Consider the following 230,686-nt stretch of genomic DNA (forward strand, 5'->3'; position numbering starts at 1 on the left):
GCACGCTTTACAGTTCCGGTTGCCCTGAAACCAGCCACCGGCTTTTTACTCATCTGATTGGTAATGGTACCCCGGTACCAAAGCTCCAGTGTTACTGGCTTTGTAACACCGTGCATGGTCAGATCACCGGTAAGCTGGAATTTATCCTTGGCTATGATTTTCAGACCAGTACTTTTAAAAGTTAATTCAGGATTAGCCGCTGCATCAAAAAAATCAGCTGATTTCAGGTGATCATTACGCTTTTCAACGCCTGTATTAATAGATGCCGTTTTTGCTGTAAGCTCAAATTTGGCATCGCTGAAATCAGGTTTTGTCGCCGTAATGGTGGCATCAAAGTCAGTAAAAGCACCGGAAACCGTCGAGACACCCAGGTGGGTAACATCAAATTTAAGCTGCGAATGCGCTTTGTCGTTCTTCCACGTCTGTGCGTAGGTTAAAACCGAACCTGCTGACAAAAGGAATAAAAGGAATAATTTTCTCATCGGATTTAGCTTTTTTTAAAGATAAAACATCTTAATGTTAAACACCGAAATAATGAAATTTACTCCTCACCCTGCTGTTTATTCTGTTATCTTATTTTTAACATAAAAATATCCCTCAGCACAAAGCACCGTTCACAAAAAAACCTGGGCCAGTCTTGATGAAACCATTCCAGGTATGTTTTCATTATCCGGTATCCTTACAGCAGTGCCGCTCCAAAAACCCCGGCGCTGTCACCGAGTTTTGGTTTCAGGATAGGTGTGGTAACGATGCCCTTGTTGAAAATGTACTTTTTAATTTTTTCATACCCCTCGGTATACAGCAGGTCGATATTGCCCACACCTCCGCCAATCACGATCAGTCCGGGGTCCAATACGTTGATGAGCGTTGAAATCGCTTTGCCATAAAATTCGATCAACCTTTCAACAGTTGCCCGGGCAAACTCGTTTCCACCCTCCTGGTATTGCTGAAGGATAGTTTTGAGCGACTGCTTCTCCCCACTAACCTGCTCATAATATCTTTCAAGTGCAGGACCAGAGATCACCTGTTCCACACACCCCGATTTTCCGCAGTAACAAGGCTCACCATTCTCTTCAAGGATATTATGTCCCCATTCTCCGCCGATGCCATGATGTCCGCCTATGATCTTATTATGCACCACAAGACCACCGCCCACGCCGGTGCCCATGATCACGCCGAACACAACTTCCGCCTCGGGAAAATCTTTACCAGACCCCATCAGCGCCTCAGCCAATGCAAAACAGTTGGCGTCATTGGCCAGCTTGACCGGGACACCCAGTATTTTTTCAAGATCCTTTGCCAAGGGCATCCCGTTAAGGCATGTGGTGTTACAATTTTTCATAAGCTGCGACTCAGGTTCCAGCACACCCGGCGTGGCAAAGCCTACTTTTTGAGGTACCTCACCAATTTCCTCAGCCACCAGATCGACGAGTTTTTTAATCTGGGACAATATATGCTCATATCCCTTTGCCGATTCTGTTGGCAAACGTTTTCTCAAAACTACTTCCAGATTATTATCAGAATCCAGTACGGCACATTCTATCTTGGTACCGCCCAAGTCTACTCCCCAAAGTTTCATGTTAATTATGCTCAGTTGTTTTTATTCAGATATACCTGTTTTTAATAATACAGGCATCAGACCGAAATGGACAGTTAAAAATTTAAAATCAGTGTACTTTATAAAATTTAAATCCGAAAAGGAAAATGACGAAATAACAGACAATGGGTAAATAATAGGCCGTGGCAACGTCGTATTCGGCCACCGCTCCCATTGCAAACGGGAAAACCGCTCCGCCCACTACCCCCATGGAAATGAAGGAAGATGCCTGCTGTGTGTGTGCCCCGAGATTTTTAAGGCCCAGACTAAAGATAGTCGGGAACATGATGCTGAAAAAGAAATTAAGCATCAGCAAGGCAATGAATGAAGGCCAACCAAGACTCTGAGCGATAATGATGCACATCAGGACATTACAGGCTGCGAAAATAGCAAGCAAGGTATGCGGCGCAATCATGCGCATCAGGAAGGTACCCACAAACCGGCCCGCTAACATCAGCGCCATGAATATGATCATATAGTTCCCTGCCACCACATCTGTAAATCCCATTTTCTCGTGACCATAATTGATGAAGAACGCCCATGTTCCACCCTGGGCTGCCACGTTGAAAAACTGCGCAATCACCGACCATACAAAATGGCGGTGGTGTATAAGTTTCTTACCGGGTTCCATATCTATATTCACTGCATCCGGATTGGCTCCGGTCACATGCGGATCGGTCAGTGCTGGTACTTTCACAAAAGAAAAACAGAACGCGATGAGGGAAATAACACTGCCGATGGCAATATACAGCAGCTTCACAGATGTAAGATCGGTACTGCCCTGCACATTATTACGGAGCAGAAAATAAGATCCGATGGCGGGTCCCATGATCGCGCCGAGGGCATTAAACGCCTGGGCAAAGTTGATTCGCTGGTCGGACGTTTGCTGATTACCCAGCGATGCTACGAAAGGATGCGCTACCGTCTCAAGCGTGGAAAGGCCACAACCCAAAATGAACAATGCTATCCCAAAAAAACCGAAAGAGGCCGTATTTGCCGCAGGCACAAACAAAAAAGAACCCAATGCAAAAAGGGAAAGTCCCAGAAGTACTCCGTTTTTATATCCGAATCGCTTCATAAACAAACCGGCGGGAATACCCATGACAAAGTAGGCTCCGAAAATCGCGAACTGAACGAAGGCCGACTGAGTTTTGCTAAGGCTCAAGACATGCTGGAAGTGTTTGTTCAGTACATCGCCCATGGTGATTGCAATTCCCCAAAACATAAAAAGGGAAGTGACGAAGACAAGCGTCACGAGATACTTTTTTTCAGTAAAAGTTGCCGGAATTTTGGCAGCCCCCTGTTCGGGTAGATGGCTCATTGTAGGTTAATTGTAGTATTAAATATTCGGTTAGTTCTATTTTTGAAGATGTAAATTAGAGAAATTTAAAAAACCTTTCCAATCATAGTTTTCTGCTTCCCTGCCGCGTACCGCTTTTCAGCTTAGCGAAAGTTACTAAAACACCTGATAAAGAACCCGAAACAACATCCCTGAAAATTACCGTCTGGTAAAATTTACAGTCAATACCTCTTCATGGTTTTGCAGTCTGTTACAGCAAACCCGACTTTTCCAGCCATAATCTGGCCATCAGTTCGTGTCCGGCAGGCATGGGATGTATCCCATCCCAGATCCAGTATTCGGCCGGGGCACGGTTCAGCGCATCATTAAACGCAGCCTGATAAGGAATAAACACCGCCCCGAATTCTGCAGCCAGTTTCTTTACAATCTGTTGCCTCAGGCTTACCTCCGCAAAATAGGTATCCCATTTTTCCTTTACCCTGCCCACAGGGAGTATGAAGGGTTCCGCCAGCATTAATTTTAAGGCTGGAAGTGCTACCATTGTCTTCTGCAGCAAATTGCGGTAATGTTCCTCAAAAAACGCTGCATCAGCGTCAGTATTACCCTGGATCAGCCAGGCGGTGTCATTAATACCAATAAGGATACTTAGTAAATCAGGTTTCAGGTCCAGGGTATCGGTCTGCCAGCGCTCTTCCAGATGGGTGATTCGATTACCGCTGATCCCCCGGTTATAAAAATGGAATCCTTTTGAAGGATAATCATACCAAATTCTGGAAGCGGCAATAAAAGCGTAACCATGGCCCATAACATGGTTCCAGTCGTTGTTCCTGGTACGGTTTCCGTCCGTAATGGAGTCGCCTTGAAAAAGGATCGTCATGCCCCCAGGGGCGCTGTTGTTTCCCGCAAATGAAATCCCCGGAAAAGCTGCTGCAGACACGATCCCGGCACTAATGTTTTGGATAAAATTTCTTCTCAACATCGTTCTGTCTGGTGTATGGGCCTGGTGATAAAAGGCTGCGATAAATTTTCTACAACTTATTGTTTTTTTTCTTCAATTTTCTCATTTCAGGATAAATCCCTCGATTTTCCAGCCTTTCCGCGACCATTATTATACTGGCATCCTAATTGCTCTAAACAGGAAAACTTCTTATCAAACTTAAATCGTCCACACAATGGGAAATCTTCTTTATACCATAGCAGTTATTCTGGTTATTCTATGGTTGATCGGCTACTTTGGTTTTGCCAGCTTCGGATTGGGTAATATTATTCATATCCTTCTTGTTATTGCCGTCGTGGCCATTATTCTCCGTGTAATCCGGGGAGACAGAGTCGTTTAGAAATAAAAACAGGGTATTCATCAACACGATTGATTAATATGTGAGGTCTGTTCAAAGAGGATTATGGCAAAAACCATCGTCTTTCTTTGAACAGATTCTTATTATATGGACATTTCAGATTAAGACAAGCGATGTCCTTACTTCTTCAATACAAAAGATTGCTATGACGCACGAAAAAATATTTACCCGCAAAGACGGTACCCGGGTTAAGGTTTCCGTCTGGTTATACGTTCATCAGAATCAATCGAATTGGGGATATCTTATTTTTGTGCAGGAACCTTCTTCCGATCAGTGGATTGATCCCTTCAGTAACAAGGCATACCTATTGCGCGCAGCAGAATCCAAAAGATTTAACGGACATGCTACCTTCGATCATTTTGTATCTAAAAATGAAATACTGCAGGCAAAAATGGAACTGTGGAAAATGATCAAACCGGTGTGAGGTGGATCAAAGCTGGTCTTTCAGTATTGACCAAACGTTTTCCGCCACGATCTTGTGCCCGGCTACATTCGGATGAATACCGTCAGGCAGATTCAGTTTGGGTTCACCTCCAACGCCTTCGAGCAAAAAAGGGATAAGCTGAACATGATTGGTTTTGGCTATATCAGCATACAGCATCCTGAACTGAGAAGTATATTCCTGTCCCATATTGGGCGGGATCTGCATCCCGGCCAGTATCAACTTTGCGTCGGGATACTTAGCTTTGACTTTATCCAATATCGACTGGAGGTTTTTCTTTGTTTCCGATACCGGAATACCCCTGAGGCCATCATTCCCTCCCAGTTCCAGAATAAAAACATCCAGAGGCTGTTTGAGCAGCCAGTCTATCCGGCTGTTGCCGCCTGCCGTGGTCTCACCGCTTACCCCCGCATTAATAACTTTATAGGCCAGGCCGAGTGAGTCAATCCGTTTTTGAATCAGGCCTGCGAAAGCCAGGGAAGGATCATCCAGTCCATATCCGGCCGTCAGGCTGTTTCCAAAGAAAACAATGTTTTTTTTCGAGGCTGATTTAGTCTTAGCTGCTTCAAGAGAATCGCCGGAAGCCGCAGACTTGTTTTTAGAATCACTGTTACAGCCGTATATAAAAAGCGACGCCGCCAGGCAGAAAAAAAGAAAACGAGTCATAAGTGTATTTTAATATTTACCATTAATCCATTAACCGCAACAAACGTAGGTATTAGGCCATAAAAGCAGATTCAGAGCCATTCGGCATCAAGTATGTTCCATTTAACCAATATTTAGGTGGTTTTCTGAATCTTAAGAACCAAATTTACATAAAAGCAGTTGCCAAATTTAACACCACCGGATAAAACGTTAAACCAGCATATTAATGAATAGCATTCTTGACCTTAAAGAGGTTGGTAAAATATACAAAAGCGGCTCCCGTTCTTTAACGGTATTACAGGACATCAACTTTTCTGTCAACCCGGGGTCAACACTGGCCATTGTGGGGCCTTCCGGAAGTGGCAAAACAACACTCCTCGGCCTTTGTGCCGGTCTCGACCGCTCCTCTTCGGGCACGGTGGAACTTCATGGAACGAGGCTGAACGACCTGAATGAAGATCAGCTGGCATCCGCCCGGAACCAGTACATCGGCTTCATATTCCAGAATTTTCAGCTGCTTCCCACGCTGACAGCTCTTGAAAATGTGATGGTACCGCTGGAACTAAGAGGCGAAAAAAATATTAAATCCAGGGCCCTCGATTTACTGGACAAAGTGGGCCTGGCCGAACGCGGACATCATTATCCCACGCAACTTAGCGGTGGAGAGCAACAAAGGGTTTCCCTTGCCAGGGCGTTTTCCAATAATCCGGCTATACTTTTTGCCGACGAACCTACGGGAAACCTGGATGCCGAAACGAGTGAAAAAGTTGTAAAACTACTTTTTGATCTGAACAAAGAGGCTGGTACCACACTGGTATTGGTTACCCACGACCTGGAACTTGCCGCTAAAACGCAGCGGATTATCCGTATAAAAGGCGGGCGTATTGTTTCGGATCAGCATACCTGACCCGCTCCGGCTGATGAAGTCCTATTTAAGTTGAAAATCCGCTTCAGCGTTCAAGTAATTCCTGTTAGATAATGAATAAAGAAAATATCAATTTCCCGTGGCTGCTGAAAATGGCATGGCGCGACAGCCGACGTAACCGCGCACGGCTGTTCCTTTTTGTGTCTTCTATCGTACTGGGGATTGCAGCGCTGGTAGCCATTTATGCACTCGGAGATAATTTAAGGCAAAACATTGACAGCCAGGCGGCCACCCTGCTCGGTGCCGACCTGGCGCTTTCCGGAAACCGCCCGATAGAAGGAAAAGTTAAAACAATGGTCGATTCCCTGGGAACAGCCAGGTCGGAGGAAAGAAGTTTTGCATCCATGGTCTATTTCCTTAAAAGCGGCGGCAACAGACTGGCTCAGGTGAAGGCACTGCAGGGTGATTATCCCTACTATGGCACCTTTGAAACCGTTCCGCTGGAAGCGGGAATATCTTTCCGCACCAAAAAGGAAGCCCTGGTAGACCAGTCCCTGATGCTGCAGTATCAGGCAAAAGTGGGGGATTCCATTAAGATCGGTGAGGTAACTTTTGCTATAGCCGGAATTCTTGAAAAAGCCCCGGGCCAGAACGGGCTTACGAGTACTGTGGCGCCATCTGTATACATCCCGATGAAATACCTGGACGCCACCGGCCTTATGCAAAAAGGAAGCCGGGTGGCTTACCGGTACTATCTGAAATTCCCTGAGGATACCGATGTGCAAAATCTGGCTAAAAAACTGGACCCGCGCTTTGAAGCCGCCGACCTGGACTATAAAACTGTACAGACCCAGAAGGAGGATACCGGACGTTCATTCAAGGACCTAACCCGCTTTCTGTCATTGGTAGGTTTTGTGGCGCTGCTTCTGGGATGCATAGGCGTAGCCAGTGCCATACATATTTATATCAGAGAAAAACTTAATTCCATTGCCATCCTGCGTTGTCTGGGTGTGAGAGCTTCCCAGGCATTTCTGATTTATCTGATTCAGATTGTAGGCATAGGATTGTTAGGCTCGGTGCTGGGCTGCCTGCTAGGTACGGCAATTCAGCAGTTCCTGCCTATTGTCATTAAAGACTTCCTGCCTTTTGAACTGACAACGGATATCTCCTGGATTGCCATTGCCCAAGGTCTGGTGATCGGCACCCTCATATCTGTTCTATTTGCCCTTCCTCCGCTGGTATCTATCCGCAAGATATCGCCCCTGAATGTACTTCGGAATATTTTTGATCAGGTTAAATTAGACCGTGACCCGGTCATCTGGCTGGTGTACGCGCTGATTGTAGTATTCATTTTCGGATTTTCGTATCTGCAGATGAGAACCTGGCTTCAATCGTTGATTTTTACAGCAGGCATCCTGGGATCTTTCCTGCTGTTATACGGTACCGCGGTTTTGCTGATGTGGCTGGTGCGGAGATTCTTCCCTCAGTCGTGGAGTTATCTCTGGCGCCAGGGACTTGCCAATTTGTACCGGCCCAACAACCAGACGGCGATCCTCATTGTTTCCATTGGCCTGGGTACCTCGCTGATCTGCACCTTATTTTTTACGCAGACCATACTCATGACACGCGTAAATTTATCTACCAGCGGTAACCAGCCGAATATCGTACTTTTTGATATACAACCCGGCCAGAAAGAAGCGGTGCTGGACGTGGCCAAAGTCCACAAGGTTCCGGTGAACCAAAGTGTACCTATTGTTAATATGCGGCTGGATGAGGTAAATGGTAAAACCGCCGCAGATTTTCAGGGTGACACCACAGCCGAGCAATCCCGAAGGATTTTTAGCAGGGAATACCGGGTTACGTTCCGTGACTCCCTGTCTTCGTCCGAAAAAATTTCAAAAGGCAAATGGGAAGGTATCTATACCAAAGACCAGCCACTCATACCTATTTCCTTGGAGCAAGGCTTTGCGGAGCGCAGCCGGGTAAACCTTGGCGACACCATGGTATTTAATGTGCAGGGGACGCTCATGACAACCCGCGTCAGTAGTTTCAGGGAAGTAAACTGGGGAGAGGTGCAAACCAATTTTCTGGTCGTATTTCCCTCAGGCGTGCTGGAAGAAGCCCCTCAGTTTAATGTGATGCTCACGCATGTTCCATCACCCGAGGTATCCGCCCGGTTTCAGCGGGATATCGTGCGGCAGTTTCCGAATATTTCCATTATTGACCTTGCCCTGGTGCTTCGGGTACTTGACGAGCTATTTACAAAAATTGGCTTTGTGATCCGTTTCATGGCCGGTTTCAGTATCCTGACCGGAATTATCGTACTCATTGCATCGGTTCTGATCAGCAAGTATCAGCGTTTGCAGGAAAGTGTTTTGCTCAGGACCATCGGTGCCAGTAAAAAGCAGATTTTTACCATCACGGCCATGGAATACTTCTTCCTGGGTTCGCTGGCCGCTTTCACCGGAATTCTCATATCCCTGGTCGGGAGCTGGGCGCTGGCCAGGTTCAGTTTTGAGGCGGAGTTCAGGCCGGATGTATGGCCAGTTATTGCTCTTTTCCTTTTTGTTTCATTGCTGACAGTGAGCATTGGGCTTATTAACAGCCGGGGTATCCTTTCACGCCCGCCGCTGGAGGTACTACGCCAGGACGTTTAGCCAGAGCAAATTGCGGATTACATAAATGCAGCTCACATTCTGAAACCTGATCCGCAATGGCGATGAATACCTCAACCCGCCAGACCAGTACGCATATCCAATTCAGCAAAAAATAACTTCTCATTTCCATAAAATGACCGCTGAAGGCGGTCATTTTCCTTTTGATCCCCCAAACTTTCCTTCCCGACAACAAGCTTCATCATGAGTTAACATTGGAAACGTAAATTGCACCGCTAATAAAAATTCCTGTTTTGTATGATCCGAGGCTCAGGAAAGCGGCAATGTCTTTCTCTTGATTATAAATCAATACCACCCTGCTGCATTGGCCCAAATTTCCCGATTTATTTCAAACGTTTGCAGCAATTTTTCAAACGTTTGCATGAAGTGCAGACTATTTTATATTTTTTATATCAATAATACAATTTGTATTGTTGCATAACATTTCCCTGCAAACAGCGTCTAAACCCTCTTTAAAATTTTTTATTTTCTATTCTACTAAAACAAATAATCCACATTATGAGAAAAACATTGACTCTATTGGTCAGGAAAAGGGGATTTCAATGCTGTGTTTTGTCATTAGGTACAATGATGTACCTGGCAACTCCATCATTGGCAACCGCCTCTTCAGCCGACACACGTAAACACCAGCAAACCTCTCCTCAAAAAGAAATTACCTTGTCGGGAAAGGTTGTAACTTCTAATAATGAAGGATTGCCGGGAGTAACCGTCCTTGTTTCGGAATCGGATGGCGCAAATAAGCAGGGAACCACTACCAACGAAAAAGGTGAATTTTCGTTCAGCAATCTTGAAACCGGAAAAAAATATAACCTTCAGTTCAGTTATATCGGTTTTGACAAGCAGTCCCTGAACGATTTCGTTCTGACAGAAGCCAACAGCAATTCTATCAGCATTACGCTAAAGGAATCGGCATCAGACCTGAGCGAAGTAGTCGTGGTAGGTTATGGAAGTACCGTAAAAAAAGACATTACCGGTTCTGTTAAATCTCTCAAAAGCGCGGAATTCAATCAGGGGATCATCAATTCACCCGAGCAGCTTTTACAAGGAAAGGTATCCGGTGTGAACGTAACCTCGGCAACAGGCGAGCCAGGCGGCAAAACCAATATCACGGTACGTGGCCCGGGAGGGGTGCGCACAGGAAGTACGCCGTTGTTCGTGGTGGATGGTATGGCACTGGACAACAGCAGTACCGGTGGGGATACCAACCCGCTTAACTTCCTGAACCCACAGGATATCGAATCCATGGATGTTTTGAAAGATGCCTCAGCAACCGCTATTTATGGAGCGAGAGGAGCAAACGGAGTTATTTTGATCACAACCAAAAAAGGCAAATCGGGCCAGGCCAGTGTTAATTATTCCGGAAGCCTGGGTTTGTCTACCATGGCCCGCCCCTTGGATGTACTGTCCGGTCCCGATTTTATAGCCGAGGCTGGTAAGCTGGGCTCAACGGTGATCAACGGAGGTGCTAATACCGACTGGCAAAAGGAAATTTCAAGAACTGCTACCACGCACAACCACAATGTTTCCATTGGTGGAGGTACCGAAAAAATGACTTATTATGGCTCATTTGGTTTGCAAAAACAACAAGGGGTTTTGAAAGGCAGCCAGCAGGACAGATATACCGGCCGTATCAATCTGTCGCAGAAATTGCTGAACGACCGGGTTACCCTGGATATCAATCTGAACGCGACCAATACAAAAAACCAGCGTCCGGATAACCAGGGAATCATAGGTGGGGCCATCACAGCCAACCCTACCTATAAACCTTATGATGATAAAGGTGATCCGTTCCAGTACCAGGACGGAACCAACCCGCTGATCACTTTAAGACTTTACAAGGAATTACTGAGTACCAACAGAGTACTTGCAAGTATATCTCCGTCTGTAACCATCATTCCGGGTCTGGTTTATAAACTCAATTTTGGCCTCGACCATGCCACTTCTACCCAGGACAAACAAACGCTGCCCAATACCATTCCGGCTTCCATCGGACGTCTGGAAACCTATGATCTGAAAAACTCCAACCGTTTGATTGAAAACTACCTGACTTATACCTTAAATAAAAAGTCACACAGTTTTTCTGCTCTGGTAGGTCACTCCTATCAGCGGATCTTCCTTCAGGGACGGAACTTCAGTATCAACAAATTCCCGATATCAGATATTGAGCCCATCTACAACCCCGGTCTGGGACAGGACCTGACGCTCGTACTCAACAAACCCGGCGGATTTGCCACCATCAATGAGCTTCAGTCGTTTTTCTCAAGGGTGAATTACAGTTTCAAGGACAAGTATCTTGTAACAGCAACCTTGCGTGTTGACGGTTCTTCAAAATTCGGGGCCAACAATAAGTATGGTTCCTTTCCCTCTTTCTCGCTGGGATGGCGGATTTCGGAAGAGCCTTTTATGAAATCCTCTCCGTTTTCCGACCTGAAACTGCGTGCAGGCTGGGGTAAAACCGGTAACCAGGAAATTCCAAGCAAAATTACCCAGGCTCGTTTCACATCTTCAGTATCAGGGACTACCAGCTATCCGCTTAACAGTACCAATACCTACCCTGCCGGTACTACCTATACCCGGCTAGCCAACCCCAATATCCAGTGGGAAGTATCTGCGCAGACGGATCTTGGTTTAGACTTTTCATTGTTTAAAGGTGCATTGAGCGGAGAAATAGATTATTTTTCTAAAACCTCTGAAAAAATATTGCTGGAAGTTATTCCTTCCGATCCAGTACAGCCAGCCGGTACTTTTTGGACCAACGTTCCCGATATGCAGATTGTCAACAAGGGACTTGAGTTTGACCTGAATTTCAGAAAATCACTGGATAACGGCCTGCGTTATTCCATCGGTGGAAACATCACATTTATAAAAAATGATGTGAAAAATTCACCCTACTCGGTTATTCCATCCGGTGCCGCACAGGGCTCAGGCCTTACTTCGGCTACAATCAACGGATACATCAACAACCAGCCCATCGGTACTTTCTTCCTGAAAGAATTTATTGGCTTTGACGACAAGGGTATCAGCAAATTCCGCGATACGGACGGTGACGGTATCATTACCGATAAAGACAGGATTGCTGCCGGAACCGCGCTTCCTACTAGGATGTACAACTTTAACGGAAACGTAAGTTTCAAAGGATTTGACCTGACCGCGAATTTCAATGGTGTAGGAGGTAATAAAGTGTATGACAACACGGCCAACTCTAACTTCTACAAGCTGAAATTATCTAAAGGTGTGAACGTAACACCCGAGGCACTCGAAGCAGCCAGCGAGTCCATCAACAACTCTGCTCCGGTATCGACCAGGTATCTGAAAAACGGTGCTTATCTGAGATTGAACAACCTGGTGTTAGGCTACAATCTGAACACAGTTAAACTTGGTATTCACAAATGGGTGCAAACTGCACGCGTTGCGGTAACAGGCCAGAACCTGATCGTTTGGACCAAATACAACGGCTACGACCCAGAAGTAAACAATGACCGTTCCATTAACGGCATTACTTCCTACGGTATCGATTATCTCAGTTATCCAAAGGCTAAAACAGTCATTTTTAGTCTAAATCTTGGCTTCTAATAAAACACATGATGAAAAAGAAAATATCTCTCATATTCACCGCAGCTGGAATTTTATGGTTAAGCGCCTGTACCGACTTAAAGGAACAGGTACTGGACGAAACTTTAAGCACCAAGGTGTCCGACGAAGATGCCGCAAACGGACTCATCGCGCCTGTTTATGCTTTGCTGCCAAACCTATTTCAGCATACTACCTATTTTGCCCTGCAGGAAATCTCTACGGATGAGGCTATTTTGCCCTACCGAGGTGGTACAGACTGGGGTGATAACGGGATCTACCTGGCGCTTCATGCACATAACACAACCAGTACGGACCCTAACGTAAACAATACCTGGAACACCCTGGTGCAGTCCATATCAAGGTCTATCACGGCGATCACCAGCTTTAAAACCTCTACCAACCCCAATGCAAGCTTGTATCTGGCGGAAGCAAGAGGAATGCGGGCGTATTACAATATGATTGCGCTGGATATGTTCGGTATTGTATTTATTAAGGAAGATCCGGGTGCGCCCTCTACCATTGTGCGCGGAGACGAAGCTGTTAAATACATCGAAAGCGAACTGCTGGCCATTGAACCACAGGTCCAGCCCAAAGCGGTGGTAGGTCCTGGCCGGTTAAATCAGGCGGCAGTATGGGGATTGCTTTCACGTCTGTATCTGAATGCTGCCGTTTACAGGAATATTTACGGTACTCAGTTTGACTTCAAAAGTGATGACATGGACAAAGTGATCCAGTATACTGACAAGATCATTGCATCCGGACAGGCCAAACTTTCTGCTGATTACTTTGCTATTTTCGGCAACGACAATCATACCAACGAAGAATTGATTTTTGCTGTGGATCAGCGCCCTGACCTGAACGGCCACAACCGTATGGCATACTTCTCTATTTCTGGTGATCAGTTCCCTCTGGCCGCATTCCCCGCCGCAAACGGGACTGATGGCCCCGGTATTACTTCGGACTTTTACCAGAGCTGGGTACAGGCTTATGGTACCGAAGATCCAACCCGTGACCCGCGTTTCTACAAACAGAACATGTCTATTTACTCCAACAAGGCCGATACCTGCATCAATGATGCCGACTACAAAATTAACCGGGGTATTCTCCGCGGCCAGCAGTATGGTGCATTGCGGGTAAATGGAGCATTTGTAAGATGCCCGGATGGAAAACTGAAAGTTGGGAAGCTTAACTATGTAACACGAAATAAAGCCAATCTGGCAGTGGACTTTACCCAAAATATTGATTTCACCCCGGAAGGCAGCAACTATAATTCAGGGTACCGCGTTGAAAAATATGAATTCAGCCGCGTTTCAGACACTGGAAGAAACAAGGGAGAAGCGGATATCGTCATCCTTCGTTTGGCGGATATTTACATGATGCGCGCTGAAGCCAAGTTACGGAAAAGTAATGATGCAGCAGGAGCGCTGGCCGATGTGAATACTGTGAGAGCCGCACGAACTGCAACCACTCCCCCGCCCGCATTGACTTCCATGACACTGGACCTGCTTTTCCGTGAACGCGGATTTGAGTTCTACTGGGAAATGTTACGCCGTACGGATATGATCCGTTTTGGTAAATACGAAGGAAAATGGACTGAAAAAACCAACTCTGACGTTCACAAACGTATTTTCCCAATACCACAAAATGCGATCGACGGAGCGTCCAACCTTCCTGGATACCTGGTTCAGAACACTGGATACTAGTACCTGAAGGGTTAAAAATAAAAAAGGGTTTCGCAGCGTACTATGCTTGCGAAACCCTTTTTGCTGTCCGTATACATTCCTTCGTCCGGCCGTCCCAGCACTAATCGCTGGTCAGCTCCTGATTTACACTGGTATCTCGTAAAGGGATGGCGGTTGAAAAAGTATTGACGAAAGTTTTTTCCGCCCGCCTCGACTTATAGAGATACAGGATCCAGAAAGCCATAAAAATCAGTGCGCTAACGATTTCTCCCACTTGTTTGGCCACCAGAGAGATTGAGTCATAATCGTAAAAAATGGCTGCAATGGAAGTATCAGCAATTAAATAAGCCGCCTTAAAAGAATAGAACAGCGAAAAAACCAATCGGAATGAATCTCTCCTTTTTAAAAATAACAACAGTACCAATCCGGACCCGCAAAACGTAAGTGCGTTCAGAAATACCTCGGCGGACAGAAAAACATGATATAGGGTAACTCTGGTTTCCAAATCTCCCGCCAGCGCATCCCAACCGCTAACGGTGAAGTAAGGAAGCGACTCATCTCCCCACAACCAGAACAAAATCGAAATACCTTGTCCAAATAACCCTATACCCATTAAAATAAGCCATCCGCCAATAGGAATACCCCGGCCCGACTGATGAATACTGCCCGGGGAATAACGGTAAAGTTTTGTGCACAGGTAAATACCAACTACAAGGGAGGCTATAAACAAAAGTATCATCCAGGGATTATAATCACTTGTACCGGATACTTCCAGGGAATCCCACATTTCATATTCAAGATGACCAACCAGCTTCTTAATATCATTCTTAAACTGGTTGCTCTCATTCACTGGGACGTAATCCTTTAAAGTTTTATATTCATAGGATAACTCCCAGACATTTTCAGTTTCGTTCAGCTTTGATTTGAACCTGATCAGATATGACTCGCGCTTCAACTCCCACTCTTCGGGACGGATATTTCTTTGATCGGGAAGCTTTATCTGGATGCGGTAATCAAGATGGTAAGGGTAATTCAGAGAAATCGGGGTTTTTCTGACCCGGTTTGGAAGATTGATGAGCTGATCATAAAGAATTTTACCAAAAACCGAAAACCGGAGTTTTTTCGAGGTACTGTCTTTTGACCAGGCATTCTTTATTTTGTAGTGCTCTGTTACCAAAAACATATTCTCTTCCCTCAGATCTTGATACACCAGTGTATCAGCTGCTTCAAATTCACTGTTTTTATAGATCTCCCTGTAATAATTGATATACCCCTCTTCTATTTCTGAGATATTACCCTCCTGAAAATCAGCCCGTATATAATCCGCATTTGACTTAGCGTATACCGTATGAACCTTGAGAGATCCCGCGGATACCGTATCCGTAGCAGACGGGACGGTAAACACTTCGGTAACCAAAATTTTCCCGGGATTTTGAGGCGGAATATTGATGATGGACTGTTCCCCTTTTTTTAACAACAAACCTTTTTCGTAAGCCGGAAAAAAAATTGACGCGGCCTTGCCCCCCTGAAGAGAAAACGTTGCGTCAATAAAAATGTGCTTTGTTTCATTTAGTTTGACCCGCGTCACCACATGGTTGAAATCCAGCGGAGTGGGCAGGTAGTCAGCCAAGTGGGATTTTTTGTAGGTGTCCACGAGTACAGGATCTGCCTCAATAGCATTTTCCCTTAGAATGGCGCACAGCAGAAGTGTCTTATCCTTACAATCCCCATACCTTTGCTCGAAAACATTTTCGGGATGGTGAGGTTTATGCGAATTTTCTCCAGTTTCAATTCCCAGATAACGAATCTCGTCCTGTACAAAACGACTTACCTTTTCGATGAATATTTCTTTGTTTCCCTTCGCCTCTTTTTGCCATTGCAAAATTTTGTTTTTCAACGGCCCATTTATGACCGGCTGAGCATAAAATTCCAGGCCCCAGTCCACTACCTCAGCCCAGTTTTTGAACTCGGAAATCTGCACAAATGGCTCATTAACATACCAGGAGGGTGAATAATCCTCGTAAGGTATATTTTTAGCGTTTCTTACATCCCATTCGTATACGAGCTGGTTCCCGATTTGTCTGACCGACTTTTTAACAGGATTATTGAATTCTTTGAAATATAGGTTTCTGGTTTTGGACGAAAACAAAGCATAGTGTTTCTGCGGGATGTAATCATAGGCCCCAAAATAAAAGGAGTTTGAATATTTATTTCGGAAAACACTGTTCCAACCCGTTACGGTGTAAGAGAATTCGATCCGATCGCCTTTGCGGACGTCTTTCAGAATTAAAGACGCCGAATAATATCCGTTGTAAATGAATCTTTGTCTGTCAGTTTCGTAGGCAAGTACCTTAAAATCTCCCGCTTTCAACTTCGAAATTACTTTCCCATCCCGGATGATATTTACAGTATGGAAAGAAACCTGCTCGTAGGTGGGATCAAAACTTACCGCTATTTCTGATCCATTCTGGATGCCGCTCTCAGATACAATCTGCCGGATCAGGCGGTGGTAGGTCGACTTCTTATCCAGATTAACCTGCATATCATTGAAGGCGACGTAATACCCGTCTGAAAAACTCTTTTGGGACGGAATTCCACCTGATGGTTTCACTTCAATTACCCAGGAAGGTATGGGAGATATTTTTACCGAGGGTACTGAAAAGCTTTTAAGATTACAAAAAAGGCAAATCAGCAGCAAAAGCCCCCAATTTTTGATTGTGGTACGGAAAGGTTTCAATTATAAATGGAGAGTTAGGTAAATAACTCCTAAATCTAGATTAATTTACCAAAAGACACAAATGAGTGTACAATCTGGTGATGTGAAAGAAACGGTTTTGGTGGAACATTATCTCTGCGATACCTAACGATTTGTTTTAACCCTTGCCCGGAAAGTCACGGATGTTAATCAACCCAAAATTCTCTTCGCCGCTTTTGGCGTTTCACTTCCGAATATTTATGAATTCCGTTAACATAATGCTGTATATCGACCAAATTACCCTGATAATCATATTCATACAGCGCGCCTGTCCCATTAGAAAAATCACCCTTGTTCATCGGCTTCCCGTACATATTAAAGTTTTCGACCACCTGCACTAACCTGCCTCGTTCATATATCCTTTCTGTCCAAAGCTGGCTGTTCTCAAAAAACCACAGAAAAGTACCGTCAGCTTTTCCTCTTGTATAATTACATTCGATCTCAATCTGACCATTTGTATAATAGGAGGTATATTTTCCCTCTGCTTTACCACCTATTGTGGCAAACTTAGCTCTGATCTGACCCTCAGGATAAAAAAACGTCGCAGCAGTCAATTCTGTCTTACTATTTTTAACTTTTGATATTTCATACCCGTAAAAAGTATTTTTTAAATATTTCCAATATCTCCCATACAGTTTGTTATCACCCAGAAAATATTCCTCCTCCTTGATTTTTCCATTTGATAAATATTTCTTTAAAATAAGCGTATCACCGGACAAAACTTTCTCCGTTCTCTTCTGGCAGAATGCAACCAGAGAAAATGAGGTACAAAGGACCATGAGTAAGAGCCTTACGAGCATCTCAGATAACTTTTATTTAGTTCATACTTAAAACAAAAAGGGGCTCATTTCCCATCAAATCCTTAACGACGACTCCCTGATCACAAGCTCTGAAGGGAGCACAATACTTTCATGCAGAAAATCTCCTGACGCATTGACCTGATTCAGAAAAAGGCGCGAAGCTTCCATCCCTATTTTCCGCCCGGGCCTGCTGACGGTAGTCAGGGATGGAAACGTATAGGCAGAGATCGGTGAATTATCAAAACCGACCAGACCAACGTCCTGGGGTATCCGGAGGCCCTTGTCTTTTACTACGCGCATGGCGCCAATTGCAACCTGGTCGTTCACGCCAAAAATGGCATCGGGCGGTGAAGCCAGTTCCAGCAGCCGTTTGGTGGGAACAATGGCACTCTCGACCTTGAAATTGGTATTGATGATCAGCTCTTCCCGGACGGACATATCATACTTTTTCAGACAATCAATGTACCCCTTTAACCGCTGTTCCGACACGGTAAGCCCGTTGGGGCCTTTCAGGTGGGCTATATCCTTGTAACCAATACTGATCAAATGCTCCACTGCGGCAAAAGCACCATGGTAATCGTCCACAGTAGCACGGCTTGTTTCAAAATCTTCGTATTCTCGGTCAATAAAAATGAGCGGTGTTTTTCGCTGGATTACGCTTTCAAGATGTTCGTAATAGCCCGAGTCGTAGGTTTCCTGCGCCACAGACAAAAAAATACCCTCAATGCGGTTGGAGAGCAATTTGGAGAGGTACTCTTTTTCCAGCAGATAGCTTTCGTTGGTTACACAGATATTCAGCGTATAGCCCATTGGCTGCAGTATCGTGTGCAAGCCTTCCACCACGGCCGTCTCGTAGTAATTGCTGATCGTGGGCACCACCACGCCCAGGGTAGCGGTGCGCTTGTTGAGCAGGCTCAGAGATACTTCGTTCTTCTGATATCCCACCTGCCGGGCGTACTCCTGTATATTTTTACGGGTATCCTCATTGATGGCCGGATGGTCATTCAGAGCCCTGGAAACCGTAGATGGGGAACATCGGAAACGTTTTGCAATGTCTTTAATCGTAACAGGCCGGGAAGAATTCATGATATAGGATAATTACAATTTAAAACATAAATTATTGCAAACGTTTGTATTTTTTTTCAAACGTTTGCATTCAATATTAACATATTTACATTTTGTGTTTAATTTATACAACACTATCATTGCAGAAATGTAATGAATAACACAATGAGTAAACTGCTGGTTAAGCCTTTCAAAAATACCAATACCTACCATTCCCTGACAAGCGGACAAGCCGGCTGGCAATATTTAAACTTCGAGGCGAAAATACTGGATACCGGTGAACAAATCGAACTTAATACCGGAGATTACGAATATTGCATTGTTCTGCTTGGTGGAAATTTCAAAGTGGAGGCCAATGGTGAAGTATGGGAAACCAGAAATGGCAGAAAAGATGTGTTCAGCGGGATCGGCCATGCCATGTACCTTTCCAGGCATACCGCTTTTGTACTGACGGCCCAGTCGCCCCGGACCGACATCGCGATCTGTTATGTAAAAACCGATGAGGATCATCCGCCGCGCATGAAACGCCCGGAAGAAGCGGCCATTGAGTTCAGGGGCGGAGATAATGCCAACCGCCAGATCAACAGCCTGCTGGAACCAGGTTTTGACTGTCATAAAATCGTATGCGTTGAAGTATATACGCCCTCAGGCAACTGGAGTTCCTTCCCTGCTCACAAGCACGACGAACGGAAAGTAGACGAAAATGGCAATCTGCTGGAAGCCAATCTTGAGGAGATCTATTTTTACAAGATTGACAAACCGCAGGGCTATGCCATACAGCAGGTTTATACTGAGGACCGTTCGCTGGATGAAATTGTGAGGGTGCATGACAATGAAGCCGTATTGGTACCTAAGGGTTACCACCCGGTGGTTGCGGGCCACGGCTATCATGTTTACTATCTTAACTTTCTGGCAGGTAGCGACCAGTCGCTGGCCAACACCTCGGATCCGGATCATGACTGGATATATGGCTCATGGAAAGGCTCAGATCCCCGGTTGCCCCTAGTGACAGCCGAAATGAACGGATAATAGATGGTCTTTTCCGGACGGAAGTATATCGCTGAGCCGGATCGTACACAATGAAACCCTGACCAGCCGCACGGCGGCAGTAAGGCCCACTAAACGAAAATAACCCCAATGAAAAAATATGATTTACTGACACTGGGCCGCTCTTCAATTGATCTGTATTCGGCCAATGTGGGTAGCCCTTTTGTTAATATAGAGGCATTCAACGCGTTTGTAGGTGGTTGCCCTCTCAACATTGCCACGGGCAGTAAACGCCTCGGCCTCAATACGGCCTTGCTGACCGGAGTCGGAAACGATCAGGTAGGCAACTTTATCAAGCATTTTTTACAGCAGGAAGGTATTCATACCGACTGGATTCCCACCATAGAAGGTACCAGAAGTTCGGCTGTTATCCTCGGAATTGAACCTCCTGATAAATTTCCTCTTGTTTTTTATCGTGACAATTGCGCGGACATTCACCTGGACCTTGATCATGTGGCAGCCGTTCCTTTTGCCGAGTTCAAAGCGGCGGCATTTTCAGGTACTGCTTTCAGCAGGGATCCAAGCCGTACCGCCATGTTTTTTGCACTGGAACAGGCCAGGCAAAATGATGTGATCAGAATCCTGGACATAGACTTCCGGGCAGACCAGTGGTTTGACCCCCGCGCATTTGGAGTTACCATCAGAGCCGCTCTTGGCAGTTTTAATATTGTGGTAGGAACGGAAGAAGAAATCCTCGCCACCTTTCTGACAGACAAGGAGCAACTCCTGATTAAACATCAGCAGATATCCGCACCGGAAATCAGGGGAAATATTGAAAATGCAATTGAGCAGATTCTGCTTTCGGGCGTGGAAACGCTGGTGGTGAAACGAGGGAAAGACGGGGCGTCCATTTTCCAGCCGGGGAGGGAAGAAATAAAAGTACCAGGTTTTCCTGTAGAAGTATTGAACGTACTCGGTGCCGGAGATGCGTTTTGTGCCGGCTTTTCTTATGGCTTGCTGAGTGGCTGGGATCTTTACAAGAGTGTAAGAATGGGAAATGCATGCGGGGCCATTATTGTAACCAGGGAAGGCTGTGCCAACTTTATGCCTACGAATGAAGAGGTTATGCAATTTGTGCTGGATAGAGGGGGATTTTAGCGTGGGGTATTCGGTGGGCAGTATTCAGTAGGCAGTAAGTAGTGGGCAGTGGGTGATTAGTACAATTAATAATAAGGCCGGACGGTTTCCGGACATCAGTTAAATCAAACGAAATTCAATATCCATCATGGAAAAGTTAAAGAATTACATCAACGGACAGTGGATCGATAGTACCTCTGAATCAACCCTGAAAGTATTGAATCCGGCTACCCAGGAGGTACTGGCATTGGTTCCGGAAGGAAATGGAGCAGATGTTGCCTTGGCAGCCGAGGCTGCACATCAGGGATTTCAGGAATGGAGGGCTACGCCGGTTTCCAAACGCGTGCAGTACCTCTTCAAACTTAAGACCTTACTGGAAAACAACCTGGATGACATTGCGCGGACGATCGTGCTGGAATCTGGCAAAACATTTGTGGAAGCCAAAGCTGAAATGGTAAGGGCCATTGAAAACGTTGAAAACGCCTGTGGTGTACCCACCCTGATTCAGGGCGAATTCTCTGAGGATATTGCCAAAGGCATCGACGAATACATGATCCGTCAGCCGCTCGGCGTGTGTGCCTGTATTGCTCCTTTTAATTTTCCGGGGATGATCACTTTCTGGTTCCTCCCCTATGCGCTGGCCTGCGGAAACAGCTATATCATCAAGCCGTCAGAAAAAGTACCTCTCACAATGACCAAAATTGTAACCCTGATGGAGCAGCTTGACCTGCCCAAAGGTGTTTTGAATCTGGTACAGGGCGGTCGTGAGGTGGTGGACGCATTGCTTGAACATCCCGTCATTAAAGGTATCAGTTTCGTAGGCTCATCGGCCGTAGCCAAATATGTTTACTCCAAAGGGGCTGCGCATGGCAAACGCGTACAGGCCCAGGGTGGAGCTAAAAATCCGGTCATTGTATTGCCTGATGCTGACATTGACATGACCACGCAGATCGTAATTGACAGCGTTTACGGATGTGCAGGTCAACGATGCCTCGCAGCTTCCACCATTGTAACCGTCGGCGAGCACAAGGAGTTTACCGAAAGTTTGGTGGAATCAACGAAAAGCAGAAAAACAGGGTTTGGACTGGACAGTGATGTTCTGATGGGCCCCGTCATTACAGCAGAAAGTAAAAACCGGGTGAAGCACCTGATAGATAAAGGTCTTCACGAAGGAGGAAGGTTATTGGTGGACGGGCGTGACCCCAGGATTGAAGGGTATGAAAACGGTAACTTTATCCAACCTACCATTATTGAAGATATACCCTTGAATGGAGAATTGGCGGCCACGGAAATTTTCGGACCTGTTCTGAGTTTGGTGCATATCAATACCGTTGATGAAGCGATCCGTTTCATCAACGGCGGTAAATATGGAAATATGGCCTGCATTTTCACCAGCAGCGGCTTGAATGCCCGTAAGTTCCGTCACGAAGCGGAAGCGGGTAACATCGGAATCAACATCGGTGTAGCTGCCCCGGTTGCACAATTCCCGTTCTCAGGCTGGAAGGAAAGCTTCTACGGCGATCTGCACGGACAGGGTAAACATGCCGTCGAATTTTTCACCCAAACCAAGGTAGTAATAGAGCGGTGGCTCAAAGAATGGACAAGGAAGTTTTAATACCGACCGGCCAAATTCATTTGTGTGCCCCTGTCTCAGCATATCAATCCAAAACTTAACCGAAGTATGTCAAGAAAACTAAAAACCGGGGTGATAGGTCTTGGTCGTATCGGCCAGATACACCTCAGCAATCTGGTACATCACATGCCCAATGCAGAGGTGATCATTGCCTCCGATCTGTCAACGGAATCACACGCTTTTGCCCACAAGCTGGGTGTTAGTCAGGTAACCACAGACGCCTACGATGTCATTAACCATCCCGATGTAGAGGCAGTCGTAATTTGCTCCCCTACCCCTTTCCACGTACCGTACACCGTTGCTGCAGCTGAGCAGAAAAAACACGTTTTCTGTGAAAAACCACTTGATGTGACCATAGATGCCATTCAGGCAGCGGAAAAAGCGGTGAATGAGAATGGTGTAAAACTAATGCTTGGGTTTAACCGTCGGTTTGATGCTAATTTCAGCAACGTCAGGCATCTGGTGGAAGCCCACAAAATCGGTGATCCGCATATCCTGCGCATTACCAGCCGCGACCCCGCACCGCCGCCTGTGGAGTATCTGAAAGTATCCGGAGGTATCTTCCTGGATATGTCCATCCATGATTTTGATATGGCACGGTACATCGTGGGCAGTGAGGTAAAAGAGGTTTTTGTAAAAGGCGATGCCCTCATTCACCCTGAGATCAAGGCATTCGGTGATATAGATACTGCGGTGATTGTACTGACTTTCGAAAATGGTGCAATTGGCGTTATTGACAATAGCCGGAAAGCCGTATATGGTTACGATCAGCGGCTTGAAATTTTCGGATCAAAAGGTATGGCAAAAGCTGAAAACAATACCACAGATACACTCATTCATTTTGACAGCAGCGGAGGACACAGCTCATTACCCCTACATTTCTTTTTGGAACGATATGAAACGGCATACCGCGTTTGCCTTAAATCATTTATCGATTGCGTACTGAATGACACCCCTTCACCGGTGGATGCACATGATGGACTGATGGCCACTGCTATCGGTATCGCGGCCATGAAATCACTAACCGAAGGGCGTATTGTAAGAATGGACGAAGTCCTTGAACTGGCCCAGATGTCCTGAAACGATTTTAACCTGCTAATAAAAAAATAATCCTGAGTGCCCTATCTCAAACGTTTCCAGAAGGTAAGGAATTCAGGAAAAGGCAAATAAGCCAAGCAGTAAAGCTGTCTTTGGAAAAATATAAATCACGATTGACACCAGTCAATCGAACAGTAATATCTTTAACCTAAACTATCGTTCTCATTTCTTAATTAACCTCCCGATCTGCATGGCAAATACCGGTCTACAATTTTTGGACTACGTCGTATTCTTCATTTACTTAATAGGTGTCTCGGCCTACGGCTATTGGATTTACAAGAAAAAAAGCTCCGCTGAAGTAAGCTCTACGGATTACTTTCTGGCAGAAGGATCTCTTACTTTCTGGGCGATTGGTGCTTCTATCATCGCCTCCAATATCTCGGCCGAACATTTTATCGGAATGTCCGGGTCCGGATTTGCCATCGGATTGGCTATCTCATCCTATGAATGGATGGCAGCAGCTTCCCTCATTGTAGTAGCCGTTTTCATTCTGCCAGTATATCTTAAGAACAAGATATACACCATGCCACAGTTTCTGAGAGAAAGGTACAGTCCTACAGTAGCCACAATTATGGCCGTTTTTTGGCTGTTGCTGTATGTTTTCGTAAATCTTACTTCCATTCTTTACCTGGGTGCCCTGGCGCTGGAAGTAACTGCGGGCCTGGACTTTAGCTATGGGATTATCGGTTTAGGCATTTTTGCTGTGATTATTACCATTGGCGGTATGAAGGTTATCGGTTATACCGATGTGGTACAGGTGATAGTACTGGTACTCGGCGGACTGGCCACCACTTATCTGGCGCTTGACCTTGTTTCCGAGCATTTTAACAAGCCGGGTGTATTTAATGCCCTGAGTCTGCTCCGTCAACAGGCCGACAGCCATTTCCACATGATCCTGCCTAAAGACAATCCTTTTTATAAAGATCTTCCCGGCGTTTCTGTCATTATCGGGGCCATGTGGATCAATAACCTGGCGTACTTCGGTTGCAATCAGTACATCATTCAGAGAAGCTTGGGGGCAAATCTGGAAACCGCGAGGAAGGGTATTCTTTTTGCTGCTGTTTTAAAATTGCTGATTCCGATCATCGTCGTAATCCCCGGTATTGCCGCTTTCGTTTTGTATCAGAACGGAATGTTTCAGCAGGAAATGCTGGATGCAGCCGGAGCTGTAAAACCTGACCACGCTTATCCCGTTTTGTTAAACCTCCTGCCTCAGGGCTTAAAAGGGATGGCATTTGCAGCACTTACCGCCGCTATTGTGGCTTCTCTAGCTGGAAAAGCCAATAGTATTTCAACGATTTTCACCCTGGATATTTATAAGCAGTTTATCAATCCAAGTGCCAGCGAAAAACAACTGGTAAAAATCGGAAGATATACCATTTGGGTCGCCATGGCCATTGGTGTTCTCATTGCTCCTCAGCTGCGCGTGCTGGATCAGGCCTATCAGTTCATTCAGGAATACAGCAGTTTTATAACGCCCGGAGTTTTTGCCATTTTTATTTTTGGTATGTTCTGGAAACGTACCACATCGGCGGCGGCACTCACTGCCGCACTACTGACCATCCCATTGTCAACGGCAGGAAAATTCCTGGCACCCGAAATTCCTTTCCTGGATCGTATGGGTATCATCTTTCTGATGCTAAGCGCGGTAATCATTATAGTAACGCTGGCCGATTCCAGGAGTAAGAATAATCCGAAGGGTCTCGCCATCGAAGGGTCGATGTTTGCGCCGGGCAAAAGTTTTGTAGTGGCTTCTATACTCCTCTGCGGAGTTTTAGCTGCCCTGTATACCGTATTCTGGTGATCTAAGTCCTTGGAAGTTTGCAGTTAGAAGTTAACAGTAGGCAGTTAGCGGTATGCGGTGTGAAGTTGATAGTAGGCGGTTAGCCGTTGAAGAAAGCGGTTAGCTGGAAGTTAACAGTGAGCAGTAGGCTGCTAGCGGTACGAAGTTAATAGTAAACAGCTGTACAACAGTCTGTTATCCGAAAGTCAACAGTGAGCCTTATGCCGTAAGAAGTTGATAGTAAACAGTTAAACAGTATGTAGTTAGCTATTAGCTAATAGCTAAAAGCCAAACACCAGTAAAATGCTTTTAACAACAAAAGAACTCTTTCAAAAATGTTACGGTCGATACGCTATTCCGGCGGTCAACGTATTTTTTATGGAGGAAATACACGGACTTTTTGCAGCTGCGCAAAAGGCCAAAGCTCCTTTTATTGTACAAACAACACCCTTTGCCCGTGATTATGCGCATCCGGATATGCTTCTTTCCATGATTGGCGCAGCAGCCAGGATATATCCCGAAACGGTTTTTGCCATTCACATGGATCATGGTTACGAAGCCCACCTATTTGATGCCATTGAAAAAGGCGGCTATACCTCGGTTATGATAGACGCCTCTCATGACCCTTTTGACCAGAATGTTGCCAGAACCAGGGCGGTAGTGGAAAAAGCACATGCAAAAAATATCAGTGTAGAGGCTGAACTGGGCGTACTGGCAGGCGTAGAAGACGACCTGACCGTGGACGCCGCTCATTCCTTTTACACCAATCCACAGGAAGTTGAAGATTTTGTAAATGCCACTGGCTGCGACAGCCTGGCCATTGCAGTTGGGACGAGCCATGGTGCTTACAAATTTTCGGGTGGACAAGGTCTGCGGTTAAATATCCTAAAGGAAATTCAGCAGCGCCTCCCCGGATTCCCATTGGTACTGCACGGCGGTTCCAATGTAAGTTCCGAAGTGGTTCAGCGCATTAATAACGCCGGCGGAAACTTAAAGACCGACGCCAAGGGGGTGCAGGAAGACGAAATACTAAGGGCAATTCCGCTGGGGATCTGTAAAATCAATATTGCCACAGATACCCGGCTTTTGTGGACGATGGTCAACCGTGAGTTTTTCCGCGACAAGCCTGATGAGTTTGCACCCACCAGTCCCGGTAAAATTTTCATGGAAGAATACCAGCAATTTATGCTTAAAAAATTTGAGTTATTCGGATGTGTGGGAAAAGCAGAAGATTTTAAATAGAACAGCAATTGGAAGCCTGTTAAAAATACGGAAGTAAAAGGCTAACCATTGCAAAACAACCAGATACCATGGCAAAAAGATTAACCGTAGCGCAGGCTACCATAACATTTTTAAAGAATCAGTATATTGAACGCGACGGTGTTGAAACACCATATTTCGGTGGCTGCTTCGGGATATTCGGTCACGGGAATGTGGCAGGCTTGGGTCAGGCCCTGCAGGAAAACCCCGACTTCCGGTACTACCAAAGCCGGAACGAACAGTCGATGGTACATGCAGCGGTGGCCTATGCCAAAGTAAAAAACCGTCTGGGTGCGTTTGTATGCACTACCTCCATCGGGCCCGGGGCCACCAATATGATCACAGGTGCGGCACTGGCTACCATTAACCGGCTTCCCGTATTACTGCTTCCCGGTGATATTTTCGCAACCCGAGAGCCCAACCCGGTTTTGCAGCAGTTAGAAAGCGCTTCTACCCAGGATATCTCAGTGAACGACTGTTTCAAACCGGTTTCCAAATACTGGGACAGAATCAGCCGCCCCGAGCAGCTTATTTATGCTTTGCCGGAGGTTATGCGAGTACTTACTTCACAGGCAGAAATGGGAGCTGTGACGTTATCCATGCCGCAGGATATCCAAACACACGCTTATGATTTCCCGGACCAGCTTTTCGAAAAAAAGGTATGGCACGTTGCCCGCCCGAGAGCAGATTCCATGGCATTGAAAAAAGCTGCAGAGTGGATCAGATCATCAAAAAATCCTGTGATCGTGGCCGGAGGAGGAGCTATTTACAGCGATGCCTGCAAGGCCCTTCACCAGTTTGCAACTGCTACCGGGATACCCGTCGGGGAAACCTTTGCCGGAAAGGGAGCCGTCCGCTATGATCAGCCCTATAGCATTGGCGGACTGGGTGCCACCGGCACCCGTTATGCTATTGAGGTTGCCAACGAAGCAGATCTTGTGATAGGGATAGGTACCCGGTATAGTGATTTCACTACGGCATCCAAATCCATTTTCAAACATCCGGATGTCAGATTCATTAATATCAATATCAATGAATTTGATGCTTTTAAACATGCCGCGCTGCCGCTTACCGCCGATGCCAAAGTAACTCTGGAAGAATTGTCGGAGCTGCTGGGCGATTTTGAGGTAGCTACTGAGTACCGCAGCAAAATGGCCGGAATCAACAAAGCCTGGGATGACGAGGTAACGGCTATCTACGCATCCGGAAATGGAAGCGTGCCGCCCATTGACCAGGCGGTTGTTATTGGCGCTCTGAACACCTTTATGGACGATCGGGATGTGATGATCAATGCTTCAGGAAGTGCGCCCGGAGATCTGCATAAATTATGGCGTGCCACAGACCCCAAGAACTTCCACCTGGAATACGGCTTTTCGACCATGGGTTATGAAATCGCCGCCGGACTTGGGGCCAAAATGGCCGACCCATCCCGGGAAGTATATGTCATTTGTGGTGACGGTGGTTACCTGATGAACAACCACGAGATTGTTACAGCCATTCAGGAGCAAGTGAAATTCACCATCTTGCTGCTGAACAACAACGGTTATGCCAGTATAGGTGGACTATCGGAAAGCATCGGAAGTGAGCGGTTCGGTACCCGGTACCAGTACAGAGAGGAACAGTCGGGCCAGTTAAGCGGGGAATTTCTTCCGGTTGATCTTGCCAAAAACGCCGAAAGTCTGGGTGCAACGGTTATAAGGGCAACAGATAAAACTTCGCTGGACGCAGCGCTGGCCCAGGCGAAAAGTAATGACCGGACCACCGTTATCTATATTGAAACCAATCTTTACCGCACCGTAAAAGGCTATCATGCGTGGTGGGAAGTACCTGTGGCGGAAGTATCTACCTCCCCGTCGGTACAAAAAGCTTATGAAACGTACCGTGAAAACAAAAAATCGCAACGGATATTTTTATGATATCCACCGAAAGAATACGCTTTCGCAGGTTAAATCAAAGTACAATAGTAACCCTATGATCAGGAAGAGTTTCTCAAATATTCCTTTCAAAATTTAGTAAAAAATGAACTTTGAAAATATAAAACTAGGCGTTGCTCCTATCAACTGGACCAACGACGATATGCCCGAATTGGGGGGTGAAAATACATTTGAACAGTGTGTCAGTGAAATGGCGCTTGCCGGGTTTACCGGCTGCGAGGTAGGCAATAAGTTTCCACGGGATACCGGAATACTCAAAAAAGCGCTGGGTCTGCGGGGCCTGCAAATCTGCAACCAGTGGAACAGCTATGAACTGACAACCAAGTCGCTGGATGAAAACAAAAAAAACTTTATCCAATTGCTTGACTTCCTTGAAACCATGGGGGCCAAAGTAATCGGTGGAGGAGAAACCGGAAACAGCTGCCAGGGACAGATGAACGTGCCTGTTTTCGAAGGCAAGGGAATGCTCCATACCAACGAGGACTGGAAAAATTTCTCACAAGGGCTCAATGAACTGGGCAAGATCGCGCGTGATCGCGGCATGAAACTTGCCTTCCACCATCACATGGGAACTTGTGTGCAGACAATAGCCGAAACCGACCGGCTGATGAATGAAACAGATCCTGAAAATGTATATCTCAATTACGACTGTGGCCATTTCTTTTTTGCCGGTGAAGATCCGGTTGCAGCTCTGAAAAAATACATTGGCCGAACTGCACATATACACCTGAAAGATGTGAGACCGAATGTTTTACAAAGGGTTCACGACGAAAAACTCAGCTTTTTAACCGCCGTCAAACAGGGTGTTTTTACCGTACCCGGAGACTCGGAAGGCTGCATAGATTTCCCTTCATTGTTTGAAGTGATCAGATCCAGCGACTACAACGGATGGATTGTTCTGGAAGCGGAACAGGATCCTGCAAAGGCCAATCCGCTGGAATATGCGATCATCGCACGCAAATTTTTCCGAAGCCTGACAGGCATCTAAATCAGTCTGCATACCAAACCTAACGTTAAATCTTCTGAACAAAATCACTTAAAGTTTCATCCCGGATTCAGCTGATCCGGCAAACTGAGACCAAAAACTACGAATGATTGCCTTTGCAAAATGACCCGGCCAAATCGGGTCATTTTTTGTTTTATCCCAGCGCCACATTTTACAAGACCATGACGTAATGATAATTGGATCCGACATTCAAATCATCATTCACTTTAAGCCTATGTTTTATCAGTTTACCTAATTTCTTAAAACTGATTGATTATGTATTACTTTAAAAATTTCCGACTAACTATATACCTTGCTATCCTTGTATTTGTTACAGGCTGCAACCAGAATGACATAGATCCGGGCGATAAAACCGACGGCAACGCAAGTTACGAGGCGATTAACGGCTGGTTATATGACATCATGAACGACGCATATTTCTGGTATAAGGATTTACCCGCCGAAAGTAGCCTGGACGCCAAGGCCAACCCTTCAGACTACTTTGAAAAGCTTGTGTACCAACGGGCTACTGTGGACCGCTTCTCGATGGTAACCGACGATGTGGAAGCACTTCAGAATGAATTTAACGGTGTAAGCAAAATTTTCGGCATAAGTTATTCCCTTTCTTACATAGACAACGGCAATGTCAATATAGCTGCTTTTTTAAACTATGTGGTAAAAGGCAGCCCGGCGGAAGCAGCCGGCTTGAAGCGCGGGGATATTATCTTAAAGATCAATAACACCCAGCTGACCACCTCCAATTACATAACACTGCTCGGCACGACGGAAACCGCTACTTTTACACTCGGGACCGTTTCCAATAAAGTAATCACCGAAAGTAGTACCACAATTTCGGTCACAAAAGCAGAAGTAAGCGAAGACCCCGTGGCCTTTTCAACGATTATCTCCAAACCGGCCTACGGCAAAACGATCGGGTACCTGGTGTATACGCAGTTTGTGCCGGGTACTGAGGCGGACGAAAACAAATACGACAATGAGCTGCGTCAGGTATTCGCCAATTTCAAAAGTCAGGGAGTGAACGAACTGGTACTGGATCTCAGGTTCAATTCAGGCGGATATATGTCTTCCGCCGAAACCCTGGCTTCCCTGATTGGCAAAGGGGTTTCGTCTTCCAAAATTTTTTATACCGAACAATGGAACGATAAATACACTGCCTACTGGAAGCAAAATTATGGCGCTGCCGCGCTTAATTATATGTTCCTCAACGAAGCCAATAACCTGGGAGGTAGCCTGAACCGTGTTTTCGTCCTGACTTCCGGAAGTACTGCCTCCGCCAGCGAACTGGTCATCAATGGCCTGAAACCTTACATGGAGGTTATCACCGTGGGGGAAAATACGGCTGGAAAAAATCTGTTCGGCTCGCTGATCGATGATGATCAGGGCCGCTGGGACTGGGGTGTTTACCTTATGCTGGGACAAACCGCCAATGCCAACGGGGAGTCAGATTACGGTACTATTAATGGAATGACTCCAACCTATGTAACCGAAGATTCCAGCATACCTTACAAGGCCTTTGGTGACGAAAATGAAACCTTGCTGAGAAAAGCGCTGGATGTGATGGGTATACCGGCCCCGGAAGGTACGCGCCTGGCAGCTACCACAACCGTCAACCGTTTTGTAAAAAGTATTCTAAGAGATAACCTGCAAGTAAGGAGCGACTGGATGATCAAAAAGGATGCCATCAAACTACGGGAAAAGTAGGGAAATAATACTGCTTTTAACGCTGGGGCCCGGTTCACGCCGGGCTTTTTGCGTGATCAGAACATAACAGTTTTCGGTTAAATTCCGCTATATAAAATCAACTTATCAGGTTAACCCGTATCTTTAGCACCTCAAACCATTTAGTATTAGTTTTATACGTCTTTATCTGGAATTGCGGATATATCAGGATTTGCGCTGTTATGAAACCGGGAGTTTTATTATCTGTCATAATAATTTTAACGCATATTGCGGCCAGAGGGCAGACCGTAAAGCACGAGTATCGTTTTTTTGACGACTTCAAAGTAGCGGCGCCTGCCTGCTCCCAAGACCTTGTGCCAGTAATAGCAGCGGGAAACTGCCCCTTCAACGGAAGCTCTGGAAGTTTCGTTACGGATGTGCTTCCCTGCGAAAACAGCCGTACCGTTTACCACACCAATCGGCATAGCGGATTACAGTATCAGAACGCAGAAGGAGCTATTACGGAAAACTATACTATCCAGATGTATGTAAAAAGTACTGACTGGGGCGACCGGAAGTGGGCGCGTATTATTGACTTTTCAAACGGCCAGCTCGATCAGGGAATTTATTTCTCCCAAATAGCCGGATCCTCGGAACGATGCATCGATTTTTACCCGAGCGGTATTGCCGGAGATTGCCCCTATTTTAAACTGAATGAATATTACCTGCTGACTTTCACCAGAAACGGGCAGACAGGAGTAATGGACGTATATGTGGGAAATAAATTATTTGTTTCCTACAATGATTCGGGAAAAAGATATGTGGGAAAAACAGGCGTGCCTATCTTTATTTACCGTGACGACACCATCGTCTCCTGTGAATCGGGTGCGGCCAATTTTGCCTATCTCTCCTTTTCCAATACTTTCTCAACCCAGGCTGATGTTGATAAAAGTTACAGTACAGTCTGTTATTCGGTCAACATTAACCCCTCTGCAGAATTCAGTATCTCCCCCAATCCTATATGCGGCAGTGATGAGGTAACAATCAACTACACAGGCGCTTTGCCTTCGGAAACCGGATATAGTTTCAAATGGGAATTTGACGGAGCCACAATAATCAGCGGAAACGGAAAAGGGCCCTACGTAGTGAAGTGGAATTCAGGTGGCAGCAAAAGTGTAACGCTAACCGTGACTAACGATGCTTGCAACAATGACATTGTTAATACAAAAAATATCCCCGTTGCCTACGTAAAACCAGGTATAGCCATTAATGAAGAGGGATGCGGCGGGGAAGCTACCCTTACAGTGAAGGCAACTGAAGGCCAGGCACCGTTCCAGTATTCCCTGGATGGCACTAATTACCAGGCAGATAGCATTTTCCAGATAAAGTCCGGCACCTACAAAGTATTTCTGAAGGATGCAAATAACTGCCGGAACGATACCACTTTTACCGTTACTCTTAAAGATCTGGCAGCAGTACGCACATTGCCCGATACAGCCATTTGTGCCGGACAGCAGATACGTTTATCCACCACGGGAAACGCCGGTACCTACTCATGGAGCCCGGCTGCCGGACTGGATGACCCCGGTGCCCAGGAGCCTGTGGCTTCGCCCACCAGCGCCACCACCTACATTGTGACCCTTACACAGGACAACTGCTCCTACAAAGATACGGTCACCATTGATGTGTTACCTGAACTGGCGCTGAGCATCACACCTGATGCTGTGGTCCGCCCGGGTGTCCCTTATCCGATAGAGGTTTCCATACCCGGCATGGCAGGCGCTCCAGGTATTACTTACGCCTGGTCTCCACCGACTGGCCTCGATCATCCCAATATTGCAAATCCCAGAGCTACCATTGTTGCCACCCAGACCTTCATCGTCTCCGTTGGCACACCGGAAGGCTGCACAGGAATGGACAGTGTCACCCTTTCCATTCCTCCTGCAGCAACAGTATATGTACCTGATGTTTTCACACCCGACGGGGACGGAAAGAACGAAGTGCTGCTTCCTGTAACAAATGGCATTGACGCACTCCGCTATTTTAACGTTTACAATCGCTGGGGAGAAGTAATCTATCATACCAGAGAACTTACCAAAGGCTGGGATGGCCGGGTAAAAGGAGTTCTCCTGCCAGCAGGTACTTATGTTTGGAGTATAGAGGCGGTTACAACAGAAGGAGATGCGGTCCATAAAAGCGGCAGCGTTTTATTGATAAGATAATAAAACCAATGAGTATATTTCCTTCTCTTTTCAATGTTATACATCAAGAATTAATGCCCACATGAAAAACTTCCTCTTCAGAATATGTCATTTGGCTAACCTTCCTTTATTATTAATTGTTCTTCTGATTGGTTTAAATAGCTGCAAATCTGCCCTTAACAAATCCAGAACTTCAAAACAGAACCTGGCTGGGGATGACTTTCTTTATCAGTATTCCATCATAGATGCACTGATGGCCGGGGTTTTTGATGGGGACCTTACCATTGGGAAATTGAAAGAAAAAGGCGATTTTGGCATCGGTACCTTCAATAAGGTAGACGGCGAACTGATCATGCATCAGAACCGGGTATATAAAGTGAGTTACAATGGGTCGGTTCGGGAGGCATCGGACACGGATAGTACGTCGGCCGCATTTGTGAAATTCTTTCAGACAGATACCACCATTTACCTTGCAGGAAAAGGACTTACTTATGCCCAGGTTCAGGAATACCTTAGCAACAAGCTCAATCCCAACGGCATATATGCGCTGAGAATAACCGGCCTTTTCAGTACAATGACCACCAGAGCTGCCCGACCTGCCAAAGCACCCTACACTACGCTGGCAGGACACCTTAAGAACAATCAGGCTGTTTTTAATCTTCGGAACACCCGTGGGGTCTGCAACGGATTCTTACTTCCTCCCTATCTGGCAAGAACCAACGTGCCGGGTTTTCATCTTCATTATATGGACGATTCAATAAAAGAAGGTGGGCATATCTTTAACTTCACTACCGATTCTCTCAAAATCGAAATTGATATCGCAAAAGGTTTTGTGATTGAAAATAATACTAATGACGAGTTCCGGAAAGTAAACCTCGCTCCTGACCGCGGAGAAGAGCTCAAGAAAATTGAGTAATGTTTAAATTGCTCTTTTGTTTAATGGATATTTTGTTCTGGGCAGCCTAGCCTATCATGTCTCCAACTGACAGACAGGGTTTTGTTATGCGTTAACTGAAGAGAGATAAGTCCACACGATAAACAGAATCTGTAGAGGGATCCTAAACCATAAATAAGCCAGGCCATTTCCATCAAAGCTTCCGTTTTGGTAGTTTATTTGCTTCACGGAAGCGTAAATATTTGCCGGCAGCACAATAATAAGGAACAGAATTAGCAACCAGGCTACCATGACTCTGATCCCCGGAATCAAAAGTCCGATGGCAAAGGCAATCTCCATAATGCCGGTCAGATAAACCATTTCTATTTTGTATGGTACAAAGTCCGGAAGCATCATTGCCATTCCTTTTGTAAATGCAAAATGAGCAAATGCCGTAAATATTAGCATTACTGACATTGCAATTCTTCCTGAAAAGGCAAATTCAAAGTTGCCCATCATAAATTTCGTCCCTAACAACGATAAGCCAAATGCTACAATTAAAACAATGAATGGTTTCATGATCTTTTTTTTACAAAGGTCTTCCATTCCAACAGACCGGACAATGAACCCAGGTTAAGAAATTCGTTTTCGTATTCTGCTTAATGCCTGCGGCGTAACTCCGATAAAAGAAGCGATGTATTTTAAAGGTATATGCTTTATGAGGTGTGGCTGTTCCTTAAACAAGTTCTGATAGCGCTGTTCGGCAGTGTCATTCAGCAGTGAAATTTCTCTTTTGGATTTTCTAAGAAACAGTTCCTCGCTTGCGTATCGCCCGATTGTGTTTCCGTTTTCTGTTTCTCTGTAAACTTTTTGCAGATCATTGTAGGTTAATCTCCAGAGCGTTGACCTGGTCAGCGTCTCAACATTATACAATGATGGTTTCTGAGTTAAAAAGGACTCATAACCGCTCACGAAGTTATTGTCAAATGCAAAAGCAAAAGTGAGGTCATTTTCTTCCTTAGGTATGTAAAACCGGACAATACCTTCTTCAATAAATGACAGATAATTTTCAATTTGTCCGGCGGCAAGAAAAACATGGTTTTTGGGAAACTCCTGCCTGACGAGTTTAGACGAAAATTGCTCCCAATCGCTGTCAGTCATTTCAATGATTTTCTCAAAATATGCCCGGATTTTTTCCATTGTCGCTATATTTCATTTTGGTTAGGACCACCCCTACCTTCACTATTTCAGACGGATCAAATAATTCTATTAGCAGAACATGCCGCTATTCGGTTGTAGTACATATACAAAAACTACTTTATAGCTTTAAGAATCTTCACCGCAGAAGAAGGGCTTATACGGAGCATGCCAAATCACAAATTCTGTATAGTTTCGTCCAAAGAGCAAGACGCTGTTTTCCCGCCCTATCTCACAAAAAGTTTTATTCCATTGGCTGACTTGAGAACGATCAGCGGGTGCATACCGGCAACGTGCGAAGGATCGGCTTCGAAATCAAACCTTTTTACCAGTGCCGCCAGGATCAGCTGCATTTCCATCAGTGCAAATTGCTGCCCTATACATAACCTGGGCCCCGCCCCAAAGGGCAAATAATTGAACTTGGGCCTGTTTCTAACGCTATCCGGACTGAAACGATCAGGATTAAAATCTTCGGGGTTTTTCCATAGATGCGGGTTCCGGTGCAATTCAAATACTGACATAAATATAGAAGTCCCTTTGGGTATGATGTGTCCGGCTATTTCGTCGTCACCGATCGCCTCGCGGGTCATCGTCCAGGCGGGAGGAAACAGTCTCAGGCCTTCTTCCACCACCTGACGCGTGTAAGGCATTTGCATCAGATCCTCAAAGGTAGGTACCACCCGGAAGCGCTCTGCTTCCTTTCTGATCTTAGCCACAATTTCCGGCTGACTAGACATTTCGAGCAACAGCCAGCTTAACCCCGTTGCCGAAGTTTCATGCCCGGCCGCAAACATCGTGATCGCCTCATCCCGAATTTGTTCATCGGTCATTCTTTCGCCGGTTTCCTCATCCAGACTATCCAAAAGCAGCTGCAACAGGTCATTAGGTGTTTCTCCTGATTCCTTTCTCCTGTTTATAAACTCAAAAACCAGTCGGTTAAAATAGGCCAGGTCCGTATGAAACCGTCGTTGCTCCCCGTTGATGGCCATGAGTGGAATCTTGTAAGGTTTTCTTACACGGGTGATCAGGAACTTCTGCGTTCTGTTGATCTGATGATATATCTTTGCCTTGTCCTCATTTGAGATATTCCCGAACAAAGTTTTAAGGGCGATATCTGCTGTAATTGCCATCATGCTGGCATCTATATCCACCACGGAGCCACCGCGGAGCACCTCCATTTCTTCCAGGAAGGCTTCTGTTATTTGCCCCATGGTAACGAACAGTTCCTGTAACTTTTCTCTGTGAAACGCCGGTTGTACCAATCTGCGCTGGCGCAGCCAAAAATCCCCTTCGCTGGTCAACAAGCCTGTGCCCAATACCGGCTTCAGCATTTTGGCAGAATTTCCCTTTTTAAAATTCTTGTGGTTGGACACTAAAACATGTTTAAAAAAAGCGGGATCACGGCTGATAACGATATCTTTGAAGAGTTTCATCCGGAACGTATCTCCGCAGGAATCGAAACCTTTCCGGATGGCCCTGAGGGGATCTTTGACAAAAATGAAGGGTGCCTGTAAATCAAACCGGGCAATTTTGAAACGGGGAACAGCACGCATGATTATCAATGGTTGTACAAAGGCTGATGAGGCAAAAGTTTCCCTTACGTCCGAGCCCTTCAATACCAACGCATAGCCCAGGCAGGTTATGCGTTAGTATTGAAATGCTTTGAAAAAGGATACCTGCCGCTTTTGGGCCAATTATAATTTGATCAGGTTCAGAAGAGACAGCGCTCCGCCCGGAAAGGCCTGCAGTTTACCGCCTTCGTCCAGCTTGCCCAGATCAATACCCGCAAATCCGATTTTTTCAATGATCTCTGCTACCAATTTCTTAGCGGCATCGTCATTCCCCGAATAAAAAATAACGCGGTTCCCGCCCGCTTCCCGGGGTTCGCTGTTAAGCAACGGCTGCGCCAGGGTATTAAACGCCTTTACCACTGCTGCGCCGGGAAACCAGCCTGCCACTACTTCGCTCGACATTTTACCCCCCAAATCCGCCACCTTAAATCCTGGAAGAAATGCATTATTTGCATCAATCACGGTTTTACCCGCCCAGGAATCTCTTCCTGCACCGATACCCTCCAGAGCAAGCCAGGGCACACTCAGAAAAACGACATCCGCATCGGCAGCTTCTTCAATGGTAACGGCAGTAACGTTACTGCCCAGGCTTTTCACTATTTCCGCGAGGGATTCGGGCCCGCGGCTGTTACTGATGATTACTTCATAACCCGCCAGGGCAGCATGCTTGGCGAAGGCCTGTCCAATGCCTCCTGCTCCTATAATTCCAATTTTCATACCTGTTTTATATGTTTAGAAATATTAATAATCCTTTCTTTATAACCCTGCTACTGCGAGTTTCAAAAGTATACTATTTCGTATATACTTGATCATGACAGGCAATTAAATATACACAATATATGACTGAACGTATCCGAAAGCCTAATCTCCGGCCTGCTTTCAAAAGCAAAACGTAAACATCCGCATATAATCCTTGCCTGCTGTCTTAAAATATACTATTTTTTGCCCCTGAATTCCGCTCATTACCTTGCCATACCACATGGAATCCATCATTAATTAACCTAATTTATCCAGTTATGAATATCCAAGAAGTTTTTGCAAACAATGAGAAATGGATTAATGAAAAGCTTTCCGTTGCACCCAATTATTTCCAGGACCTGGCAAAGGGCCAGAGTCCTGAGATTTTGTATATCGGCTGTTCGGATAGCCGGGTGACTGCGGAAGATATCATGGGGGTGCAGCCTGGGGAAGCCTTTGTACACCGGAATATTGCCAACCTTGTCAATAGTATTGATTTAAATGTAATGTCGGTGATCAACTATGCCATCCGCCATCTGAAAGTTAATCATGTAGTGGTTTGCGGCCATTATAATTGTGGTGGAGTAAAGGCGGCCATGCAACCCACAGACATGGGGATACTGAACCCGTGGCTGCGCAACATAAGAGACGTTTACCGACTTCACAAAGACGAACTTAACGCCATAGAGGATACCGATCAGCGTTACGACCGGCTTGTTGAACTCAATGTGGAAGAGCAGTGTGTAAATCTGATCAAAACAGCAGCAGTACAGGAAGCGAATAAAACCCGGGGCCTGACAGTGCATGGCTGGGTGTTCGATATCAAAACGGGGAAGCTGATAGATCTTAAAATTGACTTCCCCCGAATTTTGGGCAATATTATGGAAATCTACAATCTGATGTAGTAACAGCATTCCGCAAACAATGTTATAAGTTTTGCATTTACCTGCAAGTTGAATATCCATTGATAACTTTATGAAAACGGCGTTTTTTAGTACCAAATCCTACGACCGCGAATATTTTGATAAAAGCCGCGAGCTGGAAGGACACGATATTACTTATTTTGAAGTACCGCTTAACGTTCATACCGCCAGGCTGGCCGAAGGTTACGACGCCGTTTGTATTTTTGTAAATGACATAGCTGATACAGAAACGATCCATAAGCTCGCATCACTCGGTGTGAAAGCCATTGCCCTGCGCTGTGCCGGTTTCAACAATGTTAATTTGAAAACAGCGTATGAAAATGGCATAAAGGTTGTCAGAGTCCCGGCCTATTCTCCTGAAGCAGTGGCCGAACATGCCGTTGCTCTTATCCTGACGCTAAACCGCAAAACACACCGCGCTTACAACCGGGTGCGGGAAGGCAACTTTTCCATTGAAAACCTGACGGGTTTTAACCTTTATAAAAAAACGATTGGCGTGGTGGGAACGGGATTAATCGGTACTGCTTTTTGCCGGATCATGCTGGGCTTCGGCTGTAAGGTTGTAGCTTTTGACATCAGACAGAATCAGGAATTAATCGAAAAGGGTGTGATTTACGAGCCACTGGAAAAGGTACTTTTTGAAAGTGATATCATCTCGCTGCACTGCCCGCTCAATCCTTCAACGGCCCACATGATCGACAAAAATGCGATCGACAAAATGAAAAACGGTGTGATGGTCATTAATACAAGCCGCGGAGGACTTGTGAATTCCATTGATACTATTGAGGGCCTGAAAAACGGAAAAATTGGGTACCTCGGTATTGATGTCTACGAGCAGGAAAGCGAGCTGTTTTTTAAAGATCTGTCGGAAATGGTAATACAGGACGATGTCATGGCACGGCTCATATCCTTTCCCAACGTACTCGTAACGGGGCATTTAGGATTTTTCACTAAAGAAGCACTGGAAGAAATCACCAGAATAACTTTACAGAACCTTTCTGACCTGGATGCTGGCCGCAGCCTGCAAAACGAAGTACCCTACACCGCCTGAATTCGCTAAAACGGAAGATCCCCTGCCGTCCGGCAAGGGATCTTCCGTCAACAACCCACTGCATAACGCTTACTGCTCCTCCTACCTGATCCAGCTAAATTCATATTTCAGATCGGGTATCTTGGTGCGCTCTGCAATACGGAGCAAACGCGCTGGTAAAGCCATCAGATAATCCCGGGCCTTTTCAGCTTTTTCATTCAGGCCTTTAACGGTTTCAATCTCCCATTCAATCAGCAGGGAGTCCAGTATTTCGATATAGTCATTGGTGGTATATACCCCCAATCGCTGAGCGGCATCCGAAAAATGGGAAAAGGTATCCCCCATCTTCACGCCGGTCTCCCTTAAGAAATGGGCAGGCATTACAATTTTTTTGCGCATCATATCCTCGAGTGCCAGAATCAGTTCCGAAGGGTCTACCGCCAGAATCCTCGTAACAAAAGCCTTGTAAGCCTTTGCATGCCGCATTTCGTCGGAAGCAATCACACCGCAAATTTTGGAAAGGTGCGGATTTCCGAATTTTTTGGCGAGCGTTGCCGTTCGGCGGTGAGACACATTGGTAGCCAATTCCTGAAAAGAGGTATAGATAAAGTTACGGTAAGGATCACGGTCGGTCCCAATATCAAAACCATCTGCAATGAGGTATTGGGTGGACACCTCCATCGCCCGCATGTTCACGCGCCCCGAGAGGTAAAGATATTTATTGAGCAGATCCCCATGACGGTTTTCTTCGGCTGTCCATGCACGTACCCAGCGCATCCAGCCATTTGGTTCTTCCACCTGGTTCACCCCGATCACATCTGCCAGCCACGATTCATACGTAGGAAGAGCTTCCTCCGTGATGGTATCCCCGATCAAAACGGCGATATAATCGTAAGGCAATTCCATGCAGCTTTCCTGCAGTAATTTCACCTCGCTGATAAAATTCTCGCTGGATGCATCCGGTAAAAAATCCGAAGGCTGCCAGTTATCTTCAATTGGTCTAAGGTACTCTGCGATCAGGCCGTCAAGGTCCTTTCCTACGTGTTGCATTACCTCAAGACGTTCGGCCGAAAGTGCGCTATCCATTATTAAATCTGTTTAAATCCAAAATACAGTGACACAAAGTACGGTAAATTAAAGTAAGTTTTGCATGACAATTCTCATTTCCCGGTCTACAATTTTTTATAAACACAACAGTTTTAAACTATTTTTGCAGAAAAAAATAGTTAATGAAAAAAATAATCGACTACCTCCTCAGTATTATTTACCTGATACATTTCGGTTTATCTCTTGTCATTTTTCATGTAATTCAGGTGATCGCCTTCAATTTGTTTGGCAAGAAGGCACATCAGACCGTTGTCCATTATCTTAATTTCAGCCTCAATTTCGGTTTGCATCTTACAGGCGCCCGTATAACATTCAGGAACCTGGGCCAATTGCCAGAAAACCGGCCCATCATTTTTATTGCCAACCACCAGAGTATGTTCGATATCTCGGGAATGACCTGGTATCTACGGAAACATTATCCGCGTTTTGTCTCAAAAATTGAACTCGCAAAGGGAATTCCCAGCATCTCTTACAATTTGCGGAACGGTGGCGCTGCCATAATAGACCGCAAAGATGGCAAAAAGGCACTGGTGGAAATTGCCAGGCTTGGCAAACTCATCCACGACGAAAAAGCTTCCGCAATTATTTTCCCTGAAGGTACGCGTACTGCCAGTGGCAAAATGAGGGATTTCCAGCCAGGCGGAGTGGCCACACTGCTCAAACGTGCCCCGGACGCGCTGGTGGTGCCCATCGCTATCAAGGGAACCGGCAAACTTAACCCCAAAGGAATGTTCCCGCTGGTATCTTTTACCCCCCTTTCCTGGACGGTTCTGTCAGGTATTGAGCCCGAAGGTAAAAAGCTGGAAGATATCCTGGCTTCGGCCCAGCAGTCCATCCAGCAGGTACTGGACAGTGAGGCCGTTTAAACAGCCAGTCAGACGTATTTTCAGCCGGGCTGAATCATGGAGACATAAAAAAATCAACAACAAACTGGTATTCAATTAGATAATAACGAATCCATTCCAACCCGGAAATTTCTTTTCTCCGTTTAACAATCGTTAACAATCCTCATTTAAACTTGGATGGGCTGGTCGTCTCTAACCGACGAACTTTAAAAATACAGCTCATGAAAAAGATACTTTTTGCCGCCGCAGTTTTGTTTTTGGGATACACCAGTGCCAACGCACAATACCATTCCGACCGCAACCGGGACAGGGATTCTTACCAACCCGATTATGACGAATACGACCGCAGCCGCGACAGAGCGCGCGATATCAATTACATGCAGCGTGAGGCCAAAGAACAAATTGCACGAGGAATGCACAGTGGAAAGCTATCGCCCCGTGAAGCCAGTGTACTGATGCGGGAATATGATAAAATAGCAGATATGGAACACCGTTTCAGCCGTCGCGGTCATTTGTCGAACAAGGAAAGACGAATCCTAACATCCGACCTTGAAAGGCTGATGGCCAAAACCTACCAGATGAGTAGCAGACGCGGGGATAACTGGGCACGCGACTACCGTCGCAGATACTAATGACAGTTGAAGGTTTAGGGTAATTTTGGAAAGCACGCTGCCGCCTGGCGGGGTGCTTTTTAAATTAAAAGTACCTTACAAGTTTGACGTGGGATTTTTCGAAACCTTCGCGCTGGTAAAAACGGTGTGCGCTTTCCCGGTAATTGCGGGAGGTCACTTCTAGCTGAATGGCGCCTTTGCTTTTGGCAAAATCAACAAGATACCCCATCAACATTTTCCCTATTGCCTTGGAGCGGAACGCCTCTTCAACATACATCTCCTGAATTTCTCCCACTAATGCAGCATGGTGCAGCAGAGCCTGGATATGGCAGCTTCCCATACCTACGGGTTGTTGCCCATATTCCGCAATGTAGTATCTGATGGCATCATTTCTGATGTTTCTGAGGAAAACAAAATCAAAATTCATGCGATCCATCACCTTGTTTTCAAGGCCGCAAATCATGGTATACAGTATATCTGCATCCTTGTCCGTGGCTGGACGGATGGATAAATCAAGCTCTCTCATTCATTTAATATTGCTGTAACTCTCCCGAATCATGGATAAAAATACCCTTTTCAGTATTTCTGGCCAAAGATAACATTGCATTGGCCACTTTAGAAGAATCTATGGCCCGGTATTTTTTCAATGCGCCCAGCATCAGAGGTTTAAAAATTTTGGAAACCACCTCCCCTATCTTTTCCCCCATACGCGTTTCGGTTCTATCTCCCAACAGCAGGGAGGGTCGAAAGATGTGAAGCGTGGAATACCCCAACACCGAAAGCTGTTTTTCCGTCTCCCCCTTCACCTTATTGTAAAAAATAGACGAATTCGGATCAGCTCCCATGGCCGTTACAATCAGAAACTTTTCAGCACCGTTTTTAAGGCCCAGCTTTGCTATTTCTACAGGATACTCCATATCCACCTTTCTGAAGGCCTCCTGTGAACCGGCCTTTTTAATGGTTGTGCCTAAGCAGCAAAAAATATCATCGGCGATGACCTTGGATGCATCCGGTTTGTCAAAATCAAAAATCACCTCCGCCAGTTTAGTATTTCTTATCTGGGTCGGCTTTCTGACAAGTACAATTACTTTGGAATAATAGGGAGAATGCAGCAGCTTGGTTAATAACTGGCCACCAATGAGCCCGGTGGCTCCCACAAGCAATGCGGTTTTTGTTTTACGATCGGTCATATGCTAGCCGGATTTCGTTTGGTATACCTTTCTTGAATAGAATGTTATTGCAAGTAACATAAAATTCATTCCTGTGCTAACATATTTATCCAAAACCGGCCGTTATTCATCACCAACCTACTCGTTGGACCAGACTACCGTTCTTTTGCCATTTTCTCCTCTTACATTTTGCTGTAATTCCATTATTTCCGCTGGTGTGTACTTGCTGATGTCCACACGCGTTCCATCACAGTGGTAAACCTGGCAGGCAATGCAGGACATGTAAATAACAGCGAAATCAAAAACCTGCTCCCCCCGCAGATTGACAAGCGTAACTTTCAGAAAGCCCTTTTCTTTCGATGCTGCCGATTGTTCAATCATATCCTTTAACCAGGGAAGATTTTGTGCAGGATCCTTTACACCACAAGCTTCAACACCAGCGCCAGGCGATTTGTCTTTACAGGATACAATCGTAAACAAGATGAGAAACAGTACAAGATTTTTCATACAACGATTATTGGGTGATCAGTAACATGACAGATACTGATTGTAAAAGGTTGTAACCTACACCTCAATTATTAGTAACAAAATGACCGTGTACTCCCCAACAGGAAACGATGACGCAGTTTTTTGTCCAGTAAGCAGGTTACAAATTAATAAAAAGAGTTCCTAACTTTATCTTCCTGGTCACCGAACCGACAGAACGGTAATATTTTATAGTTACTCCTTTAAATCTCAGCCTGATGAAACGACGAAAATTACTAAAGAGCCTTTCCGTGTTACCTCTCGCCGGTACAATTGGTACCTTGCATGCGGCTCCACCGAAAAAGCGGGACGTTATCAAGGAACTTGGCATCCGCACTTTCATCAACGCGGCCGGAACGCTTACCTATATGTCGGGATGTATCATGGATGAGGAGGTAGTTGCAACCATTGAGCATACTTCCGGCCATTTCTGTATGATTGACGAAGTACAGGATAAAGTTGGGGAGAAGATTGCACAATTGGTTCATTCAGAAGCGGCCATGGTAACCTGCGGAGCGTTTTCGGCCATGACGCTAGGCCTCGCAGGCGTTCTTACGGGTAACGATGTACGCAAAGTGGAACAACTGCCGCACCCCGCAGAAAACGGAATGAAGAGTGAGGTAATCTGTCAGAAATCTCACAACGAAAGGTATAATCACGCTTTTCTGAACACAGGCTGTCGGGTAATAGAAGTGGAGACTGTGGAAGACCTTGAAAATGCAATCAGCGAAAAAACGGCCTTGCTCCATTTTCTGAACATTACCGCGAACCAAGGAAAAATAAAACATGAGGAATGGATTGCCCTTGGCAAAAAACACAATATCCCCACCTCCATTGACATTGCTGCCGACGTACCACCGGTTTCCAATCTGTGGAAATTTAATAATATGGGTTTTGACATGGTATTCATTTCTGGCGGAAAGGCGATTCGCGGCCCGCAGAGTGCCGGGATATTGATGGGTAAAAAGAATATCATCACTGCTGCGCGCCTCAATGCCCCTCCACGCGGATTTACCGTGGCGCGCGGGCACAAGGTCAACAAGGAAGAAATTCTGGGAATGTATGTGGCGCTTGAAAAATTTGTTTCGGCCGATCACGACAAGGAATGGAAAATGTGGGAAAGGAAAATCGCCGTCATAGAAAATGCGGTTAAAAGCATTCCCGGTATCTCTACTAAAATAACCATCCCGGAGCTGGGAAATATAACGCCCACGCTCACCGTAGCGTGGGACGATAAACTGATCAGATTAACAGGCCGGCAGTTGCGCGATAAACTGCGTTTTGGAAACCCGTCCATCGAAGCGGGCTTTTCGGGTTTACCACTATACCATTATCAGGCAGGTTCTGATTCCGTTGATCCCGCCGTGGCAGAAACACTGAAAGGTGGGAACCTGATAAGGCTTACAGCATGGATGTTACAGCCAGGCGAAGAAAAAATAGTAGCAGACAGATTAAAGGAAGAACTCACAGCGGCATCCGGCAGCTGACCAGCCATATTTTTATTCCAAAGCCATCCTATCTGCTGATATCCGGCAGGCAGGATGGCTTTTTTGATGATGAATTCGTCCTAGAAAATCACTTTTAAATACCGGATGGCCTTAATACCGGTTAAATCAGTAATTAATTTGAATTCAACCTTACAGCCTTTCCCCCCATATCATGTTATGATCAGGAAATCAATCGTTTTACTATTACTCACCTGCCTTTGGGCATCTGGTTTTAGCCAGGCACAAAATCTTCCCAGACAAACAGTCACCAATTATCAATGGATAAAAGACTGGCTGTTATGCGGACCCTTTCCCCTTGAAAAAACAACAGATCCCGCTAAGCTCTGGGACCATTTTAAAGGCTACGAAACCGATTACCTGAAAAAATACGGAGGTGAAAGTAATCTCAGCGTTAAAGCAGGAAATCCTGTAGCCGTTGGCAAAAAATCAGTAAAGTGGATCGCGTACAGTACCACCGATTCCGTCGTCAATCTCCGCAGCGCCATTTCAAAAGATGCACCGGTCATGGCCTATGCCTATACAGAGGTTAATTCGGATCAGGATCAGATGTACTTCCTAGCATTTGGGAGTAACGACGGCGGAAGCGTATGGCTGAACGGTTCCAAAGTATGGGATTTCTCCTTTGAAAGAGGTTTAAAAGTTGACAGCGACTTGGTACCTGTCATACTAAAAAAAGGAACCAACAAAATCCTCTGCAAAATAGAACAGCGCGGTAACCTTTGGGAATTTTGTCTCCGGTTTTTGCCTTTTTCCAATCAGCAGCTTGCCAAAAATGATTTTTTAAAAATTGAAGCAAGGGAAAACAGCCAGGTTGAAATAACTTCCCAATACTCGGCTCAGGTTTTAAATGCACTGGCCAGCAAGGCGGATCTTACCATCTGGAATAGCCTGGGTCAAACGGTATTAAAGGAAGCACTGCCATCGGGTTACAAAGGCAAAATCAATTTAAATCCCAATCATTACCAGCTGTATAAAGCCCAGATAGACGTACAACTGAAAAATGGCGGTACCCTGCATCTTCAGCAGAAATTTTATGCCGGAAAAAGGGAAGAATATGTTCTTTTTCAAGACCGCAAAACAGCGTACCGGATTGCTCTGGATGCCAGTGCATCGGAATCTGAAAAGTGGGCCGCAGAGGAACTGCAGAAATGGCTGAAAGAAATAAGCGGCGCCGACTTCCCTATACAGAATCTGGACCAGCCTCACAATGGTCCTCAGATCGTGCTGGGATACACCCCGCTTATCAAAGAAAGATTAAATGTGGAGGCTCCGGCAAAAAGTTTTGAGGGGTATCAGTATATCAACTCAGGGAGAGATATTCTGATTTTTGGCGGCAGCCAACGCGGAACGATGTATGGCGTGCTGGCTTTCCTGGAAAATGAGCTTGGCTGCCGGTGGTATACTCCTACCGTTAACAATATTCCAAAACGTAATGAACTGCGGTTTGCACGATTCGAGCATTCGGAACAGCCGGGTGTCCGCGTCCGGAATGACTTCTACTTTGAAGCGTTTGACCCCATCTGGGCCACCAGAAACAAAATGAACGGGTCTATGTCGGCACCCAAACAGCCCGGTGGGATCGAAAGCTACTGGGCCGTACATACCTTTTATCCGCTGATGCCTCCGGAAGAATTCTTTGGAAAACACCCGGAATACTATAGCCTCATCAACGGAAAGAGAGAACACGTGCGGGCACAACTATGCCTTACCAACCCCGACGTTCTTTCCATCATTACTGAAAGGATAAAAAAACGAATGCGTGAAAGTCCGGAATACCTGATTTATGATGTATCTCAGAACGACTGGCGGAATCCCTGCGAATGTGATCATTGCCAGGAAATTGTAAAACGCGAAGGCAGTGAGTCCGGGGTCATCGTATGGTTTGTGAACCAGGTGGCAGACGCCGTGGCCAAAGAGTTCCCGGACAAGTTCATCGGTACCCTTGCATATCAATATACCCGTAAACCCCCGCTTCACATCCGTCCTAAAGATAATGTGGTGGTACGTTTCTGCAGTATAGAATGTTGTTTTTCTCACGACTTTAATTCCTGTCCGGAAAACCAGGCTTTTTTGAAAGAGCTCAATGACTGGGCTTTCCGTGCGCCGCATCTTTACATCTGGGACTATGTGGTTAATTTTGGTCACTATCTGATGCCATTTCCCAATTTTGGCGTGCTTCAGTCCAATATTAAAACCTTTCAGAAGAACAACGCCATCGGTATCATGGAGCAGGCTGCCTACCAGAGCCGTGGCGGCGAATTTGCCGAACTCAGGGCATATCTGATTGCCAAGTTACTCTGGAATCCCGACTGTAACGTTGAAAACACCATCAACGACTTCATGTATGGCTACTACGGCCGAAGCGGGAAATTTGTGCGGCAGTATTTTGACTTTCTGCATAGCCAGATCACCCCGCAAACGCACATGTACCTGAATCTGAACCCCTCCGATGAAATCTTTTCGGAACAGCTCATCAGCCAATCTTATGATATTTTTGAAGAAGCCAAAAAGGTGGCGGATAACGAGGAAATTTTAAGACGCGTTGAGATGGCCTCACTTCCGATACTCTACCTTAAATGCAGACGAATGCCCGTACTGGCGAAGTATGACGGCACTTATGCTTTGTTCTGCAAAATTACAGAAAGAGAAAACGTAACCTACTTTGCAGAGAGCGGCGGACGGGAAGCATTTCACGATCTTGTGAAAAATGCCCGATAAAACGAAAAACAGCGCCTGAGACTCTTTGAAAATCTCAGGCGCTGATTGCTATGCTTTTCGCTAGCTATACCCCGGAAATCTGAATCCCCAGCAGTTTATAGAATTCTTTCAGAATGGCAGGATGCCCGGGCCACGCAGGAGAAGTGACCAGGTTTCCGTCCACAATAGCCTGGTCGACAGGTATGTTTTTCCAGGTTCCGCCAGCCAGTTCGATATCGGGGCCAATGGCCACATAGGCCGTAAGTGTCCGCCCTCGCAATACTTTAGCAGCAGTGAGTATCTGGATACCATGGCAAATGGCGGCAACCGGCTTATTGGCTTCAAAAAAGTATTTTGTGATTTCAAGTATCCGTTTGTTCAGGCGGGTATACTCTGGTGCCCGGCCTCCGGCAATGTAAAGCCCGTCATAATCCGCAGGATCAACACCTTCAAAATCAGCAGTAATTGCAAAGCGGTGACCCGGCGTTTCTTTATAAGTCTGGTCGCCGACAAAATCGTGAACAGCCGTAGGTACCGTGTCTCCTTTTTTTCGGTCCGGGGCAAGGGTATCCACCTCAAGACCCACCGATAACATCGCCTGATAAGGTACCATGGCTTCATAATCTTCCACGTAGTCGCCCGCGAGCAACAAAATTTTCTTTGACATGATGGTTAAAGTTTATGTGAATGAAAATATTTAAGTCACTTACAATACATTGAAGGGGGCTGGTCGGGTTCCGTTCAATTGGCTCCGTTTGCAGATTTAACCCAAACTTTATATTGATCTCGTTCTAAACAAAAGCACTCTCTCCGGTGATTGCCCTGCCCACAATCAGGGAATTGATTTCCTTGGTTCCTTCATACGAATAAATTGCTTCTGCATCAGCCACAAAACGGGCGATATCATACTCCAGCAAAATTCCGTTTCCTCCAAAAAGTTCTCTCGCATGATCCACGATCGCCCGCATACGCAGGGTACAGAACACCTTGGCCAGTGAAGCGTGTTCGTCAGTAAGTATCCCGCCATCCTGCAGTTCTGAAAGGCGGTAAACCATCGTCTGCATCGCAGTGAGGTCTCCCAGCATGGTCACCAGCAAATCCTGAACCAGCTGAAAACTGGCAATTGTACGCCCAAACTGCCGCCTTTCCATGGTATACTTCAGCGCGCTTTCGTATGCTCCGCGTCCGCATCCTACTGCTTGCCAGGCAACACCTGCACGCGTCATCCGCAGGACGTTAGCGGTATCCTTAAAAGAATTGGCATTCTGAAGCCGGTCAGCCTCCGGTACAACACAGTCGGTAAGAGTAATCAATGCATTCTGGACAGTCCTCAGCGCCATTTTATCCTCCATCTTTTCTGCCTTGAACCCCGGATTTTCTTTTCTTACAATAAACCCCTTCACCTGGTTATCCTCCACATTCCGTGCCCAGATGATGGTGATATCCGAAAAAGTTGCGTTACCTATCCATTTTTTCTGCCCGTTGATCACCCACTCTTCCCCTACTTTCCGGCACGTCGTGGTGAGCCCTCCTGCCGCAGCTGATCCCACTTCGGGTTCCGTCAGCCCGAAAGCTCCGATGATATCCATCCGCTGCATCACTGGTAACCAATGTTGTTTCTGCTCTTCCGAGCCGCACAGATAGATAGAACCCATGGCCAGGCCACTGTGCACGCCAAAAAAAGTAGAGATGGACGAATCCACCCGCGCCATTTCCATGGCAATAAAACCTTCCAGCAGTGCCGACCGCCCTGCACATCCGTATCCTTTATACGTAAGTCCGCAAATATCCAGCTCCGCCATTTTAGGGATAATATGCATTGGGAACTGCGCTTTATTCCAGTAGGTATTGGCTATCGGCCTGATCTCCTTTTCCATAAAATCCCGCACCCGCATCCTGACTACCTGATCTTCATCAGTCAGCGTTTTAGCCAGTTCATAAAAATCACCATTTACCGGCGGCTTTTCCTTTTTAGGGCCAGAAGATGCCATGAGCAGTTTGAGGGTCTTGTTAAGATCATCCTCGCTCATCTTTGAAACCACGTCCATCAGCTTGCCCAGATCCACCTTCTGTGATAACTTATTGAGGGCAGCTATATCAATACTTTGTAAAAGATTTTTGATCCGTGAAAATGATTGCAGTAAACTCATAGGTGTTATTCCGTTCGTGATCCTGATAAAAGAACGAATAATACCAAATCTATTGCCTTTGGAAAGGAAGTTCGGACAAAAAGAAATTATGTAGCTCAGCAATGTCTGACCGTTTTTCTGAGACAGTATGCCGGAGTTTATCCGAATAACTGCCCCCAGCCGTCGGACAGATCATTGGATTTGTCAAATGTTTTCACCCAGTCCACAAACAACTCTCTGAATTCGTCAATAGCTTGCCTCAGAAGATCAAGATAACGCCGGTCAGAAATAGAAAACATCTCACAGGTATAGGTATGGGTAATGAGTGCCCGCGCCGACAGTTTAATCATTACGGCATTTTCCATCCGCAGGGTGTACATATTTCCACCCTCAGCACCGGCAATTTTAGCAGGAATCATAGCCGCATCAGTCAGCATCTGTTCACGCAAAAATTGCAGGTCGTGATCCTCCGGAAGGGTATCTATCAGAGAATGAACGATTCTGAATATCTCCCGCCCCTTTTGCATCACCGGAAGCTGATATATCCTTTTATGATCTTTTCTCAGGTCAGCCTCATCGTCATCGAGCCAGTCCTGATCCTCATCTTCAAAATTCATAGGTGAAATACTTATGGCGATTGAACAAATTTAAGGAAAAATTTAAAGTTAACTCAATATTACCAAATCCCGGTCCCCTGGTGATCGCCGTTGTGGAATTATGGATACAGTCCATATTTTTTCCTCCCGGGTACAACAATTGCCTGACATTCGTAAAAACGCATGTCATGAGCAAACAAAAAAACAGTGGGAATGTTGAAGGAGGAAGTCCTTCACGTGCCCCTCAAAACAGAGAGACAAAGCAGATTAACGATACTGCCAAGCCTTCCAAAACATTAAAAAAAGAAGCGATCTCCAAATCTGAAAAAGGGAATATGACCGGTAAAAAAGGTTACAACGAGACGCCCGGCACCGTTCCGGTGAAATCCGCCAAATCCAGATAGGTATCAGACCGGACATCTCTTATTGCAATCAAATAGGGCATATACCACTGATTAACAACAAACAACATACATCTGGTATCTCTCTTATGGATTGGAAATTCAGTTCCTTTCAAATCTCAGGGGAAGTGAAATGTTTAGTTATCAGGAGAGGCAAATGAGATTTTATTCCTCATCCGATGCCGCTTTCTATTATATAATGGCTACACCTGAAACTATAAAAAAGTATAGTGCTATATTATAATACACTACTAACTAAAATATAGTTATATGTGTTATCTTTGTGCCGTCATTCAGGGGAATGATGATGATCCGCAAAATAATGAACCATGAAGGCCATAGATAAAATAGTGTTCGCACCGGAGCACGCAATGGGAAGTATGATGGTGAAACAACCCTTACCATCCCGTCAAGTAGACTACCTGGATCCGTTTGTACTCCTGCATCATGGGAAAAATGAAATTCCCGAAGATTTTGAGTACAGGCACGAAGGGGTTGGTCCCCATCCACACCGCGGGTTTGCTCCGGTAACTTTTGTTTTTGAGGGAGCCGTACATCATCAGGACAGCCGTGGGAACAGTGGCACAGTTTCACGTGGCGGTGTACAGTGGATGAACGCAGGCATGGGTATCATCCACAGTGAAAGACCCGCAAAGGGTGGTTTGCAGGAAATTATCCAGATGTGGGTAAATTCTCCTGCCAAAAACAAAAAGGACCAGCCTACCTATTACCCTGTAACTGAAAATGATATGGGCAGATATGTGAGCAAGGATGGGTTGGCGGAGGTAAATGTGGTCAGCGGCGAATTGTTTGGACAAAAAGGACCGGTACCCACTTTAAGCCCGATCAATTCGGCTATGATCACAGGCAAAAAAGGTGGTAAACTGAAATTTGAAATGCAGGTCGGCCATAATGCCTTCCTGTACCTGCTTGACGGCAAGGTGAGAATTGACGATCAGGTGATTACCCGTTACAACATGATTGTCTTCTCAAGGGAGCAGATGACTGTGGAAGTCGAAATACTGGAAGATACAAAAGCCTTATTCATGAGCGGAGAGCCTATCGGGGAGCCTATCATTACGCAGGGACCTTTTGTTGTAAACAAAGAGGTGGAGATCATGGAAGCCTACCGTGACTTCAGAATGGGAAAAATGGGTGTGCTGATAGAGGAATAGTTGCCAGGGGTAAGCGTCGGGCCGGTCAGAGGCCGGACACTTACCCTTCGTCATCAGGATACCTTTTTAGGACCAATGGAATCGTATACAACTACTTTCTCCCACAAATGTGAATATTCCTTGATGAAATCGAGGTGTATCGGATGCGTCTGATAGATCTCTTCTTCAATAATATTCTTGAAAAAACAAAGCCAGGAAATCGAATAATCTTTCACAATCACCGACCGGCTCGTTGCCGCTGGCTTTCCAATATGGACGTACTGAATAGTGGGTACTTTCGCCAGTTTGTGCAAGCCTTCCATCAACGCAGCTTCGTCCTTTGCATCGTTTGGATTCTTAAGATAAAAATAAACATGGTGCACGAACAACTCCTTTGTCTTCTCGGGTTCTGCCTCCAAAGGTGATACCGAAACCAGTGTAGCAAGCCCGGCCTTTTCTAAAAATTTGCGTCTGGATGTAGGTTTCATATAAGAGAGAATTTCTACTGAGTGTATTATAAGTGTAAATATTACAATTATAATGCGAATTTCCATACTAAAATACCCAGGCAAACCATTTGAGTGAGCTCAGGACAGCATCGGATTGTTATGAACCACCTTTATTCAGCTCGCTGCCATTTCGATCAGCTTATTCACAGTATTCCAATTTCTGGTGGTGGCAATCTGCTTCAGTTTACTTTCAAAAAAATTATTGGTCAGTTTGGTCTTGCCATACCCGCCAGGACAGTACAGGTATATACATTGCTTTTGAATTACAAACGTATCGGGTAAATATTTGTCCGTCTCAATTTTTGAGATCATCTCAGCATCAGGTTCATGGGACAGAAAGGTAATATGAAGTTTGGAAAGATCGGTACGTTCATCTTCCAGAAAAGGATTGCCGTTTCTCAGATGTACCAAACTATCGGCACGCAGCACCAGAACCGGTACATCCGCCTTGAAATCTCTTGAAATCTGTTCCTGAATCCTTTGCTGAAGTGTCTCCTCTTTCTCGGCCGCTGCTTCAAAAATAACATTACCGCTCTGCACATAGGTCCTCACGTGCGCAAAACTCAGCTCTTCGAAGGCTCCGGCCAGAGCGGGCATCTTGATCATGTTTTTGCCACTTACGTTGATCCCTCTCAGCAAGGCGATGTAGGTTGTTGCTGTGTTGTTCTTCACAGGTTCGGAGCTATTATATTTTCAGGAATAGTTAAATTTTGTCCAGGTAAACTAATAAAACACCTGTCTTTTATCTTCAAATATTTAAACCTAACTACAAAAAATGATCACGAAAAGAGACCTGCTGGTTGCCTCAGTCACCATGAGCCTGACGATCACAGCAATATTAGCACATTCAAAGGTAAACGTGATGGACTCTGCAATATTTGAATGGGGTGATGCCGAAATAAAAATTACAAAAACCGGCGCTGTACGAACATTTTTCCGCTCGCAGACCACCACATTGGATGAACTGGAATGCCACGTTACCACGCTCAACCCGGGAGAAACCTCCCATCCGCCCCATAAACATCCGGAAGAAGAGGTCATTATTATCAAAGAAGGTACGGTAGAAGCCCTTGTAAACGGACAGATGAAACGTGTGGGGCCGGGTTCAGTGATATTTCAGGCCTCCAACCAGATGCATGCCATCCGGAATGCGGGTAGCACACCAACCACCTATCATGTATTCAGCTGGCATTCCCCAGGAACAAAAATCAAAAAGTAGTTAATGGAAAGGCGCCTCGGAAAAGCATAAGCCTCTAAAATATTCAAGGGCCGCAAAACAGATTCGCGGCCCTTGAATATTTCCTCTTACGGTGCTTCCTATTTTGTTTTAGCGAAATCTGCCGCCAGCGTATTCAGGGCTTCGTCCTTCAAATGTTCCGATGCCACTACCACCCTGTAACGGAAAGTGGTGGATTCCCCATTTTTCAGTTTGAAATTCAATACTTCTTTCCCACCGCTGAATGCTTTCTGCCCCAGTGGATTAACCGCAAACAAACCATATCCTCTTGAATGCCAGTAGGATGGATACCCTACATTTTTAGGGTGGTCAATAATGGCAATGCTGATATCCTCATTTTTGATCTTACCCGTCAGGTTACACCACACGGCTCTTTTGGCCCAGGTGGCCTCTCCTTCTATTCCATTGCTATTCCTGTAATTCCCTGTAATGCCTTCATTGTTCAGTTGGGGAACCTTGGTAGCAATACCGCTGGCATCTGTGAAGATTTCCGGCTTGTTGGAAGGCAGTTCCAATTCCCTGGCTACCCGAATGGCAAACATACCATCTTTAATATCCGGCATGGCCACATCGCCATTAACTGCCGTCAGTGTAGTAGAGCGGTCCACCATGCGGGTATCTCCCTTGCCACTGAAGGTATAAACCGTTGTTTCCTTGAGTGTCAGCTTACCGTCCTTATCAATCCAGTCGGCGGTAACGGTCAGTTCACCTTTATTTTTACCGCTTTTTATCGATTTAATTCCTGTGTGTACGATCGTACCATAAGCCCGCTTGGCATGATCAACCGAATTGGAGTTATTCCAGTAGTCATTACCGTTAACATCCTCATAGTTAAGCCATATCCCCACGTGATGAGGGTGGTCTACCCTTTCTCCCGGACGGGGGTTTAATGGCCACCCTCTTGTCACAACAGTACCTTTGGCGGTCATCACCGGATACAGAACTGCTTTTTTCAATACATCCTCTCCCGGATAGTAGTAGGAAGTGAACGGTTTCCCGTCAATATTGACCTCAACTTTCTTTTCTTTTTCGTTTTTGATCAAATCCACCTTCTGGGCCTGAACCAAAGTTGTCACGGCCATCAGCGAAAAAGCGGCGAGGCATCTGCCTGTATTTTTCAGATTCACTTGCTTGTTTGTTTATATTATAGACGGGAAATTGGTTTGGGTCCCGCTTAAAATTCTGTAAAATCTCCCACGGAACCCAAACTTAAAATCAGCTCAGCAGAATTTCCTTTTTCTTAGGATCCCAGCTCACGCGCTTACCAGTATGCAAAGCCTGTGTGGCCATCATGTTTGCCACGGAATGGTTAAATCCAACCCTGGCCGGAGCGTTGGTCTCCTTACGGCTGCGGATACATTCCATCCAGTTACGCATGTGCAGAGATGTCATCGGGTCGGAGCCTGTGTTGGCATCGGTTGCAATCTTGTCACCCGACTTCAGCGACATTTCCGGCAACAGGTTGGCCTTCATGCCCATTCCTTTGGCATCTTTTTCCTTCAAGCCACCTTCTGAGGTGATTTTATTGGTATCCAGGTTAATCATACCACCGTTGGAATAATAGTACTCTTTCACTCCGCCTGCTTCGTTGTTAAAACGGGAAGAGTAAATTACCTGAAAACCTTTTGTTTTATCATCAAAAGGACCATATTCAAAGGCCGCGCTGAAAGTATCCGCATTGGTACGCCCATCTTTCCATGTATACACACCGCCATTGGCAACCACATTGCGAGGTGCATCCAGTCCCGAGAACCAGTGTACGGTATCGATCTGGTGCGCCATCCACTGGCCTGGAATACCTGAGGAGTAAGGATAGAAAAGACGGAACTCAAGATAAAAGCGAGGATTCCATGCCACTTTGGGTCGGTTCATCAAAAAACGGTCCCAGTCGGTATCCTCTTTTCTGATCTGCTCCACAAGCTCCTTACGTCTCCAACGGCCTGGCTGGTTGACGTTCCAGGTCATTTCAACGGTGGTAATATCACCAAATTTACCTGATTTAATATACTCATAAGCGGCATGATAATTGGGAGCGCTGCGGCGCTGTGAACCCACCTGTACGATCTGCTTGGAACTTTCTACCGCTTTGAGAGCTGCCTTTGCATCTGCCAGAGACTCTGCAAAAGGTTTTTCAACATACACATCCCGACCTGATTTTACAGCTTCTGCACAATGTAATGCATGTTGAAAATCAGCAGTACTGATAATCACTGCATCCACATCTTTCCGTGCCAGCAATTCCTCATTGTTTCGCGCCTTTATGAATTCGCTTCCGGTCCAGCCTTTGCCTTTCATAAATTTCTCGGCTTCGTCGCGACGGCGGTTCCACAAGTCGGAAACCCCCATAAACTCAAAATTCATTTCCTTGGCATGTTCCGAAAAACTGGGAGCCAAAGAGCTGCGGAAACGATCTGAGAAACCGATGATACCTACCCGAACCCTGTCATTGGCACCTAAGATCCTGCGATAGCTGGAAGCGCTGAAAGCGTTCGAGCCAACTGCCGCTCCTGCAACGGCCAGCCCGGCACTCTTTATGAAATCTCTTCTGGTTGTCATGATTTAGAAGCTAATTGTTAAATAAATAATGTTTGTATTATTTGATTGCTAATTGGTTTTTACTTTCAGGTTGCGGTAAAATACCTGGTCTCCATGATCCTGCAAAAGCAGATTTCCCTCTTTACTCAATCCAAAGTTTTCATGTTTGGCATATTTTGATCTGGCCACCAGTGCTTTATAAATCGCTCCGCCCCGCTTGTACTCTACTACTTTCTGACTGTTTAAAAAATGCTGAACAGTACCATCCGCATGCACAACAATTCTTCCCTTGTTCCATTCTCCAATCTTATGGATCGCGTTCGAAGGTTTTTCAGCCGGAATGAGATCGTACAATGAAGCCAGCGTACGGTTTCCTACCACACCCATTTTAGCATCCGGATGTTTCTCGTCGTCCAGTATCTGATACTCCAGCCCCAGGCCTGACTTTCCCTCCGAATTAAGTCCTTCGTTTACGAAGTATTTAACGCCACTGTTTGCTCCTTCCGTCAGTTTAAAATCAAACTGAAATTCGAAAGACGGGCCATATTTTTGTTTTGAAACAATGTCATTTCCTGTCTCCGAACCGTCCGACTTGGAAACAGTTATCGTCTCGTCTTTCACAGACCATCTTTTAGGCGGAAATTCCTGGCTGTTGTATCCGCGCCAGTGGTCCGCTGATTTTCCGTCAAACAATGACACCCACCCCTCTCTTTTTTCATCTGCGTCAAGATCATTTACAAGAAAATTTTCAATGCGGATATCAGAAGGTGCACTGGGCTTTAAGTCCGTTGTTTTGATCCTCACATTCTTCCATTTTACCTGCGTCCCCTCCCTGTCTTTGTTTTTACCAATACCATGCACCTGCAGACATATAAATCCTTTAAGTGTCAAATCATCAATGATATAGGCCACAGGCACATCATTGACGAATGTACGGATGTGGCTTCCGATTGCTTCCACACGGTACTTATTCCACTGTCCCTTTTTAAAGGCTCTTCCGCCTGCCGGATTCAGATCTCCGGAGTATAACCAGCCACGGCGCGATTCATCATAGATCCCGCCTGACCACGCCCTGTCGGAGGGGTCAATTTCCATCTGATAACCATGTACCCTACCCTCTTTATATTCAGGTATGGAAAGGCTTCTGAACTGAATTCCCGAATTGAGCTTGTTGTCGACCATTACGTCGCATTCAAAAATAAAATCGCCGTAATCCTTTTCGGTTGTAAGGAAAGAATTGGGTGTGTCAGCTACGGAGGTACCTACAATGGCACCGTCCTTCACTTCATATTTTGCTTTTCCATTCAGCTGTTTCCAACCGGAAAGGTCTTTCCCGTTGAAAAGATACTGCCAGCCATCCTTTGATTTTTGTGCATAGAGGTCGGATACTAGTGTTGAGATAAAGAAGAATACCAGATAAATCAGTCGCTTATTCATTCGTTTATATTTTTTAAATCAATCGTTCAACACTATAACGATATCTATGTAGGTATACCCTTACAAAGCCGTTTGAGACTATTTTGACTACTGTAATTTAATCTCTTTCCATTGCAGAAAAATTGCCCTGCCGGGCCTGTCTTCCGTCACACAAATTAAGTACTGCCTATCCTCGTAATCCGGCTAATTTCGGTTCAAAAGATCCGCCGTTTCATTTTATACTGAATACCATAAGACAAAAAAGTCCCGTTGCCAGGACTCTTTTGTCTTATAAATTAATCTGATTAGAAATATTTTTAATACCCAGGATTCTGCGGGAATGATGCAGAGCCTCCGTCCGTACGGTCAATCTGAGTTTGAGGAATAGGACGAACCAGATGTTTTGCTGCAACATTGGGAGCCGCCTGCGGGTTGTACAACTTCACTTTTTCCACCAGATTACCCCAACGCTTAAGATCCATCCATCGTGTCTGTTCTCCGAGAAGCTCTCTTCCGCGCTCTTCCATCACCATTTCCATAGTCATATCTGCTTCTTTTATTTCCATCGCAGCTTCTTTTCCCGGCCAGGCAGCTCTGCGGCGCACGGCGTTAAGCGCAGTAGTTGCTTCAGTTTTCTTGCCCATCAGCAACTGGGCCTCCGCCAGCATCAGATAGGTCTCGGCCAGGCGGAAGCACATATAGTCACGGCTACCGGGCTCGTAGGTTTTATCCGGACGAAGCGGGTCAAGAAATTTCTTCAAAGTTGGAAAAAGAGCTTCGTTGTAGGCACTGGGAACCAAAACCTGATACGGTTTCTTGGCACGTTCTGCCATTGTCATTTCGTAACCGGGGATAAAAATGGCGGTATCGCCTGCTTTAAACGTTACCGTCGGTTTGGATTTGTCCCAGTCTCCGGTGTTATAAGTACCTGGCTTGTTGCTCAACCATGTATCCTTAAAGGTCTTTTTGTATCGGGAATCGTTCACCCTATCTTTGAAAACAGTTTCCAGACAGTAGGCAGTAGGGCGTAGCCTTTTAAAAGGACGACCGTTCAGGACGTCTCTTTCCATGCCCGCCTGCACGTCGTATTGCATTCCAAAATAAAGGTGAAGGCTGTTCCCTGACCCATTGGTGAGTGCATCCGTAGTATATTGGACCGCAAAAACCACTTCATCGTGTTTTTGATTTGCCTGATCAAAAACGCTGGCAAAGTCAGGAAGTAATTTAAAACCGTAGTTATTGATCACATTGGATGCATAGCTGGCTGCTTTGCTGTAATCATCGGCTGCTTTGTTGGCTGAGTTCCCTTTGGTGAGATACACCTTTGAAAGCAAATGCTCCGCAGCTGCTTTGGTTGCCCGTCCATAGTCGGTCGCTTTTCCTTTATTTTCCAGATCAGGAAGTGCTGCCTCCAGATCCTGAATAATGGCCTTATACATGTCCGCGTCGGTTGCCCTGGCGGTAGCCTTGGTAGGAACAAGGGTTTCGGTCAGCCTCAGATCCACACCGCCGAACTGCTGAAACAGGATAAAATAATAATGCGCCCTGAGAAATTTCATTTCGGCAACCCGCTGTTTTTTCACTGCGTCGGACACATCCGCCGCTGACGATCTCTCAATAACCGCGTTACAGGTATTGATCCCTTTGTAAAGTTCATCCCACACCTGTGCCAGATAATCAACCGTTGGCTGTAACTGCGCATCGTAGAAGTGGAAACCTTTGTACCCCCCATCGGCACCGGTGGCGTATAAGTCGGTACCGTACTCGGTCATGGTGAGCCCTTGCTGCGTACCATAGTAAATCCTGAGCGAGGAATAGGCTGCCTTCGCCGCATCTTCAAAACCTTTCGGGGTATTGATATAGTCATTGCCTATATTGGAGATCACATCCTCATCCAGCAGGTCGTTACAGGCTTGTCCGCCCAGTAGCAGTGCCAATACGCCGATGGTCTTAATTGATTTTAATATATATCTGTTAGCCATTGTCTTACGAATTAATTTTAAAAGAATTCCACCCTGTTTCCTAGAACTTAACATTTAGCCCCACTGTAATCACCCGGGTAGCAGGAGTAACATTCCCGCCAACGGATGCGCTATTGTTTCCACCTGTCGGGCTTGTGGAGGACTCTGGATCAACACCATTGTATTTTGACCGGTATTTTGACCATATCTTTGGCTGCTGAATACTTGAAAAAATCCTTAAAGATTCAAGCCCAAGGCGCTGGGTAAATTTGTTGGTAAATGTATACCCGAAATTAACATTACGGAGTTTGACAAAAGAGCCGTCATAGTAAATGATAGCGGTGTTGTTAACCGGAAATTCCTGATCCTTGTTGGGCTGCGGAAATTCGTTTGTCGGGTTATTGGGTGTCCAGTAATCTACGTACATCTGCTGGTAACGTCCTGCAAGTGCATTGTTGTTCTGGTGAAAACCACTGATGATTTTCTGCCCGATACGTGCGTAGAAAAAGAACGAAAGGTCAATCCCCTTGTAATTGAATCGGTTGGTAATACCACCACTCCAGTCGGGAATATCTGATCCCAGTTTTACGCGGTCATCCGCATTGATCTTTCCATCTCCGTTCTGATCTTTCACTTTGATCTGCCCAACTCTGCTGCCATAGGCCTTTGCCTGATCTGCTTCATTGGTCTGCCAGATACCTTCTTTCTGATAGTCGAAATACTCGGACAGCGGTGAGCCTATGAACCATTTGTTCCCAAGATCATCCTTTGCACCGTTATACAATGAAATAATCGCCTCGGTATTTTTAGTGAAAGTGAAATCTGTTGTCCATTTGAATCCACCTTTGCTGTTAACGTTAATAGTGCTGACACCAAGCTCAATACCCCTGTTCCTTGTTTCACCTACGTTCCGGGTCACTGCGTTAAATCCGATAGATCCGGGCAATTGGTCCGACAAAAGCAGATCCGTTGTGTTGGTTTGATATACTTCCAATGAGCCTTGCACCCTTCCTTTGAAAAGGCTAAAGTCCAATCCGATATTGGTTGAAGCGGATGATTCCCATTTAAGATCTGGGTTCCCGATGGTGCTGGGACGGTAACCATAAGCTGGGTTACTGTCCCACGCATAGATGGTACGGCCCAGTAATCCTTGAGTTTGATAAGGAGCTACACCCTGGTTTCCAACAACACCGTAGCTAACCCTTAATTTCAAGAGATCAAGCCAGTTAACACCCTTCAGGAAATTTTCGTTTGACATGTTCCAGCCCAAAGCGATCCCTGGAAAGTTTCCATACTTGGTGTTTTCACCGAAACGGCTTGAACCATCCCGGCGGACTGTAACCGTAAGCAGATATTTATCGTTATAATCATAATTAATACGGGCCATAAAGGAGTTTAATGTCCAGGGAATCAAAACACTCCCTACCCCCAGAACGGCGCTGGCATTGCCAACGTTATAAAATTGCTGTGTTTCGGCCGGTACCCCCTGCACGGAAATGGTATTGGCCTCAAAATTCTCCCGCTGAACCGAGTGAAGGGCCGTAATCCCCAGATTGTGACTTGTGCCAAACGTTTTGTTGTAAGTCACGATGTTTTCAAGTGTCCAGTTGAAACCGAACTGATTGAATATAGCTGCCTGAGGATCACCACCTTTACGCGCGTTGGTCTGCGAACCTATAAAACGTCCGCCTCTTTCGATGGCAAAGTCAGGTCCGAAGTTGACACGATATTTGAGGCCATCCAGAATTTTAACTTCAGTATAAAGGCTATTGAGAATTCTATACTTTTTGCGTTCATCCACCTGCGCGCCCGGTACAATTTCAAAAAGCGGATTGGTTAACAAAGCGTCATTGGTTTGGGCAAAAATTGGTTTTCCGTTGTCGTCATACGCCTTGCCCAATGGGTTCTGGTTGAGCGTAAAAGAATACGGGTTTAAGTCTGCACCGTTGCGGATGGAATACATCATGTAGGATGAAATTCCAACTTTAATTCTTTTATTGATATTATGATCAATATTGGCTCTTAATGACATCCTGGTAAAATCCAGACCCGCCGAGATTCCTTTATCTTTAAAATAGCTGCCCGAAATATAAAACTGCGTTTTTTCGTTACCCCCCTGCACCCCAAGCGAATGGTTCTGCTGAAACCCTTTTCTGAGGATCATAGACTGGTAATCGGTTGTCCGGTTGTTCTTGATCCCGTCGAGCTCCACCGCCTCAAATAGTTTTGAATCGGCAAAGGCATTACTCTGCCCGCTGGGTACCGGATTTCCGTTTTCGTCTTTATATGTGCTTCCCGTCACGATCCCACGGCGAGATTCGCGGATATATTCCGCAAACTCCGCACCGGTAAAAAGCCTGATTTTATCGAGTGCCTCCGTTACTCCCACATAGTTGTCATAACTAATGGTAGTTTTGCCCTTGGTTGATTCACCGCGTTTGGTAGTAACCAACACCACGCCATTGGCTCCTCTGGCTCCGTAAATGGCCGTTGCTGTAGCATCCTTCAGGATTTCCATGGATGCAACATCATTGGGATTTATGTCTTCAAACCCACCGGAGGTGAAATCGAACGGACGGCTGGACATCAGCTCGTTACGATCCCCGGCAAGAGGTATCCCATCTACCACATATAGCGGATTGTTACCTGCGTTGAAGGATCTGCGTCCCCTGATCAAGACTTTAGGCACCGTGCCAGGCTTACTTCCCGACTGCGCCACATCTACACCAGCTACACGCCCCTGCATGGCCTGGCCAATGTTTGTGATCGGCATTTCACTGATCTGCTTTGTTGAAACAGAAGAAATGGCTCCGGTCAACTGGCTTTTTTTCTGGCTTCCGTAACCCACCACTACAACTTCGGTCAGCGTCTTCTGATCAACGGACAAATTAATATTCACAACATTTCTGTTGCCAACCACTATTTCCTGCGTAATAAAACCTACTGCCGAGAAAACCAGCACCGATGCACCGTCGGTAATGTCTATCTTGTACCTCCCGTCCACGTCGGTATTGGTACCGGCTCTGGTACCTTTCACAATAACAGAAACGCCCGGAATAGGGCTATTGTCTTCGGAAGACAAAACCTGTCCGGTCACAACTTTTTCCACGCCCTGTGTAATTTTCCGCTCTGTTGTTTTCCTGAATTCAATGGATGCATATGCGGTGGTTTGCAAACCGAGCAAGCCGGCAAAAGTGCCTCCACATACAATCATCCATACATGGGTATAGCTTCTTTTCATTTGTAGGATTGGTTTGTTTTTAAATAGTTAAGTTGGTTATGCACTGTAATCATTCTGACTGAAAGGCCGGGTATTGCTCCGTTGAGAAATGTCCCTGTGAAGGGCCGAGCTTATGATGTCTGTCAGACACTTAATAGATGTTGTACAAAACATATAATTCTAATTTTTGTACAGATAATCCAATTTACTCCGACAGCATGAGATTAAAGATTCGGCAAGGATAATGGAAGCGAAGTTTGAATTTTATTTGTGCAATCGTTATCGGGAACGTTGCCAACATTGGGTATATCGAATAATTTTTAGGAAATTATTAATAGATAAATCAAATTGAAGTCAAAAGCAATTCAGCGTGTTTCAATCAAATTTTGTACTTATCTAATATTAATTTCTAAAAACCAACGCAAATACCTGACACAGGGAGACTAAAAATGAAAATAAGTAACTATCAGCCAACACTTTAAATCCTGGCTAAAAAAAGCAGATAAGAAAGTATCTCCCTAGCTGCTTTCAGCCCTTTTGGCTTTCTTTTAAAAATTAAAATCCCCCTTTCTCAGCTATATGTTCTATTCTCCTATGCTTGAATTTTATAGAAAAAGCGGCCTTATCAATTGGTTTATAGAAGACCCGTGTCCGACAGGCACATGCTCTTGATCATCAGCCTGAAATCTATTTTTTCCCTGGCCACTCGGCCAGCCTGGCAACAGGTTTCAGCCCTGCTTCGGTTGCGGAAAAATAGGCGTTAAAGGTTTGGGATGTACCTGCGGGAATTTCCGTTTCGAACCCGGTAAGATACGTCCCAGGATTAGGTGCATCATAATCGTGGGTAGGCTCGGTGGACCACGTTTTCAGCGTGATCTTCGCATGGGTATCAAAAATAAGATACATTTTTTTCCCGTTCTGGGTCAGTTCAATTTTTTTATCACTCACAAAGCGGACCGCTGCTGGCGTGAGCAGCGTCCATCTTAATGTAACATTTTTGTCAGGAGCCTTCACTTCATCCCTGATCACCACATACTGGCTGTTCTCGATCGTTATACCTCTTTTAGCAGAAGCCAGCTGCCCTTCATAAATCGTGGAAAGATCCGACGTCACCGTCATTTGCTTTGGACTTTCCGACCAGCTGTCTATTTTGGAATATCCTTTCACGCGTTGCAGTGCACCATCCACAGTGAGGGTATTGTGGACCAGATTATTGTACCGGAATATCTGCCAGCGCTGAGCATCCTGTCCTTTGCCGAAAACGTCCACTCCTTTGCTTTCCATTGAATTGTAGTTCTGCATACCAAAGTCCATCGCCCATCTTTCCCCAAGCGCATCCAGTACAAAAGACCCGGCATCCATATGCGCATGGTTAACGGAGGGAGACCCTGCTTTGAAACCCACAAAAATGGCATTAGGATTTGTCCAGGAGGTACGCATAAGGCCTACGGGACTATGCCCCTGCCCTACCCACACGTGGTTTTTAGGAGGCTGTATTTTCGAAAAATCTGTGTGAATTCCCCAGATGAGCACGGCAGGCAGTATCCTGTTACCAACATTGGATTTACCAGACAGCATGAATTCTTCCTGGCCATATAATAATGAAGGATCTTTGGTTCTGTCAGCAAACCAAAAGGCTGTGGGATTGAGTTCGGTTTTCAGGCCGCTGTCTCCCCAGTTATGGACCATACCCAGTGGGCCCACCATGTTTTGGACGAAGCCCGCTGTTTTGAGAAACCCTGGCATAGAGGATAACCCAAAATCCGTTCCCAGAGATTTTTCCAGGGCGCTGATGAACAAAACATTAAAACCCGTCCCATAATCCCAGTAACTATATCCCTCAGGATAAGCACCGTCCGGACGGAAAGAAGCCAGCATGGCTTTCGGTATTGTTTCAATTCCTCTTCTGATAACACTGTCCGCCAGCTGTGGTTTATCCTCTGCAATGGCCAGGGCACCAAAAGCCATTCCTGCATTGCAAACCTGATTCCAGTTATGTTCAGACCCCAGAAACCCATTGTATTTTTTATCAAAAGACGGCTCAATTCCTTTGGTAATGATCGCTTCGCGTATCTGCAATCGAGCCTGGGCCGACAAATTTGCGTAAAGCCAGTCGTACCCGATCGCCATGGCGAGGGTCATCTCCGCAACATCCAGAAAGTGAGAGGGATTCCAGTCCGAAAAAGCTGCAACGGCAAGCATTTCTTTCTCCGCCCTGTGAAGATATTTTTCCTCCCGCGTCATTCTGAAAGCATAGGACAACTGAAACACCCGGCGCAAGCATTCACGGGATTTGTCGAGCAGCCTCCTTCCTATTTTAATATGCTCCACCGGCGGCAGGCCCATCATCCTGTCACATTCGGCCAGTATTGCTTCGTGCACCGTACGCCACTCCTTCCTGGTTTTTACCTGCCGGGCTATCACCTTCTCCTCATCCCGTAACAGCAGCAGGCGCGGGTGTCCCGGAACGAGGCTGGCCAGTATATTCACCGGCAACTTGGTTTTGGCGGTATCCTGTTGCGCAAATATTTTTGGACTAAAAAATAAAGAGAGGCTCGCCAGCCAAACCATACGGAGAGAAGTACTGAATTTGAAGGTCATATCTGTGTTTCTTATCGTTACCACCACATATGTCAACCGAATAAGTCTAAGTAACTCACGGTATTGTAAAAACTACGCGCTGGTTTGTTTCTACTTGCTAATGCCGGGAGTGAAAGGCGGGAAGAAAAAAGAAATATCGGGAGAATCAGAAAGGAGCCGTCACAACGAAGACATGCTATCCGTAACCACCAGAAAGCAGGGGATCACTTTGAAATAGAATAATAAAACAGAAGTAAAATGGCCATCACTGAAATGGCCCCTATGATGACCGCACTCAGCTTGCCCTTACCCGACAGAATTCCGGATGATGTCTGCCCACGGTCACGCTCAGACATCATTTCCAGTGAACTCATGATCCTTCCCCATAGCGAGTTGACCTCGCTTCCTGAAAGTGCATCCGGTTTCCAGTCGGAAGCAATAAAAACCAATTCTTTCGCTTTGTCAACCGTCTCTTTCATTGATGGATTTTTCAAGATCCAGCCTTCCCAAAACGTCCTTATGGCCGGGTCGTCGGGAAACCGGACCCACCTGATAAACAGCTTTTCCATCGCAAGCTCCTCGGCCGAATACTCGGAATAGGGTTTCATTTAAGGCGTATTAAAAGGTTACTTCGTATCCTGACCGGCCGAAAATTCTGGCAGTTGCACCTTCCTCCTTTCCGACCGGATTTGATAAAAAAAGATAGCCATCTTCCGATTATACTCTTGCCTCTGAAAATTCGGCCAGCAAAAAAAACCGCGATACCCCCAGATGAAAATAATTGAAGAACTGGCAGCGGGCCATAGCCTGGCCAGACGTATTTTGGGTACTGTTTTTATCAATCGTAACTAAATTTTGGCCCATGCAGATACTAAAAGGATTATTTCAGGTAGGTGGTGATATTAACGGAATTACCTTTGACCAGCTCGGAGCACTTTGGAACGACGGTAATTCTTACGTGTTAAAAACAGATCAGGGGCTGATCTTGTTTGACTGCGGCTGCGGTGATACCCTGGAACAGATTTTCGACAATATGCGCTACTGGGATTTATCTCCGGACGACATAACCCATTGCATATTAACACATCCGCATTACGACCACGCCGGTGCAGGACATATCCTCTCTGCCAGAGGAGTCAAATTTATATCCATCGGTGAAACCGCTGATGCGGTATCTTCCGGGGACGACCGCTGTTGCGGATACCTTTATCACAAAATCTTTAAGCCATTCCGGGTAGACCAGTTGGTTACCGATGGCGAAACATTGCATCTGGCAGGTATTGATTTTCAGGTCATGCACCTTCCGGGTCACAGCATGGGCTGCACGGCCTACCTTTTCAACTGGGACGGAAAACGGGTGGTGGTCAGTGGGGACGTTATAGGTACCCTGCTGGTAGGTGATTTTGGCTGGGATGGTTCCATTGATTTTGACAAAAAAATATATACCCAGTCCCTGCTGAAATTTTCAAAGGTGGATACGGATATCATGTTACCCGGCCACGGACTCATTTATTTCCATAAACCCAGGTTCCGCGTAGAAGAAGCACTTAATTCGGCGCTGATGCAGTGGAGATAGCAATTCCTGCAATCCTGGCAGGGCTTATTGATTGTGAACGTATTTTATGCCTTCATAATCAATAAGCTACTGAAAATAAATCCTACACTGTTTACATGAAATTTTGCTGATGCTGTCTGAGCAAGCCTGAGAGCCTGACAGGTTGGCGCCAATCTGATTTTTATTCCTGATGAACTCCCAGGAAAAGCGGAGACAATCTTAATCCCGACACATTTTTTCACTACCTTTGCGGGAATTTTTCATGATACGAATCTGGTAACAATACCGGATTTCTGAGCTAAAATCGCAAATCTTTTTTATGACCTCGCAGCAAATACGCCAGGCATTTCTGGACTTTTTTAAAAGTAAGGAGCACCTCATCGTTCCGTCAGCACCGCTGGTAGCTAAAAACGACCCTACCCTGATGTTCAACAATTCGGGAATGGCGCAGTTTAAAGACTTTTTCCTTGGAAATGGTACCCCGCCAGCCAGACGGATTGCCGATACACAAAAATGTTTGCGCGTTTCGGGAAAGCACAACGACCTTGAAGATGTAGGCTTTGATACCTATCACCATACCATGTTTGAAATGCTGGGAAACTGGTCTTTCGGTGATTATTTCAAGAAAGAAGCCATTACATGGGCCTGGGAGCTGCTTACTGAGGTGTATAAACTTCCGAAAGATCGCCTGTACGTATCTGTTTTTGAGGGAGATTCAAAAGATAATGTGCCGTTTGACCAGGAAGCCTGGGATCTGTGGAAACCGATTGTGGGCGAAGACCGTATCATTCTCGGAAATAAAAAAGACAATTTCTGGGAAATGGGGGATACCGGCCCTTGTGGCCCGTGTTCCGAAATCCATATCGACTTGCGTCCCCAGGCAGATGTTGACCAGGTTTCGGGCAAATCGCTGGTGAACAATGATCACCCGCAGGTGGTAGAAATATGGAATCTGGTATTTATGCAGTTTGAGCGTAAGGCAGACGGCTCCCTGGTTGCCCTGCCTGCAACACACGTGGATACCGGGATGGGATTTGAAAGGCTTTGTATGGCCGTCCAGAACAAAACGTCCAACTACGATACCGACGTTTTCCAGCATACCATTGGCGTTCTGGCTAAGTTATCGGGAAAAGTGTATGGCAATGAAATTTACGCGGATATCGCCATGCGCGTGATAGCTGACCACATCCGCGCCGTTGCCTTCGCCATTACCGACGGCCAGCTGCCCTCGAATGTAAAAGCAGGATATGTGATCCGCCGCATCCTGCGCAGAGCCGTTCGCTATGGCTACTCTTACCTGGGCTTGCAGGAACCGTTTTTCCATCAACTGGTTCCGGTGCTGGCCGAGCAATTCAAGGATGTTTTCAGTGAGCTTAAAAATCAGGAAGAATTTGTTACCAAAGTGATTCTTGAGGAAGAAAAAAGCTTCCTGCGCACCCTGGAGTCCGGACTGAAACGCCTGGACAATATCACTACCTCGCTGAAGGCAAAAGGTATCAATGTCATTGAAGGAAACGAAGTATTTGAACTGAGTGATACCTTCGGTTTTCCGGTTGACCTTACCGCGCTTATTGCCCGGGAAAAAGGTCTTCAGATTGACGAGGCTGGTTTTCAGCACGCTCTGGCAGAACAGAAAAAACGCTCCCGCCAGGATGCAGCCAAGGAAGCCACGGACTGGATCGAACTGCGTGAATCTGATGGGGTGGAATTCCTCGGTTACGACTTTGAGGAAACCCACAGCCACATTGTAAAATACAGAAAAGTAAAAACCAAAGCAGGTGAAGAGTACCACATCGTGTTGGACCGTACCCCTTTTTACGCCGAAATGGGTGGCCAGGTGGGTGATACCGGAACGCTCGAACTGGCAGATGGCCGGAAAGTTACCATTGCAGATACCAAAAAGGAGAACGATCTTTTTGTCCATATCTCAAAAGACAAAAACCTGGACGGCATCCTTCAGAATTCGGGTGTGGTAAGGGCAAAGATTGATGCCGCCAGAAGACATAAGATTAAAGCGAACCACAGCGCCACGCACCTGATGCTGTCGTCAATGCGGGAAGTGCTGGGTACACACATCGGGCAAAAAGGGTCGTATCTGAACGATGAAATACTACGTTTTGACTTTTCTCATTTTGCGAAGGTAACAGATGAGGAACTTCAGAAAATCGAGGATATTGTCAATACAAAAATCCGTGAAAATATTCCCTTAAAAGTCATGACCAACGTACCCATTCAGGAAGCGATAGCAATGGGTGCAACGGCAACTTTTGGTGAAAAATATGGTGATTTCGTTAGGGTGGTAATATTTGACCCTTCGTTTTCATTTGAGCTTTGCGGCGGTACACATATCCCTTCGACAGGTGAAATAGGACTATTCAAGTTTACTTCGGAAGGTTCGGTTTCTGCTGGCGTACGGCGGGTGGAAGCGGTAACGGGAGAAAAAGCACTCGAGCTGATGCGCAGCCAGGAAGAAACATTGAATAAACTCAAAGAGCTTCTCAAAAGCCCGGCCGATCTGCTGAAAACTGTTGAGAACCTTCTGGAAGAAAAAAATACGCTTCAGAAAAAAGTGGCTTCTCTGGAAAACGAAAAGATACGAACACTGAAAACCAGCCTGCTGGAAAAGGTTAAAAAGTATCAGGCTTTTAATATGGTGATCGAAAAAGTTGAAGTTCCTGCGGCAGAATCCCTTAAACAACTGTCTTATGAACTGAAAGATCAGGTAGATAATCTGATTGCCGTATTCGGAGCCGAAGTAAATGGCAAACCGCAGTTATCGGTTTACATTGCCGAAAACCTCGTACGGGACGCCGATCTGAATGCTGGCAAGATCGTAAAAGAACTGGCCAGAGAAATCAAAGGCGGTGGCGGCGGACAGCCTTTCTTTGCAACCGCCGGCGGTTCTGATCTTAGCGGCCTTGGCGCAGCACTGGAAAAGGCGAAGGGATACTTCTGAAACATTTTTTTTTAAGTATCTCCAGAGATTACCGAAAGTCCTGGAAATTGTCGCAAGTGGCAATTTTCAGGACTTTTTTAATCTTAAATAAGTGTCTGCCGGTGTGATCAATACGTTTGGCGCAACGTACCAAACGTTACTGCTATACCCACTTGCGAAATGCCTGCAGGCTGGTATAACTTCTCAGCTCCAGTCCATCTTAAAAAAAATATGTCCTGAATTTGGATATTAATTTTTTAAATAATTTACTTTGTAACACAAAGTACTTTTAAATCACTTAAATTAATCTGCTGTTTTATGAAAGATGAAATCCTGTCAAACCTTGACAACCCCGGACAGCTTGAAAGATTGTATCGCACGGACAAACAGACTTTTAGGCGTGCATTTAAGACACTGTACCCCGAAATACAGGACAGCCCGCTTGCAGGCTTCTGGCATGCCAGGCTAAACCTCGCCCAGGAAGAGATATCCTGGGGCAGCGCCAAAGATCTTACTTATGTAATCGGAGCTTCTATACTGGTGGCCTTCATCGCAAAACTACCTGTCATGTTTGACCTGAATACTGACTTCTTTTTTAGCAGGAATATCGGCTTTATTGTCTTCCCGGTATTGTCGGCATACTTTGCCTGGAAAAACAAGCTTTCGGTAGCAACAATTGCCTTCATGGCGGTGGTAATGCTGGCGGCTCTGGTTTTCATCAACACACTCCCCGATCAAAAGGGCAGTGATACTTTAGTTTTATCCTGCATTCACCTGGTGTTGTTTCTATGGGCGATATTAGGTTTTGCATTTGTCGGTAGCAAGGGAAATAATGTCGAGAAACGGCTGGGTTATCTAAAGTATAACGGTGACCTGGTCGTGATGACTACCCTGATTCTGATCTCCGGCGGGATCATGACCGGTCTCACCATTAATCTTTTCAGCCTTATCGGTTTTCAGATAGAAAAATTTTATTTCGAATACATTGTGATCTCCGGACTCTCTGCCGCACCTATCGTAGGTACTTACCTCACCCAAACCAATCCGCAGCTGGTAGGTAAAGTTTCGCCGGTGATTGCCCGAATATTCAGCCCCCTGGTACTTGTGATGCTGGCAACCTACCTGGTGGCAATCATTTACGCCCGCAAAGACCCTTACAACGACAGGGAATTTCTATTGATTTTCAACGGTTTACTGGTCGGTGTGATGGCCATCATTTTCTTTTCCATCGCCGAAACCTCCCGAACAGCTAAAAGCAGGCTGACAACCGGCATTCTTTTTTCGTTATCCGTTCTGACGATTATAGTCAATGGTATTGCACTGTCTGCCATTTTGTTCAGGATTTCGGAATGGGGGGTTACGCCCAACAGGGCAGCAGTACTGGGAGGCAACGTATTGATCCTGATTAATCTGCTGCTCGTAACCTGGCAACTTTTCAGAGTATTGTCCAAAAAAACGAGTATCACAGAAGTTGGAAAAACCATCGCATACTACCTTCCCGTTTACATCCTCTGGAGTATTATTGTGGTGTTTCTATTTCCACTGATCTTTGGTTTTAGGTAAACCGGACAGAGCTGGCATTCCAGCGGGCAGTAACGGATGCGGGTAATAGTGAACGGGTTAAAAGTATGAACCTTTCGAAATACATGCTGCCGATCGTTAGCATGTATTTCTATCAGCTTATATTCTGAGCAGGTAACGAACTGAATATCGGCATAACATTACTGTATTAAATTTCAGTTACATTTGAAAAAACTACCATCCACCTGACCATGAAAACAGCTATCTCCCTGATACTGTTACTGCTTACAGTACCAGCATTTTGTCAAATCAACTTTGTCAGAAAATCTACATGGGAAGAGGTATCTCAGCTCGCCCAGGCAGAAAAAAAACTAATTTTCATACAACTGGACGACAGCGGTTGCAACCGTTGCATCGAAATTACCACAGAAGCCTTTACTTCTATTGATCTGAAGGAAATCTTCGGGCGGAATTTTATTTCAGTAAGGGTGAATATGGAGACCGAAGAAGGACGTAAGCTGGGAGAAAAGTTTGAGATAAAAAAGGGGCCGGTATCTCTTTTTGCCGATGCCCATGGTAACGTGTTGAACAGGTACACCGGTGCTGCCAGTGCACCCTTCATTTATACCGAACAAGCTGACATTGCATTAAAGAGAAGGACAGGGAAGCAGTTAAGTGATTATGTAAAGGAATATAAAAGTGGTGTCAGAACACCGAAATTCCTGGAAGAATATATTGTTAAGCGCAGCCAGGCGGGCTTATCTGTGACCGAACTTCTGGAGATATATACCGGCGCACTTCCACTGGACTCACTGAGTAGTTTCAGGGTGGTGAAATTTATTTATCTGCATGGCCCTTCATTGGATAGCAAAGTGTATAAAGCCATCCAGGCGGTAACTCCACAGAAGATGATCGACAGTATGTACAAAACAGCTCCCTACCAGGAAGCCGTGGCGATGAATAACGCTATCATTTCCGCCTCCATGCAAAAGGCGGTACAGAAAAAAGACCGTGAACTAGCAGGCCAGACCGGCTATTTTATCATGCGGACCTACTCGCCGGACTTTTGGCAGGGAAGGATTGCCAGCCAGCGAAATATGCTTCGGTTTCTGTACGAAATGAAGGATACCACCCAGTACATCACTGAGGCAACACAATTTCTTGATCACACACACATGCACCTGACCGCGGATTCGCTGAAACGCATGGATGCCAGGCTTATGAATCCAGCCAAAGCCCCCGCAGGCACGAAAGCAAAACATCCTGGTATGCCGATAATCCCCCAGTCTCAGTTTTTTCATATGGACCTGAATGAACATGCCTGGCATGTTTTTGAAATGTCGTCCAAAATAGATGATCTCGAAAGAGCACTGAAATGGTCCTATCAATCACAGGAATTTTTTAATACACTTTACAAAAATACCACCCATCCTATGCGGCTTGGGAACCCGGCCTACATCGATACGTATGCCCAGCTCCTGTACAAACTCGGGAGAAAGGAGGAAGCAATAGAATGGCAGACCAAGGCAGTGGAGGCTCAAAAAGTGGCGGGGGGTACCTCCCACGAGTCCTTCGAAACAACACTTGAGAAAATGAAAGACGGAACGCTGCTGAAATAACCGTTCCAAATTTTACTTCGGCAGCATACAAAAAGGGGGTGTTCCGAAACTTTCCGGAACACCCCCTTTTACCATCACTCAAACGCAGGAATCAGGCTAAATCAAACCGATCCAGGTTCATCACCTTACTCCAGGCTGCAACGAAATCGTTTACAAATTTATCCTGTGCATCCGCACTGCCATATACTTCGGCAATGGCTCTCAGCTCCGAGTTAGAACCAAATACAAGGTCCGCTCGGGTAGCGGTCCACCTGGGCTGACCGCTCTTACGGTCACTCCCCAGATAAAGTTCCCGGTCGTCACCCATTGTTTTCCAGCTGGTATTCATATCCAGCAGATTAACGAAGAAATCGTTTGTCAGCTGGCCAGGGCGGGTGGTTAAAACACCATTTTTAGAACCATCGAAATTCGTATCCAGAGCACGCATACCCCCCACCAGTACCGTCAGTTCGGGTGCAGTCAGGGTAAGCAGCTGTGCTTTGTCGATCAGCAATGCTTCGGTGGATACAGAGGAGCGCGTTTTTCGATAATTCCTGAAACCATCGGCAGCCGGTTCAAGATACCCAACTGATTCCACATCCGTCTGTTCCTGCGAGGCATCCATACGGCCCGGTGAGAAAGGAACCGTGATGCTATTGCCGGCCGCCTTTTCAACTCCTGCATTACCCGCCAGCACGATGAGATCTGCCAGTGAAACTTTTTTACCTCCTGCCTGTGTATCATTAAATTCTTTCTGGATGCTTTCCAGAATACCCAGTACTTTGCTGAGCTGAGCCGGATTGTTCACCTTCCAGTCCTTTTGCGGAGCCAGTCTGACCCGCGCACCGTTTGCTCCGCCACGTTTGTCAGATCCACGGAAGGTACTTGCTGACGCCCAGGCAGTAGCAACCAGTTCAGAGACTGTCAGTCCTGATGCCAGTATATTGGCCTTGAGAGCAGTCGCATCGGTTGCATCAATTAACGGATGATCTACTGCGGGAATAGGGTCCTGCCAGATCAATACCTCCTGGGGTACATCCGGCCCCAGGTAACGGGAGCGAGGCCCCATGTCACGGTGTGTTAATTTGAACCAGGCTCGGGCAAAAGCATCCGCGAATGCGTCAGGATTTTCCAGAAAGTTTCTTGATATTTTCTCGTACACCGGATCGAACCTCAAAGAAAGATCCGTGGTTAGCATGGTTGGCGCATGTTTTTTTGAGCTGTCGTAAGCATCAGGGATGATATCCCCGGCATTTTTGGCCACCCACTGGTGCGCACCCGCAGGACTTTTGGTCAATTCCCAGTCAAAAGCGAAAAGGTTTTCAAAGAAATTGTTACTCCATTGTGTGGGTGTTTTAGTCCAGATGACCTCCAGACCGCTCGTAATGGTATCAGCACCACTACCCGAACCGTAGCTATTGCTCCATCCAAGGCCCTGTAATTCAACATCCGCTGCTTCCGGTTCTTTTCCGACGTGGTCAGAAGGGGCAGCACCATGGGTTTTACCAAAACTATGTCCACCGGCAATTAAAGCCACCGTTTCCTCATCATTCATAGCCATACGGCCGAATGTTTCGCGAATATCCCTGGCGGCTGCAACAGGATCAGGATTACCATCAGGCCCTTCGGGATTCACATAAATAAGACCCATGTGCGCCGCTGCCAGTGGGTTTTCCAGGTTACGGTTATGGGTTTTCCCGTCTGCATCTTCATCAGATGATACCACTCCATGCCCGGCAACACCTGAAGTACCATCCGCATAACGCTGCTCATTACCAAGCCAGGTAGTTTCGGCACCCCAGTACACATCTTCTTCTGGTTCCCAGACATCAGCACGGCCACCCGCAAAACCAAATGTCTTAAAACCCATTGATTCCAGAGCAACATTGCCGGTAAGGATCATCAAATCGGCCCAGGAAAGTTTATTTCCATACTTTTGTTTAATAGGCCAGAGCAGTCTTCGCGCCTTATCCAAACTTACGTTATCGGGCCAGCTGTTCAGCGGTGCGAAACGCTGCTGCCCGGCCCCTGCGCCTCCGCGACCATCTCCCACACGGTAAGTTCCGGCACTGTGCCATGCCATACGGATAAACAAAGGGCCATAATGTCCGAAATCGGCAGGCCACCAGTCCTGAGAGTCGGTCATCAGGGCGTGAAGGTCTTGCTTAACGGCTTCCAGATCGAGGCTTTTAAAGGCTTCGGCATAGTTAAATTCTCCACCCATGGGGTCAGACAGGGCGGAATGCTGACGCAGAATACTAAGTTTTAACTGATTGGGCCACCAGTCACGGTTACGGGTGCCACCTCCTCCTACATTCTGTTTCATGGTACCATTGTGAAAAGGGCATTTACTGATGTCGCCTGATTCGTTCTCCATTTTTTATAAGTTCATGTGTTAAACAATAATTTGCACCTTGTATTTGTACAGAACGATAAAGTTAAAGTATTATAAAATATAATCACAATTGATTAATTCTATATTTCAATAACCAAAATCTATTACTCATAAACTACATTGGCCTTTTCTTATCAATACAAAAGAAAGAATCTGTTTAACCTTGAAAGATTAATTTTGAACCGGGCAACTTGTAACTTATATAAAAGAATGATTCGCACCCCCAGTGCCCTTCCCAAAACTGCTTACCGCAACTGCCGACTGCTCAATGGAAAAAACTACTCAACAATATCCTCCACTGCACTACCATCTCCCTTCGCCGGTCCATGCCAGATACCTCCACCGAAGGTTACAATAAAAACTTTTTCCGGGTCGCGCGGATCAGGGTCCACTCTTTTCCCCCATTTGAAATTATATCCTTCCATACGAGTCCAGGAATTTCCCGAATCCCCGGATCTGTAAGCAGAACCACTAAATCCGCAGGCATAAAAGGTGTTCGTACGGGCATCGTAAGTGATGTCATGTATGTGCTGATCATTTTTCAGAACGGCCTTCCAGGTTTTTCCATCATCATCGGAAACAAAAATTCCTCCGCCGGTATCTGGCGAAAATTGACCCGCTGTTTTCCGCCCCCAGGCCGAAAGGATGAGCCGTTGCTGATTTTGGAAATCTACCTCAAGACTGGTCGGACCATTGGTACCCTCCGGAAGTTTCATTTTTGTCCACGATCCGGCCCCGTCATCAGAGCGGTACAAAGCACCGTCACCAGCACCCATTCTGCCATTTTCACTTCTTCGGTTCACCACAAGAAACAGCGTATTGTCCTGCTCTCGTTTGACAAGCCGCCAGGCAAAAGGCTCTTCACCTTCGATTCCGTTATTGTGCTGTTTCCAGGTTTTGCCACCATCGGTGGATTTGTATACGCCTTTACCAAAAACGCAGGCATAGAGTGTGCGCTTTTGCGGGTCACTTGCCGGATCGATCAGGATGTGCGTTACCGCGCCCTCTCCTATATCCTTGCTGATGGGCATCCAGGTTTTACCTGTATTCTCACTCACTAAAACACCCCCTTCATACCCCTTTGTCCCGCCTTTCCGCCACATTTTCGGTCTGGGCAGATCGTGTGTCCCGCTCATGGCGGCCCATACACGTCCTTTCACTTCCGGATCAAATGCCAGCCAGTAGGTACTGTTGATCCAGGAACGTGGAACGCCGTTGTTTTGAGTAGCACTCAGCCAGCTTTCTCCGCCGTCCTTGCTTTCCATGAGGCCAATATCCGTATTGGCTATGAAAACATGATCCTTATCGAATGGATCAAAAACCACGGCATAACTTGTTGTCACCTCCAAGCCCCGCGAGGTCCAGCCACCACCTTTCTTTCTTCGGGTATATACCTGTTCCCAGGTTCTGCCTCCGTTGGATGATTTTACCGAGCGTCCGAAATCCGTAGCATAACAAAGATCCGGATTTGTAGGCGACACACCGATTGAAAATGGATTTTCTCCCCAGGTCGGTCCGAAACGCTCGTTGAGCCATTCGTTTTCAAAATTTTTGGAGACTGTATTTCTTCCTTTGGTAAGATCATCCTTCCAGACGAGTTTCCAGGTTTGGCCATAGTCTTCACTTTTAGCTACGCCAAGGGAGGTTGTGTCCTGATGTACCTTCAGATTTGCATACGAAACATACACCACTTCAGGGTGCTGCGCGCTGGTAGCAATACTTCGCCATTCAGGCATTTCTGCTCCTTTTACCGCCAATTTTATCAAACCCTGTTGCCTGTTTTCCCAGGTTTCCCCGCCATTATTTGTGTAATAAATACCTGAGTTCTCTTTGTCGGGATTGAAGTACGAAGTACCTGAAATGGCGTAGATAACAAAATTCTTGCTCTGTTTGTCAAAACCTCCCGCAAACTCAGTAAGTTTATTGACATCCGGATTTCTGTTAATTTTCCAGATTCCCTTTTCGCGTTTGGTAATCGTGTTTTTACCACAAATAAAAATGGTTCTGTCGGTCGGCGGTGAATTTGGATGAATGTAAATGTTTTTGGTTTCGCCCATTAATTCCCGCTCTTTTTTCCAACTCACCCCTCCGTCTGAAGATATGTAGAAAGACTGTTGGTCATCCACAGAGATTGCAGCATACAACTTTTTTGAGTCAGCAGGGTCCACAGCAAAAGCAAGGACTTTGTGCAAGGTACTATCCTTGGTTACTACTCTTTCACTTGCATGATCTCCCTGCGAAACAATCCCGTGGACAATGGAAGGCGACGGATAAAACAGGGACCAGGTATTGCCTCGATCGACACTTTTGTATAATGCTATGGAATTAGCATAGACTACATTGGAATCAACAGGATCAAAAACAAAGTAGCTGACCGGGCCTTTCAGGTTGAACATCCGCCAGGATTTGCCTCCGTCGTCAGTAGCAAACGAACCCGTCATATCGCAGGCAACCATAGCACGATTGGAGTTATGCGGACTCACGGCCGGGTAAAACATAGCGCCTCCCCCACCAAAACCCATATATCCCCAGGTATCATTTCTCCCGTTCGGGTTTTTGTATTTTGCACTTTCTGCAACGGGAGCCCCATGCCATACGCTTGACCCAAATGTGTTGATGTAAATCTGTTCCGGATCGTTCCGGTCCACGGTAATCCGCTGCCCCCAGTGAAAATCATAACCTTTGATTTTGTTCCAGGTTTTCCCGTAATCATCGCTCCTGTAAGCCTCACTGTTGAAGGTATTACAATAGAGCCTCCCCGGATGATAAGGGTCGGCGGTCACGTCGTAGACGTACTGTTTTTTATCAAAAATGGTTTTCCAGGTGTTACCACCATCCTCGGAAAGAAAAATCCCTCCCGGTATCTCCAGTTTTTCATTACCGCCTGTTGAACGCGCCACATCGCCGCCGACGAGATCACTCAGGTCGATATCTGCCCAACCCGCCAGGTATATGCGATCCGGGTTCGCGGGATCTGATTCGATGCCATTCGGGAAAAGCAGTCCGTCGGAAACATTGAGTTTCGTCCAGTTTTCTGCGCCGTCTGTGGATCTATAAACTGCCCCAGAATAAAACTCCCTTCCTTTTTTGCCACTTTTATGCGCCGGTGTTGCACTCACGGTCAGAAAAAGTGTGCCGTTGCCTGTACGGGTTAGCTCAAAAGCACAGGTGTTCTCGCCCATTCCCTTGTTTTTCAATTGCCAGGTTTTACCATCATCCGTTGACTTGAAAACGCCTTTGGAATAAACGCTGGCGTACAATGTGCGGTTTCCGGGCGCAGAGTCCGGGTCAAGGATGATACTGGTTACGGGAGAATCCATACCCATGCCTTCTATGCTGGGCTTCCAGGTTTTGCCGCCATCAGTAGAAACACAAACACCGCCCTTCGCCGATTTCTTCCACGAAGGGTTCCTGGTCATTTTCCCTCTGGGATAATCATGCATACCCGACCACCCCGACCACATTTTCCCTTTTACCTTTGGATCAAATTCTACCCAGTAACAGGTATTAACCCATTCAGCAGGAACACCATCCGCCGCACGTACCCAGCTTTTGCCTCCATTGAAACTGTGATGATAACCAATATCGGTATAACTAATGGCTATGTGGCTGCTATCGAAAGGATCGAAGTGAACGCCGTAACTGGTGGTAACGTCAAGTCCTCTGCTTTTATAGGACCCATCAGACTGTGGCTCACTGTAAATTTCATTCCATGATTTACCACCATCGATGGTCTTCATGGCTCTATACCAATCCGTTACGATGGCAACTTTCCCGTCCAGCGGAGATACGCCCACATCCATCAGCCTGATGTATTCACCCCCAAATGCCTTTGCCGTCCAGGCGTCTTTAAGATTCGCCGCATCCATTCCATCTTTCACACCATATTGCCCTGAACCTCCCCCGCCTTTCCATACCCAATCCCAGGTTTTGCCCGCGTTGCCCGATTTCAACGCACCATACCAGTAATTAAAACCACCATCCTTTTTCTCTTCATAACGATTGGTCACCAGATATACTTGGTGCGCATCAAATTCCGCACAGGAGATCATCGAATAACTGGGTGTTTTACCCGACAGAGCATTGGTAATCAACGCATTATCGATCCTCTTCCAGTTATTTCCTCTATCCTCCGAAATCCACACCTCGCTATATCCAAATTCCTCCCTGATCTCCTTTTTGGGGTCATGATGCAAGGCATAAAATATTTCCTTACCTCCTTTGGATTCACTTCCGGCAGTGAACGAAAAGGCGGGGCTCATCGCTTTCGGCAGACTTCTGGGCGTGATCTTGCGGGTTGCTTTATTAAAAGTATAACAAGACTCCGCTGTGAATACAATCAACTCGTTTTTCAACCCGGCGGCATTACTATACAGGTATTCTATCCGTTTCCCGATGTCTTTTTTCTCCCAGGTTTTCCCGCTGTTTACCGTATAAAACAGAAACCTGCCCATACTGAAATACAAAGTCGACGAGTGTACCGGATCCACACGGATAGCCCCTATACGTCCTTCTGTCGTTTCATATAGTGACCCTGCTTTAGTTTCTATTTGATAAGTAGCGTGATCGCCGGAATAAGTTTCTCGGACAATTTCATTTTTTAGCGGGAAAAGCTGCTCCCAGGTTTTCCCTCCGTCCCGGCTTCTGTTTAAGGTGTTAGATCCTATGTAAATCGTGTTGGAGTCTGCCGGGTCATAAGCAAAACTGCTCGATCCGTTTGGAAAGTTGATCTGCTGATATGACTTCCCACCGTTTTTGGTAAGGTAAGACCCGGTCATATCACATTTCAGCAGAAAATCCTGAGAACTGTGGTAAGAAAACGTCGGAATAAAAGTAGCACCTCCCCCACCGGGCCCGATCTTTTCCCAATCTGGCTTGGGCTTTACGCTTAAAGTGTCACTATACCCTGAGGGTCGGAACGAGACCACCCCTATGACCATGCTCAGAAAGAGTATGGTTTTAAATACCTCATTATAATACATAACTGCAATTAATTACATGACTTACTGGCCCAAAACGCTTGGTGATACAGGCAGTGAAGTGTTATTATTTCCTGCGCAAAATCCTGGATGCGTTGGCTTTATATATCTTCTTTAATACTTCATCCGGCAGTCCGAAGCCCTGCAACGGCCAATGATAACCGGTAAGATCGATCGCATAAAAATGCTCGTCCCTGGTTTCCAGTATTCTGAACGTCATCTCGTACATTTCATACGTAGCCCGCATGTCAGTTCCGTACAGCAGTTTGTCCTGGTATTTCTCAAAGAAGGTATGCATATATCTGGGAATTGGTGCCACCTCTGCATATCTGGCAGCGAAATCTGCATAAAGATTTTTGTACTTAGACAATAACCGGCCCAAAATACTGAGATCGTATTCGCAGTTGGCCAGGTGGCAGGCAATAAATGTCGTGCCCGGATTGTCCCTTACCACATTTTCAAGGGTCTGTATCAACCCGGAATGGCCCATAAACCCAGGTTTGGTTTGGTCAACTTTCCAGTCATACGCATTCATCAGCCCATCGTTGGTAGAGTCCATGGGCTCATACATCCACATCGGTTCCGCGACATGCACATTCACCGGCATTTTCAACTCACCGCATTTCTGAAACAATGGCTTCATACGCAGGTCGTCGATATGCATACCATAGGCCTGAACCGGTTCCGAGAAAAGTTCACCCAACCCTTTGTCTCCCAGCTCGCCCACTCCCCGGGCTCCCACTCTGGCACAGCGTTCAAGCTCTTTCACCGCCCGCGCGCTCCATCCCGGCTCGTTATATCCGGTATAATCAAACCCACACCACAGCTCAAACCGCTCACCATAAGGAGCATACATCTTGTATACTGAGTCAAAGGCTGCACCGGTCAGCATGGTAAGAACGATTGTCTTCTCAATACCCAGCCTGTCCATCCGGCCAACCCATTCCCTTATTTCCGCATCCGTTTTCGCCTCTGTCTGATGTGCGTGCATGTCAATTACCGGAAATCTGGCTCTGGTAATTCTGGTGACCGGTATTTTGTAAATGGACTTAGGTCTGTAGTTTTTCAGCAGCAGGGAGTCTGGCTTTTGTGCGTGCGCATAACACACCAGTATCACAGACAGGAAGGTATAACCGATAAGTTTCAACATCTTACTTAAACCGTGCAGAAGAGTTCGACATAGAAGAATAACCTTTAAAAAACCGTTTCAAATAGCAGAGGTAGGATATAAAACCAAGCGAACGGCCGCCACTAAAATTAACCGCCCGCTTGACAAATATCCCGATCTGTAAAAATCATTAGCTTATACTGCCAACTACTCTTTCAAAACCACCTGCCTCTTTTCAGTACCCAGGATTCTGCCCGATGGCTTTGGCGTCCAGCGCTGGTATCGGAAGCAGGTAGTCGTTCTCATCGTATCCCTGAGCATTGTCCGGCAAATTGACCTGCTGTAAAATCCGTTTTCTCAATACATCAAAATAGCGGTCATTCTCAAAGCAAAGCTCAAAGCTTCTTTCGTCGATTACTTTCTGATCAAACTGCGCCTTTGTCATAGTCATTGTGGCAAGTGCTTCGGTACCGGTACCGGCATTGGCACGGTTGATAATCATATTCAGCCGGTCTACCGCCAGCTGGGTAGGAGCGCCAGCGGCCATATTGGCGGCCTCGGCATAAATGAGCAGCAGGTCTGCGAAACGCAGCAGCTTCATTTCAATACCTGCGTCTCCACCTCCTACCTGCTGGTCATAAGTCAGATTTGGCATATTAAACTTACCAATATAAGGAACACCATCGGCGGACTTCGACCAATTGATCATCGGTGCTGACGGGTCATAAATATCTGAAGTGAAATCCAGCAACAGATAGTTATGTTTACGAGGTTGTTCGGGGTAGATATTGGATGCCCAATAAATTTTCACAGCTCCTCCGCTCCATCCATCCATTTCGGAAGGTGCCCAGGCATTTCCAGGCATATAGGGCGTTTGCGAGGTAGTATGAAAAGCAAACATTACCTCCAGGCTGTGGTTATTGGAAGTTTTGAAAACATCCTGAAAGCTGGGAAGCAATTTGTAGGGGCCATTTTTGATTACATCGTCGGCCATATCCCTGGCCTTTGCATAATAATCTGTCTGATTGAGTGGTGCCGTCGCACGCGTAAGGTATACCTTTGCCAGGTATCCCTTTGCCGTCCACTTATTAGGTTTGCCCTGTACTGCCGCGTCATAATCTCCAAGGTGTTCGGCTGCATAAACCAGATCCGCCTGCAATAAGTCATATACTTTTGCTACCTCAAGGCGGGACTCAGGGGTCAGAGGTGTGGATACCGGATCTGGGGTATCTTCTGTGATGTATGGAATTTTCCCATACAACCTGACGAGCGTAAAATAGTTAAAAGCTCTCAGGAAACGTCCCTGCGCAATAACATTGTCTATTGCATCCTGCGGATTACCCGCCAGGCTACCTCCTTTCACCGCTTTTAAAACGGAGTTGATATTGGCGATGGACTTATAATGCCAGTTCCAAAGGTCGTTAAAGGATGTCGCACCGAAATCCAGACTGGTACCTTCAAACTGCCCGTCGGGAAAGCTGGGTAACCCCTGGTACCCTCCCCATGTCACAAACAATGCGTTCATAGAGCCGGCATAGGCCGCTTCGCACTGCCCGACGGTGGCATAAAAATTCTGCGGCGTGGAAATTCCCTCAGGAGATTCCTCCAGGCTTTGGCAGGAGAAACCGACTATCATACAGAGCAACGCTATAAAACTTCTGCTGGAATAAATTATGTTCTTTTTCATTTTGATGTCAATTGCTAAAGTTGATCATTCCGCCGGTAACCCTATCCTCCCCTTTGTCCTGACCGGCGCTACTGATGATTTTTAAAATGTCAGATTAATCCCGAACATGAATACCTTAGAAGTGGGGTAATTACTAAGGTCAATCCCCAAACCACCAGCTCCTCCGGCATTAAAGGAGCTCACTTCCGGGTCGTAGCCGGTGTACTTTGTAATCGTGAACAGATTAATGGCCGTGACATAAGCCGCCAGCCTGCTGGCACCGATCTTACTGGCTACCGCCATCGGAACGGTATAAGAAAGCGTTACATTTTTCATGCGCAGGTAGGACCCATCCTCTATCCAGCGGCTCGAGCGCTGGTCAACTCCAATTCCTGACGTCTGATTTACACCGAGATCCATCAGATTCCTCTCTTGCGAACTTAAAAACACTGGTACACTGGTATGCTGATTATCAGGAGTCCACCTGTTTTTGAGATTGCTGCTTAAACCGTTGGACGGGTTTTCAGTTTTAATGCGTACGGCATTAAAAATATCATTACCATAACTACCCTGAATTAAAAAAGTAAGGTCAAAATCCTTATAGCTGACGGTATTGTTCCAGCCATAAATAAATTTTGGCGAAGCATTCCCGATCACCTCCAGCCCGTCACCGGCACGGGTGATCTTGCCATCGCCGTTTACATCTTTCCATTTGGCTTCTCCCGGTGCCTGCCCCATTTCTCTGGCCTGGTTCCTCTCGGCCTCGCTCCAGGTACCCAGGTTCACGTAACCGCGCATCTGGTCAACGGGCTGCCCTACCTGCAGGTATTTCAACGAAAACCCACTGCCGTAAATCTGGTACCCGCCTCCTGTATTGGTACGTATCGCCAGAGGATTGTTATCCAGTAGAGCCAAAACCTTGCTTCTGTTGAAAGAAATATTAGCTGATGTATTCCACCTCAATTTACCTCCTGAAAATGGTTTACCGCCCACGGAAATTTCGAGGCCCTTGTTCTGGATGGATCCTACATTGGAAAGAATGGTACTAAACCCGGTGTAGGCTTCCACTTGCTTATTCAGCAAAAGGTCTTTGGTCGTTTTTTTATAGATATCAACGGTGGCAGTCAGCCGTTCATTGAAGAATCCCAGATCCAACCCCAGGTTTGTCTGTTCCGTAGTTTCCCATTTGAGGTTAGGATTTGCCGCTCGGCCCAATGCGAAACCGATGTTGGGTGTATTGTTGCCGTCATAAGGATAGTTGAAACCCGAGGCAACCGTTGCCAATGTCTGGTAAGGCTGAATGGCCTGATTACCCGTTTTACCCCAGCTCGCACGCAATTTCAGATTGGAAACGGACTTTACGTTTTCCAGAAATTTTTCCTGGGAAACTCTCCATGCCGCAGCGGCAGAAGGGAAATACCCCCATTTGTTATTGGCACCAAAAACCGATGAACCATCCGCGCGGTAGCTGGCCGTGATCATGTATTTTTCGTCAAATACGTAATTCACCCGTCCCAGAAACGAATTGAGTACCTGTTTGGACTGTGAATTGTAACGTTCGTTAATCTGTGATGCACCGCCAAGGTCATTGATCCCGGTGTCATCACTGAAAAAACCCTGAGCTGATATAAAAGAGCTTTTGGACTGTATCAATTGCTGCTCCGCCACACCAGTGACGGTCAACGCATGTTTCTTATTGAAAATAGTAGAGTATGTCAGTATGTTGGAGTTCTGGAAATACTGATACTTGCTTTCGGACAGGTCGCCCAGTCCGCTTACGCCGCGTCCCGGCTGTGTTTTGGTACTGTAATAGTGTTGATCGTCATTAGAATTGATACTGGCGGCGCCGGTTACCCGGAGCGATAATCCTTTCAGCAGCTTAAAATCAAGAAAGGTACTGATCTCATTGGTAATGTTGTTCTTCTCCGCCTTTGTTTCCAGGGCCGTAGCAACCGGGTTCCAAACATCGTTGTCGGCGTATATCTTGGAGCCGTCGGGCCCGCCTTTGAGCGCCTTGGTATTATAATTCCCATTGGCATCGTATACCGGTGTAATGGGGTCAAAACGGGCCACGGTATTGATCACCTGCCCCAGAATATCTCCGAAACGCGTTCCCTCTCCCACAGGCGGAACATTTCCTTTGTCCTTGATCACGTTGAGATTAATGCCCGCATTCATCCAGCTGGTCACCTTAAAGTCAAGATTGCTCCGTAAATTATAGCGGGTGTATTTGGTATTCAGTACAATTCCCTGCTGATTCATATACCCCGCCGACACAAAATAACGCGCAGACTCATTACCACCGCTGACGGACAACTGATGATTCTGCATCTTCCCGTTGCGATATATTTCGTCCTGCCAGTCGGTTCCGCCATTTGCGTCCAGTTTAGCAATCTGTTCCGTGCTAAAAGGTATTACTGGCACTATGGGAGCACTGGGGGTTCCGTTTTGGGTGGCTGCCCAGTCGTTAGACTTCCGCGCATAGTCACCTGCGTTCATCAGATCCAGCTTATGGTTCAGCTTTTGCACCCCCATACTGAACCCATAGTTTAAAACAGCTTTACCCGACACGCCTCTTTTTGTCGTGATCAGAATTACACCATTGGCGCCGCGCGCACCATAGATAGCCGTTGCGGACGCATCCTTCAAAACTTCCAGTGATTCTATGTCGTTAGGATTAATGGTGGTGATATTAACACCCTGAATTCCATCCACCACTACCAGCGCATTGTTGCCCCCCGTAATAGAATTCCCACCTCTGACCCTGATGGTAGCATTACCTCCAGGCGCTCCGTCGGTATTCTGCACCATCACACCCGCAGCACGCCCTTGCAAAGCCTGATCCACACGCTGCGTAGGCAGCCTGGTCAGATCGGAGCCTTTCACAGAACTTACGGATCCGGTAAGGTCCGATTTCTTCTGCGTGCCGTAGCCCACCACCATTACCTCCTCCAATGCCTTGGTATCGGTGATCATGGATAGGTCTATCTTCTTTTTGTTGCCAACCAAAACCTCCTTTGACAGGTATCCAACAAATGAAAATACCAGCATATCGTGTTCCGAAGCTACCGCTATGCTATATTCACCGCCCGCGCCAGTGACCGTTCCGCGCTGCGTACCTTTCACCACTACACTTACACCGGGTAACCCCTCTCCTTTTTCGTCGGTTACGGTACCGGTAATGGTTATATCCAATGGATAGGCGGCCTCCTGGCTTTTACCCACGACATTATCGGGATCGACATTATTGGCCGGAGCATCTCCAACAGACCGGTGCAAAAGAATGGAGCCATCTACAAGCCTGAAACCAATGTTCATGGGTTTCAGGGTAGTTTCCAGGACCAATGATAATTTCTGATTATTCTGATGTACCGATAATTTTCGCTGTGCGCCAATTGCTTTGGAACTGTACACAAAATATACCCCGGTTGATTTTTCCAGGGTACTCAAAAATGTACTCACATCCGTCTGGTCCAGATGAACGGTAACGAGCCTTTCCAGGAGATTTTGGGCATGGGTGTCCCTGGCCTGTATCGTACTGACAAATAAAGCTGCCAGAAAAAATTGGTAGACGGAGTGTTTCATAACAACCCAAAGCCAGGTTTGACAATGTAGACGGTCTTTCATACTTTTGAATGTTTGTTAAGTTTTTTGTTTTGGATTTAGCAAAAGCAGCCCTTTTACACCCTGGAATGGATGTTCTGCGAGATACAGGAAGGGCGGGAAAATCGGTACCGCTGCAACGGTACCGATTTCATTTCCGGAAGTCAGAATAAAGATTAGTGCATAGGTTCAGGGGTTTTATAAATTGGGTTATTGACAGCCTTTTCCTGTAATCAGGATTTTGGTACCACGTACTTCGTAGCTCCCGTTAATCGTACCACATAGTAATTCCAGTTTGGTATATAGTGCCTGGGGGGTAAGATTTCCCGTAAATGGACAATGACTCAAAGACTCCTGTTCCAGCTCAATTTCGGTACCATAAATTACCTCAAGCTGGCGGATTACTTCTCCGATGGGCGTATCCACAAAGATGAGTGAACGGGCTACTGCATTTTCCGCAGAAGGAACCGCAAGCGGCTGCGGATCCTCCGCAATACTGGTAACAAACTGCTTATTGTCAGGAAAATAAGTGGCCTTCTGATTGGGTGTCAGAATTACACCGCTGTTGGTACTCACATTGGTAAGGTCTTTGGTGTCCTGCCTGTAAACCGTTACCTTACCGGTTTGAACAGTCACCTGAATAGGTTGCCAGGGGTCGTTCGCCCGGATCCGAAAGGTGGTGCCCAATACCTTCGTGATGATATCTCCAGAATAAACTATGAAGGGCCTGGAAACATCCCTGTGGACATTAAAGCTTGCCTCACCCAATAAGCGAACATCCCTGTTTTTGTAATTGAAAGCCTTATGCACCGCAAGCTGCGCGCGCGGGGACAATACCACCAGACTTCCGTCCGGCAACTTTACGTTCATCGGTTCTGAACTTTCGTTCCTGTAAGGCGTCCAATCGGTCTGTTCCACTTTCGTGATCAGAGAATGCTGTTCAAACCAGCCGGGCAGCAGATTCCGGTTCCAGTTTAACCCTATACCGATAACAACAGCGGCGGCCAGTCCACCGACGATCCACGAAAATTTACGCCACAACGGCCTGACCAGCGGTGCCGGATCAGTTTCCGGACTTTGCGGCTGTACCTTTCGCCATAACTTCTGTTCCATTACGAGCCACTGCTCTTCCGTCAAAGGAATTTCGACCGGCTCACCCAACAACTCATACCATTGTTCTACCAACTGGCATTCTTCAGGGGTGCACCTTTGTGTTTCATAGCGTGTCAATAATTCAACCAGGGCAGATCGGTTCATTACATTCTAAATCAGAGGTTCCACTGATATAGTATAAAAAAACCAGAAGAGCCGTAAAGGGAATTAATAAGTTATTTGAATAATTAAATCAAAATACACATTTGAAACCGATATTCTTTGAATAATCAAACTTTACAAAAGTTGGGAATAAATAAAAAAAAGCAACTGCCCAATGCCGTTACAGCACTTTGCCAGCCCCACTGAGTACTTACCCGTAGCAAACAAACGGTTTAGTGAAAAAAACTAGGAAAAAAGGACTGCACCGATGATGGAATAGGACAGATAGTCTTTCAATTGAAACCGGAGCAAACGGAGGGATTGGGTGATATGGTATTCAACCGCGCGATCCGATAGCCCCAACTGCTGTGCTATTTCAGAAGTAGATCTTTGTTCAAAACGGCTCATCTGAAATACCATCCGCGTTTTTTCAGGAAGCAGGCTGAGAGCGTTCTCCAACGCTACAGAAAGTTCCTCCAGCCCGACACCAGTATCTGCCAGCTGGTCAGCGGCTTGCTCGGAAGCCTCTCCCAGTTCTGTCTGAGCATGCACGAGTTTTGCTTTGATAAACCCTATCACACTGTACCTGAGGGCCGTTTTCAAATAGGCCTCCGGGTTTTCAATGAGTGTCTTTTGCCGGTTCTCCCACAATCTCAGGAACAGCTCCTGGACCAGTTCTTCCGCAACCGACTGGCTGTTTGTTTTCCAGAAAGCCGTAGAAAAAAGGGAGCGCCAATGGCGCTGATAGAGTGCCTCATAGGCCTTCTCATCTCCCGTGAAAAGAAGTCTTCCCAACATTTCATCCGGCAGCGTGGAATACAGTTCACCCTTCATCTGACAAGCTCCTGACGACTAAAAACCCCATTTTCTGATAAAAGATCATTTTGCCTGTACAGCTACTGAGTCTGTACCGACAATAAACCGGTGCTACCTTACAAAGCCACTTTCCGACCTCGGTAACTCCCGCTGATCATGGATCCAAGATACATAGGATTTTTTCAACAATACCCAGATCTTTTGCAAAAAAGAGTGTCCCCTCCAACTTCCTACAAAGTTGCTTTCAAAAAAGGCATTAGATACTGCTACACTGAAGAAGCATCCGTGTTGTTTCCCTGACAGCATTTCACGAATAAATCCAGCGGTACCGAAAATTTCCTTTCTTTTTGAAAAAAAGAGGAGACTCCAATCCCAAAAAAGCACCATGCAGGCACTATACTTTTTTTTGTATCAGTTTTCCTGTATTTATTCCGATCGCAAGCTGGCTACCGGATTCACCAGGGCTGCTTTAATTGCCTGATAGCTAACAGTCAGGATGGCGACGAAGAGTGCAACACCACCGGACAGTGCAAAAAACCACCAGGACAAATGAATCCGGAACGCAAAATCCTGGAGCCACAGGTTCATGGTATACCCTGCAATGGGTGAGGCAATCAACATTGCGATCAGGATCAATCTCAGGTAGTTGGTCAGCAAAAGTGTTACAACACTGGTCACGGACGCGCCCAGTACTTTACGTACTCCGATCTCCTTTGTCCGCTGGTGGGTCGTTAGTGCTGCCAGTCCGAACAGCCCCAGGCAGGCTATGAGGATAGCCAGCCCAGCAAAAACGCCGAATAACTGTCCGATCCGTTGTTCGGATTGATAGATGTTATTGAATCTGTCGTTCAGGAAGGAGTAGACAAAAGGATTACCGGTTTCGGCTTTCCATCGTTGCCCTATATTTTCCAGAAGGCTTGTCACATCATGAGTACGAATACGCAAAGCGAGCTGAGAATTGTCTCCCCCGTAAAACATAATTAACGGAGCGATACGCTGATGCATGGACTCAAAATGAAAGTCCTTAACCACGCCCACAATGGTGTAGGTGTGTCCACTTCCAGGAGTACCATTTCCAGTAGTGGAAAGCTGCTTGCCGATCGGGTCCCTGAATCCATAAGCTCTCACCGCCGCTTCGTTGATCAGAATGGCTGAGCTATCAGACGGAAATGCCTTGGAGAAGTTACGCCCCTGCGTTACGCTCATCCCCAATGTAGCGAGGTAATCTTCATCAATATAGTAACTTTTGGTTACGAAAGATTCTGTTCCCGATCTGCCCCTTACCAGTATACCATCCTGGCTCTGGTGGGATGTTCCGGCAGGCAAAAAGCCCGCTCGTGTGATGTGGGTGACAGAGGTCAGCGCGGCCAGTTCTGCTTTAAAGGAATCTAGCTTTGGCCCTAATACATGGGTATCGTGCAGGATCAGCAGTTGCTCCTTATCGAACCCAACTTTTTTATTTTGCATGAAACGCAGCTGCTGTTTCGTGACGATCGTAGCGATAATGATTCCAATCGAAACAACAAACTGTCCGGTAACCAGTGTATTACGCAACCAGCCACTCTTCAACCCTACCTGCATCCTGCCTTTCAAAACCGTAACAGGCTTAAATGCGGACAGCACAAAAGCCGGGTAACTCCCTGCCAGCAGGCCTATCATAAAGCAGGCAAGTACTGCGGCAGATAACATACGCCAATCCATTATATCATACCTCGTAAACTGTTTTCCGGCCAGGATATTGAAACCGGGTAACAGCAGCAATACAAGCGTCAGCGCCAGCAGCAATGCCAGAAATGTCAGGATAACGGATTCGGTCAGAAACTGGCTGACCAGCTGCCTCCTTATTGAACCAAGTACCTTTCGGACACCGATCTCCTTTGAACGTCCCGCCGATCCGGCGGTTGACAGATTCATGAAATTGATACAAGCCAGTAACAGGATAAGCATGGCAATTACCGAAAATATGTAAACATATTTGATATCTCCGTTGGCTTCCAGCTCATCATCCAGGTCGGAATATAAGTGAATACTCTTTACCGGCTGGAAATCAAAACCCATCCGATCGCCTCTTCTCAGAAATTCGGAAAGATCAATGCCCAGAAAGTCCTTGATTTCCGTAGCCATGTATTTGGAAAGGAAACCCTTGCTATGCTCTTCCACCTGCCTGATGGAATAACCATCCCGAAGCAGCACGTAGGTATAGGCGCCGCTTGCCAGCCATTTTAAACCCTGGTTGACCGAACTGAACGAACCAAACATATCATAATGAAAATGGGTATTGGAGGGTATATCTTCACAAACACCGGTTACACGAAAAACTCCCCGGTCGCCTATGATCAGCGTTTTTCCAACGGGGTCTGCATCTCCAAAATATTTGCGGGCCTTGGTTGCGGTGAGTACCACCGTTTTCGGTTCCGTCAGGACATTTGCGCCTGAACCACTTATCAGAGGAATTGAGAAAAACGAAAAGAAATTTGAATCAACAAAGGCTACGTTCTCTTCTCTAAATGTTTCCTGACCGCTTGTTACCAACATACCGCCATCATCCCGTAACCGGGCAACCTCCTGCACCCCTGGGTAATCCCGCAGCAAGGCGGGGCCGGCGGGTTCGCTGGCGTAAGCATAATGTATATCTTTTTCACTCAATCGAACCTTCAGGGTCATGCGGTACATCCGGTCAGCATGGGTATGATAATCGTCGTAACTTAGCTCATGCCCCACAAAGAGGATAATCAGCAGACAGGTTGCAAGCCCCACCGCCAGGCCAATTACATTAATGGCAGTAAAGGCTTTATGCCTCCACAGGTTTCGGAAAGCGATGGTCAGATAACTGGAAAGCATATCGGTAAAATGAGGTTTAGTGTAATGGTAGTCATCCTTATAAACGGGCTTGATATTTCTACGTTTTATAAAAAAGGGTGTTAAACAATGCATCACCGCCCATACGTAGTGTATCCGGGCACGTACGGGGCCAAGCTCGCCAGCACGTTTGTGAAAAGCTTCGTGCAGATCACCCTGTATATACTCGAGCCAGTGCGGTGCCACAAACCATTCCAAAAGCTTGTCAGCCCAGCGCGGTGGTTGTAAATTTTGCTGCTGTTTCATATTTACATTTATAGAAGGTTATCAGACAAACCAAGAAGCTGAAGTTTATCCTGAGGGATGGCCTGCCAAAGCCGTTCCCGCATTCGCTGGATTTCCAGCAACACCTGCCCACCTGCAGCTGTCAGGGCAAACAAACGTTTGCGCCTTCCACCCCGCTCGGCGGTTGCCCCACCTACCGAGGAGGATAAAAATCCTTTTTCTTCAAGCCTGTAAAGCGTGGTATGCACGGCGCTGACGGTAAAGCTCCGGCCGGTTTCCTTCTGAAGTTGCTCCATCACGGGTACACCGTATACGTCTCCGGTGCTGGCAGCCACCACCAGTAGTACTAATTCTTCTAACTCTCCAAGGGGCGTCTTTTTCACGAATATTTACAATTGATCTATTAGATACAATATGTTAAATCAAATCTGGTGCCAATAGTAAAGAACTACGCAGGAGCGCCGGAAAGACAGAAGTATGAGTAAATCCTGTCCGGAAACGGACGATTCATGTCCAATTACGGACAGTGAGTGAAGTTCAGAAAAATGATCAGAGAGCAAGAATGTTATTTCAAAATTTTATCATCCGTATGTACAGTGCTTTATTTCATAAATTCTATCATAAAGTGATGTTTTCATAACCCTTGCCTGTAACAAGCAGGGCTTATCCGGGTTCCTGAAACAACAGCAAGCACTACGATAGCGGAACGATCACTTCTTTTCTGACTAAAACTAACGGCGGAATTCGGACACCTGTTCAGGTCGTCAAAAATAATCACTCGAAGAAAACCCGGTAAATATTTGCGTAGCTAAATAGCTACATATATATTTGTAGCCAAATAACTACGCAATGAATTTAAGACGAGACGTATTTCAGGCCATAGCCGACCCTACCCGGAGGGCAATACTGCTGCTGCTGGCTACGCAATCCCTTACCGCCGGTGCAATTGCATCCAACTTTGACACTGCCAGGCCCACCGTTTCCAAACACCTGCAGATACTTACCGCATGTGAATTGTTAAAACAAGAGCAAAACGGCAGAGAAATTTTGTATCACCTCAATGCCGGAAAGATGAAAGAAATAGCTGATTTCATCGAACCGTTCCGCGATATGTGGGACGACCGGTTTAACAAACTGGAAGCCATCATGAAAAATTACAAATCAGAACAGTAGGATTATATGGAACGAAAAACGAAAGTCAGGGCCGAGGACAGCAAACAGGAGATCGTGATCACCAGGGAGTTTGACTTACCGCTGGAATTACTTTTTAAAGCTTACGTGGAACCAGAAATAGTTGCCCAATGGATGGGCACCAGGGTGCTGAAACTTGAAAACAGGAAACATGGCAGCTACCAGTTCGAAACGTCCGATCCACAGGGAAACGTGGTTTTCAGGGCCAATGGGGTCATTCCCGAATTTATACCCAACCAGAAAATCACAAGAACCTTCGAGATGGAAAACACGCCATTTGCCGTGCAGCTGGAATTCCTGGAATTCGAAAAGCTCACGGATCAGACGAGCCTGCTTACCATGCAGATCGTCTACAAATCGGTAGCACTCCGTGACCAGATGCTAAAATTACCCTTTGCCCAGGGCCTCAATATGGCACATAACAGATTACAGGAAACCTTGAACCCCTTAAAATAATAACCGACCATGACCAAAAGAAACAAAATCATTTACTGGATCGCAACGGTCTGGCTTGCTTTGGGAATGACCTCTACCGGAATCGTACAAGTAATGAAGATAAAGGAGGAGACAGATATGATGGCCCGCCTGGGTTATCCGCTTTATTTCCTCACCATAATCGGCGTGTGGAAACTGCTGGGGGTTGTGGCCATACTGGTTCCGAAATTCCCTCTGGTGAAAGAATGGGCATATGCCGGGTTCTTTTTTGTCATGTCGGGTGCGGTGGTCTCGCACTTAGCGGTAGGTGATGCCGCCAAAGATTTTTTCGGACCCGTATTATTAATCATCCTGACGGTAGTATCTTGGTATTTCAGACCGCATAGCAGAAAACTCATTACAGCAGATATTTAGACCAAAAGTGATATGACAGTAGAAGAAGCACTTCACCAACTGGAAGCCTTAGGCAGCGAAAAGACGCGCGAGTTTAACCAGAAACGCGGTGCTGGCCAAAATCAGTTTGGTGTTAAAATGGGAGATATCAGAGCGGTGGCAAAAAAAGCAAAAGCTGACCACGCACTGGCACTGGCATTGTGGGAAACCGAAAACGTGGAGGCACGCCTGATGGCCACGCTGATCATCGATCCAAAAAAGCTGTCGCATGAGGATATCACGCGGATGGTAAAATCAGAGAAATATACACTGGTGGCCGACTGGCTGTATTCGTATGTGATCAAAATTCACACGGATACCGAACCGCTGCGGAACGAATGGATGCAGTCAGACGATGTGATGTGTGCACGTGCCGGATGGAGCCTGACCAGCGGGTGTGTTGCCCGAAACCCGGATGTACTCGACCTGCCCGCTCTTCTTGACAGGATAACCGCTGAAATGGCCACGGCCCCTCCGGAGGTACAATGGACCATGAACTCCACCCTGGCCAACATCGGTATTCACTTCCCTGAACATCGTACAAGGGCACTGGCAATTGGAGAGCAATTGGGTATCTACCGCAATTATCCGGTATCCAAAGGTTGTACCTCCCCTTTTGCCCCCATTTGGATTAATGAAATGGTCAGACGTCAGGCATTAATAGTATGAATCCGAAGGTCAACTGGTACTTCAGCAAAGAAGAAAAATGGCAGGAAGAAATCGTACAAATGAGAAGAATTGTACTGGATTGTGGCCTGTCGGAAGAATTGAAATGGGGTTCCCCCTGTTACACATTCGGGAAAAGTAACATTGTACTGATACACGTTTTTAAGGAATACTGTGCTCTTTTGTTTTTTAAGGGAGCTCTATTAAACGACTCCGAAGGCGTACTCATCCGGCAAACGGAGAATGTACAGGCAGCGCGGCAGATCCGTTTCACCAATGTACAACAGGTAAAGGACATGGAATCCATCCTGAAAGCGTATATATCCGAAGCCGTTGAGATAGAAAAGGCTGGCTTGAAGGTGGTATTGAAAAAACCAGCTGAATTCAGTATAGCGGTAGAGTTTCAGAACAAACTAAACGAAATTCCCGGTTTAAAATCTGCTTTTGACGCCCTGACTCCGGGACGGCAGAGAGCCTATCTGCTGCATTTTTCCCAACCCAAACAGGCCGTAACCAGGGAGGCAAGAGTAGAAAAAAACATATCAAAAATCATGACCGGAAAAGGATTGACAGATCTGTAACAACGGGATAAGGAACTTCATTTGACAACAAGCTTTTGATAAACTAATATTGGCGAACATCTTTATTTAAGGACAAACTAAATGGAAAAGCAGCTATCCCCTGACCACAGTGAAGCACTTCTCACAACGTTAAAAAACCGTTTTGAGAAAAACATGAACCGCCATAAAGGAATTGACTGGAACAAGGTCCTGGCAAAACTGGAAGGTAATCCCGAAAAACTATGGTCCCTGGATGAAATGGAAGTGTCGGGCGGAGAACCGGATGTAGTGGGTTATGATCAGAAAACAAATGAGTACATTTTTTTTGACTGTTCCCCGGAAACACCCAAAGACCGCAGAAGCTTTTGTTATGACCACGAAGCACTGGAAGCAAGAAAAGCGAACAAGCCCGAAAACAGTGCAATGAATCAGGCTGCCGAGATGGGAATCGAACTCCTGACAGAAGAACAGTACCTGAAATTGCAGCAACTAGGCAATTTTGATTTAAAAACCTCAAGCTGGCTGCGAACCCCCGCTGATGTCCGTAAACTCGGCGGAGCTATCTTTGGCGACCGCCGTTTTGGCAGGGTTTTCATCTATCACAATGGTGCCGATTCTTATTACGCAGCCAGAGGCTTCCGCGGCGCGCTCAGGGTTTAGAAAACAAGTACTCCCCCGCACCGGAAACATTTACTATCAAATGCCGCAGGCCAACAACACCAAAAATGAGTATTGAATTAAGAAAGCATATCGAAAAAATAACTCCGCTTTCCGACAAAGAGTTTGACTATATCCTTTCTCATTTCACAACCAGGAAATTAAAAAAACACCAGTTTCTTGTTCAGGAAGGGAATTCGGTACCTAACGATTTTTTTGTTGTCAAAGGTTTGCTCAAAGCTTCATTTACAAATACTGAAGGCAAGGAACACATTCTCCAGTTTGCGATGGAAGACTGGTGGATATGCGACTACCAAGCCTATTTCAACCAGACCAACGCCACACTTAATGTGGACTGCCTGGAGGATGTGGAAGTACTTTCTTTGTCGCTCTCCAACCGCGAAAAAATTTGTGCAGACCTTCATAAAATCGAGCATTTTTTCAGACGAAAGTCAAACATGGGATACGTTGCACTACAGCAGCGTATCCTCTCTTTTATGAACAGCGACGCGAAAGGCCGTTACGAACAGCTGCTGAAACAATATCCCTCTTTATTTCAGAGAGTCCCCAAAACACTCATTGCCTCCTACCTGGGCGTTTCCAGAGAAACGCTCAGCCGCCTTACCACCTGATGTGACATAGGTCACAGCAAATTCGTGATATACCTCCTGTGCCAGCCTCCAAAAGACTGGCATTTTTGCATCATGAATTTTAAACGTAAGGCATGAAAAACTACACTCAAAGATCAAGAATAATGGCTTTTGCAGCTGGTATTATTCTTGCTTTCCATTATCTGGCAGCGGCACAAAACAATCCATCAATGAGTATGAAAACGAAAATTCTGTTTGTGGTAACAAGCCACGATCAAAAAGGGAATACGGGTGAACCTACCGGTTACTACCTCAGTGAAGTATCCCATCCCTGGGAAGTACTGCACAACGCTGGTTATGTCATTGATTTTGTCAGCCCCAAAGGAGGCAAAGCACCGGTTGACGGTTTCAACCTGGACGACAACGTCAACAGCAAATTCTGGAACGACAAAACCTATCGTTACAAAGTTGAACATACCTTTAAACCCTCGGAAATTAATCCTGACGACTATGCAGCGATCTTTTACGCAGGCGGGCACGGCGCAATGTGGGACCTGGCCGACAATACCGAACTCGCCAAAATCGCTCAGACCATCTATGAACAAAATGGCGTTGTCAGTGCAGTATTGGAAAATTCGGTGAAACTGACCACCCCAATTCGGTTTAAACTGACCACCTGTTCCGGGCGAAATTGACCACCCCATTTCGGATCAAACTGACCACCTGATTCCGGAGTAAACTGACCACCTGAGAGATTAGAAAATGCTGTAGAATCAACCATATTTTTGGCACGAACCAATCGTGTAAAAGGTATGGCCAATTCGACAATCAGCATGAGCAAAATAAGACAGATTTTACGGATGTACAGCCAGGGCCGCAGCAAGCTCTGGATAGCGGAACAGACAGGTGTTTCCCGCAATACCGCTAAGAAGTACATGACCACTTTTGATGCGAGCGGACTTACCTTTGAACAGATCAACAGCCTGAATGATAAAGAGCTGGATGACTTTTTCGGAACGGTTAAACAGCAGCCACCGCAAGACAGATTGTTGAATCTGCAACGTTGTTTTCCGCAAATAGACAAAGAATTAAAACGGACAGGTGTTACCCGTCATATGCTTTGGGAAGCCTATAAAAAGGAATTTCCGGAAGGATTTGCTTATACCCAGTTTTGCTTTCATCTGACCAAATGGAAGGCCCGCGTTAACCCTGTGATGCATCAGGACCATAAGGCCGGCGATAAGCTGTACATCGATTTTGCAGGTGTTAAATTAAGTATTGTAGATAAAGAGACTGGTGAATTAACTGAGGTTGAAGTGTTTGTGGCTATCCTGGGAGCGAGTCAACTCACTTACGTGGAAGCAGTCAGTAGCCAGCAAAAAGAAGATCTGATCGCAGCTTGCGAGAATGCACTTCATTATATCGGTGGTGTGCCGGCAGCAATTGTTCCGGATAACCTTAAAGCTGCTGTTATAAAAAGCAATAAATACGAACCTACGCTGAACGAGGCCTTTGCCGATTTTGCTGATCATTATGGGACTACGATATTACCTGCACGCGCTTACCGGCCAAGAGATAAGGCGTTGGTGGAAGGTGCTGTCAAAATCGTTTACAGCCGTATTTATGCGCCTTTAAGAAAGCAGGTTTACAACTCACTGACAGAGTTAAACGCAGCTATATTGATTGCTCTCGAGGCTCATAATAACCAACTGCTTCGGGGCCGTAATTACAGTCGCAGACTCCAGTTTGAAGAAATTGAGCGCAGTGCTCTGGCCCCGCTTCCGATCCTGCATTATGAGTTCAAAAAACAGCTACATGCCACTGTAATGAAGAACGGACATGTCTGCCTGAGCGTTGACAAGCACTATTATAGTGTCCCATACCGGTTTATCGGCAAGAAAGTCAAGTTGTTGTATTCCAATTCTGTGGTTGAAGCATATTATCATTACGAACGTATCGCCCTTCATAAAAGGCTTAAAAGTCCCTATAATTATTCTACCGATAAAGAACATCTGGCCAGTACACACCGCTTCGTAACAGACTGGACACCAGATCGATTCTTGGAGTGGGCTTCCTCGATCCATGAAGATGTCAGGTTGTATATTCTTAAAATCCTGGATCGCAAACAGCATCCCGAACAGGCCTACCGCTCCTGTATTGGTATCCTCTCTTTTGCGAAGAAAGCTGGTGAACAACGCCTGATCAGCGCGTGCCAAAGGGCTTTAAGCTATGGTATCTACAACTATAAAACAATCCAGACTATACTGGAAAAAAATATGGATCAATATGAAGACAGCCTGTTTGCAGACGAATTACCCATGCCCAAACACGATAATATCAGAGGCGAAGACTATTATCAATAATCCTTTAAACAATTAATAAAAATGAACACAAACACTTTGGAAAAGTTACGCAAGCTAAAATTTTACGGCATGTTCCATGCCTTTAAAAGTAGCCTGGAAAGTGGAAAGACTAATGATTACACGGCGGATGAGCTTTTAGCTCATCTAGTTGACGCTGAATGGGATGACAGAAATAACCGTCGGGTCGAACGCCAGATCTTGTACGCACGGTTCCGCTATAAGGCCATGGTCGAAAATATCCACTATCATGCTGATAGAAGTATTGACCGTAATCAGATCATGCGCCTAGCAGAATGCTCCTTTATTGGCCGAAATGAAAACCTACTGATCACAGGCAGTACCGGAATCGGTAAAAGCTATGTAGCATCTGCGATTGGTCATCAGGCATGTATACTTGGCTACCGCGTAATGTATGCCAGTACTCCCAAATTGTTTGCCAAACTCAAAATGGCCAAGGCGGATGGATCCTATATCAAAGAAATTACAAAAATAGAACGGCAACAACTTCTTATCCTGGACGACTTTGGTATCCAGCCGTTCGATGCCCAGAGCCGGGCAGCACTGATGGAAATCATAGAAGACAGGCACGGAAAAACATCCCTGATAATTACTTCTCAGTTGCCTGTTAGCAAATGGCATGAAGTAATAGGAGAAAAAACCATTGCTGATGCCATTTTAGATCGTATAGTACATGATGCACACCGGGTTGAATTAAAGGGGGAATCAATGAGAAGAAAACGAAAAACGGAGCTCGAAACCAGCTACGAATAATTATAACTTTTATTTACTAATTTTGAATCGCTTCTACTAGCATTTTCTACTACCGGCCGCCAGTTAATTAGGTGGTCAATTTGCCACGGAATCAGGTGGTCAACTTCTCCGAAATACCCACTAATATGGCTCAAGAGCCATTAATGGTGTGGTACTGATCACAACCAAGAAGGGTATTAAATCGGACAGAATCGGTATTGATTTTTCGCAAAACTTCATGGTTTATAATCCTTACAAAGGTCCCGAATTTCAAAATGAATTTGGCGGAGGCAGTGTTGGGGCATTTTTCACAGATGCACGTGATCCCAACTATCAGCCAAATCAGATGTGGACCACAAAAGTGTTCCCGGTAGATCCGATCACCAACGAACCCTACATTGATCCTGCAATTAACCGCGAAAATGAAAACTGGGGCCCACGTTTTGCCAACCAGAAAGTCCGTAACTATGATGGCACCTGGACAGAGTATAAGGCTGTCCCCAACAACTATCTGGATGCCTTCCGGAACGGTACCTTAAGTACAACGAGCTTTGCATTTTCAGGTGCCGGGGATAAAACCACCTATCGGTTTGCAGCTACCCGCGACGGACAGACTGGTATCTCTGTGGGAAACAAGATGGAGCGTAATAATTTTAATTTAAGGATTACTCATCAACTGGCCAAGTGGCTTGGTACCGACCTTACGGCCGGATATACTTCAACGAATAACACCAATCCGCAAAATCTGGCGTGGGCCCCCTACACCGATACGTTTGCGGGAGATAACTGGGGTGTTGCCTACACCTGGATGTTCCCGCGTAACTATGATACCAAATACTGGAATCAGAAATCAAAATATACCAGTCAGGTATACGGAGGGTCCCCAAGAGGAACCAATCCGCTCGAACCCAACAAAGTGATGGCACCGGAGTTTTGGTTTAACATGCACAATACCGTCGCAACCATGGAGGGCCGAAACTTCATCGGACGATTTGCCGTCAACGCCGACCTCGCCAAATGGGCTAAACTCGTTGTAGAAGGTAACATGAATAACAATTATGGCAAATACGAGAACAAGGCACTGGGTCAGTTTACAGATTTTAGCGGAGGATCTTACACGATCAACCAGTCGAAAAAGGAGAGCAGTTTTATCAAAGGCATTCTGATGTTCAATAACATTACTATAGCGAAAGACTTAGGGTTCAGTGGTTTTATAGGGGGTGAAATGTACAACACCAAGAGTTCCTTTGCACAAGGCACCACCTCAGGCGGGCTGATGGTTCCCGGTAATTATTTCATCGCCAATTCAGTAAACTCACCGATTGTAACAGGAGGTATAAATTACAATAAGAAGATCAATTCGGTTTATGCAAGTGCCGATTTTGATTATAAAAACCAACTCTACCTGGCTACAACGTGGCGTGGCGACTGGTCTTCCGCACTGACCTATAAAGACGGAACCGGAAATAATTTTTACAATTACCCTTCTGCAAGCCTTTCGTGGATTGCATCGGAAACTTTTAATCTTCCGGCCGTCATTACCTTTGCCAAGTTAAGGGCCAATGTTGCTGCACTGGGTAAAGACACCGATCCTTTTGTGATTAATCCCGGTTACAAATTTGCAGCGAAGGTAATAGGGCTGCCAGGTGAACCCACACGGGCTGAATTCAGCTCCAGTACCACATTGTCAAGCAAACTGAAACCCGAAAGGAAAATTTCCACGGAAGTAGGAATAGAAGCTCGTTTCATGAAAAACCGTATAGGTTTTGATCTGACCTTGTATCAGGACAATACCTACAATCAAATTGTAGATATCTCCACACCGATTGAAACAGGGGTTTCCGGGGTTAAGATCAATGCGGGTAATATTCAGAACAGAGGTATTGAAATTTCTCTGGACGGACGCCCGGTTCAGACCAAGAATTTCTTGTGGAATTCCCGTCTTACGTTTTCGAGAAATAAGAATTTAATTGTCTCACTGGCAGAAGGAAGAACAGACTTTTTCCTGGGCGGGGCTGCTTTTGATGCTAGTTCCTGGGCAGTTGTAGGGAAATCGTATGGGACCATCCGTTCCACCACGCAATCGCTGAAATACGTTAACGCTGAAAACAATGCTGATCCAAGAACCGGCATGACTGTACTTGCATGGCGGAATGATGCCCGCGCAGCCTTTCCTCAGCGGAGCAACAAGTATCAGGATATCGGCAACATCAATGCCAGGTTCAGAGGCGGATTCTCAAACGACATATCCTACAAGAGCTGGTCTCTGAATGTGTTGTTTGATGCCAAAATCGGAGGCGACATGGCTATGTCTTCCATCAGGTCCGGAACCCACACAGGAGTACTGCCCAATACACTTTTCGGGAGAGATGCCGAACACGGCGGAATTACCTGGACAAGCAAATATGATGGAATTACGTATGATGACGGGATGATCATTGACGGGGTATTTGCAAAAGGGCAAAAGGTAACCTTACCTGACGGAAGCAGCGCAGATGTGGGAGGGATGACTTTCAAAGAGGCCTACGCAGCCGGATTGGTTGAGCCCACCCATGCACCTCAGTTTTATTACCGTTACGCTTCTTCTTCAACCGGGGTATCGGATTTTTGGATCGTCAAAAGCAGTTGGATAGCGCTCCGGCAGGTTATGTTATCTTATAATCTTCCTAAAAGCGTCGCTGCAAAAATGAAGGTCAGCGGGATTTCGATCAGTCTCATAGGCAGGGATCTGGGATACATTTATAACTCCTTACCTTTTGATTTAAACCCTGCCTCGTTAAATTCCAATTTGACATCGGCCGTAGGGGAAGAAGGCTTTTTGCCGATGATCAGATCGTTGGGCGGGTCTTTAAAGGTTCAGTTGTAATAATCTTTTGGTTATCATAAATATTTAAATGATTTGAAATGAGAAAGAATATTTTATATATCCTAACAGCGGTATTTGCCGGCTTGTTTACAAACTCCTGCACCAAAGATTTCGAAACAGTAAATGTGAATCCGAATATTGTTTCTGACGTAGACGTGAGGCTGCTTTTTACCTCATCTCTGGTACCCATGCAAACTTCCCGCGGGGCAGAATTCTGGAACGAAGGTTTCACCCATTTTTTGTCGGCAACTCAATTGGTGACAGGACAGAGTTATGCGGTGTCAACAACTGCTGTAAATGGTCGCTACAACCTTTTTTATTCCAGTGTACTTCCTAATCTGGTGGAGATCAGAAGACTGATCTCGCTGAAAACCGACAAAGAGAAGTTCGAGCAGATTAACGCCATTACCTATATACCACAGGTAATGATGGCTTTGAAGGTCAGTGATATGAATGGCTCCATGCCCTACACCGAGGCCAACAAGGGCCGGGACGAAGGCAAGTATAATCCTAAGTATGACAGCCAGGAAGCTCTATATACAGTGTGGCTGAAGGAATTGTCGGATGCGATTGCCACGCTTGAAAAGGCCACAGCCAATCAGGTGTCGCTGGGAAATAATGACGTTTTTTTTGGAGGAGATGTTACCAGATGGATAAAACTTGCCAATTCTTTGAAACTTAGAATTGCCGCCAGATACCAGAATCAGGATGTAGCCAAGGCAACTCAGATATTCAAAGAAGTGATGGCAGACGCCGTAGGTCCTTTCAGCTCCTCGGCCGATCAATTGGTTCATTTAAATCCTGCCTATTATCCTTTCGGCGTCGATGGGTACAACATTGATATCTACAGCCGTCACTTTGCAGTCGGGACGGCCATAGCGTTTCTGAAATCCTCCGCCGATCCGCGCCTTGGGATTTATTACGATAAAAATTCTCTGACCGGCAGTTTTAAAGATACCCTTGCCAAATACAACAGGACATTGCCGTCATGGGTAAACGTTGCCGACCCTAATGTCATGTATCAGGGTGGCCCGGCAGACTTTCAGTCCAATCCGTCGGTAAGTACCTATTTCGTCAATCCGTTTAACGGAGGTGGTTCCAACAGATATCAGCTCATATCAACTGTAAACCGCAAATTCTTCGCCCCAACCGTCGACAGAGGGGCTGGTACCGTCATGGATGTATTGTTTTCTTATGCAGAAGTTTGTCTTCAGATATCAGAGTTCGTTCAGAAAGGCTATGGCACCGGGATCAATACCAAAGGAAGCGCAGCCGAGTGGTACAACAAGGGCGTCCGTGCTTCGGTAAAGACCATGAATGACATTGCGGTTGCCGCCGGTTCCACATCCTACTCAAATATCGATGCACTGATTGACATACACCTGGCCAATCCAAAGGTGAAATTCGATGGAACCAACGATCTCGAAAAAATATATATTCAGTCACTTCTGAATTTTTACAGAGAACCTAATGAGGCATTTACGCTGGCACGCCGCACAGGTTATCCAAAATTCAATTCAACTTTACTACCACGTGAGGCCGTAGCAGATATACTCCCAAGGAGATGGTGGACACTTGATCCCGGACAGGTTAATAGTGCCAACTGGAATGCGGCCATGCTGGAGCAGGGTTTCACGCCCAACGATTTCACCATAGCTAAACTCAATGCCGAGAGAATCTGGTTTGATAAAAAATCTCCTGATTACGGAAAGGGAAATTAATACAGACCAATTCCATACGCTCTAATAAGTGATTTGCCGGCGTTTCTGTAACGCTTCTATTTTCTATCAAAAAATACCATGTCAGGACGTAAACAATTCTTACAACAATTGGGCTTCATGGCCGGTGCTTTTTCCGCGAGCAGTTTGTTCGATCAACTGCATGCTGCGGAGATAGCCTCTGCCAACAGCATGGTCGGGCATCTGTCGCCCGCCCGTGTTGCTACCGATGAAGACTACTGGAGCCTGATCCGGCAGGCTTACACGGTAAGCCCTAATCTTATCAACCTGAACAACGGCGGGGTTAGTCCTGCGCCCCGCGTTGTGCAGGAAGCCGTTGAACGTTACAACAAACTAACGAATGAAGGCCCTTCCTACTTTATGTGGGAAATACTTGATCAAGGCCGGGAACCCCTCCGTGAAAAACTAGCTGAACTGGGCGGGTGCAGTAAAGAAGAGATTGTGATCAACAGAAATGCCACGGAGTCTTTGAATACCGTGATTTTAGGGCTGGACCTTAAAGCCGGAGACGAGGTGATCGGTTGCAAGCTGGATTATCCAAACCACATGAATGCTTGGAAACAACGGGCCTTACGTGACGGTATCGTGTATAAGCAGCTAAGCTTCAACTTCCCGGTCGAGGATGACGATCAGATCGTTGCTGCTTTTGAAAATGCCATTACATCAAAGACTAAAATCATTCATGTAACGCACGTGATCAATTGGGTGGGACAAATCCTGCCTGTAAGAAAGATCAGTGACATGGCACATCGCCATGGTTTGGAAGTGGTGTGTGACGGAGCACACTCATTCGCCCTGCTCGACTTCAAAATCCCGGATCTCGGTTGTGATTATTTCGCTACTTCCCTGCACAAATTTCTAAGTGCACCTATCGGAAGTGGTATGCTGTGGATCAGGCAGGATAAAATATCAAAAATCTGGCCCTTACTGGCCAATGGTGATCCCCGCGGTACAAATATTCGAAAATTTGAGACACTGGGCACACGCAGTTTCCCGATCGAGCAAGGGATTGGCGAAGCCATTAATTTCCAGATGGCTATCGGGAACAAGCGAAAAGAAGAGCGTGTCAGGTATCTTAAAAATTACTGGGCCGAGCAGGTGATCAATATTCCCAAAGTAAAAATCAGAACATCTCTGAAAGCAGCTTACTCCTGTGCAATCTGTGGAGTAAGTATCGATGGGATTAGTCCTGCAAAACTGGAAAGAGCTTTGTTCAACCAATATAAAATACATACCGTACCAATTGAATACGAGAATGTTAGCTGCGTACGTGTAACACCTCATGTCTATACCAGTTTGCAGGAGCTGGATAAGCTGGTCAGGGCGATCAGGGAGATAGCCACAGCGGGGAAGTAGTTCTTGGAAGTGAGTTTACGGTAAGCAGTATGCAGTAAGCAGTGAACAGTTCACTGCTTACTGCATACCGCCTACCGCTCACCGCCTAGCCGTGCTTTCCAGTAGGCGGCCTGGAGATAAAAAATACCATTGCTGGATACGTTCCCGATAAAACCTGGACCAGGATACGTCCCGGGCGCTGTTCATTGCAACAGCCAGCGAGTCAGCCCGTGGGTTACTTTCCAAAACAGGATTTCCAGGAGCACGTAGCGAAATATGCTGCATTCCTGACAGTAAAAATCCCAGTATAAATAAGTATTTCAAATTTCTTAACAGTTAAAAACAAGATGTTCACTCTCAAAACCCAGATCAGGTAAGTCCGGAAATATCAAGCAGATACATTTGCCGGCCTTTATCTTCATGGGTAGAATCGATGATGACCTTTGTTCCGTCAGGGCTGTAACGCGGATGAAGATCGCAGCGCCATTCACCGGCATATTCCACCGGTGACTTAAACTGTCCTAGCTCTATGCGTTTGTCAGTGGGAATGTGGTACAGATAAGGCGTCTGAAGGCGGTTTTTCCCCTGCGCGTAAGTATCATTCAGCAGCCAGTCCTGCTTGTTACCCACCGGCAGGTAGGTCTGATGCCCGTTTACCGGCATCTTTTCCTTCCCGATCCGTTCATATCCCAGCGTTTTATCCTTAATGACATAAAATCCTGATTCACCGCCGGCAGGTTTGGTAAAAGCGCAGATATGCTGCGGATCCCGCCATATAAAATGGGACGTAAAACCGGAGGGATCTACGCAATAAAGATCACTTCCGTCGGCAGAAGCCGTAAACATCCTGGTTACAAAACCACCCTTAGCCATGGTCTGCCTGTCGGTCCGGAAAGGCCTCCACCTGTGAAGAAACGTAAACCTCGAACCATCGGTATTGACCAATAAATGATTGAACCAATGAAAGTTATCCACCACCGACTCTCCATTGTGAGGAATAGCGGCAAGGTCTGCCAGCGAAAATAAAAGGGAGGTTTCTCCACTCCGAAGATCCATTTTGTACAGACCGATCTCTTTTGGCGCTTTCACTTCTTCATAAGGATCCGCTATTCCTGCATAACCATACCCGGGCCTCAGGTTTTGTATCCTTGAAAATTCTGTCCCGATCGCCCATTTCCCGTCCGGGCTCAGCGCGTAAACGGCCTTGGACAAGGTTCTGCTTTTGCCTGTTTTAATATTATAAACCCTGCTGACAAAATGATCCCCTTCCCGGTCATTCCAGATCACCTCATGTTTTGATCCGGGTATCCATTGCAGCATACACCCCTGCTGCCAGCCCCACGACCGGCTTTCACCAATGGTACGCCATTGATCATTCTTTTTCAGGTCGATCACCCCTATCTTCACGACGTCGTCACCCGTTGGTGTACGTCCTTCAAACCCGACTTCCATACCCAGTACGTAACGGCCTGTGAGATCAAACTGAAGTTTGTCGTAATAACCGAACCAATGAAAACCCTTTCCACCTGTGATTGCCCTTACCGGTACGGTAGCCTGTGCTGGCAAACCATATCTAGGGCAATCAGCTACCGGCAGTAATCCATATAAGGCAGCCAGTGAACTGGCTTCGAGAAACTTTCGTCTGTCCATCTTCATCGTCAAAACAAATGTAACACAGGTTGTATGCCCCGGTTTATTTTATAAAGCTAACACTCCAGCAGGACAATAGCCATACAAAGTTGCATTCAGCGGACTGCCATTACTTACGGACCATGCTGTTCAGATTCCAGGCATTGCTGTCAAATTTCTGAGCAGTAGGTTTGTATTCGGGATATCCACCCACTTCCTGCTCCGAATCAATGATCCTGCCTTTCAGGGTTAACATTTCCTTCACAATACGCTTGTCATGCAAATCTCTGTCCCAAGGCCTCGCACCAGCGTTTTTTTCTACATATTCCTTCAATTGGCCGGCCTTCATTAATTTCAGTCCGTTAAACCATATCGGTTTGGTTTTTACCAGTTTTGCGCTGTCACCAGTAAACATCCTTGCATCAGTACCATCCAGTTTTTTGGCGATGTTGTCTTCCATATAGGCTTCGCAGGGCCCGTTTCCCATATACAAAAGCGGCATATCGGAAGAGCTCGGCCCGTGCTGCATCATATTCCCGACAATGGATATTTTTCCGGTTTCATGCGGATACCCCTCCCATTCCTGATCCACCAATCCGTAACGAACAGCATTTTTGCCAGGGTTATGAATGTAGTTGTTGGCATACACACCCCTGGCACCACCTTTGAACAGCGCGTTCCGGTCCTGATTGCTCGCATACAGATTCCCGTATATCATGATCTCGTCGGCATTGTCGTGCACCAGCGTACCTTTGGAATGCTCTCCCTTTATATGGGTCGAATGGCTGAGGCCTTCGGCAATAATATTATTGCTCAGCGTAATCCGGTGAGAAGTACCCTTGCGCCATTCATCCGGTGTTTTTCCGTTAAACCGCGGGCCTGACGGGGAGCAGTTTTCATCCACCGCCCAGGTCATGGAACAGTGGTCGATGATCACATTGTAGGCGCTGATCGTAGCCATGCCATCGGGCTCCCATTCTCCCACTTTGTGCCGCGAAGCGCCCGTCCGTATCCGGATATGCTGTACGATCACATCATGGGTTCTGATACCGATCCCTCCGTCAATAAACGTAATACCCGGCGACGGGGCAGTTTGCCCCGCAATGGTCAGAAAGGGTTCATTAACTCTCAGCACTTTCCCTTTCAGATCAATGACCCCACCGACTTCGAAAACCACGATCCGTTTTCCGGCAGTTTTTATGGCCTCCTGGAATGATCCTGGCCCGTCGGCATTGAGATTTGTAACCCGGATAATCGCGCCGCCCCTGCCGCCGGGGGTATCCGCCGCCCAGCCGACAGCTCCAGGAAAGGCCACGCTCTGGCCGTTTGTAGCGTATGAACTCAGGCAGATCACTGCCATTAAAAGATACTGTAAAGCGCTGACCTTTATCTGAGACAGCTTTATATCATAGGAATATCTCATTTGTTTTGGATTAACAGGTTATCGGATTTTTACTGTGTTTTATCAATTCACAATTTAATCTTCTTTTTTCATAGCTAACTGCGCCGGATAATAATATCCTGAGGAGCCATCCGCCACCCCCATCCGATATTACCTGTCCTGCATGAGGCAAGTTTTACGGTCTGCCGCGGGAATATTGGTTGAATAGATCCTGAGTTCGCCGGTAAGGCTGACAATGATTTCCTCACGCCTGTCGCCTATGATGTCTGCTACCAGTAAAGTCTTACCTTCAATGTGCTGCAGGTATCTCCCTTATATTTAAATAACTTCCGATTGATATTGATTTCCTTAAGATCGTCAGCATCTCACCACAACGCACGTGGCGCCAGGTTACCTTCCATTACTTCCTTTTTATCCAAAAGCCTTTTGCCATCAGCGGAATAAAGGAAAACTCAAAACCGCCTTTGGCTTCACCTGCATAACATTCGATACCAGGATGTTCAGGATCAATATCCCCGATCATCCCCTGACCATGCACGTGAAATGTTTTCTTGTCAAACCCCCAGATGATCTTGCCTGTGGCTGCTTCTACCAGGCAGGCACCGTTTTGGGGTGCACGGGTTTCTATACCGTAGAAAATTTCCAGACCAGGCTTTACATTACGGTTAAATTTGGCCGGGTCCTGGATATATTCAAGTGAGCTGTTGGTGGTGAGCAATACGGAGGAATTGTCTGGCAGGTTAACCAGCAGCGGCTGGGCACTGGTGTTGCGTATTTCCAGGGGTAAACTCCCCTGAGTCGGCATCCTGTGTTTTGCCACAGTCTGAAACGTTCGTTTTCCAGAAAATCTACAATGGTATTAAATTCTTCTATAGAAAGTTTTTTGTTTCCACGGCTTCATGCCACGCGGATGACAAGGATTGATTCTTTCGGCTCAATCGCTTTCTATGATATTATGAATACAAAAATGAAATATACCCTTGAAACTGAAAAAAATTTAAAAAAAGCTTAAAATTTCATGCATTAGTATAAAACCAGGAGGCAACGCGATAGGAAAGCAGACAGATTGTAAGCGCAGCCTTCCATTTGGCACGGAGCTTCAGTAGCGCTTTCTGAATCCACCCGGAATTTCATTCTATACCGCAGCATTGCCTTATAATACTGTTGGGCAATAACACCGAAAGCTTCCCTGTATGACAGCCAAAGCCGCGTTTCATCCTTCTGCCTCATATTCTTAATATAGATCTGTTCTCAACAAGGCATAAAAAAACATCTCTCACCGTACCAGTGAAAATAATTATAAGTATTTCACAATTTGAAATTCCGAACGGATCAATTCAGCCAGCACGCTAAAGCAGAACAGGGCAGCCTTTCGGGCCACCCTGTTCTGCTAAAAGTCAACAAGGATTTTCAATGGTATCCCGCATTCTGCTTTAAAGATCCGTTGCTGTTGTCAATTTCCTGCTGCGGAAAAGGAAGCAACCGGTGCGTGGCCGGCACAAATGTGCGTTTTGGTTTATAGGTACCTTCGGCTGGCAGATTGTTGTATACCTCTGCGGCCAGTCCCCACCTTACCAGGTCAAAATGACGCCCGCCTCCTTCAAAGGCAAGTTCCATTTTTCGTTCATACATCAGGTCGTTAAATGTTGGAGCGTTAATAGCTGCCAGTCCGGCGCGGGAACGCACCAGGTTCAATGAAGCGGCTGCGGCTGCAACGCCAACCGTTCTTTTGTCGGGGCCGCCGCCATTGAGGTTCATCATCGCTTCTGCATGAATTAACAGAACATCCGCATAGCGTAATGCCGGAATACTCAACCCCGGTGACCAAGAGGTGTAAGCAGCGGCATAGGGCTGCATGTACTTGATACATACCACCGCCGACTGGTTGTTAGGCGCTTTGAGCAGATCTGTAGAACCGTTATAGGTGACCTTATCTACATCCCGTTTGGCTACCGTAGCGGCTTTGCGTTTATCAAGAGGCTGATAGGAATCGTAAAAGCTGTTGGTAGCACTTACCAGCCGCCAGCCCGCACCCAGTTCTTCCTCGTGGGTACCGCCCCAAACGTTATTGGGAAGGTACAAAATGCTGGTAATCGGATATTCTCCCAGCCTTGCCCCAAGTACCCACAGGTTTTCACTCTCGTTGTCGTGTTCCAGTGTGAAGAGGTCCGAATAAACAGGATACAAAACATGTTTGCCCGAATTAATCACCTGCTCGGCAGCGTTCTTACATTCTGTCCATTTTTTTTCATAGGCATATACCTTGGCCAGTAAGCCCCAGGCGGCACCAAGGCCGGGCCGCCCTTCTTCATGTTCGTAGGCAAGCTGGCTCGTAGCCTGGACAAGACTGGCTTCTATAGCTGCCCAAATCTGTTCTTCGGTGGCACGGACCAGAGACGATTCTACATTATTAGGATCATACAATGGTACTCCTCCGTAACGCACCACTTCATTAAAATAAGCGAACGCCAGCAGAAAATTGGCTTCACCCAGAATCCTTTTCTTCTGTGCCTCGTCCATACTGATTCCAGGCACATGAGCCAGTACATCATTGGCCCGTTTGATTACCTTGTAATAAGACTTGTAACTATTGAGGCTCAGGTCATTTTCGGTATTCTGTACCGCCCTGAACTCGCTCATTGCAATAAAATCCGAATAATTATCATTCATATAACCAATGTCACTGAATGCTTCCATACCACACCATTCTTCTCCGCCCAGCGCCTCTTCATCCTGCAAAGGTGTATAAACCCCGGCCAGCGCCGACTCCGCCTGAGCTGCCGTTTTCCAGAAAACCGCATCTGTGAATTCGTGCGGGTCTTTATCAAGAAAACCCTCTGAGCAAGAACCCAGCAAAGTAACTACTGAAAGGATGATTATATATTTTTTCATAGGTATGTCTGATTAAAAATTAAAGTTTAAACCTAAAATATAGGCTTTTGCCTGCGGGTAAGTTCCCCTGTCTACACCATACATATTGCTCGAATTATCCACATCAGCTCCAATTTCAGGATCGAAACCGGTATATTTTGTCAGTGTGATCAGGTTCTGGAAGGTGGTAAATACCCTGAGCTTACTGATTCCCGTTTTCTTCAGTTTGCCCCCAAAGGTATAACCCAGCGTGAGGTACTTCATCCTGAAAAAGCTGCCATCTTCTACGTAAAGTGTACTATAGGTTTTGTTGCTGTTCAGGTCCTTGATGGTGACCCGCGGTACAGAGTTACTTGGAGACTCAGGCGTCCAGCGATCCAGTATTTCCGGGCTGTTGTTGTAGGTACTTCCCTGCATAAACGTTCCGCCCAGTTTTAAACCATTGAATATTTTGTTACCCTGGCTACCAGACCAAAGCATGCTCAGGTCGAATCCTCCGTAGTTGGCCGCCACATTTAACGAATAGGTAAGCAGGGGAAAACTATTACCCGCATTGATCCGGTCCTTCGCGCTGATCACCCCATCTCCGTTTACATCCTGAAACTTCACGTCACCAGCTACGGCCAGGGGCTGAATCAGGTTTCCTTCCCCGTTTTTGTAATTATTCACTTCGCTCTGAGACTGAAAAATACCGAGGGCATTCAGGACGTAAAAATGCCCGATAGGCTCTCCTTCAGCAATCCGCCCAACCTGAGTATTTTTATAATCCGAAGTAAATATTTCCTTGGCTCCGGATACACCCAGCGTCACAAGCTTGTTTTTGACATGCGCCACATTACCGGTTATTTCGTATCCGAGCTTGCTGCCGGGTTCGCTCCGGTAGGTCAGGCTGAACTCATATCCTTTGTTGGATACCTCTCCGGCATTGCGGTAAGGCGCTTCCCCCACTCCATAAGAGGATACCAGAGGCACACGCACCAAGATGTCGGTTGTCTTTTTATCGTAATAGTCGGCTGTGAACAAAAGCCGGCTGTTCATTAATTCCAGGTCAATTCCTATGTCTGTCTGCGTGGTTTTCTCCCATTGAATGGTTGTATTTGCCATGCGGTTCTGGGCCACCGCCGTAAACGCAGAGCCGTTAAGTGTTGGTGAGCCAACGGTACTTACCGTGCTATAGAACTGATAATTAGGAATCTTGTCATTTCCCAGCTGTCCCCAGCTGGCCCTGATCTTCAGGTCGGAAACCACTTTTTTCAGAGGATCAAAAAATTTCTCACCCGAAATACGCCAGCCACCGGATACCGAGGGGAACACGCCCCAACGCTTGTCAGGAGCGAATTTGGACGAGCCGTCTCGCCGGATGTTGGCCGCCAGCAGATACTTGTCTGCAAACTCATAACTCACTCGGGCGAAATATCCCTGCAGAGAATAGTCCTCCGCCGAGCCGGTGGGATGGTTCGGGAAAGTACCCGCATTATTAAAATAGCGAAGAACCGGATCCTGGTTACTGAAGTTTTTAGCAGTTCCTGTTTCGGTTCTTTCAGTGATACCTTCTTCCGCCGACATACCGATAAGCCCGGCGATGTGATGTTCACCAATCGTTTTGTCCACGCTCAGTACGTTGTTCCATATCCAGGAGCTGTTGGTAATGTAGGTTTCCGACAAACTGTTTTCGGTAAGCCCTCTCCCGCCGCCCAAAGCAATGGCGGTAAAATTTTTGTTTTTACCAAAACCCCAGTTATAAGCCAGATCCGATTTAATGGTAAACATATTCAAAAACTTGTACTCCAGATAAGCATTACCTCCGATTGTGGTACCCTTGTTTACGTTATCGCGGCTGTTCAGCGAGGCAACGGGATTAGGAAAATCACCCGAAGGAGAACCGTAAATCTGGTTGGCTTTGTCTTCCCATACAGGCGTATTCCGCATATTGAACAAAGCCGAACTCAATACACCATTGTAAGCACCTCTCAGATCCGCCGCTTTCTGTTTAGAGATAACCATTGAAATATTTTCACCGAAAGTCAGGTTTTTGGCTATCTCGTGCTGGCTGTTGAAACGGACATTGTAACGCTGGTTGCTGGTATTCATGACAATACCATTGTTGTCCAGATAACCCAAACTGAACGAGTAGTTGGATTTGCCCGAACCTCCTCTGATGGCCAGGTCATGTGTGGAGATATAAGCCGGCCTGAATACCTCCTTAAACCAGTCGGTCCTCGTTACGGCGTTGTCAGGATTGGTATAATAATCCCATATCGTTTCTGATGTAGGAGTTCCGTCATTTCTTAAAGCTTCCGTATGGATGGTATTTCTCTCCGCAGCGGTGAGTGACTCCGGCATCTTCCAGGCTTGCTGCAAACCCTGGCTGGTATTATAACTTACCGTTGTTTTCTGATCGCGCTTACCTTTCTTGGTAGTTACGATCACCACACCATTTGCACCCCTGGATCCATAAATAGCCGCCGATGCTGCATCTTTCAGTATAGAAATACTTTCGATATCCGCTGGGTTAAGGCCTCCGATCGAGGAGATGATCCCGTCCACCACGTAAAGCGGGCTGTTATCATTGATAGAACCTGCTCCTCTGATCCTGATCTCTACCCCGGAACCCGGCTCTCCGGAATTCTGGATAACCGTTACCCCGGAGGCGCGGCCTTGCAGGGCATGAGAAACCGACTGATTGAAGCCCTGATTGACTTTTTCAGCAGAAATGGTTGAAATGGAACCTGTGACATCCACCTTTTTTTGTGTGCCAAAACCTATGACCACAATTTCCTCCAGAGACTGCTTGTTTTCCGCCATCACCACATTCAGCTCCGACCGGCTGCCTACCTCCACTTCCTGCGTTGAATAACCGATGTAAGAGAATACCAATGTGCCCGTACCACTGGGAATAGCCAACTCAAATTGCCCCTCGCTGTTGGTGGTGGTACCTCTGCTGGTACCTTTAAGTACAATACTCACTCCCGGCAGTATTTCATTCGTGGAAGTTTTCACTGTCCCTTTCACCGTAAATTCAGCCGCCGCCGGTATGAGCTGCATTTCACGCGGCGTAGTGACACTACTCGTTTCCTTTGCTTTGATCTGCGGGCTTAGCAATATCTGCCGACCGTTAATACGGTAGCCGATGTTGGTGTGTTGAAAAAGCTGCGCGAGCGCCTCGTCAATGGTCACCTTATTCAGATTAACACTTACTCGGGTTTTGGTATTCACCTGGTGGTGATCATAGAAAAAACGGTATTCCGTTTGTTTTTCGACTTCCCTGAGCGCATCCTGAAGAAAGATGCCCTCCTTGATGAGAAAAATCCGTTTGGGTTCGCTACCCGAAACGGCTCCCTGCACCAACTGGGAAACAAAGGCAAGTGAAAGGAATAAAAATGTAGCCATGATCTTGGATGAAAGCGGCGTCAGGCAAGAAAAAACCTTATTGACAGGCCACGATGAATTATTCTCGATAAGGTATCGGGTTCTTTTCATATTTTTGTTTGTTTTTAATGAAACACTTTTGAACTGTAACCTTCACTCCCGAGGGTTACAAGGCGCCGGTCGTGTGGGTAGCACGATCGGCGCTTACTATACTTTCAGAAGCCTTACATACGCCTGTCAGGTTAAAATTAGCAAATTACTTATTTACAAATGGTGCCTTCGATAAACAGCTCCCTGCCATATATGGAGTAGCTGATACCGTAACTTATTTTCAATAAATTCAATATTTCGGTCAGGCTTTCCTTTTCCAGATCAGCGGTTACGGAGCATCTCAGAAGGGAACGGTTATGTATATAAATCCTGACGCCAAACTTTTGCTCCATGTGAGCCAAAAGGTCTTCAAAAGGTTTTTCGTCAAAAACCATGGATACTCCAGGCTTGGGTATCTCTTTCTTATCTATTGCCTTTTCGGAGGACAAATTGCTTACCTTTAGCAGCCCGCTCCCTTTGGAGTAAACAGCCCTTTGGTTGGGTAACAGGGTTACAGGGCCAGTGGTGTTATCCTTTTGATCTATTCGTACGCTTCCTTTGAAAAGCGTGGTTTCCACCTCCTGATCCTGGCTATTGGAGCGAACATTAAATATGGTTCCCAGCACTTTGATATGCAGGAAACTGGTGTGTACTATAAATGGTCTTGACGGATGATGCGCAATATCAAAGAAGCCTTCACCTTCCAAAAACAGCTCCCTAGCAGGCCCTGTACGCATTTTACGGTTATAGCGGATACGGCTCCCTGCTTTCAGCCACACCACCGAGCTGTCTGGCAATACCAGCCGGGTAATTTCGTCGGCTTTTGTCGAAACGGTTATTGCTCCTGACAGGAATGGATTTTTATAAAAAGTGATACCTCCGATCAGCAAGATCACCACGCAAGCCGCCAGAAACTGCTTCCACCATTTCCTGACAGGATGAAGCGGACGAACTACCAACATTTCCCCTTCCGGGTCTGCCGATGACTGGGCCAACTGTGCATCTATCCCTGTCCTGATCGAGAACTTTATTAATTCTTCCTCAGCAAGATCATTAAAAAGCGCTTTTTCAGTTTCAGATTCCAGATGATCAAAGGATGCATACCAGTCATCAAGCTCCTGTAATTCCAAAGAACTGCAGGTCCCCTCACGTCTTTTCCTTAATAATTCGAGAATCCTTTCCGAAAGCATTTAATTCCGTTTGCTCACATGACAAACACCAGGCCCGGATGTACTATACCGTCGTGCAATTTTTTTTAAAGCTGGTAATAGGCTATCCTTTCCCTGATTCTTTTTAATGCTGTACTGATCTGATTACGAACCGTCTGATGCGATAAATTCAACATCCCCGCAATTTCCACCCCCGACAGGTTCTCATCCCGGCTCAGCATATAAATCTTACGCATCTGATCTGGCATGCCCGCTATTTCTGCCTCAATAATCACATTGAGTTCCTCTTCTTCCAGTCCCCCGCCAAAGTTAGGCTGAACGGAAGATACTTCTTTAAGATACTGAATATAATGCTTATCCCGGATCTGGCGGGCGTGGAGCTGATTGTAAACTTTATTCCTGACCGCCGTGAAAAGATAAGCCTGAATAGAAAGGGGTGTAACAATATCTCCCTTTTTAGCCCAGAGATTCACAAATACTTCCTGAACACAGTCCTGAGCTTCCTGGTCACTCTTCAGGCGGACGTAGGCAATGGCGTAGAGCTTTTTCCAGTAACGTTCAAACAATAGATCAAATGCTGCCAAACTGTCCCCGGTCCCCAGTTGCCTGAAGAGATCATGATCCGTGGATGCATTTGAAAGGGCTGTCATAGCTTAAGACTATCTCGTTCGCAATTCACAAAAATAGAATTATTTAAAAAAATTTAATAATTAAAAAATTATGAATCCACCCAATGCCAACGCATCCATCTGGACGAAACAAGGAATGATCGGTTCCAGACACGGTTCAATATTTCATCTTCCGGCTTTCACGTCAGGCAGCAGCCGTTTTAAATCAGCCATTTATGCCGACATGCCCTAACAAGATACCTGATGCCGGGTATTGCTTGCATGCTAATAAAATTTAAAAAAATGCTGAATTAAAAGTCACATCCCAGCAATTACCCGGGGATACCTCCACAGAGTACCAACTATTGTATAAATAAGTCATCATTTTACGTAGTACTTATTACAAATTTATTTTACTTTAATCCCGAATACACAGCTATTGTAAATCCAGACAGAACTCCTCTATCATTCGTTTTATGTTGAAATTCTTCTTTTATCTTTTTTTAACTGGTTTATGGATATCAACTTCTTGCAAAAACACAGGGAATGCTGGCAGAGATCATGTGGCGTGGGCGGATACGGTTGCAGAACACTCCCTGAATCTGATGAGCGGCACCGAACCTGCTTCGGCTATCCGATATCTTGATTCGTCCTATGCCACACTTTCTGATCCGGGGATCACTGATCTTTGGAAAAAATATAATTTAAAGGTAGGTTACTACACCCACTATGAACGTGACCTGCAAAAAAGAAGGATGTATGTTGACAGTATGCTGCTGGTCCTGAAAAAGGTACCTGGCCGATACGAGGAGGAATATTCACATTCTCTTTTCCTAATGGCCGGTTTGCTGCAGGAAGAGAAAAAATATAACCAGGCCTTCCAGATTTACTATCAGGGAAGAAACTTTGCAAGAGCCCACCTTGAGAATTGCAGTTTGAGTGAATTCAGTAACGCCCTGGGGATTATCCGATACAAACAGGAGCAGTACACAGCGGCCATTCCTTACCTGAGACAGGCCTTTCAGGAAATTGAATCGTGCGACAATCCGTCGTTTGAGATTAAATTTATCCATGCACAGAGCATCCTCAATACAACAGCCCTGTGTTTTCAGAAGTCCAACATGCCTGACTCTGCCGTAAAATATTACAATCGTGCGATTCATTTTATTATTTCAAATCAGAAATTATATCCGAATAAACAGAATTTCATGACCATGGCACGTGCTGTGGTGGAAGGGAATCTGGGTGGCGTGTACGCCCAGATGGGCCGGTTTGATGAAGCCGAAAAGCACTTGCTTACCAACATCAGCCTCAACGACCGCCCCGGGTTTGGAATAGAAGATGCGCAGACGGCCAAACTCAAACTCATCCGTTTGTATATAGACCACAATTTATTATCCAAAGCCAGCAACTTGCTAGACCAACTCGGAGCAGACCTGTCATCAGGAAGAGGCAAAAGCATTGCACATGCTGATATCTGGGAAAACTGGTACCATCTGAAATGGCTGTATTACGATAAAACCGGTGATATCGTAGCTGCCTATCGGTTCTCCAATAAATACCATACTTACCGCGACTCGCTTGATCACCTGCAGAAGGGAATAAAGGAGGTAGACATGGATCAGGTACTCAGGGAGCAGGATCAGAAATACAAGCTGTCGCTGCTGGAAAAAGATAGTCAATTGAAAACAACATACGTCATCGGGTTGTCTACCGTACTGGCAATGGCTTTATCACTTTCGCTGGTGATCTGGCTATACTATCATCGTTCGCGAACCAACGTCAGAAATCTTACGGCTGTCAACAACCAGATGCAGCAGGCGTTATCCGCACTGGAAAACAGCCAGCTTGAGAATTCGAAGCTCATGAAAATCGTTGCCCATGACCTCAGGAATCCTATCGGAGCCATGGCGTCGGTGGCTGACATTATGCTGCTCGACGACCATCGTTCAGACGGAGACCGGGAACTGCTGAAACTGATCAAAGATGCGGGAAACAACTCCCTTAACCTGGTTGGCAACCTGCTCCACATGAACAGTACACCTGAAACAAATTTCAATAGGGAGGATGTAAATCTTCAGGATCTGGCACAGCAATGTGCTGATATGCTGGCGATTAGGGCCTCACAGAAACAGCAGGAAATTATGCTTGACCTCAAACCGGTCATTCTCCGGATCAATTATGAGAAAATGTGGCGGGTAGTTAGCAATCTGATTTCCAACGCGCTCAAATTCAGCCCCTCCGGAAGCAAAATTTATTTATCCATCCAAACAAGCCCGCAGTACGCTACCCTCACCGTCCGGGACGAAGGAATAGGAATACCTCCGGAATCCGGAAACAAAATATTCGATGCCTTTACCCGATCTAAAAGGAATGGTACTGCCGGGGAGGAATCCTTTGGCCTGGGCTTGTCCATCACCAAACAGATCGTAGAAGCCCACGGTGGCACAATACACTATGAAAGCGACGGCCATTCAGGTACCGCTTTTATTATCCAGCTGCCTATGAATACAGCGGTTTAAGCCGGAAAAGAAGGTAAGGCATTTCCCCTGCCGGTCATGTGGCTGTTGTCATCACCCAGGTACAGGATACCCGGTATCAGTACAGGAAGATCTGTCAGAATAATAACTCTGGCCACTATCCTGCCTATTTACCAGCAGTTTATTTTCCCAGCTTTTGCTGAATCAGGCCTATGATTTCTTTACGGTTTTTGGATCTGGCGAAATCCAGCGGGGATTTTCCGTCGTTTGAAAGCAAATGTAAATCCGCGTTGGCTGCCAACAGCAATTTTACGATTTCCACGTTATCCTGCCAGATCGCATCGTGAAGGGCGGTGTAACCGTTATAGGGACCTTGTTTGTTGATGTCAATATGATATTCTATCAGGAGCCGGGCGGCTTCGGTGCGGCCTGCATAAGCAGCCGCATGGAGCGCAGTGGCTTTCATTCCCGGATCAACGGCACGGACATCCGCACCCGCTTCGAGGAGCAATTTAACGATCTGGTTGTATCCCTTGTAAGCAGCAATAACCAGCGGGGCATCGTGGTTTGAATCCAGCTCATCCACATCCGCCCCGTTCTGAATGAGCTGTTCCACGAGCGAAATATTATTTTTATTGATGGCATTCATTAAAGCTGTCATATCCGATGAGTATTTTAATAAAGTAAATCCGTTGAATGTTAAAGTTCTTTGCTATTGTCCCCTGAGGAATCAGTACCTGGCAAAAGTACTTCACAACTTCAGAATCCAACAGGTACCTTTCCATTTGTCTCATGAAATTTTATTATCCGGTTTTCCCCGACCCGAATCTAAAACTACCCGATCAGTCAACTTTTTTGTAACTGATCAAAGCAGATCCCGGCCTGGTTTTAATTTGCAACGGGATGCCTTTGCTCAGGTCTGCACCTTTAATAATCTTTTTCTCTCCGGTATCTTCATTCCACCATTCGTAGTTCGCGTCGGCCTGCAGGCCGCCAGGTTTAACAAGTATGGTCTCCTGCTGATTTCCTGAGCGCCGGAACCCTACCACGATCCCATCCTGAGAACCGGGCCGGTGCATTTGATAAGCCAGCCAGACATCGTCGCCGGTATTGTCCCCAATGCCTGTAAGCGGATAGTAGTCGCCATAATAAAATGGCCTAAGCCGTTTAAAATCCCTGACCGACCGCTGCATTTCAGGAATGGTCACCTCGCTACCGGTGATTTTCCAATTAAGAACCAGCGCACTGCTCAGGCTCGACCTGAAAGTTAACGGGTCGGTTTTGGCAAATACCCCGGTACCGTGTAACGGCAAGAAAAAATTAAGTCCATAAGAATGACTCTGATAGCCGTTCGGCTCGCCATAATGATAGTCGGTACGCCACAAGGGCGCACTTCTTGAGGTAGTTTCCAGGTCAATCCGACGGCCACCGCTGGCGCAGTTATCTATCAGCAGTTCAGGAAAACGCACCAGCAAACTGTCCCAGTAGGCATACAAACCTTCGATATGCCTAATTTCCGTCATTCCTGTCCGGTCGGGTGCATCAGCCTGTTCCCAGTAAGGCATGGGATCCATGTTAAAATCCTGCCGGTAATAATCGATACCTTCTTTTTTGATCAGATCGCTGATGTAGTCGGTCATCCAGATACGCGCCGCCGGATTACCCAGATTAAACAGCCGATCCGCTTTTTTGGGATAAGAGAGCAAAAACTCAGGATGTTCTTTCTCTATCTGCGTCCCTTTATGCACGCGCTCAGGTTCAAACCACACCATAAATTTAGCACCCACCGCATGAACCGCGTCCGAAACGGGTTTGAGACCATTCGGAAAACGCTCCTTGTCAACAGACCAGTTCCCGACATTCTGCCACCATTGTCCGTTTTCGCCCATGCCGCAGCCGGTATACCACCCGGCATCCAGCCAAAAGACCTCCGGAACAATTCCAAACTGCTTGTATCTTTTTACCAAAGAAATGGCATAATCCTCTGTAAGGCAGCTATACTCGTTGCAAGGAGGCGGATCACCCCAGTTAAAACCTCCCGAGAGGGGATATTCCGCAAACTTCCCATTGATTTTTCGGGAATGGTGCGCCAGCATGAACTGCCTGAAAAGATTGTTCCCTATCAACCTGTCGGCACCTTCCCAAAACAGCAGGCTCACGCGGGGCGTACGGATTTTTTCCTGGGGGAACAACCTCAGTTTCATCCTCTCCATTCCCGATTTCAGCAACAGTTTTTTCGAGGCGTTCAGATTGATATCCGCAAACCATTTGCCCGTCCATCCGATGGCCGCCATCATTCCCTTTTGGTCGGGAGTGCTGATATTGAAAAAAGGCATGGCGCCCCGGTCCGAAGAGCGGCCCCCTCCTGTTGTCAGGTAAATATTCCTGCCGGGATGAATCGTACTGTCAATGGCCGCAAAATCCGACTTTTTTGCATCAGAGGCTGACGCATAGTGCAAGGTAAATTTCCCGTTTTGAGCATACCCAAAAGACTGATCCAGTACGTATACCTTTTCCAGCAAAGGAGCATTGGCAGCTGCGTTATTGCTTATCTCGAGTACCCACTCTACGGCCTGAAAATCATTAAAGCCGGTAACATTGCATTTCACTACCAGGCCCTGACCGGGTTCGGTGTAAGTAAAAACATAGTCGGTTACAGGGCCGGTGGTAACGGCCTTTTCAGCTTTGAATTTCCATTTACCAATGAAAAGCCGTGAATCCCTCCCGCCGTATACGAATGAGAACGGCGGTACTTTCCCTTTGGCGAAATTAGCCAGGACCCATTGGTCCACGGTCTGCGCCCGACCGGATGAGACAGCCTCGGAAGGTCGGGCCGCAAGTGTCGCAAGTAAAAATAACAATATCCTCATATACGCCTGGGATGTTTTCATCATAATATCTGACAATCTCAAAAAAGACATCGCGTTGCTGTTTGATTTCATAAATTTTTCCTGAAAATCATTTATGTAAAAATGGGGGGAACAACCTTTGCTGCCATCCGCTGATCCCTATATCTGTTTTAGTTTCTATCAAAAATGGGTTTATCATAAAACAAGGTGCTGGTTAGTCTATGACCCACCGGTTCCCCTTTGGCCCCATCTCTGCATAAGGAATGGGTTGCAATCCTGTGGCTTTCAGATAACCGCTGTCACAAAACGTACCCAGTTCCTTCCCATCACTTTTAACAGAGGTATTATTGGATTGTATCTGAATGGCCTTATCCCTGAAAAAAACCTTTTCACAATCAACCAGCAGATTGTTGACCACGGTGTTCACATCGGCATTGTCACGGATCCCTTTCAGATCAGGATATCTCGTTTGGTACAATTCTGAGCGAATATCAACCTCCTCATATAATTTCTTCTGTATGACCGGAGAATCCAGCGTTTCCAGCCACCGCTTAGTACCCCAGGTCGAAAAACTAACGCCCGCAGGGCATTTAAAAAACAGGTTGTTTTCCACGCGGTTATCTTTGCCTCCGTGTATCTGTACAGCCCCAAAATCACGTGCACCGCATTGCTCAAAAATATTACCGTAGATGGTGAACCCGGAAATCATGTCATCCAGCCTTACCCCCGCTGCCCCATGCCGGGTTCCACCTGCAATATGAGCCCAGTGGTTATACCTCACAATGTTTCCCCGGTAACCGGGATTATAAAAGACATCCAGCCCGCCCTGGTCATCCGACTCATTGACGACGTGGCTCACCTGGTTATATTCCAGTACAATATCATTGCCTTCCAGCCGGACGGCGGACGAGGAAGAATAACGGAAACGGTTATGACTAAGCCGCATGCCACAGCCTTCTATATATACTGCGGGCTGATATGTTCGCTTGAAAAGCGAAAAATTTTCGACTACTGTATGTTCCACAAAATGACCGGCAGGGACAAGTGTCTTACGATCACCTCCTTTCACCTTCATACCTCCGCAACCCAGCGTCCTGAGCAGACAACCAGCTATACCGATACCGCTCCCTTCTTCCACATGAATACCATCCTTACCAAACCTTTCGACCCGGCAATCGGAAATAAGGCAATTGTTACTTTGCCTGATCCTTATGGCACTTCCCCTGCCTTCTTCAAAAGCCAGGCCACGCAAAGACAAGTTGGTACAATGCTGCATTTCTATCATAAAGGGGGCAGAGAAAACCGACAGACTTACCTCCGCCCTGGAAGGATTCACACCGGTGGGCGGATACCAGTACAGCAGCCCGGTAAGCCTGTCCAGGTACCATTCTCCGGGTGTATCAATTTCGCAAAAGAGGTTTAATCCAAAGTAACGGAGGCTGTCTTTATAACCATACCCGTGGTAAGGCTCACGGATGTGGATGCCTTTTTCCAGGGTATCTATATGCGAAACTTTTTGAAACTCCTCGCTCCAGTCCCAGTACCAGTAGCCTCCCAGCCGCACATCACTTTCCAGGGCCCAGCGATCCTGGCGCTGATCCAGATATTCGAAATCGCCTTCTTTTGTACCTCTTTTAGCCACATAGGTTGCTGGCAGTGCCGTCTTGCCCATTACCTTTCCTGCCTTAGTGAGCCCCGTATTGGGCCAGCGGGCAAGTGTCTGCACCTGACCACTCAGGAAAAGCTCAGGCCGGAGGCCCAGGTCGGTGGCATCTCCAAACTCCGAGATACCGGCTTCCCTAAGATCAGTCACATACACCTTGCCATTTACAGCCGGATCGAGCTTTTTTAACATTTCCTTATTTTGAAGGACCTTCCAGCTTTTCAGTTTCCTGCTCCCCGAAAAAACAGGTTGCTGGTTCTTTTCAGCCTCATAAACGACGGGGGCATTTTCGCTTCCGGAATCTTCCGCAGCAAACAATACCGGCTTTTCCAGCGCATATACTCCCCCGCCCACAAATACTTTAACCGGCCTGTCACGGTTCACTGTACGCAACTTACGCACCCGTTGCCTGGCTCCTTCCAATGTTTTTAAAGGAGACTTTTTGGTACCCTCACCGCTATCAGAACCTTTGGGGGAAACGTATAATACTATTTCTCTGTCTTCCCATTTTCCGGCTGCAATCCGGGAGTTGCCAGCAAAGGTGTCCTGACTAAGCCACAATCCAAAACATAACAATAATAGAAGCAAAGGTTTTTCTTTCATTGGATAAATCCTGATTAATTCACAAACGAGCCCGAAGGGTGGCTCTTTAAACAATTCATTACGGTAAAGAATATATATCCCTGTACACTGCATGGCAGTAAAAGCAAGTATATTTCCTGCGTTTTTAACCTATATAGTTAAAGAATTCAACGGTTTATGCAAACCTCTCGTCCGACACACTGGAAAGCGTTGAATTTCCGAGCCGTTTGATTGACAACGGAACTGACCCTGTCACCATAAAGAAAAAAGTCCGGCGGGTATAACCTTTTATATCCATTATTTTATAAAAGAGGCCACATTCCCGCTGCTGTGTATATCAAACTGCTTATAATACTGCCAATTGTCGGCTGCGGGCTTAGCAACGGGAGTTTTTTTATGACAGGAGGAAAATTACGCTCCCCTTTTCAAACTATTCACCATTTGTTACATTTCATTACAACCTATTTTATCTTCCGGGAGTCTGGGTTAAAGTAGCTAACCCAACCCTTTGTATGAAACACTTTATTATTATTGGCACTTCGCTTCTTTTATGCCTGGCAAACGCCGGATGCAGGATGGAAACCGCCGGACCCGAAATTACCGGCCCTGAGCCGCCTCCGCCAGCTGTAAAGCTGTTGTCACGCGACAGTATCACTACAGGCACCTACCGGGGCATTGCTATTAACAGCACTGACGACGCCACATTTGCCATTTTGGAAGATTACCGGCAAAAGGGAGTAGCGAGCTACCAGGGAGCAGTTCATAATTATTTTGCCGATGTTAGCGACCTCAAAGAGCGGCTTCCGTTTTTTGACTATCTGACGCTGGACGAGCAGACAGATACCGATTCCGGTGTGCAGATCAGCCTCGTAGCTGGCCGTGTAACAGAGATCGCGCTGAACAACCGCACAGCACTGAAGCAATGGCCTCAAACTTCTGATTCCACTGAGGCCATCCGGATCGGGGATGAAGGTGAAGTACTATATAACAAGCTGGTTGCGCTCAGCACGCAAAGTGCGTTTGCTCCCAAATTTCAACGCATCACACTTTTGGCGAAATATTCTTATGCAATATATGACCCTGCCAAAGCAAGTTTACCATGGAATATTACCTTCCAAGTAGAGCCCGATATCAGTGAAGCGGCTACGGTGCATTTCAAGAAAAAAAAGGTACAGTATATCATCGTAAATCGCTTTCAGAGATTGTAAGGATACCTATCCGGAAACTCCCGAAGGAACAATGGGCTTGCCCATCCTTTGAAACTAAAACAGCGTATTCGGCCCGTTTTTTCGTTCAAAACAGGTATATTACGGCAAACTTTGTTCATCATCATCAAATCCAACGACATGAGTAAGATCACTGTAAAAGACGGTACCGAGATTTATTACAAAGATTGGGGAACCGGTCAGCCCATTGTTTTTCACCACGGCTGGCCTTTGTCCGGCGATGATTGGGATACCCAAATGATGTTTTTCCTGAATCAGGGATTCAGAGTCATTGCACACGACCGGAGAGGGCACGGGAGGTCGTCACAAACGGCGGAAGGAAACGATATGGATACCTATGCTGCTGACGTGGCCGAGCTTACGCAAGCACTTGACCTTAGGGATGCAATCCATGTGGGACATTCAACGGGCGGTGGTGAAGTAATTCGCTATGTTGCGAAATACGGGCAGGGCCGCGTGGCCAAAGCGGTACTGGTCAGTGCGGTTACACCATTAATGTTAAAAACCGAGGACAATCCGGATGGGATACCCATGTCCGTATTTGATGAAATACGGGAAGGTACTGCCACAAAACGGTCGCAGTTTTTCCAGGATTTTACGATGCCTTTTTATGGGTTCAACCGTGAGGGCGCGACCATATCGCAGGGAATACGGGATAACTGGTGGCGGCAGGGAATGATGGGCGGGATAAAAGCACATTACGACTGTATCAAGGCTTTCTCCGAAACCGATTTCACCGAAGACCTCAAAAGTGTGGATGTACCGGTCCTGATCCTTCATGGCGAAGACGACCAGATCGTTCCTTTTGAACTGACGGGTGCACGGGCGGTAAAACTGGTAAAAAATGGGAAACTCATCTCCTACCCGGGTTTCCCTCACGGTATGCCGGCAACAGAGGCCGCTACCATCAATGCGGATCTGCTGGCGTTTATCAGGGAATAACAAATTATAAATCAAAACATTACAAAATAACGGATTGGTCACTCTGGCAGTAACCGATCCGTTATTTTTTACCAGGAAATTGTTTTTATATTTGGCATACTTAACCGGCAATTATTTGCCTCCTTGACCCCGACAATAATCTGCTCACCTTCGGAGAAAGCAGATAAAAATAACCACCATGCCCCGAAGACAGTACTCAAAAATGATATTGGCCACCTTCCTCTATGGAGGAATCGTATTGATGTTTCTGGCGGCAGGAATGTTCATTTATGGCGTACATATGTTTACCTACCGCGGGCAGTTCAGTACATGGGAAAAAGACATCGGTGAGTTTTCCTTTCTTTTTTGGCTTCCAACGCTTCTTTCAGGACTAATCTCAACCATGATCAGCATTTCGATCAGAAATTCCATAGGAAGAAAAGCAGGCCGGAAGCAGCCCGAAGGTACCAAAGATTTGTGAATCAAAGGATTCTTGTCAAATCCATCATTCAGGATTGGGGTCGCGCCTGACCTGCATTCACATCAGCAGACGCTCCAGAGTAACGTGTCCTAACGTATAGGTCATTCCGAAAGTCTCTTTTTGATATTTAGTATTCCTTTTTAGCGAAAAATCTACTTCAAATCGTTAATTTGCGGACTCCTCTATCGAATTGGTTTAACATTGATACAAAATAATTTCTACCGAAAGACCAAAAACGATCCAGACGGCTTACAGGATCTTTGGGAAAAGGAATTCGAAGCGAATTCCCTGCTCGGCCACAGGATATTTTGTTTTACGTCTTTTATAGTCTATCCTTTAACGGCTGTCGTTTACTACCTCAACGGAAATCCCGATTACAAGTCTATTCTGCTGACACAACTTATCAGCAGCAGCCTTGTATTGGCCGTTACTATTCTCCATTTCAAAGGAAAAATAAACGGCCAGAATGCCTCTTTTATCAGCCGGATGCTGCTTGTTGTTTTTCAGTCCATTATTCTGGCCCGTTTCGAAACCGTTTATTATTATAGCCTGAACATCAATCTTACCCTCCAGCTGATATTTTCGGTTTGGGTGCTGCGTTGGAAATGGAGTTACGCTTTAACAAGTTCCCTGACCACCATCGTATTTTTCTCGATTGCTCTTTACAGCAGCGGAGCCGATGTGCTCGTCCTGTTTTTAAAAGAGGGAGGGATGTTTTACTTCATCGGACAAAGCGTTTTTCCATTGATACTGCAGATGCGGTATACCCGGCAATACCGGGAGTTCATCTATTTCCACAGCCTGCAAAAGCAAAATAAGGAGCTCGAAAAACAAAATGAGCTGGCCCGGGAAGCTACGCAGGCAAAAACAGACTTTCTCTCCATGATGAGCCATGAGATCCGGACTCCGTTGAACGGGATTGTGGGTATTATTCACCTGATGCTCCAGGAAGACATGAAGACCGACTTCCAGAGAGAACTGGTGGGAACACTTAAATTTTCGTCGGATCACCTGATGGCGGTGGTGAACGACATCCTGGATTTTAATAAAATCAACTCCAATCACGTCAAGCTTGCCCAGGAGTCCTTTGACCTCTCCCTGCTGCTTAAAAATCTGCAGAAAACATTTATTCCCAAGGTACAGGAAAAGCACCTGGACCTGATTTTTGAAGTTGAACCGACTTTGCCTCCACAGCTGAACGGAGACCAGGTCCGCCTGAACCAGATCATTACCAACCTGATACACAATGCCGTTAAGTTTACAGAGAAAGGTTTTGTAAAGCTCACTGTTAAAGAAGAGAAAAGAGATGAAAGCCGGATAACGCTGCGCTTCGACGTCCGTGATTCGGGAATAGGTATTGCCCCGGAAGACCAGCCGACCATTTTTGAAATTTTTACCCAAAGTAATACCGAAGCCAACCGCAGCAACAGGGGGACCGGCCTTGGGCTTGCCATTACTAAAGAACTGCTGCGACTTTTTGGAAGTGATATCAAACTGGAAAGCGAACCGGGAAAAGGATCAAGTTTTTCATTTTCGATCGAATTTCCATATTCTGCCCAACCGCTGGTGAAGGAAAAGCCTGCCGGAATTAAAGTTGCTCTTCCAGAAGCCCGGATTCTGGTTGTGGATGATAATGCGATTAATTTATTGCTGGCTACGAATTTGCTCAAAAAAGTTGGACTGCAGTATGACAAAGCCGAGAACGGAGCCGAAGCCGTTGAAAAATTCAGAGAGAGAGGATACGAAATGATACTGATGGACCTTAAAATGCCTGTGATGAACGGCTTTGAGGCAACCCGGCTGATCCGTGAACAAGGCTCACTGGTACCCATCATTGCGCTAACGGCCTCCGCCTTTACCGATGAACGTGAAAAGGCGCTGTCCAATGGTTTCACGGGCTATCTGGTTAAGCCCTTTCTTCCAAAGGATTTCTACGATCTTATCTTTACTTTTCTGAATACTGAAGAGCAAAAGCACTAAATTGAAGTATTTTATCAGCCGTTTAAAAATAAAAAATCAATGAAATCTTTCGGCTTCTTCCTCTGCATGCTAGTCACCTTCAACCTGACATGGGCGCAACAGGTACACCCGGATCTTCAATATGCAAAAGCTGAGCTCATTCAGCAACGAGCCAACGGCTTCAAGGGAATCTGGTATATGAATCAGCCTTCAAACGATGAGTATGTTTACAAATACAGCGGGGGACTGGCCGTTTATCCCGCTAATCACCGCCCCTTTGCGATTTACTCCAAAGAGGCAAAAAAGACGTTTTTCTGCTTCGGAGGTACCGACGATTCCAATTCAACCTTGCTACATAATGTTTCTTACTTCGATCATCAAACTGGAAAAGTAGCAAACCCCGTCATACTTCTGGACAAGAAAACAACAGATGCCCACGACAATCCCGTTATTTCGATCGATGACAAAGGATATCTGTTTATTTTCTCCACATCACACGGAGTAGCCCGGCCCTCCTATATTCACAAAAGCAAAAAACCTTACGATATTACCTCCTGGGAAACGCTCCCTGCTACGGAACTGGTAAACGGAAAGGAGAAACCGTTTGACAACTTTTCTTATTTCCAGGTATATCCCGTGAAGGGGAAAGGGTTTATAGCGCTGTTCACAAAGTACAATCCTAAGGGGCACCGGGTCATTGGGTTCAATACCAGCAAAGATGGCCAGCACTGGAACGAATGGAAAATACTGGCGCATATAGAAGATGGCCACTACCAGATCAGTACGGAACAGAATGGGAAAGTCGGGGTGGCATTTGATTATCACCCCAAAGGAAAAGGGCTGAATTACCGTACGAACCTGCAATACCTCGAAACCCCGGATTTTGGGCAGACATGGTTGAATATTCGGGGAGAACAGGTACAGCTGCCTCTAACCGAAAGTAATAATCCCGCAGTAGTCCATGATTACGCGAGTGAAAAGCTGAATTGCTATCTGCTGGATATAACCTTCGACAAAAAAGGGAAACCGGCCATCCTGGTGATATCCAGCAAAGGATATGAAGCAGGCCCCCGTAATAACCCCAGGGCATGGACACTTTACCGATGGCGGAACAAAAACTGGGAGCACCATGTGGTTACCACATCCGACAACAACTACGACATGGGATCTATTTATGTGGAGTCGGACAAGGTACTGAAAGTAATAGGGCCCACGGTAGACGGCCCGCAGGCATATAATCCGGGTGGTGAAGTGGCCATGTGGCTCAGCAAGGATGCCGGAAAAACCTGGATCAAAGAAAAACAGATGACCCGGAACAGCAAGATGAACCACTCCTATGTCCGCAAACCGTCCCAGGCAAGTCCCGATTTTTACGGTATCTGGGCTGACGGACACGGGCGTAAACCTTCGGAATCAAATCTGTATTTTACCAATCACAAAGGTGATGTCTTTCAGTTGCCAAGGCATAGCAACGATGACATGATCACTCCACAACTGGTAAAATAAACCATACCTGAGGTGATCATAACGAAACATTTGGATACCACTGTTATTATTCCTATTTTCGGGTACGTACCCGATACTCTTCATTCCCTACTATTCCTGAAACCCTGAAAGAGCCGTTAACCAGACATCTCAATGGTCAAGTATTCCAAATTCCGGATCACATCTTTACTGTTAATCCTTGGACTGAGTGGCCAGCTTGCCGCTCAGTCTCAAATAAGCCGCCGGCAGCAGTATTTGCAGGAAAGTTTGAGAATCAACGAACCCAAAGACCATCGGCATCCCATCAGCCGCAGGGTAACGATCCAGGATAGCACCTGGCTTGATTGGCTCCACAGAACCAACGAGTTGCCTCCTGATTTTTCCCAGATGCCCTCCATCCCGTTCCTGCCCGACCCGCTTACAACACAACGGAACGGCAAATCTTACGCAATCAAAACAGTGGATGAATGGAATATCCGGCGCCAGTGGATCAAAAGGCAGTTTCAGCACTGGGTATCCGGTACTGTACCTCCCGCCCCCGACAACGTTAAAGCCCGGACCCTGTCGGAGAAAACGGAAGGAAGTACTAAAATTCAGATGATAGAACTGACTTTCGGCAAAGACGGCCAGGCTAAAATGACATTTGAACTGATGATCCCTGCCGGTACCGGCCCATTCCCTGTTTACATGACTCCCTGGACACACCGCAATTGGGCTCAGCTTGCCGTCAGACGGGGTTACATGGCTTGTGTTTATGCAGGAGCCGATTCCAGGGATGATACCCAGGCTTATCAGGCGTTGTATCCCGCCTATGATTTTACCGCGCTGATGCGGAGGGCATGGGGTGCATCCCGGGTGATTGATTACCTGGTCACGCGCCGGGATGTCAATAGCGCTCAGATCGCCATCAGCGGGCATTCCAGAAATGGCAAGCAGGCTTTGTGGGCAGGAGCATTTGACGAACGTATTGCTGCCGTTGTATCCAGCAGTTGCGGAACCGGCGGGATTACCCCCTGGCGGATGAGCGACCCCCAGCATACCAATCAGACGCTGGACGACATCACCTCCAACGCTGCACACTGGTTCCACCCAAGACTACGCTTCTTTTTTGGCAGGGAAGATAAGCTTCCCATTGATCAGAACCTGCTGATCGCCCTGATTGCGCCCCGGAACGTTCTTTTTCAGTATTCAACGGCTGAGCAGCAGCTCAATCCGTGGGCCAATGAACAATGTTATTATTCTGCACGTAAGGTTTTTGAGCTAATGGGTGTGGCTGACCGCATTGCCCTCGCACCACGCATGGGTGAACATGCGGTTGCCGCCCGGGATGTGGAACAATGTATCGACTTTCTGGATACGCGCTTTGGACGCAGAAATATTCCATGGCAGAGAAACCTTTTTTTCGATTTCCGTTACACAGAATGGGCAGCCGCGCACAAACGCGATTCGGTGGATGCTTTAAACAAAAAACCGTTACACTTACAGGTACCGGCAACGACGGCCTCTTTGAAAAAACAAAAAGATGATATTCTGGAAAACATTCAATGGCTGCTGGGTACCGAACCCTCAGGCGTGAAACCAGACCTTGTTGCAGTTACGGAACCTTCCAGGGTTGACTGGATGGACCGCATCACCGGAAGGCCCGTCGTGAAAGGTACCAAAACCGAATACATAGGCCCCTATACTGCTATTGGCGATCATATAGCCGCAACGATCTATTATCCTACAGACTCATCCGGGGCAAAGAAACTGAGGTCCAACGGAAAGATACCCGTGATCATTTATTTACATCAATACGCCTACGCGCATGGGTATGCCCATGGATACAGTACAGAGAGACAAGGCAATAGTAAATTGTTCCAGACGATGACCGACCAGGGTTTTGCTGTTATGGCACTCGATCTGTTTGGCTTCGGGACCAGAATGCAGGAGGCAACCTATTTCTACAAACGTTTTCCCGAATGGTCAAAAATGGGAAAAATTGTGAGTGATACCAGAGCATGCATAGACGCCCTTGAGACCTTTGAGGTCATAGACAAAGACCGCATATTTTTGCTGGGCAATACGCTGGGCGGACAAGCCGCCCTGCTCACGGCTGCCATGGATCAACGCGTAGCCGGAATCGCAACGGTGGCCGCCTTTTCACCCTGGCGGGCTTCCGATAGCCGTTATGAGAGTATCCGTAGCCTTTCGGATTGGCATGGACTGCTCCCCCGGCTCGGTTGGTATGCCCACCGGCCCCAGCAGGTTCCGGTTGATTATGCAGAGATCATCTCCTGCATCACTCCCCGTCCGTTGCTTGTCATCGCTCCTGAAATGGATAGATATAGCAATATCAAAGCTGTCAGAAGCGAGCTCGCTCTGGCAAAGAAAGTATATCACGAACACCAGGCAGCCGAAAATCTCAGAACCTATTTCCCGTTGGAGATCAACCGGATCACGCTGGATATGCATGCCCGCATTACTGACTTTTTTAACGAAGTATCTATCAAATGAAGATGGAAACCATCAGCTCTCTTGTACATGGTACAATAATATTACATATCTAATCCAACCCTACTGCCAATCGGTTTCCTCAAGAATAAAAATCTCGTTTACCGTCGAATCAAACACAAAAGCAAGCTTTAAAGCAAGTGTTGTGGAAGGCGTAAATTTCCCGATCTCAATCGAATTAATCGTCTGCCTTGACACACCGACCTTGGCCGCCAGCTCTGCCTGTGTAATATTTTGTTTGGCCCGCTCCACTTTGAGGTAGTTTTTCATTATTTTTTAACAACCACTAGAACGAAAGATTCAAACGCAAATAGTATATCCCATTAGCCAAAGCAAATACCATGATCAGGAAATGATTGATTTCGGTGAGCTGAAAAGAAATAACCTGGTGCACATATAAATTCGTACTGATCAGCTTGATACCATACCCCAGCATCAGGGCAATGTAGGCTGAGGATGACTTTAAAATGATAGCGCGTTCATCCTCTGTTTTCCCTTTACTCACAAACAAAATAAACAAACCTGCGAGCAATGGGATTTCCGAACCCACAGACTTATCGGTGATGATCAATATCATGCCTGTGACAACCAGCAACAGGCCCAGGTATTTAAATATTCCGTGCATACATCCTAAGTTTGATTACCCAAAAGTACAGTTTACTACCTAAAAAGACAAGAAAACTTTACTTTTATTTTCATTTACAGATATTCAGAAAAAAGTGCGCAAACCATAGTAAACGTCGCGCACCTTAAAGATTTTCTACAACTGTCAACAAAGTATATCTGGCATTAACCCACCCGTTTTCCCACATTTTCAATCCAGTTTATCACATAATCCGCTACTTCCTCCCAACCCTTCTGACCGGCTATGTAATGGCTTCTGCCTTTGAACTCTTTATAATCAACTATACTGTTTTTGTCTTTATAACGGCTGGTTATCTTTTTGGTCAGCGCAGGAGAAAATATGTTGTCTTGTTCTCCGGTGATGAACAGCAAGGGCTGATGCGGTTTACTGAAATCCACGTTAGCGAATGATTTCAATAAAGTCTCCCTTGCTATTTTTCTGCTTTCAGGGACGGCTGCTTCTTCATAAGCCACTGCCGCTTCGGCCTCACTCATATTATTAAAAAATGCTCTTTTGTACCAATTCCTGCTTCCCAAAAAAGGCGATTGTCCTTTAAAGAAATCCACAACCGGATATACAATTTTTATGGTCGAGAATGGAGCAAGTACATTTTTAGGAGGAGCGCCATCTATATTGATCCCGGCTACCGCTTTGCCCATTTCGATCAGTTTCAACACGACCAGCCCTGCCAGAGAATGACCCACCACAATTGGCTTTTCAGGTAAAGTATCAATCAGTTTAACAATATTCATTACAACATCTTCAAAACCGGTTTTGGTTAAATCGGGATGGATATTGGCTCTTAAATCCGATGGAACGCCATCATGCCCCGGATTGGCCGGTGTATGTACCGTATAGCCCTGTGCTTCGAAATAAGTTTTCCATGCTGCCCAGCTTTTATTATTTACAAACAGGCCGTGGATAAAAACGATGGTTTTTGACTGTTTCATTTTTCTTCTTGTTTAAATTGATATACAAAGGTGAATAGGTAAAGACAGATTAATTTTAACCTGGGTTAAAATCGAATGCGCTACAAAAAATTTAATAGCCGTATTGGGAAACATTCCAGAACCAGGAATCGGCGGAAGCGAATAATCGGTTGAGCGCATTTGAACCTTTATTTAGGTACAACCATCTATTACCTTCCAACCGCTTAAACGTAGACATACATCAACCAATGGCTATTTCCAATGAGTATAATGCTAAAAACTGCTGATGACTATGGACCCAGCGTATTCCGTAAATAGGTATTGGATACTTTGCATTGCCTAGCCTAATAATAGTCAATTATCCTTAGAAACCCGGTAAGTATCTATGAGAAAATTAACATAAATATCTGTTCATGAGACAAATGCAAAAAATAAGTACCTTTTTCATAAAACCGCCACTAAATTTCAGATCATTATAGCCATCAGAAAAAACAGCATAGCTGTACTGAATTTACATGACTGGACTGCAACCATCTGGAAAAACCGCATCATTGAAATGTAAAATTTCATTATGGAAAAAATACCTGACAATTTCTGGGAGGTTACTTACAGGCAAAACATTGCCATGATGGAGGGTGTCTGTTACCGGTATACGCAAAACCGGCAGACGGCCGAAGACCTCGCTCATGATGCGTTTCTGATTGCGATCCGCAAATTCAGCAGTTTTGCAAACAAAGGCCCCTTTGAGGCATGGCTGAGACGCATCACCGTTAACGTGGCTTTGCAATATCTGCGGGAGCAGAAAAAGCAGCGAAAATTTGTGGCGTCTGCCACAAATGCCACAAATTTTGATAATCTTCAACAGGAAAACTCATTGGAAACAACTCTGGCTTTTTCGGAAAACGAGCTTCTGGAGGTCATCAACTCGCTGCCCGAACATCACCGGATGGTATTTAACCTTTATGTGATCGACCATTTTACGCACGCACAGATCGCGGCTCAGTTAGGGATCAGTGAGGGAACTTCGAAATCACATCTGGCCAGGGCAAGGAAGAAGGCCAGGGAGCTACTCTTTGCGCAATTCAGAAAAACAAAAAAAGGAAAAAGAGTTATGCCATTCTGGCTGTTACACCGGAAATTATGGAATGTTGACCGTACCGTTGAGAGACTATTAAACGATCTGCCGGTTCAGCCTTTAAAAAATTTACCAACCGAATATGTAAGCCAACACCCTATACCCGTAGAAGCTCGCAGTCTTCAAGGCATCTCACACACGATTTATCTTAAGGCAGGATTCATAGCGGTAGGTACCCTTTTCTTGTTGGGAGGTGCGCCAAACTTTGACACTCGTTCCACGAACGTAAATGAAAAAACCGAAAAAGCGATGGTATCGCGTAAGGCCCCTAAGCATACCTATAATGTCACTTCAAAAAGCAAAAAAGATAACTTCAACCTATTTTCTCACTCAGCAACTGCCACCCTTACCAATCATTCCGTCATAGTGAAAAACACAAAAAAAACGGAACCGATGAAAAATTTAAAAACACTGAGTACATTGCTAATGGCAGGACTGACTTTCGATTTCTTAGCGTTACCGGCTGTCAAACCGCTACCGTTTACAACCAACCGCATCGCCGAAAGCCGAATTTCGGAACAGAAGAAAGCAGAAAACGATACATCTGGCACCAGGCGGAACGACAAGCCCCTGAAAGGGACATTTTATGCGGAAAAGATATTCTGGTCCGAAAAAAACAACGAGTTGTATTTATTGGGAAGCCATGTGAAAGTCGACCTGAATACCCAAAAATTCACAGGAAGCGGTAAGTTTTCTTTTATCAACAGGTTCAGCTATCTAGTTATTGACGGCGTACAGGTAAAACCGAATGATACGATCAAACTGACGGCTAAAAAATATAACTTCCTGGAACTGCAGGAATCAGAAGGAATCAAAAAATATGGCGACAAAGGAAAATCCGGTGTGGTGGAAATAACGCTGGCGGAATAGGACAATGTGTCTTCACCTCTGTTCCCACTTCAGCAATGACCGCTTTATTGAGCGCAAAGTTTTAGATTTTAGTATGTCTTACGGAAAGTAATATACCGAAGCAAGGCATTAGCCCCATGTATATTACTTTCCGGAATCTGAAAATAAAAGCAGAATGTGTTAGCGGGTGGTCAGATTATTTCATTTTAATCCCTGACCAGCATTTTTTTTACCGTCCCCCTTTCCGTAGTCACCGAAACCAGGTACATCCCGGACGACGTGCCCGCCATGTTTATTTCTGCTTTACCACTTTCCTTTCTGGTCACAGATAGCGCCATCTTTCTGCCGAGCATGTCATATACTGCCACCTGGCCGAGAGAAGCATCTGCTTCAACAGTCACGTACACTCCCTTTCCAACAGGATTGGGGTACACCGCGAGGTTCCATTCCGTTTCACTGCGTTTTAGCACAATCACCCGGCTTACTTCAAAAGTACCGTCTGCATCCACCGAGCGAAGACGATAGTATACCGACGGTGCCCTCACACCAGTAAGTTCATCTGCAAGAGTGTAGGTATTTAGCGCGGTACTGTTTCCGACGGCATCCACACGGCCGATTTTTTCAAAACTAAGTGCATTTTCACTTCTCTCCACTTCAAAATGGGATGCACCCACCTCGCTGGTAGTCTGCCATTTCAGTATCGCACTTTTCCCCGACTGGCGGGCATTGAAACTGACAAGCGTGACGGGCAGGATAGAACATGTAACACCACTGCTTCCACCATCCGTTATGGTCCAGCTTTTGGTGGTAGTAAGGGTATTGCGTGCGTCCGTAGCGTTTGTCCCGTACTGTACGTCCAATGCTCCTAAGGTAAGACTGGATGGAGTATTAACGTTGTCTGCCCATCCGATAAGCGTGGCAGAATACTCGGGACAGGCCATTCCGGAACTGTTAAACATGCCGGTCAGAATAACCCCTGTCTTCAAATCCCAGTCGCCCAGATCCTGGCTAAATGCATCGGCATCCCTTAACATGTCATTCATGGTGGTTACCGCAGAAACAGTCCAGCCGCCAATGTCCTGATTAAATACGGTTGCTCCTCTGAACATAAATTCCATGGAGGTAACTGCCGCCGTATTCCAAGTCCCTATATTCTGATTAAAAGCGGCCGCATCACGAAACATAGAGGCCATGTCCGTTATAGCTCCAGTATTCCATTGACCGATGTTTGATGGACCATTCAATACAGTACACCCTCTGAACATATTATTACTTTTATTCACGTTACCTAAGTTAGGAATGTCTGTTGCGGTAATGGTAAGATTGCTACAGCCATAAAAAGCAGATGACATTGTATTCCAGTTTGTTGTCCCCCATTGGCTAATATTGATCAGACGTAACCTGTCTGTCCCCTGGTCTATTTTAATTGCCCGGAAATTCTGAGGATCAATACTCAGACGTATAGTCGAATTTACGGGTAAACCTGTAATGGTTACTGTGGTGCTAAGAGCTGTAATGGTACCAGAGCCGCTGCTGCCAGCTGGAACGGTTTCCCAGGAATAACTTACGGAGCCGCCACTGCTGGCCAGCGCAACTCCAAAAGTGATTTGATCATTGGTTCCACTACCTGTTTTGGTCAAATCCCAGGTAGTAATAAACTCCGTGGTTCCCGTAGGTTTTACCAGTTTTGATTTAGCAAATACCGCGTAAAAAGAAGTGCACAGAGAGAAAAGAAAGAGGAGGTAATTTTTTTTCATAAAAATTTAATAACAAGGGAGTTTACATGAATATCAACTAATGAATTTGTTCTAAGGAGGAAAACAGTCCTTTGCTAATCAGAGAGCCGGTTATTGAAAGTACTTTTACTATGCATGCTGATCAAGACCAAAGCATTTCTACAACCATGACCTCCTCTGGCTCTGTATGTTTGCGGAAAGATAAGGGTAATTTTTTAAGCAGTCAATATCGAAAATTTTCTATTCCAATATTCTGTCATACCATAGCCTACATTCTAACTTGAGTAGTACACGCATTCTAAAAATATTGATTACATCGGCTTGTATCCAAATAAAAAGGAAGAAAAGAAGTAGATTACAACCCTCTATCCCGCAAAAATCATCTGCCGGATGGAATAGGAATAATTCGAATAAGCTTTCTAAACTCAATAAGATATGCTTGCTCGCATGAAGCCTGGTATTTTAGGTGGGTGTCGGACATTCGTTTTACTGAATAAGTGTACCGTCTTTCAGTATTTCAGGTCAGTTTACAGCTGAGCAACTGCCCATAGACACACGTCACCAGAAGGACTGCCGCAGTCTTTTGAAAAAACAGATTAGGTACTTTTATGAGGGAAGGGGCTGAGCAGGTGAATGTAGGAATGATACGCATACCTGTTGGCCATAACGGCGCCACTTCGCAGCATATTAAAACATCCGTAAGGTATAAAACACCGGGTTACCAATTATTGCTTGTAGTAGGTACCGCGTATGAATTCCCAAACCAATAGCCCAAAATAACCCCAAACGAATGTAAAGACTGACGATCAAACACTCTCCTTGAATAGATTTGTATTACAACAAATACCTTACGTATCCATTACTGAATATACCTTCTTTTGAAGACAAGCAGAGTTGTCAGAACATTGAAATACAAGGAGATTGCTTCCCCGACATTTTCGAAACAACGGAACGATCAGGAACGGCGGGAGGGTCTGTTACTGTACCAGTAATTAACCGGGTTTGCTTTAATCTCTTCCAGTTCTTTGATGATCGTAAGGTTCATTTCAGTCAGAGTCTTACTCAGATTGAACAATTCATCAATGATTTCATTGTTCTTTTCAAAGTAGAAGTTATTCGTTGCCTTCTCTTGTGAATATTCCATGTCGTTGAGCTGTTAGAAGTATAATTTAGTTTCGAAAGTAACAAATACTTTACAATAATTGTAGTATTAGTTGTATTTATTTAAAAAAAATCAACCCTGTGTGACACTTATTCTATAACTGCCACTTTAACAGACCTTTACAAAAGATAGGCTGGTATTGTTTGTACGGCAATCGGGAAAGCCGGTATGGGTAAAAAGCTATGCAGGTGCAACAATCGGATAGCGGATAGCCACATATGCCGGAGCATATTGCAACGGCTACCCCATTAAGGCCGTTTAGGCTGCCTCTCTTTCAAGAATAATTTTGCAGGGGATTGCGGAGGTAACAATAACTGTGTGTGCCAAGTGCAAAGGAATTGTAAAGAAATCTCCCGGTTTCAAATGGTTATCTCTGCCATCCAGAATGATATTACAAGTACCTTCTACCACCAGAAAACTTTCGTACAGATCCTTGTGCGTTTCGGTCGGCGTACCGTTCTTAATCCTGACAATAACCGTCGTCATCTTGGGAGTAGCCCAGATGATCTTAGCTTCTATCTCGCTCACAGGGTCCGTCAGCTGCAGTTCCGGCCTTTCAAGCCATTCACGATAATCACTTATCACAGAATGCTGATGAAGTTTGGGCGGAATAAGAGGGGTTTCCCCGCGCCTCAGCCGCTCCATATACTCAATGGTTGCTAAGAAAAAAGGTTTGATCGTCGGGTCCACTTCTCTGGCCTGACTAAGTGCATAATTTTCCAGTGAAATTTCGATGGAAGTCAGCTCCTCTTTAACCAGCGGATACTTTTTGACCATCCGTTCCACCTGCCTGGACTGCTCAGGTGTAGTATTACCCATCACATATAACTCCAAAAGCCCGGACGCCAAGAACTTATCTGCTTCATTCATGCTGATTTCTTCCACGTTAGCCCCCTAAATGATAATCCATCGCCTAAATATTGTAAAACATTACAGAGGGCAATACCAATTGCTCAAAGGTAAACAAACGGAGAGAAAATTCTTATCTGATTAATTACCAAAATAAAAAATAAACAATTTTTTAATCCGCGGAATTTGATTAAACGCAACATGAAATACAGCACAAGGAAACGATACATTTCATGTCGCCGGATATTTTACGAAAATAGTTTTCGCCAGACCGATTTTTTCTCATCCGAATAATATCCGTTTTTATTATACCCATAACCATATTCGGTTGAATTCTTATAATCCACCGCGTTAAAGATAATATTAATGGATTTGAAAAGTTTTTGGGTTTTCAGATCAGCTATGGTTTTTAAATAAATTTTTGGCGTTTTTTCATGTCTGACTATATAGAAAGCAGCATCCGCCAAGGGAGCCAGAAGTGTGGTATCCGTAACCAAAGCTAACGGAGGCGTATCCATAATAATATAATCAAAATTCTGCCTGAGAGAAGCAATGAGCTGTTCGATTTTATTATTAGAAATCAGTTCAGAAGGATTAGGCGGAACCGGGCCGCTAGGGATGATAAACAAATTTTCGACAGCAGTAGCCTTTATAATATCTTTCTCTTTTGCCTGCCCTATCAGGTAATTGGATAACCCTTCCTTGTTATCCGCATCCAGATATTGATGTATGGTCGGTTTTCTGAGGTCCAGCCCAACAATAATTACCCTTTTATCCAACAGTGCAAATGCAGCGGCCATATTCACAGTGATAAAACTTTTGCCTTCTCCCGATATGGACGAAGTGACGATCAACGTTTTGCCCGTATCTATTTCGTTATCAGCAAATACATATTGCATATTGGAACGAATCATCCTGATTTGTTCACTGATTAGACTTCTGCTTTTCAGATCAATAAACTGTCCGGGATTATTCTTGTTCTTGACGCTAATCTCTCCAAATACTTTAAAGCCCGTTTTACTTTCAATTTCTTTTTTGGACTGCACCGTATTTCTTAATGATTCCCGGAGAAAAATAAGAGCGGCCGGAATTAACAATCCTATTAAAACTGCATAGCTATATATCTGCCTTTTGTCAGGTTTTATAGCTCCTGGCAACGCAAAAGGAGGTTCTATCATGCGGCTGTCCGTCACCGTTGATGCATAGGACAAGGCGGTTTCCTCACGTTTTTGCAATAATAATAAATACAAATTTTCCTTCACACCTGCCTGTCTTTTGATCCCGACAAATTCTCTCTCTTTTTTTGGGATAGACGATATCGTTCCCTCCAGGCGGTCATTGAGTGAGAGCACACTGTTCTTTGCAATAAGAAGATTACTCCGCTGGTTTTTAAGATTTTCCTGGATCGCCTGTCTGATGTTCCGCATCTGGGTATTCAGCGTTTCCAGGTAAGGATTCCCCTCCTGAACCGTCTGTGAAAGTTTCAGGCGCTCTGCTTCCAAATTTGACAATTGATTTATATAGGAATTAAGCACACCATCGCTAACGCCGAGCGTTGCCGGAGCTATATTACCAACATCACTGCTGTTTACATAACTTTCCACACCGTCCAGCACACGTAAATTAATGTCGATTTCATTCAGTTTGCTGTCGTTTTGCTGCACTTTGCCTAAAAACAGATTTGCCTCTGCTCCCAAATCAGCGATTCCCTTCGTTCTGCGAAACTCTTCCACATTCTGCTCTACATCCCCCAGTTCCATAGATACTATTTTCAACCGCTCCTCAATAAACCTTAGCGTATTGGAAGCTTCCATATTCTTATCTGCGAGCGTGGCAAAAGTATACTCATCCAGCAGATTCATTAAAATATCCTTGCCTTTTTCCTGCAGCGAATTCTCAATTGAAATGGATACCAAAGTACTCTTCGGATTTTGCAACCCTACCTGAATGGCGCCGATAAGTTCTGCGATAACACTTTCCTTGCCCTGCATGATAACCTTCACTGGTGCGGCCCCGGCAGCAACCTCCCCCTCCCCTTGTTTGAAAACCCGAAACTTACCGTATCTGCTGTTCAATTTTTCACTGTAATAGAACACTCCCAGTTTTTTGTGTTCCTCACTCAGCAATTCAAACTGATTTCCCGGGAGCGGGCGAACGAAGAACGGGCCGCCGCTTAGGATTTCGGTCACCTCAATTTTCACAGGACTATCTTTATAAATTTCCGTATCCCTGTTTTCCCCTTCATACCAATACGTCACCGTCAGCCCCAGATTATCAACTACTTTTCCAACCAATGGCCTTGACTTCAGAATCGCCATCTCATTGTCCAGAATTTTGCTGTCGGCCAAATCCAGCTGATCCACTATGTTATTAGCATTTGAGGCCGAGCCGTCCTGCTTAATCAGAATTGTCGCACTCATGCGGTAGATAGGCGCGTAACCCCTCAGGTAAAAACGGGCTACAAACAGGCTGATACCTACGGTAAGTAAGAACCAGTACCAGTTACGCAAAAATTTGAAAAGAATTTCCAGAAAGTCAAAATCCTCCGTGCGATCTTCCTCCCATTGTGCAGTACCATTCATCATGATATATTATTTATTCAAAGTAAATAATTAAGGGTTATCTCCTGAAAATAAATCAGGATCATGACATTACCACTGACGTGTCACCAAATTGATAACTATGGCAGCAGTTCCTACGATGGTTGTAAAAATCTGCCAGTTCCTTAAACTATTGTTCTGCGGTTGCGGAATCAGTTTCTCAGGAAGGGGTTCGGCGTATATGATGTCGCCGTTTTTCATATAAAAGTAAGGAGATTTAAAAACTTCCCGGTTAGTAAGGTTGACCCTCCCAATCTCTCGCTTACCCTTTACTACTCTTATGATCGTAATACTGTCACGCTTGGCAAATACCGACAGATCACCTGCCGATGCCAGCGCATCGAGTATAGTGGTGCGGTCGTCCAATAAATTAAACGCCCCTGCCTTGTTTACCTCTCCCATCACCACATACTTATGGTTCATGAAACGGATGTTCACGGCAGGTTCCTTTATAAATTTGTTCAGTGCCAAACGAATCTTTTCCTGGGCTCCTTCCAGCGTTAAACCTTCCACATTCACTTTCCCGACGAACGCCATCACAATATTACCGGAGGAATCAACGGAATATCCTATGGGCTGCGCCCCTCCCCCACCACCGCCCGGAAGCGATGACAAAGACAGAGAATTGACATTCGAGAAATTGATGATGTCATTAGACTCCCGGTTAAGACTGCTGACGGTAATTCCCAGGAGATCTTCTTTCTGGATTCGGGAAACCTGGGGAACATACACATCGACAAAAGCCGGGTAAGCTGCGGTGTTATCGTGAAAATAAGGCTGTATGGAGTGTTTGGTACTCTTGCAGGCGATGAATCCAAAACAACAAAAACCTCCTACTATGATCAATTGAATTACCTTCTGTAGCGCTTTTAACATGTTATTTAATTTCACTATCGTTTGTTTAGGTTGAGTGTCATACTGTTTAATAACATGGTCATCAAACAGCATCAGTTGAGAATTCAATGGTGTAAGGTTTAAAATCCGATTTTTAATCTTTTGATGTCTTTAATCCGTTTTCGCAAACAGCGGCGGGCTGATCAGCACTTGCAAACCCCGGGTAAGCCGCCAGTAATGCTTGATTGCGAAATGTCCGGTACTATGCCGCAAGTTTAGAACCTATTTCATACTTCGAAATACAGCACTTTCCCAAAATTTTTACTATAAATCATTCATTTCCGGAGGCGATGCAGATGCTAATTTAAACGAACAAATCAACTTAAAAAAATATTATCTACTTTTGAGCTTGTAGTAGTAATCGTACATTTAGTATAAATTTAAATCTCACTACATCCTACTCAGCCTCACTTAGAATTCTATGAAATATATTCTACAAATAATATCTGTCTTTGTTTTCACCTCTCCCTTCAAGGGATACACGCAACAGATATCAAAAACAGTCAGGTATGAGGTTGAAGCAGGGATTCTGGCGTCGACGGCTTCTTCAAATTCGTTTTGGCAACAGGCGAATCAGTACGGAGAGGTTCCGCTGGAATCTGGAATTTTGACGCTCCGCGGGCAGGCTCACAAAGAATACGACAGCACCCGAAAATTTTCCTACGGCTATGGGATCCGCACGGTATTCAATGCAGGTGCCAAAAACCAGATGGTATTACCAGAATTATACGCTAAAGTGCGGTATAAGGCTTTCGAACTTTATGCGGGGCGCCGTCGTGAGATGGTCGGCCTGGTTGATACCACCCTTACCTCGGGTTCCTACATCTGGTCGGGTAATGCCTTACCAGTACCAAAAATACAGCTATCCATCCCAAATTATACCAATATTTTTTTTAAAAACAGGATTTTAGCAGTAAAAGGACAATTTTCTCATGGGTGGTTCGGGTCAGCCGACTCCACCAAGAACTACTTCCTCCATCAATCCAGCATTTATTTAAGGCTCGGGAAGCCAGCCTGGGCATTTAAGTTTCACGCTGGTTTCAACCACCAGGCCCAGTGGGGTGGCAAGCCAGCCGTCCCTTTTTATGATCCGGACAATAAGGTAACTGTAACGGAATTCGGACAAAGCCTTGAGGCCTACCTGAACGTAATTGCCGGGATTCCGATTCGCTACGGGAGTTATCGCTTCAGAACTGGAGGAAAAGTATATGGCGAAGGGAACCGGCTGGGAAATCATTTAGGTACCCTGGATTTATGCCTGGAATACCAGGGCGTCAAAAGCAGATGGATGCTCTATCGGCAGTCGATCTATGAGGATGGTTCGCTCTATTTCCTGAATAATGTTACAGATGGATTATCAGGTATTTCCTGGACCAATCGTGCGAAAAATACTGGCATATTAAAGATCGTCGTAGAATATCTGCATACCTCCAGCCAGGGCGGGCCACTGTCGTCAAGAGCCGTACTGCCTGAGTTGAGGGGACAGGATAATTATTTTAACAATGGTGTTTATGAAGATGGCTGGGTGTACAAACGGCAAACCATAGGTACTGCGTTCCTGATGCCGGTGCGTAACTCAAACGGACTTACGGACGATAAAGCAAAGTCGCTCAATCCGAATTACATTCTTAACAACCGGGTCAATGCAGTTATAGTTAGTGTGCAAAGCAAAATAAAACGTGTAAATCTGATTTCAAGAATTTCAACCAGCAACAATTTAGGTAATTACAGACAGGAATATCACTTGTCGGTTCAGCAGCTATCTGTTCTCCAGCAAATTTCCTTTCCCGTTAAACAATATACGATTGCGACCGGCCTTACCTATGACAACGGAGGCCTGCTGAAAAAAAACGCCGGGATTTCCTTATTGGTTAAACGCCAGTTTTAAGAATATCTCCTAAGATTGTAACCCCATCAAGAAAGTCGTATGCTCATGAAAATAGCCTTTATAGTCCTTATCCTCATCTGCCCGGTACTGGTTTTTGCCCAAAACACAGAAAAAAATAACTCCCTGGCCTATACCGACATGAAGCCAATGGACGAGGACTCATTAACCGTCAAACGGAAAATCCTGACAACGCTCATTTACCGGAAGGGCATAAAGCTGTCGCCTGAAATGATCCGAACGCTATATTCGGAAAATAAAAATGCCCGCCGAAGCTATCTCAGCGGGCAAATACTTAAGCCTTTAGGGCCATTACTGTCGGCGTCAGGTGTTGTATTGGGTTACATCGCCATCAAAGGAAAACCCGCTTCGGCCAACATCCATTACAACAACCAGGATATCACGGCTCACTATACCATCCGGAGCCGTCCCAAACTTGCGGCCGGGTTGGGTATGTTTATAGCTGGGATCGTCATGCTGGAATCCGGAAATGAACTCATCGTGCGGTCAAGCAGGCAGTATAACTCGAAAATAGGCAGTCAAAAAACGACTTCTTTTCAGCCCTCTTTTCATTTTGGCATAACCCACTCAGGAAATCTGGGCGTTTATGCCCGTTTCTGATTTTAAACCATTTTTTTGCTCAAATTCATTCAGCAGCGTCCTCAGTATTTTTTCCGCCGCATTTCCGTCACCGTAAATGTTATGAGAGACGCTATCCGGCTTTTTCTCAAAATGTGCAAATGCATTCAGTATTTTGTACCTGTCTGCATCACAGAGCATAGCGGCACCACTTTCTACAATCTCCACCCATTCGGTTTCGGCACGCAGGATAATACAAGGTTTGTTCAGAAAATAAGCCTCTTTCTGCACCCCTCCCGAATCCGTAATCACACACCGGGCTCCATTTTGTAACTGGATCATTTCCAAAAACGACACAGGAGGAACGAGCAAAAAGTCCGGATTATTCTTAATCTCCGAGAGCAAATCACCCTCCAAAAGCACATCCATTTGTTTCCTTGTACGTGGATGCAGAGGCAATACTGCCCTAACCTGGTAATCACGCACAATTTCCAGCAACGTTCCAAATATGGCGTTCAATCTGCCCGCGTCATCAGTATTGGTATTCCTGTGCAGCGTGGCCAGTACAAATGCACCGTTGTGCAGTGCCAATTTATCCAGTATTGAAGGGCTTTTTCGCGCAGCATCGCTAAAATAAAGGGTATTGTCGAACATCACATCGCCAACATGAAAGATACCGGGGTTATCCATAGAAAAAGGCGGAAGTGTACCTGTCCGAAAGCCTTCCCTTACGAGATTGTTATAACCAGTTTGGGTAGGTGGAAACAGATAAGTGGAAACATGGTCGCTGAGAATGCGGTTTATTTCCTCAGGCATTTTCTTGTTGAAAGAGCGCAACCCGGCTTCAATATGGACAATTGGAATATGAATTTTAGCCGCTGTTATGGCAGCGGCCAGTGTGGAGTTGGTATCACCATAGATGATCAGAAAATCGGGTTTTTCCTTTTCCATGATTTCTTCAAGGCCTATGATCATGTCAGCCGTTTGCCGCCCGTGTTTGCCGGAACCAACCCCCAGGTTGTAAACCGGCTGGGGTATCTGCAATTCCACAAAAAACTGATCAGACATATTGACATCGTAATGCTGTCCGGTGTGCACAATAATCTCTGTTACGCTGTCCGAAAAATTGTTCCTGATGGCCCTGCTCAAAGCAGCCGCTTTAATAATCTGAGGGCGTGCGCCAATAATGGTAAGGAGTTTTAACACTGAAAGAGATACAAAATTTTAGTCAGAACCATTTGCTAAGCTATCTTGTCAGGTAGGTTCGGGTATCCGTAAACGAGCAGTGTACCGAGCAGCACACCCAGCATATTTGCCAGTAAGTCGTTGATATTAAAAGTACGGTACGGCAGCAGCAACTGTAGATATTCACAAAAAGCTGCAAATGCAAGTCCGGCAATCCACCATAATATCAGCAATTTTTTGCGCGGATTATCCGGTTTTCCTCCATGCCAGCAAAGTAATACCCAGGGAATAAAAAGCAGGCCATGTGAGAGATAGTCAAGCCTGATATGGAGCACATAGTTAGCATTGAGTTTGCCTAACACTTGTTTTTCCCCGTTTAAGGGAAGCGTTACAAGCAGCAGAATGACAATGGTATAGATCCAGGCCAGTTTTTTAAGAACGGGTTTTGTCAGAAAAGTAAACATGGCGGAATGTGTTAGAATTACAAAAATGTGTCCTGATATTTTGAATCCGCCTTCATGATTTCCACGCTTCCCGGATACTGTTCCAAAAACCATGTCAGAAATCGGGTCACGTTTATTTTTTCACTAAGCATTTTATTCCGCCTTTCCTGAAATAGGTTTTTCAGATCGGGTTGTTTGATCAGTTCCATCAGCTGCGAAATCAGCTTCGTTTCGTTTCCGGTTTTCAAACCGAAGGTCAGTTTGTAGGTATGTTCCAGCTCCTCCAAAACCGAAATCTTGCCAGCAAAATCACTATAACGGATGGACGGAACACCTAACATGGCGGCTTCAACACTCATGCTCTGGCTGTCTGAAATCAACAAAGCCGACTGGGCCAGGACATGATGCATATCACTGGGATCAATTCTTAGCAAGTATTTTTCAAGCCGTGGGTCTGTAACAGCTTCTGTAGAAATTTTTACGCTATACCCGTTATCCTCAATACTACCGATCATTTGATTTACCAAATCGTAGGAAATTCCCTTAATCCCAAAGTCGTGATGGGCCGTCAGGCTCACCAAACGAATCAGAACGTATCGGCCGCCCAAATTATACTTCCTAGTGATTTGTTCATCAGCTGTAAATACGGAAGGATGCAGGTAAGCAAGTTTCATGTATCCCTTATAACCAACCTTTTTGGCTTCCCAGGCCCCCACATTGCAAACCTCAGGACACAAGATGACCTGTGTAAAAGGATAGGTCAGATCCGCCAGTTTTTTGATTACATTATAGTCGTCTTCAAGGATGGTGATCCGGTCCAAACCAAATAATTTCCCGACCTGGGCAATGGTCGCATCCGTTCCGATCAATACATCCGGTCTTTTTTGAAGGATGATCGGGATAATCAGACCGATTCGTTTGAAAAAACTCAGCCCGATGGAGAAAACTGAGTTACCCCTGTTTTTTGGCAAAATATTCGTATACGGAAATCCATCCTTTCGGACGAGGTCTTCCAGAACATCTTTAGTTTTGATTAAGATTGTTATCTGATGCCTTCCTGACAGCGATAATTCTTTTATTGTTTCCCGTAAGAACAGATACTGAGCAGGATGCCCAAAATAAAACAGGTACTTCACTGATCAGGTTTATATTTTTGCTTCGATCACATCAACCGCCGATACAGACATGGGTGTGTAACTGTAGAGTTTCTTTAGTATGGGGCGAAACCGTTTTACCAAACCATAAATCAAACCATAATCCGATGGGTAATCAAATGTATTTCTGGCTGGTGCTGACCAAATTGCGGTAAAGGCCTCGTCGGAAAGTGCCAGTTTCTTTTGAACATAAGCGCGGGTTAATTCCAATTCTTTGTCCGAAGCAAAGGGTTGCCTGAGCTGTGCCAAAGCCTCATCTCTTGTGATGGCCCCGCTCAATACCTGGGCTGATAAATTGATTTTCCGCTTGTCTATACCAAATTTCAGAGGAAGCCAGTATGCCATGGCAAATTTGGTGAACAGGTTTTCATGATGGTGCCCGCCGTAGTCCTTCCATTCATACTCCTCCATCATTAACCGCTTCGCTTCCTGCTTGCTATAGTCCAAATAATAAAACGGACGAACGTCTCTGATTCCCCTGACCAGGCCCGAATATATCATCTTCGGCAATGTATGCAAAGGGTAAGTTCTCAGCCTGATTCCCGACCCGAAAGTCTTATGGATAAACCGCAGCTGCCGGGCATCCGCGTATGTCCATTCCTTGGGTTGTTTTCCTTCGGAACGAAAATCGTTCCCCCTTAAAATATACCTGATCCCTTCCTGACCCGCTATTTTGTACATTGTTGCCTTTATAGCCAGGTCTGTTGGTGTATCAATCCATGGCATACCGGCTTTCATATACGCGCGCAGCAAATCCTTCATTTCCTCATACTCCACCACATAGGTTTCCAGATCGATACCGAGCCTGGATGTAACCTTATAGATGTTCTGAACAGCAATTTCACTATTGAAACCATTATCCAGATTCACCGCCAGAGGGCGCAGACCATATTGGTGTGCCAGATGCAGCAAATAGGAACTATCCACTCCTCCGCTGACGCCAATAACGCAGTCGTAACCTTTCCGGCGGCCCGCATTTTTCATATCCGACACCAGCTTCTCCCAGTCGCTGCGCCCTTTGGCTCCTCGTGGATGATCTGCCATCATTTTCTCCTGCAACCTGCAAAAGTTCGACACCCCGTTTTCATCAAAAACAATCCCGGGGATCGTTTCATCCCAGGCACCTTTTACACAAACTCTCATGATGGACTAAACAGATTTCTTAACTCTTCGTTTTTAGGGTAATTAACCAGGACTGCCTTTCTGGGACCATGGTATACAAACAATGAGCCCGCAGCCACTGCCGAAGCATGGGCCAGCTGAACGGCGGCTTTAAAATCAGCCAGTTCCCCGGCACCACCGGATGCCACAACGGGTATACTCACGGCAGCAGATATAGCCTGGATAAGTACCAAATCGTAGCCCTGCATCATACCATCGTGGTCAATCGACGTAATGATGATTTCCCCAGCGCCATTTGCTTCCATTTGCTGAGCCCATTCCACAGGGTTGAGTCCTGTGGCATAACTCCCACTTTCGGTATAAACCTGTTTTTTACCCAGCAACCTTTTTTTTATATCAATAGACACTACAATTGTGGAGCTGCCGAACTCCTCGGATGCTTCTTTGATGAACGCTGGCTTCCGAACCGCAAAGGAATTAATAATTACTTTCTCTGCACCGGCGTTGATGGTATCCTTTATCTGGCGGATGGTTTGAATACCTCCTCCCACTGCGAAAGGCATATTCGCCTCATCCCCCACCTGCCTTACAAAATCCAGATTGATACTACGTTTCTCCTTCGTAGCCAGAATATCCAGAAAAACCAGTTCATCCGCTTTCAGCTCATTAAAGATCCTGACGGCGTTGATCGGATCACCGATGTATCTGTAATTACTGAATTTTACGGATTTAACCAGCCCTTTATCTTTCAAAAGGAGAACCGGAATTACACGGGGCCTGAACATAACTTTTTGTTAAGCGAAACGGCTATCTGCCCTGATTGTAGTAACTGGCAGTACCCTACAACTATATACTTTTATAAACTCATGAAATTCGCAATTAGCTGTTCTCCCCATCCGTGGCTTTTTTCCGGATGAAACTGCACACCGTAAATATTCCCTTTTCCCATCACGGATACGAAGGGATAGTCGTAGGTGGTACTACCGAGTACGTCGGACGGATCCTTACACACAACATGGTAGGAATGAACAAAATAAAACTGAACATCCTCTGGAACATCCCTGAAAAGCGGGCCTGAGCCCCTGCCCTCAACGGTGTTCCACCCCATATGCGGCACCTTATATTTAAGCCGATCATTTACCCTGAACCTGACCACCTCGGCATCAAACCAGCCCAGGCCGGCTGCATTTCCTTCTTCGCTATGACGCGCCATGAGCTGCATCCCCAGACAGATACCCAAAACAGGCGTCTTTTCTACCAGCACTTTATGATTCAGAACATCCCAGATACCCGTTTCCCTCAGTTTCTTCACCCCTGCGGCAAAATGACCCACTCCTGGCAAAACCAGTTTACTGGCTCCGGCAATTTTTTCGATATCCGACGAAATATGCGTAGCGGGATCCAGGCGGTTGAAAACTTTTTGAACCGAGCGAAGATTTCCCATGCCATAATCGATGATGACGGTGTGATCATTTTCCACAGGCATCAGAGCTGATGATAAACATCCAGAATTCGTTTGGCAATGAGGCGGTTATCAAAGCCCAGCACATGGTCTCGTGCGGCCACAGGCTTTGCATGAAATAGTACCTGACTGATTTTCTCAGCTATATCGGCCGGTTCATACGTGGTGATATAACAGCCGGTTATTTCTCTCATGATTTCTCTCACATCCCCTACGTCCGTGGACACCACAGGGCAGTTACAGGCCAGGGCTTCTTTCACAAATTGCGGCGAGCCTTCCGAATAGGAGGTCATCAGGGCCATATCGACCGCGGTGAATAATAGCGCCACCTCCGCCCGCGAGTAATTTTTCAGTTCGAGGATTTCCAGCATGGGGTCCTTAACAAGTTCAGCCGCCTGCCTGGCCAGGGGATAATTTTTTACAGTATTGTCAAAATGAGACGAAAATAAAATATACCGCTTATGCGGGGAAAGTCCTAAAAGTTGTCGGCTCTGCTCTTTGTTCCCCGGCACAAACAGATCAAAATCTACACCGCAGGGAATGACCACGCTTTTGGATTTCCCCGTAAACAGTGCCTTTGAAACGAGGTTCTGGCTGATGTAAATCGTCCTCCGGCTCAGTATATCAACAACCAGGGATATTACCCTGAGGATAGGAAAATTAATATCCGACCCATGAAATGTGGTAACCACCGGCACTTTTCGCTGTAAATTGGCCAGCAATCCTGATAGGGTCACATGCGCGTGGATGCAGGTATAATCCTGCTCCTTAAGTTGCCTCCTGAGCTTACCCCAACAGGACAGATACCCCATGATACCCTTACCCTTTATAAAAAAATAATCTATCTGAATGCCGGGTTCCGCTTGCTTCAATGCCTCGGCTTGATCATAAATGAAAGCCTGGTGCTTCTGAAAATCAAAGTGTGGGGCGTTGCCGCTGCATACAATCAGAATGCGCATCTGTAACTTATGACCGCCCGGCTAATTTAAACCAGTTCCAACCTATGATAATCACGGAAACGAGGACCAGATAGGGAATAAAATACTTCTTATTCTTCATGTTCATCTGGGAAACCCCGAAGGACGCAAAAATCAGCAACACAGGTACCAGAGGCAAATGGAACCTTTCCGAAAGTGCGAAACCGCTGGACGCCAGCACGAAAAGATAAGAAGCAAGAACGGACAATAACAAAATATGCTCCCGCAGCTGCTTCTGCTTATAAAGTGCAAAGAGGCCGATAAAGATGAAGAAGGCATATACATTCCTCGTGAAGTAGGCCCCGGCCAGCATCATCGCATTGGGCTGATCAGCGATGTAAACAAGGGTTGGGAATGGTGCCATTAGCATAAAGGGCAGGAAGACACTTCGGGACCCGTACCGGGCCAGCTTGTTTGCTCCATCACGTGTCGCAAAATTATCCATTTGCGAAGTAAGATTCTTGTCGCTGGCATCCAGATACTCATTAATGTTATTGATCAGCGGCGTTGAAGCAATCCAAAAAGCACCAAGTAGTAACACCAGAATAATGTTTCCACGTTTATTGATCGCCGACACCCTTCTGGAGGTCAGGACCACAGCTAAACCCACGGAGCCGATCAGACAAGCGGCCAAAACAGTTCGAAAAAAGAATAACGAAGCTCCCAGCAACAGGAGTAAAATCATGTCACGAAGATTTACTTTACGGCCTCTGATCAGTTTATCCGCCAGATAAACAAATGAAACCATTAGAAAAACCATTTCTGTTTCCTTTACGTGCAAGCCACAGTAATAAACCAAATTCGGGACCAGCATTGCCATGATACCGGCAATCCGCCCTGTGGATTCCCCGAAGTTATTCCTTCCAATTTTATATACCAAAAGGCAGGTAAGACTCCCTAAAACAGCTTTTATCAGACGTGGCACCAGCACATTCTCACCAAAAACATAATACAGAAGTCCAAGGTAGAAGGGATATCCCATATCAGAATAATTGGTACCGATGTAGGCCAGATAAACATCAAACTTCCCGTTCTGCAACAAGGAGACTAACCATACTCCTTCCTCGTGATATCCTCTGGAATCGCCAGCCTCAAATTCGAAGGGTTCTCCCGTCATGATGGTATAGAAGAAGTAACTAAAAACCACCCAAACAAAACGGATGACAAACGAAGTCCAGAATAATTTCTTTTGATAAGCTTGCGGGGAGCTATCGCCCCATTTTTTCGTTAATTTACTTAGAAAAACAAGGAATAGAACAACCTCCAGAAATCCGAATAGCGTCCATAATACTGGCAATGCTCTGCCAAAAAAGACTACCGAAGTCAGAATCATAATCCCCAAAAAAGTTGCCAGACTCTTTTGAGCAAAAAACTTGGGAAGATAGGTTAATAGCAAGTCGAAATATGTTATTTTATGAGTTCTACTTTTGTCTATCCCTAAGAGATAAGAGGCTGATTTTGTTAATTATCAAAATGACAATACCGTTCGTTTAATCTTTATGAGTTGATCCGTAATTTTTGGTCCCAGAATTTTCCTGAAAAAGTATTTTTTAATTTTACTGCCAAGAGGTTGCCAAGAGCCTTCGAAATGATGAATGCAATAAGTGTTTGGGGTAACATTGATGAGTCCAGAGCGTTCCTTAGGGCAAAAATAGTCTTTAGGGAAGATATGTATCCACTCCTTATAAATCTGATAGCCATTCTTTAATTTAAACCCTTCTCCTGCCATAATTCCTGATATAATTTCCACATTGGTAGTCATGTCATAGCTTCCATCCGCCAGCAGGAAGTGTTTCCCATTATAATATTGCAATTGCTCCTCAGCCCATTTTCCAAATGGTTCGCTTGCCATTATACCTGTTGGAATTTCTGTTTCACTCTCAAAGCCTGAAAATGCCGGAAGATGTAACAAGTTATCCAGACTTTTCAGTACCTCTACATCCGTATCCATATATATGCCACCGAATCGGTAAAGGGCATACAAGCGTACATAGTCCGTTACAAATGCAAATTTTCGGGCTTGATAGGCCTCTTTCACATAAGGTACGCTGTCGACATCAAATGTAGCTTCATCCCATAACCTCAGCTCATAGTCTGGCAGAAATTTCTGCCAGGAAGTGATGCACCTATTTGCCATAACTGGCATTTTGCCCCTACCAAACCAACAATAATGAATCACTTTGGGAATCATACCCGATTTTGCCTGTAAAATAATTGTATCCTTAGACCTAATACAAATGAAACAAGTACCTAATCTAGCATTCCTGATGCCTGCCGGTTATACGCAATGCGTAAGAAAGCCTGTTTAATGAACGAACCAAGCTGCTTAGCCTCAAAGTACGTCTTCACGAGCAGTAAGGGCCACTGGTATATAAAACGGTAGAAAAAGGGTTGTTTGTTAAAGTCAATCTTAGCCAAAATCGCCTGTACCTCATCAGAGTGCCAGGACTTAAGATAGAATCCAGTTAAGGATCTTACCCGTAGGCCATCCAAAAGAAACTTCAATTCCTGATTTACATTTTCCTCTTCTTGAAGATAAGCAAGGTTAAAAATCACATGCTCCTTCTTCTGCCAATATCTGCCCATCCCGAGCGCCCGAGCCGAAACATCGACATCCTGATCGGAGTAGGCCAGATTTTTTCTAACATATCCTACTTTATTCCTAAGCGCAATTCTGACCCATAAATCAACATCCTCTCCAAACCTCAGACTAGCGCTAAACCCTCCCTGTGCCTCAAATATATCCTTACGTACCACTACAAACGAACAATTGACTGGAACCCAGAATGTCCGGCTGTAAACACTGAAATAGTTTATATAACCTATTTGAAAATCATCATCCAAACCAATGTTGGCCTGTATGCTCCTTCCGTTCTTTACGATATAGTAACCTGAACCATACATTCCTGCAAGCGGAAAACCGGTAATCAAATTCTTCATTTCATTAAGAAAATTCGAATGCCACCAGTCATCCGAATCCAAGAAAGCGACATAGTCAAACCGTGCTTCCTTTACTCCATTGTTACGCGCAGTAGAAACTCCCAAGTTGGGTTGAGGTATAAGCCGCAGCCTCGGGTCCGTAAAACATTTCAATTTTGCCGGGCTATCGTCAGTGGAGCCATCATCAATAACAATCACTTCAAAATCGGCAAAAGATTGATCTAATACCGACTTTATCGCCCTTTCAATGTAGCTTGCCTTGTTGTATAACGGAATTATGACTGAAAACACTTAAGAAAATTTGTAGTCCAATCCTATGCGTCCCTTGAATTAATCAACCATTCTATTGATTTGATTGGGGTAAGGTAATTAATATAATATTCACGTGCATTCCTTTCCAGCATCTTTCTGTAAACCGGTGTACCCACAATCATCTCTATTGCATCTCTCAATTCTCCTTCTTCACCAGACACAATATGAATGTTTTTACCGTGCTCAAGTGGCACTAACAGATCATTAATTATTGGCGTAGAAATAATAGCCTTACCTAATGCCAAATATTCTCCCAGTTTCCAGCCATGGCACAATGCCCACGCAGGAGTATTAAATACCAATACGGATGCCTTATTCTTCTCTATATAAGTACGTTTACTTACTCTTGAAGTGTCAATCATCAAATCTTGAAACGCTGGATTCATATTCCTAATGGTACTGTATACAAAACCTCCTTCAAAATTCAGATATGATAAAGTTTTGCAAACTTTAATAAAGTTGGCTCTGTGATGATTAACGGTTGCATCATTATTTATCCATTGGTCACTATTCCACAGCGTGTTAATAGAGTATATATAACTTTCAGAAGCACAGGCTGGCTCATATGATTCAATTGGCAACTGCTTGCTTTGCTTGTAATATTTGGAAAGAAAACGTTTAACATCGCTTACACGGTTATATTCTTTCATCAAATTAGATAAGCCATAGTACAAACTCTCATACCTGCTCCATACTTTTATACCAAAGCTGGGAGGCATAATAACTATTTTCCTTCGATACAACGTAAGCGTCTTATCCGAATTAAAGTTAATCTTACCATAACAGTCACTCCACTCGTAATCCGTTTTATCAATGGAGGTATCATCGCTTGGGTCTATGATGTATCTTACTATACCTGATAACCCTATAATAACAAATCTGATATTTAAGTTCGGTCCTAATTCTCTAAAATAATCGTTTGAAAAATAAACATTTTCCCTTCCGAAAAAATCATACAGCCCTTTAATATAAAAAGCGTTGTAATCAACATCTACGTAGGAATCAATATATATTTTCATAACGAAACATTCAGGATGCCTTTAACTGCGCTACAACGCACACATCTTCACTAGGTCTGTTGTGAGTGAACGGTATATTAGCGAGCTCATCTTCCAAAGTTATCTCGCGTACATTTTTGAATTTTCCCGAAGATTCCAGTTGGTAGATCAACCCCTCTGCATCATAACACCATTCATGTTTTTCAAATGGGAGGCTATGTGAAAAAATAGAAAAGTAGAAACTATCCGGGCTGTCCTTTGGAATTCGTTTTAAAGCCCAGTTATAATTCTCTCGTATTTGTCCTGACAAATAAAAACCAACATACTTTCTCAAATCAGGCGTAGAAATAAGTATATAGCCATCCTCATTCAGAAGTTTGGCACAGTTATCGAGTACCATTCTGCCCGCTTCTGGCGTGAAGTGCTCAAAAACATGTTGCATCCTTATCAAATCAAACTTACCTAGTTCCTGAAGTGCAGCATCTGTTGCATGGACCATATCGATCCGGTAATATTTACCCCTTTTGTTTACCAATGTTTCAGGAAACAAATCAACATAGGTAAAATAATCATCAAAAGTACCACCACAGCCAATTTCAAGCCAGCTCGTTCTATTTTGATTCAGCAACTTTTCCTTTAATCCTCCATTTGCACTTGCTTTAAGAAACCCTCCTTTTCCTTCCAAAGATGCATGAAAACGCTCCAATTGTGCAACTTTGTAATTCTTTATTGTTCTCCTGGTAAAAACAATTATTCCCAGTTTATCCAGGAATTTAATTATAACTTTCTTCATAGTTTCCACTTATTTCTCATTCTGTCAAAGCCAAAAAGCAATCTGTACAAATTGATGACCAAAAACCAAATCATACTATTACCTTTTAATCTCCTGAGTATCATCTCATCCATCGCAAACGTTTGGTAGTCTAAAAGAATACTTTTGGGAAGTACCTCCTGCAAAACCTGAGAACGCTCTCTCTTATCCAATTCCTTGTGAGTGCTACTGATACCTTGGGTATCAAACCAAACGACATTTATATCCCTATATTCAGTTTTCTCATTATGCAAGCCAACCGTTATAAGATAAAACTTCCAGTCCGACACAATTTTCAGTGTTTCATCATACAATCCGTATCGATCAAATAATGATCTTTTAATGTACGCACAGGCATGAAAAATCGTAGAACGGTAAAGATCCAAAAGCGTAATCTGCCGCCCGGCATAACTCCGTTCAACTACCCTTTTACCATTTATTTCCCTTATTTTATTTCCATAGAGGATGCTGCAATCAGGCATCTCATGAAGCATTTGCTCGGTTACTTCACAAGTCAGAAGATAATCTCCAGAATTTAAAAACTGGCAATAGTCTCCACTCGCTTGCCGAATTCCCTTATTCATGGCTTGGTATATTCCTTGGTCTGATTCACTAATCCAATAAGTGATTTTGTCTTCATACTTTTTAATAACATCTACGCTTCCGTCTGTTGATCCTCCATCAATTACAATATATTCAAAATCCTGAGAAGTCTGACAAACTACGCTTTCAATGGTCTTTTCTAAACCAACCGAGTTATTGAGGTTAACGGTAATGATGGAAAGTTGTGGCATTTTTAGCGACGCTCCATTTTATGATTCGTAGATTTAACTTTCAATAAACATCACAAAGGGTTTATAAACTCTCATATAATTTTAGGTATTCAGCAGATATACGTTTTTCATTAAAATTATTAAATACTTTCTTTCTAGCCTCCGCAGAAAGTCTATCGTTATGATTTTCATTCAAACACCACATCATACCATGAGACAGATCCTCCACTGAAAAAGGAGCAGCAAGGTAACCATTTCTCTTATGATCAATCAGATCAGGATTTCCTCCAATATTAAACCCAACCACCGGGGTTTCACATGCCATGGCCTCCATGATCATCAAGGAAAGATTCTCCGATATGGATGGAGCAATGACTACATCAGCAGCTGATAGTATATCCATAAGTTGCGTATCCTGGTTAATACTACCAAGATATCTTATGCGATATCCATTAATATTACTCAATTCCTTAACATTGCTGCCGAGTATGAGCAATTCAATATTACTATGCTTGCCCATGGGTAGTAATTCAAATACTCTTCTTACAAAATGAAATCCCTTTCTTACGTCATCCAAAGCGTTCATTGCCCCATATAAAATATAGTTCCTATCCCTGCTTAATCCCAATCTTTCCTTGGCCAACACTTTATCCACAGATTTAAATTTTCCTGTATTAATTGGATATGGTATCACAGTAATTGGAAATCTTCCAAGCAAAGAGCTCCTGGAAGCGCTTTCACCCAACCACTTGCTTGGAGTTACAACATGAATATTACATTGCCTATATATCCTCGATTTCTTCTCCCATATTTCTCTTGAAAGATCCCTGTCTCTAGCAGAATTTAGAAGATTGCAGCTTCCACAAGCCCCTCTATAGTTATCGCAGTCATCAAAATAATGACAGATCCCTGTAAATGCCCAGCAATCATGTAAAGTCCAGACAATAGGCTTTTTTATATATTTCAGCTCTTCCAAGTCAAGAAACTGATGCGAAATCCAATGCAGATGAAGGATATCAAAATCCAGTTTAGCGAAAGCCTCACTTAATGATACCGAACTCAGATTGGAAATAAATGTGTCTTTCCTATGATTGTAGTTACCAATCTTCCACTTATACCATCTATTTTCCACCTTGGTTTTAAATAAATCAATCTGACCAGCTAACCCCTGTTTAGTAAAATCATCGGCTAGCAAGACTTTCTCATGCGCAGATTCTTTGTATTTTACCAACATTTCAATTTCGACTCCACTTTTATGAAGAGCTTCAAATATTCTAAAAGAGGCCCTTGCAGCACCGCCGTTAATATCACTATGGCTTAGGGACAGTATCTTCACTTATAGCACCAATTTTATAAGTTTCAATAACGCCCTTTTGACAAGGCTCCTTTTTCCAGGGTTGATAAATCTTTCGAAAAGATACCACTCCATAAATTTATTAACCCGCACCTTCGGATGAACCAAAGGAAACGAGATAGGAGTCAGCGGGAGTTGAGCAATGTTAATACCCGCATCAAAGGTATGTGTCGAATCTTCGTCGAATCCGATATTAGAGATCAGATTTCTAGCAGGGATGATAGTGTATGATCCTTGTAAAAAACGGCAAAATAACCACTGGAAGTCCCAGACATCACGGCGCACCACACCAAAATAGTGATCAAATTCTCTTTTAAAATGACTAAAGTAAATATCTCTCTTCAAATGAAGTCTGACCTTATCCTGCCCCTGCTTGGTATTCCATGCTGACGCAGTATAGTCGAAATGTTTCCATGCCGTCCTCCAGCTTGCCCACCCCCAGCTAAAACCCATATTTGAGAATATATAGGACTCCCTCCCCCATTTCAAATTAATCAACGGATTACTCCCCGCTATCATCGATACTTTCGGATCATCTCGAAACCTTTGTAACAGCTCTTCACAAAAATAAAAGAAACTCTCATCAGCAAGGCAATCCTCCTCCAGAATGATCCCTTGCTCCACATGCTCAAAAAACCAGGTTATTGCCTCCGCTGGGCCATAACCACATCCTCTGTTTTCCTCACGAAACAACGTTTTCAACTCACAATCCCAATCAATTTGCTTAATAATTTCTCTGGTAGCAGCACATTTCCAAAAATCATCCTGTTGATCCGGTCGTGGGCCGTCTGCAGCAATAAATAGATATTTTGGTTTCACCTTTTTAATCTGATCAAAGGCCCTCTTAGCAATATAAGGACGATTAAATATTATAAAAAGTACTGGCGTAGCAAACACTATTTACTAACCGGTTTCCGTGCCTCAATGAACAAAGAAGTAGGATCATAAATTCGATTGTTTTTAACATCTAATTCATATCGTGCCCAATCCAAAATATCACTTTCGAAGGGAGTTTTTATTTTGACTTCATTAAAACCTACCTCTGTTAACATTCTGGATAATGAAAATCTGTCATACATCCAATAATGAACCTCACCACCTTTCCTGAACTGGCCAATTCTCATAAAATCCATTTCCTCTCTGGTAAGCAATAACCTTAGTAAATTACGTCGAACTCCAGAATAATTAAAATTTCTACTAATTCGTCGTAATAAAGTCAAGAAAAAGGAATCTCTTTCTTTCCCTTTGGTAGCATTCAGATATCTGCTTCTTATCAACTCTGCTACATAACCAATTCGCCCTATAACATACTCTTCATTAATCAATACCGGTCGTTCTATATAGTTTAGCATTTGCCCGCCATTATAATTTCTCACAGTCTGATCATACATCTCCAACAGAATCCAGTCATAATTTTGCTCAGCCAAATCATTTTTATCCGACAGGCACAAATTGAGATACGTTAAATATTCTTTTACAATATTTTCCAAATCAGGAGTTACTATTCTTATAATACCCCCTGGTTTCGTGACCCGATAACACTCCGATAAGAAATATATTGACCTCTCTCTTGGTATGTGTTCCAGTACCTGCGAGTGATAAACAACGTCATAAGTATTTGCCTGAAATGGTAGCTCGTTTAATATATTATACTCAATGACCTCAGGGTAATGAGAAACCATATCAATATTGGTCCAATCTCCATGAAACTTATCTCCACATCCAACATTCAGAAGTGCAGGCTTCTTATTACTCATATTAATTAATAATAAATATTACTTGGAAAGTAATCTGGAAATATTTTTAATTACTTTATAATAAAAAACCATTACCCTGTAAAGTAATGGTTGACTCCTATACCAAACTAGAATCTGCATCTCCTTCTCCTTTGTAAACCAATACTGATAATCATCAAGTACTCGTTTTGGAAGATGTTGCATAAGAATCGAGTCTATCTCAAGGAGCGAATTATCGTCTGGCTTTGAACTACGTCCATTCATATCGTAATAAACAAGAAATTGATCAACATATTTGCAGTTAACATTTCCAATAATAATAGTCTTAATCCAAAACTCATAATCGGAATGAATTTTATAATTTTCATTATAAATTCCATATTTCAAGAACAAATCTCTTTTTATTAATGTTGACTGATGGCCTATCGTCCTATTGAAAAAGCTTCTCATAGTGAGATACTTAGGATATCTCAATTCCTCAAATCTCTTTTCCCCATCATAACTGAGCTTAGTATTAAAGTAGATAATATCTTCTCCGTTGCATTCCTTTATAGCCCTTGATAGACTACCCTCACAAAGCCAATCACCAGAGTTTAAAAACAGACAATAGTCCCCGGTAGCCATAGCTAAGCCCTTATTCATATCAGCATATATGCCATTCTTTGGTTCCGATACCCAAGAAGTAATATCATCTGCGTACCTTTTTATAATTTCCAGACTTCCGTCGGTCGATTGGCCATCCACAATTATATATTCACAATTGCTAGTGATTTGGGATACTACACTTTCAACTGTTTTTGCTAATCCCTCTGCATCATTCCAATTTATGGTAATTATGGAAAGCCTCTTGATCATTTAAACGGTGTTGAATATGTAATTTACAGTAACGTTTATTTACCTACCAGTATCAACCTCTGTAAAATATGCCCTCCATCTGAAGCAGTTCCCCGGTTTCATAGTTACGGTGCCCACCTTCTACAAGCATCAGCTTAAATCCATATTCCCTCAGTAAATAAATCATTTCATACATAAGGGTTTCTCCTTCGTAAAGCGGCAATAGAGACAATTCAAGTTGAAATCCGGATATCTTATGTAATGATTGCAAACTTCCATCGAAAACCTGTTTTTCAAAACCTTGAGTATCAATCTTAATGTACAACCGGCTGAGCTCGTTGTAGTACTGATCAATGAGAGAGTCAATGGTTTTTACAGGAACATTAATTTTATGTAAATATTTAGATTCCGGGGCACTTTCCAAATGAGTTGGAAGTATGTCAAGTATAGAGCTGCTATACGAATTTTGAGACACGTTAAGTTGAGATTCTCCAATAAAATTACCTATCGCAATTGGCACTACCGACCAGGCAGGATCATTGTCTGCATGAGATTTTAATTTCAAAAATGCATCTGGTAAAGGTTCAAATGAAACAATTTGCCCATCAAAACCCATTTTTCTTAGTCGTTGACCATATTGACCCGTGTTGGCTCCGATATCAAATACTAAATTTATATTGTATTTTCTCAGCAGATCCAGTTGTTGACGTACACTTGGATCTGTTGGCAGGTGCAGGATATCATAACCAAACCGTTGCATGATACGCTTTACAAATCTTTTCATCTATTGATTGTCAAATGCAATTTCCTTTGAATAGCTCTTGTTATTCGCTGGCAGAAAACACCAAATCTTATAACTCCCATATTCTCCAAAGATTTATACACCCTGAATTCCCTGCTTTCCAACCATTCAAAGGTCTGATTTTCAAGTCTGTTCAGCAATTCATAGTCAGGGAGGAACAAAGGGTATTTTTGTTGAAGGATACGTAATTGTTCCTGTTTCCTCAATAGTTCTGTGCGGGGATCGCAGCTAATCCCATCCATATTGAAATATGCTATTACGCCTGTATAGTGCAGATATGTACAATTAAACACAAACAAAGCTTCCAAAAAGAACAACCAGTCAGAAGTAATCCTTAATTGTTCATTATAAAGGCCAATAGTATCAAATAGACTTCTTTTGATAAATGTTGCCTGATGGGGAAGTGTTCCCAGAAATAACGTTTTCGCGGTTACCTGGTCAGGTGAAGGAACCAGCCATTTTATAGCCTGCTTTACATTGTCATAAAAATAAATATCTCCTGATATAATATCTGCGTCTGACTGGTCTGCAAGAGCTCTCCTCAGTATTTCGGGCCCGGACAACCAGTCGCCAGAATTAAGAAAGAGGCAATATTTACCCTTAGCAACATTTATACCTTTATTCATTGCGTGGTAAATACCATTGTCCGGCTCCGAAGTCCAGTAATTAATAAAGGCTGAGTTTTCCCGAATTATATCCAGACTGCCATCAGTTGAACCTCCGTCAATAATTATATATTCAAAACTCTCAAAGGACTGTTGCAATACGCTTCGAATGGTTTGTAACAACCCTTCCTTATTGTTGAGATTAATAGTAATCAGTGATAACTGTAACACTATACTTTGTAAGAAATCATACGTTTTACAAAACGCTTCAACCTCCTTAAAATACCGACCTGCTCCACCTCTCCAAAGAGTAACCTCTGAACGTATACGTCTGCCTTATAATTTCGTCTCATTAGATCTGGATGTTCCAACGGAAACTCAATTTCAACTGTAGGAATATTAGCAAGGAGACTGGTGTCGTCCCGAAAATGAGTTCCATTACTGCCATGGCCTATGTTCGATACCAAATTAACAGTTGGAATAATAGCCAATTGTCTTCTACTCATACTAAGAAAATGAAACTGAAAATCCCACATATCCTGGGGTTGGTTATAATACATCCATTCAAACTGGTTCTTCCACCAAACTTGATAAGGGAGCTCATTAAATAAAAAGCCCAAAATAGTCCTCCTATTTAAATCATTCCAATTTCCAATTCCAAAATCAAACCCCAGCCATGCTCTCCGCCATGTGGCCCAGCCCCAGCTGGATGGGAAAACAGAAAAATAGTAATTCTCCCTTATATCCATGGGTTGTAAGGGCTGAAAATTATTTCCAGAAATTGCAGAAACTCTGTCATCTAATCGATACCTTTTCAACATATCGCTGCAAAAAACAAAAAATGAGTCATTTGGCGCACAATCATCCTCAATAATTATTCCCTCCGAAACATGGGTAAAAAACCACGAAATTGCCTGGGAAGGCCCTCTTCCACAACCCAGATTCTGGTCATTAAACATAGTTTTAACAGTACATTCCCAGTCTATATTACTTAGTATCCAATTACGAACAGCTTCGCATAGCTCCCTTTCTCCATCTCTATCTATCCTGTGCCCGTCAGCGGCAATAAAAAAATTAATCGGTTTACAGCGACGAATTCTTTCAAAAACAATTTTGGTCTCCTCTATCCTGTTAAACACAATAAAAAGGATCGGTGTGTCAAAAAAATCACACGTATCAGACATAGGTTAAACTGCTCGAATCAAATCTCTCAAAATAAAGATTGCAAGCACACTCATTTAATGAAGTGAAGTCTACGCAATATATAAATAATTTTATCTCCCAATGTTCGGGTACGAAATGGCTTTCCTATTGGGGTAAAATATTTGTATGGTGTTTGACTCAAATAAAAAAAATAATCCTTTTTGTATGTATGCTCGTTGTAATGGTACCACGGCTTGTTACTCCCGGTAAAATGGACTATAAAAGGATACGTGGTAAAAAATTTCAACTGAACATCAGAATAGCCAAGCACCGTAGCACTTGGTAAAAAAAAACCATGAGTCAAATTCCACAACGGAGAAAATATCTTACAAGACTTATAAAGAATCGCATTAAGAGCATCTTGATCCCAGAAAACAATCTTCTCATGATTATCTGAAATATACTGTAAAATTTTAGCCGAAATGTTATCATTACGCCATCTGGTAAGATTCATCAACAAGACACCTGCATTAAAATAAGGGTAACCGCCAGGTATATTAAGTAATTTCTTATGTTCCTCGGACGCAAAATCTTTGGCCGCTGCAATGTGAAAGTCAGTAACAGATTTGCACCATAACGCCAGAATATTAGTCCTTATTATAACATCCGAGTCCAAAAAAAGAACCTTTGGTATTTTGTAATCCAATATTAAAGGAATCAAAATCCTATAATAGGTCACAATTGATACGTGCCCATTCACCGGTACATTGCTTAACAAGTTCTGATCAACTGCATAATGAGAAAAAGTAGAGCCATATCGCACTACAATTCTCTCAATTTCAAAAAACTTACTTCTACTTTCTTGATCTGTTATAAGATGAATGTGGAAATTAAATATTTTATTATTTTGAAAAAGGGAAGTGAGCATTACACAACAATGTTGAATATAGCTGGAATCAATAGTACAAGCTACATGAATCTTATCATCCATAATTAATATTCCTCAATAGTGCAATAACAAATACTAATTCGATTATTTTGACAGCGATTATATAAAATCGGTATGGCTTGAACATTTAAGTAAACAAATACTTGATATTTTCAAATCCGAAACTCATATTCCTATTATTAAAAACATCAGAAAATTGCCGCTGAGCCAAAGTCTCAGCATAATTTTTGTCGTTAAGAACTTTTAACGACGCATTCAAAAAATTTCCTATGTGCTTAAAATGAGGATATACGCTATCCAAATTATTAATATCAGAATTATTACCATCATAAAAATCCCAAAACAATTGAGGGGTTCCTGTAAGGCATGCGTCAAACCCTGCGTAACCGGCGGGTCTGTTTAGATAACCCTGAAACCAAATCAAGTCCAATTGCTCTTTATTTATCGTTTCCTTGATATCTTCCTGATGTCCCCTAAACAAAACTGAACCCTTTATACCAAGCGTATTGATATATCGATCATAGCCAGCCTCTTCAACAACTCCCGCTCCAAAAATATGTAATTGTACCTTAACATTCAATTCCAAGAGTAATTTAAATACATAAAAAAAGGGATCCAGCGGTTTATCTTTGCTAAGTCTTGTAAAAATCCCTATTTTCTTTTCCGAATCTATATTTTTAAATTTCCAAGTTTTATAATCCAGAGTTGGTTTCAATAATAGAGGTAAATAAGTATGACGATATTGGGAATAGCCCTCAAATTCATAAGCAACCTGTTCATCCGTATCAAATCCTGAAATAAAGTTATATTTGAAACCTTTGTCTATAACTCGATAATATTCTCCCTGGAAACGAGAACACATTATGAATATATTATATCGTTCAATATTAAAGGTTTTAACTCTTTCCTGAAGGGAGTGAAAAACATATTCACCCATAAAGAAGACAGATCTGAATTCCTCGAAGTAAGCCTTCAGAGTATCTTTATTGTCAAGACCCATTCTTACTTGCATTTTTTTTAACAAATTATTAGCCCTATAGCTACTTATAAATCGAACTTTTGTTCCTAGCTGTAAATGGACTTTATAGAAGAAATCTGGAAAATAGGGATGACTGTTGAGGGGTAATAGTGATAAAATTTCTATATTAATTTTTCGCTTTTTAAATTCCAAATCCAGCTCATACATTTGGCGTTGCGCGCCAGCCGGAAAAAATTCCGATACCACAAAAAGAAATTTGTTATTCATGAGTGCTGATTATTATACTACACACTCGTTTAATATCGTCGTCTTCAAGTTCAAAATACATTGGTAACCTTAAAAGACAATTAGAAAATTTGTCTGAATTTAACAAGGGACCACCAAAATACCTTGGCGCATAGTAAGTTGAAGAGTGCAAGGAAATATAATGAAACACCGCGTCTACATTATCGTCTCGAAGTTTATTAATTAGTTTTGTCCTACTTTCACTATCATTTAGAACCAGATAAAATATATGTCCATTGTTAGTAGCGTAGTCAGGTAATATCGGTAAATTAAGATTCTCAGAATACCGGATTAGATTCTCATAATATCTATTCCATAAATGTTTACGCCTGTCCTGGATGAAATCTAGATTTTCTATTTGAGCATATAAAAAAGCAGCAGTTATCTCTGAGGGTAGAAAAGAACTGCCGATATCAATCCAACTGTACTTATTTATTTCCCCTCGAAAAAACTGGGAACGGTTTGTCCCCTTTTCCCAGATTATTTCCGCTCTCTCCAAAAACCGGTCATCATTGATGGCCAACATCCCACCTTCACCACTAATAATGTTCTTAGTTTCATGGAATGAGAAGGCCGCCAAGTGACCTATACTTCCGAGAGCTCTTGTGACCCCGTTTGCACCAGTATAAAAACTGTCAATCGCTTGTGCTGCATCCTCAATAACCAATAACCCGTACTGATCGGCCAATTTCATTATCACATCCATATCACAGGCCACACCAGCATAATGAACTGCAACAATAGCTTTAGTTCTATTAGTGATCAGGAATTCGATGGCTCCTGCATCTATGTTCGGATTGTCTGTATAAGAATCCGCAAAAATAACCGAAGCTCCTTGCCGGACAAAAGCAAGAGCGGTAGAGACAAAGGTAAAACTTGGGATAATTACTTCATCCCCTGGCCTAATACCGGCTAGCATTGCCGACATTTCCAAAGCATCCGTACAAGAAGTAGTAAGCAAACACTTTTTAAAACCATACCTATTCTCAAAAAAGATCTGACACCGTTGAGTAAACATTCCATTTCCGGAAATTTTACCAGATTGTACAGCCTCATATATGTATTGGGTCTCTTTACCGGTAAAAAAAGGCTTATTGAACCCGATGTGTTTCATTTTCCATTATGGCTAAACCAAAACCTGTTCTTCCAAATTCATTTCCATTATAGAGCATATATCTATGTTCATTATGATTAAAAACAAATGGATAGCAAATCATTTCAGAATCCCAGCCCGACGCCGAAATATCTATGCCGACCAGAGAATGTTCTCTTTTCCAATTTAAACCGTCCAAACTATAAGCATAACCAATCCTGTACTTTAATCCAGTCCCGCTCCTATATGAATACCACATATGATACCCATATTTATCAACCAATACACATGGTCTTGAAAAGGCCTGTGCCGTTCCAATCTCATAAGGAATAGCAATACCCATTTTAACCCAGTCCATTCCATTGGAGGAAATTGCATATTTAATGACATGTATCATTTCGCCATTTTCCGATGACCAACTGATCGTTGATCCATACCACATTTTGTAAACTCCGGAATCATATATAACAAATGGATAGGATAAACTTATATCATCCTGATCGTCGTTCGTGACCAACGGCTTGTTCAAATACAAAACCAAATTACTTCTATTAACTAGTCTAAGAAGGCCAATCTGGCCATTCCAGTATTCTGAATCCTCAAACCGCCATGACATAACGGACAACAGACTTAAATCCCCAAGCTTCCAAAAATTACCTAAACTTATCCCATGAGAATAAAAACTAGAATCACTACCAAACGTAAAAACAGGTCTCTGATGATCTCTTAAAATTACATTTTGAACAATATCAAAATCTACAAAAGAGATTGACGACTTATTATGTACATTTCTCCCATTATAAAAAATTCGATAAATGTCTCCTCTAAGATGTAAGGCAACCGGGTTGGACGCATGAGATATAGTCTCCGGATAGTTACTAGTAACCTGATAAATTTGACCGATTTTTGTCCATTTCATTTGGATCCTATTTTATTCCATCTCCGGGTACGAAAATCCTCTACACTTTTAACCGACGGAGAACCATAGCCAAGTAGCATATTAAGAAACTTATCCTCACTATACCGTCCCCCTAGTAAATCTGGAAAATCAATTTGCTGACGGATAATAGCCTTTGTATAGACATGATTGATTCCTCTACGCACTTGTTGGGAAGTATTATAACCAGCTCTGTGAAATAACATACTATCAAATAATATAACTGAACCCGGGGCAGCGTTAATTTGAATTGAATATTTCTCTACAAATTCAGTTGATGGAATTTTAGACACTCTATGGGAAAAAGGAAGTAAAAATGTTGCTCCCGTTTCACTATTAAAGGTATCCAAGCAATAAAATGCGTTACACCCCAACGGTTCCGAGCTAGTCCAATTTTGATATGGTAAATCTCAATGCCAGTTACTTTGATGATGGTACTCACCGGGCATATTTATTATTCCATTCTGGAGGTGCAAAATAAAGTAATCGCCTAAAATCGCTTTTACAAAACTAATAATAAATTCATTTGATGCCAGTTTAAGATACGCCTCAGACTCGCTTAACAACGCTCGACAAACATATTGCTCATTTATAAGCTTTAAACGATCAGAAGTAAATTCCTTTTCTTGTCGTAAGTAAATACGCTCAACCTCATTTCTTAAATTAATAATTACATCATTAGTCAAAACATCTTCAATTACAGTAAATCCCATATAATAAAACTCCTCAAGGCGAAATTGAAAAAATTTATGATCCATAGTTTGTCTTTTATCCTGGTCTTTCACACTCTACAATTTTATCAAATTGCTCTTTTTACTTAACAAAATAGATTTCGACGGTACCCAAACGGATTGCTCAGCGCTTGATTTTGAGATAATCGCTCCTGCCGCAATTAAGTTTTCCGTTCCTATTTCCACATTGTTGTGTAACGTTGCGTTTACACCAATAAAACAATATGGAGAAATGACACAATGACCCGATATAACTACATGAGAACTTATAAAGTTGTGATCCTTAATAATGGAATGATGACCTATGTGATTTCCACTCCACAAGGTAACATTGCTACCAATCTTTACAAAAGGTTGAATGGTATTATCTTCAAGAATAAAACAGTTATCTCCGCACATATACTGTGATTTATAAGTACTTTCCGAACTTACATAAGAAACTAATTCATATCCCTTATTCTTTGCTTCATGATACTTTTGCGAACGTAACTTGTTTAAGTTTGCGTAGCTAATGGCTATAAACATTCCAAATTTATCCGGAGGATAAATACTTGCAACTTCATCAAATGCGACCAAAGGTTTACCTTCAAACTTATCGTCATTGATATAATCTCGGTCAACAGTAAAACCCACTACCTTATAATTTGAGTCAGTTTCAAAATAATAGCTAGCAAGCTGAGCAATATCGCCATTCCCAAATATAACAATTTCGAATTTTTCCATCTACTTTCTAATCAATAGTGTAAATTCATATAAGTCATAGTCATGCAAGAGTGCAACATTTCGAGAGAAGTGTTTTTTACAATAATCAAAAAAAAACATTGGATCAGCATAAAACAAATAATCTTTCATATACTCCCTATCTGAATACTTTGTGAGAATATTAAAAGAAAATCCCTTAATTGATAAATTATTTATAATCTCCAGAGTATCAATAATATACTTACACCATTCCTTTTCATTATTATCCAGCTTAACATTAAAAATACCGCTACATACAACGTATTCATGCGGCAGTACTGGCTTTTCATTTGTCCATACAATTCCTTCACTTACCGGGTTTATGTTTAAAGCTGCATGAATCATTTCACTTGAAATATCGAAACCGGTATAAGTAAATTCAGTGTACATCTCTCTATAATAATTATATAACCCTCCGAAACCACATCCATAATCCAAAACTGAGAACTTCTCATAAGGATCATTTATTACTTTTGAAAGAATTTTGTACCTCAATTCCTGAGATTCAACAGAATTCCAGTCGACACCCTTGGGAGTAGCACCATGCAATACAATTTTTTCACTGTAATATCTATTTATACTATCAACTATCTCCTCCACTTTTTGCTTTCAAGTAATTAATTGATTGGTTTCCCACATTGAAAATCAGATCCAGAATACTCACGCCGTGTTCGAAAGGAGGATATAATTGCTCATAATGTTTATAAGAAGAATAATCGAAATAATGAACTCTTACTCCTGCGTCTACAAATATTTTTTCATTAATATAAGATTTCGCCGCAGGACCGGAGTAATAATCTGTTCCATCTAATTTTAAGCAAATATCCAATAACCGCTCCGATCGTTCCTGCTTTAGTATAAATTCACTTGACAGTCTGATATTTGTATCAATTCCCAAAAATTTACAGATATTGGTTATAAAATGTAAATTTACCTCTGTCAAATAGTCGGAATTAACAGTCATATACAAATGCTCAACAAATTCCCTACTATCATTATAACATTTTGCCTTACAATAGTTTTGTTTAAGAGTACTCCAATGCACCTTATTCCACCTCCTGTCTGAAATTTTTGTTTCATTAATTTTTTGATTGTACTTTCCTTTGACTTCGACCGGTATAGTAATCCATCTAAGTCCCTGAGGCGTTTTTATTAGATTTCTATTCCTCCAATCGCGCTTTGTATATTGCATGTCGTCATAAACAACAAATTCATCCGCTAATGCAATAGAATCGAAAAAACCCTTCCAGGGTATATAGTTGGATTGTGTGATAACAATGTTTTTATTCATGCCAAAATACTCCATTCTAACTGCGGCCTGATTAAACCATTTATCTTAAGCAAATAGCCCGAGATCCTCCTTGTATCTTTTATTTCAAAGGTCAATAATTCGGTATTCGAATATAAATTCACCATTGTACTAGTGTGAAAATACGAATGGATATGGTAAACCTCATCATTCAGAAAGTTACCAGGTATTCGACACTTTAAAGCTATTTCCTTATTGACAGTGCATTCAAAGATTCCTCCTGAACCAAATACAACTGTTCCTTTTTGAGTTATCAAATCAAAACCAACCGATATGGCGTCTTCTTTTGTTAAATTGACAATGGTAAAACAAATATCAATTTCATTGCTTGTATCAATAATTTCACGGACACCATTAGCAGACGATGCATTATCCACCGAAGCAGAGACGATTCTGATATTTTGGTTGCCAACTATTCGATCCGTATCACTGCTTTTTACAAATCTATTTTCAACAGAATAAATTTTAAGGTAATCTGTAATGATTTCTGTTGTACTGCCTTCTCTTTCAATAATACCATCTCTTAAAATTAACGCCTTTCCACACAATGCTTCAACCGCCGTCATATTATGGCTCACAAATAACACCGTCCTCCCCTCGTTCTTGCTCACATCCTGCATTTTCCCGATGGCCTTCTTTTGAAATTCAGCATCGCCAACGGCCAGTACTTCATCCACTATCAGGATCTCAGGATCCAGATGCGCTGCTACGGCGAAACCAAGCCGAACGGTCATTCCGCTTGAATAGCGTTTTACTGGGGTATCGATGTAACGTTCACAGCCCGAAAAATCGATGATTTCGTCCAGTTTGGAGCGGATTTCCCGTTTGGTCATACCCAGAATGGCACCGTTCAGAAAGATATTTTCACGGCCTGTCAGGTCGGGGTGAAAGCCGGTACCAACTTCCAGCAGACTGCCAATCCGTCCATTGTACGAAATACTGCCCGTGGTGGGTCCTGTTACTTTGGAAAGAATTTTTAATAAAGTGGACTTACCAGCTCCGTTTTTACCAATAATACCCAATACTTCACCAGGCATTACTTCAAAATTGATGTCTTTTAAAGCCCATACATAATCACTGTTGCCTTTGGTACTCCGATCGTTGGTTTCACCAATTTTAAGGTAAGGATCCTCCTTGCCCCGTATCAGGTGCCACCACCGCTGAGCATCTTCTTTCATTGTTCCCGTTCCAATTGTACCCAGACGGTATTGCTTGGACAGGTTCTCTACTTTTATAATGGGCTGCATTTTCTTAATCCCTACTGATATTCAACAATATTTGTAATTGAGATATCTTATTATTCATCGGGTAAAACCATTCCTTAACAGCACGTCATTGTTTGTACCATTTACATTGGAACTCAATACTTTCGAAAATCTTAATTTATATATCAAAAATGGTCTTTCCAGGTATCTAAATGACAGATATGCTAAAACAATAGTTACAATTGAGATACCTAAACAATAGATTAACGACCATAGAAATACATTTCCCATTTTTACACCTTTAAGTAAAGGTGTAATTAATAATATAATAAGTGGATGAATAACATATATACCATAGGAGATCTTTCCAATAAAATTAAATACACTATTTTCCAAGTTAATAATTCTGTTTCGAGCCGTAATTTGACCGATGATCAGAACCAAGGATATAAATGCAAAAAATTCATGAGCAATAGGAGCGGAAATACGGATAAACCCCAATCCAATTAAAAAGAACAATGACCATGCAGCTATTTGAGTAATTCTATTACTTATCCAAGAGACCACAATTACTAAAAAACCATTATAGTGAAATGCTCCGATGGCTCCGACAACAAGGCAGTGAAACCGTGTGACACTTAGGGCCCTATAAGAAAAAGATTCCTTACCCAGGAAATACCAAAAAAGAATTTTAAGAATAAAAAAAGAAAGAAAAAAAAACCATGAATAGACGAACAGTTTATTTCGAGAAAATTTCACCACCCATGGCCAAAAAATATAAAATTGCTCCTCCACCCCAATGCTCCAAAGGTGCCCTATCACCAAAATAGATTGATGAAAGATAAAGGGAATATTTGCAGAGAAGAATATATACCAATAAATCGATCGGGAAAACCCGAATTTATTATCTCCCTGAAACATCCAAACAATCAGCCAAATAAATATATAGCTATAATACAGGGGCCAAATGCGTAATACTCTTCTAAAATAGAACCAGGATATAGAAATCTCTCCAATTTCTCGTTCACGTAGCAACAAGTAAGTAATCAGAAAGCCACTAATCACAAAAAACAATGTTACACCAAATTCACCCAGGGGTAATCTAAACCCGATATTTAATATAGGCCCAGAGAATTCTGACTGCAGAATATGCGATACCAGAACAGACACTGCAGCAATTGCCCGGAACCCATTCAACCCAGGCAAATATATTATCCCACTTTTTGAGCTTGTTACTGGATTCTCCGGTTCCAAATGATACAAAATTTGGGAGCACGACATTCCTGATAGTATTTCTCCATAAAATATACTACACCGTGTCCATAAAATTTTTCTCCGTTTTATTGAATACAGCCAACCCGAGCAGGAACACCACAATCGTAAATCCGGCTGAGTAGGCCAATAGAGGCCATGAAAATGTACCTGTGCCGAAAAAGCCGTATTTAAAGGTTTCTATAATACCCGTCATGGGGTTGGCCAGCATGATGGGTTTGTATTTTGCTGGAACGGCTGACAGTGGTATAATAACGGGGGTTGCATACATGAGTAACTGCACGCCAAATTCAACCAGATACTGCAGGTCCCGATAGCGGGTGGTCATTGCGGAAACCAGCATTCCTATTCCGAGTCCCATAAAACCCATAATGCCGATGAGGACCGGCATTAATAATAAAACCAGGTTAGGATGTAGTGCATAACCACTTAGCGTAAAAGAAACATACAGTATCAGGAAGAGAAACATTCCGATCCCAAACTGGATCAGATTGCTGATCACGATGGACAAGGGAGTTACCGCCCTTGGGAAATACACCTTCCCAAACAGCGAAGCGTTGGCTGTAAAAGTATTGGAGGTGGCGCGAAGGCAGTTGGAAAAGTAATTCCAGGCTGTAATGCCAGCAAGGTAAAATAGAATGGGCGGAACGTTGTCTGTCGACAACTCTGCCATGCCACTAAATACAATGGCCAGTACCGCCGTTTGAAAAATGGGCTGGATGAAAAACCATACCGGCCCCAGGATGGTTTGTTTATACTTGGCCACAAAATCTCTTCTGACGAAAAGGAAAAGAAGATCACGGTAGCGCCAGATTTCCTGTAAACGAAGGTCAAATAAGCTATCCTGGGGAGTTATAGAATGGGCGTATTCAGGTTCTTTGAGGGTCATCGAAATAATTCTAGTGCGGGCTAACCATTCAGATCAAATGCTACCGGAAGATCGGCCTTCCAGAGCGGCAGATACAGCTTCGCCCTTTCACTCACATGATCATTTATGTAAGCGTTTAATAATCAATAATTTAGATCAAATGCTAAAAATCAGCTATTTTCACAATCAGCAGATGATCCTTTTTTGGAAGTTGTCTGTACTGTTTTATAGCAGGATTACTGTCAAATATACTTAATCGATCCCTATGAAAGGATAAAATATATTAATTTATGCTACAAAATATTGAACCGCAATTTCTACAACTACGATTAACGTAATATCAATTTAGTTCGATCCAATTCTACCAAAAGCCCCTGCCCTAAGGCCACAAACTCAATCAATAACTTCCCTTTTCCATTATGGCGAACCAAACGCCCTGAAAGATTTTTGAAAGGCCCTGATGCAATCAGTACTTCCTGGCCCGACAACAATTCGTTGTTTACCACAAGTACTTCATTGTCAAGATAAGAAAAGTTCTGCAACGCATCAATTTGTGCATCCGGAATGGAGGCGTACTCTCCCCCAAAGGATACTATGCGCACTACACCTGGTGTATTAAGCACAGGATACCGTTGCCCTTCTTCAAACTGAGCAAATAAATAACCTGGAAACAAGGGTTCTTCTACAACTTTGGTGCGGTCGCTCCACTGCTTTTTTCTCTTCTGCAGTGGCAGATATAGTTTCACACCCATTGCCTGTATGTAGGCAGCCGTCTTTTTTTCGGACCTGGACCGGGTTTGTACCACGCGCCAGGGAAGGGATTCCTCGTTCATTTTCTTTTGTACAAATATTCGTAATCGTTATGTATTCCTTGAAATCGTTGAAACATTAAAGAACGGAACACTGGTTTATTCCTATCCGTCCAGGCAGATTTTAAACGATATCCTCCACTTTCAAAACAGGCTGGCTTCGCAGAAAGGGATGTTTGGTAAGAGGCAGTTTTACTAAAGGGTGATAATCACCGAGCAGCGGTGAAATTTTCGCTGTACGGATCGCGTGTACAATTTCTATTGACGTACGGGCCTCTTCTATCCCGAAACCATTTCCTGCAAGAATATGCTGATAGCTGGCCGTATGCAAATCCATAAAACCATCACTGAATTCAATCTCTTCTCCATCCAGCGTAATAGAACGGTAGGTTGTCTGCCCCTTCTCGCTGATGTGAGCCGGAAGGGTCTGGTTGCTGATAGACAGAAACCACCTTACCCGGGCCTTTGCAAACTCCAGGTATCCCGCGGCCCGGTCGTGTGTATGCTGGTGTACTACGTTCGTTTTCACCTCACCAAAAACCCAGGCCAGCATATCATAAAAATGCACACCTATGTTTGTCGCAATGCCTCCAGACTTGGTTATGTCACCTTTCCATGAGGTATAATACCAGTTGCCCCTTGAGGTGATGTAGGTCAGGTCTACATCAAATACTTCGGCAGGCGGGCTACGTTCGACTTTTTTCTTAAGTGCTATGATACTGGGATGTAACCTCAGCTGTAAAATAGAAAACGCCCGCTGGTTACTTTCTCGTTGAATATCCAACAGTGCATCAATATTCCAGGGATTGAGTACCAGCGGTTTTTCGCAGATAACACTGGCATGATTCCTTAAACCGAAGCGGATATGGGCGTCGTGCAGATAGTTTGGGCTACAAATACTTACAAAATCAATTTGTTGCTCCAGTCGTCGCAGCTTTTCAACGTGTCTGTCAAACCTTTCGAATTCAACAAAAAACGCCGCTTTGGGGAAGAAACTATCTATAATTCCAACGCTGTCAAAAGTATCTAAGGCTGCAACCAGCGTGTTACCTGTTTCTTTGATAGCGCGCAGATGGCGCGGCGCAATGTAACCAGCAGCCCCAATAAGAGCAAATTTTTTCATATCTGTACCTAATTGTCTTGCTTAGCAAGCATTACTAACCATCTGTTTCCTCACCGTTCCATCCACCAATTCATAGGCCTCTTTACTTTCCGGACAAACGGCACGCCCCTCTTTGTCAAAATGAAGCCGATGTCCGTATTCGCTTACCCAGCCAATCTGCCGCGCCGGATTCCCCACTACCAACGCATAGGGAAGCGCTGTTTTGGTAACCACCGCGCCTGCCCCAATAAAGGCATAGGCACCAATATCATTTCCGCACACAATGGTGGCGTTGGCTCCGATACTCGCTCCCTTTCCTACGTGTGTTTTTCGAAATTGTTCGCGCCGGTTAATTGCACTGCGCGGATTTATGACATTTGTAAAAACCATGGAAGGGCCCAGGAATACGTCGTCATCACAAATGACCCCGGTGTAGATGGACACATTGTTTTGCACTTTGACATTATTGCCCAATATCACATCTGGTGATATCACTACATTCTGCCCCAGATTACAATTCTGCCCGATGATACAACCCGGCATAAGATGGGAAAAATGCCATATTCTGGTTCCCTCTCCAATCACACAGCCTTCATCAACAATGGCACTTGGGTGTATATATGCGGCTTTCATATTTTAAATCACTCCTACTTGATTAAATCATTCACCAATGGCTCACCGGGCCATTTCGAAAAAAGTTCTTACACTATCTGTAATGAATTCCAATTGCAATGGCTTAAGCTCGGTATGCATGGGCAGCGACAGTACCTGCTGACATAGCTCTTCCGTTACATTAAGATCTCCCACCACTCGGCTCACCCCCTGATATGCTTTCTGACGGGCAAGGGAAATCGGATAATATACCATGCTCGGAATATTTCTTTGCTGCAGGAAGGCTTTCAACCCATCCCGTTGGTGAGCAGGGACTTTCAGGGTATACTGATGAAAAACATGCGTAGAATACGACGTTCTTCCGGGAATTTCAATTTCAGCAACGTCTTGGAAAGCAGCGTCGTACCAGGAAGCAGCCTGCTGACGAGCATTGATATAACTATTGAGGAACTTCAGCTTTTCCAGCAGAATTACAGCCTGAATCGTATCCAACCGGGAATTTATCCCGATCACATCATGCCGGTATTTCACCTCCTGCCCATGATTTGCGATCATCCGCACCCTTGCACCTAATGCGGGATGGTTGGTATATACAGCACCGCCATCACCAAAACAGCCCAGATTTTTGGAAGGGAAAAAGGAGGTGATGCCCAGGTGCCCCAGGCCACCCGCCGACACTACCTTACCGGCTTTAAAAGTATATTGCGCACCAAGAGACTGGGCGTTGTCTTCAATAATATACAGCTCCCGGGAGCTGCACAAATTAAGAATATTTTCCATATCAGCACATTGCCCGAATAAATGCACCGGAACAACCGCCCTGGTTTTTGGGGTAATAGCACCTTCTACGGACGCAGCAGTCATATTAAAAGTAAGGGGATCCACGTCAACAAGCACCGGAACAAGGCCCAGCAGTGCTATCACTTCTGCCGCTGCTGCATAGGTGAATGCCGGAACAATCACCTCATCTCCTGGCTTGAGTCCCAGGGCCATAAAGGCCAGCTGGATAGCATCCGTCCCATTTCCACAAGAAATTACCTGTTCAATATCCAGGTACTGGGCCAGTTGGTTTTCAAACTGTGTTACTTTGCCACCTTTTATAAATATTGCCTGATCAATACAATCCTGGATGGCCGCGTCAATTTCAGGTTTGATACGTTGATATTGACCTGTCAGATCAACCATTTGGATGGTGTCATCAATCAATGGCGCTAAGTTCATAAGGGAGGGAATAGGATTTTATATTTAGGGAATATCGGTACGATCTATCATACGGCACAGCCACGGGCCACCACTACAATGTCATTTGCTCCTTGCCTTGTTGATAAAAATATTTCTGAGAATTTTGAAGAAATAGGAGACTTCTGTTTGAAGCGGGGCCTTCTCATAAGCTTCCAGGTATCTGCGCTCGGACTCCACTATCTCTTCAAAACTATTGGGTAAATCGGCATAAAAAGGAGGCAACAGCCCAGGCTTGTGCCTTGACCTCATGCTGCGCATTTCTTCGGGATAGAGGCTGAAATAGTGTTCACTGATTGGCCTTACGCCAATCAGCTTGATGTCCCCCCTTAAGAGGTTATAAATCATGGGGATTTCATCAATCCAGTATTTCCGGATAAATTTCCCCCCTGTGCTTACCCTGAAATCATTCTTGAATTTACCCTCGGCATCCAGCCCGTTAGACCGGTGCAAATAGGCCTGTACAAATTCTGAATACGGATGCATGGACCGGAACTTGTATATGGTCATCGGCCTTGCATTTTTCCCCAACCGCCGCATAGTGAACAAAATTCCCTCATTGGAATCCTTTCTGGCCTCGTTCGGCTCATAGGCGGGATCGGGCTGTGCAATAAAAAGGGTATTGTCAGAACTTTCCCGTATCTCCACAATCTGAAAACCATTATAAATAAGCCGGCCCATGATTTCCGACTTGGACATATCAATAGGAATACTCAGCTTTTTGCTCACCCACCTCACTCCATAAAGCTTGGGCAGCACCCTTCTTCCCAAAAAATAAAAAAGGTAATAAATTTTAAAACCCCACGACACGTACCTCCTGCGAAGAATGTTCTTTTTGTTTTCGGATGTAATGGCGTGAAAAGCTAAATACCTGTCGTCCGGTAAAAGACTGTGTATCCTGCCAAGAAATTGGTTTACATCCGGAAATCGGGTAAGCTGGCCTTCCAAAAACAAATGTGTGGAAGACCCCAGCAGCGGAGCGTTCAGACCATTACGCTGAGAAATGGAGCACCATGGCCCCAATGGAGCTATTTGGGTAAGTTCATTTGTATGATAAGATAAGCGCTGCTCATAACGCTCGGAAACCTCTGGTATATCTTCAAACATATCCCACAACTTTCATCTGGTAAATAACTAGCATCATATTTTGATCATTTCAGTGTAGATGGTTCTGCATAACTTAAACTCTACCCAGCGAACAGGTTTTCGCACTTTTATATCACTTCCGGTACATGAATGCAATCCAAGAAAACCGTTGCAATGGAGGCTCGTTTTTACAGTAAAAAAGAAAAAGAAAAGCATTATAAAAATTTGCCCAGCTCTAAATTGTTTTACCGTTGTGCGATCTTCAAAACAAAGAAATCTGCTAAAAAACCATTAATAAATTTTGTATGCTGTTATCGTTCAAAATTTATCAATATCAACCGACATTTATCCAAACCGTCGTTTTCAAACAGGTAAAAACTGGCTATATGCAGCCAAAACGATGAATTTGACGTTAAATCCAACAATTACCCGCTAAATTACAAACAGTGACACAATCAAGTACTTAGAATAGATACTACAAACAATTTAATAGTTTCTACAATGCAATTAACTACTTCAACTCTTCGAGTTCCTCAACAACTTACAAGAGTACAATATAATATAGTTCTACACAAAATACAAAAAAATATAGAATTAACTTGATATCAAGAGAATTAACTTTACAGAAGATACTTCCAAAATTTTAGGGTTCTGGTTTTCTGGAAGAATATGCACAGGCAGGGATGCATAACAACAGCAGCGAAGTATGAACTACGCCGTGTTGCTAAAGGAAGTCTAAACAATTGCTGGTAAAATCAGGCGGTTGCCCGGTTCAAGGCGTTGGACAACTCCTTGGTATTGTTTATGGGAAGCGTAATGTTTTTAATCTCGGTTTGCTTGTCGGCAACTTTACCGTATTTCTCAGGCCAGATTTTATCAGAATTCAACTGATAGAAAATTTCCCAGTTATCCTTGGCATGATTAGACCTGAAAATCTGATTGAGAAATTCTTCCAACAGGGAGAAAGATATTTTGTTGATATCTTTGGACCAAATCGAAAATTCCTTTTGGATCTGGTACAGGCAAGCTTCTACCGAATGCCGGATGTAATTTAAAATATCCGCGTCGGTATCCTGGCGCGACAAGCGTATTTCAAGATAATCCGGTGTCAATATATTAAGGTATTCCCGAATCTTGAAATGCAGAAACCCAAGGTAGGACAACTGGAAATTAGCAAAAGAGGTAACCGGATTCCTGAGATTTGATATACCACTGATTTCATCAATCAACACGGCATCAAACGACCCCGGCAGGTTGTTCATGTAAGACAACTGGCCTTCGTTTTTCAGGATATCATACACCTCATTTTTGATGTCTTTCAAAACTTCGAATAATATCTTGTCCAGTTTTAAAAACTCATTGGTAATGTGAGACTTGTATTCATTCAGAAAATTCTCATACGCCTTGTTGTAGGACCCCACCGCATTCCGGCTTAGCTTGATATCCGTCTCTGTTAATTTGTTCAGAAGGCTTTTCACATGATCCCGTGTGTGCTCAAAATGATCGTAAACCGCCTTATTAGGCTCATTACATAACGAATATTTTCGCTTCAGTAAATCCTCAAAAGAATTGGTCTGAACGGCCCATAGGTTGTTAAATATATCCTTGAAGTCATACAAACTAAAATTTCCTTCGGGAAGCTTTTTAGGCTCCATATTCGAAAGTAGTTTTTGGATCTGGTTCGAAAGCTTAAATATGCTGTCCTTGGAGCGCTGCATGATCTGCTCATCCAATTGGCTGATCTTATTAATAAAGGAAGAAGTACTTTCTCCAAGGATTTTTTCGGTCACATCATTTTTGTCACTGCAGTCCATAATACTGACCTCCGAGAATTCCATTCCCTGACCAGTCATTCCCGCCTGCATAGCAGTGCACCGGTCCAAATTGCTTACATCAGAACCGATGTTCAGATTGTTCAGTACCAAAAACGTGCTGTTCCTGACGTGAAACAACGGATCTGCCTGCTGGTTGGCGCTCATAAACAGGTTGTACAAATCCAGGTCAACCTGCGACCAGTCATCTCCCAGTGGATCCGGCTTTCTCACAAAAAGAAAAAGGTCCGCCTTGCCCATCAGCGCACTGATCCTGTTTTCTTCATGAATCAGTCCCAGATCCCCCACTCCCGGTACATCAATCAGGGTAAGCTTCCCCAAATTGGGTGAAGGAAAACGGCAGGAAATTTCTATCTGCCTCACAGCAAGATACTTATAAGTCGCCATCAGGTATTTGTAGGCCGACTGCTTGTTTTCCGCATACTGCGTAACATATTCATATATTTCCCCAGGCTCTACCTGTCTGGAAACTCCGGTCAGGAGATAGTTGTATTGAGAGATGTTGTCCCGATATTCCCGCAATTTCTGGTATCGGGCATTGGCCATGGCATTACCATTCTGCTGAAAAAACGGCAGTGGTGATACCTCAAACTCTGCCAGATTTTTAGGAACCGGCGTCAGTCCCAGACTATTGAAATAGGGCAGGATGGTAGTAGAAAAAAAATCTTCCCGATTATAAAACTGCACGGTAACATGCACCTGATCCTGATCCGTATTGGTTACATGGCTGACGCTTGCTGTGCCACGCAATCCGCTTCCGCCCGGAATCACACTGGAATCCAGTCCCGACAAGCTCTGCAGGATAGTACTTTTCCCATGCCTGGCGCGCCCCAAAACCGCTATTGTAATGTCCTTCTTTGAAAAACGTTCCTGAAGTTTACGCAAACTCTCCTGCTCCAACTCGATTTTCTGTAAAATATCGGCAGCCACAGTGCTTTCCACTTTGGTGTCGGTCATGTGCTGAACTGCCGGAAAAGCGGCCTGCCCGGAATTTTCAATTAAGGATAGATTATAGCTTAACTTTGAAAGATTTTGGATTTCGTTTAAAACGTCATTGTTAAAGACGGATCTTTTACTCAACAGCCGGGAAATATTGGCTAGGGCCATACAAATTAAAGTTAGCGTATAGGATAAAAAGCCAGATAATATGCACTATCGAACTAATTTTTTATACAATAGAATTCCCATATCTCAGAGTTCCTTTTACCCGGATTTTCACTCACAAATGCGATTGATTACCCAGGAACCGGGGACAAAATACCCCGAGAAACCTTCTGTAAAATGTAGAAATCGATTGTAGAAACACAAAGCTCTATTTAATATGGAAGGTAGAACTAATACTATGGATTAAAACAAACCTAGTATAAAATAATTATGATTGCAATTTTTTAATACTAAATTCTTTCTTTATAATCATAAAATAAGCATGGACGTCAGGTATTATCAAAAAACCTTGCCGTTTGCAAAAGATAGAGAAAATTCTATAAATGTCCAAAGTTTTGAAAGCCGGGGAACCAGGAATGCATGGGAAGGGCTACGAAGAAGCCAAATATTAGAAGTTAACTTTCTGATTAACTGAATTTTAAGAATCAATCAGTAAAGCAAAAAAAGTATCGAAAAAGACTTCTCATTTTCCAGGAGAGATCGTAAATCCCAATTGATCGCACTAAATTTATAAGGTATCGAATAGAAAAATCCTTCGTAGAATTTCTAAAAAATTAGGAATAGCTAAAACCGCAGGTCAGCATTCCAGCAAATATTTCATACTGGCCGGGTTGCAACCGATCGTTTCAAAACCTTCCTGACCTTTTTCAAGCGGAGAAGCCAGCGTGATCAGTGCCGAAACCGGAATATTTCCGCTTACCGCAAGCGCAATGGCCTCTTCGAAATCTTCGCGTTCATATACCCTCGCTCCGATCAGCTTAAGTTTCAGAAACACTGCCACACCGCGCACTGAGCAGCCTTTGATTGCCCCAGCTCATAGGATCTCTTATCTGTGCATTAAAAGCCTATTTCGAAAGCTGTCTTTTGCCCTGCGCCTCCAGAATCAACTGAAGGTCTGCACTTTCTTCCGTTACATGTGCATAGGTACCCTGGCCAAGCTGCCCCAGTTTTCTGAGTTTCTGGCCTGTATGCTGGTTCCTCCCAAAAGTAAATACGCTCAGATAAAGATCCTGCCGTGCGTTTTCGCCCACCATGCGCAGTACTTCCTCGCTGACGGGAAATTCGCCATCCGTAGCAAGAACAATCCGGTTATTCCCTCCCCGGATATACTGCTTGTTGGCCGTTTTATACGCAAGTCGAAGTCCTTCATTGCCGTCGGTATCGCCGGATGAATGAAGCAGATCGATCATACGGGCAATCTCTGCTGCTTTCGACCCGGAGGTTGGTTTCAGTACAACCCGCGCTTTTCCCGAATATACCACAATGGAAATCTGATCCTCAGGCCGGAGCAACGTCAGCAGCGATTTGATGGACCGCTTCAACAACGGCATTTTAAACGGAGATTCCATAGAAGCGGATACGTCGAGCAGCAAGACCATGTTATTCGGCGCAAAACCTTCCAGTGACCTGCCGGTACCTGGCAGCCCGGCCTGCCTATCCACATACACGGTATCTACCCTGACGCGCTCCACATAAACGGTGTCCCTACGGGCCTTTGTCAGGGTGGTGCTGACAGGCTGTGGCGCGGAGCTCTTTTTTCCCTCAGTGGAGTTTTCCGCCTTACGCACATCACCCGCAGTTTCTGAACTCACCCGTTCATTGATTACAGGTTTGGTATCGGATCCTGGACGCTCCGCTGGTTTCGTCGGAATCCGGCGAAAGGCGAAAACATCAGGCTGACGAACCGCCATCAGGAGACCTGCGTTTGCCAGCTCTACAAACTTATTGTATTGATAAACAAGCTGATTATTATAAAAATAATAAAACGATTCGTAGGGATGCGTTACCGTACCAGACGAAACGGCTTTTACCTGCTGCGCCATTTCCGCAAACCGGGCAGAATTACCTGCCAGATCTTCGTAGGGCGAGTACGGACACAGGCCGTTGCTGCGCCCCAGCCGCTGCAATCCTTTCAGATTCCGGTATTCATCGGCAATCAGTTGCCTGGCACCGGCTTCCAGCCGCGCAGTTTCCGGTAACAGCGCCGCGCTTCCTTTTAAATAAGATTTGATACCGAACAAAACCTCCCTGTCGTTATCCATAGTTTGCTGTAAAGCGGCCCCTGCCACATACCACGACGCTGTCGGATTCACATTCGGATAACTTTCATGAATACGCCGTAGGTCGTTATAAAGCTGTTCCTTTTTCTGATCGAAAGTATCAAACAGATAAACATACCGGTCCAGTACCTTATCCGAATAGAGCAGCTGATCCTCCAGGTAACGCTTTTCAGAGGTGTAAGCGATCAGACTGATACTCAAACCATCCATTTCTTTGAGTATATTCAGCAGCACTTCCGCCTGGCTCACAACCGCCACACGATAGGACTGCGGTAGCGAAGCGCTAGTGCTCAGCAACAGCTGATAAAGAGAAACAGGGACTTTGAAATCATCGTGCGAATAAGACAGGCCAGCGCGGGATTTGCTGCGGGTGGGATCCCGGTAGTACTCTGCGGTGCTCTGATAGTTACGGACCAGCATCTGCAATAAATGCATTTGCCGCAACGACTCATTGATAAAGTCCACATACTGATTAAGGGTCTGCAGGGTTGCCGGAGTTGCCGGAGCATCGGCCCGCTTGACGCTGAATGACCGAAGCGGTATATCCTTAAACGGCTCCACAGATACCGCTGCCTGCTGAACGCGCGCCGATTCTGTTGCAAAAACCGGACTGAAAGCGACTGCATGCAGCAAATGTCCGGCCAACGGACTGTAATCCACGAAAGACTTATAATTAGCCAGCAGGTCATTGTTGTATTGATTTATGAACGCAAGGTACACCTCATTCCCATGTTTTGCCGACTGCCTTGCCGCATAGTTATGGTCATCCACGGCATACCGTTTCAGCGTTTGCAAAGCTGCAAGCGCCGATTTGAAAGAGGGTATCATACTAGAGGCCGGGTAAGCAATTTTTGGATCGGCAGTCAGCTCGGCCAAAAGTTTTTCGTCTGCCAGCATACTCCGCTGTACCATACCCACAGGCCATTCCGAACGATTGTCCTCATTGAGATAATACGGAAGGGAATCCAGCAACTGTTTTTGAATCAGCAGAACGCGCTCCATCATTTTTGCCGTTTTCTGATACGGATCCGAAGCAAGATACGGCTGATAGTGCTGGGATACCTGCTGAATCTGCTGATAAAAATCGGTCTTTTTCTGACTGAAAAGTTTCAACTGAGCCTTTATTGCTTCAATATGAATGTCTGACTGCTTCAGGTTATCTTCCCGGTACGTTTTCAGATGAACATAGGTTTCCAACGTTTTGCAGGTCTCATCCAGCTGATTCAGCAACGCCCATATTCCCGCAGCACCGGCATTCAACTGCTGCTTTTCCGCGGCCGCAATACCTTTTCCTTCCAGCGCTTTCTGATAATAATATTCCTCCAGAGGCCCGGAGGAAGGCAACCGGAGCAGAAAATCTGCCCTTTTCCGGTACAGCGCCGCATCAGCCTGGTAACCCCGCACCATCTGAAAACGGTTGGACACCACCTCAACCGAGTGGTTCAAAAACTCCACATACCTGTTCAGTGACACCTGCTGCACTCCCGGTTGCGCATATACCGAAGCCAGCAGTCCGAAGGTTATACAGAAAAGTGACAGAGAAAATTTCATGAGGCGAACGGATAACTGCCTGACGAGACCGACGACAGCAGCGGGTATATTACAAATATCAGATCAATTTCTATAACTGCCAACAACGTTCGGGATCCGCACGCTGTTCTGTGAGAAACACACAAAAGGGTTATGAATAAAATAAGGAACCAGCTCTCTTGCAGAGTTTAGAAAACAAGAATTAATGGCCTTCCCCGTCTGGATTTCTTCCGGGACAAATAGACAGGATATGATCGTCTATCAGGAAATAACCATTCCCCGACAGCCTGTCTTTTATTACCTGCTCCCCCACAAACTGCAGTATCTCCTCCCTCCGAGCCAAGGGCGTTCCGGTGCGGGCCTCCCAGTATTTTGGCTCCGGAACCCCCATGATGATAATGGCGGGCGGCATGGCCAGCTCATACCACATATCAAAATTTGTTTCAGGGCTGTGCAAATAAATGGTGCCGCCGCGGCCCTCGCTCCTGTAGGACAAATAAGAATCTTTGTGATTCATGGTTCTATTTTTAACCCGGTTATCAAAAGTAAGTTTTAGCCCAGATATACCCCGCAATGCAGGATATTACAAAGCCAATGGGACCTATGACAAAGATGCTGGTCATGCTTGCCTCCACGCTCCTGTCGTGGCCATTTGACGAAAACCGGCCGATCAGGTAATAACCCAGGAATGCGGTGATTACGTACCCGATTATCCCGGCCAAAAGTGTAATTCCAAAATTTCTCATATGCTGATTTAAATAGTTTATGCCTGCTTAGGGCAATGAAGTCTAGCCACCCTGAACGTTTCCAATACCCTTTATGCGTTTATACCTCAAAAGGCAGTTCATATTCGCGGGTTATCACCTTGGAACTACGGGTTTTCACTTCCACCTTTGCTTTCAGAGGAGTACCTGCAACAAGGTAATTTTTAATGAACTGATCCTCATGTACCATCCAGGAATAGTCTGTCAGGAGATAATCCGTCACACCAGCCTTAGACGCCTGATAAGCCCATCGTTCGGTCACCAAAGGCTCAAAGTTGATGATCTGCCCCATATAACATACCTGAATACCCGGTAGCGACTGGTTGCCGAGCTCCGTGCAGCCAAGGACCGTTATATTTAGAGAAGAGCCATCTTCCAGGTCCTTCACTGCCCACTCGTCGATCACTGTTTTAACATTTGCCATTATCTGAATTTATTTTAAGGTTTGATTTACTTTTTATTCGTGAAACAGGTTACAGCCAGACCGCAAATTTTCGATCAATGCAACCACCCAAAAGCACTAAATACAGTTACTAAAATTTTCTTGGAACGAGATGATAAACTTAAAAATCAGATTGAACGGTTACCGACATAAGTGTAGGCCTCAGCCGTTCCTGATTACGATGCAAACCTAGGGTAGATGAAAGAAGCGAGCAATTTCATGGGGTATACAAAAAGTACATCGGCGCAAAAACGAGGTGTACAAAAGGTATACAAAGCCCTTTTTGGCCTCCGGAGGTGGTTTTTACTACCCTTGGAGAGTAAGCAAGCTATGCGGGTCAGGAACTGGCCGAAAATGTTTTATGCTTTGCCAAGCTCTGAAAACAAAAAAAGACCGAAGCTAAGCTCCGATCCTTTTTAATTAAACCCTCCTCAATTAGGATTTTTTAGACGACCAGATTCCGGCAAGGTCACAGCCTGGCGAAATAAAATTATTTTTCCCCCGGCTTCCCTCCTTGACTGTGGTATGATACCCTTGTAGAAGGCACCCATCCCTCCCCCATCTCGAATATGACATGACAAAACTGAAAGCACAATATAAAAAGACCTACCTATACAGCTACCCGTTAGGTATTTTGTTATTCGTTTCGGGCTGCTACAAAGGTCTTGGACCCACCCCCCATAACCTTCCGCCGATTGATGGCAGATTATTATCCTATCACCCCAAAACACAGTATAGCTCAAACCAAGTTTGCTTTGGGAGGTCTTCCTTCGATCGGGATTAATTTTATACTCCGAAACAGGTGGAGCTTTGAATCAAAATGGAGGTTCGACCGTAACTATGTAGTAAAAAGTGTCGGGGCTGCCTTCATTACCTAAAAAATGAAGGCAGCCCCGGATGTTATAAGAAAGTTATTGTTTCGTAACTTATTCTCTGATAAAGTTCATGGTCTGCCGTCTGCCGGTTTCCAATTCGGTTACCTGCAGCAGGTAGTTGGTTCCCTTGACAAGATTCTTAACAGGTATTGAAAAATATCCATCTGGCAGGCTGTTATTAACCGTAGACTGATGAAGTTGTCTTCCTGTTATGTCCACAATTTTAATCTGAACAGTACCTGTTTTTTTCTGTGCGGATCTGAGCGATAACTGATCTCCGGTCACGGGATTAGGAAATAACTGGTAGTCCGTTACTTTAGTGTTATAACGAACGCTTTGCATTTTGGAATAAGCGAACTTACCGTCAGTATCAATCATTTTCAGGCGGTAATAATAGATTCCGCTTGAGGTTAAATGATCAGTGCTAAACTGGTAAGTAGCTCTTGTGACTAAATTATTCTTTTGTGCTTCCTTATACCCGATCTTTTTAAAATTAACTGCATTGGAAGCAGCTTCAATATCAAAACCAGCAAAATTCACCTCGTTTACCGTTTCCCATGTCAATGAAACCTGTTCTTCACTGGCACTTGCATTAAACGAAAGTAAGGTCAGAGGTAAAACACTTCCCTCACTCCCTACGCCAAAGGGAGAAAATTGGGTAATTCCGGTCAATGAAATGTAGTATGGATTACTACCCTGGGCACTTGCTGTAGCACCAGCAGTCCATTTATTATCCAGGTAATGAGACGCAAAACAGGCAGTGCGCACAAATCCGCTTTGCTCATCACTGCTGTTCCAATGGAAATCAAGTGTAACCTGCGACCCGCCCTCAGTACCCTCAGAAAGAAACCATGTTTTGTTGACATTATTAGTTGTTTGAGCAGCTCCAGAAGGGATTTCGCTATCATCATATTCACTGTTTACACCGGTTATTACTCTTACTCCGTAAACATCCTGAGTACCTGTATTTGTAATAGTCACGGGGGTGTAAGATAAAGCGGTTGTGCCTATTGGGAAGACAATCGGTCCGGTAATACCACCGGTTCCCAGCCCGCCCTGTTTTAATTTTCCGGTACTGTTGGTAACGATGAATGAAGAAGAACTACCTCCGGTAATGCTGCCACCGTCTTCAATCAAAATGTCATTCTCGTCCAACTCAACATATCCTGTAGTAAGGGTCAGCTCACCTGATACGCTCACTTCGCCGTCAAGTGTCATGGTACCGGTACCTGCTATTTGCAAATTTTCATATATACCAGATGGAATTTTCTGTGACTCACCTGAGAACACTGTTTTTCCACTGGCTGTGAAGGTACCCTCATTTTCAGCATCCCCATTAATATCCAGTGTTTTACCAGCAGATATTGTGAGGGAAGCGCCGGAGTATATGGCCAGGTTATTGCAGGTGGCATCAGTAATGTTGACAACAGGCATACGAACAGCGAAGCTGCCAACAAAGACATTTGTGGTACTGATGGGTACAGTGCCACATCCCCAGTTAGTGGCTACGTCCCAGTCTGTACTCGTCGCTCCCAGCCATTCTCCAAGGCAATTATATTTTATATATCCTTTATCCAGTATGAAGTTGCCCGGATAATAAACCCCGTCCAGTTTCACAACCAGATCAGCAGGCCCTGCTGTTGTGCCTGTATTGACGTGAAGCGTAGAAAGGGTACTCGTAGTCGCGACTTGCATAGAGCCGGCTGCAACATTGGTGCCATCACCGGCTGTAACTGTTCCGTCAGAAAAGTCGATAACCGGATCTCCGTTCTCGAGAAGGCCATTTTTAACGATGACACCCGATGGAAGATCAATTACAAACAGACGATCATCCGCGCCAAATCCTTTGATTTGATCGGTACCGTGTAAGCCTTTTTTTAAAGTGATGATCTCTGGCCTGGCATTCGCATCTTCTTGTAATTCTATTACATCATTTCCTGTATTCAATAGAATATCCATGCCATTATTACTAAAAATATTATCACTTACGGTGCTCTTGGAATCAGCCACAGCAGCTTCCTCAAGTATCCCGGCATCAAAACCACTGATTGTATTGCTTAGTATTTTAATATTCGGACAATTATAAATATCAATACCCTGGTTGGCGTAATTGCCCGGACTGCTGGTAATGTCGATAAGCCAGGACGGAGAGAACGTGCGGGTAATGGAGTTTCCCGAAACTGTAAAACCATCACCCGTCGACGATAACAGTATCCCGGAAGAGCCTCCAAGTCCGGGATTGAGATAATAGCCGGGATTACCCTCTGACGGAACGACAATACCGATATCCAGAATATCATTATCAGTGACTGAGCCCGTGGTTCCGCCGCGCTCGTTATCTCCGAATTTCGAAGAGCCGATTTGAATACCGTTACCGGTGCTCCACAGGGTTTGGCCATAACCCTGGATCGTGTTGTTATTGATGTCAACGATCTGTGTAGGCCCCCAGGCCAGAATACCGGTTTTATGGAATTTACTAATGTGGCAATTTTTAACTACCAGTGTATAGGAGTCTGCACCCGCTACTCCTTCGGAACCGATTGACTCATTGTGGTTGGACCCCGATGGCTGGTCGGTCGGATATCCCGCAGGAAGGGTTGCCACATCAGGAATTTGAGTGAAATCTGTTGCCAGTTCACGCACCTTCGTAATGCTTACGTCATCAATAATTACATTACTATTCTGTATTCCGATTCCCTGAAAAGTGTATGTAGTTTGGTCAGCGGCAATATATCCCTGGTCGTCACCGTCCACGGTAAGATTTTTGATCGTTACTTGTGCAACGCTTCCGGTTTTAATGCCTATTACTGCATACAATTTCTGATTTTTCAGCGTCGTCCAGTCGCCCCCGCTTTGAACAAGAGCTGTTCTGGCAGGAGATTTAATAATGGTTTTTCCAGTACCGGCTCCGCTTAGCGTAATTCCTTTTGTGATCGTAAGCTGCTCGACAAAAGTTTCTTCGTCCAGGTTTATTTCGTCTCCATCCACTGCCGCATTAATAGCTTCCTGAATTGTCTCATAATCCGTCGTGGTTGTCAAATGTTTCAGATGAACTCGATAACTGGGCGGAGCATCCCTTTTGGAATCAGCAGAAGCTGCGCCTAAAGTGTAAAAAGCCAATAGGAATAACAGAATTATGGCTTTTGTTTGCGGTAAATAGTTGTGCTTAATTTTAATGGTAGTTAGCCGCAGGGATATTAAGAATCCTGCACTGTTTCTCCTATGGAAAACAGTGGACTGTAAAAATGTTGTCATAAAAGTACTGCTAGGTGGGGGTAATTTGAGTTAATAACTTTGTGTCAGTTAGTTACTTAACTGACTCGGTGCAATTTGTTGTTTTTCTATTTTATAAAAAAAATTTGTAGAATTCTTTTTATAACCTTCCAATTTTTTTGTAAAAATAGATAGTAATTTCTGACATATTCTTGCACTATTATGTTTTATTTTATTCAATGTCGTTAAGTTAAGGCATAATATCTTGTATTAAAGCCTCTTATAATTCATATAATGCCTCTTGGGAGGCTTGTAGTTACGTGTATTTGATCGGTTGGGTCTTACGATTTCTCATGTTTTAGCCACTAATTCGTCAAATGCGTGAAGGGCTTGCTCGAATTTTCTTCGAATAAAAAAACTTTATCACGAATGATTTAATAATGGATTTCTAAAGGAGTTTCTGAGATTGTGAATTCCAGCAGCCAGCATCATGACCAGATGACGTGCATGATCACTTCTGAGTCGTATTTTATTTCTGATGATTGAGAATCTTTTCATCCTGTTAAAAACATTCTCAATCAACACACGTTCTTTGCTAATTTCTTTATTAATAGACTTTTGCAACTTGGAAAGTTCTTTCTTTGCTGTTTTTTTGTATGGAAGTATCGCTGATGGACAAGTCTTTTCAGCTCCTTGAAAACCTAAGTCAAGCAACAGATTAAGACCTTGTGTTTCAACGGTAAGCTCATCAAAAATAGATTTGTCATGCATTGAACCTTCACAGGTTTCACCCAGGTAAACTACCGTGCCGTTTGAATCACAGATAATTCGGAATACTTTCATACATTCAACCTATAACATCGGAATCGGGCTTTCTTGGAAAGAAGATTATGTTTTCCAAATACCGATAACCATTAAATGAACGTGTAATCGATAATACAAAAACCTTTCCTACTTCTAATTTTAGTACAGAGCGGATTAAATTTTAATACCTCTAACGATTTAAACATAGGAACAATGATACGACGACAAATGCTCCGCCTCTTAGGCCTCGTTCCACCTGCACTGCTGGGCATATCCTGCAAGGATAAGTTACCAACAACACCCACCATTGTCAGGGGGAAAATCATCGATGAAAATGGGGATCCGTTGGAAGGAGCCGGGTTGAGATTATCAGGTGTAAATCTTAAGGGCTTTTCAGGTTATGATACCTTTAGCATAACGACTGAAAGTGACAAAAACGGCATGTACGAACTTTCCCAGGTTGCGCCGCAGGACACCGAGCAGATTGATATACTGCCACGAACTACTGATAAAGTCCCCTTGAATATTGGGATTGGAGATTATGTGTCTTATTTTTTGGTTGAAGGCAATTATGAAAAAATCACCTCCCCTCATTTCATCCCCCGCTCCGACTGGGGCAAAACCATCACCCTAAACTATCAATTCCGAAAAAGATGAAAACAAAAAAGTATACCCTCTTCTGTTTAAATTTAATCGTTCTCTTCTGCAGTGTTTTCTTTATTAATGTAAAGGGCCAGACCCTCGAAGAAGAAAACAACAAAGTGCTGGAACGTATGGACAAGGAATCCTTTGTAGGGAAAATTGTCCTGAACAAAGCCATTGCGCTTGATGAACAAGATATTCCAGGCTCTATTGAATTGACATCCCCCAAGATGGGGAGCTCATTCCATCCCAATGATACCTGTCAATAATCCTGATAAATAGCATCGAACGTCCCATTTGTAAGGTTTATAATTTTTTGATTCTGTTTCCCTTTAAGCTGAACATTAAAAGTCCCCGAAACAATTTTATTGGTCGTATCCAATTTTGTCACGATTATTTCATTTTTACCTCCTTGAAAGAGAAGATATTCGTCATCCACCTCCTTCCCATAGTACTTAGTTTCTAATATTCCATCAAAATTATCATCCAAAGTATAAGTTCCCGCAGATTTAACATCAGCTATTTTAAGTCTAATCATTTCATCCACAACACCTCTCTTTGCTTGAATACCGATGATTTTATGATTAGTATATCCAGCCGTTAAAGGCGGCCCTCCATCGCCTATCACGCCAAAGCCCTTTTTAGGTAGCCAGGTTTTCCCATCAATTATAACTCCAAAAGTATTCTTTCCACTTTGTGTACTATCCGGTAACACTTCCTTCTCCCGACAGCTATAGAGCAAAAGGAACGCCAAATAAAACAACAACGAAAGAACCTTTCTTTTACTCTTCTTCATAACCATGTATATTTGAAATAATCAATGCAAATAACGTCAGATTTATCAGATCAATTTTAAATATCAGTTAATCATTTCATTTATAACTGTGTAAGATTGCAAAGTAGTTAGACATTTTAAATATCAACCCATGAAACGCAGACAAATACTTAAGCTTTTAGGGGCATCACCTCTAGCTACTTTATTACTGGCTTGCGAGTCTCCTGTTCCGCGTAAAGACACTATTGTGACAGGCACCGTAATTGACCAAGATGGAATGCCGTTGAAAGGGGTTCCTTTTAACTTCAATGGTGACAAAAAGACTGGTTCGAGTGGAGTTCCAACATTTTCAGTTGACGCAGTAACTGATTCATTGGGTCAATTTAAAATTTCTCAGCATGTTCCAAAAGGCACGGATTCCACTTGGTTCTTCTTGGAAAGAAATGAAGAAATAATACCCATATTTTCAGAGATTACAATCAACGGAAATTATAAAGTTTCTATGGAGAAAGACGGAAAATACCAGGAATTGCATGGAGATTTTTTTGAAATTCCTCGCGACAAATGGGGAAAAACAATCACGTTCAATTTTAAATACAAAAAAATATGAAATACCCTTCTACTACCTCTATTTATGTTACTATTATACCACTTTTCATCTTATCAAATTTGTTAAACGCGAGACTGTAAACTAAACTGTGTCAACTCCTAATTTGATTAAAGGGGGAAAATAAGTATGGGTACGGCTATTGACAGTATCAGGTTGTTTTTTCATTTACCTGCATGCATATAATTATCATATATAGCCAGGAAAAACACGTATATAACCCACGGACAGGTTGTACTTTTTTAAAATTCCAGTCAAATCTACCTTCCAGTGGAAATTTGAATTACGTAACAGATTATGAGATCAATCATAAAAATTCCTTAATCATTCCTTTTAAAATTATGTAAGATTGCAAAGTAGTTCGGCACTTTAAATATGTAACTCATGAAACGCAGAAAAATGCTTAAAATATTGAGGCTAACTCCGGCATTTGTTGGTCTCTCCTGCGGCAAGGATTTTCCCGACGCTCCAACGATAGTCACCGGTGAAGTGATTGATGAAGCTGGGGCGCCTGTGTCTGGAGTTCTGTTTATACTTCTTGGAACAAAAAACTCAGGATTGGGAAGTGTCTCGATTTTTAAAGAAACGGACGAATCAGGTATAAACGGAAAATTTCATATTGAAAAGGTAATACCCAATGATTCCAAAACTACGGAGCTTCTACCTGCCGATAATGAGTTTTATACTTTTGGATTAACTCATAATATTTTTTTAAAAAAAGGTGATCAATATATCATTTTGGGAAACTCAATCCCAATAGTTCCCGACAAATATGGTATGACTTTAATTTATCGGTTTAAGGTAGTCAAAAAATAACCTTCCAATATATCTTTTGTAAAACCACGGACTCCCCATAAAAAAATCATGATGCACATCATTGAAAACCATGATTCTTCAAAAATGTCACTCTTCGCTATAAATTAATAAGAAATACTTCCATACATTCAACCTGGAACATCGGAATAAAGGCTTTTTTGGAAGGAAGATTATGTTTTCAAAATACTGATAACCATTAAATGAACGTGTAATCGGTAATACAAAAACCTTTGCTAGTTTAAGTTTAGTACAGAGCAGATGAAATTTTAATTACTCTAACGATTTAAACATAAGAACAATGAAACGACGACAAATGCTCCGCCTCTTAGGCCTCGTCCCACTGGCACTGCTGGGCATATCCTGCAAGGATAAGTTGCCAACAACACCGACCATTGTCAGGGGGAAAATCATTGATAAAAATGGGGATCCATTGGAAGGAGCCGGGTTGAGGTTATCAGGTGTGAATCTTAAGGGCTTTTCAGGTTATGATACCTTTAGCATAACGACTGAAAGTGACAAAAACGGCATGTACGAACTTTCCCAGGTTGCGCCGCAGGACACCGAGCAGATTGATATACTGCCACGAACTACTGATAAAGTCCCCTTGAATATTGGGATTGGAGATTATGTGTCTTATTTTTTGGTTGAAGGCAATTATGAAAAAATCACCTCCCCTCATTTCATCCCCCGCTCCGACTGGGGCAAAACCATCACCCTAAACTATCAATTCCGAAAAAGATGAAAACAAAAAAGTATACCCTCTTCTGTTTTAATTTAATCGCTCTATTCTTCAGTGTTTCCTTTATTAATGTCCAGGGCCAGACCCTGGAAGAAGAAAACAACAAGGTACTTGAACGTATGGACAAGGAATCCTTTGTAGGGAAAATTGTCCTGAACAAAGCCATTGTGCTTGATGAACAACATATTCCAGGCTCTATTGAATTGACATCCCCCAAGATGGGGAGCTCATTCCATCCCAGCGATACCTGTCAATAATCCTTATAAATAGCATCGAACGTCCCATTTGTAAGGTTTACGTAGATTCAAGTTTAAAGTTCACAGCGCTCCCCCTGGGCTCACCGCCTACTTTGAACTGCTTACTGAAAACTGCAAACCTGCAGGCAAGAGCCGTGGCACGGTTGATTCATCTGGCCCAAATGTGCCAACGATCGTAACCGTGCCACGGTGTCGCCCACTGAAAACTGCAAACTGCCTACTTTGAACTATATACTTGAAAAACTGCGAAACTGCATACCACCCACCCTGCAAATAGCCCACTCCTTGCCCTTTACCGTACTTAAAAGTATCTATACGTTACTTCACTTGATACCCATGAAGCCATTATCCTTTTCAGCACTGTTACTGAGTGTATTGATTTTGACCATTTCAAACGTTTTCGGCCAGCATTCCCTGGTCAGCGGCAAACCGATCAAACTCAATCCGGACAGCACCTACGGCAGATTTGCCCTGCCATCAGTCAACGGATTTATGATGGGTACAGCACATGTAAATGATGATGCTTATCCGGATCTTTTTTTATATAGTGATAAATATAACCCCGGAACTTTCCTTTACCAGTTTGAAAAGTTCGGCAAGGATGGCACACCCGTCTATTCCGACAAGCGAAAGATAACCATTCCTTTTGAAAAGGAAACACAAAATAAAGCAGTCATCCTGGAAAATGACCGCAAAGATATCCTGGGGTACTGGGCTTTCGGTAATGAACTGAAATATGGCTTGTTCGACAAAAAAAACCTTACTTTTTCTGCCCCTAAAACCATTAATGTAAAGAATTTACCGGGAGGAATCACCCATTTCGGTGTGATACAACTCGCCGCTTCCAGGTATCTTTTCCTATTTACAGTATCAGATACCGTACGTTCGGCTAAGTACCCGGCTACACCCACTGATCCGGCTCGGAGGCATCAGTATGAATCTTACGGACAGGAGGGTTTCTGGCAGCAGCAACTACCCAAGTCCGGCATTTACGGTGCTTTCACCGACCGTCCGGATGTATCCACGCTCGACACCAAAGCACTCACATCCCTCACCCAGACTTACTATTCCTTGGAAGGATATACCCTTTATACGCTCCAAGGGGAACAATATCTGATCGCCGGAACCACATTGGGTAACATCCATGCCTATCAAATCGACGCTCAGAAAGAAACACTTTCCGAAAGAGGTTATATCACCGATCCTGAGGGGCAAACGCTGAGAAACCCTGCCATTCATGGATACCTCACCTATTTTAAAAGTCCAGCACAGCAGGGACTGATCGTTTCCAGTGAAGGCGGGATTTATTTTTACAAGTCAGACGAAAAGAAAAATAAGAACGGATCGCTGGTTTTACGAAAACCGGTACACCTGCTGCAAAGCAACCCTGACCTGTACGGCAGCTCGCTTGTTGTTCCGGAACTGGTGGACTGGGACGGAGATGGAGACCTGGATATTGTGTCCGGCACTTCCCTGGGGTATATCTATTTTATAGAAAACGCCGGTACCAACCTCAATCCCAAATACAAAACCCCGGTGAATATCAAAGCTGGCGGTTACGACATTTACATTCAGCCGGGTTATAATCAGGATATACAAGGTCCCGTCGAAACGCGCTGGGGTTATTCCAGTCCCACGGTATACGACTGGAACGGAGACGGCCTCCCAGATATCCTGACAGGCGACAGCCGTGGAAAATTCAACATTTATCTCAACAAAGGTACCCGTACCAAACCTGCTCTGGAACCGGAACACCCGCTCTACCTGGACGGGCTGGACGTACACGGAGCCTGGCGCGTAAAACCAGGCGTCGGGAAAATGGCCGGGAAAAATACTTATGTCATGATTGATACCGACGACGAGTTTCATTTGTACCGGCAGCTCGACAACTACAATCTGCTGGACGGCGGCAAACTTACCATCGGCGATAGTATCCCCATTCGTGCCAACTTCAAAAAAGGAGGGGAAATCGGCCGGTCCAAAATTTCCATTGTGGACTGGGACCAGGACGGCGTGAAGGATCTGCTGGTGGGGACTCCCAGGTATGCCACCATTCCGGAACCAAAAAAAGGGATGCCGTTCAGGCTCAAGGACAATGGTGCTGCGGTGGTATTCCTAAGAAATTCGGGTACTGAAGAAAGGCCCGTATATGAATATCCGGTAGCGCTGAAATTCAAAGGGGAACGTATCAATATGGGTCAGCATGAATGCGGCGTGGCTACGGGATACCTGGGCGGAAACTCACTCAACCTCGTTGTGGGCAGTGAAACCGGTCGCTTCTATTTTTATAAAAGAGAAGATCTGGATTGGGGACAAAAAGCTAAATGACCGGCATCATTTCGGTCAGCAGGTATCCGATCAGAAAAGTCATGTTTTCGCGCAGGAACCTGATCGACTTGTAAATAAGATTAACGACCCCCTGGTAGCTCACATCCATCACCTCGCTGATTTCCTCGTAACTCAGCTGGCTGTAAAAGCGCAGAAAAAGGGCTTCCTGCTGCCGGCGGGTTAATTTTTGTATGGTATGGAGCAATTTTTCCTTCAGGGCATACGCTGCCTGTTCTTCAATCAGTGTGGTTTCATAACTGAAATCCGGAAGCTCCTCGTTTTCTCCTGAAAGGGCGACCAGCCGGGCCTCCTTTTTGATCTCTCTGAACAATTTGAATTTCAGCGCTCGGAACAGATAGCCTTTCACCGAAACCACGTCGGCAAGTTGTTCTTTCGTCTGCCATAATTCCAGGAACAATTCCTGGATAGCATCGTCCAGCAAGGGGCCGTTATGGATAATCTTGCTGCCATATTGGTACAGATCCTTATGATATCTGATAAAGATCTGTTCAAAAGCCTGCTTATCGCCAAGCTTAAAATTGCGCCAAAGTAGTGCTTCGCTCATTTTAACGTGGTTATGCCCATGAAGTTACACCTTGCCATCCATTTTATTGTACAGGAGCTATATTATCAATTTATGAAGATGGCCAAAGATTCCTTTTTATCCGGTACTATTTATTTTAGTTATATAAACCTGTCAGGATTAAAGACAGCAGAAAGCACATAACAAACTAAAAATCAGATCATTAAAAATATTATAAGTTTTTTTTCAAAAAAAGTGATTATAAAAGTCCGGCGGTAAGCACTTGGTATTGTAGCCAGTAAGAAAAACACAAACCCTATGCGCCCCGAAGACCTTATACAGGATGAAACGTTTATAGCATGGTTCCGGAAATCGGATCCGGAACATGAAAAACAGTGGACGGCGTGGATACAGAACAATCCTGAATTCCGGCAAACGGTTAACGAAGCCGTTTTCCTACTGAAAGCGCTCGATCTCAAAGATGTTGCCCCCTCCTATCAAGATACTTTAAAAGCCAGAAACAGGCTAATGAATTCGGTTAATAAATGGGAAAATGATCAAAAAAATCTGATCCCGATTTATCGAAAAAGATCGATCTGGTGGGCAGCCGCCTCGATCATCTTTCTGCTGGCAACTGCCGTTTTATGGATGAAAAATCCATTCGGCCCTCAGCGTTATATCACCGAAGCAGGCGAAAGTAAAGTGTTCAGGTTACCAGACGGATCCGAGGTTACCTTAAACGGAAATTCTGAACTGAAGCTGGCAAATAGCTGGAATGAGGCCACCACCCGCGAAGTATGGCTGGAAGGCGAGGGCTATTTTTCCGTCAGACATACCCGCACGGACTCCCGTTTTATAGTACATACCAACGATGTCAATATTGAAGTATTAGGTACTGAGTTTAATGTAAAACAACGATCAGAAAAAACGACGGTGGTCCTGAAATCAGGGAAAGTACAACTGAGCAAGCAGGCTGATCCAAGCGCCCGGCCATTGATGATGAAACCAGGAGAGCTTGTGGAATACTCCGCCGATTCCAGGCAGCTCACCCGGAAGGAGGTAAATGCAACACAATATACGGCATGGAAGGAAGGAAAGCTGGTTTTTGAAGACGCCAGTATCAGGGAAGTAGCCGGCATTTTGCAACAGGATTATGGCTTTGACATAGTGATTGACGGGAACGTAAGTACAGCCAATGAATTTAACGGAGTTTTTTCAACCAATAGCATAGACGTATTACTTACGGCCTTATCCAGAGCTTATGATTTAGACATTCAGAGAAATGACACAAAAATTACAATCCGCAACAAACCCGAGTAGGTCCGGGCGTTAAGCAAACCGATCAGGCATTCCCAACCCATTTTCATTATGAACAAATTTACTTTACTTACGCAATCCCTGATTGCGGGTGGCATCCTTTTGTCTGCCGGCCTGCCCGCCGGCGCGCAGCTGCTGGCTTCTTCCAGGCAAAACCCAAAGGTGATCAGCACCCGCACCCCACAGGATTCCAAGTCCTTAAAAAGTACGTTGAAAGAACTGGAACACAAGTACAATGTTTCGTTTTCTTACGACCGCAGCACCATTGCCGACAAAAAAGTACAGGTGGCCGGTACCAAATTCAACTCTTTACAGGAAGAACTGAATGCGATACTCCAGTCCTTGAATCTGAATTATGAAAAGCTCAGCGACAAGGTATACCTCATACTGCCGGGCAAAAGTACATCCAGGCCAGGCGGTAAACCCGCTCCCCAGGAGCAGTCACTTTTGGCTCCTGCAACAGCGTCACCGGAAACATCCCTGCTGAACAACTTTAAACCAGATACCCGGGAGATAGCCGAAGTAGGCATCCGCGGGACGGTTACCGACAAAGCCTCCGGCGAAGGCCTCCCCGGCGTAAGTATCCTGGTGAAAGGTACTGCTCTGGGAACCACCACCAATCCTGAAGGTAAATATTCTCTCACCATACCCGATGCAAACCAGATACTTATTTTTTCCTACGTGGGCTACAAGCCGGAAGAAGTGGTGATCAACGGCCGGTCAACGGTGGATGTTGATCTGGAACCAGATGTAAAAGCGCTGAAAGAAGTGGTTGTGACGGCCCTGGGGATATCCCGTGAAAAGAGTTCACTGGGTTACGCCATTGGAGAAATAAAATCCAACCAGCTGCAGACCGTCCCGCATACCAACGTACTGAATGCATTAACGGGCAAAGTGGCGGGTTTGAGCATTACCAGTGCCGGCCAGGACCTCAATGCTGAAATGCAGATTGTGATCCGCGGAAAAACTTCACTGGCAGGCCAGGATTCACCGCTGATTGTGATAGACGGTATTCCGGTGGGCAGCAATGCAAATGTTGTTTCCGATTTAAATGCCAATAATATCGAAAGCGTGTCCGTACTGAAAGGCCCGAGTGCCGCCGCACTTTACGGCTCCCGCGCCGGCAGCGGGGTTTTGCTCATCACTACGAAAAAAGGAACCGGTGCAAAAAAAGGCATCGGGGTATCTTTCAACACAGGGTATACAGCCAGCGTACCCTACCATTACATTCCTACCCAAACCCGTTTTACAACGGGCAGGAACGGACTGTTTGATGAATCTGCTTCTCAGTACTGGTTTGGTCCTGAAGAGGGAACGCCGGCCATCCAGTGGAATTCAAACGGAGTAGCAACACCTCTCAAATTTTATCCTGACAACAACAAAGAATATTTCCAGACCGGACACAACACGGTAACCGACCTCAGCGTACAAGGCGTGAGTGACCGCGGAAGTTACCGCCTTTCGGTTTCGGATACCCGCGGAAGCGGAAATCGCCCGGGCATGGAACTGTTCAAAAATGCGTTTGATCTGGCGGCTAACTATAAGGTTTCCAAAAACTTTGAAGTATCCACCGATGTCCATCTGGTGAAATCCCATTCCGATAATTCACCCGTTCAGATCGGCAGCGATTACCCCTATGAGTCTCTCTTCCTGCTTCCTCAGCACGTGAATATCAACGACTTGAAAGATTATTGGCAGGTTAAAAACAAACAGCAGTACAGCGTCAGTTCGATTTATGATAATCCCTGGTTTGTTGCGTATGAAAAAGTGAACAAGTTTAAGCAGATGCGCCTTTACGGTAACATCAAGCTGGATTATAAGCTTACCTCAGACCTGAGCCTGATGGGCCGTATCTCACATAGTAACAATAACCTGCGCCGCGAGCACAACATGCCGCTCTCTTATACCCGCCAGACCAACGGATACTATTTCAATCAGAATGAAACCGGTGAAGAAACAAATGCGGATGCATTATTAACCTATAAAAAGGATATCGGTGCATTTTCAGTGAATGTTTCAGTGGGCGGAAACGCACTCTATATGAACGGTTCCAGTATAGCTGCGGGCGGCACCAATCTGGTATTGCCCGGGCTTTTTACCGTAGGCAATGTGAACCGCAACAACGTAAGTTATGGCAGCAGTTTAAGCAAAAAAGTAATTTACAGCGCCTATGGAGTTGCATCGGTGGGGTATAAGGATATGGCCTACCTGGATGTTACAGGAAGAAACGACTGGTCGAGTACATTGCCTGCCAACAACCGTTCCTACTTCTATCCTTCCGCTTCCCTGAGTTTATTACTTTCCAATATGTTTCAGCTCCCCACAGCCATCTCCATGTTGAAAGTAAGAGCAGGCTGGGCACAGGTAGGCAAGGATACCAACCCTTACGCACTGGACCAGTACCTCTCTTCGGGCACCTTTGGCGGCCAGGTTACTTATGCACGCCAGGGCCAGATGCCAAACGTAAACCTGAAACCTGAAAACGCAGAATCCACCGAGTTCGGCTTTGACGTATCCGTTCTGAAAAGAAGACTGGGGCTGAATTTCACCTATTATACCAAGGCTAATAAAAACCAGATTCTCAATGTAACGATTCCCGGCATGACTGGTTATTCTGCCGCACAGGTCAATGCCGGGATTGTAGAAAACCGTGGAGTTGAAATTGAGTTACGTTCCACACCGGTACAGACCCGTGATTTTTCCTGGGATCTCAACCTGAACTTCACCCGTGACCGCAGCAAACTGACCAAACTGGCCGATGGCATGGATACTTACGCTTTCTGGGAAAGTACCGGAATTTATGCTCGCACAAAAGTAGGAGAAACCATTGGCGACCTGTATGGTTATGATGTAAGACGTGTGGAAGATGGCCCGTACAAAGGCTGGACACTGCTGGATGCCGCCGGAAAAACCGTCAGGGGAGCCAATATGGAAAAAATAGGTAACGTCATCAGTGATTTTATGATGGGGATACAGACTACCGTTTCCTATAAAAAGCTATCCCTCACCGCTAACTTCGACTGGCGGCAGGGCGGAGATTACTATTCCATGACAATGCTGCGCATGGCCCGCAGCGGAAATATCGAAAACTGGCACAACGGTATCAGTTCAAGCACGTTCTCGGGTATCCTGGGCAGCAATTCATTTGGCGGCAATGCAGATATGCTGGCCAGCGAGATCAAAAGCAAGCCGGAGATCTACCGCGACAATAAAGTATACATTGGTGGCAGAACCAAAGATCTGGGCGGTTTTCCGGTGAATGGCAGAAACAATGGCGCATTCTTCCCCGGCGTAATCGCTAATCCGGATGGCACCTATAAGGAAAATTTCGGAGGAGAAGGTACCGTTTACGTTACGGACAATGATATCATAGAGCCCGGCAGCGGCTGGTGGGACAAAGGAACGGACATGTGGATTTATGATGCTTCTTACGTCAAACTACGCGAAGCTGCATTGTCCTATACTCTTCCCACCAAACTTGCCGATGTCTTAAGAGCACAAAACCTGTCGCTGTCATTATTCGCCCGTAACCTTTTGTTGTGGACAAAGGCCAAAAATGACCTGGATCCCGAAGTGGCATTCAACCGGGCAAGTGGTGATGGCAGCCAGCTGCTCCAGGGATTCGACCGCTGGAATGCCGCTCCGTGGACAGCCTCCTTCGGCCTCAAGCTAAGTGCACAGTTTTAACATAAAAAAGACAAGGTGTGAACAAACGCCATTATCTGATATAAACTTATTCGTCTATGAATACCATGATAAAATCGATAGGAAAAATACTGCTGGCGCTGCCGATCATGATAGTATCTTCCTGTTCGGACCTGACAGAAACCAACATTAACCCCAACACCGTACTGGCCAAAGATATTGACCCGCTTTTTGTGATGACCAAGGTGATAGGTGAATCGGTTTCTCAAAACACAAGAATGCTGTACGGAACGGGTGTAAGCCGATCGGTGCTGCTGGAAGCCCAGCAATATCTCCAGCGCGACTTCCTTGAATCATCCGTTACCAACACGTTCCTTTGGTTTTCGCAAAGCTGGGGCCCCGATTACAGTACTCCCCTGGCCAACACCTCGTACCTGATCCAGCGGGCACCGGGGCAAAAAGACGAAAATTTCATGATGGGCGTTGGGCTGATCTTCAAATCCTACTGGTTTGGGTACCTTACATCTGCCTGGGGAGATATCCCCTACTCCGAAGCCATGCGTGCAGAAGATGGCATTTTCAAACCGGTTTTTGACGAGCAGAAAAACGTTTTCAAAGGTATACTGGAAGATCTGGACAAAGCCAATGAACTTCTGACGGGTGTCAGCACTGTAACCGGCACTGCCAAAACTGCCGATATCCTCTATGGGGGCGATGTTCTGAAATGGAGAAAATTCGCAAATTCTCTCCGGCTGCGATTTCTGATGCGGTTGTCAGAAAAAACAGCAGACATGAAAGCCATTGGTGTCGACGTGGCCGCCGGTATCGGCGAAATTGCCTCCAACAGCACCAAGTATCCTCTGATCACCAGCAGTGCAGACAACGCAGCCTATACGTATCCCGGTCTGACAGCCGCGGATTCCTGGACCGGCGGAACTTTCAACTGGAGTACCCGTTCTGAGTTTTACAGAAGAAAACCGAGTGCTACCATCATCAATACCCTGAAAACAGCTGGTGATCCCCGCCTTACGGTATGGATTCGGCCGGTGGATGTACAGATCGTTATCAAAGATATGGGCGCCGACGACAAAATTCAGCTGGATGTGGACGGGAAAGTACGCCGTTATCTCAAAACATACGCACCCGGGGTAGATACCTCCCTGTACGTGGGATTACCAGCCGCACAGCCAAATCCAGATGCGTATAACAAAAACAGCGCAACCGTGGTGAGCACCGTTAAAGCACTTAAGTCTACCATCTATTCGGAGGGCGCCGCCAACCCGCATGTATCCTACCTGGCGGATATGTACCAGAAAAATTCAGATCCGCTGATTCAGTGTGTCTTCATTTCAGCAGCCGAAGTTAATTTTATCCTGGCAGAAGCAACTGTCAGAGGCTGGGCAACCGGTTCTGCACTGGATAGTTATAAAAAGGGAATTTCTGAATCATTGAACCAGTTCAAAATTGCCGCGGGCGACAAAAAAGTATATAACACAAAAACCCATGCCCTTGATAACTTTGACCTGCAGGCCTTCCTAACAAAGGCAGAACAGCAATATAATGCCGCTGCCAATAAGCTGGAACCCATCCTGACCCAAAGCTGGATTGCCGGCTGGATGGGCAGCGACGCATGGTTTGGATGGCGCAGAACCGGATATCCTGATTTGGGTAAAAACATTGTAGCAGGCGGAAACGGCCAGAAGATACCCCTGCGCTACGGATATGGTGACGAGGAAAAAAATTATAATATCGACAATGTAAATGCTGCCATTTCCAGGCTGGATACCAAGAAGGATGACCAGTGGGCCAAAATGTGGCTTTTACAGGGTACAGGAAAGCCTTATTAGGGCTCAGCAAAAAGTTGAAAGTGAACAGACATTGCCAACTGCTTTTCTATAATTTATTCAGTACTGGTCATTACAGGTTAAGATGAATAGTCAGAAATGGATGGTGACGTTGTGCATTACGCCTCGCATCATCCATTTTTTTCTTAGTAATGTTATATTGTTTGAATAAAAACCAAAACAGAACATTTCGGACCTTAAAGGCCATATATGCCAAATCAGGAGCCATGCCAAGTAGTCCGGAACGCAGAGAGAATCGTACTGTATCTCAGTAAGCTGCCTCTATTTCAATCCCAAACCGGAGGCTGAAAACGAACTGATATCAACCAAAATTTGAATAATTATGTCGGATACTACACGTCGTGATTTCATTAAAACAGCCGCAATGAGCGGCATAGGAGTAATTTCTGCCCCCTATATTGCCAAAGGTTCCTGGATTAATAATTCACCAAACGATCGTATCCGTCACGCCGTCATCGGAACAGGACGCAAGGGCTCCGGACATTGTAAAAACTTTGCTGCGGCCAAAGGCTGTGAACTCGTAGCGATATCAGATGTGGACCCGCAACAAATGAATAAAGCGCTTCAGGGCTTGCCCAATGAAAGCCAGATTGGCAAATACACCGATTTCCACAAGATCATTGAAGATAAATCCATTGACTCTGTCACCGTTTCTACCCCCGATCACTGGCATACACCTGTGGCGCTCTGGGCGCTGATGGCCGGCAAACATGTCTATGTCGAAAAACCATGCAGCCACAATGTACGTGAAACCAGCTTGCTTATTAAAGCTGCCAAAAAATATGGAAAATGCGTGCAGCATCGTACCCAGCGCCGTAGTGACGGTGACCACATCGAAGGAATGCGCCAGCTGAAGGAAGGCATTGTCGGAAAAGTGCATACCATCAAAGCCATTAATCACCAGTTCCGTGCGCCCATTGGGAAAGCCGTAACCGAAGCACCACCCGCCGGAGTAGATTACGACCGCTGGCTGGGCCCCGCCCCTAAGGTTAATTTCACCAAAAACCGCTGGCACTATGAATGGCACTGGTTTTGGGATTATGGCGGAGGCGATATTACAAATGATGGTGTCCACCAGATCGATGTGGCTGTATGGGCTTCCGGGGATAAGTATCCTAAGCGGATCGTAGTATCAGGCGGGCAGTACTTCTACCGCGACGACCACCAGACTTTTGATACCCAAACGGCCATTTTTGAATACGACGACAACCAGATCATTTACGAAATGCGCCTTTGGACACCGGACAAACTGGAAAGCCATGATAATGGAAATGTAATTTATGGAACCGAAGGTAAAATGGATTTTGGCCGTGGCGGGGTGATCGTCACCAAAGGGAAACAGCAGATTACGATCAAAGCCCCCGAACCTGTTGAACCGATTATCCCCAACTTTCTTTCTGCCGTAAGGGAAAATAATCCTGCAAAACTGCTTTCTTCCATTGAAAAAGGTGCTGTATCAGTTAATCTCTGCAACCTTGCGAACATCGCAACACGCCTGGGCGCAGCTTCCATTTCTTACGACCCGGTAACTGAAACAGTAAAATGTCCTGGATTTGACGAAAAAGCAAAAGCCATGCTGGGGCGTACCTATCGGAAAGGATACGAATTGCCATTTAAAGGATAATCCACTGCTGGCGGAAATATCCGGAAAGTAATACCTGACTGAGCCCTAAAACACCAATAATCAGATTATAATGACAATACTATTTAAATATTTCTCCGGGTTGTTCTTTGCTCTCTTACTGGCCATGCCAACGCTTTTGCTGGGCCAGAAGAAAAAAGTGCTGCCAGTGGTTGCTTTTGAACAGCAGCCCGGAAAACTCACGATCACCATTGGAGGCAAACATTTCGCCAATTATATCTACGAAGACGCGGTGATTACCCGGCCGCACTTTTCAGATATCATGACCTCCTGCGGTATCCAGGCCACCCGGAATAATCCTCCGCAGGAAGGTGACCCCAAGGACCACGCCACTTTTCACCCCGGAATATGGCTGAGTTTCGGGGACATCAACGGATACGACTACTGGCGTCTGAAAGCAAAGGTGGAGCATGAAATGTTTGTGGAGCAACCCGAGGGCGGGCCTGGAAAGGGTACCTTCACTGTCAGGAACTACTATATGACCACGGACGGAAAGGAGCGCGTACTGGCCGAGCTCGTTAAATATACGATCCTGGTGCGGCCGGAAGGCAGTATGCTTCTCATCAACAGTACGTATTCGTCTGATCAGGGTGATTTTACTTTCGGTGATCAGGAAGAAATGGGGCTGGGGGTACGTGTGAATACCAAATTGACGGTTCAGTATGGCAAAGGACATATCACCAATGCCGAAGGCTTAAAGGACGGAAAGGAAACCTGGGGGAAAGCTTCGGCCTGGATCGATTACAGTGGTCCCATCGGAGCGCAGTATGCCGGAGTTGCCCTCATGCCTTCCCCTGCTAATTACAGACCCAGCTGGTATCATTCAAGGGATTACGGACTGGTCGCCGCCAACCTTTTTGGCCGGGACGCCATGAAACAGGGGGCAAAAAGCGCCATTACTTTTAAAAAGGGGGAAACCTTTTCATTAGGCTATGGGGTACTCATTTATTGTACCCCTGCTAAAAACAAAACAGATGTAGCAAAGGCATATCAGGAATATCTTACGATTATTGGTAAGAAATAAGTTTGCCCCTTCTATCTCAGACATTCGGTTCATCAAAGAGGACCGGACGAAAATCCATATCAGATCCTATTAACACTTCCTTTTAATCATGATAAACAACTGGAAAACCAGCATATTTCATTCATTGTTCACCATGCTGCTTTTAAGTACTGCATCTTTTTCCCTGGCCGGAGGATGGGCTGGCGACAGTCTTCAGTTTGTGGGTGAACCCATTTTTTTGAAAGCACCTTTTGAAAGCTGTCATGCCTCTACCCTGGCCGAAACACCCGAAGGGCTGGTAAGCGCCTGGTTCGGAGGCCCGCAGGAAGGAAATAAAAATGTGGAGATATGGTTCAGCAGGAAACTGGCAGGCAAATGGACCGTCCCGGTTTCTGTGGCCAATGGTATCCAGTATAAGCAAAGAAGGTATGCCTGCTGGAATCCAGTATTGTTTCAGGTACCCAAAGGACCACTGCTGCTGTTTTACAAAGTAGGGCCCGACGTAAAAGACTGGTGGGGAATGCTCACCAAGTCGTTTGATCATGGTAAAACCTGGTCGGAGCCTCTGCGGCTTCCGCAGCATATACTGGGCCCCGTTAAAAACAAGCCAGTACTGCTGACCGACGGAACGCTGATCTGCGGGTCAAGCACGGAGGACAATGGGTGGAGACTTCACTTTGAAATCACCCGCGATCTTGGCAAAACATGGGAAATCACTGAGCCCGTCAACCGGTTCAATGTTATACAGCCCAGTATACTCATACATCCCGACGGCCGCCTGCAGACACTCAGCAGAAGCAAGGAAAACAGGGTGGTGAGCGGCTTGTCCAATGACCTTGGCAAAACCTGGGAAGACCTTGAACTGACCAATATTCCCAATCCAAATTCAGGAACCGATGCGGTAACCTTAAAAAACGGGATGCACCTGCTGGTGTATAACCACTCAGTGCGCGCCAAAGGCGGATGGAGCGGTCCGAGGTATCCTCTTGCCGTGGCGGTTTCCAAGGATGGTATCACCTGGAAAGCGGCCGGGATTCTGGAAGCTGCACCAGGCGAATACTCTTACCCTGCCGTTATCCAGTCAAAAGATGGCATGGTACACATTACCTATTCCTGCAAAAACGGGACCCTCATTCCATCCTCAGCGGGAGGCAAAATATACGACCATGAAACGATCAAACATGTGACGCTGGATCCCGCCAAAATCGATTTTAACAAACTCAGGGAAATCAACGGAGAGGTATACCCGAAATAAAATACTATTCAAAACAACTAATAAACCCGTCACTTTTTTGACCATGCGATATTCAACACTGACATTATTTATTCTGCTGGGAGGATTGTTAAATTCCTGGACCGTATCCGGCCAGAAAAAAAAGGATGAATTCCTGATCAGCATTTATTTTCCGCCTCCAGCCGATTTTCTGAATGACACCCAGTACAGGTACCTGAAGGAAGGGAACGTAGACATCGTTTTTAATACCGGCCCAGGCGTTACCAGTGATAAAAAAGGTAATCTCCAGACATTGGATATGGCTCACAAACATGGACTGAAAGTATATGTTCATGATGTGCGCCTGTCTCAGAGTGATGATAAGATCAGGGAGATGGTCAACGACTATAAAGCGCACCCGGCCCTGGGAGGTTATTATATCACCGACGAGCCCGACACCGCCAGGCTGAAGTCGGCCACTGAGCTGCTGAAAAAAGTAAAAGCACTAGATCCGGCAAAAGATTCCTACATCAATCACCTGCCCGACTGGGCCATTGAAGAAAAGGAAAGTTATGAACACAGCTTTCTGAAGAGATACATTGAGCTGGCGGGCAGAGGAAACCTGAATTACCTGGCTTACGATAACTATCCTTTTAAAAGAAAACAACGACTGGAAAAAACGTATTTCAACAACCTGGAAGTGATCCGCCGGGTTGGACTGAAGTATGATATCAAAACTTCGTCCTGCCTTCAGTCGTTTGGCATGTATTTCAGCGGGGTGGAAGAACTGCGCAGGCCCAATGTGGATGAAATGCGGATGAACGTTTTCTCTAACCTGGCCTACGGAATCAAAAATCCGGTATGGTTTCCGTACTGGTCGGCAACGAAACTGGGCGGAACCCTCACTTTCTCCACTTCTATGATCGATTCGACGGGCGTTAAAACCGATTTCTACGAGCCTTTCAGGGAATTAAACAGCCAAATGAAACAATTGGGAAAAACCCTGATTCACCTCGATGCCCGGCAGGTATACCATACGGGTGACAGCCTGTGGATCGGGACGGTATCCCCGCCTGCGGATTTTATAGCACAGATAGATGACAAAAAAGCTGAATTGATTCTGACGCGCTTCACCGACAAAACTTCTGACAAACAGTATCTGATGGTGGTCAACAGATCATTCAAAAAGTCGCAGCCTGTTACGGTAATGCTGAACGGCTCCGTCAGGAAAGTAAAGGAAATTTCCAAAACAACTGGAAAACCGGTGCAGGCGCCATTTGACCCCAAAAATCATCGCCTCACCGAAACATTCCTCCCCGGCGAAGGGCGGCTCTATACCCTTCAGTAAATCACTAACCCGTTTTCTCACCGCTACGCAAAACCTTATGCATAAAACAATCATTATCAGTTTATTGTCAGCTTTATTTTTGCAGATTCCCGACGCAGGTGCGCAGTCAAAAAAGGACCGGTTTCTCATCAGCATGTACGGGCCTCCAGCCGCAAAATACCTTAATGAAGAGCAGTTTAAAGTGATCAAAGATGGCAACATCGATATCATTATCAATGTAGGCCCGGGCGTGGAACAGGATAAGGCAGGGAACACCAAAACCCTGGATATGGCTCAGAAATTTGGGCTTAAGGTATACATTTACGATGCCCGCGTCAACCAGAGCGATGACCAGATCAAAGCAATGGTGAACGATTTTAAGTCGCACCCGGCTCTGGCAGGTTACTATGTCCTGGACGAACCGGATACCGCAAAACTTGCGTCGGCGATCGAGATGCAAAAAAAAGTAAAGGCATTGGATCCGGCGAAGGACGCTTATATAAACCACCTGCCAGACTGGGCCATAGATCCTAAGGAAAATTATGAACATAGTTTTTTGCCCAGGTATATCGAAGGTGTTGGAAAAGACAAGCTCAACTACCTGGCCTATGACAATTATCCCTACAAACGGGGTCACCGGTTAGAAAAAACGTATTTCAACAACCTGGAAATTATCCGCAGGGTCGGGCTGAAATACAATGTCAAAACATCTTCCTGTCTCCAGTCTTTCGGAATGGGTTTTAAAGGAGTGGTTGAACTCAGGCGTCCCAATGCAGACGAAATGCGCATGAACGTATATTCGAACCTTGCCTACGGCGTAAAAAATCCTGTTTGGTATACCTACTATACCCAGGACAACCTGACTCCCAACTTTACCATGTACAAATGTGTGATCGATTCGGCTGGTGTAAAAACGGATATGTACGAGCCATTTAAAAAGCTGAACGGGGAAATGAAGCAGCTGGGCAAAACGCTGATCAACCTGGATGCGGTGGAAGTATACCATACCGGCGATAGCCTCTGGCTGGGCACCACCAGGCCACCGGATCAGTTTATGGCCAAAGTTTCCGATCCAAAAGCCCAGACAATCCTGAGCCGTTTCAAGGACAAGTCAAGCGGAAAACAATACCTGATGGTGGTGAACCGTAATTTCAACCGGTCCCAGCCGCTGACGATCCGGCTTGACAGCTCTGTGAAAAAAGTGAAAGAAGTATCCAAACAAACCGGAAAGACCGTGAAGGCGCCCTATGATGCCAAGGCAAATACGATCTCGCAAACTTTCATGCCCGGGGAAGGTAAGTTATTTGTAATCAACTAACATTTCAAATGAAAAAACGCCATCTGATTTTCAGCATTTTATACTTACTATCTTCTCTGACAAACTTTTGCAGCGCACAGCAAAAAAAAGACGAATTCAAGATAGGGATTTTCTGGCCGCCGGTTTGGAAATATACCAACGACGAGCAATATAAAATACTGAGTGAAACGCATGTGGACATCGTGCAGAACGTGTCCAGCACGGATCTTAACACACAAGAAAAAAACCTCAGAATGCTGGAACTTGCGCACAAGTATGGCATGAAAGTGTATGTTTCGGATCCGCGGGTGACAGGCAGTGATGAAGATATCAAAGCAATGGTGGAAACTTACCGCCACCATCCCGCCACAGGAGGGTATTACATCCGCGACGAGCCGGATAGCGCGGCGCTCGGCTGGGCGATTAAAACTTACAGGACCATCGCAGCACTTGATCCTGAAAAGGTACCTCATGTGAACCTCTTTCCGGACTTCGCCCTGAAAAACTATGAGCATGGTTATGTGGAAAGATGGATTGAAGGTGTAGGGAAAGAGCATCTCAAGTACCTTTCATTTGATATATATCCTTATAAAAAAAACGGTCGGTTGGAAAAGTCGTACTACAACAACCTGGATATCATCCGTCGGGCAGGTTTGAAATACGATGTTAAAACGTCCAGTTACCTGCAATCCTTTGGCATTATGAATCTGTACCGCCGTCCTACCCCGGGCGAAATGCGCCTGAACGTTTATTCAAACCTTGCCTATGGCATCAAAAATCCCGTATGGTTCTGCTATGCCACGCCTACCGGGCAGGGTGAACAGAAATTCATGAATTCTGTTATTGATTCGCTGGGACAGAAAACAGATCTGTATGAACCTTTCAAGGCGCTTAACTTTGAAATGAAACAACTTGGCAAAACGCTGATTCATCTGGACGCGAAGCAGGTATACCATTCGGGCGACAGCCTTTGGATGGGAACAAAACAACCGCCTGCCGATTTCATCTGGCTGCCTGCTGATTCCAAATCCGAAGTGATACTTTCCTTGTACCGCGATAGGCGCAATGGGAATCAGTACGTCATGGCCGTGAACAAATCGTTCAGTACGGCACGGGAACTTACTTTCAGAATAAACAAGAGCGTAAAAAAAGTAGCCCGCATTTCCGCCATCACCGGCAAGGCCGAAAAGGCTCCCTTCCATGCACGGGAACATACCATCACCGAAACTTTTCTGCCGGGAGAGGGGAAACTGTATTTACTGCGCTAGGCAAGCGGGCCAAAACCAATTTATCCTAAACCTTTAAAAATGAATTATCCTACAAATTATCCATCAAACAGATTCCGGAGTTTTTTGGCGGTATTAGCCATTGCTACGGTTTTACTCAATGCCTGTTCAAAAAACAGTAAACTGATATCGGGGGGAAAGAGTGACTACAAAATTTTTGTGTCCCGGACAGCCACGGCTCCCGAGAAAAATGCGGCCGCAGAACTCAAAAAGTATCTTAAACAGATCAGCGGCTGTGATCTTGAAATTACTGAAGAAGTTAAACCAGAAGAAAAGCGGATCTACATCGGTTTTAAAGAAGCCCCCCTGTCCATTGTCAAAGACCTGGATACGGCAGCTTTTGGTAACGAGGAGTTTATTATCCGGTCCGATGGGGAAAACCTGCTGATTGCCGGAGGGAATACGAGAGGCACTTTGTACGGCGTTGTTTCTTACCTGAGCGATTACCTCGGCTGCCGCTGGTATACCCGCGAGGTAGTCAAAATTCCGTCCAGAGAAACCATTGAGCTTAGCCAGATCGAAGACCGCCAGAAACCTGCTCTGGAGTATCGCCAGCCGCATTATCGGGAGGCTTATGATACCACCTGGGCCTTGCATAACCGCCTTAACAGCTACAACATGCCCGCTAGCCTCGGTGGCGGTTACGTCATTTTTCCTTTTGTGCATACGTTTAATCAGCTGGTTCCGCCTGAAAAATACTTTGGGGCTCATCCGGAGTATTTTTCAGAAGTTGATGGCAAACGCGCCATTTCCCAGTTATGCCTGACTAACCCTGAGGTGGTCAAAATTGCCAAGGCAACGGTTTTTGAATGGATTAAAACGCATCCGGAGGCCAATGTTTTCTCCATTGATCAGAATGATTTCGGCGGTTATTGTACCTGTAAAAACTGCAAAGAACTGGACGAAAAAGAAGGCAGCCAGTCGGGCACACTCATCCATTTTGTGAACCAGATCGCCGATACTGTAGCGAAGGTACACCCCGCTATACAACTCCAGACACTGGCATACGACTACACAGAGGTACCTCCCAAAACCCTCCGCCCTGCCGATAATGTCATGATCAGGCTCTGCCATTACGACTACTGCTCGGCACACCCTCTGGGAAAATGTGAGGACCACAAGCGTTATATCGACCGGCTGGAGCAATGGAAAAAAATATCAAAGAAAATTACGATCTGGGATTATTACACACAGTTCGCCAAGTACCTGATGCCTTTCCCGAACTTCGAAACCGTAAAACATGATGTAAAATTTTATGCGGATCGTGGGGTGGTCGGACTTTTTGCACAAGGAAATAATGTACCCGACAATGGAAATGGAGAATTTACCGAGCTCCGCGCCTGGGTTTTTGCCCAGCTGATGTGGAACCCGGAACTGGACGGTCAGAAACTGATCGATGAATATGTGGAGAATGTCTATGGAGATGCCTCCGGTTATATCAATGCTTATATCAAACTGTTACACGACCAGGTGAAACCTGAGAGTACGTATTTCAGTATCTGGGAAGAACCCGAAGATGTGAATTACCTGGGCCTGAAAACCATACAAAAAGCGGATAGCCTTTTCGCACTCGCCAAAGAGGTTTCAGCAAAAGATACTGCCTTACTCCGGCGGGTTGAAAGAGCCTATCTGCCCGTTGTTTACACCAAGCTTTATTTCCATTCAATGGGTGGTACTGCCTATATCGAAGAGGGCAAACTGCCCGAAACGGTGGCCTATTTTAAAAAACTGATCGCTGCTAATCAAATCACCCAAATTGCGGAACGCGCGGACTGGGGCAGCATACAGGCATTTCTGACGAGGGTGGAAAGTGCGGATCAATACTTAACCGACTGGCACATCATCGGCCCCTTTGACAATGCCGAACGAAAAGGATTTGCAACCGTATATCCTCCGGAAGAACAATTTGATACCACGCAGACCTATACCGGCAAAAACGGTGCACAGGTGAAATGGCGGGCGTATAGCGACAAATCCCTGGGTTATATCAATTTCGCAAAGCTGTTTCAGGACAACAAAGATGCGGTTTCTTACGCGTACAGAAATATTCATGCGGACGCACCAAAAACGATAAAACTTGGCGTGGGAAGTAACGACGGCGTAAGGGTTTGGGTCAACGGAAAACTCGTACTGGACCGGCTGGTATCAAGGACGGCCACCCCTAACGATGACTTGATTACAGTACCATTAAAAAAGGGGAACAACTCCTTGTTGGTAAAAGTTGACCAGACGGGTAACAAATGGGGATTTTATCTGACCGCCAAACCGTAAGCTAATCCAAACGGAACAAGGGCGGCGTTCACCCGAAAAAACTCTCATAATCAATGAAATACCTATTTATAATACTTACGACCTGTCTGCTGCATGGCTGTTCTTCCGGGAACAAACTGGTTTCGGAAGGCACGGGCGTGTACAAAATCTTTGTTTCAGAAAAAGCTTCAAAACCGGAAACATACGCAGCCCAGGAATTACAAAAGTATATTCAGCAAATCAGCGGCGCCGTATTGCCCATTGTTCACGAGGCGAAGCCGGCCGACAAACTGATCTGTGTCGGCTTCGAGGGAGCACCTGAATCCCTTTTGAAAGACCTTAAAATCAAGGAATTTGGGAAAGAGGAATACATCATCCGGTCCGACGGAGATCAGCTCCTTATCGCCGGAGGAGGTGCGCGAGGTACGTTATATGGGGTGATCGGTTACCTGTCCGACTACCTGGGCTGCCGCTGGTATACCCGGGAAGTCACGAAAATACCGCAGCAGAAAACGATTTCCCTGGACAAAATCGAGGATCGCCAAAAGCCCGTTATGGAGGCTCGCCAGATGTCCTACCGCGAAGCCTACGACGTGCAATGGGCACTGCATAACCGCTTCAATCACAGTCAGATACCTGATTCGCTGGGGTCAGGCAATATTGCCTATCCGTTTGTACATACGTTTTATGCATTGGTATCTCCTCAGAAGTACGGCAAAACGCACCCTGAGTATTTTTCCGAAGTGGATGGCAAACGTTTAATCAAAGAAACCAACATGGGCGGGCAGCTGTGCCTGACCAACCCTGAGGTAGTAAAAATTGCAACGGCTACGGTTTTTGAATGGATCAAAACGCATCCGGAGGCCAGTGTTTACACAGTAGACCAGAATGATGGTGAAGGGTACTGTACCTGTAAGAATTGTAAGGAACTCGACGACCGTGAAGGGAGCCATTCGGGAACACTCATTCAGTTTGTAAACCAGATCGCCGACTCCGTGGCCCAAGTATATCCGGAAGTAACTTTGCAGACCCTTGCCTATGCCTACACAGAAATCCCACCGAAAACATTAAAACCGGCCGATAATGTTACCATCCGTTTATGCCACTACGATTACTGTTCGGCGCACAAACTGGGGGCCTGTGACGACCACAAACGTTATATTGAACGGCTGGATCAATGGAGCAAAATAGCCAAAAGGATTACCATCTGGGATTACTATACCAATTTTGAGCGGTATCTGTTGCCTTTCCCCAACTTCGAAACCATCAAACATGATCCTAAATTCTATGCCGATCGCAAGGCAATCGGCTTATTTCCCGAAGGCAACAACGTGGACAGCGATGGCGGCGGTGAATTCTCCGAATTACGCGCCTGGGTATTTTCTCAAATGCTCTGGAATCCCGAAAGAGACGGGCAAAAACTGATCGACGAGTTTGTTGAAAATGTCTTTGGAGAAGCCTCTCCCTTCATCAGTCAGTACATCAAATTACTGCATGATCAGGTAAAGCCCGACAGCGTATATTTCAGCATCTGGGAAGACCCGGAAGATGTGAATTACCTGAGTTCAAAAACGATCCGAACTGCTGACAGCCTCTTCACGCTCGCCAAAAACGCTGCTAAAAATGATACCGCACTTTATAACCGGGTTGAACTAGCCTATCTGCCTGTTTTGTACACTCAGTTATATTTCTATTCCATCGGCGGGTCGGCATATCTTGCCCGGGATCAGGTTCCTTCTGCTTTGGCAACTTTTGAAAAAATCATTCAAAGAAAACGTATCACCAGCCTGGGCGTAGTAGCGCTGCCGCCAGGCAACCTCCAGAACTTCATAAGGTCTGTCAAGTCCAAAGATCAGTATTTGTCCGACTGGTGGGTAATCGGCCCATTTGATAATGAAGGCAGAAAAGGTTTTTCCAGAGTATATCCGCCTGAACAGCAATTTGATACCACGAAGGCTTATCCGGGGAAAGGGGCTGATGTGAAATGGAGAAAATATGAAAACACGGAGTCAGGATTTATTGATTTTGCCCGGTTATTTAAGCCCAATCAGGATGTGGTAGCCTATGCCTACCGCACCATTACGCTCCCCGAAGCAAAAACTGTGAAATTGGGTATCGGAAGTAATGACGGCGTCAGAGTATGGATCAACAATCGGCTGGTACTGGATCGGCTGGTTTCACGGCCGGCCACACCGAACGAAGATAAGATCAGTATCCCAATGAAAAAAGGAGAAAATACGATTCTTGTCAAAGTGGATCAGCTGGGTAAAAAATGGGGATTTTATTTTGCGGAACTCAACTGAACAACACTTGAACAATTTGACTCAAACCTTAAACCAAAGCTGTTTAACCTTTTTTAAATGAAATATTTACTGTTAATATTCAGCCTGTTTTCAGGCTTCCTCTTCTCTGGCTGTTCCTCAGGGAGTAAGTTAATTTCCGACGGAAAAAGTGATTATAAAATCTTTGTTTCGGACAGTGCTTCCAAACCGGAACACCTTGCAGCGGCAGAACTCCAGAAATATCTTGAAAAAGTAAGCGGCTATAAAATGGAGATCGTTCATGAAGCCAAACCGGAAGCTCGGTTAATCTATGTCGGTTTTAAAAATGCTCCCGAAAAACTACTGAAAGATATCAACCCCGGCGGGTTTGTCAACGAGGAATACCTCATCCGTTCGGACGGAGATCAGCTCCTGATCGCCGGAGGCGGTACCAGAGGTACTTTATACGGCGTGATCGGTTACCTGTCTGACTACCTGAACTGCCGCTGGTATACCCGGGAAGTAATTAAAATACCAGAGCAGAAGACGATTTCACTGGGTAAAATCGAGGACCGCCAGAAACCCACTTTTGTTTATCGTGAAGCCTGGTACCATGAGGCATACGATCCTGCATGGGCCATGCACAACCGGCTGAACCCCAGCATCAAACCACTACCTGACTCACTGGGTGGAAGTTATATTACCCACCCCTTTGCCCATACAGCCATGCAGCTGGTTCCTTCGGAGAAGTACTTCGCGACACATCCCGAATACTTTGCGGAAGTAAAAGGAAAACGTCTGCCAGGAAAACATATTCAGCTTTGCCTTACCAATGCCGAAGTACTTAAAATTGCTACGGCCCAGGTTTTCACCTGGATCAGGGAACACCCTGAGGTAAATGTGTTTTCGGTTGATCAGAGTGACGGAGAAGGCAATTGCGAATGTACAAACTGCAAAGCCATTGATGACCGCGAAGGGAGCCCGTCTGGTTCATTGCTGACTTTTGTGAACCAGATTGCCGATACCGTCGGGAAAGTGTATCCTGCTATCAAGATACAGACCTTTGCCTACGCTTACACGGAAGTTCCGCCCAAAACCATCCGCCCGCGTGATAATGTGACCATCCGCTTATGCCATTATAACTACTGCTCGGCGCATCCGATGGAAGGATGTGAAAATCACAAGCCATTCAGGGATCGGTTTAACGAATGGAAGAAAATTTCCAAACGTATTTCTATCTGGGATTACTACACTGATTTCTCTCAGTACCTGATGCCCTTTCCCAATTTTGAAAGTTTCAAGAATGACATCAAATGGTATGCCGACCGCGGCGTAGAAGGTATGTTCGCACAAGGCAACAATGTTCCCGAAAATGGCGGCGGAGAGTTTTCGGAGCTCCGTGCCTGGGTGATTTCGCAACTCTTATGGAATGCCGACCGCGACGCCACGGCGCTGGTGGATGAATTCGTCTCTAACGTATACGGCAAGGCAGCACCTCACATTAGTGATTACATCAAACTCCTGCATGAGCAGGTAAAACCGGATAGCCTGCATTTCAGTATCTGGTCACAACCTACGGAAGTCCACTATCTGGGATTGAAAACGATCCAGAAAGCTGACAGCCTGTTTGGCCTTGCACTAAAAGAATCAGAAGGAGATACCAGCCTCACCCGCCGGGTGGAACTGGCTTACCTGCCGGTGTTATATACCCAGCTTTATTTCTATTCCATTGGCGGAACGGCCTACCTGAGCAAAGAAGCTATGCCTGCGGCATTTGAACGCTTTAATAAAATCATAGACCGCCACCGCATCACGGCCGTCGGGGATATGCCTGAAACTTATGGTAACCTGGGCAAATTCATAGAAAAAGTGAAAGGTGCGGATACCTTCTATACCGACTGGTGGATCATAGGCCCATTTGATAACGCAAATGGGAAAGGGTTGTCTACCGTTTTTGGTCCTGAACAAAAGTTTGACGCCCAGGCGTCCTATACCGGAACCGCGGGCAGCCGTGTTAAATGGCAAAAGACAGAAGATGCCACTTCCGGTTATATTGACTTTGGCAAGATGTTTACCCGAAATGAAGATGTAGTTGCCTATGCCTACCGTACCTTGACTTTACCGGAGGCTAAAACCATGAAATTTGGTGTGGGAAGTAATGATGGCGTACGGGTCTGGATCAACGGAAAGCAGGTTTTGGACCGTCCCGTTTCACGAAAGGCGGAACCCAATCAGGATTTGATTTCGGTACCGATGGACAAAGGAGAAAATACGATCCTCGTGAAGGTAGACCAGCTTAAAAGAGCCTGGGGATTTTACTTCACCGAAATAAAGTAAACGAAGGGGTACTGTCCGGGCAGTCAGGTCGATCGTCTCCTCACTTCCCGGAAAACCCTTACTAACCACGCTCTTCCGCAGGAGTGAAACCCGGAATCAAATTATAACTATTCCAGGAGTCAGCATCCGACGCCAGACAGCAGCGGAAACCTGGTAGCCTGGCCCTAGGATTTCGGAAAGAGGCCGCATTTCTGTTTATCATCCCGTTGAAAAATAATAAACCCCGGATCCAGCCGTATGCGGCACATTCCGGGGTTTTTGTTTTCCATTTTCAAGAACTTGGAACAAAACCGATTTTTTGTAATTACTTCCATAGCCAATTCAGATTTTTCGGAGTAATTAGGAGAGGTAAAACACTATAAAACAGAGATATATAATTATACCGGCAAAAAATAGAAGCCATAAGACTATAAGCCTCAACTCCTTCAATCAAAAAAGAAGACAAACACCCTGGGTGTAGCCAGAAAAGCATAAGTACATAAAGTGGATATGACTGAGCCAAAACACTTTGCAGACCGGGAGGAGGAACACCACCTGTGGAAGGAACTTACTGAAGGTAACGAAGCTGCTTTGGCAGCATTAATGCGCAGTCATTACAAACCATTATTAAACTACGGATATAAATTTATAAAGGATGAAGAATTCATAAAAGACTGTATACAAGACACTTTTATCGAAATCTGGAACAAAAGAAAGCAGCTCTCGGAACCTGACAGCGTACGGGCTTACCTTTTCATTTGTCTGCGCCGTAAAGTTTTCAGGAACGGGAGTAAGCTCAAACTCTTCCGGCAGCATGACACCACTTTTTTAGATGAAACGGACCTTTCCGTTGAATTTTCTCCGGAATGGTGGATGATCAAAGAAGAGAGTATGGCAGAACGCACGCGTGACATGGCCAACATGCTCAATGCACTTCCCCGCCGCCAGCGCGAAGTGGTATACCTTAAATATTACCAGGAGCTGACGCGGGAAGAAATCGCCGGACTCATGGCGATTGCCCCCCAGACAGTCTCCAATTTACTTCAGATGGCCTTCGATTACCTGCGCAGAAACGGCAGGACCACCTTCATCAGCCTGTTATTTTCTGTTTTGATGAACTGAAATACAGTACGTTAAAAAAATATCAGAATATTTTACGGATTTTATGGTATCTGCATCTCTCCAGATGCATCTCTGAATTGTAAGCCTGTTTTACGTCATGAAAAATTACGCCGATTTTTCTTCCGAAGATTTTCTGACCGATCCCCTGTTCCGTGCCTGGGTACTGGACCAGCACGAGGAGGCTAAGTTATTCTGGGAGCAATGGCTGCTGCATCACGAAGATAAATCGCTGATCGTAGCCAACGCCGCTGCCATGCTGCTTGCACTGAGGGAAAAAGTGACGCTACCCACCAATGCAGAAATTGAAAACCAGGTGGAATCCACATTAAGGCTGATAAAGCAAGATAAAGGATCGCTGAAAGGGAACATTAACTGGCTCAGGATCGGGGCAAGCATGGCAGCCATCCTGTGCCTCACCATGGGCATCCGCTGGTTTTTCCAGCCAGGCTTCCTGCCGGGCTTCCAGCTGGGCTCTGTACAGCAGGTTCAGGAATACAAAAGCGAAATATATGCCTTTCACGAAAATGATATTATCAGGCACAACGAAGGCAACCAGCCTGAAACCATTCGGTTAAGTGATGAGAGTACTGTGGTTTTATATCCTGAAAGTGAACTGCGGTATCCCTCTGAATTCGGCAAAGGAAGCCGGGCTGTGCATTTAAAAGGGCAAGGTTTTTTTGAAGTTACCAAAGATCCCGACCGCCCTTTCATTGTCTTCGCCAACGACCTCATTACCAAAGTATTGGGCACCAGCTTTACGGTTACCGCTTATGAAAATGAAAGCCAGACGAGGGTATCTGTTAAAACCGGGCGTGTATCTGTTTTTTCGAGCAAGGACCAGGCTGGAGTTAAGAAACTGAACTCGAAGGAGATGGTCGGGGTCATCCTTACGCCGAACCAAGAAGTTATTTACGGCAAAGAGGAGCCGCAGCTCAGAAAACGCATTGTGGAAGATCCTCAGATCATAGCACCCGTTCCGCCACAGCTTACCTTCGACGAAACACCGGTAACAGAAGTATTTGCGATGCTGGAAAAAGCGTATGGGATCGAAATTGTGTATGACGAAAAAGTGCTTGCCAACTGCTTTTTAACGGCCAACCTTACCGACGTGACTTTGTACCAGGGGCTTGACCTGGTTTCCAGGATTATTTCTGCCCGTTATGAAATGATGGACGGGAAAGTAATAATCTACAGCAAAGGATGCAGGGGCATCCAGTAAAATCTTAAAAATAAAATATACCTAAACCCTTTAATCTTTTCACTTCCTAAACCCTTATTAATTTATGATTTAATCCTACCCAAAAACAAAAAGCTAATGATGGTTGCGACATCATTAGCTTTCTACCTCACATTTCGTTGGTTGTCCGAACGCTCCTTTTCAGGAGCGGTGTGGGGTTTTTTGTCCAATTTTTTTGATCGAACAAAAAACATTTAAACGTATGAAAAAAAATTTATGCTTCAAAGCGATTTTCCGGACCACCATGAAAATAACAGCATTGCAGATTTGTGTCGCTATTATCTTTTCCGGTCTTGCGCTCGCCAATGACAAACTGGCCGCACAGAATATTCTTGAAAGAAAAGTAAGCGTAAAAATGGATGACAGGCCCCTAAAAAAGGTGCTGTCCGCAATCGGGCATAGTACCGGCGTGAATTTTATGTATAATCCGCTGGAAATTAAATCATCGGCCCTTGTGAGTGTGAATGCCTCCAATGAGCAGCTGGAAAATGTATTAAGCAAACTATTAACCCCGCTCCATGTTACGTATGAGGTTTCGGGCAGGCAGATACTTCTTTTCAAAATGCCTGAAAAAGAGGGAAACGAAAACCGCAACACAGAAACAGACCCGCAAGGGCCCATTGACCGCAAAGTTTCGGGAAACGTAAAGGACCGGGCATCGGGTGAAGCGCTTCCCGGCGTTAGCATTCTTTTGAAAGGATCAACACAGGGTACTGTAACCGATGCGAGCGGTAACTACAGCCTCACTTTGCCAGACGGAGACGGGGCACTTATTTTCTCCTATGTGGGCTACAAAGTGCAGGAAATAATGCTGGGTAACAAATCCGTGGTGGATGTGACCATGGAGGCCGACGTCAAGGCACTGGGCGAAGTGGTGGTAACAGCCCTTGGTATTTCCAGAGAAAAAAGCTCACTGGGTTATGCCGTTGGCGAAATCAAGGGATCGGCCATCCAGAAAGTTCCGCAGGAAAACGTACTGAACGCCCTCACAGGCAAAGTGGTGGGTCTTAAAATCAGCAACAGCAACAGCGACCTCAACGGAGAAACACAGGTGATTATCAGAGGGAAAAAGTCACTGGCAGGCGCAGATTCCCCGCTCATCGTAATCGACGGTGTGCCCGTTGGAGATGACGCCCGCGTTATTGCCGACCTGAATGCCAATAATGTCGAAAGCGTATCCGTCCTTAAAGGCCCGAGCGCTGCGGCATTGTACGGTTCGCGGGCAGGCAACGGTGTGCTGATCATCACGACAAAAAATGGTGATACAGGCAGAAAAGGGATTGGCGTAACCTTTAACTCCGGTTACACGGCCAGTATCCCCTATCACTATATCAAAACACAGAACCGCTTTACGTCTGGCAGAAACGGGGAATTTAACGAATCTGCCTTCACGCACTGGTATGGCCCTGAGGAAGGCACCAATGCCGTACAATGGAATAGCAACGGGCAGTCGGTTCCGCTTAAATTTTATCCGAATAATCAGAAAAACTATTTCCGCACCGGAAACAGTTTCATTAACGATATCGGTGTCTCAGGTTCCAGCGGGAAAGGAAGTTTCCAGATGTCGCTTTCAGACATGAGAGGAACCGGTACCTACCCGGGCACCGAACTTAAGAAAAATGCCTTTGACTTTGCCGCCTCCTACAACGTAACGCCCAGATTCAAACTTTCGGCTAATGTCCACATCGTCAATTCGGGGTCTGACAATTATGCGCTGCAATCCCTGGATGACTACCAGTATGAAGATATTTTCTTCGTTCCGCCTCATGTGAACGTAAACGACCTGAAGGATTACTGGGTGGACCCAAACGTACTACAGCGTCGCGTTACAGCCAGCACCGACAATCCATGGTATACCGCCTACGAAAGTACCGACCAGTTTAAAATGGTGCGTGTGTACGGCAATGCCAAATTTGACTGGAAACTGAGTGAAGCTTTCAGCCTGATGGGTAGGCTTGGGAACAGCAAAACCAACAATGAAGTACAGCAGCGCGAAGCATATTCAGACAAATGGTACCCGAAAGGATATTACCTGTCGACGGTGAACTACCGCGAAGAAACCAATACCGATTTCCTGCTTTCTTATAAAAAGGACATCAGGGATATCTCTGTAAATGCTTCAGTGGGTGCGAACATCTTTTACCTGAGAGGATCGGCCAGCTCGATCGGCGGCCAGAATCTGCTGCTGCCTGGGTTGTATACCTCCAGTAATATTGACAGGGCCAATGTTTCCTACAGCAATAGTTTTTCGGAGAAAATGGTTTACAGCGCCTATGGAATTGCGTCGGTGGGTTACAAAAATTTTGTTTATCTGGATCTTACCGGACGAAATGACTGGTCCAGTACGTTGCCTGCCAATAACCGTTCTTATTTTTATCCTTCGGCATCTCTTAGCCTGGTAGTGAATAACATGTTCGATTTGCCCAAGTCTGTCTCCATGCTGAAACTCCGGGGAGGATGGGCAGAAGTGGGCAAGGATACCGACCCTTACCGGCTCGGGCAAACGCTTGTAAAAGGTAACTGGGCCAATTATGAAACCTATGCCAGAAACACTGTCATGCCCAATGTAAATCTGAAACCCGAAAACGCCGTTTCATCTGAATTTGGTTTTGATCTGGCGATGTTCAGGAAAAAGGCAGGTTTGAATGTTACCTATTACAAAGTTGCAAACAGAAACCAGATCCTGAACGTACCCATTGCAGACATCAGCGGATATACCTCCGCACAGGTAAATGCCGGTGTGGTGGAAAACAAAGGGCTTGAAATTGAACTTTGGGCAAAACCGGTTCAGACGAAGGATTTCAGCTGGGACTTTAATATTAACTTCACCAAAGACCGTAGCAAGCTAAAAAAACTGACTGATGGTATCAATACCTATTCCTTCTGGAGCCAGACGGGTATTTATGCACAAACAAAAGTCGGCGAGAACATCGGGGATCTTTATGGCTATGATATCCTGCGTGTAACGGATGGGGAATACAAGGGATGGCCGCTACTGGACGCTAACGGAAGAAGCCAGCGAGGCACGCAGATGCAGAAAATCGCAAACGTGATCAGCGATTTCTTTGTAGGATTCCAGACTTCGGTTACTTACAAAAATTTCACTCTATCGGCCAACCTGGACTGGCGGCAAGGCGGCCAGTACTATTCTATGACCATGCTGCGCCTGGCGCGCGGTGGCCTGATCGAGGACTGGCACAATGGTATCAGCTCAAGTACCTTTAGCGGAATCCTGGGGAATAACAGTTTCAATGGCAATAACGACCAACTTGCTGCGGAGATAAAAAACAACCCTGAGATATACCGCGACAACAAAGTATGGGTGGGAGGAAGAAATGCCGAACTCGGCGGATTCCCGCTGGCGGGCAGAAATAATGGCGCCTTTTATCCAGGTGTAAGATCGAACGGACAAGGTGGTTATGTAGAAAATTTCGGTGCGGAAGGCACCAAATTATTTGCCTCTGATCTGATCGTCGATCCGGGCGGCGGCTACTGGAGCCAGGGGGTTGATAACTGGATCTACGACGCTTCCTACGTAAAAATGAGAGAGCTTGCTTTGTCTTACCAGTTTCCTAAAAACTTCACGGACAAGATAAAAGCACAGAATTTATCGCTGTCTCTGTTTACCAAAAACCTCATTTTGTGGACCAAAGCCAAAAATGATATTGATCCGGAACTTGCCTTTGTATATACAGGTGGCAGAGGCGGAACCTACGCACAGGGATTTGACCGCTGGAATGCCGGTCCCTGGACAGCATCTCTTGGTTTGAAATTAAACGTTCAATTTTAATTAAGAAAAACATGAGAACTATATTTAAATCTATAAATGCTCTTTTGCTTCTCCTGGTTATGTTGGCCGCACCGTCCTGCACGGACCTGACCGAAATGAACGTAAACCCCAACACCCTGGATCCCAATAGCATCAGCACGCGGTTTGTACTGTCCAAGGTCATCAGCGCCTCAGTAATGCACAATACCAATATGGTTTTTGGCTACGGAGTGGACCAGGCCGTTACCCTGGAAGCCATGCAGTATCTGCAGCGCGACTACCTGGAAGCGGAGGTAACCAATACCTTCCTCTGGTTCAACCAGGCCTGGGGAACCAACGGAACCGGTTTTTCCAGCATCCTGTCCGACAACGCGTATCTGGCGAAAAGGGCAACAGGAGAAACAGACGAAGCTTTTTACTTGGCCGTTTCACTGATCATGAAGTCGTACTGGTCGGCATATATGACCTCCGCCTGGGGGGATATACCTTATTCTCAGGCAATGAAGGCAGAAGATGGCATTCTGAAACCCGTTTACGACGAACAGAAACAGGTTTTTAAAGGTATCCTGGCAGACCTGGAAAAAGCAAACGAGCTGCTAACAGGCGCTACCGTTACTACTTTGGTGGCAGCCGCAGACCCGCTCTATGCCGGTAACGTCACAAAATGGAGACAGCTGGCCAACTCGCTTCAATTGAGATATCTGTTAAGACTATCCGAAAAAGCGACAGACATGCAGGCGATCGGAGTGGATGTAAAAGCCAAATTCAGCGCAATTGTGGGAAACAGTACCAAATACCCGATCATCACGGCAAGCGCGGATAATGCAGAGGTTAAATTTCCGGGTGGCACACCCGCAGCATCGTTTCCGGGCGGGCCTTTGAACATGACCAACCGGAATAACTTTTACCGCAGGAAACCGGCAGCTACCATAATCGACTTTCTCAAAAGCCACAGAGACCCTCGCCTGACCCGTTGGATCAGACCGGTGGATGTGCAACTGCTGGTAAGAAGTACGGGTACAGAGGCAGGACTTATTGTGAAAGAGGCCGACGGGAAAGTGAAGAGATACCTAAAAACCTATACGGCCGGAGTAGATACCTCCCTGTATGTAGGCTTGCCTGCCGCACACCCCAGTCCGAGCAGTTACAACAGAAATGAAGCATCCTTGCTAAGCAGGATCAAAGAAGTTGACCCTTCCATTTATGTGGACGCAGCAGCAAATCCGTTCGTTTCCTACCTCGCCGACAGTTACGCAATGGATACTGATCCGCTGGTAAAATCAATTTTCATGACTTCATCGGAGGTTAATTTTATACTGGCAGAAGCGGTAGTGAGAACCTGGATCCCGGGTTCAGCGTTGGATTATTACAAAAAGGGCATTACCGAATCACTGGCACAGTATAGTATTTCCGACGGCGCCCAAATGGTGTATAACCCGGTTACCCACAAGACGGAAGCCTTCAACCTGGCAGCGTTCCTGGCAAGGGCCGAAGCGGATTATTCCGCCGCAACTGACAAACTGGAACCCATACTTACCCAGGCATGGGTAGCCGGCTGGTTTACTTCGGATACATGGTTCAGCTGGAGAAAAACAGGTTATCCCAACCTTGGAAAAAATCTTATATCAGCATCAAAAGGTGATAAGATTCCGGTTCGTTACGGATACGGAGATCCTGAGAAACTAAGAAACGGTGAGAACACAAATGCCGCAATAACCCATCTCACACCCGCAGTTGACGACCAATGGTCTAAAATGTGGCTGATAGAAGGAACTGGAAAACCCTGGAATTAATCAATTAAGTTACCGGTACTCCCAAGGATTACCTGGTGTTAAGTTAAAAGTGAAGATTTAACTTAACGCTCGTTTTAAAATCACACTAAAAGGACGGTACCTCCTGGGCGCCGTCCTTTTCGTTTCCAGGGCCTGTGATCGCTTTATTTCACCAGTTGTAACATGGCTTTCGCATACCGCTTGCCGAATTCATCGGCCGACGGGGAATCAAAATGGGTTCCGTCACCGTTGTGCACCAAACCATCGGAAGATACCACCGCAGTTCGGGAAACTTTCTGTGGGAGGTGAACGATCACTTCATTGATAAATGCGTAATTTGCTTTATAACGGCCGAGCTCTCCGGCCACAAACGGCAGACGCTTTTTACCCACTTCCTTCCTGACCCTAGCAATGAGTTTTTCAAGCTTATCCAGATATACCCTGGCTGAGTCCGGATTACTATCTCCTTCCCCCTGGTGCCAGATCACCCCTTTTATGACACCATATTTCATTCCTTCCCGGATACGTTTCTCGGCATCATCCCAGGGATGCGTGTTTGTAGCAGAATCAAAGGCACCGGGGACCCACTTATTGATGGAAGTCCCTCCTACTGCACAGGGTATCAGCCCTATCCTTTTCCCCTGCGATGCTTCTGCCATCTCAATTCCGAAGGAGAGTCCTGGCCCCACCCCTGCCACAGTTTTGTCAAAATGCACCGGATGCCTTGCCGTAACCCATTCGTTTGCTTTGGTCAGCATCAAAACGCGTGGGTTGGAAACCGATTTGTAAGCATCGGTAACCTTACCCCGGCCAGCCATGTTGGACTGCCCCATTAAGATATATATATCAAAATTGGGGTCAAAAGTTACGTTTTGCCCCTGGCATATTTCTGCCCAGCAGATCCATAACAATAGCAGATATCTCAGGTGTTTCATATCGGTTAAAGTAAAATACTGCACTTATTTACCGGTCCGCACCGCATTCAATGCTGCTTCACCCCACTCCTGCTACGCTCTACCCGGTCGCTGGTTTCGCTAAAAAAGTGTATTTACCAACTTTGCATCATCATTTATTAAAAATTAGCCATGAAAAAATTATTCTCATTCATTTTAAGCATTTTCATTTCACAGCATTTATATGCTCAGCAGGGAACGCAGACTATCCGCGGTGTCATACGAGACGAAGTATCGCAGTCACCGGTTATTGGTGCATCCATTCTGTTATTACAAACCGAAGGCGATAATCCTGTCGGAACCGTAACAGATGTTAACGGTGAATTCCGGATGACCGGTATTCCGAACGGCCGCCAGTCGCTCAGGATAACATCCGTGGGTTACGAAGAGCAGACACTCGGCAACATTGTGGTTTCGGCAGGAAAAGAGGTAATCCTAACCATTACCATGACCGAAAATATCCAGAAACTGAACGAGGTGACAGTCACCGCCGACCGGAAAAATGATCAATCCAAAACCAACAACGAGCTTGCGCTGGTGGGTGGGCGTTCTTTCAATATTGATGATAC

General features: G+C 45.0%; 184 protein-coding genes (2 of these 184 only partly in view). 79 read left to right on the forward strand and 105 right to left on the reverse strand.

The genetic code is table 11. The features are described 5' to 3' along the window. The 4 genes from KOE27_RS10345 to KOE27_RS10360 form a co-directional block, all read right to left on the reverse strand. A protein-coding gene (locus KOE27_RS10345) for a YceI family protein (protein WP_215238813.1) crosses the window boundary here: on the reverse strand, nt 1–482 show its 5' portion. Its footprint begins 88 nt before the window's first position; 482 of the gene's 570 nt are visible here — the first part of the coding sequence; it begins with the start codon at nt 480–482; its stop codon lies beyond the left edge, outside the window. A gap of 197 nt (nt 483–679) precedes the next feature. Next, nucleotides 680–1,579 carry an ROK family protein gene (locus KOE27_RS10350; protein WP_215238814.1) on the reverse strand — a complete coding sequence of 300 codons (900 nt, stop codon included), beginning with the start codon at nt 1,577–1,579 and terminating at the stop codon, nt 680–682. 88 nt (nt 1,580–1,667) lie between these two features. Further along, nucleotides 1,668–2,918: an L-fucose:H+ symporter permease gene (gene fucP, locus KOE27_RS10355; RefSeq protein ID WP_215238815.1), complete on the reverse strand. Its 1,251-nt coding sequence runs from the start codon at nt 2,916–2,918 to the stop codon at nt 1,668–1,670. A gap of 229 nt (nt 2,919–3,147) precedes the next feature. Next, entirely contained in the window at nt 3,148–3,876 is a 729-nt protein-coding gene (locus KOE27_RS10360) for an SGNH/GDSL hydrolase family protein (protein ID WP_215238816.1), read from the reverse strand. A 193-nt stretch (nt 3,877–4,069) separates the two neighbouring features. Between KOE27_RS10360 and KOE27_RS10365 the strand changes: the two genes are divergently transcribed. Together KOE27_RS10365 and KOE27_RS10370 are read left to right on the forward strand one after the other, a co-directional pair. Further along, nucleotides 4,070–4,234 carry a lmo0937 family membrane protein gene (locus tag KOE27_RS10365; RefSeq protein ID WP_019944387.1) on the forward strand — a complete coding sequence of 55 codons (165 nt, stop codon included), beginning with the start codon at nt 4,070–4,072 and terminating at the stop codon, nt 4,232–4,234. Nucleotides 4,235–4,397: 163 nt separating this feature from the next. Beyond that, nucleotides 4,398–4,676, forward strand: a complete 279-nt coding sequence (locus KOE27_RS10370) for a hypothetical protein (RefSeq protein WP_215238817.1) — start codon at nt 4,398–4,400, stop codon at nt 4,674–4,676. A gap of 6 nt (nt 4,677–4,682) precedes the next feature. Here the strand turns inward: KOE27_RS10370 and KOE27_RS10375 are convergent, their stop codons facing one another. Continuing rightward, entirely contained in the window at nt 4,683–5,360 is a 678-nt protein-coding gene (locus KOE27_RS10375; RefSeq protein WP_215238818.1) for an arylesterase, read from the reverse strand. 205 nt (nt 5,361–5,565) lie between these two features. Here KOE27_RS10375 and KOE27_RS10380 point away from each other — a divergent pair, with 205 nt between their 5' ends. Beyond that, a complete protein-coding gene (locus KOE27_RS10380) occupies nt 5,566–6,246 on the forward strand; it encodes an ABC transporter ATP-binding protein (protein WP_215238819.1) in 681 nt (226 codons plus the stop codon). Between the two features lie 71 nt (nt 6,247–6,317). After that, nucleotides 6,318–8,861 (forward strand): ABC transporter permease, encoded by a 2,544-nt coding sequence (locus KOE27_RS10385; RefSeq protein ID WP_215238820.1) that lies wholly within the window; start codon nt 6,318–6,320, stop codon nt 8,859–8,861. Between the two features lie 71 nt (nt 8,862–8,932). Here KOE27_RS10385 and KOE27_RS29830 read toward each other — a convergent pair whose 3' ends face one another. Then, nucleotides 8,933–9,064: a hypothetical protein gene (locus KOE27_RS29830; protein ID WP_255573734.1), complete on the reverse strand. Its 132-nt coding sequence runs from the start codon at nt 9,062–9,064 to the stop codon at nt 8,933–8,935. Nucleotides 9,065–9,377: 313 nt separating this feature from the next. Here KOE27_RS29830 and KOE27_RS10390 point away from each other — a divergent pair, with 313 nt between their 5' ends. Both KOE27_RS10390 and KOE27_RS10395 read left to right on the forward strand, forming a co-directional pair. Then, a complete protein-coding gene (locus KOE27_RS10390; RefSeq protein ID WP_229252734.1) occupies nt 9,378–12,452 on the forward strand; it encodes a SusC/RagA family TonB-linked outer membrane protein in 3,075 nt (1,024 codons plus the stop codon). Nucleotides 12,453–12,463: 11 nt separating this feature from the next. Then, nucleotides 12,464–14,155, forward strand: coding sequence for a RagB/SusD family nutrient uptake outer membrane protein (locus tag KOE27_RS10395; RefSeq protein WP_215241573.1), 1,692 nt, complete (start codon nt 12,464–12,466; stop codon nt 14,153–14,155). Nucleotides 14,156–14,255: 100 nt separating this feature from the next. Here the strand turns inward: KOE27_RS10395 and KOE27_RS10400 are convergent, their stop codons facing one another. From KOE27_RS10400 to KOE27_RS10410, 3 genes are all read right to left on the reverse strand, one after another. Continuing rightward, nucleotides 14,256–16,871: a DUF3857 domain-containing protein gene (locus tag KOE27_RS10400; RefSeq protein WP_215238821.1), complete on the reverse strand. Its 2,616-nt coding sequence runs from the start codon at nt 16,869–16,871 to the stop codon at nt 14,256–14,258. Between the two features lie 164 nt (nt 16,872–17,035). Then, nucleotides 17,036–17,608 (reverse strand): toxin-antitoxin system YwqK family antitoxin, encoded by a 573-nt coding sequence (locus KOE27_RS10405; protein ID WP_215238822.1) that lies wholly within the window; start codon nt 17,606–17,608, stop codon nt 17,036–17,038. Between the two features lie 135 nt (nt 17,609–17,743). Then, on the reverse strand, nt 17,744–18,775 hold the full coding sequence (locus tag KOE27_RS10410) for a LacI family DNA-binding transcriptional regulator (protein WP_215238823.1): 1,032 nt from the start codon (nt 18,773–18,775) through the stop codon (nt 17,744–17,746). A 144-nt stretch (nt 18,776–18,919) separates the two neighbouring features. Here KOE27_RS10410 and iolB point away from each other — a divergent pair, with 144 nt between their 5' ends. From iolB to budA, 11 genes are all read left to right on the forward strand, one after another. Beyond that, complete coding sequence (iolB, locus tag KOE27_RS10415) at nt 18,920–19,783, forward strand: 5-deoxy-glucuronate isomerase (RefSeq protein ID WP_215238824.1); 864 nt, start codon at nt 18,920–18,922, stop codon at nt 19,781–19,783. 108 nt (nt 19,784–19,891) lie between these two features. After that, nucleotides 19,892–20,899 (forward strand): 5-dehydro-2-deoxygluconokinase, encoded by a 1,008-nt coding sequence (gene iolC, locus KOE27_RS10420; protein WP_215238825.1) that lies wholly within the window; start codon nt 19,892–19,894, stop codon nt 20,897–20,899. Nucleotides 20,900–21,026: 127 nt separating this feature from the next. Next, nucleotides 21,027–22,493, forward strand: coding sequence for a CoA-acylating methylmalonate-semialdehyde dehydrogenase (locus KOE27_RS10425; protein WP_215238826.1), 1,467 nt, complete (start codon nt 21,027–21,029; stop codon nt 22,491–22,493). Nucleotides 22,494–22,559: 66 nt separating this feature from the next. Continuing rightward, nucleotides 22,560–23,591, forward strand: a complete 1,032-nt coding sequence (gene iolG, locus KOE27_RS10430; RefSeq protein WP_215238827.1) for an inositol 2-dehydrogenase — start codon at nt 22,560–22,562, stop codon at nt 23,589–23,591. 208 nt (nt 23,592–23,799) lie between these two features. Next, nucleotides 23,800–25,413, forward strand: a complete 1,614-nt coding sequence (locus KOE27_RS10435; RefSeq protein ID WP_215238828.1) for a sodium/sugar symporter — start codon at nt 23,800–23,802, stop codon at nt 25,411–25,413. A 282-nt stretch (nt 25,414–25,695) separates the two neighbouring features. Continuing rightward, on the forward strand, nt 25,696–26,634 hold the full coding sequence (locus tag KOE27_RS10440; RefSeq protein ID WP_215238829.1) for a class II fructose-bisphosphate aldolase: 939 nt from the start codon (nt 25,696–25,698) through the stop codon (nt 26,632–26,634). Between the two features lie 68 nt (nt 26,635–26,702). Further along, a complete protein-coding gene (iolD, locus tag KOE27_RS10445) occupies nt 26,703–28,568 on the forward strand; it encodes a 3D-(3,5/4)-trihydroxycyclohexane-1,2-dione acylhydrolase (decyclizing) (protein WP_215238830.1) in 1,866 nt (621 codons plus the stop codon). Between the two features lie 103 nt (nt 28,569–28,671). Further along, nucleotides 28,672–29,574 carry a myo-inosose-2 dehydratase gene (gene iolE, locus KOE27_RS10450; protein ID WP_215238831.1) on the forward strand — a complete coding sequence of 301 codons (903 nt, stop codon included), beginning with the start codon at nt 28,672–28,674 and terminating at the stop codon, nt 29,572–29,574. Between the two features lie 273 nt (nt 29,575–29,847). Beyond that, nucleotides 29,848–31,293 carry a S41 family peptidase gene (locus tag KOE27_RS10455; protein ID WP_215238832.1) on the forward strand — a complete coding sequence of 482 codons (1,446 nt, stop codon included), beginning with the start codon at nt 29,848–29,850 and terminating at the stop codon, nt 31,291–31,293. Between the two features lie 200 nt (nt 31,294–31,493). Next, nucleotides 31,494–33,473, forward strand: coding sequence for a T9SS type B sorting domain-containing protein (locus KOE27_RS10460; RefSeq protein WP_215238833.1), 1,980 nt, complete (start codon nt 31,494–31,496; stop codon nt 33,471–33,473). Between the two features lie 61 nt (nt 33,474–33,534). After that, the gene (budA, locus tag KOE27_RS10465) at nt 33,535–34,368 is read left to right on the forward strand and encodes an acetolactate decarboxylase (protein WP_215238834.1); all 834 of its coding nucleotides are present in this window, start codon (nt 33,535–33,537) and stop codon (nt 34,366–34,368) included. A gap of 84 nt (nt 34,369–34,452) precedes the next feature. Here budA and KOE27_RS10470 read toward each other — a convergent pair whose 3' ends face one another. From KOE27_RS10470 to KOE27_RS10485, 4 genes are all read right to left on the reverse strand, one after another. After that, entirely contained in the window at nt 34,453–34,905 is a 453-nt protein-coding gene (locus tag KOE27_RS10470; protein WP_215238835.1) for a DoxX family protein, read from the reverse strand. A gap of 54 nt (nt 34,906–34,959) precedes the next feature. After that, nucleotides 34,960–35,526: a Crp/Fnr family transcriptional regulator gene (locus KOE27_RS10475; protein ID WP_215238836.1), complete on the reverse strand. Its 567-nt coding sequence runs from the start codon at nt 35,524–35,526 to the stop codon at nt 34,960–34,962. Between the two features lie 224 nt (nt 35,527–35,750). Then, the gene (locus KOE27_RS10480) at nt 35,751–37,076 is read right to left on the reverse strand and encodes a cytochrome P450 (RefSeq protein ID WP_215238837.1); all 1,326 of its coding nucleotides are present in this window, start codon (nt 37,074–37,076) and stop codon (nt 35,751–35,753) included. Between the two features lie 141 nt (nt 37,077–37,217). Then, nucleotides 37,218–37,811, reverse strand: coding sequence for an NADPH-dependent F420 reductase (locus KOE27_RS10485; protein ID WP_215238838.1), 594 nt, complete (start codon nt 37,809–37,811; stop codon nt 37,218–37,220). Between the two features lie 299 nt (nt 37,812–38,110). On the opposite strand from KOE27_RS10485, the gene KOE27_RS10490 reads away from it, so the two are divergent. Together KOE27_RS10490 and KOE27_RS10495 are read left to right on the forward strand one after the other, a co-directional pair. After that, on the forward strand, nt 38,111–38,737 hold the full coding sequence (locus tag KOE27_RS10490; RefSeq protein ID WP_215238839.1) for a carbonic anhydrase: 627 nt from the start codon (nt 38,111–38,113) through the stop codon (nt 38,735–38,737). Nucleotides 38,738–38,807: 70 nt separating this feature from the next. Beyond that, the gene (locus KOE27_RS10495) at nt 38,808–39,806 is read left to right on the forward strand and encodes a 2-hydroxyacid dehydrogenase (RefSeq protein WP_215238840.1); all 999 of its coding nucleotides are present in this window, start codon (nt 38,808–38,810) and stop codon (nt 39,804–39,806) included. Nucleotides 39,807–39,887: 81 nt separating this feature from the next. Here KOE27_RS10495 and KOE27_RS10500 read toward each other — a convergent pair whose 3' ends face one another. Next, nucleotides 39,888–40,871: an acyl-ACP desaturase gene (locus KOE27_RS10500; protein WP_215238841.1), complete on the reverse strand. Its 984-nt coding sequence runs from the start codon at nt 40,869–40,871 to the stop codon at nt 39,888–39,890. Between the two features lie 143 nt (nt 40,872–41,014). Here KOE27_RS10500 and KOE27_RS10505 point away from each other — a divergent pair, with 143 nt between their 5' ends. After that, complete coding sequence (locus KOE27_RS10505) at nt 41,015–41,758, forward strand: lysophospholipid acyltransferase family protein (RefSeq protein WP_215238842.1); 744 nt, start codon at nt 41,015–41,017, stop codon at nt 41,756–41,758. Nucleotides 41,759–41,958: 200 nt separating this feature from the next. Then, a complete protein-coding gene (locus KOE27_RS10510) occupies nt 41,959–42,369 on the forward strand; it encodes a hypothetical protein (RefSeq protein WP_215238843.1) in 411 nt (136 codons plus the stop codon). A gap of 64 nt (nt 42,370–42,433) precedes the next feature. Here the strand turns inward: KOE27_RS10510 and KOE27_RS10515 are convergent, their stop codons facing one another. From KOE27_RS10515 to KOE27_RS10525, 3 genes are all read right to left on the reverse strand, one after another. Continuing rightward, nucleotides 42,434–42,874: a GNAT family N-acetyltransferase gene (locus KOE27_RS10515; protein ID WP_215238844.1), complete on the reverse strand. Its 441-nt coding sequence runs from the start codon at nt 42,872–42,874 to the stop codon at nt 42,434–42,436. Between the two features lie 4 nt (nt 42,875–42,878). After that, nucleotides 42,879–43,538, reverse strand: a complete 660-nt coding sequence (locus tag KOE27_RS10520; RefSeq protein ID WP_215238845.1) for an oxidoreductase — start codon at nt 43,536–43,538, stop codon at nt 42,879–42,881. Between the two features lie 117 nt (nt 43,539–43,655). Continuing rightward, the gene (locus tag KOE27_RS10525; protein ID WP_215238846.1) at nt 43,656–44,024 is read right to left on the reverse strand and encodes a hypothetical protein; all 369 of its coding nucleotides are present in this window, start codon (nt 44,022–44,024) and stop codon (nt 43,656–43,658) included. 233 nt (nt 44,025–44,257) lie between these two features. On the opposite strand from KOE27_RS10525, the gene KOE27_RS10530 reads away from it, so the two are divergent. Further along, nucleotides 44,258–45,529: an aminotransferase class V-fold PLP-dependent enzyme gene (locus KOE27_RS10530; protein WP_215241574.1), complete on the forward strand. Its 1,272-nt coding sequence runs from the start codon at nt 44,258–44,260 to the stop codon at nt 45,527–45,529. 177 nt (nt 45,530–45,706) lie between these two features. Then, on the forward strand, nt 45,707–48,268 hold the full coding sequence (locus KOE27_RS10535) for a DUF4838 domain-containing protein (RefSeq protein ID WP_215238847.1): 2,562 nt from the start codon (nt 45,707–45,709) through the stop codon (nt 48,266–48,268). A gap of 64 nt (nt 48,269–48,332) precedes the next feature. Here the strand turns inward: KOE27_RS10535 and KOE27_RS10540 are convergent, their stop codons facing one another. The 3 genes from KOE27_RS10540 to KOE27_RS10550 all read right to left on the reverse strand — a co-directional run bounded on the left by KOE27_RS10540 (nt 48,333) and on the right by KOE27_RS10550 (nt 50,993). Further along, on the reverse strand, nt 48,333–48,914 hold the full coding sequence (locus KOE27_RS10540) for a DJ-1/PfpI family protein (RefSeq protein ID WP_215238848.1): 582 nt from the start codon (nt 48,912–48,914) through the stop codon (nt 48,333–48,335). A gap of 124 nt (nt 48,915–49,038) precedes the next feature. Continuing rightward, nucleotides 49,039–50,397 carry an acyl-CoA dehydrogenase family protein gene (locus KOE27_RS10545; protein ID WP_215238849.1) on the reverse strand — a complete coding sequence of 453 codons (1,359 nt, stop codon included), beginning with the start codon at nt 50,395–50,397 and terminating at the stop codon, nt 49,039–49,041. A gap of 137 nt (nt 50,398–50,534) precedes the next feature. Beyond that, a complete protein-coding gene (locus KOE27_RS10550; protein ID WP_215238850.1) occupies nt 50,535–50,993 on the reverse strand; it encodes a four helix bundle protein in 459 nt (152 codons plus the stop codon). 167 nt (nt 50,994–51,160) lie between these two features. Here KOE27_RS10550 and KOE27_RS10555 point away from each other — a divergent pair, with 167 nt between their 5' ends. Both KOE27_RS10555 and KOE27_RS10560 read left to right on the forward strand, forming a co-directional pair. After that, nucleotides 51,161–51,376: a hypothetical protein gene (locus KOE27_RS10555; RefSeq protein WP_215238851.1), complete on the forward strand. Its 216-nt coding sequence runs from the start codon at nt 51,161–51,163 to the stop codon at nt 51,374–51,376. A 326-nt stretch (nt 51,377–51,702) separates the two neighbouring features. Beyond that, nucleotides 51,703–52,548, forward strand: coding sequence for a pirin family protein (locus KOE27_RS10560; RefSeq protein ID WP_215238852.1), 846 nt, complete (start codon nt 51,703–51,705; stop codon nt 52,546–52,548). A 53-nt stretch (nt 52,549–52,601) separates the two neighbouring features. Here KOE27_RS10560 and KOE27_RS10565 read toward each other — a convergent pair whose 3' ends face one another. Then, nucleotides 52,602–53,015, reverse strand: coding sequence for a Dabb family protein (locus KOE27_RS10565; RefSeq protein ID WP_215238853.1), 414 nt, complete (start codon nt 53,013–53,015; stop codon nt 52,602–52,604). A gap of 135 nt (nt 53,016–53,150) precedes the next feature. Further along, on the reverse strand, nt 53,151–53,708 hold the full coding sequence (locus KOE27_RS10570) for a DUF1697 domain-containing protein (protein WP_215238854.1): 558 nt from the start codon (nt 53,706–53,708) through the stop codon (nt 53,151–53,153). Between the two features lie 103 nt (nt 53,709–53,811). Between KOE27_RS10570 and KOE27_RS10575 the strand changes: the two genes are divergently transcribed. Next, complete coding sequence (locus KOE27_RS10575) at nt 53,812–54,255, forward strand: cupin domain-containing protein (protein WP_215238855.1); 444 nt, start codon at nt 53,812–53,814, stop codon at nt 54,253–54,255. Between the two features lie 98 nt (nt 54,256–54,353). Here the strand turns inward: KOE27_RS10575 and KOE27_RS10580 are convergent, their stop codons facing one another. The 7 genes from KOE27_RS10580 to KOE27_RS10610 form a co-directional block, all read right to left on the reverse strand. Then, entirely contained in the window at nt 54,354–55,355 is a 1,002-nt protein-coding gene (locus tag KOE27_RS10580; RefSeq protein ID WP_215241575.1) for a DUF6807 domain-containing protein, read from the reverse strand. 133 nt (nt 55,356–55,488) lie between these two features. Further along, complete coding sequence (locus KOE27_RS10585; protein WP_215238856.1) at nt 55,489–56,829, reverse strand: Gfo/Idh/MocA family protein; 1,341 nt, start codon at nt 56,827–56,829, stop codon at nt 55,489–55,491. A 48-nt stretch (nt 56,830–56,877) separates the two neighbouring features. Next, a complete protein-coding gene (locus KOE27_RS10590) occupies nt 56,878–58,245 on the reverse strand; it encodes a 3-keto-disaccharide hydrolase (RefSeq protein WP_215238857.1) in 1,368 nt (455 codons plus the stop codon). 296 nt (nt 58,246–58,541) lie between these two features. After that, nucleotides 58,542–60,206 (reverse strand): RagB/SusD family nutrient uptake outer membrane protein, encoded by a 1,665-nt coding sequence (locus KOE27_RS10595; protein ID WP_215238858.1) that lies wholly within the window; start codon nt 60,204–60,206, stop codon nt 58,542–58,544. A gap of 40 nt (nt 60,207–60,246) precedes the next feature. Next, a complete protein-coding gene (locus KOE27_RS10600) occupies nt 60,247–63,426 on the reverse strand; it encodes a SusC/RagA family TonB-linked outer membrane protein (protein ID WP_229252735.1) in 3,180 nt (1,059 codons plus the stop codon). Between the two features lie 666 nt (nt 63,427–64,092). After that, nucleotides 64,093–66,006: a heparinase II/III domain-containing protein gene (locus tag KOE27_RS10605; protein WP_215238859.1), complete on the reverse strand. Its 1,914-nt coding sequence runs from the start codon at nt 66,004–66,006 to the stop codon at nt 64,093–64,095. 203 nt (nt 66,007–66,209) lie between these two features. Continuing rightward, nucleotides 66,210–66,593: a hypothetical protein gene (locus KOE27_RS10610; protein WP_229252736.1), complete on the reverse strand. Its 384-nt coding sequence runs from the start codon at nt 66,591–66,593 to the stop codon at nt 66,210–66,212. A gap of 254 nt (nt 66,594–66,847) precedes the next feature. On the opposite strand from KOE27_RS10610, the gene KOE27_RS10615 reads away from it, so the two are divergent. The 4 genes from KOE27_RS10615 to KOE27_RS10630 all read left to right on the forward strand — a co-directional run bounded on the left by KOE27_RS10615 (nt 66,848) and on the right by KOE27_RS10630 (nt 73,615). Then, complete coding sequence (locus KOE27_RS10615) at nt 66,848–67,561, forward strand: MBL fold metallo-hydrolase (protein WP_215238860.1); 714 nt, start codon at nt 66,848–66,850, stop codon at nt 67,559–67,561. 298 nt (nt 67,562–67,859) lie between these two features. Then, a complete protein-coding gene (gene alaS / locus KOE27_RS10620) occupies nt 67,860–70,496 on the forward strand; it encodes an alanine--tRNA ligase (RefSeq protein WP_215238861.1) in 2,637 nt (878 codons plus the stop codon). 297 nt (nt 70,497–70,793) lie between these two features. Beyond that, nucleotides 70,794–72,038 (forward strand): hypothetical protein, encoded by a 1,245-nt coding sequence (locus KOE27_RS10625; RefSeq protein WP_215238862.1) that lies wholly within the window; start codon nt 70,794–70,796, stop codon nt 72,036–72,038. 209 nt (nt 72,039–72,247) lie between these two features. Then, on the forward strand, nt 72,248–73,615 hold the full coding sequence (locus tag KOE27_RS10630; RefSeq protein ID WP_215238863.1) for a thioredoxin fold domain-containing protein: 1,368 nt from the start codon (nt 72,248–72,250) through the stop codon (nt 73,613–73,615). Nucleotides 73,616–73,706: 91 nt separating this feature from the next. Here the strand turns inward: KOE27_RS10630 and katG are convergent, their stop codons facing one another. The 9 genes from katG to KOE27_RS10675 form a co-directional block, all read right to left on the reverse strand. Then, a complete protein-coding gene (katG, locus tag KOE27_RS10635; protein WP_215238864.1) occupies nt 73,707–75,971 on the reverse strand; it encodes a catalase/peroxidase HPI in 2,265 nt (754 codons plus the stop codon). A 296-nt stretch (nt 75,972–76,267) separates the two neighbouring features. Further along, nucleotides 76,268–80,971 (reverse strand): VPS10 domain-containing protein, encoded by a 4,704-nt coding sequence (locus KOE27_RS10640; protein ID WP_215238865.1) that lies wholly within the window; start codon nt 80,969–80,971, stop codon nt 76,268–76,270. 64 nt (nt 80,972–81,035) lie between these two features. Next, entirely contained in the window at nt 81,036–82,118 is a 1,083-nt protein-coding gene (locus tag KOE27_RS10645) for an amidohydrolase family protein (protein WP_215238866.1), read from the reverse strand. A 193-nt stretch (nt 82,119–82,311) separates the two neighbouring features. Next, complete coding sequence (locus KOE27_RS10650) at nt 82,312–83,763, reverse strand: RagB/SusD family nutrient uptake outer membrane protein (RefSeq protein WP_215238867.1); 1,452 nt, start codon at nt 83,761–83,763, stop codon at nt 82,312–82,314. Between the two features lie 81 nt (nt 83,764–83,844). Beyond that, nucleotides 83,845–87,369, reverse strand: coding sequence for a SusC/RagA family TonB-linked outer membrane protein (locus KOE27_RS10655; RefSeq protein WP_215238868.1), 3,525 nt, complete (start codon nt 87,367–87,369; stop codon nt 83,845–83,847). 186 nt (nt 87,370–87,555) lie between these two features. Next, nucleotides 87,556–88,602, reverse strand: coding sequence for a FecR family protein (locus tag KOE27_RS10660; RefSeq protein ID WP_215238869.1), 1,047 nt, complete (start codon nt 88,600–88,602; stop codon nt 87,556–87,558). A 243-nt stretch (nt 88,603–88,845) separates the two neighbouring features. After that, the gene (locus tag KOE27_RS10665) at nt 88,846–89,433 is read right to left on the reverse strand and encodes a sigma-70 family RNA polymerase sigma factor (protein ID WP_215238870.1); all 588 of its coding nucleotides are present in this window, start codon (nt 89,431–89,433) and stop codon (nt 88,846–88,848) included. 408 nt (nt 89,434–89,841) lie between these two features. Continuing rightward, nucleotides 89,842–92,520, reverse strand: coding sequence for an ABC transporter permease (locus KOE27_RS10670; protein ID WP_215238871.1), 2,679 nt, complete (start codon nt 92,518–92,520; stop codon nt 89,842–89,844). Between the two features lie 8 nt (nt 92,521–92,528). Continuing rightward, nucleotides 92,529–92,882 (reverse strand): PadR family transcriptional regulator, encoded by a 354-nt coding sequence (locus tag KOE27_RS10675; RefSeq protein WP_215238872.1) that lies wholly within the window; start codon nt 92,880–92,882, stop codon nt 92,529–92,531. A 466-nt stretch (nt 92,883–93,348) separates the two neighbouring features. Between KOE27_RS10675 and KOE27_RS10680 the strand changes: the two genes are divergently transcribed. From KOE27_RS10680 to KOE27_RS10740, 13 genes are all read left to right on the forward strand, one after another. Next, complete coding sequence (locus tag KOE27_RS10680) at nt 93,349–93,672, forward strand: ArsR/SmtB family transcription factor (protein WP_215238873.1); 324 nt, start codon at nt 93,349–93,351, stop codon at nt 93,670–93,672. Nucleotides 93,673–93,678: 6 nt separating this feature from the next. Beyond that, the gene (locus KOE27_RS10685) at nt 93,679–94,146 is read left to right on the forward strand and encodes an SRPBCC family protein (RefSeq protein WP_215238874.1); all 468 of its coding nucleotides are present in this window, start codon (nt 93,679–93,681) and stop codon (nt 94,144–94,146) included. Nucleotides 94,147–94,155: 9 nt separating this feature from the next. After that, complete coding sequence (locus KOE27_RS10690; protein WP_215238875.1) at nt 94,156–94,539, forward strand: DoxX family protein; 384 nt, start codon at nt 94,156–94,158, stop codon at nt 94,537–94,539. Nucleotides 94,540–94,551: 12 nt separating this feature from the next. Then, nucleotides 94,552–95,226: a DNA alkylation repair protein gene (locus KOE27_RS10695; RefSeq protein WP_215238876.1), complete on the forward strand. Its 675-nt coding sequence runs from the start codon at nt 94,552–94,554 to the stop codon at nt 95,224–95,226. Continuing rightward, nucleotides 95,223–95,804, forward strand: a complete 582-nt coding sequence (locus KOE27_RS10700; RefSeq protein ID WP_215238877.1) for a YdeI/OmpD-associated family protein — start codon at nt 95,223–95,225, stop codon at nt 95,802–95,804. Before KOE27_RS10695 ends, KOE27_RS10700 begins: the two co-directional genes overlap by 4 nt. An 81-nt stretch (nt 95,805–95,885) precedes the next feature. After that, a complete protein-coding gene (locus KOE27_RS10705; RefSeq protein WP_215238878.1) occupies nt 95,886–96,443 on the forward strand; it encodes a DUF4256 domain-containing protein in 558 nt (185 codons plus the stop codon). 65 nt (nt 96,444–96,508) lie between these two features. Further along, a complete protein-coding gene (locus KOE27_RS10710) occupies nt 96,509–97,072 on the forward strand; it encodes a Crp/Fnr family transcriptional regulator (protein WP_215238879.1) in 564 nt (187 codons plus the stop codon). A 92-nt stretch (nt 97,073–97,164) separates the two neighbouring features. Next, a complete protein-coding gene (locus tag KOE27_RS10715; RefSeq protein WP_215238880.1) occupies nt 97,165–97,725 on the forward strand; it encodes a type 1 glutamine amidotransferase domain-containing protein in 561 nt (186 codons plus the stop codon). Nucleotides 97,726–97,842: 117 nt separating this feature from the next. Beyond that, nucleotides 97,843–99,393 (forward strand): IS21 family transposase, encoded by a 1,551-nt coding sequence (gene istA, locus KOE27_RS10720; RefSeq protein ID WP_215236846.1) that lies wholly within the window; start codon nt 97,843–97,845, stop codon nt 99,391–99,393. 21 nt (nt 99,394–99,414) lie between these two features. Further along, nucleotides 99,415–100,164 (forward strand): IS21-like element helper ATPase IstB, encoded by a 750-nt coding sequence (gene istB / locus KOE27_RS10725; protein WP_215236847.1) that lies wholly within the window; start codon nt 99,415–99,417, stop codon nt 100,162–100,164. A 148-nt stretch (nt 100,165–100,312) separates the two neighbouring features. Then, nucleotides 100,313–103,009 (forward strand): SusC/RagA family TonB-linked outer membrane protein, encoded by a 2,697-nt coding sequence (locus KOE27_RS10730; protein WP_215238881.1) that lies wholly within the window; start codon nt 100,313–100,315, stop codon nt 103,007–103,009. A gap of 38 nt (nt 103,010–103,047) precedes the next feature. Further along, complete coding sequence (locus tag KOE27_RS10735) at nt 103,048–104,730, forward strand: SusD/RagB family nutrient-binding outer membrane lipoprotein (protein WP_215238882.1); 1,683 nt, start codon at nt 103,048–103,050, stop codon at nt 104,728–104,730. Between the two features lie 78 nt (nt 104,731–104,808). Further along, the gene (locus tag KOE27_RS10740; RefSeq protein WP_215238883.1) at nt 104,809–106,104 is read left to right on the forward strand and encodes an aminotransferase class V-fold PLP-dependent enzyme; all 1,296 of its coding nucleotides are present in this window, start codon (nt 104,809–104,811) and stop codon (nt 106,102–106,104) included. A gap of 78 nt (nt 106,105–106,182) precedes the next feature. On the opposite strand, the gene KOE27_RS10745 is transcribed toward KOE27_RS10740, so the two are convergent. The 8 genes from KOE27_RS10745 to KOE27_RS10780 all read right to left on the reverse strand — a co-directional run bounded on the left by KOE27_RS10745 (nt 106,183) and on the right by KOE27_RS10780 (nt 117,263). Continuing rightward, a complete protein-coding gene (locus KOE27_RS10745; protein ID WP_215238884.1) occupies nt 106,183–106,407 on the reverse strand; it encodes a hypothetical protein in 225 nt (74 codons plus the stop codon). A gap of 45 nt (nt 106,408–106,452) precedes the next feature. After that, entirely contained in the window at nt 106,453–107,733 is a 1,281-nt protein-coding gene (locus tag KOE27_RS10750; protein WP_215238885.1) for a hypothetical protein, read from the reverse strand. Nucleotides 107,734–107,842: 109 nt separating this feature from the next. Continuing rightward, entirely contained in the window at nt 107,843–109,135 is a 1,293-nt protein-coding gene (locus tag KOE27_RS10755; protein WP_215238886.1) for a pectate lyase family protein, read from the reverse strand. Nucleotides 109,136–109,514: 379 nt separating this feature from the next. After that, nucleotides 109,515–109,934, reverse strand: a complete 420-nt coding sequence (locus KOE27_RS10760; protein ID WP_215238887.1) for a rhamnogalacturonan lyase family protein — start codon at nt 109,932–109,934, stop codon at nt 109,515–109,517. A 590-nt stretch (nt 109,935–110,524) separates the two neighbouring features. After that, nucleotides 110,525–112,006, reverse strand: a complete 1,482-nt coding sequence (locus tag KOE27_RS10765) for a RagB/SusD family nutrient uptake outer membrane protein (protein WP_215238888.1) — start codon at nt 112,004–112,006, stop codon at nt 110,525–110,527. Between the two features lie 12 nt (nt 112,007–112,018). Further along, a complete protein-coding gene (locus tag KOE27_RS10770; RefSeq protein ID WP_215238889.1) occupies nt 112,019–115,465 on the reverse strand; it encodes a TonB-dependent receptor in 3,447 nt (1,148 codons plus the stop codon). A 149-nt stretch (nt 115,466–115,614) separates the two neighbouring features. Beyond that, nucleotides 115,615–116,634, reverse strand: a complete 1,020-nt coding sequence (locus KOE27_RS10775; protein ID WP_215238890.1) for a FecR family protein — start codon at nt 116,632–116,634, stop codon at nt 115,615–115,617. 65 nt (nt 116,635–116,699) lie between these two features. Continuing rightward, on the reverse strand, nt 116,700–117,263 hold the full coding sequence (locus tag KOE27_RS10780) for an RNA polymerase sigma-70 factor (protein ID WP_215238891.1): 564 nt from the start codon (nt 117,261–117,263) through the stop codon (nt 116,700–116,702). A 70-nt stretch (nt 117,264–117,333) separates the two neighbouring features. Here KOE27_RS10780 and KOE27_RS10785 point away from each other — a divergent pair, with 70 nt between their 5' ends. Together KOE27_RS10785 and KOE27_RS10790 are read left to right on the forward strand one after the other, a co-directional pair. Next, a complete protein-coding gene (locus tag KOE27_RS10785) occupies nt 117,334–117,474 on the forward strand; it encodes a hypothetical protein (protein ID WP_215238892.1) in 141 nt (46 codons plus the stop codon). 223 nt (nt 117,475–117,697) lie between these two features. Next, nucleotides 117,698–119,743 carry a tetratricopeptide repeat-containing sensor histidine kinase gene (locus tag KOE27_RS10790; protein WP_215238893.1) on the forward strand — a complete coding sequence of 682 codons (2,046 nt, stop codon included), beginning with the start codon at nt 117,698–117,700 and terminating at the stop codon, nt 119,741–119,743. Nucleotides 119,744–119,882: 139 nt separating this feature from the next. Here the strand turns inward: KOE27_RS10790 and KOE27_RS10795 are convergent, their stop codons facing one another. From KOE27_RS10795 to KOE27_RS10805, 3 genes are all read right to left on the reverse strand, one after another. Then, nucleotides 119,883–120,362: an ankyrin repeat domain-containing protein gene (locus tag KOE27_RS10795; protein ID WP_215238894.1), complete on the reverse strand. Its 480-nt coding sequence runs from the start codon at nt 120,360–120,362 to the stop codon at nt 119,883–119,885. A gap of 181 nt (nt 120,363–120,543) precedes the next feature. Next, a complete protein-coding gene (locus KOE27_RS10800; protein WP_215238895.1) occupies nt 120,544–122,643 on the reverse strand; it encodes a glycoside hydrolase family 36 protein in 2,100 nt (699 codons plus the stop codon). Between the two features lie 121 nt (nt 122,644–122,764). Then, the gene (locus KOE27_RS10805) at nt 122,765–124,816 is read right to left on the reverse strand and encodes a right-handed parallel beta-helix repeat-containing protein (protein ID WP_215238896.1); all 2,052 of its coding nucleotides are present in this window, start codon (nt 124,814–124,816) and stop codon (nt 122,765–122,767) included. 491 nt (nt 124,817–125,307) lie between these two features. Between KOE27_RS10805 and KOE27_RS10810 the strand changes: the two genes are divergently transcribed. The 6 genes from KOE27_RS10810 to KOE27_RS10835 all read left to right on the forward strand — a co-directional run bounded on the left by KOE27_RS10810 (nt 125,308) and on the right by KOE27_RS10835 (nt 133,363). After that, a complete protein-coding gene (locus tag KOE27_RS10810) occupies nt 125,308–126,003 on the forward strand; it encodes a hypothetical protein (RefSeq protein ID WP_215238897.1) in 696 nt (231 codons plus the stop codon). 138 nt (nt 126,004–126,141) lie between these two features. After that, the gene (locus KOE27_RS10815) at nt 126,142–126,963 is read left to right on the forward strand and encodes an alpha/beta fold hydrolase (RefSeq protein WP_215238898.1); all 822 of its coding nucleotides are present in this window, start codon (nt 126,142–126,144) and stop codon (nt 126,961–126,963) included. Nucleotides 126,964–127,141: 178 nt separating this feature from the next. Continuing rightward, nucleotides 127,142–127,423, forward strand: coding sequence for a hypothetical protein (locus KOE27_RS10820; RefSeq protein WP_215238899.1), 282 nt, complete (start codon nt 127,142–127,144; stop codon nt 127,421–127,423). A gap of 201 nt (nt 127,424–127,624) precedes the next feature. Continuing rightward, on the forward strand, nt 127,625–129,403 hold the full coding sequence (locus tag KOE27_RS10825) for an ATP-binding protein (RefSeq protein WP_215238900.1): 1,779 nt from the start codon (nt 127,625–127,627) through the stop codon (nt 129,401–129,403). A 39-nt stretch (nt 129,404–129,442) separates the two neighbouring features. Then, nucleotides 129,443–130,888 (forward strand): BNR-4 repeat-containing protein, encoded by a 1,446-nt coding sequence (locus KOE27_RS10830; RefSeq protein ID WP_215238901.1) that lies wholly within the window; start codon nt 129,443–129,445, stop codon nt 130,886–130,888. Nucleotides 130,889–131,020: 132 nt separating this feature from the next. Beyond that, nucleotides 131,021–133,363, forward strand: a complete 2,343-nt coding sequence (locus tag KOE27_RS10835) for a glucuronyl esterase domain-containing protein (protein WP_215238902.1) — start codon at nt 131,021–131,023, stop codon at nt 133,361–133,363. Between the two features lie 60 nt (nt 133,364–133,423). On the opposite strand, the gene KOE27_RS10840 is transcribed toward KOE27_RS10835, so the two are convergent. From KOE27_RS10840 to KOE27_RS10850, 3 genes are all read right to left on the reverse strand, one after another. Further along, nucleotides 133,424–133,630 (reverse strand): helix-turn-helix transcriptional regulator, encoded by a 207-nt coding sequence (locus tag KOE27_RS10840; protein WP_255573741.1) that lies wholly within the window; start codon nt 133,628–133,630, stop codon nt 133,424–133,426. A 16-nt stretch (nt 133,631–133,646) separates the two neighbouring features. Further along, entirely contained in the window at nt 133,647–133,985 is a 339-nt protein-coding gene (locus KOE27_RS10845) for a hypothetical protein (protein ID WP_215238903.1), read from the reverse strand. Nucleotides 133,986–134,149: 164 nt separating this feature from the next. Further along, complete coding sequence (locus KOE27_RS10850) at nt 134,150–134,935, reverse strand: alpha/beta hydrolase (RefSeq protein ID WP_215238904.1); 786 nt, start codon at nt 134,933–134,935, stop codon at nt 134,150–134,152. Nucleotides 134,936–135,485: 550 nt separating this feature from the next. Between KOE27_RS10850 and KOE27_RS10855 the strand changes: the two genes are divergently transcribed. Then, nucleotides 135,486–136,919, forward strand: a complete 1,434-nt coding sequence (locus KOE27_RS10855; RefSeq protein WP_215238905.1) for an RNA polymerase sigma factor — start codon at nt 135,486–135,488, stop codon at nt 136,917–136,919. A gap of 185 nt (nt 136,920–137,104) precedes the next feature. On the opposite strand, the gene KOE27_RS10860 is transcribed toward KOE27_RS10855, so the two are convergent. Next, entirely contained in the window at nt 137,105–138,655 is a 1,551-nt protein-coding gene (locus tag KOE27_RS10860) for a BspA family leucine-rich repeat surface protein (RefSeq protein WP_215238906.1), read from the reverse strand. Between the two features lie 587 nt (nt 138,656–139,242). Here KOE27_RS10860 and KOE27_RS10865 point away from each other — a divergent pair. Next, on the forward strand, nt 139,243–139,404 hold the full coding sequence (locus KOE27_RS10865) for a hypothetical protein (protein ID WP_215238907.1): 162 nt from the start codon (nt 139,243–139,245) through the stop codon (nt 139,402–139,404). A 185-nt stretch (nt 139,405–139,589) separates the two neighbouring features. Here KOE27_RS10865 and KOE27_RS10870 read toward each other — a convergent pair whose 3' ends face one another. From KOE27_RS10870 to KOE27_RS10885, 4 genes are all read right to left on the reverse strand, one after another. Further along, the gene (locus KOE27_RS10870; RefSeq protein ID WP_215238908.1) at nt 139,590–139,778 is read right to left on the reverse strand and encodes a hypothetical protein; all 189 of its coding nucleotides are present in this window, start codon (nt 139,776–139,778) and stop codon (nt 139,590–139,592) included. Nucleotides 139,779–140,054: 276 nt separating this feature from the next. Continuing rightward, a complete protein-coding gene (locus KOE27_RS10875; RefSeq protein ID WP_215238909.1) occupies nt 140,055–140,666 on the reverse strand; it encodes a cupin domain-containing protein in 612 nt (203 codons plus the stop codon). A gap of 227 nt (nt 140,667–140,893) precedes the next feature. Next, complete coding sequence (locus KOE27_RS10880) at nt 140,894–143,230, reverse strand: GumC family protein (RefSeq protein ID WP_229252737.1); 2,337 nt, start codon at nt 143,228–143,230, stop codon at nt 140,894–140,896. Nucleotides 143,231–143,296: 66 nt separating this feature from the next. Further along, nucleotides 143,297–144,121 carry a polysaccharide biosynthesis/export family protein gene (locus tag KOE27_RS10885; RefSeq protein WP_215238910.1) on the reverse strand — a complete coding sequence of 275 codons (825 nt, stop codon included), beginning with the start codon at nt 144,119–144,121 and terminating at the stop codon, nt 143,297–143,299. 439 nt (nt 144,122–144,560) lie between these two features. Here KOE27_RS10885 and KOE27_RS10890 point away from each other — a divergent pair, with 439 nt between their 5' ends. Continuing rightward, entirely contained in the window at nt 144,561–146,027 is a 1,467-nt protein-coding gene (locus tag KOE27_RS10890) for a capsule assembly Wzi family protein (protein ID WP_215238911.1), read from the forward strand. 45 nt (nt 146,028–146,072) lie between these two features. Further along, the gene (locus KOE27_RS10895; RefSeq protein WP_215238912.1) at nt 146,073–146,645 is read left to right on the forward strand and encodes a hypothetical protein; all 573 of its coding nucleotides are present in this window, start codon (nt 146,073–146,075) and stop codon (nt 146,643–146,645) included. On the opposite strand, the gene wecB is transcribed toward KOE27_RS10895, so the two are convergent. From wecB to KOE27_RS11120, 45 genes are all read right to left on the reverse strand, one after another. Then, nucleotides 146,613–147,809 (reverse strand): non-hydrolyzing UDP-N-acetylglucosamine 2-epimerase, encoded by a 1,197-nt coding sequence (wecB, locus tag KOE27_RS10900; protein WP_215238913.1) that lies wholly within the window; start codon nt 147,807–147,809, stop codon nt 146,613–146,615. The genes KOE27_RS10895 and wecB overlap by 33 nt on opposite strands. A gap of 35 nt (nt 147,810–147,844) precedes the next feature. After that, nucleotides 147,845–148,252 carry a VanZ family protein gene (locus tag KOE27_RS10905; RefSeq protein ID WP_215238914.1) on the reverse strand — a complete coding sequence of 136 codons (408 nt, stop codon included), beginning with the start codon at nt 148,250–148,252 and terminating at the stop codon, nt 147,845–147,847. 17 nt (nt 148,253–148,269) lie between these two features. Then, a complete protein-coding gene (locus KOE27_RS10910; RefSeq protein ID WP_215238915.1) occupies nt 148,270–149,367 on the reverse strand; it encodes a hypothetical protein in 1,098 nt (365 codons plus the stop codon). A gap of 9 nt (nt 149,368–149,376) precedes the next feature. Beyond that, nucleotides 149,377–150,528: an N-acetyl sugar amidotransferase gene (locus tag KOE27_RS10915; protein WP_215238916.1), complete on the reverse strand. Its 1,152-nt coding sequence runs from the start codon at nt 150,526–150,528 to the stop codon at nt 149,377–149,379. Further along, a complete protein-coding gene (locus KOE27_RS10920; protein ID WP_215238917.1) occupies nt 150,525–151,292 on the reverse strand; it encodes an AglZ/HisF2 family acetamidino modification protein in 768 nt (255 codons plus the stop codon). The genes KOE27_RS10915 and KOE27_RS10920 overlap by 4 nt, the downstream gene beginning before the upstream one ends. Nucleotides 151,293–151,363: 71 nt before the next feature. Next, entirely contained in the window at nt 151,364–151,993 is a 630-nt protein-coding gene (gene hisH / locus KOE27_RS10925) for an imidazole glycerol phosphate synthase subunit HisH (protein WP_215238918.1), read from the reverse strand. Beyond that, complete coding sequence (locus KOE27_RS10930; protein WP_215238919.1) at nt 151,993–152,928, reverse strand: glycosyltransferase family 4 protein; 936 nt, start codon at nt 152,926–152,928, stop codon at nt 151,993–151,995. Before KOE27_RS10930 ends, hisH begins: the two co-directional genes overlap by 1 nt. Before the next feature lie 7 nt (nt 152,929–152,935). Then, a complete protein-coding gene (locus KOE27_RS10935; RefSeq protein WP_215238920.1) occupies nt 152,936–154,342 on the reverse strand; it encodes a glycosyltransferase family 39 protein in 1,407 nt (468 codons plus the stop codon). 72 nt (nt 154,343–154,414) lie between these two features. Continuing rightward, on the reverse strand, nt 154,415–155,137 hold the full coding sequence (locus KOE27_RS10940; protein ID WP_215238921.1) for a glycosyltransferase family 32 protein: 723 nt from the start codon (nt 155,135–155,137) through the stop codon (nt 154,415–154,417). Nucleotides 155,138–155,196: 59 nt separating this feature from the next. Continuing rightward, nucleotides 155,197–156,177: a glycosyltransferase family 2 protein gene (locus KOE27_RS10945; protein WP_215238922.1), complete on the reverse strand. Its 981-nt coding sequence runs from the start codon at nt 156,175–156,177 to the stop codon at nt 155,197–155,199. 23 nt (nt 156,178–156,200) lie between these two features. Further along, the gene (locus tag KOE27_RS10950) at nt 156,201–157,217 is read right to left on the reverse strand and encodes a glycosyltransferase (protein WP_215238923.1); all 1,017 of its coding nucleotides are present in this window, start codon (nt 157,215–157,217) and stop codon (nt 156,201–156,203) included. Nucleotides 157,218–157,227: 10 nt separating this feature from the next. Beyond that, a complete protein-coding gene (locus KOE27_RS10955) occupies nt 157,228–157,989 on the reverse strand; it encodes a methyltransferase domain-containing protein (protein WP_229252966.1) in 762 nt (253 codons plus the stop codon). Then, nucleotides 157,986–158,801 carry a glycosyltransferase family 2 protein gene (locus KOE27_RS10960; RefSeq protein WP_215238925.1) on the reverse strand — a complete coding sequence of 272 codons (816 nt, stop codon included), beginning with the start codon at nt 158,799–158,801 and terminating at the stop codon, nt 157,986–157,988. Before KOE27_RS10960 ends, KOE27_RS10955 begins: the two co-directional genes overlap by 4 nt. 61 nt (nt 158,802–158,862) lie before the next feature. Next, the gene (locus tag KOE27_RS10965; protein WP_215238926.1) at nt 158,863–160,116 is read right to left on the reverse strand and encodes a glycosyltransferase family 4 protein; all 1,254 of its coding nucleotides are present in this window, start codon (nt 160,114–160,116) and stop codon (nt 158,863–158,865) included. Further along, nucleotides 160,117–161,031 carry a nucleotide-diphospho-sugar transferase gene (locus KOE27_RS10970; RefSeq protein ID WP_215238927.1) on the reverse strand — a complete coding sequence of 305 codons (915 nt, stop codon included), beginning with the start codon at nt 161,029–161,031 and terminating at the stop codon, nt 160,117–160,119. It abuts the gene before it with no gap. Continuing rightward, entirely contained in the window at nt 161,031–161,891 is an 861-nt protein-coding gene (locus KOE27_RS10975) for a class I SAM-dependent methyltransferase (protein ID WP_215238928.1), read from the reverse strand. The genes KOE27_RS10970 and KOE27_RS10975 overlap by 1 nt, the downstream gene beginning before the upstream one ends. Nucleotides 161,892–161,909: 18 nt before the next feature. Beyond that, a complete protein-coding gene (locus KOE27_RS10980; protein WP_215238929.1) occupies nt 161,910–162,725 on the reverse strand; it encodes a glycosyltransferase family 2 protein in 816 nt (271 codons plus the stop codon). A gap of 52 nt (nt 162,726–162,777) precedes the next feature. Further along, complete coding sequence (locus tag KOE27_RS10985; protein ID WP_215238930.1) at nt 162,778–163,488, reverse strand: FkbM family methyltransferase; 711 nt, start codon at nt 163,486–163,488, stop codon at nt 162,778–162,780. Next, complete coding sequence (locus KOE27_RS10990; protein ID WP_255573744.1) at nt 163,485–164,342, reverse strand: glycosyltransferase family 2 protein; 858 nt, start codon at nt 164,340–164,342, stop codon at nt 163,485–163,487. The genes KOE27_RS10985 and KOE27_RS10990 overlap by 4 nt, the downstream gene beginning before the upstream one ends. Further along, nucleotides 164,342–165,295, reverse strand: coding sequence for a nucleotide-diphospho-sugar transferase (locus tag KOE27_RS10995; protein ID WP_215238932.1), 954 nt, complete (start codon nt 165,293–165,295; stop codon nt 164,342–164,344). The genes KOE27_RS10990 and KOE27_RS10995 overlap by 1 nt, the downstream gene beginning before the upstream one ends. A gap of 50 nt (nt 165,296–165,345) precedes the next feature. Next, nucleotides 165,346–166,245 carry a glycosyltransferase family 8 protein gene (locus KOE27_RS11000; RefSeq protein ID WP_215238933.1) on the reverse strand — a complete coding sequence of 300 codons (900 nt, stop codon included), beginning with the start codon at nt 166,243–166,245 and terminating at the stop codon, nt 165,346–165,348. A gap of 85 nt (nt 166,246–166,330) precedes the next feature. After that, the gene (locus tag KOE27_RS11005; RefSeq protein ID WP_215238934.1) at nt 166,331–167,449 is read right to left on the reverse strand and encodes a glycosyltransferase family protein; all 1,119 of its coding nucleotides are present in this window, start codon (nt 167,447–167,449) and stop codon (nt 166,331–166,333) included. Beyond that, nucleotides 167,442–168,581 (reverse strand): dTDP-4-amino-4,6-dideoxygalactose transaminase, encoded by a 1,140-nt coding sequence (gene rffA / locus KOE27_RS11010; RefSeq protein ID WP_215238935.1) that lies wholly within the window; start codon nt 168,579–168,581, stop codon nt 167,442–167,444. The genes KOE27_RS11005 and rffA overlap by 8 nt, the downstream gene beginning before the upstream one ends. Further along, entirely contained in the window at nt 168,559–169,479 is a 921-nt protein-coding gene (locus tag KOE27_RS11015) for a glycoside hydrolase family protein (RefSeq protein WP_215238936.1), read from the reverse strand. The genes rffA and KOE27_RS11015 overlap by 23 nt, the downstream gene beginning before the upstream one ends. Continuing rightward, a complete protein-coding gene (locus tag KOE27_RS11020) occupies nt 169,476–169,871 on the reverse strand; it encodes a phytanoyl-CoA dioxygenase family protein (RefSeq protein ID WP_255573745.1) in 396 nt (131 codons plus the stop codon). The genes KOE27_RS11015 and KOE27_RS11020 overlap by 4 nt, the downstream gene beginning before the upstream one ends. 36 nt (nt 169,872–169,907) lie before the next feature. Next, nucleotides 169,908–170,282 carry a hypothetical protein gene (locus tag KOE27_RS11025; RefSeq protein ID WP_215238938.1) on the reverse strand — a complete coding sequence of 125 codons (375 nt, stop codon included), beginning with the start codon at nt 170,280–170,282 and terminating at the stop codon, nt 169,908–169,910. Between the two features lie 3 nt (nt 170,283–170,285). Beyond that, nucleotides 170,286–170,951, reverse strand: a complete 666-nt coding sequence (locus KOE27_RS11030) for an acetyltransferase (RefSeq protein WP_215238939.1) — start codon at nt 170,949–170,951, stop codon at nt 170,286–170,288. Further along, a complete protein-coding gene (locus KOE27_RS11035; protein ID WP_215238940.1) occupies nt 170,952–171,569 on the reverse strand; it encodes a class I SAM-dependent methyltransferase in 618 nt (205 codons plus the stop codon). Next, nucleotides 171,553–172,260, reverse strand: coding sequence for a WbqC family protein (locus KOE27_RS11040; RefSeq protein WP_215238941.1), 708 nt, complete (start codon nt 172,258–172,260; stop codon nt 171,553–171,555). The genes KOE27_RS11035 and KOE27_RS11040 overlap by 17 nt, the downstream gene beginning before the upstream one ends. Then, complete coding sequence (locus KOE27_RS11045; RefSeq protein WP_215238942.1) at nt 172,257–173,525, reverse strand: ABC transporter ATP-binding protein; 1,269 nt, start codon at nt 173,523–173,525, stop codon at nt 172,257–172,259. The genes KOE27_RS11040 and KOE27_RS11045 overlap by 4 nt, the downstream gene beginning before the upstream one ends. 54 nt (nt 173,526–173,579) lie before the next feature. Next, nucleotides 173,580–174,737 (reverse strand): acyltransferase family protein, encoded by a 1,158-nt coding sequence (locus KOE27_RS11050; RefSeq protein ID WP_215238943.1) that lies wholly within the window; start codon nt 174,735–174,737, stop codon nt 173,580–173,582. Between the two features lie 55 nt (nt 174,738–174,792). Then, entirely contained in the window at nt 174,793–175,644 is an 852-nt protein-coding gene (locus KOE27_RS11055; RefSeq protein WP_215238944.1) for an ABC transporter permease, read from the reverse strand. 308 nt (nt 175,645–175,952) lie between these two features. Further along, on the reverse strand, nt 175,953–176,456 hold the full coding sequence (gene nusG, locus KOE27_RS11060) for a transcription termination/antitermination protein NusG (protein WP_215238945.1): 504 nt from the start codon (nt 176,454–176,456) through the stop codon (nt 175,953–175,955). A 100-nt stretch (nt 176,457–176,556) separates the two neighbouring features. After that, on the reverse strand, nt 176,557–177,555 hold the full coding sequence (locus tag KOE27_RS11065; RefSeq protein ID WP_215238946.1) for a Gfo/Idh/MocA family protein: 999 nt from the start codon (nt 177,553–177,555) through the stop codon (nt 176,557–176,559). A 21-nt stretch (nt 177,556–177,576) separates the two neighbouring features. Beyond that, a complete protein-coding gene (locus tag KOE27_RS11070) occupies nt 177,577–178,167 on the reverse strand; it encodes an acyltransferase (RefSeq protein WP_215238947.1) in 591 nt (196 codons plus the stop codon). Nucleotides 178,168–178,209: 42 nt separating this feature from the next. Further along, complete coding sequence (locus KOE27_RS11075) at nt 178,210–179,367, reverse strand: DegT/DnrJ/EryC1/StrS family aminotransferase (protein WP_229252738.1); 1,158 nt, start codon at nt 179,365–179,367, stop codon at nt 178,210–178,212. Nucleotides 179,368–179,448: 81 nt separating this feature from the next. Next, nucleotides 179,449–180,492 (reverse strand): sugar transferase, encoded by a 1,044-nt coding sequence (locus tag KOE27_RS11080; RefSeq protein WP_215238948.1) that lies wholly within the window; start codon nt 180,490–180,492, stop codon nt 179,449–179,451. Between the two features lie 734 nt (nt 180,493–181,226). Beyond that, nucleotides 181,227–183,410 carry a GTPase family protein gene (locus tag KOE27_RS11085; RefSeq protein ID WP_215238949.1) on the reverse strand — a complete coding sequence of 728 codons (2,184 nt, stop codon included), beginning with the start codon at nt 183,408–183,410 and terminating at the stop codon, nt 181,227–181,229. Nucleotides 183,411–184,044: 634 nt separating this feature from the next. After that, a complete protein-coding gene (locus KOE27_RS11090) occupies nt 184,045–184,248 on the reverse strand; it encodes a hypothetical protein (protein ID WP_215238950.1) in 204 nt (67 codons plus the stop codon). A gap of 64 nt (nt 184,249–184,312) precedes the next feature. Beyond that, the gene (locus KOE27_RS11095; RefSeq protein ID WP_215238951.1) at nt 184,313–187,078 is read right to left on the reverse strand and encodes a vWA domain-containing protein; all 2,766 of its coding nucleotides are present in this window, start codon (nt 187,076–187,078) and stop codon (nt 184,313–184,315) included. A 181-nt stretch (nt 187,079–187,259) separates the two neighbouring features. Then, nucleotides 187,260–187,574: a hypothetical protein gene (locus KOE27_RS11100; protein ID WP_215238952.1), complete on the reverse strand. Its 315-nt coding sequence runs from the start codon at nt 187,572–187,574 to the stop codon at nt 187,260–187,262. 22 nt (nt 187,575–187,596) lie between these two features. Further along, a complete protein-coding gene (locus tag KOE27_RS11105; RefSeq protein WP_215238953.1) occupies nt 187,597–187,803 on the reverse strand; it encodes a hypothetical protein in 207 nt (68 codons plus the stop codon). 79 nt (nt 187,804–187,882) lie between these two features. Beyond that, on the reverse strand, nt 187,883–188,245 hold the full coding sequence (locus tag KOE27_RS11110) for a hypothetical protein (protein WP_215238954.1): 363 nt from the start codon (nt 188,243–188,245) through the stop codon (nt 187,883–187,885). A gap of 944 nt (nt 188,246–189,189) precedes the next feature. Then, nucleotides 189,190–192,177 carry a right-handed parallel beta-helix repeat-containing protein gene (locus tag KOE27_RS11115; RefSeq protein WP_215238955.1) on the reverse strand — a complete coding sequence of 996 codons (2,988 nt, stop codon included), beginning with the start codon at nt 192,175–192,177 and terminating at the stop codon, nt 189,190–189,192. Between the two features lie 597 nt (nt 192,178–192,774). Continuing rightward, on the reverse strand, nt 192,775–193,194 hold the full coding sequence (locus KOE27_RS11120; RefSeq protein WP_215238956.1) for a transposase family protein: 420 nt from the start codon (nt 193,192–193,194) through the stop codon (nt 192,775–192,777). Nucleotides 193,195–193,368: 174 nt separating this feature from the next. Between KOE27_RS11120 and KOE27_RS11125 the strand changes: the two genes are divergently transcribed. Both KOE27_RS11125 and KOE27_RS11130 read left to right on the forward strand, forming a co-directional pair. Beyond that, nucleotides 193,369–193,812 (forward strand): carboxypeptidase-like regulatory domain-containing protein, encoded by a 444-nt coding sequence (locus KOE27_RS11125; protein ID WP_215238957.1) that lies wholly within the window; start codon nt 193,369–193,371, stop codon nt 193,810–193,812. Further along, nucleotides 193,809–194,066, forward strand: a complete 258-nt coding sequence (locus KOE27_RS11130; RefSeq protein WP_215238958.1) for a hypothetical protein — start codon at nt 193,809–193,811, stop codon at nt 194,064–194,066. Before KOE27_RS11125 ends, KOE27_RS11130 begins: the two co-directional genes overlap by 4 nt. On the opposite strand, the gene KOE27_RS11135 is transcribed toward KOE27_RS11130, so the two are convergent. After that, the gene (locus KOE27_RS11135) at nt 194,060–194,593 is read right to left on the reverse strand and encodes a DUF6252 family protein (RefSeq protein ID WP_215238959.1); all 534 of its coding nucleotides are present in this window, start codon (nt 194,591–194,593) and stop codon (nt 194,060–194,062) included. The genes KOE27_RS11130 and KOE27_RS11135 overlap by 7 nt on opposite strands. A 130-nt stretch (nt 194,594–194,723) precedes the next feature. On the opposite strand from KOE27_RS11135, the gene KOE27_RS11140 reads away from it, so the two are divergent. From KOE27_RS11140 to KOE27_RS11160, 5 genes are all read left to right on the forward strand, one after another. Beyond that, entirely contained in the window at nt 194,724–195,182 is a 459-nt protein-coding gene (locus tag KOE27_RS11140) for a hypothetical protein (protein WP_215238960.1), read from the forward strand. A gap of 381 nt (nt 195,183–195,563) precedes the next feature. Beyond that, a complete protein-coding gene (locus tag KOE27_RS11145; protein WP_215238961.1) occupies nt 195,564–195,995 on the forward strand; it encodes a hypothetical protein in 432 nt (143 codons plus the stop codon). A gap of 298 nt (nt 195,996–196,293) precedes the next feature. Beyond that, on the forward strand, nt 196,294–196,737 hold the full coding sequence (locus KOE27_RS11150; RefSeq protein ID WP_215238962.1) for a carboxypeptidase-like regulatory domain-containing protein: 444 nt from the start codon (nt 196,294–196,296) through the stop codon (nt 196,735–196,737). Then, nucleotides 196,734–196,991 (forward strand): hypothetical protein, encoded by a 258-nt coding sequence (locus KOE27_RS11155; RefSeq protein WP_215238963.1) that lies wholly within the window; start codon nt 196,734–196,736, stop codon nt 196,989–196,991. Before KOE27_RS11150 ends, KOE27_RS11155 begins: the two co-directional genes overlap by 4 nt. A 336-nt stretch (nt 196,992–197,327) precedes the next feature. Continuing rightward, nucleotides 197,328–199,319 (forward strand): FG-GAP repeat domain-containing protein, encoded by a 1,992-nt coding sequence (locus KOE27_RS11160; protein ID WP_215238964.1) that lies wholly within the window; start codon nt 197,328–197,330, stop codon nt 199,317–199,319. On the opposite strand, the gene KOE27_RS11165 is transcribed toward KOE27_RS11160, so the two are convergent. After that, nucleotides 199,312–199,884: an RNA polymerase sigma factor gene (locus KOE27_RS11165; protein WP_215238965.1), complete on the reverse strand. Its 573-nt coding sequence runs from the start codon at nt 199,882–199,884 to the stop codon at nt 199,312–199,314. The genes KOE27_RS11160 and KOE27_RS11165 overlap by 8 nt on opposite strands. A 276-nt stretch (nt 199,885–200,160) precedes the next feature. Here KOE27_RS11165 and KOE27_RS11170 point away from each other — a divergent pair, with 276 nt between their 5' ends. The 16 genes from KOE27_RS11170 (at nt 200,161) to KOE27_RS11245 (ending at nt 229,185) form a co-directional block, all read left to right on the forward strand. Beyond that, complete coding sequence (locus KOE27_RS11170) at nt 200,161–201,162, forward strand: FecR family protein (protein WP_215238966.1); 1,002 nt, start codon at nt 200,161–200,163, stop codon at nt 201,160–201,162. Nucleotides 201,163–201,210: 48 nt separating this feature from the next. Then, complete coding sequence (locus KOE27_RS11175; protein ID WP_215238967.1) at nt 201,211–204,846, forward strand: SusC/RagA family TonB-linked outer membrane protein; 3,636 nt, start codon at nt 201,211–201,213, stop codon at nt 204,844–204,846. 56 nt (nt 204,847–204,902) lie between these two features. Further along, nucleotides 204,903–206,651 (forward strand): SusD/RagB family nutrient-binding outer membrane lipoprotein, encoded by a 1,749-nt coding sequence (locus KOE27_RS11180; RefSeq protein ID WP_215238968.1) that lies wholly within the window; start codon nt 204,903–204,905, stop codon nt 206,649–206,651. 340 nt (nt 206,652–206,991) lie between these two features. Beyond that, nucleotides 206,992–208,293, forward strand: coding sequence for a Gfo/Idh/MocA family protein (locus KOE27_RS11185; protein WP_215238969.1), 1,302 nt, complete (start codon nt 206,992–206,994; stop codon nt 208,291–208,293). Between the two features lie 70 nt (nt 208,294–208,363). After that, complete coding sequence (locus KOE27_RS11190; protein ID WP_215238970.1) at nt 208,364–209,335, forward strand: DUF6807 family protein; 972 nt, start codon at nt 208,364–208,366, stop codon at nt 209,333–209,335. An 88-nt stretch (nt 209,336–209,423) separates the two neighbouring features. Continuing rightward, nucleotides 209,424–210,569, forward strand: a complete 1,146-nt coding sequence (locus KOE27_RS11195; RefSeq protein ID WP_229252739.1) for a sialidase family protein — start codon at nt 209,424–209,426, stop codon at nt 210,567–210,569. A 43-nt stretch (nt 210,570–210,612) separates the two neighbouring features. Next, a complete protein-coding gene (locus KOE27_RS11200; RefSeq protein ID WP_215238971.1) occupies nt 210,613–211,875 on the forward strand; it encodes a hypothetical protein in 1,263 nt (420 codons plus the stop codon). A 37-nt stretch (nt 211,876–211,912) separates the two neighbouring features. Further along, complete coding sequence (locus KOE27_RS11205) at nt 211,913–213,172, forward strand: hypothetical protein (RefSeq protein ID WP_215238972.1); 1,260 nt, start codon at nt 211,913–211,915, stop codon at nt 213,170–213,172. 8 nt (nt 213,173–213,180) lie between these two features. After that, nucleotides 213,181–214,419, forward strand: coding sequence for a beta-galactosidase (locus KOE27_RS11210; protein ID WP_215238973.1), 1,239 nt, complete (start codon nt 213,181–213,183; stop codon nt 214,417–214,419). Between the two features lie 39 nt (nt 214,420–214,458). Then, nucleotides 214,459–216,708 (forward strand): DUF4838 domain-containing protein, encoded by a 2,250-nt coding sequence (locus tag KOE27_RS11215; RefSeq protein ID WP_215238974.1) that lies wholly within the window; start codon nt 214,459–214,461, stop codon nt 216,706–216,708. A gap of 53 nt (nt 216,709–216,761) precedes the next feature. Next, nucleotides 216,762–218,990 carry a DUF4838 domain-containing protein gene (locus tag KOE27_RS11220; protein ID WP_215238975.1) on the forward strand — a complete coding sequence of 743 codons (2,229 nt, stop codon included), beginning with the start codon at nt 216,762–216,764 and terminating at the stop codon, nt 218,988–218,990. 57 nt (nt 218,991–219,047) lie between these two features. Then, entirely contained in the window at nt 219,048–221,285 is a 2,238-nt protein-coding gene (locus KOE27_RS11225; RefSeq protein WP_215238976.1) for a DUF4838 domain-containing protein, read from the forward strand. Between the two features lie 489 nt (nt 221,286–221,774). After that, entirely contained in the window at nt 221,775–222,386 is a 612-nt protein-coding gene (locus KOE27_RS11230) for an RNA polymerase sigma factor (protein WP_215238977.1), read from the forward strand. A 97-nt stretch (nt 222,387–222,483) separates the two neighbouring features. Beyond that, nucleotides 222,484–223,605, forward strand: coding sequence for a FecR family protein (locus KOE27_RS11235; RefSeq protein ID WP_215238978.1), 1,122 nt, complete (start codon nt 222,484–222,486; stop codon nt 223,603–223,605). A gap of 220 nt (nt 223,606–223,825) precedes the next feature. Then, on the forward strand, nt 223,826–227,413 hold the full coding sequence (locus KOE27_RS11240) for a SusC/RagA family TonB-linked outer membrane protein (protein ID WP_215238979.1): 3,588 nt from the start codon (nt 223,826–223,828) through the stop codon (nt 227,411–227,413). An 11-nt stretch (nt 227,414–227,424) separates the two neighbouring features. Then, entirely contained in the window at nt 227,425–229,185 is a 1,761-nt protein-coding gene (locus KOE27_RS11245; protein WP_215238980.1) for a SusD/RagB family nutrient-binding outer membrane lipoprotein, read from the forward strand. A gap of 143 nt (nt 229,186–229,328) precedes the next feature. Here KOE27_RS11245 and KOE27_RS11250 read toward each other — a convergent pair whose 3' ends face one another. Beyond that, on the reverse strand, nt 229,329–230,099 hold the full coding sequence (locus KOE27_RS11250; protein WP_215238981.1) for a sialate O-acetylesterase: 771 nt from the start codon (nt 230,097–230,099) through the stop codon (nt 229,329–229,331). Nucleotides 230,100–230,249: 150 nt separating this feature from the next. Between KOE27_RS11250 and KOE27_RS11255 the strand changes: the two genes are divergently transcribed. Further along, nucleotides 230,250–230,686 carry the 5' portion of a TonB-dependent receptor gene (locus KOE27_RS11255; protein WP_215238982.1) on the forward strand. It continues 1,948 nt past the right edge of the window, so the window shows 437 of its 2,385 coding nt (coding positions 1–437); its start codon is at nt 230,250–230,252; its stop codon lies beyond the right edge, outside the window.

The sequence above is a fragment of the Dyadobacter sp. CECT 9275 genome, assembly GCF_907164905.1.
Lineage (GTDB): Bacteria > Bacteroidota > Bacteroidia > Cytophagales > Spirosomataceae > Dyadobacter > Dyadobacter helix.

Bases quoted from the DNA above. Each gene is read 5' to 3' on its own strand.
- KOE27_RS10665 (WP_215238870.1), bottom strand. From the start codon at position 89,433: ATGAAGGGTGAACTGTATTCCACGCTGCCGGATGAAATGTTGGGAAGA.
- KOE27_RS10765 (WP_215238888.1), bottom strand. From the start codon at position 112,006: ATGAAAAAATATATAATCATCCTTTCAGTAGTTACTTTGCTGGGTTCT.
- KOE27_RS10610 (WP_229252736.1), bottom strand. From the start codon at position 66,593: ATGAAACCCTATTCCGAGTATTCGGCCGAGGAGCTTGCGATGGAAAAG.
- KOE27_RS10590 (WP_215238857.1), bottom strand. From the start codon at position 58,245: ATGAATAAGCGACTGATTTATCTGGTATTCTTCTTTATCTCAACACTA.
- KOE27_RS10520 (WP_215238845.1), bottom strand. From the start codon at position 43,538: ATGACCGATCGTAAAACAAAAACCGCATTGCTTGTGGGAGCCACCGGG.
- KOE27_RS11100 (WP_215238952.1), bottom strand. From the start codon at position 187,574: ATGAATCACAAAGATTCTTATTTGTCCTACAGGAGCGAGGGCCGCGGC.
- KOE27_RS10975 (WP_215238928.1), bottom strand. From the start codon at position 161,891: ATGAGTAATAAGAAGCCTGCACTTCTGAATGTTGGATGTGGAGATAAG.
- KOE27_RS10625 (WP_215238862.1), top strand. From the start codon at position 70,794: ATGAAAGATGAAATCCTGTCAAACCTTGACAACCCCGGACAGCTTGAA.
- KOE27_RS10835 (WP_215238902.1), top strand. From the start codon at position 131,021: ATGGTCAAGTATTCCAAATTCCGGATCACATCTTTACTGTTAATCCTT.
- KOE27_RS10710 (WP_215238879.1), top strand. From the start codon at position 96,509: ATGAGTATTGAATTAAGAAAGCATATCGAAAAAATAACTCCGCTTTCC.
- KOE27_RS10790 (WP_215238893.1), top strand. From the start codon at position 117,698: ATGTTGAAATTCTTCTTTTATCTTTTTTTAACTGGTTTATGGATATCA.
- KOE27_RS10750 (WP_215238885.1), bottom strand. From the start codon at position 107,733: ATGGACAGACGAAAGTTTCTCGAAGCCAGTTCACTGGCTGCCTTATAT.
- KOE27_RS10555 (WP_215238851.1), top strand. From the start codon at position 51,161: ATGAGCAAACAAAAAAACAGTGGGAATGTTGAAGGAGGAAGTCCTTCA.
- KOE27_RS11160 (WP_215238964.1), top strand. From the start codon at position 197,328: ATGAAGCCATTATCCTTTTCAGCACTGTTACTGAGTGTATTGATTTTG.
- KOE27_RS10895 (WP_215238912.1), top strand. From the start codon at position 146,073: ATGAAAATAGCCTTTATAGTCCTTATCCTCATCTGCCCGGTACTGGTT.
- KOE27_RS10365 (WP_019944387.1), top strand. From the start codon at position 4,070: ATGGGAAATCTTCTTTATACCATAGCAGTTATTCTGGTTATTCTATGG.
- KOE27_RS10775 (WP_215238890.1), bottom strand. From the start codon at position 116,634: ATGCTTTCGGAAAGGATTCTCGAATTATTAAGGAAAAGACGTGAGGGG.
- KOE27_RS10705 (WP_215238878.1), top strand. From the start codon at position 95,886: ATGGAAAAGCAGCTATCCCCTGACCACAGTGAAGCACTTCTCACAACG.
- KOE27_RS11235 (WP_215238978.1), top strand. From the start codon at position 222,484: ATGAAAAATTACGCCGATTTTTCTTCCGAAGATTTTCTGACCGATCCC.
- KOE27_RS10830 (WP_215238901.1), top strand. From the start codon at position 129,443: ATGAAATCTTTCGGCTTCTTCCTCTGCATGCTAGTCACCTTCAACCTG.
- KOE27_RS10805 (WP_215238896.1), bottom strand. From the start codon at position 124,816: ATGAAAGAAAAACCTTTGCTTCTATTATTGTTATGTTTTGGATTGTGG.
- KOE27_RS10475 (WP_215238836.1), bottom strand. From the start codon at position 35,526: ATGGAAAAAATCCGGGCATATTTTGAGAAAATCATTGAAATGACTGAC.
- KOE27_RS11085 (WP_215238949.1), bottom strand. From the start codon at position 183,410: ATGGCCCTAGCCAATATTTCCCGGCTGTTGAGTAAAAGATCCGTCTTT.
- KOE27_RS10540 (WP_215238848.1), bottom strand. From the start codon at position 48,914: ATGTCAAAGAAAATTTTGTTGCTCGCGGGCGACTACGTGGAAGATTAT.
- iolC (WP_215238825.1), top strand. From the start codon at position 19,892: ATGAAAAAATATGATTTACTGACACTGGGCCGCTCTTCAATTGATCTG.
- KOE27_RS10470 (WP_215238835.1), bottom strand. From the start codon at position 34,905: ATGAAACCATTCATTGTTTTAATTGTAGCATTTGGCTTATCGTTGTTA.
- KOE27_RS10425 (WP_215238826.1), top strand. From the start codon at position 21,027: ATGGAAAAGTTAAAGAATTACATCAACGGACAGTGGATCGATAGTACC.
- KOE27_RS10435 (WP_215238828.1), top strand. From the start codon at position 23,800: ATGGCAAATACCGGTCTACAATTTTTGGACTACGTCGTATTCTTCATT.
- KOE27_RS10885 (WP_215238910.1), bottom strand. From the start codon at position 144,121: ATGTTAAAAGCGCTACAGAAGGTAATTCAATTGATCATAGTAGGAGGT.
- KOE27_RS11190 (WP_215238970.1), top strand. From the start codon at position 208,364: ATGACAATACTATTTAAATATTTCTCCGGGTTGTTCTTTGCTCTCTTA.
- KOE27_RS10580 (WP_215241575.1), bottom strand. From the start codon at position 55,355: ATGGCCGTGACAACTTTGGTTCAGGCCCAGAAGGTGGATTTGATCAAA.
- KOE27_RS10845 (WP_215238903.1), bottom strand. From the start codon at position 133,985: ATGCACGGAATATTTAAATACCTGGGCCTGTTGCTGGTTGTCACAGGC.
- KOE27_RS10495 (WP_215238840.1), top strand. From the start codon at position 38,808: ATGAAAACGGCGTTTTTTAGTACCAAATCCTACGACCGCGAATATTTT.
- KOE27_RS11175 (WP_215238967.1), top strand. From the start codon at position 201,211: ATGAACAAATTTACTTTACTTACGCAATCCCTGATTGCGGGTGGCATC.
- iolD (WP_215238830.1), top strand. From the start codon at position 26,703: ATGGCAAAAAGATTAACCGTAGCGCAGGCTACCATAACATTTTTAAAG.
- KOE27_RS10645 (WP_215238866.1), bottom strand. From the start codon at position 82,118: ATGTTGAAACTTATCGGTTATACCTTCCTGTCTGTGATACTGGTGTGT.
- KOE27_RS10960 (WP_215238925.1), bottom strand. From the start codon at position 158,801: ATGCCACAACTTTCCATCATTACCGTTAACCTCAATAACTCGGTTGGT.
- KOE27_RS10455 (WP_215238832.1), top strand. From the start codon at position 29,848: ATGTATTACTTTAAAAATTTCCGACTAACTATATACCTTGCTATCCTT.
- KOE27_RS10550 (WP_215238850.1), bottom strand. From the start codon at position 50,993: ATGAATTTTGAAGATGAGGATCAGGACTGGCTCGATGACGATGAGGCT.
- KOE27_RS11040 (WP_215238941.1), bottom strand. From the start codon at position 172,260: ATGAATAAAAACATTGTTATCACACAATCCAACTATATACCCTGGAAG.
- KOE27_RS10525 (WP_215238846.1), bottom strand. From the start codon at position 44,024: ATGAAAAATCTTGTACTGTTTCTCATCTTGTTTACGATTGTATCCTGT.
- KOE27_RS10850 (WP_215238904.1), bottom strand. From the start codon at position 134,935: ATGAAACAGTCAAAAACCATCGTTTTTATCCACGGCCTGTTTGTAAAT.
- KOE27_RS10740 (WP_215238883.1), top strand. From the start codon at position 104,809: ATGTCAGGACGTAAACAATTCTTACAACAATTGGGCTTCATGGCCGGT.
- KOE27_RS10780 (WP_215238891.1), bottom strand. From the start codon at position 117,263: ATGACAGCCCTTTCAAATGCATCCACGGATCATGATCTCTTCAGGCAA.
- KOE27_RS10735 (WP_215238882.1), top strand. From the start codon at position 103,048: ATGAGAAAGAATATTTTATATATCCTAACAGCGGTATTTGCCGGCTTG.
- KOE27_RS10670 (WP_215238871.1), bottom strand. From the start codon at position 92,520: ATGAAACAGCAGCAAAATTTACAACCACCGCGCTGGGCTGACAAGCTT.
- iolE (WP_215238831.1), top strand. From the start codon at position 28,672: ATGAACTTTGAAAATATAAAACTAGGCGTTGCTCCTATCAACTGGACC.
- iolG (WP_215238827.1), top strand. From the start codon at position 22,560: ATGTCAAGAAAACTAAAAACCGGGGTGATAGGTCTTGGTCGTATCGGC.
- KOE27_RS11030 (WP_215238939.1), bottom strand. From the start codon at position 170,951: ATGGAAAAATTCGAAATTGTTATATTTGGGAATGGCGATATTGCTCAG.
- KOE27_RS10500 (WP_215238841.1), bottom strand. From the start codon at position 40,871: ATGGATAGCGCACTTTCGGCCGAACGTCTTGAGGTAATGCAACACGTA.
- KOE27_RS11055 (WP_215238944.1), bottom strand. From the start codon at position 175,644: ATGACCCTCAAAGAACCTGAATACGCCCATTCTATAACTCCCCAGGAT.
- KOE27_RS11230 (WP_215238977.1), top strand. From the start codon at position 221,775: ATGACTGAGCCAAAACACTTTGCAGACCGGGAGGAGGAACACCACCTG.
- KOE27_RS11045 (WP_215238942.1), bottom strand. From the start codon at position 173,525: ATGCAGCCCATTATAAAAGTAGAGAACCTGTCCAAGCAATACCGTCTG.
- KOE27_RS10865 (WP_215238907.1), top strand. From the start codon at position 139,243: ATGAGGGAAGGGGCTGAGCAGGTGAATGTAGGAATGATACGCATACCT.
- KOE27_RS10680 (WP_215238873.1), top strand. From the start codon at position 93,349: ATGAATTTAAGACGAGACGTATTTCAGGCCATAGCCGACCCTACCCGG.
- fucP (WP_215238815.1), bottom strand. From the start codon at position 2,918: ATGAGCCATCTACCCGAACAGGGGGCTGCCAAAATTCCGGCAACTTTT.
- KOE27_RS10810 (WP_215238897.1), top strand. From the start codon at position 125,308: ATGAAACACTTTATTATTATTGGCACTTCGCTTCTTTTATGCCTGGCA.
- KOE27_RS10715 (WP_215238880.1), top strand. From the start codon at position 97,165: ATGAAAAACTACACTCAAAGATCAAGAATAATGGCTTTTGCAGCTGGT.
- KOE27_RS11250 (WP_215238981.1), bottom strand. From the start codon at position 230,099: ATGAAACACCTGAGATATCTGCTATTGTTATGGATCTGCTGGGCAGAA.
- KOE27_RS10615 (WP_215238860.1), top strand. From the start codon at position 66,848: ATGCAGATACTAAAAGGATTATTTCAGGTAGGTGGTGATATTAACGGA.
- KOE27_RS10930 (WP_215238919.1), bottom strand. From the start codon at position 152,928: ATGCGCATTCTGATTGTATGCAGCGGCAACGCCCCACACTTTGATTTT.
- hisH (WP_215238918.1), bottom strand. From the start codon at position 151,993: ATGCCTGTGGAAAATGATCACACCGTCATCATCGATTATGGCATGGGA.
- KOE27_RS11195 (WP_229252739.1), top strand. From the start codon at position 209,424: ATGATAAACAACTGGAAAACCAGCATATTTCATTCATTGTTCACCATG.
- KOE27_RS10655 (WP_215238868.1), bottom strand. From the start codon at position 87,369: ATGAAAGACCGTCTACATTGTCAAACCTGGCTTTGGGTTGTTATGAAA.
- KOE27_RS11125 (WP_215238957.1), top strand. From the start codon at position 193,369: ATGATACGACGACAAATGCTCCGCCTCTTAGGCCTCGTTCCACCTGCA.
- iolB (WP_215238824.1), top strand. From the start codon at position 18,920: ATGAGTAAACTGCTGGTTAAGCCTTTCAAAAATACCAATACCTACCAT.
- KOE27_RS10815 (WP_215238898.1), top strand. From the start codon at position 126,142: ATGAGTAAGATCACTGTAAAAGACGGTACCGAGATTTATTACAAAGAT.
- KOE27_RS10390 (WP_229252734.1), top strand. From the start codon at position 9,378: ATGAGAAAAACATTGACTCTATTGGTCAGGAAAAGGGGATTTCAATGC.
- KOE27_RS11140 (WP_215238960.1), top strand. From the start codon at position 194,724: ATGAAACGCAGACAAATACTTAAGCTTTTAGGGGCATCACCTCTAGCT.
- KOE27_RS10375 (WP_215238818.1), bottom strand. From the start codon at position 5,360: ATGACTCGTTTTCTTTTTTTCTGCCTGGCGGCGTCGCTTTTTATATAC.
- KOE27_RS10560 (WP_215238852.1), top strand. From the start codon at position 51,703: ATGAAGGCCATAGATAAAATAGTGTTCGCACCGGAGCACGCAATGGGA.
- KOE27_RS11070 (WP_215238947.1), bottom strand. From the start codon at position 178,167: ATGAAAGCCGCATATATACACCCAAGTGCCATTGTTGATGAAGGCTGT.
- KOE27_RS11180 (WP_215238968.1), top strand. From the start codon at position 204,903: ATGAATACCATGATAAAATCGATAGGAAAAATACTGCTGGCGCTGCCG.
- KOE27_RS10575 (WP_215238855.1), top strand. From the start codon at position 53,812: ATGATCACGAAAAGAGACCTGCTGGTTGCCTCAGTCACCATGAGCCTG.
- KOE27_RS11155 (WP_215238963.1), top strand. From the start codon at position 196,734: ATGAAAACAAAAAAGTATACCCTCTTCTGTTTTAATTTAATCGCTCTA.
- KOE27_RS11240 (WP_215238979.1), top strand. From the start codon at position 223,826: ATGAAAAAAAATTTATGCTTCAAAGCGATTTTCCGGACCACCATGAAA.
- KOE27_RS10370 (WP_215238817.1), top strand. From the start codon at position 4,398: ATGACGCACGAAAAAATATTTACCCGCAAAGACGGTACCCGGGTTAAG.
- KOE27_RS11245 (WP_215238980.1), top strand. From the start codon at position 227,425: ATGAGAACTATATTTAAATCTATAAATGCTCTTTTGCTTCTCCTGGTT.
- KOE27_RS10640 (WP_215238865.1), bottom strand. From the start codon at position 80,971: ATGTATTATAATGAGGTATTTAAAACCATACTCTTTCTGAGCATGGTC.
- KOE27_RS11165 (WP_215238965.1), bottom strand. From the start codon at position 199,884: ATGAGCGAAGCACTACTTTGGCGCAATTTTAAGCTTGGCGATAAGCAG.
- KOE27_RS10565 (WP_215238853.1), bottom strand. From the start codon at position 53,015: ATGAAACCTACATCCAGACGCAAATTTTTAGAAAAGGCCGGGCTTGCT.
- KOE27_RS11170 (WP_215238966.1), top strand. From the start codon at position 200,161: ATGCGCCCCGAAGACCTTATACAGGATGAAACGTTTATAGCATGGTTC.
- KOE27_RS10490 (WP_215238839.1), top strand. From the start codon at position 38,111: ATGAATATCCAAGAAGTTTTTGCAAACAATGAGAAATGGATTAATGAA.
- KOE27_RS11135 (WP_215238959.1), bottom strand. From the start codon at position 194,593: ATGAAGAAGAGTAAAAGAAAGGTTCTTTCGTTGTTGTTTTATTTGGCG.
- KOE27_RS11065 (WP_215238946.1), bottom strand. From the start codon at position 177,555: ATGAAAAAATTTGCTCTTATTGGGGCTGCTGGTTACATTGCGCCGCGC.
- KOE27_RS10700 (WP_215238877.1), top strand. From the start codon at position 95,223: ATGAATCCGAAGGTCAACTGGTACTTCAGCAAAGAAGAAAAATGGCAG.
- KOE27_RS10650 (WP_215238867.1), bottom strand. From the start codon at position 83,763: ATGAAAAAGAACATAATTTATTCCAGCAGAAGTTTTATAGCGTTGCTC.
- KOE27_RS10585 (WP_215238856.1), bottom strand. From the start codon at position 56,829: ATGACAACCAGAAGAGATTTCATAAAGAGTGCCGGGCTGGCCGTTGCA.
- KOE27_RS10860 (WP_215238906.1), bottom strand. From the start codon at position 138,655: ATGAAAAAAAATTACCTCCTCTTTCTTTTCTCTCTGTGCACTTCTTTT.
- KOE27_RS10360 (WP_215238816.1), bottom strand. From the start codon at position 3,876: ATGTTGAGAAGAAATTTTATCCAAAACATTAGTGCCGGGATCGTGTCT.
- KOE27_RS10855 (WP_215238905.1), top strand. From the start codon at position 135,486: ATGGAAAAAATACCTGACAATTTCTGGGAGGTTACTTACAGGCAAAAC.
- KOE27_RS10915 (WP_215238916.1), bottom strand. From the start codon at position 150,528: ATGAGAGTTTGTGTAAAAGGTGCCTGGGATGAAACGATCCCCGGGATT.
- KOE27_RS10980 (WP_215238929.1), bottom strand. From the start codon at position 162,725: ATGATCAAGAGGCTTTCCATAATTACCATAAATTGGAATGATGCAGAG.
- KOE27_RS10940 (WP_215238921.1), bottom strand. From the start codon at position 155,137: ATGATTCCCAAAGTGATTCATTATTGTTGGTTTGGTAGGGGCAAAATG.
- KOE27_RS10505 (WP_215238842.1), top strand. From the start codon at position 41,015: ATGAAAAAAATAATCGACTACCTCCTCAGTATTATTTACCTGATACAT.
- KOE27_RS10880 (WP_229252737.1), bottom strand. From the start codon at position 143,230: ATGATGAATGGTACTGCACAATGGGAGGAAGATCGCACGGAGGATTTT.
- KOE27_RS10480 (WP_215238837.1), bottom strand. From the start codon at position 37,076: ATGCGTGCTGTTCCCCGTTTCAAAATTGCCCGGTTTGATTTACAGGCA.
- KOE27_RS11130 (WP_215238958.1), top strand. From the start codon at position 193,809: ATGAAAACAAAAAAGTATACCCTCTTCTGTTTAAATTTAATCGTTCTC.
- KOE27_RS10350 (WP_215238814.1), bottom strand. From the start codon at position 1,579: ATGAAACTTTGGGGAGTAGACTTGGGCGGTACCAAGATAGAATGTGCC.
- istB (WP_215236847.1), top strand. From the start codon at position 99,415: ATGAACACAAACACTTTGGAAAAGTTACGCAAGCTAAAATTTTACGGC.
- KOE27_RS10785 (WP_215238892.1), top strand. From the start codon at position 117,334: ATGAATCCACCCAATGCCAACGCATCCATCTGGACGAAACAAGGAATG.
- KOE27_RS11210 (WP_215238973.1), top strand. From the start codon at position 213,181: ATGAAAAAACGCCATCTGATTTTCAGCATTTTATACTTACTATCTTCT.
- KOE27_RS10385 (WP_215238820.1), top strand. From the start codon at position 6,318: ATGAATAAAGAAAATATCAATTTCCCGTGGCTGCTGAAAATGGCATGG.
- KOE27_RS10595 (WP_215238858.1), bottom strand. From the start codon at position 60,206: ATGGCTAACAGATATATATTAAAATCAATTAAGACCATCGGCGTATTG.
- KOE27_RS10510 (WP_215238843.1), top strand. From the start codon at position 41,959: ATGAAAAAGATACTTTTTGCCGCCGCAGTTTTGTTTTTGGGATACACC.
- istA (WP_215236846.1), top strand. From the start codon at position 97,843: ATGGCCAATTCGACAATCAGCATGAGCAAAATAAGACAGATTTTACGG.
- KOE27_RS11080 (WP_215238948.1), bottom strand. From the start codon at position 180,492: ATGTTTGAAGATATACCAGAGGTTTCCGAGCGTTATGAGCAGCGCTTA.
- katG (WP_215238864.1), bottom strand. From the start codon at position 75,971: ATGGAGAACGAATCAGGCGACATCAGTAAATGCCCTTTTCACAATGGT.
- KOE27_RS10905 (WP_215238914.1), bottom strand. From the start codon at position 148,252: ATGTTTACTTTTCTGACAAAACCCGTTCTTAAAAAACTGGCCTGGATC.
- KOE27_RS11200 (WP_215238971.1), top strand. From the start codon at position 210,613: ATGCGATATTCAACACTGACATTATTTATTCTGCTGGGAGGATTGTTA.
- KOE27_RS11145 (WP_215238961.1), top strand. From the start codon at position 195,564: ATGAAACGCAGAAAAATGCTTAAAATATTGAGGCTAACTCCGGCATTT.
- KOE27_RS11150 (WP_215238962.1), top strand. From the start codon at position 196,294: ATGAAACGACGACAAATGCTCCGCCTCTTAGGCCTCGTCCCACTGGCA.
- KOE27_RS10795 (WP_215238894.1), bottom strand. From the start codon at position 120,362: ATGACAGCTTTAATGAATGCCATCAATAAAAATAATATTTCGCTCGTG.
- KOE27_RS10695 (WP_215238876.1), top strand. From the start codon at position 94,552: ATGACAGTAGAAGAAGCACTTCACCAACTGGAAGCCTTAGGCAGCGAA.
- KOE27_RS10985 (WP_215238930.1), bottom strand. From the start codon at position 163,488: ATGAAAAGATTTGTAAAGCGTATCATGCAACGGTTTGGTTATGATATC.
- KOE27_RS10395 (WP_215241573.1), top strand. From the start codon at position 12,464: ATGAAAAAGAAAATATCTCTCATATTCACCGCAGCTGGAATTTTATGG.
- KOE27_RS10875 (WP_215238909.1), bottom strand. From the start codon at position 140,666: ATGAATGAAGCAGATAAGTTCTTGGCGTCCGGGCTTTTGGAGTTATAT.
- KOE27_RS10690 (WP_215238875.1), top strand. From the start codon at position 94,156: ATGACCAAAAGAAACAAAATCATTTACTGGATCGCAACGGTCTGGCTT.
- KOE27_RS11000 (WP_215238933.1), bottom strand. From the start codon at position 166,245: ATGGATGATAAGATTCATGTAGCTTGTACTATTGATTCCAGCTATATT.
- KOE27_RS10755 (WP_215238886.1), bottom strand. From the start codon at position 109,135: ATGAGATATTCCTATGATATAAAGCTGTCTCAGATAAAGGTCAGCGCT.
- nusG (WP_215238945.1), bottom strand. From the start codon at position 176,456: ATGAACGAGGAATCCCTTCCCTGGCGCGTGGTACAAACCCGGTCCAGG.
- KOE27_RS10840 (WP_255573741.1), bottom strand. From the start codon at position 133,630: ATGAAAAACTACCTCAAAGTGGAGCGGGCCAAACAAAATATTACACAG.
- KOE27_RS10600 (WP_229252735.1), bottom strand. From the start codon at position 63,426: ATGAAAAGAAGCTATACCCATGTATGGATGATTGTATGTGGAGGCACT.
- KOE27_RS10800 (WP_215238895.1), bottom strand. From the start codon at position 122,643: ATGAAATCAAACAGCAACGCGATGTCTTTTTTGAGATTGTCAGATATT.
- KOE27_RS10955 (WP_229252966.1), bottom strand. From the start codon at position 157,989: ATGAAGAAAGTTATAATTAAATTCCTGGATAAACTGGGAATAATTGTT.
- KOE27_RS11110 (WP_215238954.1), bottom strand. From the start codon at position 188,245: ATGGCAAATGTTAAAACAGTGATCGACGAGTGGGCAGTGAAGGACCTG.
- KOE27_RS29830 (WP_255573734.1), bottom strand. From the start codon at position 9,064: ATGATGAAGCTTGTTGTCGGGAAGGAAAGTTTGGGGGATCAAAAGGAA.
- KOE27_RS11120 (WP_215238956.1), bottom strand. From the start codon at position 193,194: ATGAAAGTATTCCGAATTATCTGTGATTCAAACGGCACGGTAGTTTAC.
- KOE27_RS11225 (WP_215238976.1), top strand. From the start codon at position 219,048: ATGAAATATTTACTGTTAATATTCAGCCTGTTTTCAGGCTTCCTCTTC.
- KOE27_RS10660 (WP_215238869.1), bottom strand. From the start codon at position 88,602: ATGAACCGATCTGCCCTGGTTGAATTATTGACACGCTATGAAACACAA.
- KOE27_RS11075 (WP_229252738.1), bottom strand. From the start codon at position 179,367: ATGAACTTAGCGCCATTGATTGATGACACCATCCAAATGGTTGATCTG.
- rffA (WP_215238935.1), bottom strand. From the start codon at position 168,581: ATGAAACACATCGGGTTCAATAAGCCTTTTTTTACCGGTAAAGAGACC.
- KOE27_RS10380 (WP_215238819.1), top strand. From the start codon at position 5,566: ATGAATAGCATTCTTGACCTTAAAGAGGTTGGTAAAATATACAAAAGC.
- KOE27_RS11105 (WP_215238953.1), bottom strand. From the start codon at position 187,803: ATGAGAAATTTTGGAATTACACTTTTGGCCGGGATAATCGGGTACGTA.
- KOE27_RS10410 (WP_215238823.1), bottom strand. From the start codon at position 18,775: ATGAATTCTTCCCGGCCTGTTACGATTAAAGACATTGCAAAACGTTTC.
- KOE27_RS10870 (WP_215238908.1), bottom strand. From the start codon at position 139,778: ATGGAATATTCACAAGAGAAGGCAACGAATAACTTCTACTTTGAAAAG.
- KOE27_RS10685 (WP_215238874.1), top strand. From the start codon at position 93,679: ATGGAACGAAAAACGAAAGTCAGGGCCGAGGACAGCAAACAGGAGATC.
- KOE27_RS10995 (WP_215238932.1), bottom strand. From the start codon at position 165,295: ATGTCTGATACGTGTGATTTTTTTGACACACCGATCCTTTTTATTGTG.
- KOE27_RS10485 (WP_215238838.1), bottom strand. From the start codon at position 37,811: ATGAAAATTGGAATTATAGGAGCAGGAGGCATTGGACAGGCCTTCGCC.
- KOE27_RS10820 (WP_215238899.1), top strand. From the start codon at position 127,142: ATGCCCCGAAGACAGTACTCAAAAATGATATTGGCCACCTTCCTCTAT.
- KOE27_RS10460 (WP_215238833.1), top strand. From the start codon at position 31,494: ATGAAACCGGGAGTTTTATTATCTGTCATAATAATTTTAACGCATATT.
- KOE27_RS11215 (WP_215238974.1), top strand. From the start codon at position 214,459: ATGAATTATCCTACAAATTATCCATCAAACAGATTCCGGAGTTTTTTG.
- KOE27_RS10770 (WP_215238889.1), bottom strand. From the start codon at position 115,465: ATGAAAAGAACCCGATACCTTATCGAGAATAATTCATCGTGGCCTGTC.
- KOE27_RS10630 (WP_215238863.1), top strand. From the start codon at position 72,248: ATGAAAACAGCTATCTCCCTGATACTGTTACTGCTTACAGTACCAGCA.
- KOE27_RS10515 (WP_215238844.1), bottom strand. From the start codon at position 42,874: ATGAGAGAGCTTGATTTATCCATCCGTCCAGCCACGGACAAGGATGCA.
- alaS (WP_215238861.1), top strand. From the start codon at position 67,860: ATGACCTCGCAGCAAATACGCCAGGCATTTCTGGACTTTTTTAAAAGT.
- KOE27_RS10440 (WP_215238829.1), top strand. From the start codon at position 25,696: ATGCTTTTAACAACAAAAGAACTCTTTCAAAAATGTTACGGTCGATAC.
- KOE27_RS11005 (WP_215238934.1), bottom strand. From the start codon at position 167,449: ATGAATAACAAATTTCTTTTTGTGGTATCGGAATTTTTTCCGGCTGGC.
- KOE27_RS10545 (WP_215238849.1), bottom strand. From the start codon at position 50,397: ATGAGTTTACTGCAATCATTTTCACGGATCAAAAATCTTTTACAAAGT.
- KOE27_RS10605 (WP_215238859.1), bottom strand. From the start codon at position 66,006: ATGACCTTCAAATTCAGTACTTCTCTCCGTATGGTTTGGCTGGCGAGC.
- KOE27_RS10890 (WP_215238911.1), top strand. From the start codon at position 144,561: ATGAAATATATTCTACAAATAATATCTGTCTTTGTTTTCACCTCTCCC.
- KOE27_RS11205 (WP_215238972.1), top strand. From the start codon at position 211,913: ATGCATAAAACAATCATTATCAGTTTATTGTCAGCTTTATTTTTGCAG.
- KOE27_RS11015 (WP_215238936.1), bottom strand. From the start codon at position 169,479: ATGAAATGGACAAAAATCGGTCAAATTTATCAGGTTACTAGTAACTAT.
- KOE27_RS10535 (WP_215238847.1), top strand. From the start codon at position 45,707: ATGATCAGGAAATCAATCGTTTTACTATTACTCACCTGCCTTTGGGCA.
- KOE27_RS10950 (WP_215238923.1), bottom strand. From the start codon at position 157,217: ATGAAAATATATATTGATTCCTACGTAGATGTTGATTACAACGCTTTT.
- KOE27_RS11220 (WP_215238975.1), top strand. From the start codon at position 216,762: ATGAAATACCTATTTATAATACTTACGACCTGTCTGCTGCATGGCTGT.
- budA (WP_215238834.1), top strand. From the start codon at position 33,535: ATGAAAAACTTCCTCTTCAGAATATGTCATTTGGCTAACCTTCCTTTA.
- KOE27_RS10920 (WP_215238917.1), bottom strand. From the start codon at position 151,292: ATGTTCAGGCCCCGTGTAATTCCGGTTCTCCTTTTGAAAGATAAAGGG.
- KOE27_RS11185 (WP_215238969.1), top strand. From the start codon at position 206,992: ATGTCGGATACTACACGTCGTGATTTCATTAAAACAGCCGCAATGAGC.
- KOE27_RS11095 (WP_215238951.1), bottom strand. From the start codon at position 187,078: ATGAAATTTTCTCTGTCACTTTTCTGTATAACCTTCGGACTGCTGGCT.